The 230686-nt window shown below is 36.7% G+C and carries 248 protein-coding genes, 1 other RNA gene, 3 pseudogenes, 1 riboswitch and 1 other annotated feature (2 of these 254 only partly in view); of the genes and pseudogenes, 43 read left to right on the plus strand and 209 right to left on the minus strand.

Annotated features, from left to right (window positions below; translation table 11 throughout):
* From lysA to spoIIM, 16 genes are all read right to left on the minus strand, one after another.
* Positions 1-252, minus strand: partial view of a diaminopimelate decarboxylase gene (gene lysA, locus U9M49_RS07580; RefSeq protein WP_307313001.1) — the start only. It extends 1068 nt beyond the left edge of the window; the window shows 252 of its 1320 coding nt (coding positions 1-252); it begins with the start codon at positions 250-252; its stop codon lies beyond the left edge, outside the window.
* 182 nt (positions 253-434) lie between these two features.
* A complete protein-coding gene (locus tag U9M49_RS07585; protein ID WP_095372702.1) occupies positions 435-1916 on the minus strand; it encodes a spore germination protein in 1482 nt (493 codons plus the stop codon).
* Positions 1913-2479 (minus strand): stage V sporulation protein AE, encoded by a 567-nt coding sequence (locus U9M49_RS07590; RefSeq protein ID WP_307313000.1) that lies wholly within the window; start codon positions 2477-2479, stop codon positions 1913-1915. The genes U9M49_RS07585 and U9M49_RS07590 overlap by 4 nt, the downstream gene beginning before the upstream one ends.
* Before the next feature lie 28 nt (positions 2480-2507).
* Positions 2508-2930 (minus strand): stage V sporulation protein AB, encoded by a 423-nt coding sequence (locus U9M49_RS07595; RefSeq protein WP_095372700.1) that lies wholly within the window; start codon positions 2928-2930, stop codon positions 2508-2510.
* Positions 2920-3540 carry a stage V sporulation protein AA gene (locus U9M49_RS07600; RefSeq protein ID WP_095372699.1) on the minus strand — a complete coding sequence of 207 codons (621 nt, stop codon included), beginning with the start codon at positions 3538-3540 and terminating at the stop codon, positions 2920-2922. Before U9M49_RS07600 ends, U9M49_RS07595 begins: the two co-directional genes overlap by 11 nt.
* Positions 3541-3707: 167 nt before the next feature.
* Positions 3708-4463, minus strand: a complete 756-nt coding sequence (gene sigF / locus U9M49_RS07605; RefSeq protein ID WP_095372698.1) for an RNA polymerase sporulation sigma factor SigF — start codon at positions 4461-4463, stop codon at positions 3708-3710.
* Positions 4464-4474: 11 nt separating this feature from the next.
* Entirely contained in the window at positions 4475-4915 is a 441-nt protein-coding gene (gene spoIIAB / locus U9M49_RS07610; RefSeq protein WP_095372697.1) for an anti-sigma F factor, read from the minus strand.
* The gene (gene spoIIAA, locus U9M49_RS07615) at positions 4916-5266 is read right to left on the minus strand and encodes an anti-sigma F factor antagonist (protein ID WP_095372696.1); all 351 of its coding nucleotides are present in this window, start codon (positions 5264-5266) and stop codon (positions 4916-4918) included.
* 177 nt (positions 5267-5443) lie between these two features.
* The gene (locus U9M49_RS07620) at positions 5444-6622 is read right to left on the minus strand and encodes a D-alanyl-D-alanine carboxypeptidase family protein (protein ID WP_095372695.1); all 1179 of its coding nucleotides are present in this window, start codon (positions 6620-6622) and stop codon (positions 5444-5446) included.
* 270 nt (positions 6623-6892) lie between these two features.
* A complete protein-coding gene (locus U9M49_RS07625) occupies positions 6893-8197 on the minus strand; it encodes a pyrimidine-nucleoside phosphorylase (RefSeq protein WP_095372694.1) in 1305 nt (434 codons plus the stop codon).
* A gap of 22 nt (positions 8198-8219) precedes the next feature.
* Positions 8220-9038 (minus strand): purine-nucleoside phosphorylase, encoded by an 819-nt coding sequence (locus U9M49_RS07630; RefSeq protein WP_095372693.1) that lies wholly within the window; start codon positions 9036-9038, stop codon positions 8220-8222.
* Positions 9038-10234, minus strand: coding sequence for a phosphopentomutase (gene deoB / locus U9M49_RS07635; protein WP_322909568.1), 1197 nt, complete (start codon positions 10232-10234; stop codon positions 9038-9040). Before deoB ends, U9M49_RS07630 begins: the two co-directional genes overlap by 1 nt.
* A 249-nt stretch (positions 10235-10483) precedes the next feature.
* The gene (gene xerD, locus U9M49_RS07640; protein ID WP_095372691.1) at positions 10484-11377 is read right to left on the minus strand and encodes a site-specific tyrosine recombinase XerD; all 894 of its coding nucleotides are present in this window, start codon (positions 11375-11377) and stop codon (positions 10484-10486) included.
* Between the two features lie 7 nt (positions 11378-11384).
* On the minus strand, positions 11385-11612 hold the full coding sequence (locus tag U9M49_RS07645; RefSeq protein ID WP_095372690.1) for a YqzK family protein: 228 nt from the start codon (positions 11610-11612) through the stop codon (positions 11385-11387).
* 195 nt (positions 11613-11807) lie between these two features.
* On the minus strand, positions 11808-12272 hold the full coding sequence (locus U9M49_RS07650) for a Fur family transcriptional regulator (protein ID WP_224936064.1): 465 nt from the start codon (positions 12270-12272) through the stop codon (positions 11808-11810).
* A gap of 251 nt (positions 12273-12523) precedes the next feature.
* Positions 12524-13165 carry a stage II sporulation protein M gene (spoIIM, locus tag U9M49_RS07655; RefSeq protein WP_095372688.1) on the minus strand — a complete coding sequence of 214 codons (642 nt, stop codon included), beginning with the start codon at positions 13163-13165 and terminating at the stop codon, positions 12524-12526.
* A gap of 217 nt (positions 13166-13382) precedes the next feature.
* Between spoIIM and U9M49_RS07660 the strand changes: the two genes are divergently transcribed.
* A complete protein-coding gene (locus U9M49_RS07660) occupies positions 13383-13952 on the plus strand; it encodes a GNAT family N-acetyltransferase (protein WP_322909569.1) in 570 nt (189 codons plus the stop codon).
* A gap of 93 nt (positions 13953-14045) precedes the next feature.
* Here the strand turns inward: U9M49_RS07660 and U9M49_RS07665 are convergent, their stop codons facing one another.
* The 3 genes from U9M49_RS07665 to U9M49_RS07675 form a co-directional block, all read right to left on the minus strand.
* Positions 14046-14954: an EamA family transporter gene (locus tag U9M49_RS07665; RefSeq protein WP_307312989.1), complete on the minus strand. Its 909-nt coding sequence runs from the start codon at positions 14952-14954 to the stop codon at positions 14046-14048.
* A gap of 225 nt (positions 14955-15179) precedes the next feature.
* Entirely contained in the window at positions 15180-16352 is a 1173-nt protein-coding gene (locus U9M49_RS07670; RefSeq protein ID WP_095372685.1) for an endonuclease Q family protein, read from the minus strand.
* Positions 16349-16903 carry an NUDIX hydrolase gene (locus U9M49_RS07675; protein WP_095372684.1) on the minus strand — a complete coding sequence of 185 codons (555 nt, stop codon included), beginning with the start codon at positions 16901-16903 and terminating at the stop codon, positions 16349-16351. The genes U9M49_RS07670 and U9M49_RS07675 overlap by 4 nt, the downstream gene beginning before the upstream one ends.
* Positions 16904-16979: 76 nt before the next feature.
* Between U9M49_RS07675 and mciZ the strand changes: the two genes are divergently transcribed.
* Together mciZ and U9M49_RS07685 are read left to right on the plus strand one after the other, a co-directional pair.
* Positions 16980-17150, plus strand: a complete 171-nt coding sequence (gene mciZ / locus U9M49_RS07680) for a Z-ring formation inhibitor MciZ (protein WP_307312985.1) — start codon at positions 16980-16982, stop codon at positions 17148-17150.
* Between the two features lie 93 nt (positions 17151-17243).
* Entirely contained in the window at positions 17244-18155 is a 912-nt protein-coding gene (locus U9M49_RS07685) for an aldo/keto reductase (RefSeq protein ID WP_095372682.1), read from the plus strand.
* Between the two features lie 61 nt (positions 18156-18216).
* Here U9M49_RS07685 and U9M49_RS07690 read toward each other — a convergent pair whose 3' ends face one another.
* Entirely contained in the window at positions 18217-18468 is a 252-nt protein-coding gene (locus U9M49_RS07690) for a YqkE family protein (RefSeq protein WP_322909570.1), read from the minus strand.
* A 74-nt stretch (positions 18469-18542) separates the two neighbouring features.
* Positions 18543-19733, minus strand: a complete 1191-nt coding sequence (locus tag U9M49_RS07695) for an acetyl-CoA C-acetyltransferase (protein WP_095372680.1) — start codon at positions 19731-19733, stop codon at positions 18543-18545.
* A 133-nt stretch (positions 19734-19866) separates the two neighbouring features.
* Here U9M49_RS07695 and U9M49_RS07700 point away from each other — a divergent pair, with 133 nt between their 5' ends.
* Both U9M49_RS07700 and U9M49_RS07705 read left to right on the plus strand, forming a co-directional pair.
* Positions 19867-20760 carry a hydroxymethylglutaryl-CoA lyase gene (locus U9M49_RS07700; RefSeq protein ID WP_180316951.1) on the plus strand — a complete coding sequence of 298 codons (894 nt, stop codon included), beginning with the start codon at positions 19867-19869 and terminating at the stop codon, positions 20758-20760.
* Positions 20761-20856: 96 nt separating this feature from the next.
* Positions 20857-21804 (plus strand): alpha/beta hydrolase, encoded by a 948-nt coding sequence (locus U9M49_RS07705; RefSeq protein ID WP_095372678.1) that lies wholly within the window; start codon positions 20857-20859, stop codon positions 21802-21804.
* A 170-nt stretch (positions 21805-21974) separates the two neighbouring features.
* Here U9M49_RS07705 and U9M49_RS07710 read toward each other — a convergent pair whose 3' ends face one another.
* The 7 genes from U9M49_RS07710 to U9M49_RS07740 form a co-directional block, all read right to left on the minus strand.
* Positions 21975-22334 (minus strand): GIY-YIG nuclease family protein, encoded by a 360-nt coding sequence (locus U9M49_RS07710; protein ID WP_322909571.1) that lies wholly within the window; start codon positions 22332-22334, stop codon positions 21975-21977.
* A 12-nt stretch (positions 22335-22346) separates the two neighbouring features.
* A complete protein-coding gene (locus U9M49_RS07715; protein ID WP_095372677.1) occupies positions 22347-23090 on the minus strand; it encodes a DUF2087 domain-containing protein in 744 nt (247 codons plus the stop codon).
* Positions 23091-23175: 85 nt separating this feature from the next.
* A complete protein-coding gene (locus U9M49_RS07720; RefSeq protein ID WP_322909572.1) occupies positions 23176-23502 on the minus strand; it encodes an iron-sulfur cluster biosynthesis family protein in 327 nt (108 codons plus the stop codon).
* 108 nt (positions 23503-23610) lie between these two features.
* Positions 23611-23955 (minus strand): DUF1048 domain-containing protein, encoded by a 345-nt coding sequence (locus tag U9M49_RS07725; protein WP_322909573.1) that lies wholly within the window; start codon positions 23953-23955, stop codon positions 23611-23613.
* Positions 23952-24281: a PadR family transcriptional regulator gene (locus U9M49_RS07730; RefSeq protein ID WP_095372674.1), complete on the minus strand. Its 330-nt coding sequence runs from the start codon at positions 24279-24281 to the stop codon at positions 23952-23954. Before U9M49_RS07730 ends, U9M49_RS07725 begins: the two co-directional genes overlap by 4 nt.
* A 211-nt stretch (positions 24282-24492) precedes the next feature.
* A complete protein-coding gene (locus U9M49_RS07735; RefSeq protein ID WP_322909574.1) occupies positions 24493-25749 on the minus strand; it encodes an OFA family MFS transporter in 1257 nt (418 codons plus the stop codon).
* A gap of 97 nt (positions 25750-25846) precedes the next feature.
* Positions 25847-26584, minus strand: a complete 738-nt coding sequence (locus U9M49_RS07740) for an SDR family NAD(P)-dependent oxidoreductase (protein ID WP_095372672.1) — start codon at positions 26582-26584, stop codon at positions 25847-25849.
* Positions 26585-26737: 153 nt separating this feature from the next.
* Here U9M49_RS07740 and U9M49_RS07745 point away from each other — a divergent pair, with 153 nt between their 5' ends.
* Positions 26738-27652: a LysR family transcriptional regulator gene (locus U9M49_RS07745; RefSeq protein WP_095372671.1), complete on the plus strand. Its 915-nt coding sequence runs from the start codon at positions 26738-26740 to the stop codon at positions 27650-27652.
* Positions 27653-27669: 17 nt separating this feature from the next.
* Here U9M49_RS07745 and U9M49_RS07750 read toward each other — a convergent pair whose 3' ends face one another.
* The 5 genes from U9M49_RS07750 to U9M49_RS07770 all read right to left on the minus strand — a co-directional run bounded on the left by U9M49_RS07750 (position 27670) and on the right by U9M49_RS07770 (position 32719).
* Complete coding sequence (locus U9M49_RS07750; RefSeq protein WP_095372670.1) at positions 27670-27999, minus strand: YolD-like family protein; 330 nt, start codon at positions 27997-27999, stop codon at positions 27670-27672.
* Positions 28000-28022: 23 nt separating this feature from the next.
* Complete coding sequence (locus tag U9M49_RS07755) at positions 28023-29282, minus strand: DNA polymerase thumb domain-containing protein (protein ID WP_322909575.1); 1260 nt, start codon at positions 29280-29282, stop codon at positions 28023-28025.
* 468 nt (positions 29283-29750) lie between these two features.
* Positions 29751-30866, minus strand: coding sequence for an NADH-dependent flavin oxidoreductase (locus U9M49_RS07760; RefSeq protein WP_095372668.1), 1116 nt, complete (start codon positions 30864-30866; stop codon positions 29751-29753).
* A gap of 85 nt (positions 30867-30951) precedes the next feature.
* Positions 30952-31746, minus strand: a complete 795-nt coding sequence (locus U9M49_RS07765; RefSeq protein ID WP_322909576.1) for an SDR family oxidoreductase — start codon at positions 31744-31746, stop codon at positions 30952-30954.
* 4 nt (positions 31747-31750) lie between these two features.
* Positions 31751-32719 (minus strand): MBL fold metallo-hydrolase, encoded by a 969-nt coding sequence (locus tag U9M49_RS07770; RefSeq protein WP_095372666.1) that lies wholly within the window; start codon positions 32717-32719, stop codon positions 31751-31753.
* A gap of 509 nt (positions 32720-33228) precedes the next feature.
* Between U9M49_RS07770 and proC the strand changes: the two genes are divergently transcribed.
* On the plus strand, positions 33229-34056 hold the full coding sequence (proC, locus tag U9M49_RS07775; protein WP_095372665.1) for a pyrroline-5-carboxylate reductase: 828 nt from the start codon (positions 33229-33231) through the stop codon (positions 34054-34056).
* Positions 34057-34230: 174 nt separating this feature from the next.
* Here proC and U9M49_RS07780 read toward each other — a convergent pair whose 3' ends face one another.
* Both U9M49_RS07780 and rnz read right to left on the minus strand, forming a co-directional pair.
* Positions 34231-35583, minus strand: a complete 1353-nt coding sequence (locus U9M49_RS07780) for a sodium-dependent transporter (protein ID WP_095372664.1) — start codon at positions 35581-35583, stop codon at positions 34231-34233.
* 139 nt (positions 35584-35722) lie between these two features.
* Positions 35723-35949: a binding site (T-box leader), on the minus strand.
* Positions 35950-36109: 160 nt separating this feature from the next.
* Positions 36110-37033, minus strand: a complete 924-nt coding sequence (rnz, locus tag U9M49_RS07785) for a ribonuclease Z (RefSeq protein ID WP_095373651.1) — start codon at positions 37031-37033, stop codon at positions 36110-36112.
* 236 nt (positions 37034-37269) lie between these two features.
* On the opposite strand from rnz, the gene zwf reads away from it, so the two are divergent.
* Positions 37270-38733: a glucose-6-phosphate dehydrogenase gene (gene zwf, locus U9M49_RS07790; RefSeq protein WP_307313734.1), complete on the plus strand. Its 1464-nt coding sequence runs from the start codon at positions 37270-37272 to the stop codon at positions 38731-38733.
* Positions 38734-38860: 127 nt separating this feature from the next.
* Here zwf and U9M49_RS07795 read toward each other — a convergent pair whose 3' ends face one another.
* The 5 genes from U9M49_RS07795 to mce form a co-directional block, all read right to left on the minus strand.
* Entirely contained in the window at positions 38861-40135 is a 1275-nt protein-coding gene (locus U9M49_RS07795) for a DNA polymerase IV (protein WP_095372662.1), read from the minus strand.
* Between the two features lie 47 nt (positions 40136-40182).
* Positions 40183-40659 (minus strand): chemotaxis protein CheW, encoded by a 477-nt coding sequence (locus U9M49_RS07800; protein ID WP_157733941.1) that lies wholly within the window; start codon positions 40657-40659, stop codon positions 40183-40185.
* A 597-nt stretch (positions 40660-41256) separates the two neighbouring features.
* Complete coding sequence (locus U9M49_RS07805; RefSeq protein WP_095372660.1) at positions 41257-42375, minus strand: M20/M25/M40 family metallo-hydrolase; 1119 nt, start codon at positions 42373-42375, stop codon at positions 41257-41259.
* Between the two features lie 112 nt (positions 42376-42487).
* Positions 42488-44038, minus strand: coding sequence for an acyl-CoA carboxylase subunit beta (locus U9M49_RS07810; RefSeq protein WP_307312961.1), 1551 nt, complete (start codon positions 44036-44038; stop codon positions 42488-42490).
* A complete protein-coding gene (gene mce, locus U9M49_RS07815; protein ID WP_307312959.1) occupies positions 44038-44451 on the minus strand; it encodes a methylmalonyl-CoA epimerase in 414 nt (137 codons plus the stop codon). The genes U9M49_RS07810 and mce overlap by 1 nt, the downstream gene beginning before the upstream one ends.
* A 189-nt stretch (positions 44452-44640) precedes the next feature.
* Here mce and prli42 point away from each other — a divergent pair, with 189 nt between their 5' ends.
* Complete coding sequence (prli42, locus tag U9M49_RS07820; protein ID WP_218971988.1) at positions 44641-44718, plus strand: stressosome-associated protein Prli42; 78 nt, start codon at positions 44641-44643, stop codon at positions 44716-44718.
* Between the two features lie 90 nt (positions 44719-44808).
* On the opposite strand, the gene U9M49_RS07825 is transcribed toward prli42, so the two are convergent.
* The 17 genes from U9M49_RS07825 to U9M49_RS07905 form a co-directional block, all read right to left on the minus strand.
* Positions 44809-45306 carry a L,D-transpeptidase gene (locus U9M49_RS07825; protein ID WP_307313732.1) on the minus strand — a complete coding sequence of 166 codons (498 nt, stop codon included), beginning with the start codon at positions 45304-45306 and terminating at the stop codon, positions 44809-44811.
* A 34-nt stretch (positions 45307-45340) separates the two neighbouring features.
* On the minus strand, positions 45341-46336 hold the full coding sequence (locus U9M49_RS07830; RefSeq protein ID WP_224936034.1) for an aromatic acid exporter family protein: 996 nt from the start codon (positions 46334-46336) through the stop codon (positions 45341-45343).
* 250 nt (positions 46337-46586) lie between these two features.
* On the minus strand, positions 46587-47309 hold the full coding sequence (locus U9M49_RS07835; RefSeq protein ID WP_095372656.1) for an amino acid ABC transporter ATP-binding protein: 723 nt from the start codon (positions 47307-47309) through the stop codon (positions 46587-46589).
* Entirely contained in the window at positions 47302-47961 is a 660-nt protein-coding gene (locus tag U9M49_RS07840; RefSeq protein ID WP_095372655.1) for an amino acid ABC transporter permease, read from the minus strand. Before U9M49_RS07840 ends, U9M49_RS07835 begins: the two co-directional genes overlap by 8 nt.
* A 106-nt stretch (positions 47962-48067) precedes the next feature.
* Positions 48068-48841 carry a transporter substrate-binding domain-containing protein gene (locus U9M49_RS07845; protein ID WP_095372654.1) on the minus strand — a complete coding sequence of 258 codons (774 nt, stop codon included), beginning with the start codon at positions 48839-48841 and terminating at the stop codon, positions 48068-48070.
* Positions 48842-49145: 304 nt separating this feature from the next.
* A complete protein-coding gene (locus U9M49_RS07850; protein WP_307312956.1) occupies positions 49146-49583 on the minus strand; it encodes a BrxA/BrxB family bacilliredoxin in 438 nt (145 codons plus the stop codon).
* 246 nt (positions 49584-49829) lie between these two features.
* Complete coding sequence (gene meaB / locus U9M49_RS07855) at positions 49830-50939, minus strand: methylmalonyl Co-A mutase-associated GTPase MeaB (RefSeq protein ID WP_095372652.1); 1110 nt, start codon at positions 50937-50939, stop codon at positions 49830-49832.
* Between the two features lies 1 nt (position 50940).
* Positions 50941-53100, minus strand: a complete 2160-nt coding sequence (scpA, locus tag U9M49_RS07860) for a methylmalonyl-CoA mutase (RefSeq protein ID WP_307312954.1) — start codon at positions 53098-53100, stop codon at positions 50941-50943.
* The gene (locus tag U9M49_RS07865) at positions 53097-54881 is read right to left on the minus strand and encodes a methylmalonyl-CoA mutase subunit beta (RefSeq protein ID WP_322909577.1); all 1785 of its coding nucleotides are present in this window, start codon (positions 54879-54881) and stop codon (positions 53097-53099) included. Before U9M49_RS07865 ends, scpA begins: the two co-directional genes overlap by 4 nt.
* A gap of 247 nt (positions 54882-55128) precedes the next feature.
* On the minus strand, positions 55129-56448 hold the full coding sequence (locus U9M49_RS07870) for a dihydrolipoamide acetyltransferase family protein (protein WP_322909578.1): 1320 nt from the start codon (positions 56446-56448) through the stop codon (positions 55129-55131).
* Between the two features lie 87 nt (positions 56449-56535).
* Entirely contained in the window at positions 56536-57519 is a 984-nt protein-coding gene (locus U9M49_RS07875; RefSeq protein ID WP_095372648.1) for an alpha-ketoacid dehydrogenase subunit beta, read from the minus strand.
* Between the two features lie 17 nt (positions 57520-57536).
* The gene (locus U9M49_RS07880) at positions 57537-58535 is read right to left on the minus strand and encodes a thiamine pyrophosphate-dependent dehydrogenase E1 component subunit alpha (RefSeq protein WP_095372647.1); all 999 of its coding nucleotides are present in this window, start codon (positions 58533-58535) and stop codon (positions 57537-57539) included.
* 120 nt (positions 58536-58655) lie between these two features.
* Entirely contained in the window at positions 58656-60074 is a 1419-nt protein-coding gene (gene lpdA, locus U9M49_RS07885; protein ID WP_095372646.1) for a dihydrolipoyl dehydrogenase, read from the minus strand.
* A 22-nt stretch (positions 60075-60096) separates the two neighbouring features.
* Positions 60097-61185 (minus strand): butyrate kinase, encoded by a 1089-nt coding sequence (buk, locus tag U9M49_RS07890; RefSeq protein ID WP_370873267.1) that lies wholly within the window; start codon positions 61183-61185, stop codon positions 60097-60099.
* 114 nt (positions 61186-61299) lie between these two features.
* Complete coding sequence (bcd, locus tag U9M49_RS07895; RefSeq protein WP_095372644.1) at positions 61300-62397, minus strand: branched-chain amino acid dehydrogenase; 1098 nt, start codon at positions 62395-62397, stop codon at positions 61300-61302.
* Positions 62398-62433: 36 nt separating this feature from the next.
* Positions 62434-63336: a phosphate butyryltransferase gene (gene yqiS, locus U9M49_RS07900; protein ID WP_233435223.1), complete on the minus strand. Its 903-nt coding sequence runs from the start codon at positions 63334-63336 to the stop codon at positions 62434-62436.
* 155 nt (positions 63337-63491) lie between these two features.
* On the minus strand, positions 63492-65561 hold the full coding sequence (locus tag U9M49_RS07905; protein WP_095372642.1) for a sigma-54 interaction domain-containing protein: 2070 nt from the start codon (positions 65559-65561) through the stop codon (positions 63492-63494).
* 214 nt (positions 65562-65775) lie between these two features.
* On the opposite strand from U9M49_RS07905, the gene U9M49_RS07910 reads away from it, so the two are divergent.
* Positions 65776-66015, plus strand: a complete 240-nt coding sequence (locus U9M49_RS07910; RefSeq protein WP_095373649.1) for a DUF2627 domain-containing protein — start codon at positions 65776-65778, stop codon at positions 66013-66015.
* A gap of 76 nt (positions 66016-66091) precedes the next feature.
* Here the strand turns inward: U9M49_RS07910 and U9M49_RS07915 are convergent.
* The 6 genes and pseudogenes from U9M49_RS07915 to U9M49_RS07940 all read right to left on the minus strand — a co-directional run.
* Positions 66092-66187 (minus strand): annotated as a pseudogene (locus U9M49_RS07915) (hypothetical protein); the annotation flags it as partial.
* 160 nt (positions 66188-66347) lie between these two features.
* Complete coding sequence (locus U9M49_RS07920; RefSeq protein WP_322909579.1) at positions 66348-66722, minus strand: DUF3846 domain-containing protein; 375 nt, start codon at positions 66720-66722, stop codon at positions 66348-66350.
* 27 nt (positions 66723-66749) lie between these two features.
* Positions 66750-66911 carry a hypothetical protein gene (locus U9M49_RS07925; RefSeq protein ID WP_157733939.1) on the minus strand — a complete coding sequence of 54 codons (162 nt, stop codon included), beginning with the start codon at positions 66909-66911 and terminating at the stop codon, positions 66750-66752.
* Between the two features lie 93 nt (positions 66912-67004).
* Positions 67005-67241, minus strand: a complete 237-nt coding sequence (locus U9M49_RS07930; protein ID WP_191810628.1) for a helix-turn-helix domain-containing protein — start codon at positions 67239-67241, stop codon at positions 67005-67007.
* 12 nt (positions 67242-67253) lie between these two features.
* On the minus strand, positions 67254-67412 hold the full coding sequence (locus U9M49_RS07935; protein ID WP_191810626.1) for a hypothetical protein: 159 nt from the start codon (positions 67410-67412) through the stop codon (positions 67254-67256).
* Positions 67413-67585: 173 nt separating this feature from the next.
* Complete coding sequence (locus tag U9M49_RS07940; RefSeq protein ID WP_322909580.1) at positions 67586-68056, minus strand: hypothetical protein; 471 nt, start codon at positions 68054-68056, stop codon at positions 67586-67588.
* Between the two features lie 80 nt (positions 68057-68136).
* Between U9M49_RS07940 and U9M49_RS07945 the strand changes: the two genes are divergently transcribed.
* Positions 68137-68325: a hypothetical protein gene (locus U9M49_RS07945; RefSeq protein WP_322909581.1), complete on the plus strand. Its 189-nt coding sequence runs from the start codon at positions 68137-68139 to the stop codon at positions 68323-68325.
* Between the two features lie 96 nt (positions 68326-68421).
* On the opposite strand, the gene U9M49_RS07950 is transcribed toward U9M49_RS07945, so the two are convergent.
* The 5 genes from U9M49_RS07950 to U9M49_RS07970 all read right to left on the minus strand — a co-directional run bounded on the left by U9M49_RS07950 (position 68422) and on the right by U9M49_RS07970 (position 71311).
* Entirely contained in the window at positions 68422-69138 is a 717-nt protein-coding gene (locus U9M49_RS07950) for a hypothetical protein (RefSeq protein ID WP_322909582.1), read from the minus strand.
* A 69-nt stretch (positions 69139-69207) separates the two neighbouring features.
* A complete protein-coding gene (locus U9M49_RS07955; RefSeq protein WP_322909583.1) occupies positions 69208-69855 on the minus strand; it encodes a hypothetical protein in 648 nt (215 codons plus the stop codon).
* 3 nt (positions 69856-69858) lie between these two features.
* Positions 69859-70143, minus strand: coding sequence for a hypothetical protein (locus U9M49_RS07960; RefSeq protein ID WP_322909584.1), 285 nt, complete (start codon positions 70141-70143; stop codon positions 69859-69861).
* A gap of 41 nt (positions 70144-70184) precedes the next feature.
* Entirely contained in the window at positions 70185-70643 is a 459-nt protein-coding gene (locus U9M49_RS07965; RefSeq protein ID WP_322909585.1) for a hypothetical protein, read from the minus strand.
* Positions 70644-71026: 383 nt separating this feature from the next.
* Positions 71027-71311 (minus strand): helix-turn-helix transcriptional regulator, encoded by a 285-nt coding sequence (locus U9M49_RS07970; RefSeq protein ID WP_322909586.1) that lies wholly within the window; start codon positions 71309-71311, stop codon positions 71027-71029.
* Between the two features lie 1343 nt (positions 71312-72654).
* On the opposite strand from U9M49_RS07970, the gene U9M49_RS07975 reads away from it, so the two are divergent.
* The 4 genes from U9M49_RS07975 to U9M49_RS07990 all read left to right on the plus strand — a co-directional run bounded on the left by U9M49_RS07975 (position 72655) and on the right by U9M49_RS07990 (position 75521).
* A complete protein-coding gene (locus U9M49_RS07975) occupies positions 72655-73047 on the plus strand; it encodes an HNH endonuclease signature motif containing protein (protein ID WP_322909587.1) in 393 nt (130 codons plus the stop codon).
* Positions 73048-74016: 969 nt separating this feature from the next.
* Positions 74017-75018: a hypothetical protein gene (locus U9M49_RS07980; RefSeq protein ID WP_322909588.1), complete on the plus strand. Its 1002-nt coding sequence runs from the start codon at positions 74017-74019 to the stop codon at positions 75016-75018.
* Between the two features lie 13 nt (positions 75019-75031).
* Positions 75032-75322: a hypothetical protein gene (locus U9M49_RS07985; protein ID WP_322909589.1), complete on the plus strand. Its 291-nt coding sequence runs from the start codon at positions 75032-75034 to the stop codon at positions 75320-75322.
* A gap of 22 nt (positions 75323-75344) precedes the next feature.
* A complete protein-coding gene (locus U9M49_RS07990; protein WP_322909590.1) occupies positions 75345-75521 on the plus strand; it encodes a hypothetical protein in 177 nt (58 codons plus the stop codon).
* 124 nt (positions 75522-75645) lie between these two features.
* Here U9M49_RS07990 and U9M49_RS07995 read toward each other — a convergent pair whose 3' ends face one another.
* Positions 75646-76371, minus strand: a complete 726-nt coding sequence (locus U9M49_RS07995) for a DUF4145 domain-containing protein (RefSeq protein ID WP_095372626.1) — start codon at positions 76369-76371, stop codon at positions 75646-75648.
* Between the two features lie 167 nt (positions 76372-76538).
* Here U9M49_RS07995 and U9M49_RS08000 point away from each other — a divergent pair, with 167 nt between their 5' ends.
* A complete protein-coding gene (locus U9M49_RS08000; protein WP_322909591.1) occupies positions 76539-76847 on the plus strand; it encodes a hypothetical protein in 309 nt (102 codons plus the stop codon).
* A 48-nt stretch (positions 76848-76895) separates the two neighbouring features.
* Here U9M49_RS08000 and U9M49_RS08005 read toward each other — a convergent pair whose 3' ends face one another.
* The 23 genes from U9M49_RS08005 to spoIIIAA form a co-directional block, all read right to left on the minus strand.
* Complete coding sequence (locus tag U9M49_RS08005; protein ID WP_322909592.1) at positions 76896-78104, minus strand: cytosolic protein; 1209 nt, start codon at positions 78102-78104, stop codon at positions 76896-76898.
* 95 nt (positions 78105-78199) lie between these two features.
* Entirely contained in the window at positions 78200-79141 is a 942-nt protein-coding gene (locus U9M49_RS08010) for a tyrosine-type recombinase/integrase (protein ID WP_191811352.1), read from the minus strand.
* A 211-nt stretch (positions 79142-79352) separates the two neighbouring features.
* A complete protein-coding gene (spo0A, locus tag U9M49_RS08015) occupies positions 79353-80147 on the minus strand; it encodes a sporulation transcription factor Spo0A (protein ID WP_095372622.1) in 795 nt (264 codons plus the stop codon).
* A 327-nt stretch (positions 80148-80474) separates the two neighbouring features.
* Positions 80475-81764: a SpoIVB peptidase gene (gene spoIVB, locus U9M49_RS08020; RefSeq protein ID WP_095372621.1), complete on the minus strand. Its 1290-nt coding sequence runs from the start codon at positions 81762-81764 to the stop codon at positions 80475-80477.
* Between the two features lie 113 nt (positions 81765-81877).
* A complete protein-coding gene (recN, locus tag U9M49_RS08025; RefSeq protein WP_095372620.1) occupies positions 81878-83566 on the minus strand; it encodes a DNA repair protein RecN in 1689 nt (562 codons plus the stop codon).
* A gap of 17 nt (positions 83567-83583) precedes the next feature.
* Positions 83584-84033 (minus strand): transcriptional regulator AhrC/ArgR, encoded by a 450-nt coding sequence (ahrC, locus tag U9M49_RS08030; RefSeq protein ID WP_095372619.1) that lies wholly within the window; start codon positions 84031-84033, stop codon positions 83584-83586.
* Positions 84034-84277: 244 nt separating this feature from the next.
* Positions 84278-85114: a TlyA family RNA methyltransferase gene (locus tag U9M49_RS08035; RefSeq protein ID WP_307313730.1), complete on the minus strand. Its 837-nt coding sequence runs from the start codon at positions 85112-85114 to the stop codon at positions 84278-84280.
* 4 nt (positions 85115-85118) lie between these two features.
* On the minus strand, positions 85119-87011 hold the full coding sequence (dxs, locus tag U9M49_RS08040; protein ID WP_307312939.1) for a 1-deoxy-D-xylulose-5-phosphate synthase: 1893 nt from the start codon (positions 87009-87011) through the stop codon (positions 85119-85121).
* Between the two features lie 118 nt (positions 87012-87129).
* Positions 87130-88020 carry a polyprenyl synthetase family protein gene (locus U9M49_RS08045; RefSeq protein ID WP_095372616.1) on the minus strand — a complete coding sequence of 297 codons (891 nt, stop codon included), beginning with the start codon at positions 88018-88020 and terminating at the stop codon, positions 87130-87132.
* A 5-nt stretch (positions 88021-88025) separates the two neighbouring features.
* Positions 88026-88259 carry an exodeoxyribonuclease VII small subunit gene (locus U9M49_RS08050; protein ID WP_095372615.1) on the minus strand — a complete coding sequence of 78 codons (234 nt, stop codon included), beginning with the start codon at positions 88257-88259 and terminating at the stop codon, positions 88026-88028.
* Complete coding sequence (gene xseA, locus U9M49_RS08055; protein ID WP_322909593.1) at positions 88259-89614, minus strand: exodeoxyribonuclease VII large subunit; 1356 nt, start codon at positions 89612-89614, stop codon at positions 88259-88261. Before xseA ends, U9M49_RS08050 begins: the two co-directional genes overlap by 1 nt.
* A 91-nt stretch (positions 89615-89705) precedes the next feature.
* Positions 89706-90104: a transcription antitermination factor NusB gene (gene nusB, locus U9M49_RS08060; protein WP_095372613.1), complete on the minus strand. Its 399-nt coding sequence runs from the start codon at positions 90102-90104 to the stop codon at positions 89706-89708.
* A 305-nt stretch (positions 90105-90409) separates the two neighbouring features.
* Positions 90410-90817 carry an Asp23/Gls24 family envelope stress response protein gene (locus tag U9M49_RS08065; protein ID WP_095372612.1) on the minus strand — a complete coding sequence of 136 codons (408 nt, stop codon included), beginning with the start codon at positions 90815-90817 and terminating at the stop codon, positions 90410-90412.
* Between the two features lie 17 nt (positions 90818-90834).
* Positions 90835-92190, minus strand: coding sequence for an acetyl-CoA carboxylase biotin carboxylase subunit (gene accC / locus U9M49_RS08070; protein ID WP_224936012.1), 1356 nt, complete (start codon positions 92188-92190; stop codon positions 90835-90837).
* A 15-nt stretch (positions 92191-92205) separates the two neighbouring features.
* Entirely contained in the window at positions 92206-92712 is a 507-nt protein-coding gene (accB, locus tag U9M49_RS08075; RefSeq protein ID WP_095372610.1) for an acetyl-CoA carboxylase biotin carboxyl carrier protein, read from the minus strand.
* A 401-nt stretch (positions 92713-93113) separates the two neighbouring features.
* Positions 93114-93635, minus strand: coding sequence for a SpoIIIAH-like family protein (locus tag U9M49_RS08080; protein WP_095372609.1), 522 nt, complete (start codon positions 93633-93635; stop codon positions 93114-93116).
* 20 nt (positions 93636-93655) lie between these two features.
* Positions 93656-94306 carry a stage III sporulation protein AG gene (gene spoIIIAG / locus U9M49_RS08085; protein WP_095372608.1) on the minus strand — a complete coding sequence of 217 codons (651 nt, stop codon included), beginning with the start codon at positions 94304-94306 and terminating at the stop codon, positions 93656-93658.
* Positions 94299-94937, minus strand: a complete 639-nt coding sequence (gene spoIIIAF, locus U9M49_RS08090; protein WP_095372607.1) for a stage III sporulation protein AF — start codon at positions 94935-94937, stop codon at positions 94299-94301. The genes spoIIIAG and spoIIIAF overlap by 8 nt, the downstream gene beginning before the upstream one ends.
* A gap of 12 nt (positions 94938-94949) precedes the next feature.
* A complete protein-coding gene (spoIIIAE, locus tag U9M49_RS08095; RefSeq protein ID WP_095372606.1) occupies positions 94950-96176 on the minus strand; it encodes a stage III sporulation protein AE in 1227 nt (408 codons plus the stop codon).
* Between the two features lie 101 nt (positions 96177-96277).
* Positions 96278-96667 (minus strand): stage III sporulation protein AD, encoded by a 390-nt coding sequence (gene spoIIIAD, locus U9M49_RS08100; RefSeq protein WP_095372605.1) that lies wholly within the window; start codon positions 96665-96667, stop codon positions 96278-96280.
* A gap of 17 nt (positions 96668-96684) precedes the next feature.
* Complete coding sequence (gene spoIIIAC, locus U9M49_RS08105; protein ID WP_095372604.1) at positions 96685-96888, minus strand: stage III sporulation protein AC; 204 nt, start codon at positions 96886-96888, stop codon at positions 96685-96687.
* Positions 96889-96926: 38 nt separating this feature from the next.
* A complete protein-coding gene (spoIIIAB, locus tag U9M49_RS08110) occupies positions 96927-97442 on the minus strand; it encodes a stage III sporulation protein SpoIIIAB (RefSeq protein WP_307312930.1) in 516 nt (171 codons plus the stop codon).
* The gene (spoIIIAA, locus tag U9M49_RS08115; RefSeq protein WP_307312928.1) at positions 97439-98362 is read right to left on the minus strand and encodes a stage III sporulation protein AA; all 924 of its coding nucleotides are present in this window, start codon (positions 98360-98362) and stop codon (positions 97439-97441) included. The genes spoIIIAB and spoIIIAA overlap by 4 nt, the downstream gene beginning before the upstream one ends.
* Positions 98363-98520: 158 nt before the next feature.
* Between spoIIIAA and U9M49_RS08120 the strand changes: the two genes are divergently transcribed.
* Positions 98521-99870: an alkaline phosphatase gene (locus tag U9M49_RS08120; RefSeq protein WP_233435222.1), complete on the plus strand. Its 1350-nt coding sequence runs from the start codon at positions 98521-98523 to the stop codon at positions 99868-99870.
* A 229-nt stretch (positions 99871-100099) separates the two neighbouring features.
* On the opposite strand, the gene ssrS is transcribed toward U9M49_RS08120, so the two are convergent.
* The 5 genes from ssrS to U9M49_RS08145 all read right to left on the minus strand — a co-directional run bounded on the left by ssrS (position 100100) and on the right by U9M49_RS08145 (position 103047).
* Positions 100100-100281, minus strand: a non-coding RNA gene (gene ssrS, locus U9M49_RS08125) — 6S RNA.
* Positions 100282-100334: 53 nt separating this feature from the next.
* Positions 100335-100892, minus strand: a complete 558-nt coding sequence (efp, locus tag U9M49_RS08130) for an elongation factor P (protein ID WP_095372602.1) — start codon at positions 100890-100892, stop codon at positions 100335-100337.
* Between the two features lie 28 nt (positions 100893-100920).
* Complete coding sequence (locus tag U9M49_RS08135; RefSeq protein ID WP_095372601.1) at positions 100921-101982, minus strand: M24 family metallopeptidase; 1062 nt, start codon at positions 101980-101982, stop codon at positions 100921-100923.
* Positions 101983-101999: 17 nt separating this feature from the next.
* Positions 102000-102428, minus strand: coding sequence for a type II 3-dehydroquinate dehydratase (gene aroQ, locus U9M49_RS08140; protein WP_095372600.1), 429 nt, complete (start codon positions 102426-102428; stop codon positions 102000-102002).
* Between the two features lie 106 nt (positions 102429-102534).
* Positions 102535-103047, minus strand: coding sequence for a YqhR family membrane protein (locus U9M49_RS08145; RefSeq protein ID WP_224936001.1), 513 nt, complete (start codon positions 103045-103047; stop codon positions 102535-102537).
* A gap of 310 nt (positions 103048-103357) precedes the next feature.
* Between U9M49_RS08145 and U9M49_RS08150 the strand changes: the two genes are divergently transcribed.
* Entirely contained in the window at positions 103358-103747 is a 390-nt protein-coding gene (locus U9M49_RS08150; protein WP_224936000.1) for an SA1362 family protein, read from the plus strand.
* A gap of 55 nt (positions 103748-103802) precedes the next feature.
* Here U9M49_RS08150 and U9M49_RS08155 read toward each other — a convergent pair whose 3' ends face one another.
* From U9M49_RS08155 to U9M49_RS08170, 4 genes and pseudogenes are all read right to left on the minus strand, one after another.
* The gene (locus tag U9M49_RS08155) at positions 103803-104690 is read right to left on the minus strand and encodes a patatin-like phospholipase family protein (RefSeq protein ID WP_095372599.1); all 888 of its coding nucleotides are present in this window, start codon (positions 104688-104690) and stop codon (positions 103803-103805) included.
* Between the two features lie 636 nt (positions 104691-105326).
* Positions 105327-107069: pseudogene (locus U9M49_RS08160) on the minus strand (vitamin B12-dependent ribonucleotide reductase); the annotation flags it as partial.
* 322 nt (positions 107070-107391) lie between these two features.
* Positions 107392-108210: pseudogene (locus U9M49_RS08165) on the minus strand (ribonucleotide reductase N-terminal alpha domain-containing protein); the annotation flags it as partial.
* Between the two features lie 355 nt (positions 108211-108565).
* Complete coding sequence (locus U9M49_RS08170; protein ID WP_095372597.1) at positions 108566-109402, minus strand: lipoate--protein ligase family protein; 837 nt, start codon at positions 109400-109402, stop codon at positions 108566-108568.
* 312 nt (positions 109403-109714) lie between these two features.
* On the opposite strand from U9M49_RS08170, the gene U9M49_RS08175 reads away from it, so the two are divergent.
* Complete coding sequence (locus tag U9M49_RS08175; RefSeq protein WP_095372596.1) at positions 109715-110098, plus strand: rhodanese-like domain-containing protein; 384 nt, start codon at positions 109715-109717, stop codon at positions 110096-110098.
* Between the two features lie 297 nt (positions 110099-110395).
* On the opposite strand, the gene gcvPB is transcribed toward U9M49_RS08175, so the two are convergent.
* Genes gcvPB through gcvT form a run of 3 tightly spaced genes read right to left on the minus strand, consistent with a single transcriptional unit; the run spans position 110396 to position 114323 of the window.
* Positions 110396-111856, minus strand: a complete 1461-nt coding sequence (gene gcvPB, locus U9M49_RS08180; RefSeq protein WP_095372595.1) for an aminomethyl-transferring glycine dehydrogenase subunit GcvPB — start codon at positions 111854-111856, stop codon at positions 110396-110398.
* Positions 111849-113195, minus strand: a complete 1347-nt coding sequence (gene gcvPA / locus U9M49_RS08185) for an aminomethyl-transferring glycine dehydrogenase subunit GcvPA (protein ID WP_095372594.1) — start codon at positions 113193-113195, stop codon at positions 111849-111851. Before gcvPA ends, gcvPB begins: the two co-directional genes overlap by 8 nt.
* Before the next feature lie 21 nt (positions 113196-113216).
* Positions 113217-114323 (minus strand): glycine cleavage system aminomethyltransferase GcvT, encoded by a 1107-nt coding sequence (gene gcvT, locus U9M49_RS08190; protein WP_322909594.1) that lies wholly within the window; start codon positions 114321-114323, stop codon positions 113217-113219.
* 285 nt (positions 114324-114608) lie between these two features.
* Positions 114609-114704: riboswitch (glycine riboswitch) on the minus strand.
* Positions 114705-114967: 263 nt separating this feature from the next.
* Here gcvT and U9M49_RS08195 point away from each other — a divergent pair.
* The gene (locus U9M49_RS08195) at positions 114968-116647 is read left to right on the plus strand and encodes a DEAD/DEAH box helicase (protein ID WP_095372592.1); all 1680 of its coding nucleotides are present in this window, start codon (positions 114968-114970) and stop codon (positions 116645-116647) included.
* Positions 116634-117431, plus strand: a complete 798-nt coding sequence (locus tag U9M49_RS08200) for a YqhG family protein (RefSeq protein WP_224935993.1) — start codon at positions 116634-116636, stop codon at positions 117429-117431. Before U9M49_RS08195 ends, U9M49_RS08200 begins: the two co-directional genes overlap by 14 nt.
* 189 nt (positions 117432-117620) lie before the next feature.
* On the opposite strand, the gene U9M49_RS08205 is transcribed toward U9M49_RS08200, so the two are convergent.
* Genes U9M49_RS08205 through comGA form a run of 8 tightly spaced genes read right to left on the minus strand, consistent with a single transcriptional unit; the run spans position 117621 to position 121799 of the window.
* On the minus strand, positions 117621-117812 hold the full coding sequence (locus tag U9M49_RS08205; RefSeq protein ID WP_095372590.1) for a YqzE family protein: 192 nt from the start codon (positions 117810-117812) through the stop codon (positions 117621-117623).
* A gap of 58 nt (positions 117813-117870) precedes the next feature.
* Positions 117871-118266, minus strand: coding sequence for a competence type IV pilus minor pilin ComGG (comGG, locus tag U9M49_RS08210; RefSeq protein WP_095372589.1), 396 nt, complete (start codon positions 118264-118266; stop codon positions 117871-117873).
* Entirely contained in the window at positions 118247-118705 is a 459-nt protein-coding gene (gene comGF / locus U9M49_RS08215) for a competence type IV pilus minor pilin ComGF (RefSeq protein WP_307312919.1), read from the minus strand. The genes comGG and comGF overlap by 20 nt, the downstream gene beginning before the upstream one ends.
* A complete protein-coding gene (locus U9M49_RS08220; protein ID WP_095372587.1) occupies positions 118692-118991 on the minus strand; it encodes a hypothetical protein in 300 nt (99 codons plus the stop codon). The genes comGF and U9M49_RS08220 overlap by 14 nt, the downstream gene beginning before the upstream one ends.
* The gene (gene comGD / locus U9M49_RS08225) at positions 118975-119466 is read right to left on the minus strand and encodes a competence type IV pilus minor pilin ComGD (protein ID WP_095372586.1); all 492 of its coding nucleotides are present in this window, start codon (positions 119464-119466) and stop codon (positions 118975-118977) included. Before comGD ends, U9M49_RS08220 begins: the two co-directional genes overlap by 17 nt.
* The gene (gene comGC, locus U9M49_RS08230; protein WP_095372585.1) at positions 119403-119720 is read right to left on the minus strand and encodes a competence type IV pilus major pilin ComGC; all 318 of its coding nucleotides are present in this window, start codon (positions 119718-119720) and stop codon (positions 119403-119405) included. Before comGC ends, comGD begins: the two co-directional genes overlap by 64 nt.
* Positions 119720-120751 carry a competence type IV pilus assembly protein ComGB gene (gene comGB / locus U9M49_RS08235; protein WP_322909595.1) on the minus strand — a complete coding sequence of 344 codons (1032 nt, stop codon included), beginning with the start codon at positions 120749-120751 and terminating at the stop codon, positions 119720-119722. Before comGB ends, comGC begins: the two co-directional genes overlap by 1 nt.
* Complete coding sequence (comGA, locus tag U9M49_RS08240) at positions 120738-121799, minus strand: competence type IV pilus ATPase ComGA (RefSeq protein WP_416337095.1); 1062 nt, start codon at positions 121797-121799, stop codon at positions 120738-120740. Before comGA ends, comGB begins: the two co-directional genes overlap by 14 nt.
* A gap of 273 nt (positions 121800-122072) precedes the next feature.
* Between comGA and U9M49_RS08245 the strand changes: the two genes are divergently transcribed.
* Both U9M49_RS08245 and U9M49_RS08250 read left to right on the plus strand, forming a co-directional pair.
* A complete protein-coding gene (locus U9M49_RS08245; RefSeq protein WP_095372582.1) occupies positions 122073-122762 on the plus strand; it encodes a helix-turn-helix transcriptional regulator in 690 nt (229 codons plus the stop codon).
* Positions 122763-122846: 84 nt separating this feature from the next.
* Positions 122847-123092, plus strand: coding sequence for a DUF2626 domain-containing protein (locus U9M49_RS08250; RefSeq protein WP_095372581.1), 246 nt, complete (start codon positions 122847-122849; stop codon positions 123090-123092).
* 63 nt (positions 123093-123155) lie between these two features.
* Here the strand turns inward: U9M49_RS08250 and U9M49_RS08255 are convergent, their stop codons facing one another.
* Together U9M49_RS08255 and U9M49_RS08260 are read right to left on the minus strand one after the other, a co-directional pair.
* The gene (locus U9M49_RS08255) at positions 123156-124217 is read right to left on the minus strand and encodes an SAM-dependent methyltransferase (RefSeq protein WP_095372580.1); all 1062 of its coding nucleotides are present in this window, start codon (positions 124215-124217) and stop codon (positions 123156-123158) included.
* Positions 124217-124855 (minus strand): MBL fold metallo-hydrolase, encoded by a 639-nt coding sequence (locus U9M49_RS08260; protein WP_095372579.1) that lies wholly within the window; start codon positions 124853-124855, stop codon positions 124217-124219. The genes U9M49_RS08255 and U9M49_RS08260 overlap by 1 nt, the downstream gene beginning before the upstream one ends.
* A gap of 257 nt (positions 124856-125112) precedes the next feature.
* Between U9M49_RS08260 and U9M49_RS08265 the strand changes: the two genes are divergently transcribed.
* Positions 125113-125286: a DUF2759 domain-containing protein gene (locus U9M49_RS08265; protein WP_095372578.1), complete on the plus strand. Its 174-nt coding sequence runs from the start codon at positions 125113-125115 to the stop codon at positions 125284-125286.
* Positions 125287-125337: 51 nt separating this feature from the next.
* Here the strand turns inward: U9M49_RS08265 and U9M49_RS08270 are convergent, their stop codons facing one another.
* The 14 genes from U9M49_RS08270 to U9M49_RS08335 form a co-directional block, all read right to left on the minus strand.
* Complete coding sequence (locus U9M49_RS08270; protein WP_095372577.1) at positions 125338-125658, minus strand: MTH1187 family thiamine-binding protein; 321 nt, start codon at positions 125656-125658, stop codon at positions 125338-125340.
* A 66-nt stretch (positions 125659-125724) separates the two neighbouring features.
* Positions 125725-126843 (minus strand): hypothetical protein, encoded by a 1119-nt coding sequence (locus tag U9M49_RS08275; protein WP_095372576.1) that lies wholly within the window; start codon positions 126841-126843, stop codon positions 125725-125727.
* 198 nt (positions 126844-127041) lie between these two features.
* Positions 127042-128226, minus strand: a complete 1185-nt coding sequence (locus U9M49_RS08280) for a M14 family metallopeptidase (protein ID WP_095372575.1) — start codon at positions 128224-128226, stop codon at positions 127042-127044.
* Positions 128227-128303: 77 nt separating this feature from the next.
* On the minus strand, positions 128304-129245 hold the full coding sequence (locus U9M49_RS08285) for an ROK family glucokinase (RefSeq protein ID WP_157733935.1): 942 nt from the start codon (positions 129243-129245) through the stop codon (positions 128304-128306).
* Between the two features lie 30 nt (positions 129246-129275).
* Complete coding sequence (locus tag U9M49_RS08290; RefSeq protein WP_095373646.1) at positions 129276-129482, minus strand: YqgQ family protein; 207 nt, start codon at positions 129480-129482, stop codon at positions 129276-129278.
* A gap of 116 nt (positions 129483-129598) precedes the next feature.
* Positions 129599-131059: a spore germination protein gene (locus tag U9M49_RS08295; protein WP_095372573.1), complete on the minus strand. Its 1461-nt coding sequence runs from the start codon at positions 131057-131059 to the stop codon at positions 129599-129601.
* Positions 131060-131231: 172 nt separating this feature from the next.
* The gene (locus U9M49_RS08300) at positions 131232-132770 is read right to left on the minus strand and encodes a rhomboid family intramembrane serine protease (protein ID WP_322909597.1); all 1539 of its coding nucleotides are present in this window, start codon (positions 132768-132770) and stop codon (positions 131232-131234) included.
* Positions 132771-132870: 100 nt separating this feature from the next.
* Complete coding sequence (locus U9M49_RS08305; protein WP_224935977.1) at positions 132871-133062, minus strand: hypothetical protein; 192 nt, start codon at positions 133060-133062, stop codon at positions 132871-132873.
* Between the two features lie 46 nt (positions 133063-133108).
* Positions 133109-133900 carry a DUF92 domain-containing protein gene (locus tag U9M49_RS08310; RefSeq protein ID WP_370873258.1) on the minus strand — a complete coding sequence of 264 codons (792 nt, stop codon included), beginning with the start codon at positions 133898-133900 and terminating at the stop codon, positions 133109-133111.
* Positions 133897-134448 (minus strand): 5-formyltetrahydrofolate cyclo-ligase, encoded by a 552-nt coding sequence (locus U9M49_RS08315; protein WP_095372569.1) that lies wholly within the window; start codon positions 134446-134448, stop codon positions 133897-133899. Before U9M49_RS08315 ends, U9M49_RS08310 begins: the two co-directional genes overlap by 4 nt.
* A gap of 184 nt (positions 134449-134632) precedes the next feature.
* A complete protein-coding gene (gene rpmG / locus U9M49_RS08320; protein WP_057771568.1) occupies positions 134633-134782 on the minus strand; it encodes a 50S ribosomal protein L33 in 150 nt (49 codons plus the stop codon).
* A gap of 64 nt (positions 134783-134846) precedes the next feature.
* Positions 134847-135491, minus strand: a complete 645-nt coding sequence (locus U9M49_RS08325) for a hypothetical protein (RefSeq protein WP_095372568.1) — start codon at positions 135489-135491, stop codon at positions 134847-134849.
* A gap of 1 nt (position 135492) precedes the next feature.
* Entirely contained in the window at positions 135493-136674 is a 1182-nt protein-coding gene (locus tag U9M49_RS08330; protein WP_095372567.1) for a glycosyltransferase family 4 protein, read from the minus strand.
* A complete protein-coding gene (locus U9M49_RS08335) occupies positions 136671-137105 on the minus strand; it encodes a hypothetical protein (protein WP_322909598.1) in 435 nt (144 codons plus the stop codon). Before U9M49_RS08335 ends, U9M49_RS08330 begins: the two co-directional genes overlap by 4 nt.
* Positions 137106-137378: 273 nt before the next feature.
* On the opposite strand from U9M49_RS08335, the gene U9M49_RS08340 reads away from it, so the two are divergent.
* Positions 137379-137759 (plus strand): hypothetical protein, encoded by a 381-nt coding sequence (locus U9M49_RS08340; protein WP_322909599.1) that lies wholly within the window; start codon positions 137379-137381, stop codon positions 137757-137759.
* On the plus strand, positions 137756-138202 hold the full coding sequence (locus U9M49_RS08345; RefSeq protein WP_095372564.1) for an endolytic transglycosylase MltG: 447 nt from the start codon (positions 137756-137758) through the stop codon (positions 138200-138202). The genes U9M49_RS08340 and U9M49_RS08345 overlap by 4 nt, the downstream gene beginning before the upstream one ends.
* 212 nt (positions 138203-138414) lie before the next feature.
* Here U9M49_RS08345 and U9M49_RS08350 read toward each other — a convergent pair whose 3' ends face one another.
* Positions 138415-139005 (minus strand): TetR/AcrR family transcriptional regulator, encoded by a 591-nt coding sequence (locus U9M49_RS08350; protein ID WP_095372563.1) that lies wholly within the window; start codon positions 139003-139005, stop codon positions 138415-138417.
* Positions 139006-139153: 148 nt separating this feature from the next.
* Here U9M49_RS08350 and U9M49_RS08355 point away from each other — a divergent pair, with 148 nt between their 5' ends.
* Positions 139154-139924: an SDR family NAD(P)-dependent oxidoreductase gene (locus U9M49_RS08355; RefSeq protein ID WP_307312890.1), complete on the plus strand. Its 771-nt coding sequence runs from the start codon at positions 139154-139156 to the stop codon at positions 139922-139924.
* An 87-nt stretch (positions 139925-140011) separates the two neighbouring features.
* Here the strand turns inward: U9M49_RS08355 and phoU are convergent, their stop codons facing one another.
* From phoU to U9M49_RS08405, 10 genes are all read right to left on the minus strand, one after another.
* Positions 140012-140671 (minus strand): phosphate signaling complex protein PhoU, encoded by a 660-nt coding sequence (gene phoU, locus U9M49_RS08360; protein ID WP_180316949.1) that lies wholly within the window; start codon positions 140669-140671, stop codon positions 140012-140014.
* Between the two features lie 23 nt (positions 140672-140694).
* Positions 140695-141510 (minus strand): phosphate ABC transporter ATP-binding protein PstB, encoded by an 816-nt coding sequence (pstB, locus tag U9M49_RS08365; RefSeq protein WP_370873266.1) that lies wholly within the window; start codon positions 141508-141510, stop codon positions 140695-140697.
* Between the two features lie 25 nt (positions 141511-141535).
* Complete coding sequence (gene pstA / locus U9M49_RS08370; RefSeq protein ID WP_224935967.1) at positions 141536-142414, minus strand: phosphate ABC transporter permease PstA; 879 nt, start codon at positions 142412-142414, stop codon at positions 141536-141538.
* Position 142415: 1 nt separating this feature from the next.
* Positions 142416-143366 (minus strand): phosphate ABC transporter permease subunit PstC, encoded by a 951-nt coding sequence (gene pstC / locus U9M49_RS08375; RefSeq protein ID WP_095372558.1) that lies wholly within the window; start codon positions 143364-143366, stop codon positions 142416-142418.
* Between the two features lie 51 nt (positions 143367-143417).
* Positions 143418-144392 (minus strand): PstS family phosphate ABC transporter substrate-binding protein, encoded by a 975-nt coding sequence (locus tag U9M49_RS08380; protein WP_095372557.1) that lies wholly within the window; start codon positions 144390-144392, stop codon positions 143418-143420.
* A gap of 423 nt (positions 144393-144815) precedes the next feature.
* On the minus strand, positions 144816-146915 hold the full coding sequence (locus tag U9M49_RS08385; RefSeq protein WP_322909686.1) for a penicillin-binding protein 2: 2100 nt from the start codon (positions 146913-146915) through the stop codon (positions 144816-144818).
* 159 nt (positions 146916-147074) lie between these two features.
* Positions 147075-148280: an MFS transporter gene (locus U9M49_RS08390; RefSeq protein ID WP_095372556.1), complete on the minus strand. Its 1206-nt coding sequence runs from the start codon at positions 148278-148280 to the stop codon at positions 147075-147077.
* A gap of 241 nt (positions 148281-148521) precedes the next feature.
* Complete coding sequence (locus U9M49_RS08395) at positions 148522-149130, minus strand: superoxide dismutase (RefSeq protein ID WP_095372555.1); 609 nt, start codon at positions 149128-149130, stop codon at positions 148522-148524.
* A gap of 110 nt (positions 149131-149240) precedes the next feature.
* Positions 149241-149723 carry a DUF456 domain-containing protein gene (locus U9M49_RS08400; RefSeq protein WP_095372554.1) on the minus strand — a complete coding sequence of 161 codons (483 nt, stop codon included), beginning with the start codon at positions 149721-149723 and terminating at the stop codon, positions 149241-149243.
* Positions 149724-149854: 131 nt separating this feature from the next.
* Positions 149855-151483: a Na/Pi cotransporter family protein gene (locus U9M49_RS08405; protein ID WP_180316948.1), complete on the minus strand. Its 1629-nt coding sequence runs from the start codon at positions 151481-151483 to the stop codon at positions 149855-149857.
* Positions 151484-151719: 236 nt separating this feature from the next.
* Here U9M49_RS08405 and U9M49_RS08410 point away from each other — a divergent pair, with 236 nt between their 5' ends.
* From U9M49_RS08410 to ispG, 3 genes are all read left to right on the plus strand, one after another.
* Positions 151720-152502, plus strand: coding sequence for a DUF1189 domain-containing protein (locus U9M49_RS08410; protein WP_322909600.1), 783 nt, complete (start codon positions 151720-151722; stop codon positions 152500-152502).
* Positions 152503-152623: 121 nt separating this feature from the next.
* Positions 152624-152962: a hypothetical protein gene (locus U9M49_RS08415; RefSeq protein ID WP_095372552.1), complete on the plus strand. Its 339-nt coding sequence runs from the start codon at positions 152624-152626 to the stop codon at positions 152960-152962.
* 125 nt (positions 152963-153087) lie between these two features.
* Positions 153088-154197 carry a flavodoxin-dependent (E)-4-hydroxy-3-methylbut-2-enyl-diphosphate synthase gene (gene ispG / locus U9M49_RS08420; protein WP_180317072.1) on the plus strand — a complete coding sequence of 370 codons (1110 nt, stop codon included), beginning with the start codon at positions 153088-153090 and terminating at the stop codon, positions 154195-154197.
* A 47-nt stretch (positions 154198-154244) separates the two neighbouring features.
* Here ispG and U9M49_RS08425 read toward each other — a convergent pair whose 3' ends face one another.
* On the minus strand, positions 154245-154619 hold the full coding sequence (locus U9M49_RS08425) for a DUF4190 domain-containing protein (protein WP_095372550.1): 375 nt from the start codon (positions 154617-154619) through the stop codon (positions 154245-154247).
* Positions 154620-154828: 209 nt separating this feature from the next.
* On the opposite strand from U9M49_RS08425, the gene U9M49_RS08430 reads away from it, so the two are divergent.
* Positions 154829-155401 (plus strand): 5' nucleotidase, NT5C type, encoded by a 573-nt coding sequence (locus tag U9M49_RS08430; protein WP_095372549.1) that lies wholly within the window; start codon positions 154829-154831, stop codon positions 155399-155401.
* Positions 155402-155447: 46 nt separating this feature from the next.
* Here the strand turns inward: U9M49_RS08430 and U9M49_RS08435 are convergent, their stop codons facing one another.
* The 3 genes from U9M49_RS08435 to U9M49_RS08445 are packed head-to-tail and all read right to left on the minus strand — an operon-like array spanning position 155448 to position 157519.
* On the minus strand, positions 155448-155858 hold the full coding sequence (locus U9M49_RS08435; protein ID WP_095372548.1) for a Fur family transcriptional regulator: 411 nt from the start codon (positions 155856-155858) through the stop codon (positions 155448-155450).
* Between the two features lie 24 nt (positions 155859-155882).
* Positions 155883-156731 carry a metal ABC transporter permease gene (locus U9M49_RS08440; protein ID WP_095372547.1) on the minus strand — a complete coding sequence of 283 codons (849 nt, stop codon included), beginning with the start codon at positions 156729-156731 and terminating at the stop codon, positions 155883-155885.
* Positions 156731-157519: an ABC transporter ATP-binding protein gene (locus tag U9M49_RS08445; RefSeq protein ID WP_322909601.1), complete on the minus strand. Its 789-nt coding sequence runs from the start codon at positions 157517-157519 to the stop codon at positions 156731-156733. Before U9M49_RS08445 ends, U9M49_RS08440 begins: the two co-directional genes overlap by 1 nt.
* Positions 157520-157687: 168 nt before the next feature.
* Here U9M49_RS08445 and U9M49_RS08450 point away from each other — a divergent pair, with 168 nt between their 5' ends.
* Positions 157688-157945 carry a DUF2624 domain-containing protein gene (locus U9M49_RS08450; RefSeq protein ID WP_095372545.1) on the plus strand — a complete coding sequence of 86 codons (258 nt, stop codon included), beginning with the start codon at positions 157688-157690 and terminating at the stop codon, positions 157943-157945.
* A 92-nt stretch (positions 157946-158037) separates the two neighbouring features.
* Here the strand turns inward: U9M49_RS08450 and U9M49_RS08455 are convergent, their stop codons facing one another.
* Complete coding sequence (locus U9M49_RS08455) at positions 158038-158931, minus strand: deoxyribonuclease IV (RefSeq protein WP_322909602.1); 894 nt, start codon at positions 158929-158931, stop codon at positions 158038-158040.
* Positions 158932-158947: 16 nt separating this feature from the next.
* A complete protein-coding gene (locus U9M49_RS08460; RefSeq protein WP_095372543.1) occupies positions 158948-160252 on the minus strand; it encodes a DEAD/DEAH box helicase in 1305 nt (434 codons plus the stop codon).
* A gap of 220 nt (positions 160253-160472) precedes the next feature.
* Here U9M49_RS08460 and vrrA point away from each other — a divergent pair, with 220 nt between their 5' ends.
* Positions 160473-161123: a VrrA/YqfQ family protein gene (gene vrrA, locus U9M49_RS08465; protein ID WP_307312878.1), complete on the plus strand. Its 651-nt coding sequence runs from the start codon at positions 160473-160475 to the stop codon at positions 161121-161123.
* Between the two features lie 342 nt (positions 161124-161465).
* A complete protein-coding gene (locus U9M49_RS08470; RefSeq protein ID WP_095372542.1) occupies positions 161466-162422 on the plus strand; it encodes a 4-hydroxy-3-methylbut-2-enyl diphosphate reductase in 957 nt (318 codons plus the stop codon).
* Between the two features lie 44 nt (positions 162423-162466).
* Here U9M49_RS08470 and U9M49_RS08475 read toward each other — a convergent pair whose 3' ends face one another.
* The 26 genes from U9M49_RS08475 to rpsU form a co-directional block, all read right to left on the minus strand.
* On the minus strand, positions 162467-163582 hold the full coding sequence (locus U9M49_RS08475) for a Nif3-like dinuclear metal center hexameric protein (protein ID WP_322909603.1): 1116 nt from the start codon (positions 163580-163582) through the stop codon (positions 162467-162469).
* Positions 163579-164283 carry a tRNA (adenine(22)-N(1))-methyltransferase gene (locus tag U9M49_RS08480; RefSeq protein WP_307312877.1) on the minus strand — a complete coding sequence of 235 codons (705 nt, stop codon included), beginning with the start codon at positions 164281-164283 and terminating at the stop codon, positions 163579-163581. Before U9M49_RS08480 ends, U9M49_RS08475 begins: the two co-directional genes overlap by 4 nt.
* Positions 164284-164364: 81 nt before the next feature.
* The gene (gene cccA / locus U9M49_RS08485) at positions 164365-164718 is read right to left on the minus strand and encodes a cytochrome c550 (RefSeq protein WP_095372539.1); all 354 of its coding nucleotides are present in this window, start codon (positions 164716-164718) and stop codon (positions 164365-164367) included.
* A 351-nt stretch (positions 164719-165069) separates the two neighbouring features.
* A complete protein-coding gene (locus U9M49_RS08490) occupies positions 165070-166209 on the minus strand; it encodes an acyl-CoA dehydrogenase family protein (RefSeq protein ID WP_095372538.1) in 1140 nt (379 codons plus the stop codon).
* A gap of 418 nt (positions 166210-166627) precedes the next feature.
* Positions 166628-167755, minus strand: coding sequence for an RNA polymerase sigma factor RpoD (gene rpoD / locus U9M49_RS08495; RefSeq protein ID WP_095372537.1), 1128 nt, complete (start codon positions 167753-167755; stop codon positions 166628-166630).
* A 122-nt stretch (positions 167756-167877) separates the two neighbouring features.
* On the minus strand, positions 167878-169698 hold the full coding sequence (gene dnaG, locus U9M49_RS08500; RefSeq protein ID WP_307312872.1) for a DNA primase: 1821 nt from the start codon (positions 169696-169698) through the stop codon (positions 167878-167880).
* 44 nt (positions 169699-169742) lie between these two features.
* Positions 169743-170177: a YaiI/YqxD family protein gene (locus U9M49_RS08505; RefSeq protein ID WP_095372535.1), complete on the minus strand. Its 435-nt coding sequence runs from the start codon at positions 170175-170177 to the stop codon at positions 169743-169745.
* Positions 170178-170521: 344 nt separating this feature from the next.
* The gene (locus tag U9M49_RS08510) at positions 170522-171340 is read right to left on the minus strand and encodes a pyruvate, water dikinase regulatory protein (RefSeq protein WP_095372534.1); all 819 of its coding nucleotides are present in this window, start codon (positions 171338-171340) and stop codon (positions 170522-170524) included.
* Positions 171341-171373: 33 nt separating this feature from the next.
* A complete protein-coding gene (locus U9M49_RS08515; protein ID WP_225230375.1) occupies positions 171374-171994 on the minus strand; it encodes a helix-turn-helix transcriptional regulator in 621 nt (206 codons plus the stop codon).
* 216 nt (positions 171995-172210) lie between these two features.
* Positions 172211-174280 (minus strand): glycine--tRNA ligase subunit beta, encoded by a 2070-nt coding sequence (gene glyS / locus U9M49_RS08520; protein WP_322909604.1) that lies wholly within the window; start codon positions 174278-174280, stop codon positions 172211-172213.
* The gene (gene glyQ / locus U9M49_RS08525; protein ID WP_095372531.1) at positions 174273-175163 is read right to left on the minus strand and encodes a glycine--tRNA ligase subunit alpha; all 891 of its coding nucleotides are present in this window, start codon (positions 175161-175163) and stop codon (positions 174273-174275) included. Before glyQ ends, glyS begins: the two co-directional genes overlap by 8 nt.
* 372 nt (positions 175164-175535) lie before the next feature.
* The gene (gene recO, locus U9M49_RS08530) at positions 175536-176291 is read right to left on the minus strand and encodes a DNA repair protein RecO (protein ID WP_095372530.1); all 756 of its coding nucleotides are present in this window, start codon (positions 176289-176291) and stop codon (positions 175536-175538) included.
* A gap of 29 nt (positions 176292-176320) precedes the next feature.
* Positions 176321-176464, minus strand: coding sequence for a YqzL family protein (locus U9M49_RS08535; RefSeq protein ID WP_095372529.1), 144 nt, complete (start codon positions 176462-176464; stop codon positions 176321-176323).
* Between the two features lie 147 nt (positions 176465-176611).
* On the minus strand, positions 176612-177523 hold the full coding sequence (era, locus tag U9M49_RS08540; RefSeq protein WP_307312867.1) for a GTPase Era: 912 nt from the start codon (positions 177521-177523) through the stop codon (positions 176612-176614).
* Positions 177516-177914 (minus strand): cytidine deaminase, encoded by a 399-nt coding sequence (locus U9M49_RS08545; RefSeq protein ID WP_224935947.1) that lies wholly within the window; start codon positions 177912-177914, stop codon positions 177516-177518. Before U9M49_RS08545 ends, era begins: the two co-directional genes overlap by 8 nt.
* A 330-nt stretch (positions 177915-178244) precedes the next feature.
* Positions 178245-178628, minus strand: coding sequence for a diacylglycerol kinase family protein (locus U9M49_RS08550; protein WP_095372526.1), 384 nt, complete (start codon positions 178626-178628; stop codon positions 178245-178247).
* A complete protein-coding gene (ybeY, locus tag U9M49_RS08555; RefSeq protein WP_095372525.1) occupies positions 178606-179076 on the minus strand; it encodes an rRNA maturation RNase YbeY in 471 nt (156 codons plus the stop codon). The genes U9M49_RS08550 and ybeY overlap by 23 nt, the downstream gene beginning before the upstream one ends.
* Positions 179073-181253 carry an HD family phosphohydrolase gene (locus tag U9M49_RS08560; protein WP_095372524.1) on the minus strand — a complete coding sequence of 727 codons (2181 nt, stop codon included), beginning with the start codon at positions 181251-181253 and terminating at the stop codon, positions 179073-179075. The genes ybeY and U9M49_RS08560 overlap by 4 nt, the downstream gene beginning before the upstream one ends.
* Before the next feature lie 412 nt (positions 181254-181665).
* Positions 181666-182628 (minus strand): PhoH family protein, encoded by a 963-nt coding sequence (locus U9M49_RS08565; RefSeq protein ID WP_095372523.1) that lies wholly within the window; start codon positions 182626-182628, stop codon positions 181666-181668.
* On the minus strand, positions 182625-183818 hold the full coding sequence (yqfD, locus tag U9M49_RS08570; RefSeq protein ID WP_095372522.1) for a sporulation protein YqfD: 1194 nt from the start codon (positions 183816-183818) through the stop codon (positions 182625-182627). The genes U9M49_RS08565 and yqfD overlap by 4 nt, the downstream gene beginning before the upstream one ends.
* A 74-nt stretch (positions 183819-183892) precedes the next feature.
* Positions 183893-184177, minus strand: a complete 285-nt coding sequence (yqfC, locus tag U9M49_RS08575; RefSeq protein WP_095372521.1) for a sporulation protein YqfC — start codon at positions 184175-184177, stop codon at positions 183893-183895.
* 73 nt (positions 184178-184250) lie between these two features.
* Complete coding sequence (locus U9M49_RS08580; RefSeq protein WP_095372520.1) at positions 184251-184754, minus strand: hypothetical protein; 504 nt, start codon at positions 184752-184754, stop codon at positions 184251-184253.
* A gap of 43 nt (positions 184755-184797) precedes the next feature.
* Positions 184798-185793, minus strand: coding sequence for a flotillin-like protein FloA (floA, locus tag U9M49_RS08585; protein WP_095372519.1), 996 nt, complete (start codon positions 185791-185793; stop codon positions 184798-184800).
* Between the two features lie 24 nt (positions 185794-185817).
* Positions 185818-187134 carry an NfeD family protein gene (locus U9M49_RS08590; protein WP_095372518.1) on the minus strand — a complete coding sequence of 439 codons (1317 nt, stop codon included), beginning with the start codon at positions 187132-187134 and terminating at the stop codon, positions 185818-185820.
* A 226-nt stretch (positions 187135-187360) separates the two neighbouring features.
* Complete coding sequence (locus U9M49_RS08595) at positions 187361-187804, minus strand: GatB/YqeY domain-containing protein (RefSeq protein WP_095372517.1); 444 nt, start codon at positions 187802-187804, stop codon at positions 187361-187363.
* A 16-nt stretch (positions 187805-187820) separates the two neighbouring features.
* Positions 187821-187994: a 30S ribosomal protein S21 gene (gene rpsU / locus U9M49_RS08600; RefSeq protein WP_066201342.1), complete on the minus strand. Its 174-nt coding sequence runs from the start codon at positions 187992-187994 to the stop codon at positions 187821-187823.
* 229 nt (positions 187995-188223) lie between these two features.
* Here rpsU and U9M49_RS08605 point away from each other — a divergent pair, with 229 nt between their 5' ends.
* Positions 188224-189150: a Na/Pi symporter gene (locus U9M49_RS08605; protein WP_095372516.1), complete on the plus strand. Its 927-nt coding sequence runs from the start codon at positions 188224-188226 to the stop codon at positions 189148-189150.
* A gap of 82 nt (positions 189151-189232) precedes the next feature.
* On the opposite strand, the gene deoC is transcribed toward U9M49_RS08605, so the two are convergent.
* Positions 189233-189904: a deoxyribose-phosphate aldolase gene (deoC, locus tag U9M49_RS08610; RefSeq protein ID WP_095372515.1), complete on the minus strand. Its 672-nt coding sequence runs from the start codon at positions 189902-189904 to the stop codon at positions 189233-189235.
* Between the two features lie 296 nt (positions 189905-190200).
* On the opposite strand from deoC, the gene U9M49_RS08615 reads away from it, so the two are divergent.
* Both U9M49_RS08615 and U9M49_RS08620 read left to right on the plus strand, forming a co-directional pair.
* Positions 190201-190401, plus strand: coding sequence for a helix-turn-helix transcriptional regulator (locus U9M49_RS08615; protein WP_157733932.1), 201 nt, complete (start codon positions 190201-190203; stop codon positions 190399-190401).
* A 6-nt stretch (positions 190402-190407) separates the two neighbouring features.
* Positions 190408-190836 carry a hypothetical protein gene (locus U9M49_RS08620; RefSeq protein WP_095372513.1) on the plus strand — a complete coding sequence of 143 codons (429 nt, stop codon included), beginning with the start codon at positions 190408-190410 and terminating at the stop codon, positions 190834-190836.
* Between the two features lie 163 nt (positions 190837-190999).
* On the opposite strand, the gene mtaB is transcribed toward U9M49_RS08620, so the two are convergent.
* From mtaB to gpr, 11 genes are all read right to left on the minus strand, one after another.
* Positions 191000-192343: a tRNA (N(6)-L-threonylcarbamoyladenosine(37)-C(2))-methylthiotransferase MtaB gene (mtaB, locus tag U9M49_RS08625; RefSeq protein WP_095372512.1), complete on the minus strand. Its 1344-nt coding sequence runs from the start codon at positions 192341-192343 to the stop codon at positions 191000-191002.
* Between the two features lie 6 nt (positions 192344-192349).
* Positions 192350-193096, minus strand: coding sequence for a 16S rRNA (uracil(1498)-N(3))-methyltransferase (locus tag U9M49_RS08630; protein ID WP_281202237.1), 747 nt, complete (start codon positions 193094-193096; stop codon positions 192350-192352).
* A 58-nt stretch (positions 193097-193154) separates the two neighbouring features.
* The gene (gene prmA / locus U9M49_RS08635) at positions 193155-194093 is read right to left on the minus strand and encodes a 50S ribosomal protein L11 methyltransferase (protein WP_307312852.1); all 939 of its coding nucleotides are present in this window, start codon (positions 194091-194093) and stop codon (positions 193155-193157) included.
* Positions 194094-194115: 22 nt separating this feature from the next.
* Positions 194116-195237, minus strand: coding sequence for a molecular chaperone DnaJ (gene dnaJ / locus U9M49_RS08640; protein ID WP_307312851.1), 1122 nt, complete (start codon positions 195235-195237; stop codon positions 194116-194118).
* A 694-nt stretch (positions 195238-195931) separates the two neighbouring features.
* Positions 195932-197767 (minus strand): molecular chaperone DnaK, encoded by a 1836-nt coding sequence (gene dnaK / locus U9M49_RS08645; RefSeq protein WP_095372509.1) that lies wholly within the window; start codon positions 197765-197767, stop codon positions 195932-195934.
* Between the two features lie 29 nt (positions 197768-197796).
* The gene (grpE, locus tag U9M49_RS08650) at positions 197797-198390 is read right to left on the minus strand and encodes a nucleotide exchange factor GrpE (RefSeq protein ID WP_095372508.1); all 594 of its coding nucleotides are present in this window, start codon (positions 198388-198390) and stop codon (positions 197797-197799) included.
* Positions 198391-198472: 82 nt separating this feature from the next.
* The gene (hrcA, locus tag U9M49_RS08655) at positions 198473-199504 is read right to left on the minus strand and encodes a heat-inducible transcriptional repressor HrcA (RefSeq protein ID WP_095372507.1); all 1032 of its coding nucleotides are present in this window, start codon (positions 199502-199504) and stop codon (positions 198473-198475) included.
* Positions 199505-199766: 262 nt separating this feature from the next.
* Positions 199767-200900 (minus strand): radical SAM family heme chaperone HemW, encoded by a 1134-nt coding sequence (hemW, locus tag U9M49_RS08660; RefSeq protein WP_322909605.1) that lies wholly within the window; start codon positions 200898-200900, stop codon positions 199767-199769.
* Between the two features lie 188 nt (positions 200901-201088).
* Positions 201089-202924 carry a translation elongation factor 4 gene (lepA, locus tag U9M49_RS08665; protein WP_095372505.1) on the minus strand — a complete coding sequence of 612 codons (1836 nt, stop codon included), beginning with the start codon at positions 202922-202924 and terminating at the stop codon, positions 201089-201091.
* Positions 202925-203345: 421 nt separating this feature from the next.
* A complete protein-coding gene (locus U9M49_RS08670; RefSeq protein WP_095372504.1) occupies positions 203346-203639 on the minus strand; it encodes a DUF3679 domain-containing protein in 294 nt (97 codons plus the stop codon).
* 65 nt (positions 203640-203704) lie between these two features.
* A complete protein-coding gene (gene gpr / locus U9M49_RS08675; protein ID WP_095372503.1) occupies positions 203705-204823 on the minus strand; it encodes a GPR endopeptidase in 1119 nt (372 codons plus the stop codon).
* A 246-nt stretch (positions 204824-205069) separates the two neighbouring features.
* Here gpr and rpsT point away from each other — a divergent pair, with 246 nt between their 5' ends.
* Positions 205070-205333, plus strand: coding sequence for a 30S ribosomal protein S20 (gene rpsT, locus U9M49_RS08680; RefSeq protein WP_095372502.1), 264 nt, complete (start codon positions 205070-205072; stop codon positions 205331-205333).
* 67 nt (positions 205334-205400) lie between these two features.
* On the opposite strand, the gene holA is transcribed toward rpsT, so the two are convergent.
* Positions 205401-206435, minus strand: coding sequence for a DNA polymerase III subunit delta (gene holA / locus U9M49_RS08685; protein WP_095372501.1), 1035 nt, complete (start codon positions 206433-206435; stop codon positions 205401-205403).
* Positions 206436-206775: 340 nt separating this feature from the next.
* Between holA and U9M49_RS08690 the strand changes: the two genes are divergently transcribed.
* The gene (locus tag U9M49_RS08690) at positions 206776-206910 is read left to right on the plus strand and encodes a YqzM family protein (protein ID WP_095372500.1); all 135 of its coding nucleotides are present in this window, start codon (positions 206776-206778) and stop codon (positions 206908-206910) included.
* Between the two features lie 145 nt (positions 206911-207055).
* Here U9M49_RS08690 and U9M49_RS08695 read toward each other — a convergent pair whose 3' ends face one another.
* The 4 genes from U9M49_RS08695 to U9M49_RS08710 form a co-directional block, all read right to left on the minus strand.
* Positions 207056-208138 carry a DNA internalization-related competence protein ComEC/Rec2 gene (locus tag U9M49_RS08695; RefSeq protein WP_322909606.1) on the minus strand — a complete coding sequence of 361 codons (1083 nt, stop codon included), beginning with the start codon at positions 208136-208138 and terminating at the stop codon, positions 207056-207058.
* Complete coding sequence (locus U9M49_RS08700) at positions 208071-209375, minus strand: ComEC/Rec2 family competence protein (protein WP_322909607.1); 1305 nt, start codon at positions 209373-209375, stop codon at positions 208071-208073. Before U9M49_RS08700 ends, U9M49_RS08695 begins: the two co-directional genes overlap by 68 nt.
* An 85-nt stretch (positions 209376-209460) precedes the next feature.
* Positions 209461-210021, minus strand: coding sequence for a ComE operon protein 2 (locus U9M49_RS08705; RefSeq protein WP_095372498.1), 561 nt, complete (start codon positions 210019-210021; stop codon positions 209461-209463).
* Positions 210022-210106: 85 nt separating this feature from the next.
* Complete coding sequence (locus U9M49_RS08710; RefSeq protein WP_095372497.1) at positions 210107-210730, minus strand: helix-hairpin-helix domain-containing protein; 624 nt, start codon at positions 210728-210730, stop codon at positions 210107-210109.
* Between the two features lie 91 nt (positions 210731-210821).
* Between U9M49_RS08710 and comER the strand changes: the two genes are divergently transcribed.
* Positions 210822-211646: a late competence protein ComER gene (comER, locus tag U9M49_RS08715; protein ID WP_095372496.1), complete on the plus strand. Its 825-nt coding sequence runs from the start codon at positions 210822-210824 to the stop codon at positions 211644-211646.
* 74 nt (positions 211647-211720) lie between these two features.
* Here the strand turns inward: comER and U9M49_RS08720 are convergent, their stop codons facing one another.
* The 8 genes from U9M49_RS08720 to U9M49_RS08755 are packed head-to-tail and all read right to left on the minus strand — an operon-like array spanning position 211721 to position 216762.
* Positions 211721-212482: a class I SAM-dependent DNA methyltransferase gene (locus U9M49_RS08720; protein ID WP_095372495.1), complete on the minus strand. Its 762-nt coding sequence runs from the start codon at positions 212480-212482 to the stop codon at positions 211721-211723.
* Positions 212482-212838, minus strand: a complete 357-nt coding sequence (gene rsfS / locus U9M49_RS08725; RefSeq protein ID WP_095372494.1) for a ribosome silencing factor — start codon at positions 212836-212838, stop codon at positions 212482-212484. The genes U9M49_RS08720 and rsfS overlap by 1 nt, the downstream gene beginning before the upstream one ends.
* A gap of 4 nt (positions 212839-212842) precedes the next feature.
* The gene (yqeK, locus tag U9M49_RS08730) at positions 212843-213409 is read right to left on the minus strand and encodes a bis(5'-nucleosyl)-tetraphosphatase (symmetrical) YqeK (protein ID WP_095372493.1); all 567 of its coding nucleotides are present in this window, start codon (positions 213407-213409) and stop codon (positions 212843-212845) included.
* Positions 213399-213968, minus strand: a complete 570-nt coding sequence (locus U9M49_RS08735; protein WP_095372492.1) for a nicotinate-nucleotide adenylyltransferase — start codon at positions 213966-213968, stop codon at positions 213399-213401. The genes yqeK and U9M49_RS08735 overlap by 11 nt, the downstream gene beginning before the upstream one ends.
* 22 nt (positions 213969-213990) lie before the next feature.
* The gene (gene yhbY / locus U9M49_RS08740) at positions 213991-214281 is read right to left on the minus strand and encodes a ribosome assembly RNA-binding protein YhbY (RefSeq protein ID WP_095372491.1); all 291 of its coding nucleotides are present in this window, start codon (positions 214279-214281) and stop codon (positions 213991-213993) included.
* Positions 214268-215113: a shikimate dehydrogenase gene (aroE, locus tag U9M49_RS08745; protein WP_095372490.1), complete on the minus strand. Its 846-nt coding sequence runs from the start codon at positions 215111-215113 to the stop codon at positions 214268-214270. Before aroE ends, yhbY begins: the two co-directional genes overlap by 14 nt.
* A 27-nt stretch (positions 215114-215140) precedes the next feature.
* Positions 215141-216244 (minus strand): ribosome biogenesis GTPase YqeH, encoded by a 1104-nt coding sequence (gene yqeH, locus U9M49_RS08750; RefSeq protein ID WP_095372489.1) that lies wholly within the window; start codon positions 216242-216244, stop codon positions 215141-215143.
* Between the two features lie 2 nt (positions 216245-216246).
* Positions 216247-216762 (minus strand): YqeG family HAD IIIA-type phosphatase, encoded by a 516-nt coding sequence (locus U9M49_RS08755; RefSeq protein WP_095372488.1) that lies wholly within the window; start codon positions 216760-216762, stop codon positions 216247-216249.
* Positions 216763-217150: 388 nt separating this feature from the next.
* Between U9M49_RS08755 and U9M49_RS08760 the strand changes: the two genes are divergently transcribed.
* Complete coding sequence (locus U9M49_RS08760; protein WP_095372487.1) at positions 217151-217291, plus strand: sporulation histidine kinase inhibitor Sda; 141 nt, start codon at positions 217151-217153, stop codon at positions 217289-217291.
* A 42-nt stretch (positions 217292-217333) separates the two neighbouring features.
* Here the strand turns inward: U9M49_RS08760 and U9M49_RS08765 are convergent, their stop codons facing one another.
* The 4 genes from U9M49_RS08765 to sigK all read right to left on the minus strand — a co-directional run bounded on the left by U9M49_RS08765 (position 217334) and on the right by sigK (position 222267).
* Entirely contained in the window at positions 217334-218113 is a 780-nt protein-coding gene (locus U9M49_RS08765; RefSeq protein WP_307312828.1) for a phosphatidylserine decarboxylase, read from the minus strand.
* A gap of 451 nt (positions 218114-218564) precedes the next feature.
* Positions 218565-220367 (minus strand): M3 family oligoendopeptidase, encoded by a 1803-nt coding sequence (locus U9M49_RS08770; RefSeq protein ID WP_322909608.1) that lies wholly within the window; start codon positions 220365-220367, stop codon positions 218565-218567.
* Between the two features lie 187 nt (positions 220368-220554).
* Entirely contained in the window at positions 220555-220884 is a 330-nt protein-coding gene (locus tag U9M49_RS08775; RefSeq protein WP_307312826.1) for an antibiotic biosynthesis monooxygenase, read from the minus strand.
* Between the two features lie 669 nt (positions 220885-221553).
* On the minus strand, positions 221554-222267 hold the full coding sequence (gene sigK / locus U9M49_RS08780) for an RNA polymerase sporulation sigma factor SigK (RefSeq protein ID WP_095372484.1): 714 nt from the start codon (positions 222265-222267) through the stop codon (positions 221554-221556).
* 128 nt (positions 222268-222395) lie between these two features.
* Between sigK and U9M49_RS08785 the strand changes: the two genes are divergently transcribed.
* A complete protein-coding gene (locus U9M49_RS08785) occupies positions 222396-222614 on the plus strand; it encodes a hypothetical protein (protein WP_322909610.1) in 219 nt (72 codons plus the stop codon).
* Positions 222615-222850: 236 nt separating this feature from the next.
* Here U9M49_RS08785 and U9M49_RS08790 read toward each other — a convergent pair whose 3' ends face one another.
* From U9M49_RS08790 to U9M49_RS08810, 5 genes are all read right to left on the minus strand, one after another.
* A complete protein-coding gene (locus tag U9M49_RS08790) occupies positions 222851-222994 on the minus strand; it encodes a YrzI family small protein (protein WP_095372483.1) in 144 nt (47 codons plus the stop codon).
* 425 nt (positions 222995-223419) lie between these two features.
* Positions 223420-224556, minus strand: coding sequence for a bifunctional cystathionine gamma-lyase/homocysteine desulfhydrase (locus U9M49_RS08795; protein WP_322909611.1), 1137 nt, complete (start codon positions 224554-224556; stop codon positions 223420-223422).
* 1 nt (position 224557) lies between these two features.
* Positions 224558-225481, minus strand: coding sequence for a PLP-dependent cysteine synthase family protein (locus U9M49_RS08800; RefSeq protein WP_095372481.1), 924 nt, complete (start codon positions 225479-225481; stop codon positions 224558-224560).
* 20 nt (positions 225482-225501) lie between these two features.
* Positions 225502-226203: a 5'-methylthioadenosine/S-adenosylhomocysteine nucleosidase gene (gene mtnN, locus U9M49_RS08805; RefSeq protein ID WP_095372480.1), complete on the minus strand. Its 702-nt coding sequence runs from the start codon at positions 226201-226203 to the stop codon at positions 225502-225504.
* 14 nt (positions 226204-226217) lie between these two features.
* On the minus strand, positions 226218-226856 hold the full coding sequence (locus U9M49_RS08810; RefSeq protein ID WP_095372479.1) for a class I SAM-dependent methyltransferase: 639 nt from the start codon (positions 226854-226856) through the stop codon (positions 226218-226220).
* A 183-nt stretch (positions 226857-227039) separates the two neighbouring features.
* On the opposite strand from U9M49_RS08810, the gene U9M49_RS08815 reads away from it, so the two are divergent.
* Positions 227040-227258, plus strand: a complete 219-nt coding sequence (locus U9M49_RS08815; RefSeq protein WP_322909612.1) for a DUF2536 family protein — start codon at positions 227040-227042, stop codon at positions 227256-227258.
* 156 nt (positions 227259-227414) lie between these two features.
* Here U9M49_RS08815 and U9M49_RS08820 read toward each other — a convergent pair whose 3' ends face one another.
* The 4 genes from U9M49_RS08820 to udk all read right to left on the minus strand — a co-directional run.
* Positions 227415-228098 (minus strand): DUF1510 family protein, encoded by a 684-nt coding sequence (locus U9M49_RS08820; protein ID WP_233435217.1) that lies wholly within the window; start codon positions 228096-228098, stop codon positions 227415-227417.
* An 83-nt stretch (positions 228099-228181) separates the two neighbouring features.
* Positions 228182-229942 (minus strand): peptidoglycan D,D-transpeptidase FtsI family protein, encoded by a 1761-nt coding sequence (locus tag U9M49_RS08825; RefSeq protein ID WP_322909613.1) that lies wholly within the window; start codon positions 229940-229942, stop codon positions 228182-228184.
* 66 nt (positions 229943-230008) lie between these two features.
* A complete protein-coding gene (gene greA, locus U9M49_RS08830; protein WP_095372476.1) occupies positions 230009-230485 on the minus strand; it encodes a transcription elongation factor GreA in 477 nt (158 codons plus the stop codon).
* A 146-nt stretch (positions 230486-230631) separates the two neighbouring features.
* Positions 230632-230686, minus strand: the 3' end of a protein-coding gene (gene udk / locus U9M49_RS08835; protein WP_095372475.1) for a uridine kinase. It continues 581 nt past the right edge of the window; the window shows 55 of its 636 coding nt (coding positions 582-636); the start codon falls outside the window, past its right edge; its stop codon occupies positions 230632-230634.

Genomic DNA, 230686 nt, shown 5'->3' on the forward strand with positions numbered 1-230686 from the left:
TAAAGACAATCCTTCTTCTTCCACTAACTGAATCATCGCTACAGAAGAGAAAGCCTTACTTGCATAGGCTACTTGTGCCTTTATATTATTTTCCTGAAACATTTTCTTAAATCCACGTGCTCTTCTTCTTATTAACTCTACATCATAAATATAAACAGGCGTGCCATATTTACTAGCTAATTTTACTGTATCAACACCGCCAATTTCTAAGTGTCCTTTGTCATTTACCTTTGATGTACCGTGAAAAAACATGCTTTCCCCTCTTTCGTCCATTACTTCTCTAATCAAAGAATTGATGCTTATTTTTATCGGACTAAAATGAAGAAATAGACAGAATCCTTAAGAAACTGTCTATTCTGTTATCCTTTAACCCTTTATTCAGTTGAACATACTTTACCATAATTCCCATATGCCTGCAATCGCCATTTACCCAATTATTTTGGTGGCTGCTTAAAACGATTGCGAGAATGGGTAATACTTGGTCGGATTTTTGACCCTGGGACGGCTCTTCTAAAAATAATATGAACGATAGCGCCAGGGCAAAATGGAATGAATGGCCATAAATATGGTGTTCTAAATGAACGCATGGATACAAGAAAAAGAATAAATAACGTAATTCCGACAACTAAACCTGGTGTATGAAAAATTGCAACTAATATTAACAAGAGCATACGAATAAGTTTATTTGCCACACTTAATTCATAGCTCGGAGTGGCAAAAGTTCCAATTGCCGCAACAGAAACATAGAGAATAACTTCAGGTACAAACAATCCAACAGTGATTGCAATTTCTCCTATTAGTATTGCAGCTATTAGTCCCATTGCCGTTGATAATGGGGTCGGTGTATGGATAGCAGCTAATCTTAAAAACTCTATCCCTAAATCCGCTAATAATAATTGAATAAGAATAGGTATATTTGATTGTTCATTCGGCCCGATATAATCAATGGCATCCGGAAGCAAAGACGGTTCTAAGACAAATAAAAACCACAATGGTAGAAAAAATAAAGAAGCAGCAAGTCCGATAAACCTCATAAATCTAACAAAAGTACCGACAGCTGGGGCTTGCCTATATTCCTCTACATGCTGCAAATGATGAAATAAAGTCGTTGGGGCGATGATTACACTGGGCGATGTATCCACAAAAACCACGACATGACCTTCCATCAAGTGAGTGGCCGCTACATCCGCTCTTTCAGTGTACCTTACAAGTGGAAATGGATTATAACTTTGATGAAGGATGAATTCTTCTACCGTTTTATCAGCCATGGGTAGACCATCGATATCAATTTCATTAATTTCTTTACGTAACACTTCTACTAGGTTGGGATCAGCTAACCCTTCAATATAGCCTAAGGAAATATCAGTTTTTGACCTTACACCAACATGGAGCATTTCAAACCTTAAACGTTCATCACGAATTCTTCTTCTTGTTAGAGCTGTATTGACAATTATATTTTCTACGTAACCATCACGAGAACCTCTAATTACCTTCTCCGTATCAGGCTCTTGTGGTGTTCGTCCTGGATAACTTCTTACGTCTATTACTAAAGCGGTACCTTCACCTTCCATCACAATAACAATAAGCCCTGATAATACTTGGTCAACGAGCTCATCAATTGTCTTAATGCGATCAACTGCTTGATGAACGATACGGTTCTCTACAATATCAAAGAGATGGGTCGATAATTTTTCTTTATCATTAATCCCTACAAGCTCTTCAACAATTTCAATGATAAATTGTGTCTCTGTTAAACCATTAATAAAGTATAAATGAACATCCTTTTTTAATACTTTAAGCTTTCTCACTCCAAGGTCAAAACTTGTTCCAAGACCTACATGGTCCTGCATGTACGCTTCAACTTCCTTGACGGATGTGGGTAATGGTCTCTTTCTTATTTTTTCTTTTTCGCTCATAACATACCGCTCCTTTCCAGTATAAGTTCAACAGCTTGTTTCGTAATGGGTGAACCGGCTTCTATTGAATCAATTCTTGCCATTTTACCAATATCACCAATACCGACGATAAAAGGGATATTTAACATCTCAAGACAATAAACTGTATCACCTACTATTCTGCCTTCATCCATATCTGCTATCCCAGATTTATCAACACCATATTCTGTCAATTCACCAAAGCGATCAATGCTTACATCTACCTTTGTCCATTCCTCGTGGTGAGTCCTTGATGCTACAGCTATTGCACCAATGACTTCAATATCAGGGTGATTGGCAACGAAAGTCATCGCTTTCTCTCCTGGACCTTCTCCGATATAACCACTATCATCAAACATGATATAAACAGGATCTGAATGAGCTTTTTTAATTAAATGCACCATCTCTTCACCAGACAGTATAGTTGGATTTCCTTGAGAAGCAGAAATACAACTACCACCAATATCATGAGCAATGAGCTCTATTGTTCGCTTTGCAAACTCATCTCCATCTGTAATCAATATGACTTTTCTCCGTTCTTTCATCGCCATTTCCCTTTCTAAGTGAGCAAACCTACAGATTGACATAATATATCCATTGAAATAAAGATCCGATAATTTTCCCAAAAACAAAAGCCATTAATAAATAGACAATTTTCCCTTCTACACCAATGCGTTTAGCTAATATCGGGAAGACATTTAGAACTTCCGTAAGTGCAGCTGCAAGCATTCCTACAAAGATTCCACATAACAGGCCAATCGGAATAAGTATAAAGGGCGGTGCTTGTAGTACTGGCTCCCACATGGAAGCTACAGCTCCAGCAATCACCCCGCACACCGCTGCCCATTCATAAGCATGGATCATCTTCATTGTTTTTGTTAGTTGTGTAAGCCTTGGAATAATTCCTAAGACAGATAAGAATGCAACTACTCCACCACCTACAGCAATACCACTCGCTAAGCCTATAAAGATGGCAAAGATAATTTTACCGCTCATCAATATTCTTCATACTCTCTTTGTTTTCGTGTAGGGAAACATAGTTATCCAAATCCATTTGATAATTAAACATCTCTACCTCTAAAGGACTAGGCTCTTCATTTAAACGCTTTTTAAATACATGATTGAAGAAGAGAATCATTCCTAAGCCTAATCCAATTGAGTATGGGATTTGAAAAATCAATGGCCGACTATCTACTTCCCCTGTAATCAATGTATAAATCTTTTGTTGAACTTCTTGCATACTAACGTCTTCATGAAAATTCATGATGGTGAGAGCAGCACCAAAAAATAATAAAAACCATATTAGCATAAACAATGGAAGTGAGACTTTTCTTCTTTTCACGGCAACTTCAACAATAATCTGTGTCGGCCCAACCGTTTGGATTTCCAAACTCGGAAAACATTTTGTAATATGCTTAATTACCTGCATAACATCAATAATGATAATATTTTTATCTTCCTTAGACACACGGTATAACAGGAGATTAGCTAATTTATCATAAACTTCGTCATCTGCAATCAACTGCGCAACATCCGATAAAACAATAGTTTCGTGCGGTTTAACCTGCAATCGATGTCGCAAGCGTAAATAAACGATACGTTCCATCCTTTCACTTCCCACACAAAGATTTCCTTGCATATAGTATGAGTAAAGGTATTTCACTTCATGAAATCCAATAATTTCCTCACACTGATATTACTTTCTTGGTTATTAGTAAATACATAAACGTCGACTTTCTTCGCTTAAAAGAAGCAAATGAAAGAGCATATGGACTATAAGTCCATATGCTCTTTCATTTGCTTCAATATTTTCTTCTCAAGCCTCGAGACTTGTACTTGTGAAATGCCAAGCCTGACTGCTACTTCTGATTGTGTTTGGTCTTTGTAATAGCGCAAATAAACAATCAGTCTCTCTCTTTCATCTAATTCATTTATCGCTTCTTTTAATGCGATTTTATCAAACCATCTCCCCTCATCCCCATCATCTATTTGGTCAAGTAATGTAATAGGGTCACCATCATTTTCATACACGGTTTCATGAATTGACGAGGGAAGTCGACTAGCATCTTGGGCCATAATAATATCCTCTGTTGGGATATCAAGGAATTCTGAAATCTCTGATACGGTTGGTACCCTACCTAATGATTTCGATAATTCATCTTTTGCTTTTCGAATTTTATTTCCGAGTTCTTTAAGTGAACGACTGACTTTAACTGTTCCATCGTCTCTTATAAAACGTTGGATCTCACCAATAATCATAGGAACAGCGTAAGTAGAAAATTTCACATCATAACTCAAATCAAATTTATCAACCGATTTCAACAATCCAATACAGCCAATTTGAAATAAGTCATCTGGTTCGTATCCTCGATTGAGGAAGCGCTGGACAACTGACCATACTAAGCGCATATTCTTTTGGACAATCAAATCTCTAGACGCTTGATCACCATTTTGACTTTTACCAATGAGCTCTTTAACTTCATGATCTTTTAAATATTGCGTCTTTCCTGTTTTAACCTCCACATCCATAGCAAGACTCCTTAATTACATAGCATTTTACTATTTGATAAATGCTTCTTTAAACGAACCTCTGTGCCTTCACCTGGGTGTGATACAATACTAATTTCGTCCATAAAATTTTCCATAATCGTAAAGCCCATGCCTGATCTCTCTAGCTCTGGCTTTGTTGTATAAAGAGGCTGTCTTGCCTCTTCTATATCCATAATACCGAGACCTTCGTCTTTAATGGACAGTTCGACTATTCCTTCCTCAATGGTTACTGAAATGTGTACAATGCCATCTGGGCTCATATCATAGCCGTGAATAATAGCGTTCGTTACAGCTTCTGAGACAACGGTCTTAATTTCTGTTAATTCATCCATTGTTGGATCAAGCTGAGCAATAAAAGCTGCCACTGTCACTCGAGCAAATGATTCATTTTGACTGAGAGCAGTAAACTGCATTTGCATAACATTTTTCACTTACGCCACCCCCAATCGTTGCAGGGCAAACGCTTCAGTAGGTTCTAAGCGAATAATTTTAAATAAACCAGACATATCAAAAAGTCTTTTTACAGATGGAGAAATTGCACATACAACCATTTCGCCATTTTTTTGTTTCACTTGTTTATATCTGCCAAGAATTACTCCAAGTCCAGAACTATCCATGAATGTTAATTGTTCCAGATTAAGAATAATATGGTGGATATCGTGTTCCTCAATCGTTTTTGTTGCTTTTGCTCTTAATTCATCCGCAGAGTGATGATCAAGCTCCCCGCTTAAACGAATACATAATACGTTGTTTTTTATTTCTAAATTAATTGCTAGACTCACTAACCATAGCCTCCTTTGTAATCAGTTGTCTCTATGGATTAGACAGGATTGACACCAATAGAATATCAACCTGCCTTTAGTGAGTCCAATTCTATACTATGAACTGTTTTTCCTTCATGAAGACAAAACTAGTGTTTATTCGCTAAAACAGGACTTGTCTTCACTCGATTCGACATATTACTCTGAGACTTTCGTAAACATTCCCATTGAACGCTTAAACAATGTCCATACGTTGGCTTTTTTACTATCTTGACTTGCGACTAAAGGACTTTCAACCATTGTTTTTCCGTCTTTTTCAAAAATAATCTTGCCGACTTCATCACCTTTTTTAACAGGAGCCTTCATATTTTCATCGAGTACAACCGTTTGTTTCACGTTTTTAATATCTTCACCTTTTTTAGCTAATATTGAAATGGGTTCGCTTGTTAATGCTTCTACTTGTTTCTTTTCACCTTTTGACACTTTCACTTTTGCCACCGCTTGATTCCTTTTATACATGGCATGAGTTTCATATTTATTAAAAGCATAGTCTAGCATTTTCGTCACTTCTGCATTTCTCTCTTTTGAGCTAGGTGCACCGAAAACAACCGCAATGACACGCATGCCGTTTTTCTCAGCTGTCGCCGTTAAACAATACTTTGCTTCTTGAGTAAATCCAGTCTTAAGACCATCTACCCCTGGATAAAAACGCACTAATTTATTCGTATTTACTAACCAGAACTTTTTATCGGTGTCTTCACGCAAATAAGCCTCGTAAGTACCGGTAAAGTTTGTAATATCTTCATACTTCAGTAATTCCTTTGCCATCATCGCCATATCATGAGCCGTACTAAAATGATCCGTTACCGGGAGGCCTGTAGGATTTTTGAATACAGTGTCCTTTAAACCTAGCTCTTTTGCTTTTGCATTCATCATATTGACAAAGTCATCTACCGTACCCGCTAATCTTTCTGCTACAGCAACAGAAGCGTCATTTCCAGAACCGATTGCAATTCCTTGTAACATTTCTTTTGTTGTCATTTCTTCTCCAGGCTCAAGAAAAATTTGTGAACCACCCATAGAAGCAGCATATTCACTTGTCTTAATCTTTTCATCCCATTTAAGTTTGCCTTCATCGATTGCTTCCATAATTAAAAGCATCGTCATAATCTTCGTCATACTTGCGGGTGGTAATTGAACATCACTATTTTTTTCATACAGAACTTTGCCTGTATCTCGCTCAATTAAAATAGCTGACTTTACATTTTTCACAACTTCTTCTTCAGTCATTTTTTCACTTTCACGTGCAAATACTTGTGGTGCTATGGTAGAAACCATGAGAATACATATAAAAAATACACTAACTATTCGCTTCATCGCACAAACCCTCCATTCTTTATAGTTTCCATGATTACCATTTGTTGATAATTTATACCAAAGAAAATACCATAAACTACATTTTATAAATGAGAAATTCCGTGTTTTACTTTGAAAAAAGATCGGGAAGGTGAGAGGTATGAAATGAGACCTTCTATGCTTTGATGTGGGAATTATTCGAAGGAAATATTTTAAGAATGAGCATCTTTCAGTTAAATTGTACTAAAAAAGCTTAAAGGTTTTATTTCCTTTAAGCTTTTTCTAGTATTTTTATTCTGTGATGACTTGATGTATCAATGTTGGTGCTGTTACTTCTTCTGACACTATTTTAATATGATTAATAAGGATATCTTTTACTTCTTCCACATCTTCCATATTGCTATGAATCGTTAACAACGCTTCTCCTTTTTGGACAGAATCGCCAACTTTTTTATGAAGAAGGAGGCCTGCTGCGAGATCTATAATAGAATCTTTTGTTGCTCTACCCGCACCAAGCATCATTGCAGCAGTACCAAGTTTTTCTGCAGCAATTTCAGAAATATATCCACTTTGTGCAGCTTCTACCTTTATTTGATATTTTGCCTGTGGAAGTAGAGATGGGTCATCAACGACTGCAACATCTCCTCCTTGAGATTGGATAAATGTTTTAAAAGTCTCTAACGCTTTACCACTACTGATTGCTTCTTGTAATAGCGTGCGCGCACTTTCTAACGTATCGGCCTTTTTCGCTAATACGACCATTTGACTTCCAAGAGTTAAACATAAATCAGTCAAATCTTCCGGGCCTTCTCCTTTTAAAGTATTTATCGCTTCTTCTACTTCTAAAGCATTACCGATTGCTAGGCCAAGGGGTTGGCTCATATCTGAGATGACAGCCATTGTCTGTCTACCAACATGATTCCCGATTTTCACCATTGTTTTTGCTAAAGCAATTGCTTCTTCAATCGTTTTCATAAATGCACCTGAACCCGTTTTCACGTCTAAAACAATTGCATCTGCACCCGCAGCAATTTTTTTACTCATGATACTTGATGCAATTAATGGGATGCTATTAACAGAAGCGGTCACATCTCTTAACGCATAAAGCTTCTTATCAGCTGGTGTCAAGTTTCCACTTTGACCTATGACTGCTAATTTATTACGATTGACTAAATTCATAAATTCATCATTATCAATCTCTACATGAAATCCATCTATAGCCTCTAATTTATCAATGGTCCCACCCGTATGGCCCAGACCTCTTCCGCTCATCTTTGCAACTGGTACACCTACAGCAGCTACTAGCGGCCCTAATACGAGCGTGGTTGTATCTCCTACACCCCCAGTAGAATGCTTATCGACTTTGATTCCATCAATGTTTGAAAGATTAATTTCATCGCCTGATTTAACCATTGCCGTTGTTAAATCAGCTGTTTCTCTTTCATCCATTCCTTGAAAATAAATCGCCATAGCAAGTGCACTTGCTTGATAATCAGGGATTGTTTCATTTGTGTAGCCTTGAATAAAATAGTTAATTTCCTCTGTCGTTAAGCAATGACCATCCCTTTTTTTCTCAATGATGTCCACCATTCTCATCGTATCGTTCCCCCCACTAAATTTAAATTTTTGTCACGATTCCTTTGACAAAGCTTAAAAATTGTTGTTTTACTTTCTCCGTTGTTTCTATCACTTCTTCATGATTTAATGGTTGGTCTAAAATACCTGCAGCCATATTAGAAATACAAGAGATTCCAAGTACATTCATACCAGCATGATTCGCAACAATAACTTCCGGAACAGTTGACATACCAACTGCATCTCCACCACAAATTCTAAGCATTTTTACTTCTGCAGGTGTTTCATAAACTGGCCCTGTATTAGCTACGTATACACCAGTTTGTATGTTTAATTGTTGGTGTTCTGCGACCTCTTTTGCGACTTGTATCATTTCTTTATTGTACGCTGATGACAAATCTTGAAAACGCACACCAAAATGGTCGTCATTAGGACCTATAAGTGGGTTTACCCCCATATTGTTAATATGGTCTGTGATGATCATTAAATCACCTGGTGAGAAAGTTTCATTAACGCCTCCAGCAGCGTTGGTTACGATTAATTTCTGTACTCCCAACTCCTTCATTACACGGATCGGAAACGTAACTTGCTGCATAGTATAGCCTTCGTAATAATGAAATCTTCCTTGCATCGCAACAACCGCTACACCGTTTAATCGGCCAATAACGAGTTGACCTGCATGACCTGCTACTGTTGATTGCGGGAAACCCGGTATATCTCTATAAGGTATTTTTATCGCATTTGTTATCTCTTCAGCAAGAACCCCAAGTCCAGAACCTAATATAAGTCCTACTGTTGGTGTTTGGTCTATTCTAGATTGAATTAATTCTTTCGCTGCTTTTACCTCATGTAAACTAGTCATTATTTCCCTACTCCCTTGACATTTTTAAGAAAGCTCTCTCCAATCAATGGCTTCTTTACTTGGAAATTCTCTGCAATAGTCGCGCCAATGTTAGCAAATGTCTTGCCTTGAGGCAGTTCTTCTCCATGAGATAAGCGCTTAGAATAAACAAGTAATGGCACATATTCTCTCGTATGGTCTGTACCATGATGGATTGGGTCATTACCATGATCCGCTGTAATAATCAGAAGATCATTTTCATTTAACTGCTCGAACAGTTCAGGTAAACGAGCATCGTATTCTTCTAATGCTTGACCGTATCCAAGTGGATCTCTTCTATGTCCATAAAGGGCATCGAAGTCTACTAAATTCAAAAAGCTCATGCCTGTAAAGTCTTTTTTTGCTATAGCTACCATCTTGTCCATGCCATCCATATTTGAAGTGGTTCTAATTGCTTCTGTTACGCCTTCTCCATCATATATATCATTAATTTTTCCGATGGCTATGACATCTAGATTGGCATCTTTTAACTCATTCATTACTGTTCTGCCAAATGGCTTTAATGCATAATCATGTCTATTCGCTGTTCTTATAAATGCCCCAGCTTTACCAACAAATGGTCTAGCAATGACTCTACCTACCATGTATTTTTCATTTAAAGTCAATTCTCTAGCAATTTCACAAATACGATACTGTTCTTCAATTGGTATGATTTCCTCATGGGCGGCGATTTGTAGCACCGAATCAGCCGACGTATAAACAATAAGAGAACCTGTCTCCATATGCTCTTCCCCTAATTCGTCTAAAATCACTGTTCCACTCGCAGGTTTATTACCAATCACTTTTCGACCTGTCTTTTCTTCTAGTTCTTGAATTAACTCCTCTGGAAATCCATTAGGAAATACTTGAAAGGGTTTTTGAATATGAAGGCCCATTATTTCCCAATGTCCTGTCATGGTATCTTTCCCAACAGAAGCTTCTTGAAGCTTTGTATAATAAGCCTCAGGTTGTGCGACTTTTGCTATCCCTTTTATTCCATTGATATTACTTAATCCGAGACGTTCCATATGTGGCATATGCAAACCGCCCATTTTCTCGGCAATATGGCCTAACGTATGAGAACCTTCATCACCGAAATTTTTCGCATCAGGTGCTTCTCCTATTCCAACAGAGTCCATTACAATAAGGAAAATACGTTTATATGTAAATGTGTTCACAATTAACACTCCTTTCTAACTATTTCTTTACTACAGAAATCCTTACTTATCATACCCCAAAAAGGCTTTCATCAACAGCGAAGGATAGTGTAAAACGTCTAGAACCTAACAAAGAGGAATGTCATGAATATACTTCACCTTTAAGAAAGATTTCTTTCGTCAGAAGTCTGACATCTATATTGTACTGAAAATAAAAAAAGAAAAACAGTCTTTTATATCACTTTTCACTGTTTTTCTACATATTTCCTGTTAAGCCCTCGGATGGAATTGTTTATATACATCTTTTAATCTCGTTTTTGACACATGTGTATATATTTGTGTCGTAGAAATATCTGCATGGCCAAGCATTTCTTGTACAGCTCTTAAATCTGCTCCATTTTCAAGTAAATGGGTGGCAAATGAATGCCTTAAAGTATGAGGCGTTAACTCTTTTTGAATACCAGCTACTTGTGCTGTTTTTTTTAAGTTTTTCCAAAACCCTTGCCGTGATAACCCTTTACCGTGATGATTTAAAAATAAGTATTCTGTCGGGTGTTTTGGTGATAACAACTGTTGTCTACCCTTATCTAAATAATCTTGAATAGCTGCTTGTGCTGTTTTTCCTAATGGAATGATTCTTTCCTTATTTCCCTTACCAATACATCTTAAAAAACCCATGGTTAGATGAACATCATTTATTGTTAAATGGATTAATTCACTGACGCGGATTCCTGTTGCATAGAGTACTTCTAGCATGGCTTTGTCCCTTAAATAAAAGCGGCTGCCATTGTTCGGGAGGTCTAGCAATCTCTCAACTTCCTTCATATTTAAAACCTTTGGCAAAGATTTTTCAGCTTGCGGTGTTTCAATATGAATAGAAGGATCGTGATCTGCTATTTTTTCACGAAGTGCAAATTGGTGAAAGGAACGAATAGACGCTATATGCCTTGCAATTGTTTTAGCAGACTTACCATCATCCTTAAGCTGAGCTAGAAACTGAACAATATGAACACGTTCAATCTCATTCATCGATTGCTTCATCATCTTCTTCTCAATAAACAATATATAACTTCTTAAGTCTCTTTCATATGACATTATCGTATTTCTGGCTAGCCCTTTTTCAATCATTAAATAGTGGATAAAATCCTGCAGATGATCATTCATAAAATCATTACTCCCCATTTAAATAAAACAGAATCAACCGATCCAACCAAGAAGAGTCCGTTGCATTCGCACTTGCTGCTACCTTCACGGCTGCCCCACTCGGTTCATCATAACGATGATAATCCTGATACTCTTCATTTAACCACATAATACCATAATAAAAAAGAATTGTGCTTCCTGTAAAAAGAACAAAAACCTTAATGGTTTGATAGACTAGTTTGATCCATGCACTCATCATTTCTCCCCCAAATAAAACGTCTTATTAGAGGGTATGCCATTTTGGACAAGATTTATACCTGTTTCCAACGAGGAATCATTTAAGTTCTGTGAGCTTCTATCGAACAAAAACCTTAATTTCGTTCGCAGCTTGAGGCAGAATTAGAGAAAAATAAGAAAACCCTTTCCAATGAAATTAGAAAAGGGTTTTACCTTATGCTTCTGGCTCTTCATCATTTTTTTTATCTTGACATCGATAGCAGATGCCATGAAAAGTAAGACGATGGTCTTTTATTTTGAAATGCCAACGCTTCTCAACAACTTCTTCCACATCTTCTAGTAGATCTTCTTGAATTTCATCTACTGCACCGCATTCTATGCATACAAGATGATGATGGAAGTGAGCAGCACCTTCTTGACGTAAGTCATATCGGGAAACGCCATCACCAAAATTAATTTTATCAACAATTTTTAATTCAGTTAGTAATTCAAGTGTTCGATAAACAGTTGCTAAACCGATTTCTGGCGACTTTTCTTTAACAAGGAGGTATACATCTTCCGCACTCAAATGGTCCTCTTCATGTTCTAACAAAACGCGAACCGTGGCTTCACGTTGTGGTGTTAGCTTATAACTGGATGAATGCAACTGTTTTTTGATTCTGTCAATTCTGCTTTCCATACCGAAAGTCCCTCCCTCACCACTAACATTCTCATTATAACAGATAGATGTATAGAATCAAACTAAAATCATTATAAAGAGACCTTTATAATAACTCTTATATTAGAATTGTTATAATAGCTAAAACAACATAAAAGTACAGAACCTAACGTAGGCTCTGTACATGATAATTTATCCAAGTAGTCATTATTACTAAACTCATATGATAAAAGAATTATAGCATTCAAATCTTATATAAGCAATCGATGAGTTTAGAGGACTGAATCAATGACTGACTTCATTAACACCGGTGAAATATATGCCTCAATAGCTGATGCACCAGCTAATATAATAATGGCAATAAGGAAAGAAATTAAGTATTTACCTAGCAACGGCATAAATGGATTATTTACTTTCTTCATAAACAACCGACGAATCATCTTCATTGAAAATGAAATCGCAAAAGTAGATGTAATAATAAAAATTGGAATGATAATCATATTTTGTGGCAAAATGGACACAAAAGATAGTAAAAACCCATGCCACTTTAATTGACTTACTAAAAAACCGACAGTAAATCCAACGACCATCCCTTTCATAAATAATAAAACTAAAATAAGCGGTAATCCAATAATAGATATCCCCAATAGCCATATCACGCCTATATATTTACCATTATGAAGTAAGCTTTGTTCAAATATGTTAGCCGGTGTCGCCATTTCTTCATTTGAAACATGACCAAAAAACTGAGTCAAGTATTGAAATAAATCCTCTTTTTGCGTCAAACTTAAACTGTTTACGACCACCGCTCCAAATATGACACCCATCAAAAACAATATAATAACAAACAAGTAGATTGAGGAATGCTCACGGAAATGATTTGCTACGACGTTCTGGTACATTTTTTTTATCATTGCTCTTCCTCCTGAAAATGATTTCACTTACTAGAATGTATGCTAGACTTGCTGAGATCATGACAGAAAGATACGAAATAATATAACTAATCTATTAAAATTTTTATTGTCAATAAGATGTTATTTATTTACACTTTAAGAAAGTTACATTTACTATATGTAAAAGGGTATGATAGACCGGCGATAGGCGCTATTAAATTAAAAAGGAGAATAAAGAATGAATCCCATCTTAGTAGATTTTCCAGAGAAAATAGAAACAACACGTTTGTATTTTAGACCATGTTTGCCTGGTGACGGCAAGATAGTGCATGAAGCCATTGCAGTGTCGCGAGATTCTCTAAAAAAGTGGTTGCCTTTTGCTGTAAAAGAAGAGACTGTTGAAGAAGTAGAAGCTGGAATACGCGCATCTTTTGCCGAATTTATTAACCGAAGCGATTTCCGTCTACATATCTATCTGAAGGAGAATCATCTTTTTGTTGGCTCAATCGGCCTTCACCGGATAAATTGGGATATTAAAAAATTTGAAATTGGTTATTGGTGTGATAGCCGCCAAATTAAGAATGGCTATATAACAGAAGCTGCAGAAGCTTTGACAGCTTTCTGTTTTGAGCATTTCAAAGCGAATAGAGTTGAAATCCGCTGTGATGAAAAAAATATAGATAGTCGGCGAATAGCGGAAGGTCTCGGTTTCCCATTAGAGGGCATATTGCGTAACGATAGCTTAGCAACCGATAACATATCCCTAAGAAGTACATGTGTGTATGCAAAAGTAAAAGTTGATGACTAATTGATATCCTCATACAAAAAGGTGAGGGCCTTGTCAAAATCTTAAACAAAGCCCCCACCATCTCAAGAAAAAAATAAACATATCCCCGATTAATTAACTCGCCTTTGACGACTGAATGAGGTCGTGGTCCTTTTTTGTTTTATGAGCCACATTACCATAAATAATCCCTAAAATGATAATACAAACCCCTAACCACTGAAGCGGGACAAGTTCTTCCTGTAAAACCAGTACAGACATTAGTAAAGCAACTGGTAATTCTGACGATGTCAATATTGTACCTAACCCAGCACCCACATGAGGCATTCCGATTGCAAATAACAATGGTGGTAAAGTGACACCAAAAAGACCTAAAAACAATCCGTACGGCATAAGTGCCGTTACAGTTGCTGCATCAGCTAAGAAAACTGGCGGGAAGATGACAAAAGTAATGAGTAATCCACCAATGGCAAAGACAGCGCTTCTTTGGATCGGCGGTACTTCTTTCCCTACCGTGCTACTAATATAGGCGAAGATGGAGAAGGATAATGCCGCAAGCATACCCCATCCTGCACCAACTAGAGAAAAGTCATTAAATCCTTGTGACAAAATACCTGTTGCCAAGAAAGAGCCAATAAGTAACAGCAAAATCGCACGTAATTTTTTCATTCCTGGTTTTTTTCTATCAACAATAAACTCAATAGCCGTACCAATCCAAACAAACTGAAATAAGAAAATGATGGCTAACGACGCATTTAAAGACTGTAAGGATTGATAATAAAATATTCCCGTTAAACCAGTTGGCACACCACATAATACGAGAAAGCTAAAACGCTTGAAGCTTATCTTCTGTTTTTTTGTAAACAAGAATATAAGCCAAATCAGTAACGTCCCAGCTAAAAATTGGCTTCCAGAAACTTCAGCAAGTTCGAACCCCTCACCGTAGGCAAGCTTGACAAAGGTTGATAATACACCAAAGCAAGCACCTCCGATAAGGACTGCTAAAGGATACATTGATTGTTTCATCCGTATTTCCTCCTCAATCTACCGGTTGACAAATATCGTTTTAATAAAGATAAGAGCATTTTTTTAAAATACAAAAAGCCACACATCGATGCTACTTGCATCAATGTGTGGCGAAAAAAGAGTGTCTACTCTTAAAAAGTCCACAAATCCGTACCGGTTTTGGCATTCAATTATTTATACCACTGTATCTTATCCCCGACATGGGTAGTCTGTCAAGTCTAGTATTTAATCAATGCGAATTCTACCATATCTTCCTCCGCCACCTACGTCAAATTGTAAGCTCCCTGATCTCGCCTGCTCAATCAGAAGCGCTGCTTGTTCAGGTATGACTTGTTGCAATGAGGCAAGAGGAACATCATGGATGATGGCCATTTCTGTGCCATAATGAAGAAGTAGCTTTTCTAATGTCTTTACCCCGATTCCGGGAATAAACTCTAAAGGGATTTGATGGATATAGGGTGGTCGTTTCCTCCCTTGAGCCATTGAAGTTACATTTGCTAACTCTTGAATACGATTTTTTACCCCTTTAATGATTTTCTTACTAGCACAGTTACTGCATAGTACTGTCCCTTGTGGCTGGGCCACACCACATTGAACACAGACCGTCTCATGATATTTACCCAGAAGCGGATCTAATCCATAATTAGCTTCAACTGCTCTTCCATCCATTTGTTGCAGTGCCATAGTTAACTCCTTAAAACTTAATTCTTGGAGGGAGATTTTTTGGTATTCTCTTGCAATTTTCGCTAATGAATGCGCATCAGAGTTTGTTATAAATGGATAGTCATGTAACTCAGCTATCCTGTCGGCCATTTCTGTATTAGCGCTCAATCCTAATTCAATTGCATCAATCGAATGAGGGTCAAATACTTCCTTAAGTGAATGCTTTACGCCCTTTCCATATAAGCTTTTAAAAGGTGTAAACACATGGGCAGGAATAAACAAACCTTCTAATTCCTTTACCTTTTGTTGAAGCATACGTCCTTCTATATAAACACGCTGTGAACTCAGTTGAATATTCTTCATTAAAACTGACAACCAGTTTGAAAAATCTTTCATGTGGCTAAGTGTTGGGAAAAACGATAGAACATGGATGGGCCCATGACAATATTGATCATAAATCTCGAGCTCTGAACCAAGAATAATCATCATATCATCAAATAATAATCCGCCATCCTCATGTTCTTGTAACTCACCCTCCTGAAGTAAAGCCTCTATTTCAGTTATCACTTCTGGAGAATGACAATCGATAATCCCAATGATGTCTAACCCTTTTTGATTTTTTGCATGATGAATAATGTTTGTAAAAGTCAAGTTTTTTGAACCTGTGATTTTAACCGGCTTTCCAGTAGCGGTTCTCCCAATATGAATATGCAAATCTGCATAATAAGATTTCATTTTTCCTGCAATGCTTCTTTTAGTTGCATATATTGAACTGCATAAGCGGTTTTCGCATCATAGATTTTTTGCTCTCCTATTAATTGGACAGCTTCTTGAACAGTGACTTCTTTCAGATTAACAAATTCATCTTCATCAAGATTGGCCGAATTTTCTATCACATGTAAACCTTTTGCCATATACAAATGAACAATTTCATCAGCAAAACCAGGAGAGGTATAAAAAGAAATAAGCCACTCTATCTCATCACACCCATACCCTGTTTCTTCTTCTAATTCTCTTTTTGCACATTGTAGGGGATCTTCGTTTCCTTCTAATTTACCTGCTGGTATTTCAATTATCGTCTTCTCAAGTGCTTTACGGTATTGTTCAACCATAACCATTTTTCCTTCATCTGTTAGTGCTAATATTGCTACTGCACCTGGGTGCTTGACTACTTCTCTTTTCGACAATTGTCCGTTCGGTAGTTCAACTTCCTCTACTTGGAGTCGAATAATCCTACCGTCAAAGATTTTTTCCGTTTTTAACGTTTTTTCTTCTAGGCGACTCATTTTCTCTCGTCACTCCTGTTCTATCCGATTATTCTGCTCATACATTTTAACATACTTATGTTTAGGAGAGCTCTTGATGAAAATTTACGTTCATGAAAAGGGTATTACCTTTGTTGGTAAGGCATGGGAAATTAAAGAAAAACTAAAGGTTTATCAGAAGTCATTTACTTATGTTAGAGAATGGATAGATGGAACAACAAATGATGATTATTACAAGGAGCCCAAGAATAGCGAACGTGACTCATAAATTCTCCATGCAATGAATCAAAAGATTTGTTTAACCTCTCTCAGTATCGGTAAAATAGATAAAAAATACTCAGAGAAGAGCGGAGGTTCACAAATGAAAAAAGTACAGTTAGGTAAATCACCATTAATGGTTACTCCACTTGGTCTTGGTTGTATGTCACTTGGAACAGATAAACGAAAGGCACAAGCGATTATTGAAACAGCACTAGAAGAAGGTATTAATTATTTTGATACAGCCGACTTATACGACTTTGGTTTGAATGAACAGCTAGTTGGAGAAGCGTTAAAACGCGTACGAGAGGATGTCGTTATTGCCACAAAAGTAGGTAATCGGTGGACTGAAGGAAAAGAAGGCTGGCGCTGGGATCCGTCAAAAGCTTATATAAAAGAAGCCGTAAAACAAAGCTTGAAACGATTAAGTGTAGAATATATTGACTTATATCAATTGCATGGCGGGACGCTAGAAGATAATATACTAGAAACAATTGACGCGTTTGAAGAGCTTAAACAAGAAGGTTTTATTAAGGCATATGGTATCTCCTCCATTCGTCCTAATGTGATTCGCGAATATGTTAAGCATGCCTCTATTGATTCAGTAATGATGCAATATAGTTTACTTGATCGTCGTCCAGAGGAAGAAGTTTTACCACTATTAGCTGAAAATAACATTAGTGTCGTTACGAGAGGTCCACTCGCTAAAGGTTTATTAAGTGAAAACTGGATTGATAAACTATCGGAACAAGGATATTTAGATTATAGTGAAACTGAATTGCGTGCTCTTCTGACTGAGCTTAAAGCAAAGTTTACTGAAACACGCCATCTACAAGAAGCGGCTATACAATATAACTTGGCACATAAAGGGGTTACTTCTATTATTGCCGGTGCCTCTTCTATGGAGCAGGTTAAAGAGAATGTTGCCGCCGTTCGTGCAGAGCCATTATCTAAGTCAGAATTAACTTTCATGGAACAATTAGCTAAAATGAATAAGTACGAGGCACATCGTTAACACTTACTTAAATCAAAAAGGATGACGTACCTTTGGATACGTCATCTTTTCTCGTAATCTATTATTTAAATTCTTTCCAATTTAAGTTACTTTCGCCTAAAAGCTCTTCAAAGCTTTTATTTTTCTCACGTAATTTACGCTCTTCTGCTTTTCTACGTGATTCTTCCTCAAACTTTATTTCTTCCGCTTTTTTTAGCTCATTTTTCTTCACTTGCAACCCTCTGACAAGCTCAGGATTTAACATATCTCCTAAAGTAAGCGGCTTATCTTCATTTATTTTCTTTGATTGTGCTCGCTGTTTTCTCTGCTTCATGACTGGTGTCCTACCCCCTCATTCTTTTGTATAGAATGTATGGTTATTATAGCATAGAACCCTCTCACCATAAATTATTCTGCAAGCTCTATTACAGTTGCCACACCTTGGCCGCCACCAATACACAATGTTGCTAAACCTTTCTTCGCTTGGCGTTTTTGCATTTCATGGATGAGAGTAACTAAAATTCGTGCGCCACTTGCACCAATTGGGTGCCCTAGAGCAATTGCGCCACCGTTTACATTTAAGATGTCTTTCTTAAAGTTCAATTCACGATCAACCGCTAGGGACTGGGCCGCAAAAGCTTCGTTTGCTTCAATTAACTCTAATTCTTCCAATGTAGTATTTGCTTTCGTTAATGCTTTCTTCACCGCTTCTACTGGACCAATTCCCATAATACTTGGGTCAACACCAGCATTCCCATTTCCTTTAATTGTAACAAGTGGCTTAATTCCTAACTCTTCCGCTTTTTGTTTACTCATTACTACCACTGCCGCTGCACCATCATTGATACCAGATGCATTGCCTGCTGTCACACTTCCTTCTTTTCTAAATGCTGGGCGGAGTTTACCTAATTTTTCTGCAGTTGTACCTGCTTTTGGATGTTCATCTTGATCAAAAATGATTGGCTCTCCTTTTCGCTGCGGAATCTCTACCGGAACGATTTCATCTTTAAAGCGACCAGATTCGATTGCTTGCGTTGCTTTCTCTTGGCTCTCAGCCGCAAATTGATCTTGTTCCGCTCTAGAAATCTCATATTTATCACATAAGTTTTCAGCAGTTACACCCATATGATACTGATTAAATGCACATGTTAGCCCATCATCAATAAGGGAGTCATATAAAGTAGTATTACCCATTTTAAACCCATCACGTGCACCTTTTAGAATATAAGGTGCTTGGCTCATATTTTCCATGCCACCAGCGACAATAATGTCTGCATCTCCAGCGACAATTGCTTGCGTTGCTAAATGAACGGCTTTCAAGCCAGAGCCACACACTTTATTAATAGTCATTGAAGAAACACTTTCAGGTACACCTGCTTTTATAGCTGCTTGTCTTGCTGGGTTTTGGCCTAATCCTGCTTGCAGCACATTCCCCATAATAATTTCGTCAACTGCCGATGCTTCTACCCCTGCTTTTTTTAATGCTTCCTTAATAACTACTGCTCCTAGATCTATCGCTGATACCCCTTTTAAACTCCCATTAAATGTTCCTAACGCTGTTCTTGTAGCGCTTACAATAACGACTTCTGCTCGTTCCATACTGTTTTTCCCCTCCATGGTTACCTTGTTATGAATCTACCTCTCTATTATGCCACACTTTACTTAATTCTTGCATTTCTGAATATTAAACCACTACAATAAAGTAAACGCTTTCTATAAAAGGAGGAATATAATGTTTACACTGCCAAAAGAAGTGACGATTATTGAAGTGGGCCCGAGAGATGGACTACAGAATGAAAAAAACTTCGTTCCAACAGATATCAAAAAACAATTTATTCAAAAATTAAAAAGTGCTGGTGTAAAAGAAATGGAACTTACCTCATTTGTTTCGCCAAAATGGGTACCGCAAATGAGTGATGCAGCTGAAATTGTTGCTGATACCCTCACATCACATACGCGAGATATGGTGCTTGCTCCCAACCGAAAAGGGATTGATCGTGTTTATGCTACTGATTGCCAGGCCGTTGCTACTTTTGTTGGTGTTAGTCAAACGTTCAACAAAAAGAATATTAATAAAACAACCGAAGAAAGTGTCGCTGAAATTGTGCCAATAATCAAAGAATTAAAAGGAAATGGATATTTTGTACGTGCTTGTATTTCCACAGCTTTTTATTGTCCGTACGAAGGAAAAGTAGATGTAAATGATACATTAAAATTATGCCAAGCCTTTGTCAATGCAGGAGCAGATGAGTTAAGTGTTGCTGATACCATCGGAATGGCGGCTCCGCATGAATCATTTGATGTATTTAAAAAGTTAAAAGATGCTTTTCCTGAAACACTCATTACCGCTCATTTTCATGATACACGAAAATTAGCTCTTCCTAACATCCTTGCTGCTCTTCAAGCTGGTGTCGACCGTTTTGATACTTCTGCTGGTGGGCTTGGCGGCTGCCCTTTCGCTCCAGGTGCAGCTGGGAACGCTGCTACGGAAGATGTGGTATATATGTTAGAGAGAATGGGTATCTCAACCAATATAGACTTGCAAAAGTTAGTTGAAGCCATTCATCTCGTTAAGCCACATATGACAAGGACAATTGAAAGTAGTTATTTTCAACTAAATGCTTAAACAATCCGTCCATCTTATGACACGAACCGGTGTTTTAAGATGGATATTTCTTTTGTCCAAATGGTAAAATAAAGGAAAACTCCATGGAGGGAAAAAATGAAAAGAATCCTGCGCTATAGTTTATTACTGCTAACTGTTATTCTCTCTATTGGCACCTATTTCACAAATAAATTAATGTATATTCGTAAAAAAGATAACGCGGTTATCGTTGAAAGAGAAAGCATCGCTGGCAGATTAAATGTCTCAGCCTATGATCAATTAGAAAAGGAAGAACATTTTATCCATTCTCCTTTAGGATACTCTCTTAAAGTTGTCGTTGCTGCACCTTATCCTAGTAATAGATACGTCATCATTTCTCATGGGGTGACAGAGAATAAAACGAACTCTATAAAATATATGAACTTGTTTTTATCTCGCGGGTTCAATGTTGTTATTTATGATCACCGAAGACATGGTGAATCTGGCGGGAAGACAACGAGCTATGGCTATTATGAGAAATATGATCTTAAAGCTGTGGTAGATTGGCTCAAAAGGCAGAAAGGTCCTGATGTACTCTTAGGTATTCATGGTGAATCAATGGGGGCAGCGACAATGCTCTTATACGCTGGGAGCCTTGCTGATGATGCTGATTTTTATATTGCTGATTGTCCTTTTTCTGATTTATCTGGTCAACTTACTCATCATTTGCGTACGACCTTTAAATTACCCCCTAAAGTAATCTTGCCAATAAGTAACGTTTTTCTTAGATTGCGTGACAAATATTCCATCCATGACGTGTCACCACTCGCTGTCGTATCTTATATCAGTAAGCCTGTTCTTTTTATCCATAGTAAAGATGATACATTTATCCCACCTGTTATGACGGAAATGCTGTATGAACAAAAAAATGAACCCAAAAAACTGTTCATTGCTAAAAATGGCGCACATGCTCAATCATACAATGAAAATAAAGAAGCCTATGAAGCAGCCATCGACTCTTTCTTTACGGATAATGGAATCCCCTTTCAAGTGGAAGATTCACCTGCCCATAAATTTGAGCGATAGCCTACCATAAGCTGATTTTTAACCAAATTCCCACCCTCTATCATTGACTAGACTGAAGCTTTTGTTTTTACTTGTTGCTCATTTCTCTTTTTAGCGCACACAGCTCTTTATAGATGCCCTCAGCCAAGGCATAGAAAATCAAATTTGCTTAGCATAACTTTTCTAACCTATTATTCCTCGGGTTTATGGTGATAGCCTTTGTCATCATAAGCCTCTTCTTTAAGAATCCATTCTTTTCTCTTTTTTTGCAGTTCGAACTTCATATCGTTGATCTCACTTTTATCCTTCTGCCAGAGTACTTCATAACTAAACACTTCTTCACCGTATTTATGCCAATCTTCTTGTAATTCTTTGTTCATATGACGACCATCATTTAAGATCATTTTAGAAGTAAGCCAACGATTTTTCACATTTGGTACAGCATCAATAAATTTTTTTCCATTGCTTTCGTTTTTTATTCTAATCACACCATAATAGGTTTTCATCTCTTTATACTGTTGTTTTAATTCTTTCTTACGATCGGGTTTCAATAGTATTCCTCCTTAATCATTTACCCAATAGGCTTTGCCATCTGGCGTCCTGTTCATATATCCATAATCGATTAAATACCTTCTTATAGTGACATAATCATCGTATATGCCTACTAGTATTTCTTTTATTTCATCTTCTCCGTATGTGCGCCCAGTAACAAATTCTTTGATGATGCGACTTAAAATCGCGATTTTCTTTTTCTCTTTTTTCGGTAATCGTTTTAACTTGAGCGGATGGAGGCTCTCGAAATTTTCATTTATGATTTGCTCTCGTTCTTCTATTGTCATAAAGTAGCGTTCATCCACCATAGTCGCACCGTTATGAATAGGGATGATTTCTTCCTGAAGATGACCTAGAAACGCATTTTCATATATGGCTAAGTATAGCTTTGCTTGCTTTGCCTTTTCACGAAATGAAAACTTTTGATGGCGAATCGTTGAGTGAGATACATTCATCTCTTCTGCAATTTGGGCATCTTTTTTACCCGATTGAAAGGCGCTTAACAACTGCTTTTGTTTATCTGTTAGCGTATTATATTTACTCTCGTTTGAAAGTAGCTGCAGAAAATTCCCTCCGTGCTCTTCGGATATATGCCACTCTACTGCTTGTTTTCCTAAAAACATTTCTTCGGCAAATTGATAAACCCGCCCTGTTTCAAAAGTCTGTTGGCAATAATTACATACGTAAACAGCTTCTTGTGATCGATATTGATATCCTTGCTTTAGTTCAGTGACAGTTAATGATTGAAAGTCCATATTACCCTCCTTATATAAACAAATTTTAAATATGTTTACTAAATTAGTCAACAAAAAAAGAGAAGATTTCTGTTTCTTCTCTTTCTCATTTCGTATAATCCATAAAAGCCATACGTGGATTCAAGTATTCATAATTATTTTTTAATTGAAAGCATCTTGCCTTATCACTATAATCAATCGTTACCTCTTCTGATAAAAAGACTTCCTTAGAAGGCTCGATATAAATAGACATGAAATCTGTTTGTACTTCGCTGTCATCTGGCTCTAGTTCTTTCACAAGCCACAAAGCAGTTACACCGCTTACAACACAGCCACAACCTTCAGTATCATATTTTAATTTTAAATAACCATCTTTATTTTTTATTTTTTCTGTTAGTTTCATTATGGCTCTTGGTGTAATTGTTATCTTCAACTTTACCGCCCTTTCTTCCTATGTTAATCATGATTATAACAACGAAAATGATTGAATAACAGCTTCAGTCCATTAGGTACCATTTGACAACCATCCAACTGCCATTATCTAATTGCTTTTATTATTTAATCTTTCTATTTCCAATCTGAGCTTTTCTTGGCTTTTAATAAACCAAAGTTCCTCTGGATATTGCGCCATAATGGCATTTGCAAATTCAACAGGATCATTACCCATAATATCCTGTAATGGAAGTTGCTCAATTGAACTTTCTTTAAATAATTGAAGCATATTTTCTAACACTTCCATAAAATTTTCTCCTTTGGCGAAATTCCACATATACTGTTCTAACGCATGAAGGGCGTCCTTGTAACTTTGTGGCAACTGCTCTTTTTCAGCTTTATAATCGTTATACCGCTTTTTACTGCCAATTAATTTTTCAAATAGGTTTTTCATTTACTATCATTCTCCTTTATGTCATTTAATTTTCTAGAGAGAAAAAACCATTTCTCCCAAAACTTATCGAGCTCATACTTTCCGGAATCATTTAACGTATAAAACTTCCTTGGTGGACCAAGCTCCGATTTTCTTTTTTCAACATGTAACAGCTCTTTCTTTTCAAGTCTAAGCAACACAGTGTACACAGTTCCTTCTGCAATATCTTCAAAGCCTATGTTTTGTAAATACTGTGTGATTTCATAGCCATAGGTCTCCCCCTGCCCTATTTTCTGAAGCACAATTCCTTCTAACACACCTTTCAATAACTCTGTTAACCCTTTCACTCGTTAAACCCCTCTTTCATTCTTAACTAAGTAGTAATACTAGGTAGTATACATAAACAACTTGTTCTTTAACATAAACGATATTAACTATATAGTAAAACTAAGTACTACTACATAATATGACTAAGTAGATAAATTGTCAATGGTTTAAAAAAATAAAAAACCACCTGAACTTCTTTTCTTAAAAGGTTCAGGTGGGAAGCACTTATGCTTACGCAATGATTGCTTGCTGTTTCTTTTCTTTCTTTTTATTTAAAAATAACACTAAACCTACAAGCCCAATACCGATAGCTGTTAAGATTGCTGCTGCGATATAAGCTGTCGTAAAGCTTCCTGTTGTTTCCTTGAAGTAGGAAGCGATACGTGGACCTACAAAAGCGCCCCCAGAATAGCCAAGAAAAACGATGGCATAGTTCATACCGAAATTCTTTTGACCAAATGACTGACTAGTTAAAGGCGGAAACACAACAAGTAAACCACCAAAAGCAAAACCGAGAATAATAATACAAATGGTGAAGTACACAAGTGATGTCGCCATCGTTAATAGTAATAATGCTGCAATCGTCATAACTAAATTAATTAATAGAGCGATATAGGAACCGAATTTATCATAAATAACACCAAACGCTAAGCGTCCAACAAAGTTCGATAATGTGCTAATACTGACAATGACTGCACCAACTGTCGCTGTTAACCCAACTTGGTCTTGAGCGATTACAGAAGCAGAAGATACCATCATTGTTCCTGCCGTACTCGCTGCCACTAAAGTTAAAAATAATAGATAAAACAGTGGCGTAGCAAGCATTTCCTTCCAATTTAGATTGATGATTGCCGCCTTTTTCTTTTGACTTTGTTCTTTTTCCGATGGTAATTGCCAGCCTTTAGGACGGAAGTTAGCTGGTGCAGTGTACATTAACCAACCCACAGCCCAAACACCGATAAAAAAGACGATCCCCAGTATACGAAATGATACTAGCACACCGAAACGTTCAATAATTATCGCCGCAATCGGAGACAATATAAATGGACCAATTGCTGCACTTGATAATAATAACCCTGAAATCTTTCCACCCTTATCAGGGAACCAGCGCATGGCTGTGACTAAGGCCGAATTATACATCATCCCCGCTCCACTACCAGCGATTAGGCTGAAGGTTACATAAAGCATTGGAATGGTTGTCACTGAAGCAGTTAAAAACCATCCTAACCCAAAGAGTAACCCACCAATATACATCAGCCACTTGACCCCATAGCGGTCAGTAATCATGCCGGCAAATATGGCAACAATAGCAAAAATTAAAGTGTACAATGAGTAAGCTAAGTTATAGTCCGCACTTGACCATCCATGTAATTTTGTCATCGGTTCCGAAAAAACACTAAAAATCGCAATAGAGGCGACGAGAAAAATAATGATCCAGGCACTAGTGAAAATAAACCAGCGATTTGGTACTTTCTTTGATTTTGACATGTTTATCCCCCTTTTTCGAACAATCGCTTCATTTCTTATCTTTAAAGAAAGATAGCCATTAAGCCTTTACTGCTTAATGACTATCTTCAAAAAGTAATTATACGATTGTGTAGCCGCCATCAATTGGTACGACTGCACCGTTCATAAATTTCGATTCATCTGATGCTAAAAATACGGCTAGATCAGCCACTTCATAGTCATTACCGAAACGGTCTAACGGTATTTTATTTGTTGGACGTGTTTTTAACATATCTGCTGTTAATGGCGTACGGATTGTTCCCGGTGCAATCGCATTAATTTTGATACCTTTTGAACCATAGACTGCAGCAATATGCTTCGTATAACCGACTACCGCATGTTTTGACGCCGTGTAAGCGGCTCCACCCATTTGTGCAACAAGACCTGCAATGGAAGCAATATTGACGATTGTTCCTTCACCGCGCTTTATCATATTTGGTAATACAAGGTTTGTAATTTTATAAATGGCTTTCACGTTAATATCAAATATTAAATCCCATTGTTGCTCTGTTGTTTCTAAACTGTTCGTGTATTTATCAAAAATTCCAGCATTATTGATAACAACATCAATCTGACCGTAGTTATCCATAGCTGTTTTTACCATATTTTCTAAATCAGCTTGTTCTGTTACATTGACTTTTACCGCTAAAGCTTCCCCGTTGTTTTCCTTTATTTCTGTTACTACTGCTTCAGCACCTTCCATATTTAAGTCAGCAACAATTACTTTCGCTCCTTCACTAGCAAAACGAAGGGCTTCAGCCTTGCCCATACCAGATGCTGCCCCTGTAATAATAGCTACTTTATTTTGTAATCTCATAACTGTCTCCCCTTTGAAAGTAAATTAAATTAGGATAAGTGATTGCCTATTCCTTTGTCCTACGTTTACTATTGTAAAATAGCCTTTTAATAACGTATAATACATATTTATCTATAATTTATAACTTTGAAGTTATGAAAGAGGTGGATAGTTTTGGAGCTTTTACAGTTACGCTATTTTCAAAAAGTAGCTCATTTAGAAAGCATCACAAAAGCAGCGAATGAATTACATGTATCTCAACCAGCATTGAGTAAAATGATTGCAAGACTTGAACATGATTTGGGGGCATCTCTTTTCGATCGTCAAGGACGAACCATTCGCTTAAATGATTTTGGTCGCTCTTATTTAAATAGAATCAATCGTGTGTTTTTTGAATTGGAGGAAGGCGAGCGTGAAATAGAAGAAATGGTAACGACACAACATCGTATCACTTCGGTTTCCATTGCCCTGCCACATATCTTACCCTTCTTTATTGGAGAGTTTATGAAGGAGCATCCTAATGTTCATATTAAACAATACACCGGCACAGCAGCAGCGATGAAAAAGCAATTAGAGGATGGAGATATTGATTTTTGTATTTCTATGAGGCCTATCGAAGGGACAGAAATTGAGTGGATGACCCTCCTTGATGAGGAAATCTTTTTATCTGTTCCACCTGATCACCACCTTGCCCACCGATCTTCGGTTCATTTAAATGAAGTATGTAACGAGGTATTTATTAATCGTCCGATGGGCTATGATTTTAGAGATTTAACGGATCAGTTTTGCTCTGAAGCAGGCTTCACTCCCCATACTCCGCTTGAACTTGAAGAAGCAGGGGCTATTTTACGATTGATTGAGCTCGGTTTAGGGATTTCTTTTACACCACAGTTATCATTATTGCAAGAGAATTTACCGAAAACAGTGCAACTCCCGATCACTGCTCCTCGTTGTCGACGTAATATTGGACTCGCCTGGCATAAAGGACGTTATTTCTCTCAGGCTGCGACTGATCTCCATCAATTTACGGTGCGTTTTTTCAAACACATCGCTCTTACTTATTTTGACGATCAGAGTGTTGGCGATTGATACGGGGTATAGTTAACTTAACTTTCTTCTATATGAATGATTTCTGGTAGGAAAATGATATCAATACTGTCATCCTCCTTTACTACTCGAAGCGATTGTTTGAATGTATCTACATAATGAATGCGACCGGAAATAGTCACTTGTTCTCCTCGACGGAACAAGGTAAATGTTAACAAAGTATGAAACGCCATGGCCTCGCTAATCACCTCATCGAACTGTTCATATTGTTGTTCATCTAACTGAGGTTTAGTTTGTTTATGGTGACTTTCATCATACTCTCTTAAAAGCTTGACATGTTCCGGTAGCATCATTGAAACCCATTTCTTATTCCCACGATCACGAAGCATCACTTATTCCTTCTTTCTCATTACTATTTTTTATGGCCACCGACAAGTGTTGCTCTATGTCTCGCTGTACCTGCATCGGTATAAGAAACCGCTCGCAATAAGGAAGCAGATCCGAAGCGGGCACGAATGCGATCGACGGTATAGCCGAGCTTGCGCTTGTTAAAGCCGTTTTGATCAAATAAACTAAGCTGATACTCGTGATCATCGGTTATTTGTCCAAGAGAAATAGTAATCTTCCGAACCGTTTTGCCGTTATAATGTTCATCTAATAAAGCTAAACAAACATGATAAATGGTCATTGTTACATTTGTCGGCTCCTCCATTGTCCGAGAACGATAAAATCCACCACCAAACTCATCCTTGCTATATCCAAGCCCAAAATGAACGGTTCTTCCAGCCTTACGATGTGTGCGCGCCCTTCTTGCAACCTCCTCACACATCTCTAAAACAACATGCTTGATTTCTTCTCTATCAGTATAATCTCGAAGCAAGATTTGACTTTTCCCAAAGCTAATTTGACCTTGTAAAATCGGAGCACCGATTTCTGACAAATCTATTCCCCATGCGTGATAATATAGCTGATTGCCCATAATACCAAACTTTTTTTCTAGTGTAGTTAGATTAAAATGGGCAAGCTGACCAACCGTGAAAATGCCCATACTGTTCAAATTTTTCTCCATTCTACTACCTATACCCCACATTTGACTTAATGGAGAAATCGGCCAAAGCTTTTCTTCTATCTGCTCATAAGTCCACTCAGCAATACCAGCCTTCTTTGCTTCTAAATCAAGACAAAGCTTTGCCATTAACATATTAGGACCAATTCCAACAGATGAAGGTAGTTGAAATTCCCTTTCGATATCATCTTTTATCTTTTGGGCAATCGTATAGGCGTCACCCCATATATGTTCTGTTCCGTCAATACGAATAAAACTTTCATCGACACTATAAGTGTGCACAGCCTCTTTTGGTACATAGCGATGAAATACACGTGTAATTTCCATAGAGACACGTAAATACGTAGCCATCTTTGGCTCTTCAATAATAATGCGCGGGTCATTGGGTACTTCAAATAGCCGCGACCCTGTTTTTATGCCAAATTCTTTCTTCATTCTCGGTGAAGCAGCAAGAATGACACTACCTTTACGATCATGATTTCCCGCCACTACAAGATAGCATTCCATTGGATCTAATCCCCGTATAACAGCTGAACAACTGGCATAGAAGCTCTTCATATCTATACATAAAATTTGTTGTTTTGGCATTACACTATAATCAACCATTAGATTGCCTCTTCCCACTATAAAATAGGAACTTATGTTCCGTTTATTTATACCCATAATATTAACCGAATATACGTTCTCTTTCAATGGAAATTTTACGACGAATTTCTTATATTCGACTGCCTAGACAAAACCTGGGATTAAATAAGAATAGCTCTATCATTAGATGAGATGGACTATGGGTAAAACAAACTCTTGTACAGCAGAAGGCTGCTCCTTCCATTATTCTATGTATAAATATTCGACATATTATGATATTTTACCTAAATCTATAATCAAAAAAAGTCCCAGCTTTTCCTCTTTTATTTGACATGCCTGTTATTTAACGGGAATGTTTAATGGATAGTCGAAAAAATCAGTGTTGCTCCGCTTCTTTGACGGTTTATACGAGCAAATCTCTTTTGTAACCAAAATAAGACACAAAAAAAACAAGAACAAATTGTTCATGTTCCTGTTTTCTAAAGATTCCTAGCGAGTAAATGGGACCCAACCTTCTGCAGCTAGGATCACTTCCCATAATCCGTTCGGAATGTCATATTTATCTCTTTCTTTTAAATTCAGGGCATATTCTATTTTCTCAAGACGATCTTCTTGAATATATGCAGCCCATCTTGGTGAAATGAGCAATTCTCTACCTATAGCAATAAGCGGGATATTTCGTTCTCTAACAGCTAATGCATCATCAGGTGAATTCACTTTTCCAACGGCCATCAACGGAACGCGTCCGTTAATTACTTCATTCACCAGCTCAATTCTTGTGCGCTCTGTATCCGCCCCGCGGTGAGGAGTAGATAGTGCATGCATAAGGGAAATGTGCAAATAATCGAATGGAAGATTTGATAAGGCATCCACTAGTTGAAAGGTTTCAGTCATTGTTAAACCAGGTGTCGACGGCTCTTCAGGTGAGAAGCGATAACCGAAAATAAATGGTCTCTTTGCATGCTTATCAATCGCTTTTTGGCAAGCTTCCGCAACAGCCAATGGAAACTTCATCCGATTTTCTACGGATCCACCCCATTCATCCGTACGGTTATTCGTATAAGGGGAATAAAACTGCTGTACTAAATACCCGTTTGCACCATGAATTTCTACTCCATCAAAACCTGCTTCAATTGCTCTTCTCGTTGCTTCTCCAAAAGCTTCGATAATTTCTTCAATTTCCCCTGTCGATAGGGCACGAGCCTTTTGGTTATCACGATCGATATTTGATGCAGATACAACATCACCATCGGGAACAAGTTCAGAGGGACATGAAATGCCGCCGTGATGAATTTGTATCACCGCTTTTGCCCCTTCTTGTTGAACTGTCTCGGCTAGTTTTTTTAAACCAGGAATAAATTGGTCATCGTAAATAGCCGGTTGACCAGGAAAAGCTTTACCATTTGGTGTTACATTGGCGCAAGCAGTAATAACTGTACCTAAATCCTTTGCACGGGCCTTAATAAAGACTAATTCTTCTTCCGAAATAGAGCCATCTTCATTAGAAGAATAATGTGTCATCGGTGCGAGTGCAAGTCGATTTTTAACTGTCACACCGTTAGGAAATGTATAGGATTCAAATAATGGTTCAAATTTTGCTTTCATATCTATCACCTTTTCTCTATAAATATCTTCACGATTTCACCATATAGATAAAAACAGCCCGATGCAAACCATTCAACTTGAAACATTATTTTTTATTAAACACACCGCGTCCAGCCCATTCAAATAATCTGGGAGCAATGGCAAATACTTTACTTCCTAAATTCATCCACCTTGGGAGATTGACCTCTCTTGTTGGCGTCAACATCACATCAACAACTTTTCGCGCAACATACTCCGCCTTTAACATATATCGCTGAACATTTTTCACATATGTGCCTTCTTTATCGGCAATATCAAAAAAATTCGTCTCAATTGGACCTGGGTTCACTGTTGTAATATACACACCTTGAGAAGCAACTTCCATCCTTAGGCTATTAGAATAACCTAATACTGCATGTTTGGTTGCAGAATAGGTACTTGATTTCGGCGTGGCAATTTTTCCAGCTTGTGAAGCGATATTGATAATATGCCCGCTTTTGGTCGCTAACATTTTTGGCAATACTTGCTGAGTGCAAGCAATTAAACCCAGTACATTCACATCGAACATGCCTTTTACTTCTTTCATATCTGCATCATGAGCATAAGTGAAAATGCCGTATCCCGCATTATTCACAAGGACGTCGATTACCTTAAACCGTTCGAGAATCAATGGGAAAACTTCCTCTACCTTTTCCATATTAGAGACATCTAAAGAAAATGTATAAATATCAATAGAATAGCGTTGCTCAAGCTCTTCTTTCATTGCAGCTAACTTATCTGTCCTTCTAGCCACTAAAGCAAGATTGGCTCCTCTTTCCGCACAAAGCCTTGCCATCTTTTCACCTATCCCACCTGATGCACCTGTAATAATAATGTTCTTTCCATGTAAATCTTTTACCATTTTATCACCTCATTTGGCTACTATAGAAAGACACACCGTCCTTCTTATACTCATTTACTTCCCCCATCGCAAGCAAATAGTCGAGCTGACCGATTGTTTCAGATACCGTAAGAGGTAATTGCATTTTGTAAGCTTTCGGAAAAAGGCGTTTACATATATCAAAGACCGTCATTGATTCTTCCATGAGCCATTTCTTGACCTTCATCGCACGTTCATGCTGTGCTTTTTTTCGTTGAGGAATGATTTCATTTACATTTGTGAAGACTTCTCCATGACCTGGCAATACAAGTGCAAGCGGATAACGGCTTAATTTATCAAGTGATTCGTTATATTGCAATAATGATTTAGGACGCTCAGATTGCCCCGGTAAAGGTGGCTCCATTAACGGATTCGGAGAAATATGAGCCAGCAGATGGTCACCACCAATATAAATTCCGTCACTTTCTCGCAATAAACCAATATGACTTTGCGCATGACCCGGCGTTTCAATAACACGCCATCCCTTTAACCCTGGAGGTTCGTCTCCCTCACAAATCTCTTGAGCTAATGAGCGATCACAGAAGTAGGCAAGCTCACTATGTAGTCTTGTCATTACTTTATCGTAATACTGAATCAAGCCAAACTCAGTGAGAACATGCTGATAAAAATCATTATTTTGCTGTAGGAAATCCTCTGTCCGATTGAGCCATCGCTCATTTAAAGGATGACCAATAATTTGCATATCAGCCGGAAAATAATCAAGCAGACCAACGTGATCTGGATGATGATGAGTAAGAATCACTTGCTCAATATCTGACAGTGTTAAGCCTAATTCATTTAGTTCTGACTGCAACGCTACCCAAGCTTCCTCTGTTTTAGGTCCAGCATCTATAAGGGTTAGCTTCTCTCCTTTGATGACATAAAGGTTAACATCACCTACAGGAAAAGGAGTAGGAATCACGAGTCGACCGATATCATTAATCCATTGTGCCATTTTCATTCCCTCCAACAATCATTATATTTAAATAAAATATGTGTAGAACAATCTAATCTTTAAACATATATATATTTAATCTTAGCTTTATTTCTCAACAATGTCATTATTTTCACATAACTTTTAACAAATTATCTCTAAAAACGAATGAAAATGTTATTGACAATTTCCCTTGTTATCCCTCATAATCACAATAAATTAATGATTTAACGCGATGAATAAGAATAGTAGATGAACATAAGACGAAAAGAGAGTGAAACTCAATTAGGCTGAAAGGTTTCACCGTCCACTAGTCCATCGAACCTACCTTATGAGTGTTAGCAAAACTAACCGTAGCCGGCGTTAACGGATTCGAGATTGTCTGTTCTAATTTAAAGAACATGACAAATGAAGGTGGTACCACGGAAGCACGTCCTTTCGTCCTTTACAGGATGAAGGGGCTTTTTTTATTGACCTTGACGGAGTTTGCAAGTACGAACCTTATCAACATTATCAAGGAGGAAAAAAAAATGAAAATCGCATTTATTGGCGCAGGTTCGATGGCTGAAGCTCTAATATCTGGCATCATTACGCAAAAATTAGTAAGTGGAAACAATGTATGGGTAACAAACAAATGCAATCAAGAAAAACTCTATGAATTACAACAATCTTATGGTGTCAACATATCTTATGACATAAAAGACATCCTCTCTCATGTCAATATCGTCTGCTTAGCTATGAAACCAAAGGATGTTGGAGAAGCGATTCAAAGTATTCGAGCTTATTTACGTAAAGACATGTTAATCGTCTCCGTCTTAGCAGGGGTATCCATTACTTCTATTGAAGAAATGGTAGACACAGACCTAGCTATTGTTCGAGCCATGCCTAATACTTCAGCAACAATTGGTAAATCTGCCAGTGCATTAGCCATCAATCATAATGTAAACCATTTACAATTAGAAACAGTTAAAGGAATGTTTGAAACAGTTGGTTTAACGACCATCGTAAAAGAGGAAGACTTAGATGCGGTTACAGGATTATCTGGAAGTGGTCCAGCCTATATTTATTATCTAGTTGAAGCGATGGAAAAAAGTGCAGTAGAAATAGGGCTCGAAAAAGAGGTAGCGAAAAAGTTTATTATTCAAACCTTAATAGGTGCTGCAGAAATGCTTGAGAGATCGTCAAAGGAATCTGCACAATTACGAAAAGAGGTCACTAGCCCTGGAGGAACAACAGAGGCAGGATTAAAGGTACTCGAAGCACATGCGGTACAAGAAGCATTTGTAGAATGCATTAAAGCAGCGACAGCACAGTCTAAAAAGCTTGGTGAGATTTTTGCTAATAACATGAAAGTTTAACCTAATAAATTGGTATCAATATTTACACTGCTGCACATTCATCATTTTTTTGCATTCTTTCTTGATTATAGATAGGGACTGGGACAAAAAAATACGAACAAACAGGATTACCACCATTTGCTCGTATTTCTATCACTCGATTAGCATCTTGATATTGTCTCAGTCTTTCAATTGTTACTTGAATAGATTAAATAAACCAGAAGAATCTAAGAACACAATTACAATAATGATTGGTACGATATATCTCATCAAAAAGAACCAAACATTAAATACCCCTGTCAGCGCCGTAGAGTTCATGATAATTTCGCTTTTTAATAAGTCTTTTTTCATTCGATATGATACGAATAGAGCAATCAACAAAGCACCAAAAGGTAAAAGAATATTACTCACTAAGAAATCAGCACTATCAAAAATAGATTTACCAAAAATAGTTATGTCAGATAGTAAGCTATAAGAAAGATTAGAAGGAATTCCGACAATGAATATCGCCAAACCAAATAACCAAGCGATTTTACCCCTATTTTTTGTCGCTCCTTTCGTAACCGAAGCTACTGCAATTTCAAGCATTGAAAAGGCAGAAGTCAGTGTGGCGAATAAGAACAAAGCTAAGAATAACAACAAGAAAACTTTTCCAAAAATAATTTGATCAAATACAGCTGGTAAGACGATGAATAGTAGGCCAGGGCCAGCAGTTGGTTCAAACCCTAATGAAAAGACGGCTGGAAAGATGGCCAAACCAGCCAGTATAGAAATGAATAAGTTCATTGCGACAACAGAAAGTGCCGGTTGTAACAAACTTTCTTTCTTTGATAAGTAAGAACTATACGTAACCATTACAGAAATCCCTACACTAAGAGAAAAGAATGATTGCCCCATCGCATATAATAAACTTTCAGAGTTTAATAAAGAGAAATTGGGTTGCAAGAAGAACTTTATTCCCTCTGAGGCGCCTTCTAATGTAACAGAACGAATAATAATAATAATAAACAAGATAAATAATGCTGGCATCATAAATTTACTTACCTTTTCAATCCCTTGCTGTACACCCTTGGCAACAACGAAAATTGTAATGATGAGGAATAACGCCTGTGCACCTAAAGAAATATACGGATTAGATACAGTTTCATTAAACAGACTCTCATACCCCGACATCCCTACACCTTTATCACTTGTTACTCCATAAAATAAATATTGAATAACCCAGCCACCGATTACACTATAAAAAGAGAGTAATAAGAAAGAAGTAAATACGCCTAAGTAACCAACCCAATGCCACTTTGTTTTAGGTGCAATCGTTTTATAGGCAGTAATCGCTTCTTTTCCTGTACTGCGTCCGATAACAAACTCAGCCAGCAGTAATGGAAAACCAATAAATAAAGAGAACAAAATGAATAATAAAATAAAAGCGCCACCACCACTTTCCCCAGTCACATAGGGTAGCTTCCATATCGCGCCTAAGCCAATTGCTGAACCTGCAGAAGCAAGAATAAATCCAAGCTTAGAAGACCATTGTTCGTTTTGCATGATTTTTTCCTCCTTTTTTAACCTTTATCTATATCTTCCCCATTATTTCATCCCTGGAAATTAGGACATTTGTCAACGTGAATTTTGCTATAAAAATCCTCTATTCCTTATTGAAAATAAAACAAAAAAGCCGCAAAGCTCATAAAGGGACGTGTGACTCACGCGGTACCACCCTTTTTGAAAGCTTGCGACTTTCCACTCGAATTCATAACGGTATTGATAACCGTCCTTACTGTCTTCGGCCGAACATGACAGCAAAGAAAAAGCTCCAAGAATGAAATTCATCTTATTTATAGTTCAGCTCACACCAACCGCTGACTCTCTTTACTAGGGAAATAAGGTTTACTAGTTTCTCTTCATTGCTTTATAAAATATAATTTTAAAAGTATAAATGTGATTATAGTACGATTACTATCTATAAGTCAATAACTGTTTTTTTAAATTTTTAAGATAAAATGAAACAGATATTTCTCCCTATGTCCTGAGTTGGTCCTACTGTCGCATTTGGTTAAACCGATAAACTACGCAATTATTTCCTAGGGATATCTATTTCTTTAAAATCTTCAGCAAGGACTACTGCAGGAAAATCTACCTTTGCCTGCTCTTCTAGCTGTGACCACTCACTACGTTCATAGCGTGAACTAATATGTGTGAGACATAATTGTTCTACACCCGCTTGCTGGGCTACAGCAGCTGCTTGGGCAATTGTTGAATGGTAATAATCATGTGCGAGCTGTTCCTCACCATTCGCAAAGGTTGCCTCATGAACAAGTAAATTTGCATTGCGTGCTAATTCAATTGCCGCCGAACAAAAACGCGTGTCACCTAAAATAGTCACGATTCTCCCCATTTGTGGTGGCCCAACATAATCTTTAGGATTAATTATGCGACCATCCTCAAGAGTAATTGTCTCACCCTCTTTAATTCTTTTAAAAATAGGACCTGGCCTTACACCATCTTCTATCAATTGATCAGCCATTAAAGTTCCCGGCAAATCTTTCTCTACAACCCGATAACCGAAAGATGGTATACCATGGTCAAGTTTCTTCGCTGTCACTATGAATTGATCATCACAACAAACGACCCCCTCGTCTATTTCAATAATCTCCAGAGGGTACTGCAAGTAAGTTTGACTAACCGAAAGAGACACTTCGATATATTCTTGTATTCCCTTTGGACCATACACTGTTAGCTTTTCTTTGCCGCCTTGATGTGAACGACTAGCTAAAAATCCCGGCAAACCATATATATGATCGCCATGAAGATGAGTAATAAAAACTTTCTCTATTCTTCTTGGCTTGATTGTTGTATGTAAAATTTGATGTTGTGTGGCTTCTCCACAATCGAACAACCATATGGCTCTTCTTTCATCTAAAAGCTTTAAAGCGATACTCGTAACATTCCTTGCTTTCGCAGGGACACCCGCACCTGTTCCTAAGAAAAAAACTTTCACTGCCTTTTCTTCCTTTCTCCTCATTCATTATTATCATCATACAGAAAAACACCATAAAGCTAAAGCGCTACAGTTATTTCCTTTTAAAAAAGGTTGCTGTTTTTCACTTTAAGCGATAAAATTTTATACTTGAGTGGGTATATATTTCATCGTTGAGATGAACCTAAAAAATAGAACTTTTTTACATAGAAAGGAATATCATTGTGAATAATTCAGAAAATCCAACTGCTTTGATTATGATATTCGGTGCAACAGGTGACTTAGCGAAACGTAAACTATTTCCATCACTTTACCGATTGTTTAAAAGAGGAAAACTATCTGAACGCTATTGTATCATTGGCGTTGCTAGACGAGAACTAACGAACAGTGCTTTTCAAGAAAGTGTGCGACAATCTATTGAAGAAGCTGAGGGGCATCATGATGACCTTAATGAGTTTATCACACACTTTTATTATCATTCCCATGATGTTACAGATTCCAGTTCTTATTTAGCGTTAAAAACACTAGCAAATGACTTAGATACACATTATCAATTAGAAGGTAATCGCATTTTCTATTTAGCGATGGCACCAGAATTCTTTGGCACAATTGCCGATCATTTAAAATCAGATGGACTAACAGATGTTGACGGTTTTAAACGTTTAGTGATTGAAAAACCATTTGGTCATGATCTACCTTCAGCAATAGAATTGAACAATCGCCTTCGCCAAGCGTTTGCTGAGGAAGAAGTTTATCGGATAGATCATTATTTAGGAAAAGAAATGGTCCAAAATATAGAGGTCATTCGCTTCGCCAACGCCATATTTGAACCACTATGGAATAATCGCTACATATCTAATATCCAAGTGACATCAAGTGAAGTATTAGGTGTTGAAGAACGTGGGAGATATTATGAGAATAGCGGTGCCCTTAGGGATATGGTGCAAAACCATATGCTGCAAATGGTTGCCTTACTTGCTATGGAACCACCAATTAAACTGACAGATGAGGAAATCCGTTCTGAAAAAGTAAAAGTGTTCCGTGCTTTGAAATCACTTGAAGGAGAGGCTGTAAAGGAGAATTTTGTTCGTGGCCAATATGGACCAAGCAACAAAAATAATGAGCCAATTAACGGTTATCGTCAAGAACCGATGGTCAAAGCTGACTCCAATACCGAAACTTTCGTTGCCGGAAAACTGATAATTGACAATTTCCGTTGGGCCGGTGTTCCTATTTACATCCGTACAGGAAAAAAGATGGCAACGAAATCAACAAAAATAGTCGTTCAATTCAAGGATATTCCAATGAATTTATACTATCAGCATGAAAAGACGTTAAACCCTAATTTACTCGTCATTCATATCCAACCAGATGAAGGAATTAGTCTTTACTTAAACGCACAAAAATCTGGTGACACAATGAATGCCACACCAGTAAAGCTCAACTTCTCCAACAATAGTGTCGATCACATGAACACACCTGAAGCTTATGAGCGACTCCTTTATGACTGTATGCGCGGAGACGCAACCAACTTTGCTCATTGGGATGAAGTAGCTTTATCTTGGAGCTTCGTCGATAAGATCTCACAAGTTTGGGAAAACCAACAAGCAGAGCAATTTCCAAACTACGAAGCGGGAACAATGGGTCCAAAAGCGGCTGACGAGTTATTAGAAAAAGACGGCTTCCACTGGTGGCCGGTAGAAAGTGGCGACTATCGTTAATATGAATGTACAATATAAAAGCATGGCATAAGGGAAAAAAACCTTATGCCTTGCTTTTATTTTTAGTTCAATTTTTAAGATTTAAAAAACACCACAACAAGATAGTTTGTGGTGTACATGTTTTCGCTTATTCTTTCTCTTTTTTTAATCGCTGTAAAAAATCTTTATTAAAGCTGGTTGATGTACCGATATTGGCTTTTTTCTTTTGTATAGACTCAAGAGACGCTGCCTGATCAACAATCGATTGGCCATACTTTTTCCTCAAACTTTCAATGGTTTGGTAAAGAGGCTCTTTTTTGGCGTCTTCTTCATAATGAAATAAATCTAATTGTTTCACAGCTTGTCCTTTTTCGACAAGATCCGTACCAGTTATGCCAAGCAACCTCACAGCATCACCACTCCAGTGTTTCATAAAGAGATGCTGAGCCTGATTATAGATTTCTTCCACTGACTGAATAGCAAAACCAATTTTTTTGCTTCTCGTAATCGTATGGCGGTTTTTATAACGGATCATCACGCTTATACCAGTAGCATAGACTTTTTTTCGTTTTAGCCTCGTAGACACTTTAAAAGCGAGTTGATTCAACACTTCAAAAAGTTCTTTCTGCTTACTCATATCCCGAGGGAGTGTCGTTGAGTTACCGATACTTTTAAATTCCTCGGCAGCTTCTGGATCAACCGGACGTGAATCTATGCCATTTGCTCTATCTTTTAAACGCTCACCATTAATGCCTAATGAAGATTTTATCATGAACGTGTCTGCCTTCGCTAAATCACCAATCGTATAAATACGCATACTTTCAAGCTTCTCACTTGTCTTCTGACCAACACCATGCATTTCTTTTACAGGAAGAGGCCACAATTTACTAGGCACATCCCTTTTTCTTAATATTGTAATGCCAAGAGGCTTCTTCATATCAGAGGCCATTTTGGCTAAAAATTTATTTGGTGCAATGCCAATACTACAAGGTAAATCTAACTGCTCTTTTATACGGTTCTGAATAATTGAAGCCACTTCAATAGGAGTGCCAAACTGGTCGCTAGCAGTAATATCCATATACCCTTCATCAATAGAGACAGGCTCTACAAGATCTGAATAATGATTAAGCACCTCAAACATACCAATTGACGCTGCACGATACCTTTCAAAATTAGGGCGTAAAATTATTAATTGCGGACATAACTTTTTCGCTTCCCACAATGGCATCGTTGTTTTTACGCCAAATCTCCTTGCTTCATAGCTGCAAGTTACAATAATCCCTCTACGCTCCTCAGGATTTCCAGCAATAGCAATAGGCTTCCCCTTTAATGTCGGATCATAGGCCATTTCTACAGATGCATAAAAACTATTCATATCAACATGTAAAATCACTCGGCCTGCTTTAGGATACATTGAATTCACTTAAAGCACATCCTTTAGGTTTGTATCCTCCAATTATAGCAAATAGATTATAAAGCTGCCTCTGCTTCTTTAGATTCTGTAATATATTCAGCAATGGAAACATTACCATCCAATGAGCTTAAGAAGCGATGGCTGTCAATGATAGAAATTAATCTATTTTTAAAATTAGCAATCCCTTTTAAGTAGTCTAGACGAATATGTAAAAGAAGTCCTGGCTTTTCAATAAGACCTTCCGCTATATCAATAATCTCCTTCGTTTCCGCAACAAGTAAACCGTATTCAAATTCTTCTCCTTGAATGATGATGATTCTTCTATCGTTACTTTCTTCAATCGCTCGATCATAAAATATCATTTCAATATCAAGAACCGGGACAAGGTGGCCCCGAGAACGTATCATACCTTTTACATAATGCGGGAGTTGTGGGACTGATGTAAAACCTTCTGCCCGTTCTATAGCAATGACCTGATCAATAGTAATCGCATACTCTTCCTGCCTACATCGAAACACAATATATTTATCCAAAAGATTCACTCCTTCTTTTGTTCATAGTAAAAATATATCATATAATTAGTAAAAAAGAAGAGAGAAGAGTAGGGACTATTTTCCTAATGGAGAATTATATCTTTGATAGGGTTCTATCTGTTCTTCACAACATTTCCACCAAATTCTATTGGGATCATTTATGTAAATGTCAATTCTAACGATGTACAATTTTGGTTATTTAAGAACGTACAAATATGTACTACGGGAATAAATAATCGCAAATTCATCTATTTTCTAGTGCTTTTTGTACGAAAACGTGACTTGTGCAACCCTCTGACTTATGCTTTTGTCTTTTGCACGTTAACATGATGTACTTCCAATCTTTCTTCTTTTGAATTGAACGAGCACACCCCATTTGCTCATATACCTTTCTAATAATTAGCAAAAATTCGCTGTGTATGAAGGTTATCCGTCCAACTCATTCTCCTACTTTTCTTCTCATTTATGTTCACCAAAACCACTCTAAGAATAATTTTTCATCAACAAAAAAGAAAGCCGCTAGCACAAATTAAAATGTGCTCTGCGACTTTCAAGGTTGGCCTTACTTGAGCTGTAGCTATGCTCTAACACGAGGATTTAAGCTGCTACTTCCTCGATAATTGCTATTACCATTTCAGCTAACTTATTGAGCTCTTCGATAGACATTCTTTCGTTCGTTGTGTGAATTTCTTCATAACCTACTGCCAAGTTTACTGTAGGAATATCAAATCCAGCAATAATGTTGGCATCACTGCCACCACCGCTATGCAATAATTCCGGTTTACGCCCTACTTTTTCCGCCGCCTTTTTGGCAACTTCGACAACATGGTCACCGTCTGCAAATTTGAATCCTGGGTACATCACTTCAATATTAACTTCTGCTCTGCCACCCATTTCTTCTGCTGCACTTTCAAATGCCACTTTCATTTTCTCAACTTGCGCTTCCATTTTTTCAGCAATGAGAGAGCGTGCTTCCGCAAGAACGTCGACATGATCACATACGATATTTGTTTGTTTTCCGCCTTCAAAGCGACCGATATTGGCTGTTGTTTCTTCATCAATTCTACCTAAAGGCATTCTAGAAATCGCTTTTGATGCCATCGTAATTGCAGAAATACCTTTTTCTGGTGCTACTCCAGCATGTGCCGTTTTGCCAATCATCGTTGCTCTCACTTTCGCTTGTGTCGGAGCAGCAACAATAATATTACCTACTTTTCCATCGCTATCAAGAGCATAGCCGAATTTTGCTTGAATGAGAGAAGAGTCTAATGCTTTTGCACCAACTAGTCCAGATTCTTCACCGACAGTAATTATAAATTGGATTGTACCGTGAGCAATATTTTGCTCTTTAAGTACTTTGACGATTTCAAGCATTACCGCTAACCCAGTCTTATCATCAGCACCTAAAATCGTTGTGCCATCTGTAACTACATAACCATCCTGAATTGAAGGTTTGACCCCGATACCAGGCACAACCGTATCCATATGAGATGTGAAATAAATAGGGTCAACGCCTTCTTTATTTCCTTGAAGTGTACAAATTAAGTTGCCCGCTCCATGCCCTGTCACCGCAGTCGTATCATCTTCAAATACTTCTACTCCAATGTCACGGAATTTCTTTTTTAATACTTTTGCAATCTGTGCTTCATCCTTTGTTTCAGAATCAATTTGCACAAGTTCTAAAAACTCATTTAACAGTCTTTCTTCATTAATCATCCGTCAATAACCTCCAAATATCACGAGCCTTATTATGCTTTTAAACAGTTCTCTTCAACACTAATTAGTATACTCCTAACGAAACTTATCAGCAAATAAAGAATGTTTTATTCTATAAAGGCATATTCCCATGCTTTTTAAACGGGCGTGTTTCCTTTTTATTTTTTAACATATCTAACGCCTGGATGATTTTTATTCTTGTTTCTCTTGGATCAATGACATCATCTACCATACCCCGACTGGCTGCGACATATGGGTTGGCAAATTTTTCACGATACTCTTCTATTTTTTGCGCTCTCGTTTGTTCAGGATTTTCACTCGTGGCAATCTCCTTAGCAAAAATAATATTAGCTGCCCCTTGAGGGCCCATGACAGCCACCTCAGCGTTTGGCCAAGCAAAAACCAAGTCTGCCCCAATAGATTTACTATTCAGCGCTACATAAGCCCCTCCGAACGCTTTTCGCAGTATGACGGTTAACTTAGGTACCGTTGCTTCTGAATAGGCATAAAGAATTTTTGCGCCATGACGAATAATTCCCCCATGTTCTTGCTTAATCCCAGGAAAGAACCCAGTTACGTCCTCAAAAGTCACTAATGGGATATTAAATGAGTCACAGAAACGAATAAAGCGGGCTGCTTTATCAGATGAATCAATATCTAACCCGCCAGCCATCACTTTAGGTTGATTACAAACAAGTCCAATTGATTCTCCCTTTATCCTCGCTAAGCCAACAACAATATTCTTGGCAAAATCAGGTTGCACCTCTAAGAAAGAATCAGCATCCACCACTTGATCAATTACTTTACGAACATCATAAGGTCTAATTGCATCAAATGGAATGATATCCGTTAAATCTGGTCGATAATCATCTGTTGATTCATCTGCTTTTCTTGGTGTGCGTTCTTCATTGTTTTGCGGGAGATAACTTAATAAATCCCGAACTTGCGCAATGACCTCTTCCTCTGTCTTTCCTTTAAAGTGAGCATTGCCACTTATCGTATTATGTACGTTTGCTCCACCTAAATCTTCTGCCGTAATTTTTTCTCCAGTAACGGTCTCAATCACTTTTGGTCCTGTAATGAACATTTGGCTCGTATTCTCGACCATAAAAACAAAGTCAGTAATAGCTGGCGAATAAACAGCCCCACCTGCACACGGACCTAAAATAACAGATATTTGTGGGATAACACCTGAATAAATTGAATTTCTATAAAAAATCTGTCCATATCCATCTAAAGAAACGACACCTTCTTGTATACGGGCACCACCAGAATCATTTAAGCCAATAAACGGAGCTCCGTTCTCTGCGGCTAAGTCCATAACATTCACAATTTTTTTTGCATGCATTTCCCCTAGTGCACCACCAAAAACGGTAAAATCCTGTGAGAAAAGAAAGATCGGACGCCCGTTCACTTTTCCATATCCAGTAATAACCCCATCACCAGGCCCTTTTTGTTTATCTAAACCAAAATCATTGCTACGGTGTTCAATAAACGGGTTTAATTCCACAAATGTACCATCATCGACTAATAAAGCAATTCTTTCTCTTGCTGTTAGTTTTCCTTTTTCATGTTGTTTTTCAATTCTTTCGTCTCCGCCACCAAGCTCTACTTCTCTTCTACGATCATAAAGTTCGTTAATTTTTTCATAGATGTCTGCCATTAGCTTGTCATTCCCTTCTTTTCACATAATTCATATAAAACACTGCCAGTTGATTTAGGATGCATGAAGGCTACACTCGCTCCACCTGCACCCAATTTTGGCTGATCTTGAATCATTTGAATGCCTTTTGTTTTCATTTCTTCGATTCTCTCTTGAATAGAATGGACGCCCAATGCCACATGATGAAGACCTTCTCCCCTTTTAGCGATAAACTTCGCTACAGCGCTTTCATCTGTTTGCGGCTCTAATAACTCAAGTTTCGTCTCCCCAATTTGAATAAAGGCTACTTTAATGCCTTCACTCTTCACTTCTTCAATTCCTAACAAAGGTAATTGCAATGTTTCCGTATAAAAAGGTAATGATTGCGCTAATGATCGAACAGCGATACCAATATGATCAATTTTTTTGATCAACGAAATCCCCCCTATTCTATCTATTTAAAAATATCATTATTTTCTAACTATATATAATTATAATAATTTTCCACGAATATGTCGAATATACGAGAAAAAAACTCTATGTTGTTCAAATGAGAAAATCCTAGTAAAATAAAGAGGAATACCACTCAAGGGAGAGGGTGAAAGAAATTGCCGAAAAAAACAATGAAGATCATAGTCTATTTGATGATTTTCGTTATGCTTGCATCAACACTTCTAATGGGTCTAACGATGTTCTTCTAATATAAAATTAAAAAAGCATGGAACTACTTGAAGCTTAACAAGAAAAAGGACGGCTCAGCACTCGGAAATTCCGAATGTTGAGCCGTCCTTTTATAACGCGCCATATTTTTTCGCTAATTGTTCTGTGGTTTCATCAGTTGAAACAATTAATATTTTCGTTCCAATAGGAATTCTCTCAAATAAAGCTTCAACATGGTCATTCTTCAGGCGAATACAACCATTAGAGACATAGTGACCTATCGAATCTGGGTCATTGGTGCCGTGAATGCCATAAATTCTGCCATCTGTCTCCTTCGCATCAAACCCCATCCAGCGTGTGCCTAACGGATTATTTTTCTTTCCTCCTGGAATGTCTTTTTTTCGATAATAAGGATTTTCCGCTTTTACTATAATTGTAAACATACCCTCTGGTGTTAAGCTATCAGTCTTTCCTGTAGCAACATGAACAACCTGTTGAACCTCCCTATTATCAATAAAAGTTAGCTCATTTGTGCGCTTATTTACAATCACGAAAGGATCTCCCGGTAACGGGTTTGGGCCAATGGGCCAAAGTGGAGAAATCATTAACACTAGAAAAAGATGACTCATCACATTTAGCAATAGAATCACATCCTTTTTCCCTTTATTGTTCTCCAGTGGCTGTATTTTGATACAAACTCTTGCTTCCTTTTAACCCCGCAAATTGACTTTTGATAAAGAGATATTCTTCCATTTCTTTAATAAAATAAAGTAAATCCGCGCGTGCTTCAAATTCTTCTCTTGTTTGTGGTAATGGCATTTCAGCGAATTGGGCCCGCATTTGTTGTAACTTATCGATGAAGAGACTGGCCGTGTTTCCTGGATGAATATGTTCGGATAAATCCTCTATAAAATCAGCTATCATCTCTGCTTGCTCAACATTTTCATCTATCGCTGTCACCACTGGCAAAACATGCTCAATGATTTCAAATTGTTTCTCTCTCATTTTGAAATAACTATAATAGAGACTCTCGTTCCTTAATACATGATTTTCCACTTCTCTGAATGCTAATGCTTTTGCTTCTTCAATTAATTGATACGTCTCCGTGATTTCCTTACCATCCCAAGTACTTTCATTTGTTCTTAAATATATGACAATCTCATCAAAAATCAGTTTGAAATTTTGTTCAATTTCTACTTGATATTCCTTTAATTTCACGTCAAGGCTAGGCATGTATAAATTGGCTAATAATGCAATTCCAACCCCAATGATAATAATTCCTACCTCATTTAAAATCAGTCCCACTGTCACTTGTTCAGCTGAATAAATATGTAGAATAATAACGGAACTTGTAACAATTCCATCGCTAGCTTTGAACATCACCGCTAATGGAATAAACACAAGTAAGACGATACCAATAACTAATGGATGATAGGCAAGTATTTCAAAGAGTAGAGACGCAACAAATATAGCAATGAAACACGCGAATATCCGATCCCATGAAGCACGCAAGGAATCTTTTTTTGTCACCTTCACACATAAAATTGTTAAAATACCGGCGGAGACATAATTCTCCAAACCAAGCATTTGCGCAATCATAATAGCAAGAGTTGCTCCGACTGCCGTTTTCACTGTTCTATAGCCTATTCTAAATTTCATCTTATTACTCCTCGTATGTTCATCATGCTAGTGCATTAAGAACGAATCAGTCTCGTATTCTAAAGCGAAATGTATCATTCAACATCCTTCATAACCATTCCCTACAAAATATATGATTATAACATATCAACCATTCATTTAACAGAGATTGTCCTCTCATCCCTCATACAATGCTATGTTTTATTATTATACAGTATTCACTTTTCAATAATGAAAAAAAGATGATCAGTTTGACCATCTTTTTCCGCTTTTATAATACTTTTTGTAAGAAATCTTGCGCACGCGAAGACTTAGGGTTGGAAAAGAATTCGTTAGGCGGGGCATCTTCTACTAGCACGCCACCATCTAGAAATAATACTCGATCCGCCACCTCACGCGCAAACCCCATTTCATGGGTAACAATAGCCATTGTCATACCTGAATGTGCGAGTGTTTTCATTACATCTAACACTTCTTTTACCATTTCAGGATCAAGTGCTGAGGTTGGTTCATCAAATAGCATAATTTCTGGATTCATCGCAAGTGCGCGAGCAATCGCTACCCGCTGCTTTTGACCCCCTGATAATTTGTTAGGATATTCCTGTGCTTTTATAGCTAATCCGACTTTTTCTAGTAATTTCATAGCGTTATTTTCCGCTTCTGATTTTGTTATTTTTTTTACCTTTAATGGTGCATAAGTTAAATTCTCCAACACGGTCATATGAGGGAATAAGTGGAAATGCTGAAACACCATCCCTACATTTTGTCGGACTTTTAATATATCTGTTTGTCGATCGGTAATATCCGCATCTTTAATCCATATCTTCCCGTTTGTTGGCTCTTCCAATTTATTAATACAACGCAAAAAAGTGGATTTACCTGAACCGGATGGACCAATAATAGCAACAACTTCACCATTATTTATCTGTGTTGAAATACCTTTTAGCACTTCATTCTTCCCGAAGGATTTATGCAATTTTTCCACTTTAATCACTGGATCTCAACCGCCCTTCAACTAGTTTGCCTAAGAATGTGAGTATCGTTACTAAGATATAGTAAATAATTCCGGCAAGAAGGAGTGGTTCCATAAATTGATACTGATTCGCTCCTACTTGATACGCTCGTCTCATCACATCCATTACCCCAATTGTCGTCACAAGGGCAGATTCTTTCGTTAATGTAATGAATTCATTCATAAGCGCAGGTAAAATATTCTTCATTGCTTGTGGGAGAATAATATTTACCATTGTCGGACGATACGGAACGCCTAAAGCCATTGCCGCTTCTTGCTGTCCTTTATCAATTGCTTGTATGCCTGCACGAATAATCTCAGAAATATAAGCGGCCGAGTTCAATGCAAATCCGATAATGGCTGCTGTTACACCCTCTATTTGAAAGCCTAGTACTTGTGGTGAGCCAAAATAAATAATCATCAATTGTAAAATTAATGGCGTACCTCTAAAAACGGAAGTATAAGCATTCGCTAACCAATTTAATAGCTTAATTTTACTAATCTTACATAAAGAAAGGATAATTCCTAATAAAAACCCTAAAATACCCGCTAAACAAACAATCTGTAGTGTGACACCGAGCCCTTGTAAAATGAAAGGTAGAGAAGGGAGGACAGAGGTAAAATCTAAATTCATATATTGCCATTCCTCTCAGTAATTAATATTTGGAATTCATTTGATCCACCCATTGAAGGGAAAAAACGCCCAGAAGGTTTTTTCCCTTCTGAACGTTGATTTGGGTTTACTGCTCAGAGAACCACTTTGTGATAATGTCCTCGATTTCCCCGTTATCAATCATTTCTTGTAAGGCTTTATTAAATTCTTCTGTTAGCTCACTACCTTTTGGTAAAGCAATCGCATAGCCGCCGTCAGCATCCTCAATCGTTACACCAGCTAAATCTTTCTCTTTTTCAAGAAAGCCTTGTGCAACTGTATCTTCAATAATGGCTGCTTCAAAGCGACCTGCTTTAATCTCTTGAATGATCTCAGGAATACGATTACGGCTTTCAACCTTCATATCTATCCCTTCAGCTAAATCATTTGCTTTTGTCTCTTGAATAGAACCTAATTGTACACCAACTGTTTTTCCTTCTAAATCTTCAGCTGTTTCAATACCGCTACCTTCTTTAGAGATAATCATATGTTTAGAAGTATAGTAGATTTCAGTAAAGTCAACATTCTCTTTTCTTTCATCCGTTGCAGACATGGCTGATGCAACAAAATCAACTTGTTCGGAGTTAAGTGCTTGAATCAGTCCACCAAAATCCATATCTTTAATTTCTAAATTGTATCCTAGCTTTTCAGTCACTGCTTTTGCGATATCAGCATCAATCCCAATAATTTCCTCTCCTTGTGCTGTATCGATATATTCAAATGGTGGATAATCAGCTGACGTACCCATTACTAATGTTTTTTTATCGTTATCGCCACCCGCTTCTTCACTTGATCCACATGCAGCTAAAAATCCTGCAATTAATACCAATAACGCACTTAAAAGTATCCATTGTTTCTTCACAATCTTTCCTCCTAAAAATTATATAGTATGAAAATAAATTTCGTTTTTAATCAATTAATATTTATTCATCTAGATGTATTTTAACACATTCACATGAATATGCAATGATATATTTGCATAATTATATTTTTATAATATTTTTTTGATTTTTCTAACTAATTTTCAGTATAAAGGAAAGAATTGTATATGAAAAGAAAAAGTTTACTAGTTTTTAATTCTCTATTAAAAAATGGTAGAAGTGTTAAATGCAAAAAAAAGAATAACCGTACGGAACGGCTATTCTTTCCATGATAAAATAATGATATTATACTTCTTCACAATGTTCTTCGAATGATGCTTGAAGCTTTTGAACAACTGCCATTGGATCGTGTCCCTCAATATCATGGCGTTCAACCATCGTAATAATTTCTCCATCTTTTAACAAAGCAAAGGAAGGTGAAGATGGTGGAAAACCTGTGAAATATGAACGTGCTTCAGCAGTTGCTTCTTTATCCTGACCAGCAAATACTGTTACTAAATGATCAGGGCGCTTATCATAATGAATAGAGTGTGCTGCAGCAGGACGAGCAATTCCCCCTGCACACCCACAAACAGAGTTAACCATTACGAGCGTTGTTCCTTTTTTATCTAATGCTTGTTTCACATCGTCTGCTGTTCTTAACTCTGTATATCCTGCATGAACGATTTCTTTACGAGCTTGTTGCACAACATCATTCATAAACAAATTAAAATCCATACTCATGATTTCATTCCCCCTAAAGAATAATTAGGATCAAAGTGTCCTTATACGTTTTATTCGTTTACGTATAATTATATCATACCAAGGTCGTGAGTTTTTTTACAGTATAGAAACTTTTATCTTTTAGTTTTAAAAGAAAAACTTTGGGGTAACATACAATATATAACCCTCCCCCCTGGGTGTTCCTGCTAGTAAAGCAGGCTTATATATACTAGAACTGCCCCTATCACGGTGAAGGGGCAGCTTTTTTTATTCTCTTGTATACCGCCTAAAAAGTTCCTCGACAACCGCTGTTACGGTTCGGTTACCTGCAATCACATCATTTTCAATTTTAGGCAGCATTTCTTTCACGACAGGTGAACCAAAAAAACGATAATGAAGTTGATCTGTGATCATGGAATAAATCCATTCTTTCGCTTGTTCTCTTCTTCTCTGCTCGAAGACACCAGAAGTTTGTGTATTGGCAATAAATTGTTGAATCACTTCCCACACTTCTTTTATACCTTCTTCATAAAGGGAAGAACAAACATAAGCCCTAGATGGCCATCCTTTCGTTGCAGGTTGAAGGAAATGAAGAATCTTTTCATATTCAGCTTTCGTTTTTTTGGCTGCATGTTTATTTTCCCCATCTGCTTTATTAACGATAATCGTGTCTGCTAACTCCATAATTCCTTTTTTCATTCCTTGCAGTTCGTCACCAGCTCCAGTTAAAACAAGGAGCATGAAGAAATCAACCATATCACGTACAATCACTTCGCTTTGACCAACACCGACCGTTTCCACTAAGATGACATCAAAACCAGCCGCTTCACATAAGATCATCGTTTCTCTTGTTTTGCGATGGACACCACCTAGTTTTCCTGATGTTGGTGATGGACGGATAAATGCGAGAGGATTTCTGGCGAGTTGCTCCATTCTCGTTTTATCACCAAGAATACTACCACCACTTAATTTTGAACTAGGATCAACAGCCAAAACAGCTACTTTTGCCCCTAACTCATTACATAAATACGAACCAAAAGATTCTATAAAAGTACTTTTCCCTGCACCAGGCACCCCAGTAATGCCAATACGAATAGATTGATTCGCATGTGGTAAAACTCTATGCAATAACTCTTGAGCTCCTTGAAAATGATGCTCAGCATTACTCTCTATTAAAGTAATGGCACGAGCAAGTGCACTTCGGTTACCTTCTAATAAGCCTTTTTCCAGTTCATCAATGGGTGGAGAGGTTTCTTTTTTCTTTTTAAAGTTACTTCCTCTTGTCAGAGACGAAAAACTGGATGAGAAGTCACCAGCCTGAACAGAATCTGTAAAAGCTTCATTAGACGGCCTTCCACGCTTCTTATATGTGTCCATATTAATTCGTCACTTCCTCATAGCCTAAACGATGATAAATCTCTCTTATTACCTTTTGCGCAGCCACTGGAATCACTGTTCCTGGTCCAAAGATAGCTGATGCACCATTAGCAAGCAAATACTCATAATCTTGCGGTGGAATTACGCCTCCTACGACAACTAAAATATCTTCACGCCCTAGCTTTTTTAACTCAGCCACTAATTGTGGTAACAATGTTTTATGACCAGCAGCAAGAGAACTAAACCCAACCACATGCACGTCATTTTCGACTGCTTGAATCGCTGTTTCCTCTGGCGTTTGAAAAAGTGGTCCAATGTCCACATCAAACCCTAAATCTGCAAAGGCTGTAGAAATGACTTTCGCTCCTCTATCATGTCCATCCTGTCCCATTTTAGCAATTAAAATACGAGGTCTTCTCCCCTCATTTTCTAAAAATTCATCAGCCATTGCCTTTACTTCATTAATTTCCTCTTCATTAGAAAAATGGGAGCTATATACACCACTAATAGAGCGAATCATCGCTTTATGTCGTTTAGCTACCAATTCAATACTATCAGAAATTTCTCCTAAAGATGCCCGCACTCGTGCCGCCTGAACGGATAAAGCTAAAAGATTCCCTTCACCTGTCTCAGCTGCTCTCGTAATAGCTGCAAGCGCTTCTTTCACCTTATCTTCATCTCTTGTCGCTCTTAAATGCTCTAAGCGTTCTATTTGCTTTAACCGCACTGCAGTATTATCAATATTTAGAATATCTAGAGGCTCCTCCTGCTCAAGCCGGTATTTATTTACACCAATGATGGTTTCTTTATTCGAATCTATCTGTGCTTGCCTTCTTGCAGCCGCCTCCTCAATCCTCATTTTTGGTAATCCTGTTTCAATCGCTTTAGCCATTCCGCCAAGTTCTTCAATTTCCTCAATATGCGCCCAAGCTTTCTCTACCAACTCATTTGTTAGACTTTCTACATAATAAGAACCGCCCCAAGGATCGATTACATTGGTTATGCCTGTTTCCTCTTGTAAAAATAACTGTGTATTGCGCGCAATCCTTGCTGAGAAATCGGTTGGTAAGGCAATCGCTTCATCTAGTGCATTTGTGTGTAGTGACTGTGTATGTCCCATCGCTGCTGCATGCGCTTCTATCAAAGTTCTTGTCACATTATTGTATGGATCTTGTTCTGTTAAACTCCAACCGGAAGTTTGCGAGTGTGTTCTTAACGCCATCGATTTCGGATTTTTTGGTGCAAAGTTTTTCATCATCTTTGCCCATATAAGTCTAGCCGCTCTCATCTTTGCCACTTCCATAAAATAGTTCATCCCAATTGCCCAAAAAAAGGACAATCTAGGAGCAAAAGAATCGATATCAATCCCTGCTTTCATCCCTGTACGCACATATTCAAGTCCATCTGCGAGCGTGTATGCTAATTCTATATCTGCCGGCGCACCTGCTTCTTGCATGTGATAACCAGATATACTGATACTATTAAATTTAGGCATATAATGTGACGTATACTCAAATATGTCTGCAATGATTTTCATTGACATATCGGGTGGGTAAATATAGGTGTTTCTCACCATATACTCTTTAAGGATATCGTTTTGAATCGTCCCCGCAAGCTTTTCCTGGCTCACTCCCTGCTCTTCAGCCGTGACAATATAGAACGCCATAATCGGTAAAACTGCTCCATTCATTGTCATGGAGACTGACATTTGGTCTAACGGAATGCCATCAAACAATATTTTCATATCTAAAATACTATCAATGGCTACGCCTGCTTTTCCGACATCGCCAACCACTCGCGGATGATCGGAATCATAGCCACGATGTGTAGCAAGATCGAAAGCGACTGAAAGTCCTTTTTGCCCCATCGCTAAATTACGACGATAGAACGCATTACTTTCTTCCGCTGTTGAAAACCCAGCATATTGCCTAACAGTCCAAGGTCGATTAACATACATCGTTGGATATGGACCTCGTGTGTAAGGTGCGATTCCTGGCATATCATCAAGATGTTCCATCGACGTTAGATCATTATGGGAATAAATTGATTTAATATTTATACTTTCATTTGTTTCAAACACATCATGATGGATTTTATCAGGATGTTGCGCTTTGTCACCCTCATCAAATAATTTCACTTTCGTAAAATCAGGTTTGGTCATTTCACTTCACCCTCCCAATCTTCCACAATGGTGCTTAGTATATGGTAGCAATCACTTTTCATATGGAGGAACTCGGTGATGCCCGCCTCTTTCCAACATTTTTGTTCCTCTACTGTAGGATGACCAGCCAAATATAGTTTAAATATGCTTTGTTTCTCTGTCATTACTAACTTCACAGCAGTTAAAAGATCATCATCATATTGATCGTTTGCACCACAAATCACGTAATGAGATAAAGGATTATTTTCTATTTGTTCCTTTAGGTTCTCTGTATGCATAATTGGTATAAAATGAGAACGAATACCACCTGGAGCTAAAAAGCCGGTTACAAAATCCATACGCGGCTTATGCTTTTTTAAATCTCCAAGACATAATAAGCCCACCTGAATATCAACGCTACTCGTCTTCATCATTTCTACTTGATAGCGCAGCTTTTCATATGGAATGGATAAACGGTTGCCTAGGGCCACTGCATTCTGCAGCGGTGATTCATCTAAATTCGCATATTTGTTCGTGCCAACAATACTTTGCTTTCGCGTATAAATATCAGCTAACCGCTTTTTTTGCACTTGCGTAATCTGTTCTTGAATCCAACCTGTCTCTATGGCAACTTCCATACCACCTTGATCTTCTATTGCTAAAAATAAATCCCAAGCTCTTTCAGCAATTTGATTCGTGATTGATTCAATATAATAAGACCCTCCTGCCGGATCAATGACTTTATTTAGATGCGCTTCTTCCCTTAAAATCAATTGGGTATTTCGAGCAATTCGATTCGCAGTAAAAGAGGAGGCTTCACTAGGTTCATCAAATGGTGACACGTGTAAATAATTGATCCCACCTAGTATGGCTGCAAAGGCCTCATTCCCTGCCCGTAAAAGATTGACATAGGGGTCGTACAATGTTTTTGTAAATGGTGAAGTTTGAGCAGAAATGGTCATGTTCATTAGCTTCTCATTTAGTCCGTATGCTTCTAAAACTTTAGACCATAGGATTTTTGCCGCTCTTAATTTACTGATTTCCGTAAAAAACTGAGCGCCAATGGAAAAATGAAATACGACCTTATCTACTATTTCTTCTATAGAGAAGTCTTCGCTGAGCAAGCGCTCAATATGAGAAACAGCAGAAGCAATGGCAATTGCCAGTTCTTGAATAGCATTTGCACCTAGTTCATGATATATGGTCGTATGAATTAAAATGGTTTTTAGCTTAGGTGAGGACTTTTTCGCATGTACAATTGCTTCTAACCAATCATTATCGTAACCTTTACTATTATTCATTAAACTGGCTAACGGATCTTTCCCAATAAACCCCTTCGAATTTTGCTGACCAATCGTTTTGTATAAATCTAGTGAAGAATTTTCCGTCATTAAACAAAATGGATATTCTTCTAAGCCTTCAACAATCGCTGATACTTCTGAAAGCTTGTAAAGATCAGGGTTAAATGAAATGGCTGATTGCCCTTTATTTAATTCTTCTAATAATTGTTTTTTCATTTCTTTTGCCGATGTAGAAGAAAGCCGTTGCGAGACGTTCCATGGTTCTTCAAGATATCCTGAAGAGGTATATCCTCGACGAAAGTCTGAACTTCCTGGAAGTGGATTTTGGATAGGTGATGGTAAATCTTCTCGTGAATAAAGCGGTTTCAATTTAATCCCTTCATAAGTGACTGTTGATAAACGATCGATGGACCCACCCTTTAATGATTCCTCTGCTTTCTCCTGCCAATCGCGTAAAGTCGGCTTTGTAAATGTCTCATTTTTCATTTTATTTAAATTCATAAAATATCTGTCTAAAAAGACAGGACCTCCCCTCATCATAGCGATCAAAACATTAATAAAATTCTAATAAATCTTAATTTTATTGTAGTATAGATAGGAAAAAGCTGCAATCTTTTGTAGAATTCCATCAATTTATCATCTAGAAATACTTTATTTATGGGGTAATTTATTGTGGTTCTTGAAACTTGATATTTATTTTCATAAAAAAAAGAGAGGCGAATGGCCTCTCTTTTTTTACGATCACTTCTTAGTATACAGATGTATTTTCTTTAGAAGTATTTTCAAGAATTTCTCTTACACGTTGCATGAATTGACCACATACTAATCCGTCTAGTACACGGTGGTCAAGTGACATACAAAGGTTAACCATGTCACGAACAGCAATCATACCGTTGTCCATAACAACTGGACGCTTCACAATAGATTCTACTTGAAGAATCGCTGCTTGAGGGTGGTTGATGATGCCCATTGATTGAACAGAACCGAATGAACCAGTGTTATTTACAGTGAATGTACCACCAGACATATCAGCACCTGTTAATTTACCAGCACGTACTTTACCAGCTAACTCACCGATTTCACGCGCAATACCTTTGATTGTTTTTTCATCAGCATTTTTGATAACTGGTGTATAAAGAGCGTCTTGAGTTGCTACTGCAATATTCAAGTTGATGTCTTTTTTACGTACAATTTTGTCGCCAGCCCACATAGAGTTGATTTGTGGATATTCTTTAAGTGCTTGCGCAACTGCTTTTACGAAGAAAGCAAAGAATGTAAGGTTGAAGCCTTCTTTCTTCTTGAACTCACCTTTAATTGAGTTACGATACTCAACAAGATTTGTTACGTCTACTTCCATCATTGTCCAACCATGAGGAGCCTCATGTTTGCTCTTAAGCATGTTAGCTGCAATTGCTTTACGTACACCAGTCACAGGAATTTCTTCATCTCCTGGTACAACTGGTACATTTGTGCCTGCTGCTTTTGCTGGTTTAGAAGCTGCCGCTTTTGGTGCTTCTTGCTTAGGTGCTTCTGCTTTTGCTGGTGCTTCTGCTTTTGGTGCATTATCAGCAGTTGGAATATTACCAGTCTCAATAATTTTGTTTAGATCTTTACGTGTGATTCTTCCGCCTGCTCCAGTACCAGCTACTTGGCTAAGGTCAATGCCATGCTCTTGAGAAAGCTTAAGTACAGCTGGAGAATAACGTCCACCTTTAGGTGCATCTGCTGCAGGTGTAGAAGCGACTGATTTGCTTTCTGATTTTGGCGCTTCTTCTTTTGCTGGTGCAGAAGTTTCTTCAGAAGCTTGAGGCTCGCTGCTTCCGCCACCTTCAGTTTCAATTGTTAAAATGACTTCTCCTACTTCATATGTGCCGTCTTCTTCGGCAATTAGCTCTTTAATTACTCCATCAAAAGATGAAGGAACCTCAGCATTTACTTTATCAGTCATTACTTCTGCAAGTGGATCGTACTTATTTACTTTATCTCCAACAGATACTAACCATTTACTAATTGTACCTTCTGTTACACTTTCACCTAATTGAGGCATTTTTATTTGTTCGATAGCCATTATTAAAGTGACCTCCTTATTACTTATCAACATCTATTTGGAATGTGGCAAAAAGAGTCGGATTTCCGCTCTCATTGCCACTTTTGATTAATATTCAGCTAATTCTCTCATTGCTTTTTCTACTTTATCCGGGTTAACCATGAAGAATTTCTCCATTGTTGGTGCATATGGCATTGCTGGTACATCTGGACCTGCAAGGCGCATAATTGGTGCATCTAAGTCAAATAGGCAGTTCTCAGCAATAATCGATCCTACTTCACCCATAATGCTTCCTTCTTTTGTATCTTCTGTAAGAAGAAGGACTTTACCCGTTTTAGAAGCTGCTTCGATAATCGCTTCTTTATCTAATGGATAAACCGTACGTAAGTCTAAAATATGAGCAGAGATACCATCTTTCGCTAGTTTTTCTGCTGCTTGAAGAGCAAAGTGTACGCATAATCCGTAAGTGATGATTGTAATATCTTCACCTTCACGTTTAACGTCAGCTTTACCAATTGGAAGTACATAATCATCTTCAGGTACTTCACCTTTAATTAAACGGTAAGCACGCTTATGCTCGAAGAACATAACAGGATCGTCATCACGAATCGCTGCTTTTAAAAGTCCTTTTGCGTCGTATGGTGTAGAAGGCATAACAATTTTTAAACCTGGTTGGTTTGCAAATACAGCTTCTACTGATTGAGAGTGATAAAGGGCACCATGGACACCGCCACCATATGGTGCACGAATAACCATTGGAGCACTCCAGTCGTTATTTGAACGGTAACGAACTTTTGCTGCTTCTGAAATAATTTGGTTGACAGCAGGCATGATGAAATCAGCAAATTGCATTTCTGCGATAGGACGCATACCGTACATTGCCGCACCAACACCAACACCAGCGATTGCAGATTCTGCAAGTGGTGTATCTAGCACACGGTCTTCACCAAATTTTTCATATAAGCCGTTTGTCGCTCTGAAAACTCCACCTTTACGACCAACGTCTTCTCCTAGTACAAATACTTTTGGGTCTCTTTCCATTTCTTCGCGCATCGCTAAAGTGATCGCGTCAATATAAGACATTACTGCCATGTGTTATTCCCCCCTACTTATTCTGCGTACACATATTTCAATGCATCTTCTGCATCTGCATATGGTGCATTTTCAGCATAATCAGTTGCTTCATTCACGATTTTCATAATACGATCGTTCATTTCTTTTTCTTTTTCATCATCGAAAAGACCAATTTCTTTTAAGTAGGCTGCAAAAGTAATAATCGAATCTTTTTCTTTCGCTGCGTCTACTTCTTCACGATCACGGTAGCTGCGATCATCATCATCAGAAGAGTGTGGAGTTAAACGATAAGAAACTGTTTCAACTAATGTAGGACCTTCACCTTTACGTCCACGATCAGCTGCTTCTTTAACTGCTTGGTACACTGCTAATGGATCGTTACCATCTACAGTTACACCAGGCATACCGTAACCGATTGCACGATCTGATACTTTCTCACATGCCAATTGTTTTTCAATTGGTACAGAGATCGCATACTTATTATTTTCACACATGAAAATAACTGGTAATTTATGAACACCTGCAAAGTTTGCTCCTTCGTGGAAATCTCCTTGGTTTGAAGAACCTTCACCGAAAGTAACAAATGTACAAAGATCTTTATTTTCCATTTTCCCAGCAAGTGCAATACCTACTGCGTGAGGAACTTGTGTTGTAACTGGAGAAGAACCTGTTACGATACGGTTTTTCTTTTGCCCAAAGTGACCTGGCATTTGACGGCCACCTGAGTTTGGATCTTCCGCTTTAGCGAATGCTGATAACATTAATTCTTTCGCAGTCATACCGAATGCAAGAACAACACCCATGTCACGATAATATGGAAGGGCATAATCTTTCTCTCTGTCTAATGCAAAAGATGCACCTACTTGCGCAGCCTCTTGTCCTTGACATGAAATAACGAAAGGAATTTTACCTGCACGGTTTAAAAGCCACATACGCTCGTCAATACGGCGTGCTAAAAGCATGGTTTCATACATTTCTAATACTTGCTCATCACTTAAACCTAAAGCTTTATGACGATTTTTAGTTTTACCCATTTCAAAACCTCCTAAATATATATAGAAGAACGTGGAACGCTCTTATATTCTCCACTTAATGAAGTGAGGCTTCTAGATTTCCAACAAAATCTAGAAGTCCACTTTAATAAATCCTAACGCTTATCCGTGAATTGCTTTTCCGTCTACTGCTAATGCAGCTTCTCCGATTGCTTCAGATAAAGTTGGGTGAGGGTGAATCGTATGTGCTACTTCCCAAGGTGTAGCATCTAATACTTTTGCAAGACCTGCTTCAGAAATCATATCTGTCACATGTGGTCCAATCATGTGTACACCTAAGATGTCATTTGTCTCTTCGTCAGCAATAATTTTAACAAAGCCGTCAGACTCACCGAATACAAGCGCTTTACCAATCGCACGGAACATGAATTTACCGACTTTCACTTTATAGCCTTGTTCCTTCGCTTGATCTTCTGTGATACCTACACTTGCAGCTTCTGGTGAAGAATAGATACATTTAGAAATAAGATCATAATCCATTGGCTCTGGATTTTGGTCTGCGATATGTTCTACTGCATGAATACCTTCATGTGAAGCAACATGTGCAAGTTGAAGTCCACCAATCACATCACCAATTGCATAAATATGAGACTCTTTTGTTTGGTAATGCTCGTTCACAACGATGCTTCCTTTTTCTACTTGAATATCAGTATTTTCAAGACCAATACCTTCAGTATTTGCTTGACGACCTACAGATACAAGAAGCTTTTCAGCTGTGAATTCTTTTGTTTCGCCTTTTACTTCAGCAGAAACCGTTACACCGCCATCTTGTTTCAATGTTTCTGGAAGTACTTTCGCTTTAGTAACGATATTTACGCCACGTTTTTTCAGTAGACGTTGCATTTCCTTACTTACATCCTTATCTTCAGTAGGGATAATACGGTCAGCAAATTCTAGTACAGTTACTTCTGCACCGAAATCAGCAAGCATAGAAGCCCACTCGATACCGATTACACCGCCACCAACGATAATAATTGACTTAGGAATTTCCTCCATCGATAATGCTTCATCAGAAGTCATTACATTTCCGCCAACTTCTAAACCAGGTAATGTTCTTGGACGAGAACCTGTTGCTACAATAACATTTTTAGGTACAAGCATTTCATTCTCATCACCATTATTCATTTCAACAGAAATTGTTCCTGCTGTTGGAGAGAAGATGGATGGTCCTAAAATACGTCCGAAACCGTCGTATACATCAATTTTCCCTTGCTTCATAAGGTGTTGAACACCTTTATGCAATTGATCAACAATTTTGCCTTTTCTCTCTTGCACTTTTGCAAAGTTTACTGATACTTCGCCAGTAGAAATACCGAACTCATCACTATTCTTAGCAGTCGCAAAAACTTCCGCACTTCTTAGCAATGCTTTACTTGGGATACAACCTTTATGAAGGCAAGTACCGCCAAGATTTCCTTTTTCTACTAACGCTGTTTTAAGACCAAGTTGAGAAGCACGAATAGCAGCTACATAACCACCAGTACCTCCGCCAAGAATGACTAAATCATATTCTTGTGCCATTAATAAACCCTCCTATTACTACTTACTTAACTGTTGTTGTATTTAATTCATCAATAGAGTAATTCTTAGCTTCTTCTTCGCCACGAAGAACACGAAGTGCACCTTCTGCAAGCGCTTGAAGTTCATCTTCACCAGGTTCAATGATGACATCTGCAATCCAGTTAACATAGCTTGAAATATCATTTACAAATGCTTTCCCATAAGCTAGTCCACCTGTTAAAATGATCGCGTCTACTTTACCTTTTAATACCGCACTTGCAGTACCAATTTCTTTTGCAATTTGGTAACCCATCGCATCGTAAACGAGCTTCGCTTTTTCATCGCCAGCTTCAATCATTTTTTCCACTTTAACAGCATCGTTCGTACCAAGGTAACCTACAAGTCCACCTTCACCAACTAACATGCTCATGATTTCTTCACGGTAATATTCACCAGAGAAGCACATATCAATAAGGTCGCCAGCTGGAACAGTTCCTGCACGTTCAGGACTGAATGGCCCTTCACCATGAAGTGCATTATTCACATCAATTACACGGCCTTTTTCATGAGCGCCAACAGAAACTCCGCCACCCATATGTGTAACAATTAAGTTTAAGTCTTCGTATTTCTTACCTAATTTTTTTGATACTCTTCTTGCTACTGCCTTTTGATTTAATGCATGGAATATGCTTGTTTTATCAATTTGTGGGAAACCAGTAACGCGGGCGATCGGTGCTAATTCATCAACAACAACCGGATCGACAATAAAGGAAGGAATATTTAGACCTGAAGCAATTTCGTAAGCCAAAATCCCACCTAAATTGGATGCGTGCTGACCAGCATAACCAACTTTTAAGTCCTCAATCATCTCATTATTAACCGCATAAGTACCACCAGGAATTGGGCGTAAAAGTCCTCCGCGACCGACTACTGCGCTTAGTTTTGAAATGTTAATTCCTTCAGCGTCTAAAGTTTCTAAAATAGCGTTTTTACGGAATTCATATTGATCGAAAATTGTTTTAAACTTTTTAATCTCGTCTGTATCATGTCTTAATGTTTTTTCAAACACAGAACTATCATTATCGAAAACACCGATCTTCGTTGAAGTAGATCCTGGGTTGATGACGAGCATTCTCTTGATTTGATCTTGCACAACAGACCCTCCATTATTTATCCATTTTTGAAATTACATAAGGAAATAGCTAGCGCCTTATGAAGGCGCTCGCCACTTCAATATGAACCATAATTACTTACGGCGGCTTAAGATGTGATGACCATTTTGAAGGAATGTGCTGCGAGATTGTTTCATTGTCGCAATTCTTTCTTCTGCCATACGGTCAGCAGCTTTATAAGTTGGGATATTTTCTTCTTTAGAAATTTGCATAATACGGTCAATTGTATCGTATAGACCTTCAACTTTTTTCATTGCACGTTCAGCATTGTAACCATAAAGTTCGTCAGCAACGTTAATAACACCACCAGCATTGATTACATAGTCAGGAGCGTATACGATACCCATTTCGTGGATTTGATCGCCATGACGTTCTTCTTTTAATTGGTTGTTAGCAGAACCTGCGATTACTTTTGCTTTAAGTTGTGGAATTGTATCATCATTTACAGTTGCACCTAATGCACATGGGGCATAGATATCACATTCAACACCATAAATGTCATTAATTCCCACTGCTTCTGCACCGAAATCATCAACTGCACGTTGAACAGCTTCTTTGTTAATATCAGTTACGATTAATTTTGCTCCTTCTTCATGAAGGTGTTTACATAAGTGATATGCAACATTACCTACACCTTGAACAGCAATTGTTTTACCTTCAAGAGAGTCAGTTCCGAATGCTGCTTTTGCTGCTGCTTTCATACCTACGTACACACCGTAAGCAGTTACAGGAGAAGGATTACCAGAAGAACCAAATGCTGGAGAAATACCAGTTACATAATCAGTTTCTTCATGAATTAAGTCCATATCAGCTACAGTTGTACCAACATCCTCTGCAGTGATATAACGTCCGTTAAGACCTTGAATATATCGTCCGAAAGCACGGAATAATGCTTCATTTTTATCTTTCTTAGGATCACCGATGATAACTGTTTTACCGCCACCAAGGTTAAGTCCAGCTGCAGCATTTTTATAAGTCATACCTTTTGCAAGACGAAGAGCATCTTCAATCGCTGCTTCTTCTGACTCATAAGTCCACATACGTGTTCCGCCTAATGCAGGTCCTAAAGTTGTATCATGAATAGCGATGATTGCTTTTAATCCTGATTCTTTATCTTGGCAAATAACGACTTGTTCGTAATCATATTTCTCTAGATATTTAAAAATTTCCATGGTTGTAAATCCTCCTTGTTTTTAAAAGAAAATATATTATTTAGCAGAGCAAATAGCTAAAGCAAGTGAATATAATTTACTCTCTGCTGAGTCTGCTCTGGAAGTTAAAACGATTGGTGCTTTTGCACCTGCAATCACTGCACCAACTTTTGCTTGAGCAAAGTAGATCAATGATTTGTATAAAGCATTTCCAACTTCAATAGTAGGCACAAGTAAGATATCTGCTTGTCCAGCAACATCACTTGTAATACCTTTATGCTCAGCAGCTTCAATAGAAACTGCATTATCAAGTGCTAAAGGTCCATCAACGATGCAGCCTTTAATTTGACCACGTTGATTCATTTGCGTTAATGCCGCTGCATCTAATGTTGCTTGCATATTTGGGTTTACTACCTCAACCGCAGCAATTGGTGCAACTTTAGGCATTTCCACCCCGATACTCTTAGCAATACCTACTGCATTTGCTGTTATTTGCGCTTTTTGACTTAAATCAGGCGCAATGTTCATCGCAGCATCAGTGACAATCGTAAATTTGTCAAAGTTAGGAACTTCAAAAACAGCAACATGTGAAAGAACGCTACCAGTTCTCAAGCCATATTCTTTGTTAAGTACGGCTTTTAGAATAACTGCTGTAGGAACATTTCCTTTCATAAGTACGCTTGCTTTTTTTTCTTTGACAGATTTAACCGCCATTTCAGCAGCTAAAGCAGCTGTTTCAGCATGCATAATTGTTAGGTGGTCGCTACTAGCGACATCTGCATGGTTTGCATTCAGTATTTGCGTAATCTTTTCAGAGTTACCGAATAATAGAAAGCTTGCCATGTTCTTCTTTAGTGCACCAGCTACAGCTTCTAAGACTTCTTCGTCTTCTGCTGCGGCAACTGCAACTACATTGCCTTCATATTGGGTTGCTTTCTCTATAAGCGAATCCAATTTCATCTGTCTCAACCCCTTTACTTCAAAGTGCGTGCAAGTAAAAAGTTTTTTTGCTGCACTCATATTTTTATTATGCAATTACCGTGCCAAAATTAAAATGCGATGAAAACGCTTTATTGCTCAAAATCTACCGTGAAATTTATTGCAAACCATGCAAATTATTGCATGCTTTTATTTTCAATTTGATATTTTTCCAATTTATAGTATAAATTCCTTACAGATAGCCCTAAATGTTTGGCTGCTTGTGTCTTATTACCATCCGCTTGTTTCATTGCTTTCGTAATAATTTCTTTTTCAAAACCTTCCAGTTGCTTTGCTAATGGCTCTCCTTGTTGAATAGATGCATGCATTTCAGAATCTACGAGAACTGGACTGTCACTATTCGCTAATGTAGATAAATGTTCACTGTCAATATGTGTTTGATAGCCCATAAATATAATCGCTCTTCCAATAATATTATCTAGTTCACGGACATTACCTGGCCAATCATATGCCATTAAAACCTTCATCGCTTCTTCTGTTACACCTTCTACATTACGGCCATATTCAATATTGATTTTTTCAATTAAGCGGTCCACTAGTAAAGGGATATCTTCTTTTCTTTTTCTCAAAGACGGAATATGAATTGGCATTCGATTCAAACGGTAGTATAAATCCTCTCTAAATCCGCCGTTCGCAATGGCTTTTTCCAGATTAACATTGGTTGCAGCAATAATTCGGACGTTAATCTGAAGAGGCTTTGTACCACCTACTCGGGTAATCTCTCCTTCTTGTAGCACCCTTAATAGTTTAGCCTGTGTGCTGGCAGTTAACTCGCCAATTTCATCCAAAAAGATACTTCCTTTATCCGCTTCTTCAAATAAACCCCTTTTTCCGCCTCTTTTCGCGCCAGAAAAAGCACCTTCCTCATAACCAAATAATTCACTTTCCAGTAGTGATTCCGATAAGGCAGCACAGTTTACACGAACAAATTTATTATATTTACGGTCACTTGCATTATGAATGGCATGTGCAAATAATTCTTTACCTGTTCCAGATTCACCTCTCAATAGAACGGTTGCTGGCGTTTTTGCTCCAAGTTTAGCTTGTTCAATTGCAATGGCCATTTCATCAGACTGACCAATAATATCTTCAAAAGTATACTTAGCTTCTAAATTTCGAATAATTTGTCTCGCGCGATTTAATTCGCGACTCATACTTTGTAGATCTGAAACGTCATGCAAAACCCCGACGCTTCCTTTTAAAATACCATCTACAATTACCGGAGCTACATTGACGACAACTTCTTTTCTCTTCGGACCTACACGCATTGGTACACCCCTGATGGCTCTGCGTGTTTTAAGCACCTTCATATGAACACTTTCACCTTCTGAGATATCAGCAGTTGCCGGTTTACCAATGACTTCCTCTTCTGCTAATCCAGTGATTTTTGAATAGGCCGGGTTAATAATTAACCCCTTCCCATCTTCATCTACTACAGAGATCGCTTCATCACTTGATTGTATAATAGCTTGAAGCATTGTTTTTAAATTTTTCAAATCAGTAATTTCTTCAGCTAAATCAACTAATTCCGTAATGTCTTTAAAAATAGAAACCGCACCGATTAATTGACCGTTATCACCGATTACAGGAATTCTCGTAGTAATAATTTTCAACCCACTACCTAAAACAAACTCTTGGTTTGTTTCCACTCTCCTTGAATGCAACACTCTCGGCAATAAGCTTCCGCTAATTACATCTCCGATCTTTTTACCTATCGCCTGTTTCTTTTCTATTCCTGTCATCGTTTCTGCGCTTTTATTAAAAAGTATAATTTCCTCGTCAGGATTGATGACGATCATACCGTTATCGGTCGTATTAAATATGAGGTTGAATTTATATGTTTGATTAGAAAGTGCGGATATGAGCTCTTCCTTTTGAGACAAAAGTTTGGCCATTAAATAAGCGACACTACCAGGGATAAAAATTACCTCTTCTTTGATTGAAGATCTAATTTGTTTACTAACTTCTTCATCTCCTGTTACTTCAATAATAATATCAACAGGTTCTTTAATAAATTGGCGCCAATCATAACCAATTTGCACACCATCTTCACTCGCAAGTTGAAGTCCTTTTGCTTCGCGATTAATATCAACAACCGCTGTTACTATTAACATTTCTGTTTCTTTCAATAATCGATATATCGAGGAGCCACCTTGACCAGCCCCGATGATAATTACTTTTTGCATACTTTCACCTTACCCTGAATATTCTTTCAAATCTACTATGCAATTTCTTTCATTTATAATGTAACCTTAATTGTTCTTGTTGACAAATATCTTATACTGTTAGTGTTAATATTTTTTCTCATATGATGCACCTATGAAATCTCCCTTTAATAAACGTTTCCTATCATATATAATGAGTTTATTGAATATTTTAGCAGCGGAAGAAAGGAATAATATGATTAGACTAATTGCATTAATGATACTTGTACTTCCCGGTGTTTTAGCGGTATACGGAATTAAATTAATGAGGGATATGGTATTTGGCATTTTACAAAGCCCTTTCCCATCTTTACCTTTGCAGTTTGTGTGTGGATTATTATTTGTTATATTAGGAATTGGCTTTATTGCCGGATTTATTTTGCATCGTGATCGTAAAAGAAATAAAGTGCAAGACCGTTTTAAGAAAGAATCATAAAAAGCGTCAGCATAATAAAAATGCTGACGCTTTTTTGTTTATTCGTGTGGACGATATGTTCACACGCCTAGCTTTTTCAAGAAGCCTTATGCTCTAACCTTAACTTATCGGCAACCATTGCAATGAATTCTGAGTTTGTTGGCTTGGCCTTTGTCATGCTGACTGTATAACCACTGATATACCAAGGATTTGAACAGTTCGTTTGTTTATTAACTTCATTTATTTATGGGTATGTAAAAACTGTATTAATTGGTTAAATTTCGCTTACACTTTTATTATAATATCAGCCTGTACATACGTCAATCAGAACTGTGTCTTTACTGAAACATTATTCACCCCAGTCTCATCAGCTTGTTATCAATAAACAAATCACATATAAGTTCAACTTGCTGGTCAGATAAGCCCGTGATATTACCCTGTTCATCCCTGGAAGCAAAGAAGGCATTACCAGCTATCACTGATTCAGGAATGTTTTTCTCATTCAGAATTATAAAGTTCCCCCTACTTCCATCAGCCATTCCATCGCCATTTATGTACACGCTAATATCATTACATAATTCAATGACATCTACTGAACCACCCAAAATATTATGAAAGCTTTCAAGTGAATTTTCTAACGTCACAGCTTTTAAATCTTCTCCTACCATTGCCGTAACTACCTCTATTGTTCTAGTCTTTTCAGTAATATTTGTGTTCTTTGTATTCATTTATATTTCCCCTTTAATTTACATTGTTTATAGTTGAATCCATGCTGGTATAACTGTAACAAGCATGATTATAATACATAATGCAGATATTCCATACATGAACATTGCATCAACAAAGCCAATTCTTTCTACTCCGAAAAAATACAAGTTTAACTTTTGATATAATTTTGGTATTATATTCAGTGACAAAGGTTAATATCCTTTCATGAGTCCTTAGGTATTGCGAGTACCTGGGGACTTTTTTATTTTGAATATTAATATTCATTTTGTTTTTTTTTACAACTATACTAGAACTATATATTTGTTAGTTCGTGTACTATCTCTAACAACCTTTACTAAACCAGCTTCCTCCAATGCGTTCAGGTTGCTTATGACTGTTTTCCTTGTCAACGAACTGTAGTAACTTATTTCATTGAAAGAAACCCCTTCTGAAGCTTGCAGTGCTTTCAGAATAACCAGTATTAATTTCTGCGAACTGGTCACCCCTTCACGTTCCAAAACCTTTAGTATTTCATCCATTATTTCACCACCTTAAAATAAGCCAATGAAAAACTGCACCACCCATATAATTCCTGCCACAACCGCAGCCAAAACACCGATAATAAGAAGTGCTAAAAACCCTTCAAACACTAAAGCAAACATGGCAATAAAGAAAATTATAACTAATGCAGTAAAGAATATCTCAAGCAATAGCTTCCCCCTCCCTAATACATGGTGTGAAAGTATAATTCTTCCCTGTCTTATTTCATGTCCATTCGACAGTACCCATTGATGGGCATATGAAAGAATTCTTGTGTTCAGTTTGTTACATTAACTAGTATAATAATTACACTAATAAAAGTCAATATGTTGAATTAAAAAAGTTATTTACGATGCATGTAACCGGCAGAATGTGCATCAGCAACTGCAACCTTTAATAGTATTTCTTCATTGAGATCAACAGTCTTTACCTCGGTAGTTACCTTTTCTTCTATATTTAACAGTTGTGTTCTGACTTCCTTTGCGACCTCAGAATCTCTAAGTAACATACCTACACGTAAAATTGCACGTTTGGGGAATAGTCCAGTTCCACGATAAGCCACAGTGCTTCCATCTTCTAATAGAAGGTAACCGTTTTGTGGTGTGCTATGCAAATTATATTTTGATACCAACTCTCTACCCTTCATAGTGAAATAACCATCTGATTGTATTTCACCTTTGTTATTTGATATAAGCATTGAGATAACCGCACGACTAACCCCGTAAAATTCAGCCACTTGTTTAGTTGTCGCCATTTCTAATTTCGGAAGAAGAAGCAAACCTTTCACACGGTCTAACACTTCCACACGTTCCATGTATTGTTCTCTTACTCCTGGGATAGTTTTCTATGGTATACTTCACTTAATATTAAATGGGAAATGGGGGCTTGATTTAAGTGGATGAAGAAAGATGTGAGGAACTTTTAAGGGAGATCAGCACCAGGTTAGACGTATCGTTTACGGAAGTAAAAAGTGACCTTCAGGATATGAAAGCCGATATGAAAGAGATTAAAGCTGGTGTAAACCGGATAGAAGCGAACTACACTGTAATAATAGATGAATTAAAAGAACAACTAAAACGATGAAAATCGACCTACAACGCAATTAACTTTTACTTTACGTATCAGTATCAAGTAAATGCAATTCATAGACAAAAAAAAAGAAACCCTGTCAGATGGCTGTCAACCGACCTGAACAGGGTTTTTGTGTGTCTTATTATTATTAGCTAAAGCATCGTTAATGGTATCATACGGGATGGCGAAACCTTCAAGCATGACACCTTCTGTCATTTCAGCGAATTTACTTGTCATCACAGGCTTATACTGATAGCCAGCTTCATTAAAATGGTGTTTAACGGTAGATTCTATTTTTAGAATTTCATCACACATATTACCGATGTCGCCAACTTCCTGAAGATACTCGTTCTTTAATTCCTGTATCCGTGCATATTTCACAGTTACTTCCTTAGCTACTTCTGCGAGATATTCATCTTTTAATGCGTCTATCTCTGTGATTATCTTCAGAATATCTTCTTTTTTATAGCTTTCTACAGTCGCAATTTCTTCTGATACAGCATTCAACGCTTCTTCAAACGGTTTTACTTTTTCACGTTCTGAATGCACATCAGCTTCAGGTATCATCTTTAACTTATATTGACGAGTAATTTCAGATAAATCCGAGTAGGCATTCTCATATTCCCATAACGCTTTATTATATTTACCCTGTAGATCAGTCAGGCTTTTATCATAGCCAGTAGTAATCTGTGACAATTCTTCCTGTAGTAACTCCACTCTTTTAATAGTCTTTGGTGTGTTACCAGTCTTGTTATTCTGTACGGGTACATCTTTCTTATCTCGCTTAAACAGTCGTTTCAGCGTTTCTGTAAATTTCCGCAACATATGTATATCCCCTTTCAAATAAAAAAAAATAGGCGGAACTATGTGTAACAGAACCACCTTTGATTATCGTTATTTAATAGCTTCAGCTAACTCCCTATCTACTGTACCTTTTACATATGCATTCTCCACTTCGTCTTTTGTCACAGTGCAACCTGGTCTGTACGGTGCATATGCTTCAAGGAAATTGTCAGGATTTACATAGGATGTATAGCTATATGACTTCATGCCAAGTTCAACTTCTAATTCACTTACCCAAACCCCCTGATATTCAACAGGGAAAATTTCTTTTGCTTCTGCATGTATTGCCTTTAGGTATTCGTATTTCATTGCCAGCATCTTCTTCTTTTTCTCTGCGACAAATATAGCCTTCTCTCTATTATATTCAGCAGATAGTCCTTTTGCTTTACTATAGACCTTCTTCAATTCACCTTTCATTAGACCGTCAATATCCGCAATTTTCTTCTGTGCCACGTGCAAGACAGCTTTCTTATCATCAATTGCTTTACGTTCTGCCTGGTAAGCTTCGAGTGACACTAGATTTAAAACATATGATTTATACAGTCCATGAATATTATCTTCACCTTCTGCAATCTCTTGTGTGAGTGTTTCTACCTCCTGCTGGGCATTCTCTTTTGCTTTAGCATAAGTCTCATGAATTTCCTTAGTCTCATTGTGTAAGTCTTTCAATTGCTGAACTGCTGTTTTTTGTTTTCCCATAGTCTATTTCCCCATCCCGTCTAATTTTTTGTTTAACGCTGCGAGTTGCTGTGTGAGTTCAGCAATCTGTTGTTGTTCAGGCGATAGAACTGGTGCTGGCATATTAGCTAATTCCTCGGCTTCCTGTTGCTTTCTAGCTTCTTCTTCTTGCCTTCTAGCTTCAGCATAATATGATGATATGTCTTTTAAAGGCTGTTTTCGGTGTTCGATACTTTCCATAATAGCCTTCCCATGTTCTGTCATTTCTGCCTGTGCCCAAGTTACTGGTAGATTCTCATTAACTAACATTTAAATATCTCTCCCTTTTCATTTCGCTTTGTATATTAGTGTTAACCTTTCAATCTTTGCAATAATAAGTTACGTTTCTCCGATAAACTTCTAGGAGTATCTGAACCCGAACCTTCATTATTCAGCCCTAACTTAGTCATTTGCAGCCGAATGTCTGCCTCAATAATCGGTTCAAACACATCCTTAAATAGCTTCATTTCCCCCGCAGTCAATGATTCTTTATCTGCGTATGCCATTACCTTTCTGCGGAACTTTCTAACCGCCTGTAATTCGTCTGAAGGTATTAGCACATCAGCCATTTCATTAATATACCTTTCGTACTCCGCATTCTTCAGCCACTTGTAATATGTCTTTCCAGCGATGTTGTTTCTCGCAAACAAAGATTCCATTTTGAAACCTTCCTTTAAGCGTGTGGTGACATAATCTTTCGCAACGGCCATCATTTTTTCATCTACACCAGCAGGCACTGGTACATCGTGAATTGTCCTTTCTTTGGTCATTTCTTTCATCTCCCTTCCTTTATTGGTTCACATGTATTTTTGTTTGGTTTATTACTGCTTTAGGATTAACGTGTTGCCATCTAGACAATTTTCTTTGTGCAGTTTGCTGATATAAGTTAGAATTAAGTACCTTATCCAGTAGCACCACACAACGTTTTACATTCACTGTTTTACTTCGTAAAATCATCTCAACTTCCTCGAGATCAGCCAGTAGTTTATATTTGTTCATCTTACAGTAAGCTTTGTATGTACTAATATGGCTTTCTTCACTAGTGTAATTCACGTAATAGACAAACTGCTGTTTGCGGACTTCAATAATAGTTTCTGCGAGAAGTACAAGTAAGCTTGGAATATTTGCCTGATATCCGTCACTCTGTAACACCTTATGAATGTGATTCAGATTGTTCTTTATCTGTTTCACGGTAATCATTCCTTTCTTTTTCCTGAATCAAAGCAGTTAATTGGTTGACGTGTTCTTCACTGATACCAGCTGAAACAAATATTGCTTTCACTCTCTGTTTTATTTCCTGCGACATTGGTACCGTTCCATTCTCGACTTTTGAGATAAACCCTTGCGTCACTCCCAAATGGTCTGCCAATTCTTTTTGTTTCATATCACAAGCAAGAACCCTTAACAACTTCAATGATTCCGGCTTAATAAATCCCATATCATATTCACCCCTTTTTTAGTAATAAAATATGAATAATAATTAAATAGAAGAAGCCAGTCGAGAATGAACCCGACCAGCCACAGAAACTTTATACTTTTGCTTTTAATAGGCAAGCAGAAAGGAAACAAACCGAACGGTTCACCTTTACCGTTCCTATATAGTAGGTACTTCTTTATTGCACTTTGTACGACAATAATAAGAAAATAATTTGATTTCAGCTACTTCCCTACACTCTGAACACCTCGCAGCAAGTCATAGCCCAGGAAAATAACCGTATCAAAAATAATTTTTTTAAATTTTTATACTGGAATTCATGAAAATAACATTGTGAAATCCAGGTATCCCCCCCCTTCAGAACTTGGTTACGAGTGATTCACAAGGTTATGAATAGGCTTTGAAGTACTAATAAGGAGATTCTGAAATGTACCGGGGAATCTCTAGAAAGTCAGGAAGGCAAAAAATAGTACGTGTAATCTTAACACGCAAACCCCTAGAACCTTATACCCCCATCCCCCGGTGTACCCCCTTCACAGAAATTTCTATGTAAATTATTTTGAATATAAATGTTCAATTAATCTTACAAATATATTTCTAATAAACTTCTGAATCATTCAAGTAAATTAAATAAATTAATTCTGTTTTAGGAACACGAAACTTTATTTTCGATTCTGACAAGGGAACACGAAACAATTCAATGTAACAATCAGGGTTTGTTATTTACATTCTACTGTAAAGGTTCGTGTTCCTTAATGGAATCAGAACAAATATATAACTGAATTAATTGCTGAATATAAGTGTACAAGATGTATCTGTATAAGCTTCATATATGCTTGTAGTTGGCTGATAGATACTTATGGCACTTTCCTATTAGCTACAGATATCTAGCCAGTATACGGCAGTATAATGCCCAAGAGATCGCCCGGTTAAATACAGTCAATAAATGATATGCCCCCGGCTTAAAAATAAGATGTACCCCTTTTTAAAATTACTGACACCACCCCTTCTTTAATCATTTTATGTATTGTATATTCATTTCTAGTTAACATAATAACGGCTATAGGAAGTTGATGAACTGTATAAACATTGATTTAAAGCCTTTTCACAATGTACTGAATTTATGCGTTTATGCAGGATTTTATACAAACGTTGATATACCAATACTTTCAGCATCCTTCATTAGTTCAATAAAGTTTGTGAAACGGTTGTGTAATGAATAAACGGACAACTGATTTTATCGTGTCTGAACTGAACATCCTTCTTGTTCCAGGTGTAAAAAAGGATGTTTATTTTGGACAAAAGAACGGAATTTCAAACTGTAAGAAAACAATTTCTGAACCAACTTGAAAAGAAAGAATGTTTTTAATTGTGGTATAACTTCAGAAGCTTTTCACGTACATCATATAGTACCTTTAGCAATTGGTGGCACTAACAGATTAACTAACCTTTCTTTACTGTGTGAAGCCTGTCACGGGCTTGTACATGATACTAATTTCTTAAAACTTGGATATTTGAAGAAACGTGCTAAAGAATATAAAGACCAATTTCTTCAAGATAATATATCAATGAAGCAAAGAATATTGAAGGCACGTAAACAAGGTTATTCTGATTATCAGATTGAACTGAAGATAAAAGATCAATTCAAGAATGACCCATATACAAAGGGAGTAGCATTTCATGCTTTAAAAGAAGTTATGGAAGAAGAACGAGAAAGCATTATAGCATTAAACCTGTAGGAACTGGCTTAGGCTGGTTCTTTTTTTGTGTCCTGGAAATGACTGTAGCAATAACTGTAATAGGAAAATATTAGGCACTCATTTTCCGGCAGGCATGCATGGCTTGTTTCATGGGTAAAACACCACTGTTCTCCACCAGTTAATACGCATAATTGTACACACTTTAGACACATTCATACCCTGAACATACAGATTCATACAGTTGCCTTACACGTATTCAGCCTGGTATACCTGTTCATCCTGGTGTACCTGTTTAATAATCTTTAACACCACCCCTCACTGTCCATACTGCTTGTTAAAGATTCTTAATACAGTACTGTTTAAAAAACTTTCACTTAACAATAACAAAACTAACAATATCCAAGCTATTAAAACAGGATGAATGTACTGAAGATACAGGAGATCAATGAGAAATAAACAGTATTACCGTTATGCAAAAACATTCTTGTCAGGGGAAAGAACACCCCTTCCAAGCTTTATTAAAGAATCCCTGAAATAACTCATTTAAAATTCCCTGAGAAATTACCCCGGTATATTCCCTTTGTCAGAACCCTTTTCAGAATCTATTAATAAAGGGGAAGCTTGCCTTCCCTGCTGAAGTGAGTTTACGAACGAAAGCATTATAACGGTTATTAGTTCATTTGTCAGAACCTGATAAAGAAGTAAATAGATTAGAGTTACTAATTAGCCTTTCAAGCACCTTCATCCTTACTGTCCCAATGGTTTAAAGCACTTTAAGTTAGGGTAGATTTCGATGCAATTCTTGTAGTTTCAGGGTAGATTTCGATGCAATTTTTGCAGGGGACGAAATTACAGCCTTTTCTTGTTTTATAATTTCGGTCTTACATTAGCCCGGTTACATAACCCTATATATACAGAAAATCACTCATTTGAAGTCTGTAACCATGTAAAAAAATGTTTAAGGGTTAAAGGTGGTGGTTTCTGAATTAATTAACGGGGTGTAGATAAATGACTGTGAAACTAGGAAGCTATGTTGATATTGAAACTGGGGAATTAAAGACAGGTGCTTTAGTTGAAAACCATAAAGATAAAGTAATTATAGATAAAGACGCTTTACAAAGAAAACAAGACTACCTGAACGATAAAAGAAACTACGGATTATACCAAGATGTTGCAGGGGGATTTTCATTTATGCTAGAAGAAACACTGAAAGAACTACACAAAGATACACGTTTCAATGATATGGAAAAGGCACGTTTAATGTTCTTAGGCACATATGTAAGTTATCCATCTTCAGGAAGTTACCTAATGACAAACAACAATAAGTATTTATTAAAGAGTGATCTCCGGGAATTACTGGAAATATCCAATAAAAAAGAATTCTATAAGTTCTATAATAAGCTTGTTGAAACTGGAATCATAGAAGAAGAAGTAATTTGTCGCACTGAAATTAAACTGAAATGGAACAGTAAATACCATTTTAAAGGCAACCCAGCTAAGCAGGGTGTTTCAAGTATGGTTACTGTTAAGGCATATGACAGACAGATTCAGGAACTATACAAAGCTAAAAATGAAAAAGGCAAAAGCATAAACACCCCTAAAAACCTTTATATCCTGTTCATGGTGTTGCCTTTCATCAATTCTGAATCAGGTGTTTTATGCCTGCAACCGTTAACCCCTATTGAAGATGAAGCTGAACCATTGGAATTAACTGCTTTAGCTAAAATGTTTGGATATAGTAGAACCTCAATGTTAAAAAGTAAGCTTATGAACTGTAAACTATTTGGGACTAATGTTTTCTTTATCGGTGAAGGTATGCTTGACAGAAAGAAATATACAAGAATTTATGTTAACCCCTTTGTCGCTTCAAGGAGTGGAAACAAAGCACCTAATCCTTCATTACTTGCTATGTTCCCTAATACTGAAAATGAAATTGCAAAGCGTTTAATTAGTCAACAAAGGATTAACAGTCGTTATGCGAGAATACGCAAAGAAAAAGAGAAAGAATAAGGGTGGTTAAAGAATGGCATTAACAAAGAGATTTCATCAGATAGAAGCGGTAATAGAATCAATGGAATACCTAGATAGTACCTACGATTTAGTAAAGATGTACAGCTATCAGGACAGGCTTTATTACTATTATACAGGTCATTGCTTCAAAGACTTTTCAGTGGGTGATACCGTATCTTTTGAAGCTAAAAAAGACGATATAATTTATTATCCAGTTCGGCAAAGGTATATATGTTATCCAAGAAAAAGAAAGTTAATATGGAAAGGGGTGAAGGATGATGTACAATGTCAAATTAACGGATAAAGAAGTATACAGGATGTTATACATGAACAAAGTACAAGGAATGCTTCCCTACCAATTACAAGAAATATTCCCTGTATCCAAGGCAACTATTAAGAAAATTATAAACGGTAAAAGTAGAAAAGACTGCTTCGCAGCGTTTGTAGATTTCATGGAAAAGCACCCAAGAAAGGTTCGTACTTTATTTGACGATGAAGTCTGATTTCTCTATCTAAACAAGTATATAAAGAGTAAGGAAGCTTACCTCATGACAGGCTTCCCCACTTCCTTTTCGGTTTTAGTTAGTAATACTGAACGGTACGTTCCCCTTCTTCTTTTCCAATTCGTTACGACTGTTGGATAGTTGGAGGGGATTTTTTTTGCTTTATTGGACTACTTTTTCCCTTTCTATTTTCCATTTCAGATATGTATTTGGCAGTATCCATTTCCGAACTCATCCAATAAACACTTAAATCTATAAGTGTTTTTAAATCTTCAATATCTCTATCTTCCCAAACTCTGTGGTAGTGTGTTTCGTCATTTCCTAACCAAGTAGCCCGTTCTGCAACTTGTTTGATGTTAGCTGAAAGATGCTTTTTAATACACGTGCTTAAGGAGGCATTCTTAATAGTATCTTCATCTTCATGCTTAAATTTAATCAAATAGTCTTTAATTAAAAATTCTAAAGATTTTCTATAACCCATCCCAGCAACCCGGTTTAAATTTAGTGTTTCTGCTTCATTAGCTTGATTATATATTTCTACAAATAAAGGCGACAATTTACTGATCTCATCTTTAAATTCAATTGTCTCAGGGTATTTTGGGTAGGATTTCATTAAAATATAGCCATCTAACCCATATATAAGTTCACTTAAAAATAAATGTCCGCAGTCCTTCTTATTACATTTAAAAATAGCTTCAGTAATTAATGGAGTTAGCTTATACGCGTTAATAAATTTAGGTTCTTGAACAGTATTACACCTTGGACAACTTTCAGGAAAATTATTAAGACGTTCTTTATATATGTTTTCATCATTATCAATATCTAATCTTTCATAAGTTATTGTTCGCATTATTCAACCTACCTTTTTTACTCTATTTTATCATAACACCATCTGCGAAAACCCTTCAAACTGGTATATTTTTCTTAATATTAGTTGGTCTGATAATTATAGATACGGTGTTAATGGGTTGTAAATACTAAATAAAACAATAATGCTAAAAAAGGTGGAAAAACAAAATGAAAACATTACTCAACTTAAACAACGACTCACACTTGAAATTGTTACAGGACACTGCATTTAAAGCTATTGATGGTATTAGTGTTCAGGAAATACTTACACTAAAGAAAACCTATACAGATGACCCGTATACGTACTTCAACCAAGTCAAAATGAAATACCTTTTACCCCTCGGGATGCTAGGAATCACTTATCGCATTAACCAGGAAGTAGAACAAGCCGTATTTCAATATATCAGCTATTTAATCCATGAACTGCCATTAGATCAATACCAGGATTCACCTGAAGCCATCCTTAATTTTTCATAACTAAAACACTGGGAATTGCGTCAGTAGTTCTCTTTTTTATGTACCAGGTTATTCGTCTAGCCAGTTATAGAACGGAAGTGTTCGAGTACGTTCTTCAGGTTCTCTTACCCTCGGTTTCTGCTTCTTAACTTCACGCACACGTTTAATATCCCGGTAGATACGAGTGAACATTGCAGGTATGCTTTCTCTTACAGTTCCATCAGCTAATAAGAACTTATTAATTTTGATTACAGCTTGTAATGCCGTTATGTAATGCGTACGTTTACAGTTAGACCCCACACGTAAACCTATGATGGAAGCACTGTCCTTTAATTGCTGGTGATACTGGCCATACTTCAGTTCATTAAAAAGTTTATGCTGTAGGTCATTAACATAATATGTATTAATCTGTTCTAATTCTTTTTGGTGGTCAGTAGTTTCTGCCAGTTCGTTTTCTATGGCATTCTGTATATATATTTTATTTTCTTGTTTATTTATATTCAGGCTAATAAGGTTAAAACTTGGATTTGTACCTTCAACCCCTTGTATACCAACGGTTTCAGCGTTTCCTAGTTCTGCAATATGACCTGCAACCTGTTCTGCAATTGGTTCTGCATTTTGGTCTACAGAAGAAACCGCAGCGGGGACATTTTCACCAGTTTCTATTTCTGATAAATCGTCAATATAGAACACTTCCTGCATTATCTTCTTAAAGTCAGGATGTGATTTCAACACAAACACATACTTATTCTGTCCGTCTGCCAGCCCAGCGACTAGAACCAGTCCACTTTCTTTTAAATGACGCACAGCTGTATAAACTGTCCTCACAGAACAGCCTACTTTATTTGCCAGGGTTTTACTTTCAATTTTACAGATACCATTCCCACTCAATAAATACATGATGCTGTCCAATACCTCAGTACGCTTAGTGTTTCGTGGAAACAGTTTATAAAAACTTTCCCCTGCTTTATTAAGCATATCTTTTAACTGATCTAACAACGAGTTCTTTACTTTTGTTGAAAGACGCTGTCCTTCCATGTATTTCTGTATATCATAATTATATGCAGTGATTATTGCACTAGCTGATTCCATGCCAAGTTTCCCCCAAGTATTATCAGCAGAACCGTACAAACCTTTATTAAAATTGGCATCACTGAAGAAGCCCTTTACTTTTTCTGTTTTTTTCAGTAGAATAAAGGTAAATATACAGTTTGCGGTATATTTTAATGTACGGATTGCAGTATATTTTTTTGATTTTATTGTTAAAGCGTTAGCCACCTACCCCAATAGGTGGCTTTTTTCTTGTAGTTCATTTAAACGTCTATACTATTTAGTGGAGTAAGCCTATCGTTCTGTTCCTTTAAGTCATTCCCCTATATCTTCAGACTGTTCAACGGTGAATGCTTCTGATATTTCTGTCCAATCTCTTTATCAGTAAAATCAAGATAAGCTTTCTGTGTCACTTCCACGCTAGAATGTCCAAGGATTCGAGATAAACTAACCCAATCACCGCCATTAAGCAGATAATACTTTGCAAAGTTATTCCTTAGCTGGTGGGGATGAATAGATACGTCTACTTTTTTACCTGCTTCCCTTAGGGTTTTCTCAAAATTTCTTACTTCCAGTTCAGTTCCACGTGTAGTCGGAAATACAAATTCACTACTTGAAAATCTGTCATGATACTGTAGCCAACGTTTTAAATCAGTGGACATTCTATATGAAAAGTACACGTACCTTTGTTGTCGGTTCTTTGGATTTTCAATTAATATAGCCTTGTTTTTAAAGTCGAGATTTTCAGGTTTGAGTGACAGGCATTCGCTGATACGCATGCCTGTATCCAGTAACAAGCGTGTAATAAGCCAATTTCGATACCCGTGGAAGGTTGTTATGTCAAACTGACGTAACACTTTTACAATATCTTCACTGCTTAACAATGCCTTTTGCTTCCGAACGGGTTTAATGTTTTCGATATTTTCAACTGGATTTACCTTAATTTCTCGTTCAATGTTATACAGGTAGTTAAAAAACACTTTGATATTTCTCAAGTAATTTGCCACTGTAGTATCGCTGACAGGCTTGTTAAAATCAGTTCTACTATCAGGGTGGTTTACCATTGCTGAAGCACTATCAGTCACTACAGTGTATTTACCGCGTTCTCGCAGGTACTTTATGTAATGCCTTATATGGGCTGATTTAATTTTTTCCACTTCATTGATCTCAAATTTTTCCGTCATATAAAGTGCAAACAGCCTTAAAGTTTGTTCGTAACTGCGTAAGGTCTTCTGTGACAGGTTTTTACTGGTGCAATACAGCATAAAATTATCAACTTGCAGTTCTAAATCTGATAACAACAAAAAAAGACACCATCCTTTACTGGTAAATTTACATACCAATAAAAAATGATGTCTTACGGTAAACAAACGAATTATTCTTAGGTCAGAAAAGAAGTTTATCGGCCAATACACACTTGAGATACTTTAGTGAAAAAGTATGTAAAACCCAGTGCTACCAGTCCGCCTAGCTTTTTCAACTTGCTTTGTGTTCCAGCCTTAACTTATCGGCAACCATTGCAATGAATTCTGAGTTTGTTGGCTTGGCCTTTGTCATGCTGACTGTATAGCCAAATAAAGAAGAGATAGAGTCAATATTTCCTCTGCTCCATGCCACTTCAATTGCATGACGAATTGCCCTTTCCACTCTACTAGCTGTTGTATTATACTTTTTGGCAATGTCAGGATACAGAACTTTTGTAATCGAGCCAAGTAACTCAATATCATTATATACCATTGAAATCGCCTCTCTTAAATATAAGTAACCCTTTATATGAGCAGGCACACCAATTTCATGTATGATACTTGTAATACTTGCATCGAGATTTTTGGGTTTTGGCTCTGCTTGTGAACGGTAATTGGTTGTAGAAGGTGATTTACGAATCATCGGACTTGATTTTCCGCTCACTTGGCGGATATGACTAGCCAAATTATCCATGTCAAAAGGTTTCAATATAAAATAAGATGCACCAAGATCAACAGCTTTCTTTGTCACGTCTTCTTGACCAAAAGCAGTTAACATAATAACGCTAGGAAGAGTTTTTAAGTTAAGTTCTCTCATCTTTTCGAGAACTGCAAGTCCATCAAGATGCGGCATAATGATGTCTAATACAAGCACATCTGTTTCGATTTCATCAAGAATATTTAAACAGTCTTGTCCATTATGCGCCACTCCGACTATTTCCATATCTTCTTGAGAAGAAATATACTCTTCAAGTAAAGCTACTAGCTCTCGATTGTCATCAACTACACATACTTTGATTTTTTTCACTAATTTTTTCCTCCTCAACCCATAGTTGAATCTATTTTCTATTTTTTTGTCTCTATTTGCTAAGTGACAATTTCGACAAAGGGGATAAAAATCCTTTACCAAATTTTATTTTTCTTTAAAAAACTAATAAAATCTTAAGTTTTCTTTGTTTTCCTCTATTTTTCGACTATAATCGATATCTTTCTTCTTCTTTGTCGAAAAATCTTTGTTTCTTTGCTTATTTTAACATATATATGTTAGTCATGCTTTTTCAAATTGAATGATTTAAATCCACATTCACCTTATATATCTAAACAAACAAAAAAGCGGGCAAAACCGCTTTTTTGTTTAAGATGCTCGCTCTTCATGGTTTTCGTAAATATTAATGCCCGCTTCATTTAACATCCATTCAATATGCACACCATAACCACTGGTCGGGTCATTCACAAAAACATGTGTTACCGCTCCTATAACCTTGCCCTTTTGAATAATCGGGCTGCCACTCATACCCTGGACAATACCCCCTGTTTTTTCGAGCAATTCATCGTCAGTGACCTTGATGACCATTCCTTTTGTAGCAGGAAATTTTTGCGGGATCGTACTAACAATTTCGATATCAAACAGTTGAACTTTATCATTTTCAACGACTGTTAGAATTTTTGCTGGTCCTTCCTTTACTTGATGTGAAAGAGCAATTGGCATTGGTTTATCCATTAGCCCGTTAGCCAATCCACGATTAAGCCTTCCAAAAATGCCAAATGGGCTATTTCGATCAATGTTGCCTATAACTTCTTTTTCATCTTTAAAGCGTGCTAATTTTTCTCCTGGATTCCCATTACTCCCCTTTTCAATGGAAGTAACAGTCGACCGTAGTATTTGACCATCATCAACGACAATTGGCCTTTTTGTATCCATATCAGAAATAACATGACCAAGAGCACCATATTTTTTTGATTGTGGATGATAAAAAGTCATTGTGCCTATTCCAGCCGCTGAATCACGTATATATAATCCAAGCTTAAAGTTTGGTTCATTTTTATCTTTCAATGGTAATAATTCTGTCTCAAATTTCCCTTCATCACGAGTAACTGATATTTTTAGGGGTTTACCACTATCTCCTGCTGCTTGTACAAATGGAGCAACATCAGACATTTTTTCAATTTTTGTTCCGTTTATTTCTGTAATAATATCACCTATTTTAATACCTGCTAAATCTCCCGGTGACATCTTTCCATTTATTGTATTAATTTGGTGATGTCCGACCACCAATACGCCAACTGTATTCAATTTTACACCTATTGATTGCCCACCCGGTATAACTTTAAAGTCCTTTAAAACTTCCACATCTACTTTTTTTATCGGAAAACCAGCCAAATCAAGAAACATTTCATTCTTGCCTGGTTCATTAGCAGAGAGTGTAATGACTTCTTTATCCTGAACAACCGCCAATTGTCCATCGGGTGCTTGTGTTGTTGCATTTACTGTTTCCGCCATATTATATCGTACTTGTTCACCCTCAAATACGGTAAGGTTTATAGGAATGTGAATATACTCTTGAAACGGTTTAGAAAATCCTATACATATGATTGAAACAAGGAGAATTCCACCAATTATTTTTCTCAATATATCTCTTGTCATTTCAACACTCTCCTCGCTTCTTGTTTCATGGCTACATATATAATTTTGCCTGCTTCAAGAGCAATTATAACTGGCAACTTAATAAAAAAAGCTACCCTCCATTGGATAGCTTTTCATGGTATTTTTACATTTTTGGCAAGGCTCAGTAATTCCTTCGCATGCTCCCTTGTCAGTTCAGTCATTTCCACACCAGAGATCATACGACCAATTTCTTTAATCTTTTCCTCGTCATCCAACGGCTTTACCGTTGTTTTTGTACGGCCAGCTTTGAGTGTTTTAGAAATAAATAAATGCGTATCTGCCATTGCAGCTACTTGTGGCAAATGGGAAATGCAAAGAACTTGCGAATCAATCGCTACTTGATGAATTTTTTCGGCTATAGCTTGTGCGACTCTTCCGCTTACCCCTGTATCAACTTCATCAAAAATAATAGATGTTACCCCTTGATGTTTAGAAAAGATACTCTTTAAAGCAAGCATAATTCGGGATAGTTCACCACCTGATGCAATTTTTGATAATGGTTTTAACGGTTCTCCTGGGTTAGTGGATAAGTAAAATTCGACTGTATCAATACCTTTTTTATGAAAGCTTTCTTTATCCGTAATAAAATGGACCTCAAATACAGTCTTTTCCATATAAAGTGCTTTTAATTCACGATGAATCATTTTTGTTAATCGTTCCGCAGCATTTCTTCTTAATTCACTCAATTCCTTTCCTTCGACAAGTAAATCAGCTTGTAATTCTTTAGCCTGCTTGAGCAAGTGTTCGATATGAGTTTCTTTGTTGGTTAATGTTTCAATTTCTTCCTCAATCTTTGCAACATATTCCAATATTTCCTCTATTGATGGTCCATATTTTCGTTTGAGCATATTGATTTCATTTAATCGCTCTTCAATTTCATTCAATCGAACAGGATCAAATTCCATAAAATCTAATTTACTCCTTAAAATAGCTACCGTGTCCTCTAATTGATAAAAACTGTTGGCAACAACTTCTTGCAACTCAACTAACTCTTCATCAACTTCTGCCGATTGTTGAAGGTGATTCATAGCTAAACTAATCCAATCAAGCCCTTTTTGTTCTCCTTGCAAGGCATTATAGCTAATTTTTACGCCTTCATACATCTTCTCAAAATTAAGTAAGCGGTTTCGCTCTTCTAAAAGTGCATCATCTTCATTCAATTTTAAATTGGCGTTTGTTATTTCTTCATATTGAAATTGAATAAGATCCAGGCGATGAGCCATTTGCTGTTCATTTTCTGTTAATGTCTTGATTCTTTTCATTGTTTGCTCGTATTCTCTATAGACCTCTTCGTATTCTTGTCTGCTTTTAGCGATTTTGGTACCACCAAATTGATCTAATAAAGGCAAATGCAAACTTTCATTCATTAATTCTTGGTGTTCATGTTGACCATGTATGTCAATTAGAGTACTACCAATTTCTCGAAGAATAGAAATGGTTACAAGTTTTCCATTTATTCGACAGACACTTTTACCTGATTTAGATATATCTCGTCTCAGAATCAACATTCCTTCATCGATATCTATACCAAATTCTTGCGCCCGTTTGTAACACGGATGTTGTTCATCATCTAATATGAATAAACCCTCTATCTCAGCTTTCTCTTCACCATGTCTTACATACTCTGAAGAACCCCTGCCACCAACAAGCAGGTGAACGGCGTCAATAATAATTGATTTTCCTGCTCCTGTTTCTCCTGAAAGCACAGTTAGACCTTTATTAAAGGCAATTGTGATTGATTCGATAATAGCAAAGTTTCTAATTGATATTTCATTTAACACTGACATTTCACCCCAGCTTATAGCATTTCTAAAAATCTTTTGGAAATCACTTCAGCTTCTTCAGGTGTTCGACAGATAATTAAGCAAGTATCGTCGCCACAAATTGTTCCTAATATTTCATCCCAATCTAGGTTATCCATCAATACACCAATCGCCATTGCATTCCCTGGCAAAACTTTCATCACAAGTAAATGACCGGCAGAATCTAGACGAACAAATGCATCCATTAAGTTACGCTTTAATTTTTGTAAAGGGTTAAAGCGTTGATCAGCTGGTAAACTGTACTTATATCTTCCATCCAAAAGGGGAACTTTCACTAAATGTAGTTCTTTAATATCTCTTGAAACCGTTGCTTGTGTGACGTTAAACCCAGCATTTCTTAACTCTTCTACTAGTTCATCTTGGGTTTCAATATCATTGTTCGTAATTAAATCCCTAATCTTAATATGTCGTTGTCCTTTATTCATTCTTTTCACCTCTATGAATACAAAGCGCTGCCTGAAATCAGCAACACGATTCTTATTATCTTTTAATTCATATGTTAGCTGATTTTCTCTATATTGTACAATTTATTCTGCATAATTTGTGTTTTTTTGGTAAAAAAGATTGTTTCATAAGAGAATTTCAAATCTCATTTATATCCGTTATGATGCCTGACACAAAAGAACAGGCTGGAAAATGCTCCCCTAGCCTGCTCACTTTAGTCTGTGTTCATTCTTTCAGTTTTGCTTTTAATTGCTTGTGGGCTTCTTCTACTACTGATTGGATATCAAAATCATTGGTAGCATGCACTTCCTCTGAACCATGTGGCCACTGCAAATGAGCGAGGAATTCAATATTACCATCTCCACCTGTAATCGGAGAATAGGATAAGCCTTTAATATGATATCCTTCCGTTTGAGCGAAGGTTAGAATTTTATCAATTACTTGTTCATGTACTGACGAATCACGAACAATTCCCTTCTTCCCAACTTGTTCTCTTCCTGCTTCAAATTGAGGCTTGATTAATGCGATCACGTCGCTACCAGGTACGAGTAATGTTCGCAAAACAGGAAGAATTAGTTGTAAAGATATAAATGAGACATCAATGGAAGCTAAATTTGGCATTTGACCGACTAAATCAGCAGGTGTAACATAGCGAAAATTAGTCCGCTCCATTACAACCACACGTTCATCCTGTCTTAGCTTCCAGGCTAACTGATTATATCCAACATCTAGGGCATAAGACATTTGTGCCCCATTTTGCAATGCACAATCTGTAAAGCCCCCTGTTGATGCCCCAATATCTAATAGAATTTTATCTTCAACGGTTAAATCAAATACCTCTAATGCTTTTTCGAGCTTTAAGCCACCTCTACTTACGTAAGGCATTGCTTTCCCTTTGATTTGTAATGGAATATCACTCTTTACCTTTTCTCCAGGTTTATCTAGCCTCATTTCATTACTATAGACGATGCCTGCCATTACCGCTCTTTTTGCTTTCTCTCTTGTTTCTGCCAAGCCTCGTTCTACAAGAAGAACATCCACTCGTTCCTTTTTACTCATTATCGCTTCATGCCCTCTTTTGTTTTTTTTCAGCTAATCTACTCATGCGCTTTACAATTTCTTCAGATGTTAAATTTATCTCTTCTAAGAGTTTGTCGACACTACCATGTTCAATAAAATGATCCGGGATACCAAGTCTATCCACTTTCGCATGATGGTAATGATGATCATGAGCAAATTCTAACACGGCGCTACCAAATCCACCTTGTAAGACGGCTTCTTCAACTGTCAAAATAGGCATGTTCATACTTAAAATATCATGTAACATTGTCTCATCTAATGGTTTAATAAAACGGGCATTAACAACTTTTACTGAATAGCCTTTCGCTTCAAGAAGAGCTGCCGCTTCCATAGCCATTGGAATGGTTGTTCCAAATGTTAAAATAGCTGCGTCTTTACCTTCTTTTAACACTTCCCATGAACCAATTGGAAGTGCCGTCATCTTCTCATCAATCTCAACTCCAAGTCCATTTCCTCTTGGAAACCTCATTGCAATTGGACCATCATTGTATTGAATAGCGGTATATGTCATATGACGACCTTCATTTTCATCTTTTGGCATCATCAGTACCATATTTGGTAAATGTCTTAAAAAGGCAATATCGAAAACACCTTGGTGCGTTTCTCCATCAGCACCTACTAACCCAGCACGATCGATCCCAATAAAAACATTTAGGTTTTGCCTAGCAATATCGTGGACCACTTGATCATACGCTCTTTGTAAAAATGTCGAATAAATTGCTAAAAATGGCTTCATTCCTTGTGTAGCAAGACCTGCCGCTACTGTAGCCGCATGTTGTTCCGCTATTCCTACATCAAACATGCGATCGGGAAATTCACTTGCAAAACCTTCTAACTTAGATCCCACAGGCATCGCAGGCGTAATGGCAACAATTCGTTCATCTTCTCTTGCCAATTCTCTGACTGTTTCACTAACTAACTTACTCCATGCCGGTGCAGTATTAACAGGTTTCAGGAAGTCACCTGTTTCCGTTTTATAAGGGCCTGTTCCATGCCAAGTACCAACTGTATCACGTTCTGCAGGTTCAAAACCCTTTCCTTTTTTCGTAATTACATGTAAGAGAACTGGACCTTCAGTTTTCTTGGCATAATTAATGTTCTCAAATAATTCTTCATAATTATGACCATCAATTGGTCCAAGATAAGTAAAGCCGAGTTCCTCAAAAAACACGCCTGAAACAAGTAAATACTTTAAGCTATCTTTTAATCTTTCAGCTGTTGAAGCAATTTTACCACCGACAGCTGGGATCTTTTTCAGAAAAGCTTCTAACTCATCTTTTGCCCATTGGTATTTCCCCGCAGTTCTAAGACGACCTAAAACATTATGAAGGGCGCCAACATTAGGAGCAATTGACATTTCATTATCATTCAAAACAACAATCATGTTTTTCTGCTCGTGACCAATATGGTTGAGCGCTTCTAATGCCATTCCACCAGTCAAGGCACCGTCCCCTATTACTGGTATCACATGGCTATTTTCTTTTTTAATATCTCTTGCAATGACCATTCCCATAGCACCTGATAAAGAGGTGGAGCTATGGCCTGTTTCCCATACATCATGAGGACTTTCGATCATTTTAGGAAACCCGCATAATCCTTTATACTTTCTTAACGTATCGAATTGGCTAGCTCTACCAGTAAGGATTTTGTGAACATATGACTGATGCCCAACATCCCATAAAATTTTATCTGTTGGGCTATCAAACGCTTTATGCAGAGCAATGGTCAATTCAACAACACCTAGATTAGGCCCAATATGGCCACCAGTAACTGACAATTTTTCAATCAAAAAATGTCTAATTTCCGAGGCTAGATTCTCTAATTCCTCATTAGAGAGCTTCTTTAAAAAGCTGGGGTCTTTAATTGATAACAGATCCATAAGACGGATCACTCACTTTCATTACTTATTCATAAATTGAGTATACTTCTTCTCATTTCCTTTTCATGATTAGTACTAGATTACAGCAAAAATAAAAATAAGCCAAATGTTATCCCTTTTAATGGTTTCTTTCAGCTAGCATATCTGTAATTTTTTCCAAGTAATAAGTATTCAAACCTGTTTTTGCTAATTTTTCTTTCGCTAACTGTGTATGCTCATCAAGAGCTGCTTTTGCACCATTCATTGTTAATATGCTTGGATAAGTACTTTTCGCATTGACTTCATCACTACCTACCGGCTTACCAATTAGTTCCTCAGAACCTTCTAAATCTAAAATGTCATCTCTTATTTGGAAGGCTAGACCTAAATGTGTGGAAAATTCAAGTAAAAGCTGCTTTTCCTTATCTGAGGCACCAGCTAAAATGGCACCAGCCATGACACCAAAACTTAGTAACTTTCCTGTTTTATGTACATGAATGTATTCTAATTCAGGAAGTGTAAGTGTTTTCTTTTCACCCAACATATCAGCAACTTGGCCACCAACCATGCCTTCTGCTCCTGCTGATTGAGCAAATTCTTTAATTAAAGCTAATTTAGCTTCAGGAGAAGCAAATGCTTCATCCGTTTCTGCAATTAATTGAAAGCTAAAAGTTAAAAGCGCGTCCCCTGCTAAGATTGCATTGGCTTCCCCATACACTTTATGGTTTGTCGGCTTTCCTCTTCTTAAATCATCATCATCCATACTAGGAAGGTCATCGTGAATAAGAGAGTATGTGTGCACCATTTCAAGTGCGCATGCACTGTTAAGCCCTTTAATTGTTTCTTGTCCATAAGCAGCTAAAGTAGCGAAGAGCAATAAAGGTCTGATGCGTTTACCTCCAGCCGATAAAGAATATTGCATTGCTTCTTTTAGCACAGCTGGAGATTCTAATCTCTCTACAAAGGATGCCATTTTCTCTTCCAGTAGTGTTTTATGATGTTGTGAAAAAGCTTGTAGTGACTCACCCATTCTCCCTACTCCTCCTCATGTATAACAAACGGCTGTTTTTTTCCATCATCAGTAATCATTTCTGTTAATTGTTCTTCTACATTTTTTAGTTTATCGTGACAAAGCTTGGAAAGTTCCATCCCATTTTTATAAATGGAAATAGCCTCTTCTAGAGGGACATCCCCTTCCTCTAACTTTTCTACGATTTGCTCAAGCTGCTCCATTGCTTCTTCGAAAGTAGGTGTTTTCTCTTTAGCCATTACTTTTCACCTCGATTATCGATTATATTCTTTACTTCAGCTAAGATCGTTCCATCTTTTACCTTTACTTTTATTTCGTCATTTTGTTTAACTTGATGAATAGATTTGATGAGTTCTTCTTTTTCCGAATACAGTAAACTATAACCACGGTCCATAATCTTTAAAGGACTTAACGTCTCTAATTTTGATATAAGATGTGAGAATTCCCTTTGCTTTCGCTCATTCATGACATTCATGGAACGCCTTAACCGTTTATTCATATCTATATATAGCTTTCTGCTTTCTATGGCTAATGAGTGTGGTGGTGTTCTTAGCAAGCGTTTTCGTTGCTGATCGACTTGTTCCTGCTTATATTTTAATAAACGTATTGTACTTTTAATTAATTGTTCTTTCGTACGATCAACTTGTTCTAATTTTTGCTCATAAAGTTTTTGGGGGTATCGAAAAGCATAAGATTTCTCCACTCTATGAAGACGTTCAAACTGCCTTGTTAACCTCTCCCTCGTTGCTCGGATCATCCGTGCTTGTTGGTTATGGATCCGTTCACTTAGGTCATCTATATGAGGCACTGAAAGCTCAGCAGCACCGGTCGGGGTCGGTGCCCTTAAATCTGCGACAAAGTCTGCAATCGTAAAATCCGTCTCGTGACCAACCGCTGATATAATTGGGATAGATGAAGCAAATATACCTCTAATCACTTCTTCTTCATTAAATGCCCATAACTCTTCAATTGAACCTCCACCTCTACCAACAATTAACACATCAACCTCTTTCCTTTCATTCGCTCGATTGATTTGTTGAGTGATGGAAGGTGCGGCCCCTTTTCCTTGTACAAGTGCTGGGTAAATATAAATAGGAACAGCAGGATATCGGCGTTTCAATGTTGTAATCATATCTCTGATTGCTGCACCAGTTGGTGAAGTAATCAGCCCGATCGCTTTCGGATACTTAGGAATCGGTTGCTTATATTTCTCTGAGAACAACCCTTCCTTTTCAAGTTTCTGTTTTAACTGTTCATAGGCTAGATAAAGGTCACCAATACCATCAGGGGTCATTTCTTTCACATATATTTGATATTGTCCACTTGCTTCATATAAGGACAAATCACCGGTAATAAGAACATTCATCCCATTCTTAGGGACAAATTTCATCGTTTGATTGTATCTTGAAAACATCACTGCAAGAACTCTTGATTTCTCATCTTTTAATGTAAAATACATATGACCACTCGAATGGCGCTTGAAATTTGAGATTTCACCTTTGACCATTACTTGTTGTAAATGTGGATCTCTATCAAATTTCCGCTTTATATATTTTGTTAATGCGTAAACTGTTAAATATCTCTTTTCTTCCATTCTTATCTCCTTCTTTATTACAACGAATTAATTGTAATAGGAAAGTTTAAGCAGCGGATTCAAATGATGTAATCGCATAAAATAGATGCTCTTAATTCTCACTATAATTATCTTTTATTTTTGATAATACACTATTTATAAACTTTGGCGATTGGTCGTCTCCATACATCTTTGCAATCTCAATGGCTTCATTAATAACAACATTAACCGGTATATCATCCTCGCTAAAAGCAAATTCAAAAGTGCTAAGACGTAGTAAATTGCGATCCACGGTTGCCAAACGATCCAATTTCCAGTTCTCCAGATTGTTAGATATTAATTCATCAATCTGGGCTTTATGCTGAAGAACACCACTGACAAGATGGTTTAAATAAGCATCCTCTCGCTGTTCATCTAACACATGATGAATGGCCTCATTCATTTCCGTTCCACTTAAATCGATTTGAAATAGCGCTTGCAATGCTTTTTCTCTTGCTGTTCTTCTTTTCATTCTTATTTCTCCTTTGTCATTCAATCTATTATATAAATGTCCTCGTGGATTTCTTTAACGACACATAAAAAAACACATAAGAAGATAATAGCATAACTGACTATGATTCGCACAGTGTAGTCAATAATTTTTCCTCTATTTTTCCTTACAGTCTGATGAACTTTAAATAATGAGAACATAGTTATTATATGAATAGACTTATCTAAAATTTGTTGAAACAAACCTTTAAGTCATGAAGCGGATATATCAATACAAAAAAAAGACGACTAAAGACACCGATGTCTCTAGTCGCTTTTTTTGTCTTTTTATATTTCTTGTTCGTATTCATCTTCTTGTTTTTGGCTTTCAAAAAGAATACCAACTACATGAATATTAATTTCTTTCGTTTCAAGCGCTGTCATATTTAATAGAGCTTGACGAATATTATCTTGAATACTTTGTGCAACAGTTGGAATAGATACGCCAAATTTCATTAAACAGTAGACATCCACTTTAATGCCTTCTTCAGCTAATTCGACTTTTACACCTTTTCCATGGTTTTTCTTGCCTAATTTTTCAACTACACCTGATGCGAAGTTGCCGCGCATTTGTGCAACACCTTCCACTTCAGATGCCGCAATTCCTGCAATTACTTCAATTACTTCAGGTGCAATTTCCACCTTACCTAACCCTGTTTCCTCTTGGTTCATTTCTAGAATATTTTGATCGCTCATTTTGAAACCTCCAATTCTTATTCAGATTTCATAACGTCATTCAATTCCAGGAATTTCGTATTAAACTCCCCTGCAACAAAATTCTCATTCTCAAGAAGTCTTAAGTGGAACGGGATTGTAGTATGAACACCTTCAATAACGAATTCACTTAGTGCTCGTTTCATTCTAGCAATTGTTTCCTCCCTCGTATCACCATAAGTAATCACTTTTGCAATCATTGAATCATAATACGGAGGAATCGTATATCCAGGATATGCAGCAGAATCAACACGAACACCTAAACCACCTGGTGGAAGGTACATCGTAATTTTCCCTGCTGATGGCATAAAGTTTTTCGCCGGGTTCTCTGCATTTATTCGACATTCCATCGCCCATCCACTATAAGTAACATCCTGTTGGGTCATACCTAAACGTTCACCAGAAGCAACTTTAATTTGCTCTTTAATCAAGTCAACGCCTGTTACCATTTCTGTTACTGGATGTTCCACTTGAATACGTGTATTCATTTCCATGAAATAAAACTTACGGTTATGATAATCATAAATAAACTCGATTGTACCTGCACCGGTATAATTTACTGCTTCTGCAGCTTTTACTGCAGCTTTCCCCATTTCTTCACGTGTTTCACCATCTAAGGCTGGAGAAGGCGTTTCTTCAAGTAGTTTTTGCAATCTTCTCTGAATGGAACAATCTCTCTCTCCAAGGTGAATCGTATTTCCATAAGTATCTGCTAGTACTTGAATTTCTACATGTCTAAAATCTTCAATGTATTTTTCAATGTATACACCTGCATTACCAAAAGCTGTTAATGCTTCCTGCTGTGTAATGTTGATTCCTTTCGTTAACTCTTCTTCATTACGTGCGACGCGAATTCCTTTACCGCCACCGCCAGCAGTTGCCTTTATAATAACAGGATAGTCTATTTTTTGCACCAATTCAAGCGCTTCACTAATGTCTTCAATAATTCCATTTGAACCAGGTACGATTGGTACGCCTGCTTCCTTCATCGTTTCACGAGCAATATCTTTCGTACCCATCTTGGCAATCGCTTCTGGAGTTGGCCCAATGAATGTAATATGACACTCGCGACATAATTCTGCAAAGTCACTGTTCTCTGCTAGAAAACCGTAACCTGGATGGATCGCATCGCAATCTGTTAACTTCGCCACACTAATGATACTAGTGAAGTTTAAGTAACTATCCTTTGAAGAAACTGGACCAATACAATAAGCTTCATCAGCAAGCTGAACATGTAGAGCTTCTTTATCACCTTCTGAATAGACAGCTACACTTTCAATACCCATTTCACGACATGCACGAATAATACGTACAGCGATTTCTCCTCTATTTGCGATTAATACTTTTTTTATCATCGACAAAAGCCCTCCTTACTCAGGCTTCACTAAAAATAATGGTTGCCCGTATTCAACTAATTGACCATCTTTAACTAAAATTTCCACAATTTCTCCATCTACTTCTGCTTCGATTTCATTGAATAATTTCATTGCTTCAACAATACACAGAATAGAATCTTTGGTGATTTTAGAACCAACTTTTACATATGCATCTGCATCTGGTGAGGATGACTGATAAAAAGTTCCAACCATAGGAGAAACTACTTGATGCAGATTTGAAGTATCTTTATCTTCATTCTTTTCATTTACTTGTTCTACTTTTTGTACTTCCATTTGGACTGCTGCTGTTTTCTGAGGTTGTTCAGGAGGCGCTACTACAGCCTGTGCCTGTGGTTGAACAACTGGTACTGCTGCAGGTTGAATAGCAGTGACATTTTTCTTCATTTCTACTTTTGTACCTTCATGTTCATAAACAAATTCATCAATATTTGATTGATCAACTAATTTAATCAATTCACGAATTTCTTGGACTTTTAGCATTCTTACACCCCTGTTCTTCATTTACGCTTCAACTTTAATAGATGAAATACTAGTTATGTAAAATAATTATGACTAGCTACTATAATCATACGCTAAGACCTAATGAAAGTTCAACACTAACTTTAATAGTAAATATTATCCAAATAATAAGTCTCCCTCTAAATACACCACTTATATCCCTTTCTTTCCTTCTGATTTATTAAGAGAACAAGTGAAAGTTGAAGTTCTTCATTTTTGCTAGGCTCGGATTATTTAACTATGTAAAATATTTCATCAGTCAAACACGTACAAAAATTATGCACTTATCAAAAACTATTATCTAACTATTGTAATTATTTTATCATTCCCCTATAAATAAATGCAAAAAACTGAGCGACTGTATTCATCGCTCAGTTTTCATACTACTTACTTACTTGAAATTCTACTGCTACCAAAGCTTGTGTGCCTAACTCATTCATTACTTCTCTAATAATCTTGTTTGCTTCAGCTTTTGATTGTTCTTCCGCCTTAACAACCACTTTTACATTGGCACCATCAGCTTTCACAAGAACATCTTCGTAGTTCATTGATTTTATCAAGTTCTCTAACATTTCTTCCTTAGCAGCTAACTCATTAAGTGAATCAAGTTGATCCTTCGCTTCACTTCTTTCCTCTGCAGGTAATTCTGTCGAAGCTGCGACTTCTGTTAATCTTTCTTTTTCCATACTTCTTTCGTTCATTTGATCAAGTCTCTCTTGGGCAAATTCTTCATCAGATGCTACATCTGAAATTACCGCACCACCGGTTTCTGCATTTTCATTTTCTTCTTGGTCATTTCCCGCAAGATTCATTTGTCCATCTGGAGAAGTTAAGTAATAAATTGACAGAACAACGACTAAACTCAACATAGTTAATAACCATACCGTTTGCTTTTTTAATAACATCATTAAATCCCCCTTAAACATTATTTTTTCTTAGGTAAAACAGAAACTTTATGTGCAGGTACATCTAGTACACGTGAGACAGCTTCCACAATCCATGTTTTCACTTGGATATTATCAGCACCTTTTGCTACTATGAGAACGCCTCTTATATCAGGCTTTTTTGTTTCTATTACAATTGGAACTTCTTTTTCTCCTTCACGGATGATGACAACCTGTTCTTCTTTCGATTGATCTTCCACCACCCTTTTGCCACCTTCTCTATCCGTCTCATCAGTAATTTGTCCTTGATTCGTTGTATTTTTTTCTAATACTTTTTTCTCTGTGGAATCAACATTTACAACAATAGAGACATCATCCACTCCAACTATTGTGTCAAGCGCTTCTTTAATCTGTGCTTCATATGCCTTTTCATAATCAGCAATTGAATTGGCTGATTGTGGTTTAGATTGTCCAAAGACTTCTTGCTCTTTCTCTGTTTGCTCACTCTCGGAGTTAAAGACAGAGACTTCATCAGACGTGTCATTATTAAAAAATATATTACTAATTAGCATAATCGCGGCACCAAATAAGAGAACGATCATCAAGTATTGAACTTTACCGGGTTTTTTTTCGCCATCTTTTTCTTTTGATAACCATTCTTTCAGTAATGTAATTGGTCCTTTTTTACCCATCGTTTTTCGCCATCCCCCCTTCTTCTAAAAATACTTCCATCACTTTTTCATCGATTTCCCAATTAGTAGACAGAAGAGAAGTAATATCACCTGGGACAGTAGTTGTTGCTTCTGATTCAATCGGCTTTCCTGTGTCTACTTCTACATTTTGGACAACTTCAACTGCTTCTTGTTCCCCTTCTTCTACTGGTTGTACTTGCACATAGACCTTTTGAAGGTTTTGAGGGAACTCAAGCTCGGACCTATCGTCTTCAATCATTTCTATCTTTGTAATTTCTAAACCGTACTTTTCTACCAACTCCTCATTCGCCGATGCTTTCATGGCTTTTTCTACGTTTTCTAAAGCATATGCACGAGAGGAGGCTTGTATTTCTTTTTTTTGCATTTCTATTGAATTTTCTATTTCTTCTTTTGAAGAAGTAGACTCAATTGATGGTAACGACATAATCGTTTGTTCGAAATCACTAGAAACAAATTTAAATATAGGAGTTAAAATAATCGCTATTAATAATAAGCCCGTAACCATTTTTGTGTATTTCTGTAGCTTTGAACTTGGAAGAATCATATCAATAACCGTTGCTAGCAAAATAAATATGATAATTGTTGTAATCCATTCTTTTAAAAATTCCATTAGCGACCCTCCCTATCTCACCATCATCGTGAGATTTCCAGCTACGATCACGACAGTAATACTAAGAAAAAACATAAGAGACACAATGGCTAATGCTGCAAATACATACATGACACTTTTACTGATAATATCTAAACATTTAATAATCGGCCCTCCGCCTAAAGGTTGAAGAACAGCTGCTGCAAATTTATATATAAACGCAATCATTAATATTTTGATTGCAGGAAAAGCTACTATAATCATCAAAATGGCGACACCAGCAATTCCGACAGTGTTTTTCAATAATACAGATGCTGTCACTACCGTATCCGTTGCGTCTGTGAACATTCGCCCGATTACAGGGATAAAATTACTTGTTACATACTTCGCTGTTTTTAGTGTGACACCATCTGTAATGGCTGTAGAAACTCCTTGGATTGATATCACAGCCAAAAACACAGTAAGGAAAATACCGAGTAAGCCCACACTCCAATTCCTCAAGAGGTTCCCCAATTGTGTAACCTTATATTGATCTGACAAAGTACTGACGATATGCAGTAGCGTGGATAAAAAAAGCAAAGGAAACACAACATATTGAATTAACACACCACTCGTATTCATTAAGAAGAGAATAACTGGATGAAAAAAGGCTGCTGAGATGAGTCCACCTGAGGAGGCAATTAATGCTAGCAGCAAAGGAATGAGCGCTAGAATGAATGAAGTCATCTTATGGACAGTATCACTTGCATACTCCATCGCGATATGGAAGCTATTCAATGCTAAAATAACCAATACCATCAAAACAATCGCATAAGCGACTTTACTTACTGTTCCGGATTCGAAAGCATTTTGCAATGATTGCAGAAACATGCTAAATACAGCTAGTAAGATTAAGGTTCCTAAAAGTTTTCCATTTACAACAAATTCATGAAAAACGAATTTAAGTATGCCTAATGCCCATTGATCAAACGAAAACTCTTTTTCACCTTTTATAAAATCGTAAATGCTGCCCTTTTGACTTTCCGGCAAAAAACCTCCATATTCATTGGTGATATCTTCCCAGAATCCCTTTAATTCATCCAAATGGAGTGTATCTATTTGTGACTCTACAATATCTTCCGGATTAAAAACTTCTTGAGCTTCTTCAGTTCGGTATTCATCTGGTTTATCTGCCTCTTCATCTGAGGCATGTACAATGTGGCTTGTCATGAAAATAAACAACATACTAAACAGCAATGTTTTCAATAAATAGTGCTTCATCTTTTACACCTCTTTATATAGGGAAGGTGCTACTCTCTTATGATGTTGTCATTTTCTATTCACACCGCATGGGTGGCTCCTTCATTTTCTCTTTACACTGATTAACTTGGGATCATTTGAATAATTGTTTCAATCAAAACCGTTAATATCGGGATAGCCATTGCTAAGATAAAAATCTTCCCTGCCATCTCAATCTTTGCAGCAATTGCACCTTGACCAGCATCTTTCGTAATTTGCGAGGCAAATTCTGCAATATAGGCAATACCCACTATTTTCAGTATGGTCTCCAAATACACCATATTAATATTGGCATTAACAGCAATGCGCTCTATCATATGAATAATCATATATATCTGATCGACAAGATATAAAAAAATCGTACAACCAACAAAAACAACTAAAAGAAAAGCAAAGTTAGGTTTTTGTTCTTTGATAATTAGTGCCAAGAATGTAGCTATTAAAGCAATGCCTACTATTTTAAGAATATCAATGGCATACCTCTCCCTTCTTATTGAAATAAGAATACTGATTTGATTTTTTGAAAGAGGTTATCTACCACTGATGCAACCAGAAATAAAATATAGATAAATCCAAACAAAGTGACCCATTGGGCATATTCTTTCTTTCCCACTTGGTCAAGAATCGTGTGTAAAAAAGCGACGACTATCCCAACACCGGCAATTTTAAAAATAATCTCGACATCTAATCCCATTATTTTCTCCTCCTACACTCAAACATGAGAAATTTTCTCTACATTAATAAAATAATTAGCAGAAGTCCTGATAAAAACCCGAGGCTTTTCGCCATTCTTTCGTATTTTGCCTGTTTCTCATGCGCATCTACTTCTTCACGTTCCAGATGGGCTAATGTCAGCAAAATTTGCTTTTGTTGGGAGATGCGATCATGTCGCCCTAATGTCTCTCCAAATTGTTTCATGATTTCAAATTCACTGTTTTTCAGAGCCGTTTTTTTCCAAATGTGATTCAAGCTATTCTCCCAGGCCCTCATTACTGTCGTTTCAGTTTCTGTTAGCCGAGAAGCGAAATCAGCAAAGAATAACGAAACTGGTTGACTTAATTGAGAAGCGAGGCGTCGTGATGCCTCATGTAATGGAGTGTGGCCATACATGATTTCCGCTTCTAATGATTGCAAGGCACTCTTTAGCTGCCTTAGTTGACGTGGCCTTTCACTTAATCGTTTTGATATCTCAAATCCTACGAGAGTAGTTGCTACGATGATAAGTATTGCTCCCACTATTTTAATCATGGTCCTAATACCTCTTGCTTCCTATATAACCGCATACCATTACCGTCTTTGACAGCTTGTATATTTCCCGGTCCTGCACGTCTATTAAGTTCAACAAAACGTTCAAATATATCTAATTCAAGTAAAGGCGCCATTAACGGACGTTTTTTTATATCTTCATACGAGAAGCCGTGGGTAGTAGTAATTAACTTTATACCGGCATTAACTGCTTCTAATACGGCTTCTACATCTGCTTTGCTACCCAATTCATCGACCACAAGGACATCTGGGCTCATCGAGCGAATCATCATCATCATACCTTCAGCTTTTGGGCACGCATCTAAAACATCAACACGCGGACCAAACCTCATTTGTGGTATACCATGAATACTTCCAGCTATTTCTGATCTTTCATCGACGATGCCTACTTTTTTAGCAGTTGTGTATTTATTTTCACTAGAGACCATTCTCGCTAAATCTCTAAGCAAAGTTGTCTTTCCAGTTTGTGGAGGGCCGATAATAACTGTATGCATCCAACCATTCTGATAAATATGATGAGCAACAGTTTCGGCAATCCCGATTTTTTCTTTAGCAATACGAATGTTAAAAGAAGCGACATCTCTAATCACTTTTACTTGTCCGCCTTCTAAAATAACTTTACCTGCTAGTCCGACCCGGTGACCGCCCTCTATCGTGATATAACCTCTACGTAACTCTTCTTCCAAAGTATAAATAGAGAAGTGACTCATCTTATCTAATAAATGAATCGCATCCTCTTCCGTTGCTTGATAAGGTAACAAAACATAGTTACCATGTGTAACAACTTCAATCGGGCGATGAGTCCTAATCCTAATTTCCTCTATTTCTGCTAACTGACGAGTTGGTAATTGCCGTAACTGTTGTGAGATTGAACGTGGTAAAAATGCTAGAATTGTTTCCACCTCGAAAGTCCTCCCTTTCCTTTGTCTCCATAGGACTTGCTCTTTTCTACTCTCAATGTATGCAAGATGAATCTAACGTATGACCAGATAACAAATAATTATTATTAAAAGAGAGACAATAATTCACATGACAATCTATTAAAGAGGATGTGAAATGTGTGAGGAAATTAAAGTACTTATCTATTCTATGTTTTTCTTTATTACTACTAATAAATACTTCGTCTGTTACGGCAGAAGGAAACAAACCTACAAACATTATCTATATGATTGGAGATGGTATGGGGGTGGGCCAACTAGAGATAGCGCGCGAATTGGAAAGAGGTAAAGAGGGGCAATTGTTTCTGACTTCCCTCCCCTTTAGTGCCCTTGTTCAAACCTATTCTGCTAATCGAGTCGTAACTGATTCTGCTGCTGCCGGTACTGCCCTCGCAACAGGAAGCAAAACCAATAATGAAATGATCGGAGTCACGCCAGATGGCAAGGAGGTAAAAAGCATCCTCGATTTATTTAAAGAGCAAAAGAAAAAGACTGGTATCATCTCCACCAATGCCATCACGGATGCCACACCTGCCGCTTTCACAGCAAGCGTTCTTAATCGTTGGGCAGATCAGGCGGATATTGCGAAGCAACAACTCACACTCGCCCCTGATGTCATGTTAGGTGGGGGAGAAGTTTTTTATGGTCCTGCCCTGTTAGAAAAAGCAAAGAAGTTAGGTTATACCATTGTCAGAAATAGACATGATTTATTAAGCAATCAGACAGAGGGTAAACTGCTGGGCCTTTTTGCTCCGTATCATCTGTCATTTAAAATAGACCGCAAATATACAGATGGCACAGAACCCAGCTTAAGTGAAATGACAAAAACAGCACTACAAAAGCTTAATAATGGAAATGGTTTCTTTTTAATGGTGGAAGGGGCAAGAATTGACCATGCAGCCCATTCAGCAGATATAGCAAGTGTTTGGAGAGAAACAGTAGAATTTGATGAGGCTGTGAAAACGGCCGTCGAATGGGCTCATAACCGTTCAGATACTTTGATAGTTGTTGTTGCTGATCATGAAACAATGGGTATTTCTGCGACCGAACCACTAAAGCGAAAGATGATAAAAAAAATTCAAGCTTCACCAGAATATGTGCTTGCACAAACGAAAATGGGAGAGGATGGTAAATTCATTACCTCTCACATAGTAGACAATTTAGTTAAATATACTGGGATTGTTTTAACTGAGGAAGAAGGTATACAGCTCAATGCAAGATTAATGAACGCTCGGGGAAAAGTATACAAAAAAAATAAAGCTGCATGGGAACTTGGTAGCTTTATCTCAGAAAGATATAATACTGGTATCGTTAATCACCAAATCCGTAGTATAAGCAGTGCGGGTGGCCATACAGCCAATCCAGTTCCGTTATTTGCATACGGTGCAGGTGCAGAACATTTCCATGGTATGTTGGATAATACGGATATTCCTAAAAAAATGGCGGAATTATTGGGTTATCAATGGGATTAATGATGGAAGTATAATAGGTGGGGGAATTCCCACCTTTATCTTTAAGATGGTTGTAAAAAATTTTACTCATGCTTTTATAAAGTAAACCAATCGGGTTTATAAGACTTACTTGTTATCTTCATTTTATTGTAAACTTCGACTTACTTTAACCTCTCTTTGGAAGTCATTCTAAAGGTTGAAACGTAAAAAAGACATCTGAGAATCATCTCAAATGTCTTCATTAGTAAATCAAGTAGCCGCTGTTGCCGCCGATTTATATGGAGTTTCATACCTGCTCCACCAGGTGGGTGCTTGCAATAATCTTCCTAACGTCCTAAACAATGTAGGCATGTTATTTCAATTATGATCTTAAGCTCCCTAAATTAACGTAAAGGTTGAAACTTCATATACAAACGAACAACGCAGCAAGTTGATTATTATATTACTATAAGATCACGAAAATAACAAGTCATCAAACGCAAAAATTAAGCACGAGATACGTAAGAAGCATCTGTTGTGTTAATAATAAGCTGATCGCCTTGGTTCACAAAGAAAGGTACTTGCACACTTAAGCCTGTTTCTAAAATGGCTGGTTTTGTACCACCAGAGGCCGTATCACCTTTGATGCCAGGTTCTGTTTCAGTTACTTCAAGTACTACCGTATTTGGCAATTCAACACCTAATGTTTCACTTTGATATAACATAATGGAAACTTCCATATTTTCTTTTAAGAACTTCAATTCATATTCAATTGCTGAAGCACTTAATTCAATTTGATCATAAGATTCTGTATCCATAAAGACGTGTTGATCACCATTAGCATATAAATATTGCATTTTACGATTATCAATTTGTGCTTTAGCTACTTTTTCACCCGCACGGAAAGTTTTTTCTTGAATAGCTCCTGTACGTAGATTACGTAATTTTGAACGAACAAACGCCGCACCTTTACCTGGTTTCACGTGTTGGAAATCCATTACACGCCAAATCCCATTATCTACTTCAATGGTTAAACCTGTTTTAAAATCATTTACTGAAATCATGCAAAAAGTTCCTCCTACTATTCACTCATTAAAGAATAACTAATTCTTTTGTTGATGTATTAAGGTTTTCGTTACCCTCTTTAGTTACAATCGTATCATCTTCAATTCTAACGCCACCGATGCCTGGTAAATATATACCCGGTTCACAAGTAACAACCATTCCTGGTTCTAATACGATGTCAGATTTAAAAGAGAGTCCTGGTCCTTCATGGACTTCTAAGCCAATACCGTGACCGGTAGAATGACCAAAATATTCACCATAGCCTTTTTCTGAAATATAGTCTCTCGTTAAAGCGTCAGCTTGCTTCCCAGTAATTCCAGCTTTAATCCCTTTCATACCGCGTAACTGTGCTTCTAAAACAATATCATATACTTCTTTCATCTTATCACTTGGTTGACCGATGGCAACGGTTCTTGTTATATCGGAAACGTATCCATTATATAACGCACCAAAGTCAATTGTAACAAGCTCACCTTTTTCGATGACTTTATCACTCGCTACACCGTGAGGTAATGCACCACGAACACCTGAAGCAACAATCATATCAAACGAAGATGAAGTTGCTCCTTCTTTTCTCATAAAAAATTCTAATTCATTTGCGACTTCTATTTCTGTTTTACCAGGTTGAATAAAGTTAAGAATATGAGAAAAAGCGCTATCCGCTATTTTCGCGGCTCCCTTTAATATCTTAATCTCTGATTCATCCTTTATCAAGCGTAACTTTTCAATTTCGCCTGATACAGGAATTAATTCAGCATCAATTGTTTCATTAAAAGTTTGGTAAGAAGCATATGTAACATAATCTTTTTCAAATCCCAATTTCTTAATACCTAATTGCTTTACAATTGATGCCACTTCTTCAGGTATAGTTCCTTTATGTTGCACAACCGTATATCCAGTACATTGCTTGCTAGCTTGCTCAGTATAACGAAAATCGGTAATGAACAATGCATCTTTTTTGCTAATTAAAACAGCACCGGCAGACCCTGTAAAATGAGAAACATAACGTCTGTTATAAGCACTCGTAATCAAAATAGCATCAATACCTACTCGATCAAAACTATTTCTTATTTTATCTATCTTTGTCATAACTTCTACTCTCCCTCTTATTCATCTGTTAATGCAAATAAAGCAAGCTCATAGCCTTTCATTCCTAAACCAACAATTTGCCCCTTTGTTACTGCTGCCATGACGGAATGATGTCTGAATGATTCTCTTTTATGCACATTGGAAATATGTACTTCAATAACAGGGACATCAATGGCTGCAATGGCATCACGAATAGCAATACTATAGTGAGTAAATGCTCCTGGATTAAATATAATACCTTCATATTTCCTATTCGCCAGATGGATTTGATCAATGATTACACCTTCGTGATTAGATTGCATACAAGTAAGCGCAACATTTCTTTGTTCTGCTATTTGTTTTAAATTATGTTCAAGCGACTCTAATGTGTCCGAACCGTAAATCCCTGGTTCACGTTGGCCTAGAAGATTCAAATTCGGTCCATTGATGAGCAATATTTTTTTCATGGCGCCACTCCTACGAATACTGAAATATTCAATATGGCTATTTTATCACAAAATAGAGAACACTCACTATAATAAAGCAAATAAAAGCAATCAATCTTCTAACAATTTAAGCTTCTTCCGTTTCTTGTGCTTCTTTCATCTTTTGTTGTTCTTCATTTTCATATGAAATGGAATAACCAACAAATACACCATACAATAAATATAAGCAAACAGATGTTATAATTGTATTTATTTTCAAATCTCCTACAGGGGCAATATTAGGAAACATCGGATTTAGGACAAAAAAAACAAGGGCAAATAAAACAAGTCCATAAAGGGCACCAAACCACATTTTCTTGAACCTTCTCATTGTCCAATAATAAATATAAGCGGCTACAACTGAAACAGCTCCAATTAAAATAATCGAAATCACTGTTCCAAGCCAACCATCCTTCCAATCACCTATTGTCCATGGTTCTAAAATGACTCTTGGTCCTACTTCTGTTAAATTAAGGACATAAGCGATGTAACCAATCGTACTCCAAAAAACACCTCCGACAAATCCAGTGATAAAAGTTAAAGATGTCATTGATAATGGTTGTTCCCGTTCGTTTTGTTCTAATTCATGTTTATCACTCATATGATTCACCTCCGTGCTTATTATGTCCAATGCAGGTAGAAACCATTGCATCTTTCATAAAATTGTTAAAATCCGTATTTTTTTCTTGTTTTTTATCTATTTGTAGAGGGTTTCACAGTGAAAATAGAGAAATTTATATATAAAATCTTATTGATTGTACAAGATAGTCTAAGATAATATTTTTCTTATATAAGTACTGCTTGAAATCTCAAATATTGGGTAAGATAACTTTAAAAGGGTACGATAAATTGGTTTTTTACTCTTTCGAAGTTTAAAAGCTTACAAATATGCTCATCATGCTCATAGGGAGGTGGCTTTCTTGAAGAATCGGAAATCCTTATATATTTTTGGCGCACTTATTTTACTTGCAATGATTGGGCTTGGTTCTCAATTAATTAAAGACCCAGCCGGATTATTTCGAGGTATAGCCATTATGGCGCTTGTTGGGGTCGTCATCTATTTTGTCGTCCAGAAACTTAGCGGGTCATCAAGTCCCAATAAGAGTGAGCGAAAAGCATTTGCGCAAGCCGCTAAAAAATCAAAAAAACGTTTTAAAAATAAAGAGAATCAAACTTCTTCAAACCGAAGAAGTAAGCCAGTCACTTTAACTTCTATAAAAAAATCAAAAAGAAATACCTCTGTACATCTAACAGTCATTGAAGGAAAAAAAGGCAAAAAGAAAAATCGGGCTTCTTTATAAGAGGTCCGATTTTTTCATGTCAGATTGCGTGATTAGAGACATTTTAGGCTTATTCTCAATAAGTCCATGTGGCAAGAAATTCCTTCGCTCTTTCCCTCCCAAGTTTCAGTAGATCTCTCTTCCCTTCTTCAGTTAACTCAAACTCTGTCGCTAATACTCCTTCTGTAGGAACAAAAATAACATTCTGTTCATGACTTCTCGAAATATAACGGGAATCATGAGCATCCTTCATTGTTTCAAATAATGCTTCAAACATTTGAATTGCATTTTTGATTCTTCTCGGTGGCTGTTCATTATTATTAATACTCAATTTCACTCCGAGAACCGGTCTCGTTTTCTTTACATTATCTTTATCAAACAACCACATTGGGAAGTTACTTAATACACCACCGTCCACAATGAGATTATTACGCTTGCCACGGCCACCGATTTTCACAGGTTCAAAAAAATAAGGCATACTACAACTCATCCTCACTGCCTTAGCTACGGAAAAACGATTTGGGTCAATTTGGTATTTCGGTAAGTCATCTGGCAGCACGAGTAATCTCCCATTCGTCAAATCTGATGCAATAATGCGTAGAGAAAGCGGGGGAACGTCTGCAAATGTCCGAATCCCCCTTGCTGCTAATCGAGCTTCTATCCACTTTTCTAATTCATTTCCCTTATATAATCCCAAACTCCAAAATAAAAATATCCATTTTGCTACAGCAATAGGAATAAGTGATTTTCTACTATCTAAAAACACTTTTAAATCTAAATCGTCCATCATTCTTTCTATCTCATCACTTGAATAGCCTGCAATAATTAAAGCAGATATAATTGACCCGGCACTCGTTCCAGCAACACGTTTGAATTGGAAACCTTGCTTTTCAATTTCCGCAAGAGCACCAATTAGAGCGAACCCTTTAATGCCCCCTCCTGAAAATACACCATCGATTTCCATGTATACAATCACCCCATTCTAATTTGCATACATCCTTTTGCAAAAAGAAAAAAGCATTATAATACATTTGTAATCACTTGAGCTTGGCAATAGTCCGATTTTTGCGAAAATCACAAAACTGGCATTTGTTATAAAAGAACTCGGTAAATCCCCTATTAAACTCTACTCTTCCAGAACAATTATGAAGCTAATAATGGTGACAGTGAAATTGATTGTTAAGTCCCTAAGAAGAGTTAAGGGGAGTTTTCATGTGGATGATTAGAATTTCTGGTGGTGCTGGCATTCTTTTTTATCCCACGTTTTATGATGAGGGCCGATGAAACTCTTTTGTTCTGCTATCTTTGGCGATTTCACTTTTGATGTACGAGCAATACCCCTTTGCTCAGCAATTTTAACGAATTCCTACAAAGTCATACGCACACACCTTGCCAAAAATTATCTTTCCATTTTTAACTAAATATGTACAAGCAAACTATCTTATGTCGAATGCACTTAACAACCTCCAACTAGAACCTTCTAGCTACTTTTCTTGATTATACAGACAGAAAAAAAGCATGAACAAATTCGCTAGATAATTTGCTCATGCTTGTATTTTTATTTAGTGAGCTAAGCTCACTTTCCTTCCAGTCTTGCTACTTATAACCCACATTTTAATTGTGCATTACAATTGGTACATGTATTACAGCCACCGATTTCTTCCACTTTCCCTTGACGGCAGACAGGGCAAGTATTACCAACTTCAGATCCAATAGTGACATCAGTTGAACGTAAGTCATTAATTGTATCTACAAGGACAACATGCTGTTTATTGGATGATTTCTTCTCTAAGGTTTCTTCTTCAAAAGAATTTTCTTCGGCTTTTAAAGTTAATACTTGAGAGTCTCTTGAGCCATCCACGTATACAGTGCCGCCTTTTGCTCCACCTTTATATAAACGCTCATACACCTTTTGCACTTGTTCTACACTATAACCTTTAGGAGCATTCACTGTTTTACTAATAGAACTATCAATCCAACGTTGAATCACACATTGCACGTCAGCATGCGCTTCAGGAGCTAAGTCCATTGCAGCAATAAACCAGTTTGGTAAGTTTTCAGGATCCGCCTCTGGGTGACGATCTAAATATTCTTGAACAATGTCTGCTTTTACTTCAATGAATTTACCAAGTCGACCACTTCTAAAATAAGAGAATGAGAAATATGGTTCTAATCCAGTAGAAACACCAACCATTGTCCCTGTTGAACCTGTAGGAGCAACTGTTAATAAATGAGAATTCCGAATCCCCGTTTCTAGAATTGCCTGTTTGATATCAGCCGGCATCTTTTCCATATAACCTGTTTCGATAAAGGCTTTTCTTAAACGGTTCGTTTCCTCCGTTGTTTCTCCGTTTAAGAATGGGAAGCTACCTTTTTCTTTAGCGATTTCTACTGACGCACGATAAGCCGTTGTAGCAATCGTTTCAAACACTTGGTCAATTAATACATTACCTTCTTCTGAGCCATACTCTGTTTCACAATAAATTAATAAATCATGCAGACCCATGACACCTAAGCCAACTCGACGTTCACCCAAAGCTTGTTTTTTATTATCTTCAAGGAAATAAGGTGTAGCATCGATGACATTATCTTGCATACGTACGCCAATCTCAACAGTTTTTGCCAGCTTTGCGAAATCAACTGTCTTATTTTCCTTGTCAGCCATTTCAGCTAGGTTCACTGCTGCTAGATTACAAACACTGTAAGGAGCTAATGGCTGTTCGCCACAAGGGTTTGTTGCTACTACCTTTTGGCCATAGCTTTTTGCATTGGTCATATCATTGGCGTTATCAATGAAGAAGATACCTGGTTCAGCTGAATAAGTTGCACAAATATTTATCAAGTTCCAAAGCTCTTTTGCCTTAATTTTACGATATACACGAACACCGTGACCTAACTTTTCCCATTCACGCACATCGCCAACTTCATGCCATTGCTTATTGTAGTTGTCCATCTGCTCACGATCGTAACTCTCTACATCTGGGAAACGAAGTTCATATTCACCATCATTTTCAACTGCTTCCATAAACTCCTTCGTTAAACAAACTGAAATATTTGCTCCAGTAAGGAATTCAGAATTATGAACAGCATATGTTCCGCCTATTAATAGTTTTTCTTCTGCATCTTTAATGATTTTCTCATTAAATCCACCTAAACCTGGAATGGTTTTATAATTGATTATTCCTTGATACATGGCAATCTCTTGCTCTGTAAATGGAGTGAACTTGAGTTTTTCCTTAGCGTAACGTTTAATTGTCTCATCTTCCGTATTTTCAAGTAAGAAACGAAGAATTCTTGGATTTTGCATTTTAGAAATAATAAATTCAATAATATCAGGATGCCACGTTAACTACCGTCCCTTTCAGGATATTTACACTGCTCTTAGCAGTCGGACTAGACTATATCATCACCCTTATGTATAGGGGCCGGGCGCTATTTGAGAGTTTATTGTTGGGGCTCACTCTCTAGTCGTTGAACCTTCACCACTACCTATGCCCAGTGGCGCTTGGCTGCGGATTGTCCCATGCAAAACATTTTTTATAGCGTTCACGCTCACCGTTGCCAGTCACGTTGTAGCAGTTTTGCCTTTAACAGGATATCCCCGCAATTCACCCGATTTTCTAGTCATTCATTGGTTTGAATGACGCGGACTACAGCATCAATTAATCCGCTAACATTATCATCTGCGCACCTCTTCTTGAACCACCTTGTTCAACGAGATGTGTTAACTTCGCAATATCATCTAACCAAGAAACAGAACCGGAAGATTTCCCATTCACTCCTTTCGCTAGTGTATTACGCGGTCTTAATGTCGAACCATTCGTTCCAACACCGCCACCTCTAGACATGATTTCCATGACTTGTTTACGATGCTCAGAGATACCTTCACGAGAATCTTGTACAAACGGCATTACATAGCAATTAAAGTATGTAACCTCAGTATCAGCACCGGCACCATACAAAACACGACCAGCTGGAATAAAGTTCAAATCAGCTAATTCCTGATAAAACTTTTCAAACCATTCTTTCTGTTTTTCTTCAGTCTTTTCAACCGAAGCTAACCCTGTGGCATTGCGCTTAGCAATTTGCTCATAAAATACTTCTAACGGCTTCTCTATAACGTCTAAAGAACGTACAATGATTCCCGTTTCTATCTCTTCTTGTGTATCGAGTACACCGCGATAATCTTGTTCAACTTGTACAACTGCTTTTTTATTTTCCCAATCAATCTCTACAATGTAGCCTAAACCTCGCGCAGGAAACTTCGGATCCTCCTTAATCGTTAGAACAACAAAGTCACCTTCAGATAACGTTACTTTTTCTGTATCTTTAAATGTATATCTATCAAGCATAACTAGGCGGGAAACACCTTTATGGGTTAATTTCATCTCTGGAGTAATAGGATGCACTTGTGGAAATAAGCGGATGTCCTCATTTAACCTCTCAACATTTAACTTTAATTCTTGTCCTACAGCAACAGACATTACGACAACTCCTTCAATCATTAAAAATTTACTTCTCTTTATGTTTACATCGTTTTATGCTTTTATATTGTTTTTAGAGAATACCCTTACGTTATCATAAATAAACCTAGATAATCAATATATAGTACCTACTTTATAAAATATAACACTATATATTGTGTTATTTTTATTTTGTCAAATGCAAGAAAGAGGATAAACACTCGAAAACAAGAGCAATTATTTATTTAAGTTAATAAAATAAATGATTTTCACCAATTTTACGACTTGCACTTTAAATCGTTTCTCACAAATCTAGTAGACAAAACAATTCGACTCTACTCTTTTAAAAATAAAAGAGCGAGTCGAAAAAAATTTATTATCGTTTAAATGTCCATTCATCATTTTCATATCTTTCTTTTGCTAGCTTTTCAACATAAGTTATTTCTTCTGCATTAAGCTCATATGGTTCTAAAATGATGTCAAGTCCTTCTTCAAATCCCTTTTTAAAAGCCACTACTGCATCTTCATATGTAATTTTTCGATCCGTCAGTTCATTTATCGCTACCGCTTTACTACTAAATGCTCTTTGCATTCTTTCTTTCACGCGATCGTTAGAATATTTAAACAGACTAAATAATTTATCCTCATCTAAATCAAGTAGAATGGATCCATGTTGTAGAATCACACCTTTTTGCCGTGTTTGGGCACTACCTGCTACTTTACGACCTTCTACAACTAATTCATACCAGCTTGGTGCATCAAAACAAACGGATGAACGAGGATTCTTTAGCATTTCTTTTTCTTCCTTTGAACGAGGTACAGCAAAGTATGCTTCTAAGCCTAGTTGTTGGAAACCTCGTAATACCCCTTCTGAAATCACACGATAAGCCTCAGTCACTGTTTTCGGCATTTGTGGATGTTCTTCAGGAACAATTACACTATAAGTCAGCTCATGTTCATGCAGAACCCCACGACCACCTGTAGGCCTACGAACAAAACCTAATCCATTTTCCTTTACAGCTTCAAGCTTAATTTCCTTATCAACTTTTTGAAAATACCCGATAGATAGTGTGGCTGGGTTCCAACCATAGAAACGAATCACTGGTGGCATTTTCCCTTCGCTATTCCAATCTAATAAAGCTTCATCTAAAGCCATATTAAATGATGGAGAACCCATACCTGAATGGATAAATCGCCATACTTCCTTCCCCATAATAACCCTCTTTTACATCTATTTTTAGTAAACGTTTAAGCGTATTTTAGTCTATCAAAATTCGACCAGAAAAAAAAGCCATACATTCTTCTTTCCATATAGTCTAAAAAAATGATTTGTCCTTACAACTGATGAAGCATTAAAAAGATGAGCGCTTAATGGAAAGATTTTTCACCTTTACTAAATGTGCAAAAAAAGCGGGCTTCATTAAGTTTTCATTACAATTTTCTCGTTCTTGTCCTTTACTAAACCTATGAAAAACTTATATAATATATCTTGGCGTAAGCAATGTTTGAAAGGAGCAAATATTAATTGTCTACTCTATATTTTTTATTAATTATAATCGGTGCTATTATTGTTTACACAGTAATCACAAGGTTGTATCAAAAGAGAATTGTAAAAACATTATCAGAACAAGAATTCAGAGAAGGATATCGTAAAGCGCAATTGATTGATGTCCGAGAACCAAATGAATATGAAGGTGGCCATATTTTAGGTGCCAGAAATATTCCCTTATCTCAGTTAAAAACAAGACTTGTTGAACTTCGTCAAGATAAGCCTGTTTATTTATACTGCCAGAGCGGAATGAGAAGCGGTAGAGCGGCTCAGCTATTGTATCGGAAGGGATACAAAAATCTTTCTCATTTACAAGGCGGCTTCAAAAAATGGGGCGGGAAAATTAAATCTAAAAAATAGATCTCTCCTACCACCCGCCTTAAAACGGGTGGTTTATTCTCATTCTTCATGATCCCTCTATTCCCTCTAAACTACCAGATTACAAACCTCATTAGACCATCTATATCCTACGTAAAGAGTCCCAATATACTTATCTTTTTTATTTTATTTAGAAGAATAAGTTCCGTTCTTAATCTACAATTATAAACTCCTATTAGGAGTGATTTTTGCGATAAAAAAACGCGAACAAATACACATAAATGAATTTGTTCACGTTTTATTTAGACCTCGTACATATTTGTAAGAGGGCGTTTTATATTAGTCCTTTTGATAACGTAATACTGGCTTTCTTGCTGCTAGCGTCTCGTCTAAACGGCCAATTACTGTCGTGTGAGGCGCTTCTTGGACGACCTCAGGGTTTTCCTCAGCTTCCTTGGCAATCTGGAGCATGGCATCAATAAAGCTGTCGAGTGTTTCTTTAGATTCAGTCTCTGTTGGTTCGATCATCATACACTCTTCAACATTTAACGGGAAGTAAATAGTCGGTGGATGATAACCGAAATCAAGCAAACGCTTCGCGATATCAAGCGTGCGTACACCTAATTTTTTCTGGCGTTTTCCACTTAGTACAAACTCATGTTTACAATGTTTATCATATGGTAGATCGAATGCTGGCGCTAGCTTACGCATCATATAATTGGCATTAAGTACTGCATTTTCAGTAACAGCTTTCAAACCATCTGGACCCATAGAACGAATATACGTATAGGCACGGACATTGATACCGAAGTTACCGTAATAAGGCTTGACTCTTCCAATTGACTGTGGACGGTCATAATTAAATGTATAACCTTCTTCTGTTTTCACTAAGATTGGTTTAGGCAAATAAGGAATTAAGTCTTCTTTTACCCCAACAGGACCTGAACCGGGTCCTCCTCCGCCATGGGGACCAGTAAATGTTTTATGCAAATTCAAATGAACAACGTCAAATCCCATATCTCCCGGTCTTGCTTTAGATAAAACGGCATTTAAGTTGGCTCCATCATAATACAGTTTCCCGCCTGCTCCATGAACTATTTCTGCCATTTCTAGAATATTTTCTTCAAACAAACCTAACGTATTAGGGTTTGTTAGCATAAGAGCAGCTGTATCATCTCCCACCACTCTCCTCAAATCTTCTAAATCTACTAAGCCTTGATCATTAGACTTAACTGTTAAGGTTTCGAAGCCCGCCACAGTTGCCGAGGCAGGGTTTGTACCGTGAGCTGAATCTGGAACAATAACTTTTGTACGGTTAAAATCACCGTTTGCTTCATGATAGGCACGAATCATCATCAACCCAGTCCATTCCCCATGGGCACCTGCTGCCGGTTGTAGAGTGACTTCGTCCATTCCTGTGATCTCAATTAAATGCTCTTGTAAATCATATAACAACTCCATTGCACCTTGAACAGAGCTTTCGTCCTGTAATGGGTGTAAATGAGCAAAGCCGTTATAGCGTGCTACATTCTCATTTACTTTAGGATTATATTTCATCGTACAAGACCCAAGCGGGTAAAAACCAGAATCTACTCCGTGGTTACGCTTAGATAAAGCTGTATAATGACGCATAATATCAAGTTCAGATACTTCAGGTAAATCCGCGTCCTCTTGACGGATATATTCAGCTGGGAGCAAATCAGATAATTCTACTTCTGGGATATCCATCTCGGGAAGGCTATAGCCGATTCTCCCTGGTTTACTTAGCTCAAAAATGAGCGCCTGGTTTTCGTTATGCACGGTAATCCCCCATTTCTGCCACAAATGTATCAATTTCGTCTTTTGTTCTTAGTTCTGTTACAGCAATAAGCATATGATGAGCCAATTCACTATAATCTCTGCCTAAATCATAACCACCAATAATATTCTTTTTCAGTAATGCTTGATTTACCTCACGAACTGGACGATTACACTTAATAATAAACTCGTTGAATGAACCGCCATCAAAAGTAATATCAAAGCCTGCACTTCTAAATTGTTCTTTCGCATAATGCGCCTTTTGAATATTATCTATCGCCATTTGTTTAACACCGTTTCTACCTAAGGCTGTCATAGCAACAGATGCGGCTAGTGCATTTAAAGCTTGGTTAGAACATATGTTAGATGTAGCTTTATCCCTACGGATATGTTGCTCTCTTGCTTGAAGTGTGAGTACAAATCCACGTTGTCCGTTCTCATCAACCGTTTGCCCCACTAAACGTCCAGGTACTTTCCTCATGAGTTTCTTTGTCACGGCAAAGTAACCACAGTGAGGACCGCCAAAAGCTGTTGGAATACCAAAAACTTGCGCATCGCCAGCAACGATATCTGCACCAAATTTTCCTGGAGGTGTTAACGCTCCTAAAGATAGTGGGTTACTTGATACAACAAATAAAGATTTATGAGCATGGATAATTTCTTCTAATTCAGCGAGTGGCTCGACTCTTCCAAAAAAGTTAGGGTATTGCACGACTACTGCGGCAATGTCATCACCAATCATTTCTTTTAGTGCGCTCATATCTGTTAATCCATCTTTGTGTGGGATTTCAACTACATCGATGTATTGGCCTTTTGCATAAGTCTGAATTACAGCTTTTGATTCAGGGTGTACTGTACTTGAAATCAATACTTTTTTACGCTTTGTATGCCCAGTTGCTAACATAGCAGCTTCCGCAAGTGCCGTCCCACCATCATACATAGATGAGTTTGCTACATCCATTCCTGTTAGTTCAGATATCATTGTCTGAAATTCAAAAATCGCTTGCAACTCACCTTGGGAAATTTCCGGTTGATATGGTGTATAAGCGGTATAGAACTCTGAACGCGATAACACGTGATCAACAATAACTGGCATATAGTGATCGTAAACACCTGCACCTAAAAATGAAGTATTTGTTTTTAAATCTGCATTTTTTTGTGATAGAAGCATCAATTCTTTCATTAAAGCAGATTCCGTTTTAGCTGGTTTAATATTATATTCCCTTTTAAAACGAACGCTTTCAGGAATATCACTAAATAAATCATCAATTGTTTTGACTCCGATTGCTTCAAGCATTTCTTTTTGATCAGAATCAGTCATCGGTAAATAACGGTGTTTCATCGCTTCTCTCCCCCTGATAAGTTAGTTCTTTTTCTCTTTTTTATAAAACGGTGTTACAATTACTTTGGCACGGACACGCTTATTACGAATTTCAACTTCCACTTCAGAATCTAGCGCTGTGTATTGATTGTCCAGAAGTGCTAAGCCGATATTTTTCTTTAAAGTAGGAGATTGTGTACCTGTAGTAACTTCACCAATCAGTTGGTCGTCAGCATAAACTGCATAACCATGACGAGGAATCCCACGTTCAATCATTTCAATCCCAACAATTTTTCTACTTAACCCATTTTCTTTTTGTGATTTTAATGCCACTTTTCCAATAAAATCTTCTTCTTTGTTCACTTTTACGGCAAAGCCAATACCTGCTTCAAGCGGCGAAATTTCAGCAGACAACTCTTGACCATATAAAGCTAAATTTGCTTCGAAGCGAAGGGTATCTCGGGCACCTAGACCACAAGGAAGAACTCCATCTTCTTTTCCTGCTTCTAAAATCGACTGCCATAAAAAGACTGCATCCTCATTTTGACAATAAATTTCAAATCCATCTTCTCCGGTATAGCCAGTTCTCGATACTAATGCATTTTTGCCATTAATATTTACTGTTTGGTTAAATTTAAAAAATCCGATTTCACTTAAATCAACATCTGTAATCTTCTGTAAAACAAGCTCAGCCATAGGACCTTGCAAGGCCAATTGTGACATATCCTCTGAAAGGTTTTTAAGTTCAACATTTCCTTCTAAATGACTTTGTAACCATTGATAATCTTTTTCGATATTAGCTGCGTTTACGACTAAGAGATATTCATCTTCAGTCATTTTATAAATAAGCAAATCATCCACAGTTCCACCATTTTCATAACACATTGCTGTATATTGTGCACCAAACGTTTTTAGTTTTGCGACGTCATTTGTCATCATTTTCTGAAGATAACGTAAACTATCTTGACCTTTAACCTCAATTTCTCCCATATGTGATACATCAAACAGACCCGCTTTTGTACGTACTGCTTCATGTTCTTCTTTAATACTAGAAAATTGAACAGGTAGAGCCCATCCACCAAAATCAATCGTTTTTCCACCATACTGTTGATAAATGTCATGTAGTGGTGTTTTCTTCAACTGTGACATTCACTCATCCTCCTTTATATTTCTGTTTTTTTCTAAGATGAATATTTGCATACTAGCCCTAGAAGTACTTGGCTTCTCGCCAAATGCTACGACGAAAGCTACACGCTCTCCACTTTAACCCATTAAAGAAGCTAAGTGTTCTAAAGCACACAAAAAGGACAGAGAATCTCCTCAAAACCGATCATTTGAGCAGATTCTCTGTCCTTTCACCTGAGAGTTTACGGCGATATTGCAGCCTTTCCCCTTTGGTGGCTCGCTTATTACCTTGAGCTCTCTCCAGAGTTGCGTCAAGCAAGTGTTCTTTTGCCTGAGAGATTCACAATACGATGATTGTTTGCTCCTTCGGCGCTGCAGCACTGCAGTCTCTCCCCTTGCTATCATTCGCGTTTATAATTTTTTCCATTTTTGCACATACTATAATTAACTGCTTTAGAGAGTCGAAGCTTACAAAGACGTATTGTACGTATTTGCAGATTTAGCGTTGAAAATTCACAACTTTCAAAGCTACTTACATCCTACCATCCTATCATTATTTGAGCAATATTTTTATTTAAAAATCTAATGTTTTTTCAACAAGACTTAAGCTTAATACGAACATTATATTTAAAAATTATAATAATGTTCGTATAAAAAGGAGAGAGCAAATGACTTTACAAATAAATTTTGATGCAACTTGGCAAGATGAATTTCAAAACCGTATTGATAATGATGGACCATGGGGAAACTGGGATTTATTCAAGCTTACCATTGAGGTTGAGAATCAAACGGTCATCCCTGCGTTTGATGGACTGCAAGTAGACAAACATTTATCAAACCTCACCCCACTACCACATCAACTAGAGGTTGCCGAACAAGTAGTGGAAAACATGAATGGTAAAGCAATTCTAGCTGATGAGGTCGGATTAGGGAAGACGATAGAAGCAGGGTTAATATTAAAAGAATACATGATCAGAGGGCTTGTAAAGAAAGCACTCATCCTTGTACCCGCTTCATTAGTGTCTCAGTGGGCAATTGAATTAAACAGTAAGTTCTTCATCCCAGCTGTCGCTCAAAAAAAGAGCTATGTGTGGGAGCAATGTGATGTTGTTGTATCATCAATCGACACAGCGAAAAGAGAACCGCATAGGAGTTTAGTCTTTGAACAAAACTATGATTTGATTATTATTGATGAAGCACATAAATTAAAGAATAATAAAACAAAAAACTATGAATTTGTACAGTCTTTAAAAAAGAAATTTTGCTTACTACTTACAGCAACACCTATACAAAATCGAATTAGTGAGATCTTCAATCTTGTTTCTTTGTTAAAACCAGGTCACTTAGGAACAGAAACATCTTTCTATGAAAAATACAAAAAAAATGCACGCTCTCTCGATGATGATGAAGGTTTAAAGGAGCTAGTCAATAAAGTAATGATTCGTAATCGTAGACAAGATACGGGTATTGAATGGACAAAAAGACATGTCGAAACCGTTCCCATCCATTTCTCAAAAGAAGAAAGAGCCTTATATGATGCAATTTCTTCCATGCACAGAGAAGGTAATTGGATGACTGATAACCAATTTTCACTTATGACTTTACAACGTGAAGCATGTAGCAGTCGCGAAGCGGTATTTTACACTTTAAGAAATATGTTAAAGAAACAAGAACAACCCTCTGTTGCCTTTCAGCAAAAAATTGAGGAGTTAATTGGGTTAGTAGAAAATATTCAACAAAATGCAAAAGCCCAAAAAGCATTAGAAATCATTCAACAAATCAATGATAAAGTCATTATTTTTACAGAGTATCGAGCCACACAGCTATTTCTACAATGGTTCTTAAAACAGCATAACATTACGTCTGTTCCTTTTCGCGGTGGTTTCAAACGCGGGAAGAAAGATTGGATGCGCGAGTTATTCCAAAACCATGCCCAGGTGTTAATTGCCACAGAAGCAGGCGGTGAAGGGATCAACCTACAATTCTGTAGTTATATCATTAACTTCGATCTTCCTTGGAATCCAATGAGACTAGAACAACGAATTGGTAGGATTCACCGTCTTGGTCAAAAAAACGATGTCCATATTTATAACTTCGCTACAAAAGATACAGTAGAAGAACATGTACTCAAACTATTGTATGAAAAAATCCATCTCTTCGAAAAAGTGATTGGCGAATTGGATGATATTTTAACTAAACTACAATTTGGCAGTATTAATGATCACCTAATTGATATCTTCGGACAATCGGCTTCAGAAGGAGAAATGCGCATAAAAATGGATAATTTAACATCTATGATTGAATTTGCTGAGTCTGTAAAGGAGGAAAATCAACATGCAGCAACATGAAATCCACCATTTTCTATTAAGATACTTTCATGCCAACCATTGTGAAATCCTTGAAAATAAACCAGGCTATTTAGTCATTCAGTTGACAGTAGAATTAGACAAAGAATTAATGAACCGTCCCTTTTATTGGCATTATTTAGAGAAAACAGGCGGTGTTGCAAACCCAATGGAACTTACACTTATAACCAACCCGTCCTTAGCACCAGATGATATAAAGGGAGAGATCATTCACTTTGGATCACCTCGCTTGCATCAAATTTTTCAATCGACGAAAAACTTGGCTGGTTATATCCGTTTGTATGAAAATTACGAGGCCCCACCAGGAACGCAAACCGCCTTACGTCCTTGGCTAGGGCTAAATCTACGGATATCCTATCAATGTGATCGTAAAAAAGATTTGTTCAAGTCAATCGGCTTGCACTTAATTAACGGGCAGATGGTTGAACAATTCCATGATAAGCTCCTTCATTTATCACTTACTCCTAAAATACCAGACTTTAGCTTTACATTGTCACCATTTATCAAGCCTCAAAGTGGTGTGATGCGTGTAGCGAATTTTTTACAGTCGGAAATTGAAAAGGAAGATCACACATGGGCAGATGAAGCACGACTAAGATGGCAAAAGGACCTGCAACTATTAGAAAGATTCTATGAAGATGCGGATGAAAAAGGAGAAAGCTTCGAAAACGAAATGACTGCATTACAAGAGCAGTATGAACCCCAAGTTCATATTTCTATCGTTAATGGTGGATTATTTTATTTAACAGATGAAGCGATTAGTTAAGCATTAACAAACGTGGACGACTCATGAGATTCTTAAGGAAACACTAAGTACCTATGGCTTAACCATACAGCTAGAGTATTCCTCATTCTTCCTTTTAACAACGATGGCACCAATATTCTTATCGACACTAAAAAAAATATGAACAAAACCCAACAATGGGTTTTGTTCATATTTTTTGATTGTTGTTGATTAATGATTTCTTTTTTTCGTTCCTTTCATTCCGTAAAACAAAAGATAAGGTACAATTCCAAACCACCTAAATAAAACAGGCGCTTTTTCTTGCTTTCTTTCTATTCTTTGTTTCTTTCTCTCAGACTTTGGTTGTTCCATATATTGAACGAATGTCTGAGTAATAAACTTGACATAATCATTAGAATTCATCTGGCATCCCTGCTTTTTTAGCTACTAGTCTTTCCCATTCATAAACCATTTATTCCTATTATTTTCTCTCGATTTCCATCCATTTGACCACTTCTTTTTCAATCAATGAATAATACGCAATCGCTTCTACGTTCGCAACACCGTTTATTTGTACTTCCAGATTGATTTTGATGAGGCCTCCTTCTTGATCTTCTAAATCATAATAAACCGTTCCATGATTGAATAAATACTCTCCTTCTATTGGTAGCTCATCATTCAAATGAAATTGTTCATCTAAATAAGTAATAGATTGTTTAAAATAGTACTCCTGTTGTAAAAGTATACTACTTAATTTCAAAATTCTTTTTTCTCTTATTAAAAAATCTGCTTGAATGGTAATCACAAAAGAAAGCAAAACAATGAGGAATAATACAAAAGGATAAAACAGCCCCTTCTCATTCATCTTCTTCGTCACCGTTTGTACTCCTTATTTTCATTTGATAAAAAGAAGACCGATACTCTTTTTGGAAAATATTTTTATAAATAAGCACCATGTTATCTTCCTTCACCTCAAATTGAACGGATTGAAGCTTTTGTAACACAACTTCATGGCCTGCCCCATTCACACGCCTTCTTAACTTATCACCATATTTTTCATAGCTAATAGATTGATTGTCTATTAATAAAATGAGCTCTCCTCGATTATCTAATGATATCTTCTCAGCAACACGTACTTCTTTTTTTAATTGCTGAATAAATACGAGCCATTCAATCTTTTGCTTTCTTTCATCAATATTCTCGTTAACGGAAATAACCTTAAACACAAGTGGCATAAAGCTCACAATGATTAAAAAGCAAGCTAAAGTTATAAGTGCTTCTATTAATGTAAATCCGTTACTTTTAATACTTTTCACAGATCATCACTTCTCGTTGATAGAGATAAGAGATACAAATATTATTAGCCTCACTGTTAAAAAGGTGAAATGACATTTCGTCTTTTCTCACCATTCTAGGTAGCACCCTATCATTGTCCATCATTTCCTCATATAGAATTTGAGTGGCTTCATATCTCAAATCTTCAATATGTGCGTACGTATAGAGATGAATCATAACAGGAATAAAAAGAGTGGCGATTAAAAGCATCGCCGATAACGTGAAGAGTAAATCAATGAGCATAAAACCACTAGTATGCTTCCACATAAAATCTCCCTCTACCTATTTGAAAAACAAATTTGTACTGCTTAAGCGAGCTTTTGATTTGCAAGTAACCGAAACGGTTAATTTTCCCAGTATTTAAAAATTTGAAATGTAATGGCATTGTACCGCTAGTAATGAAATAATCCTCACTATATTTCTGACGAAAGAAAATATTTCGACCATTAGAAAAGATGTATTCATGCTCATCAGGTAAAAGATAAACACTAACCGTGGTTTGATTTACAATTGCATACTGCTGAGCATATAGAAGGTCACCTTCTAATTTGGCAAAGAAAGCTTGATTATCATACTCTTCAAATTGGTGCTGCATGCTTATAGCAGTAATAAAAAGAATAACACTAAAAACAGACCAAACAATTAATGATTCAATCAAAGTAAACCCTGACTGTAAATTTATTCGTCTCTCACCGCCGTCACAATGCCGTCTATTAAAACAAGTGTTTCTCCGGTCGGACATGTTGTTTCACCTTCATTTAAATATTCCTCCGTCACAAGCACATCCAATGATTCAGGAAGCTTATTATTAGCTAATTCATACGATTGCACTTGACTCTGAACCATTTTTGTATAAGCACTACAGCCTTTTTCGTTTATCGCTGATTGGTTTTTTGTGATGTTTGGGATTGTAATAATTAGGAGTACAGATATGACTAACAAGACAATCATCATTTCAATCATGGTAAACCCTTTTTCATTTTTTATGTTTTTCATCATACGCCCTCCATTAGTTGAAACATTGGTAACATTACTGCTAAATATAATGAAATAATTAGACAACCGACAATAAGATAAATAGCGGGTTGTATTACTTTCATTATCTGATCTATTTTTTCTTCTAACAACTGCAGACAATAGCGGCTAAAGAATTGTAGTTCTTCTTCTAGCTTTCCATTTTGCTGCCCATGACGAATAACTGCCCTTAAATCTAATTCTAAAAAGGGAAAAACCTGAATCAATTCATCTAATTGTTCACCATTTTCTAGCTTACGACGCAAATATTGACCAACTTCCTTCATTAATGGTTGTTTTTCATCTTTAGCAAATAAGTTCAAGGAAGTTGTGATAGACATCCCACCTGCAAGTAAATAATGCAATTGGATAGCAAAGTAATGTGTATAAAAAAGGGCGACTAGTTTGCCAATAATCGGTATGCGAACAACAAGAGATACTTGTCTGATCATTGAAAACCGTCGAAAAATAAAGTAGTAATACAAAGAACATAATAGTAACAGGGTGAACATTACAATTAAAAATAGAGGAGCAACAGAACCAATCCATTGAAGGAGCACCATAAAGGTATTTTCATTGACATTCATCGACTGAAAAAGTGAGGTAAAGCGAGGAAGAATGATTTTATCAACGAGAAAAAACAGAAAAATGGTGATAATGAATAAGAAACATGGATACATTAATGCCTTTTTTAACTTTCTCATATCCTCTCCCCTCTTTTGCATCATTTCACTGCCATCAATAAAAGCTTGTTGTAATCCTCCATGCTGCTCAGCAAAAAAGACATAACCAACTAGATGTGAATTAAAGTTCATTGACCCTAGGGCAGAGTGCAGATGGAAACCTTCTTTTAACTGATATATAACCTCTTGTAATTGTAGCTTTTTCTCTAAGGTCAATTGTAAACTCGAGGACGCCATCGCTTCTGAGAGCGAATAACCCCTTGATAATAATTCTCCTACTTTCTTCAGGAAGTCGCATTGCTCCTTTAATGTCCATTTAACTTTTTTCATCTAAAATCCACCGATTAAACTCACTTTCTTTTACATACCCTAAGGCTACCCCTTTTTTCAAAGCTGACTTGAGCGAAAAATATGGTTCATAATTGTTCTCACTACTTTTCGCCGCCTTCAAAGCTTGATTCAATTCCCTTCCACTCAATAATTCAAATACACCAGCTCTTTTTAACCTGCCACAGCTATAACAGAAATCGGTGCATTCTCCTTCACAAAATGGGCAGGTTAATTCTACAAGCCTCTGTGCTGTTATGGCTACTAACGTTTGTTCTATTTGCTTCCATGCTACCCCAAACTCCACTAACCGATGTATGGCTCCAACAGCATTTCTCGTATGCATCGTCGTCAATACTAAATGCCCAGTTAAAGCTGCTCTCACAGCTATTTTAGCTGTTTGTGCGTCGCGTATTTCCCCAACCATAATTATGTCCGGGTCGTGCCTAAGGATAGCTTTTAAACCAGTAGCATATGTTACACCTGCCTTTTCATTTACTTCGACTTGTAGTAAGGAGTCAGTCTTTTTCTCAATCGGATCTTCTAAAGTGATAATACTTCGATTGAATAGGTTGGAATTGTCATTTAGCAGACTATATAAGGTTGAGGTTTTTCCACTACCGGTCGGACCAGTTAGTATGATCATCCCGTGCGAATGTTTAAGCATCGCAACGATTTTTCGGGACATCGTTGGAAATAGTGAAACATTGTGAGAAGAAATATGAGACGATTGTGGCAGGATGCGGATGACAAGACTTTCATTGTATTGAGAGGGCAATGTGGAGAAACGTAAGCCTATCTCATATCCTTCAATATCTGTAGAATAGGCGCCATTTTGTGGCTTTCGTTTTTCACCAATATCCATGGATGCAATAAACTTGAAATGAGAAATTAAGCGGTCAGATTCATAATGAGGGATGTAATGTTTAGGGACAAGGCGCTTGCCATAGCGGAAATAAATGATTGTGTGATTCTTTCTGGGGACAAAATGAATATCTGTTACTTCTGTTTTCACAGCTTCCCTTAAAATTAAGGTAGCCATGCGTTGCATTGAGACCAAGTAATTAGTCACCACCTTTTTTAAGATATTTTATTATTCGCCAAAAAAAGATCGTTTCCTGCATGATTTTAGTCCTTTTCTTTAACTTTTTTTTGAACATTTAAGAGATTCCCTCTACCCTCTCCTCTTTCAACACGCTTTACTATATAATGGTATTAACAAATATAAAACATCCACAAATGACTGACAGTGCAATCGCTTCTTTAAAATCCTATTCATATCACGAAAAAAAGAATAATGACAACCATATGAGAGGTGAGAATAATGAATGAAACATTAAAAATTACGAATACATTATCCGATCCAACGAGATACTATATTTATCAGTATGTTCTTAAAAAACATTTCCCTGTCACTGTTAAAGAAATTGCTAAAGAGTTTTCTATTCACCCGAATGTTGCTAGATTGCATTTATCAAAACTCGCAGAAATCCACATGCTTGAAGCTAAAATAGAAAAAACCGGTCAAGGTGGCCGACCGAGCAAGCGCTATCACCTAACTGATAGCGAGATTGGACTACATTTTCCTTATCGTAATTATCAAATGTTATCAGATATTCTTCTCGAAACAATGATTACACTTGGGCCAGAAGGAAAAAAAGCATTATATATAACTGGTAAAAAATATGGCGAGAAATTGATGGAGACGGCATTACACAGGCAAATGGTTACATTAGAGGACTCATTTGAAAGAAAATTAGCTCTCGTCATTGAAGCAGCAGAAGTGGCTGGTCTTCAGCCAGAATTTAATTTTGATGGAAAAAAGATCATGTTTGAAATGTTTAATTGTCCCTTTAAAGAAACCGCAAAGAAAAATCAAGGTGAAATATGTCATATGCACTTTGAATTTTTACGAGGCATGTTTGAGACGGTTTTTTTAGATATAGAATTAAGGGAATTGGGTAATATGTTAAACGGGTGTATTTCATGTTCTTATGAAGCTGTCGCAAAATAAAAAACATACTGTTTACTTTTAACCAAGTATTACCTTATAATTATTGAGTAATGGACATATGTGTGTGTTAAAGGAGGGATACATATGGATCGCATGTATAGAGTGATGGGATTCTGGACTGCTATTTTTGCAATTATGTTTTATGTAGGTGATATGTATACACCAGCACTACTATTCCTTGGCCAAACTGGTTTCTTTGTGCTACTAGGCTACTTAAAGCTTACAGAGCGTATGTACATTTATATTTTTGGCGCATACTTGACTGTTGCCTTTATCGGATTCACATATTGGACTGTCTTTATGATGGTACCAGGTATGGGGTCACACTAAAAGCACACATAACAAACATAATAAAAAGAGGATGCAACGTCATCCTCTTTTTATTATGTTTTTTTAAAGGTTCTTTTTCTGAAGAACAAGCTGAAACGATTGGCTGATTCCACTATCCATTAATAATGTTCGAATATCACGATTTTTCTTAGCCTCATTTGAAAATAGGTCTCCACTATGATTGGATAATTCATCTAGAATACCTGATGCAATTAAAAACTCATCTTGCCGCCATTTCTGCATAAAAGTCAATCCATACTTCTCACCAAAACGGATCCACGAATCCCAGTGCACATCATGAGTAATATCCATCTCACCAGCGTGTGTAAGGATATTGGGGATAAGCTGATGTTTCCTGTATCCCCTCAGGCTGCCATCTTTTCTCGTCGGTATTAACCAATCATCGTCCGTGTAACCATAATCAGCTGTCAATACAAGTCCTTTTTCTAACACTTCGCTAATCGATGCACTTATGCCATCCATAAATAATGGAATCTCCATTCTTTGGCCATTGTATAAAGAAATCGACATTTGCTCGATGTATGAAATGATTTCCTGATTTTCTATAGGAATATAGACTTCGGTTAGCCCATTTTGGTTGGAAGTAATCATTATTTCATATAAACAATCATCTTTTTTTTCTACTAAATGAACAGGTAGCGCATCAAGTAGTTCATTAGAAAAAACAAGCCCTGAAAACGTATGACATTCATCTAATGATTGGAGAAAATGAAGTTCTACACTGTGATGTTTACTTAATTTATCCTTTTGTAATCTTCTATGATGAGGGCTTTCATCAACTAATATATAAACTAGCGACTCATCGGTCATCTCTTCCCATTGATTTATAAAGACTTGAGCAAATGAACCATCACCTGCACCAATTTCTAACACGGCTGCAGGCAGTTGATTCACTCTCACCTGCTCTATAAACCATTTAGCGATTATTGTTGCATACATAGGTGTCATTGTTGGTGATGTATAAAAGTCCCCATCTACACCAATCTTTTTATCATCCTTCATATAATATCCAAAATCAGGATGATAGAGGGCTAACTGAATAAAATCGGCGTAAGTAAGCCGTTCCATCCTATTTTCTTCGATATAGCGGATGATTGGATTCATTATGAAAAGCCGTTCAAAAAAGGGTTTGTGTCCATTTCATTGGCAATGGTAGTCACTGGCCCATGTCCTGGTAAGACGAGTGTGTCTTCAGGTAAAGTGAGTAATTTATCATGTATGCTTTGCAGAAGCGTCTCATGATGGCCACCAGGTAGATCTGTTCGCCCAATACTGCCTTGAAAAAGGGCATCCCCACCAAACAGCAAGGCAATGTCTGCGAAATAAATGGAGACACTACCAGGAGAATGACCCGGTGTCTCTAATACTTTGAAGGAAAACCCTGAGATATCTATCTCTTGCTCTTTTACAAATAACTCATCGGCTGGTTGCAAACAAATCGCTGTGCCCATTTGAAATCTTGCTGAACCATTTAAGGCTGGGTCTATTAGCCAATCCTTTTCTTTTTCATGTATGTAAACAGGGATTTGGTACTTTTCTTTTACGTCATCTACTGCACCAATATGATCAAAATGTGCATGCGTTAAAAGTATCGCCTTCGGATTCAATTTTTCATCATCCATTATTTTGATTAGTTTTGTTGCTTCTCCCCCTGGATCAATAATTAAGCAGTCCTTGTTTTCTTTTATAAGAAGATAGCAATTCGTTTGTAATGGTCCTAATGGTAACTGTGCGTATTTCAAATGAATTCCTCCTTGGTTATTTTCTTTTATTGTACACAACTCTATAGTCTACGAGAAGCAAACATCGTTAATGGACTTGATATATCTTCCTTAAAATGTTATTATCTGAAAAGTTCGTAGAATACACCTCGACAAATTTTGAAAAAAAGTATAAAATATGATGTGAATGTAAAAATAAGTATTACATACGGTTCCAAACCTTTGCAAGGAATGAGCATAGACTCATTTGTTGATTGAATGAAAAGGGGGCTATAAACATGGGACTAGTAATTATTACTGGTTTAACAGCTATTTTAGCAATTTTCGGTCTAATCAGTGCACTACGAAACAAAAATCTCCTAGGGATTGTATTCGCTTTCGGGACAGCTGCCGTTTTCGGATGGTTTGCTGTGATGACATTAATTCATAGCGGATTCCCAGCTGTCCATTAAAAGGGGATGTAAATAAAAAGTCTGCCTCTTTAAGGGCAGACTTTTTATTTATCATTCATCCTCTTGTAGCAATGATTCTACTCGTTTAACTTTATCCGCCATCTGACGTTTTACATCTCTACGGTCATCAATGCGAATATTTGTTGCCACTCGCGCTAGTCCTTTTTCAAATGGAACTTCATGCATTGCTTGGATAACCTCGAATAACACTGGTAATTCTCCTTCAATGAGTGTATTCATAGGTGTCAATTGGTAATCAATTTTCCCAGCATCTTTATATTCTTTTAAAACCTTTTGAATATCTGCTACATAAGCTGATACACTTGGACTCTCCGTTCCTATTGGAATAATTGTTACGTCTACTATTGCCATCATGTCATCTCCTTTAAATATCAATATTAGTATGCACAAAATAAAGAGCGAAGAAAATTTATCTGCTCAAGATTCTATAAGTGAAATGACTTCTTTCTCATCTAATAAAATGATTTTATCTAAATAATGACCGTATAAACAAGCATTGGCATTATTAGAACAGGAAAGAGGTTCGTTGTCCATATCTTCTAATAATACGGTCTGTTCTCCCGTTTCCATATCTGTAGCCATGAAATCAAAGCTACCCCGATACGTATCTGCATCTGTACTGTACTCCGGCTTAAAGTATAAAAACTCTTTATCCATCATGGCATATTGTGGAACCATCCAACCGGAAAAGCTTGTTAAATGAGGAACTGAAAAAGATAACACCGATTCAAAGTCGTTATTCATGAATGTGTATTGTGCCTCTTCATCATGATTTTCGTTTACACCAATGGTCACCATTAAATCATTAAATGTATCAACAAAATACACGTTTTCTTTCTTCACTTCCGCCGTTCCAGTCTTTTTTTGTTCTTTTAACTGCGTCACGATTGAAGGTCCAACCGTACTCCAGTCCAAATAAACAAATGAATCAGTACTTAACCAATGGACAAACGGCTCCGCTATAGATATATGTTCCATATTTTTTGTTTCAGCTGATATCAAATAAGAAGTGTAAGACCAGTCCTCGGCAAAACTCGAAACCAATAACTTTGTCGGATCATATTGATTCCAAGAAACAGCTAGTTCGGTGCCATCTATTAACTCCTGCAATATGTAATCACCTTTATGATCCACTATAGCAATACGCCATTTTTGATTACTTGGTTCAGACTGGACAAATATATATTGTTGATCTGGGCTAATATAGACATTATTAATTGGTGCCTCACCTTCAAAAAATAACTCTTGTTCTCCGGTATAAATATTATATTTAAAAATTTTGTTCAATGTTTCATCTTTGTGATTGAGGAATAATAAGTGCTTGGCATCTAACCAGCCAAAGAAGAAAATTTGATCAGAATCTGAAACAGCAAGAGGTATAACTGATTGTTTTGAAGTTTGCTTCTCTGTCATATTCGTTTCTTTTACAGGTGGCTTATCACCTGTTTCATTCACTTGACAGCCAGCTATAATCATTGTGGAAAAAAATAAAAGCAATATGAGCATATAATCTTGGTGTTCCGCTTTGTGCTTCATAAACTTGGCTTGCCCCCCATCGAATTCCAATCTGGCTTCATTCTAGCGCACTTTTATCTGAATAGACGCGAGAAAAAGCCGTTTCCGGCTTTTCTTCGCTCTCTACGAAATTCTTCCTAATTAATTCCCAAAAACATTGTAATCAATAGTAAATTTTATACTGATTATGGAGGAAATACAAGCAACAACTATTTTTTATTAAAGATAAAGTGAAGCCAAAAAGACACCAAGCATTTCTTCATACATGTCTTCATACTGTGATAACGGCAGGGGGTTTACTCCTTTTCCCAGTTCCATCGTAAAGCCTGGCCGTCGATACTCTTTAATAAACCAATCTCTAAACCCAGCGAAACTATCTACATACTGTACTGAACGGTAACCGCTTACTCGTTCAAATTCATCAGCAATGACTTTTGAATCAGGCGGTTCAAGTCCTTCATATCCCCAGTAAAATTCTTCACCTTGTGTGTGAAAAGCTAATAATAAGCTGAAGTTGTTATTCTCAACAAGATTGGCCATCGCTATCGCTTCAGGCTCGGATAACGGTTCATATCCAGGAAAGTCTCGAGATGACGGAACATCTGGCTTTCTTTCTTTTTCATATTCCCACTTTGCGGGATATTGTTTATTCAAATCTACTCCTCTAATATTCGCCTTCCATAGGGAAAAATCATCTTTTTGTTCATTAATTGCTAATATTTCTTCTTTGTAGCCTTCTGGTGGTCCCCCTAAAACCAAGTCAACTCCATCAGGATTAACCATTGGAACAACGGATAACTCAACACGACTATAATAAGGTAAAGTCTCAATTCCCCTTAAAGGTTTTGCATTAGTCATAGATAACAAATAGGCATTTATTAAAGACATGAGGACAGGCGTTGTAATCCATTCATTTGCATGAAATGACGCATTATAATGAACTTGCTTTTCACCTGTACCTATTCTTATCTCATATAAAGGCTTGCCTGTCACCGAATAACCAATCTCATTTATTTTTATAAATGGATAAACTTCTTTTAATTGGTTGAGATCGTCTTGCAAAGTTTTAAAACTATAACTTTTTTTCCTATCCATTAAAGGCATAATCACTCTTGTTGGCACTAGGACTGTTTGATTTACTTGTAGATTTTGAGGCTGTAACTGCTGATTCAATAAAAGCAATGCATCGACAGGAAGATTATTCTTTGATGCTATTTGCCATAGTGAATCACCTTTTTGAAGTTTAATAGTAGATGTATGAAAGCCAGGAATTTGAATGCTTTGGCCAATCTGCAATGAGGAAGGGTCCACTTGTGGATTGCTATCAATGACTAAATTAATTGGAACCATAAACAGCTGACTGTAGTACCATAAAGAATCACCTGACCTAACTTTAATCTTCACCTTTTATCCTCCTCTCCATCAGTTCATACATATGATGAATGAGAAGAAAAGATGACTTACTCACTATTACTGAGCCCTTACCCTATAATTAATTGCTTTGCACTCCAGGCGGCACCTACTACTCCTGCATCATTCCCTAAAGTAGCTAGTTTCAATAAAGTAGACCCTCGCATCTCAGGAAATAAGTTTTCGTCATAATAGAATTGTAATGGCTCTAATAATAATTTCCCGGCTTGAGAAACCCCACCACCGATTATAATCACCTCAGGGTTTAGTATTGCTGCTACATTCGCTAAGGCAATGCCTAATGGCTTCATTGTTCTTTGAACCACTTCCTTAGCAACTACGTCATTCTTACCTGCTAAGTGAAATATATTCTGAACTGATAAATGGTCAACTAATAATGTGTTCTTGTTAGAATGAATGATTTCCTTAGCCACACGTACTATTCCAGAAGCTGAGGCAATCGTTTCAAGACAACCCCATTTTCCACAATTACATCGCACGCCATAAGAAGAAACGGCATTGATATGGCCTATTTCACCAGCAGAACCCCCATTCCCACGCATTAACTGACCATTACTAATAATGCCACCACCGATACCAGTACCAATTGTTAAGAGTACAATGTCTTTGTAGCCAGTTGCGCTACCAACCCAGCGTTCGCCTAACACAGCACAATTAGCATCATTCTCCAATATCACTGGAAGCGCCATGTAATCTGATAGTTCTTTTTGTAAGCGGTAGTGAGGTGACAAATTTATATTTGTTGCTGAAAGTAAAATTCCATTTTTGCTATCAACCGGTCCTGGGGCACCTACTCCAACAGATAAAATCTGCTCTTTTTTTAATTGCGCCCTCTTTCTATGATGTTCAATTGAAGTTGTAATTTGCTCTGCTAAACTGTTGTCTGTATAATCCTGCTTCGTCATTTCTTGCCATTTTAAGTGAATGTCGCCATTCTCGTTAACAAAAGCAAATTTAATTGTTGTACCACCTATATCCACACCAACAAACAAAACAACACCCCCTAGAGAAGTAATGAGCAACTATTTTCTTGTTTTCTTTTTCTCTTTTTCTCTCTCAGCCCTTAAGACTAATAAAGCATCTCGATAGGTATCTACTTCAATTATTTTTGCTTTATATAATTCACTCACTTCAAGCTCCATCATTTCAATATCCAATAAACGTTCACCCATATAAATAATAGCACCATATGCTTTTAACAACTGTTGTACATCATAAAAACTTTTCACATTCATTCCCTCGATTCTTTCTTTCATAAAGCAAAGTATAAACGAAAAAAAACTCTTCCTCAATCATTAAAACATGAGAGAAAGAGTAATTCTAACGATCAAAAGAAAAGTGTTCTTTATCTATCCGGATCTTTTGGATGCAACATTCTTGGACGTCTATTTTTCAAAGGCATTGGTGACCGTAAAAGGACATCTCTAAAGGCTCTTAGGTTAAAGGGAATAAACGGCCATAAGTAAGGGACTCCGAAAGACTTCATTTTAGACAACCAAATGACAAATAGTGTGATACCGATGATAAAACCATACATATGAAATACACTTGTCAGTAATAATAAAACAATACGAACAATTCGATTAGCTAATCCTAATTCGTAACTTGGTGTAGCAAATGTACCAATTGCTACAATCGCAAAATAAAGAACGACCTCACTTGTAAATAAGCCCACTGAAACAGCCAAATCACCTATCATGAGTGCCGCTACTAAGCCGAGAGCAGTAGCAAGACTCGAGGGGGTATGAATGGAGGCCATCCTCAACATATCAATACCTACTTCAATAATTAAGATTTGCAAAATCAAAGGGATTTTCCCTGCCTCTTCTGGTCCTATAAATGATAGAGAATCTGGTAATAAACTTGGATTCGCAGCAAATAAAAACCAAATAGGTAAAAGGAACAGCGAAGCCCATACGGAAATAAAGCGAACGAATTTTAAATAAGCACCAATAATCGGTTTGTTTCGATATTCCTCTGCATGCTGCAAATGATGCCAGAAAGTAGTCGGTGTTATAATCACACTCGGTGAACCATCCACTATGATACATACATGACCTTCAAATAAATGCGAAGCTGCTGTGTCCGGTCTCTCTGTATACCTAACCATCGGATAAGGATTCCAATGCTGACCAGAAATGTATTCTTCAATTGTCTTCTCGGCCATCGGTAAGCCATCTGTATCAATTTTAGATACACTATCTTTTATTTTATTGACCAACTCAGGGTCTGCAATATCTTCAATATAAGTTATGACAATATCAGTTTTTGAGCGTCTACCGATTTGTAAATACTCCATTCTTAACGTTCGATCTCTTATCCGCCGCCTCGTTAGTGCTGTATTAAAAACTAATGTTTCAACATAGCCATCCCTTGCGCCTCTTACAACCCTTTCAATATCAGGCTCTTCCGGGCCGCGGGCCGGATAAGACCTTGTATCAATTAATATCGCTTCATCTGCTCCATCAATGACCAATGCCGTTTGACCAGCTAATACAGCATCAACAATTGCATCCAGATCACTTTCTGTAGCAATTTCGATATAAGGGATATATCTCTTCATTAGCTTCGGAACAGTATCCTCTTCTAATTGTTCTCTTCCAAGCTGAGCAAGAAATTCCATTAACCGATTCATAATATCATCTTTAGCAAAGCCATCAACCAAATAGATTGCCATGTCAATCCCAGTATATTCCACATCTATTTGTAACACATCAAAGTTTTTTCCGACTGCTAATGCTTCTTTTAAATATGATGTATTGTTAATCAATTCCTTAGATACTTTATGATGTTTGTTTGTTTCCATGAGTTCACCTCATTCAAATATATTCCTAACAAACATCATAGACATACTAAAAAGGAATCATACCCTCCTAAGAGGTTGATTCCTTTTACATTATGTTAAACAACAAGTTTTTTAAGTTTCTAAGAAAAGATGTAGAATTTCCTAGGAAATATTCCCTTCCTGTCGAAATATCTTATTTGTTTTCATTTAGATTGTCTAGTAGCTGCCGATAGTCTTCTGAGTCGTGTAATTCTACAGCTTGATCAAGATACTTTTTCGCTTCATCCGTATTGCCTTCCCTTAAATATAATAAGGAAAGATTATAGTAAGCTTCATGGAATTGTTCGTTTACTTCAATAGCAAGATGCAAATGACGCTTCGCTTTCTCTGTTTCTCCTAATTGAATTTCCGCATAGGACAATAAAAAATAAGTTTGTGCGGTTGCACCTTCTTTATCAAACGGAGTAAGCTCTTTAATCATCATTGAGTAATTTTCTTTTTCTAAATAAGTTTGTGCTTCAATCAAAGCCATCTCTTCTTGTGTTTGATCATTAGGGAAATGAAAGCCATAATAGAGACCTCCACTTATGAGAAGAGCCGTGAAACAAGCTATCAATAGTTGAGCAATCCTGTTTCTCTTCTTAGGCAAAAGAACGATTCCCGTTGCTAAGAACCCGCCAATTAAACCACCAATATGACCAGCGTTATCAATTCCTGGGATCATAAAGCCTAATGCAAGGTTAAACACAAGAACAACGATAATGTTCATACCCATTGTGCGGAAAAATAATTTTGGTTTCAATATCCCAAAGAAAAGCAACGCTCCAAAACAGCCAAATATCGCTCCGCTCGCTCCAGCCGATACGTTAGGACTAGTAATAAAACTAAGCAATGAACCCATAAAACCAGATAACAAGTAAATAACTATAAACCTTGTATTGCCCATTATTCGTTCAACAGCAGAGCCTAAATAAAAAAGAGCAAGAGTATTCATCAATAAATGCAGGAAACCAATATGTAAAATGATCGGTGTGAAAAAACGCCACCACTCACCTGCCAAAATAAGTGGATTATATTTTGCTCCACTTTCAATCAGCACCGAGGTATTTGTACTTCCACCTTTCCACTCCAGCCAAAGAAAAGCTAGGACTTGTAGCACAATAAATAGATATGTAAAAATGGGCTTACCTTGATTAAAAACCTCTGTTTCTTCTTTCGCTTTATTTGCTGCTAGCCATAATGTCTGTTTTTTTAAGTTTTCAATTACTTGTTCATCAATATCATCAGATGGTTCTTCTAAAAAGAGAAGAGGTTTCATAAAGTGTCGCTGCAGCTGTTTGGCCACCTCTTTCAGCCTATCCACAGTCATAATGACAGATTCAACCGTTGTCTTCTCCATTTTGGAATGCTGAAAGGGCTTATTAAGCTTATCCTCATAATCGTCAACAGGTACAAATGGTGAAATATATATATTGAGCACAGTCATTTCTCTATGCCTTACTTGTTTTCGAATACGCTCACCATTAAAGGCAACTGATTCTATATCTCTTTGTAACCAGTTACTCCAATCTAAATCCTTCCTTAGCAAACGAATGATTTTTGTCTGTTTATTCTCTAACTTCTCAATCCAGAGTTCATCTTGTTTTTCAGAAAGCTGAATGAAGCGATATTCTTCTTTATGTAGCAGATGATTGGCCAATGACCAAAATAAATAAGCCTCTTTACTATGCACTGTTTTCTCACTTCCTTACAGTTATATATCTTATTATAGTCAATGTTTCTTTTTAACAAAATAAAAAGCCCTTATATAAACAGGGCCAAAAAGTACATTGTTATAAACGTTCATCATTATATTGTGGTTGAGGAAAAACTAGCTTCATTGCTCTCTCTCTTAAAAAAGGGCAATTTAATACGGTAGCAATGATAAAATTTTGTCTCGCTAAAAGACCAACTAGGCGATAACGATACTGATAAATGAAAACACCTGACAATACAAACAGTATCAAAGTCATTATTTTTCCCATTTCATTCCCTCCTGTCTATCACTATTATGCGAATCATTCTCTGCAATTATCCACCTGCTACAGTCACAAAGAACAAAACACCTAATAAACTCGCAAGAGCACAAGATGAAAGGTTAACAAGGTCATTATTAACTATTGTGTTACCGCTTATATGTACCGTTTTACGATTACAATGCCATTTCGATTCGACCACCATCTCACAAGACGGACAACGATAAGTTACCTGTATGAAGGCACCTAATAAGGTATCCAAGATATTTCCGAGGAAACCAAAGACAAATATAATAAACATGGTGGAAAAAGATAATGAATAGGACAACATAGCAATAATAGCAATAGAGAAGGAACCCATTATTGCAGCAAAGGTTCCGAGGAAACTCATCGCTCCTGAAGTACCAGGTTCTACCTGCTTAAAATGCTGAATTGACAAAGGTCTTCTTTTACTTAATGAACCTATCTCTGAGGCCCAAGTATCTGAATTCGCACTCGCAATGGTTATTGTAAAAGCTATAAAAAAAATGGGAGATGGAAAAATAATAAAAAGCACACTAAATAATGCAGGTAACCCACCATTAGCAACCACTTGCTGCCAATCTCTAGTAGACCCTTTTTCATGGCGTGCTTCGATTTGTTGCTTCTGCTTTTTCTTGTATTTAGACAATAAGCTTGAACTAGTGAAAAAGAAGCCAAGCAGCAGCAGTCCCCTCCACCCAAAACCTAAGTTAATCAATACACCCACAACAATTGCTGCTATGGCGCCTGACTTTGTAAGAAGTTGAAGAAGGTAGCCTAAAAAGGCGGCAATGAGTACAAGAAAAATAAATATCAATTCTTTCACTCCGTTATTGTAATAATCTTTTGAACAGGTAGATCATGTTGGTCTAATGGTATTTTATTAACCACTTGCTGGGGGAAAGCTAATGAAAGTGTAAAGCCGTTATAATCCACTAAATAACGATCATAATAACCGCCTCCAAAACCAATACGATCTCCCTTTAATGTATAAGCAACGCCTGGAACTATTAGTAAATCAATTTCAGAAGGCTGAACACTCTTAGTTTTGTCTACTACTGGTTCTTGTAATCCAGAATAGACGACTTCAAGATTGTCATAACTTGAAAAAATCCTGAAATTCATTTCCCTCGTTTTAGGTAAGCATTTTGGAATAGCCACTTGTTTTCCTTCTGACCAAGCCTTATTAATAATTGGAAAAGTATCGACTTCTGGAAAGCGTGATATTGTAAGGGCAACTACTTTGGATTGTTGCCAATGAGATGTGAGGAATAATTGCGATGCTAATTTTTCTGATAGTGATGTATATTGTTCACTAGGCATTTCTGTTAATTGTTGCATAATCATCTTTCTCAGTTGTTTTTTATCCACCATTTAACTCTCCTATACCTCTATTTATAAAAAACACACTTATCTTATAAAAATATTAGTTTCAATCTAGACATATGAAGTAACAACCATCACTCGTAATTTCACCTCTTGAACCTTACCCGGTATCACCCCCGTGATGAAACCATAAAAAAAGAGACAAAAAAAGCAGCAGGAATCTACCTACTGCTTATTTTGTCTCACGGTGTGTTGTAGAACGCTTTTCTCTTGGGCAGTATTTTTTTAGCTCAAGACGATCTGGATTGTTTCTTTTATTTTTTTTAGAAATATAGTTACGATCTCCGCATTCTGTGCAAGCTAACGTAATATTTACACGCATGTCATTTCCCTCCAAACTACTAAGCACTAGTTCGTTTCATACGACTTTTATATAATATCACTTTTTAGTTTGAAATGCTAGTATGTTTTTTTAAAAGTGTTTGATTTACTTGTAAAAGCTGTTTTTGACAATCATCTGTAATTGACCAAGCTTGTCCGTCAATAGCAGATTTCCCTGTTATTTTAACAGTATCCCCACATAAACTAACTACCTTTCCTTTTCCTATTGGATTGTATGATAATGTTTGTTTTCCACCTTTGCCATATGACCATATTTTGTTATTATCCACTTGTGATTGTTGCATAACTGTGTTTTCCTTCATTTTCACCCCGTTCAAATGACCATTCACTAAGAATAATTGGCGATCAATCATGTGATATATCAAGTGTTCAATCGGAGATATAAAAGAAATCTGGTAGTCACACTCTCTTGGATTACTATGCGCCATAAGTACTTTTATCTCTTTACTCGTAGATAGTTCATTGTAAATGTTGAAATTTAACATAGAAATATGATGATCAATTCTCACCTTTTCTGTACGTATCGATAAACCTTCTACTTGATGTTCTCTTCCTTCTGCCATATCATTCATTTCAATCCAATAAACACTTTTACCAACGGCGATACCTAACGTTTGATGCAATAAGTTTTCCTGATTCGACTGATTCCAATATTCAGTTGTGTAAGGCGTTTGCTCAATTATTTTCACTTTAATCACCTTTTCTTTGGAATTTATTGACTCGTCCGTGAATTCTATACACCTTTAACGTTTGTTTCGCTACCGATTGCCAGCTAAATTCTGTCTTGATTCTTTTTTGAGCTGCACTGACGATTTGGCTTCTAAAGTTAGGTTTTAATAGTAGAGAATCTATTTTACTTTCAAGATTTACTACATCTCGAGGATCGAAAAAAAGCCCCGACTCATTTTCAATGATTATTTCACTGAACCCGCCAGTTTTAGCTAAAACTACTGGGAGTCCAGCTGCCATCGCTTCTAAAGCAACTATTCCAAATGGTTCGTACAAACTAGGGAAAATAGCTAAGCTAGCATATTCCATCCAGTTATCACGCTCATATTCGTCAACATAACCAATAAATTGAATCCATTCATCGATTTGTTTAGCACGAACTTTTTGTCTGTAATACGATAATAACGGACCTTCCCCAGCGACAATGATTTTTAAGTTTGTATTTTTTCTCTTTAATTTTTCAGCAAGAGCGATAAGAATATCGAACCCCTTCTCTTCTACCATCCTCCCCAGCGAAAAGAGGTATGGTCTATGTTGGGCAAAATGAAATTGTAGGTTCCTATCTTTTTTCATCGGCTTACTTACGCCATTTGGAATGATGGAAATGGTCGAAGATGGCTGTTGGTATTTATGTAGTAACTCATTTCTCATAAAATGACTACAAACTACAAGATGATCGGCATATGCCATTAATAATTTTTCTTGTCTATCGATAAAGCTTTGACTCTCTGTATGAATTCCATTATGTCTACCTGCCTCAGTCGAATGAATGGTAGCGATAAGCGGTATATCCATTCGCTTCTTTAAAATGATGCTACTCGCTGCAACTATCCAATCATGGGCATGAATCATCTCTATACCATTTTGCTCAATCAAAGCTCTTGCTTTCTCTTCCATTGCTAAATTCACCGAAGCAACCCAATGAAGAAATGATCCAGTTTGCATAAGCGGTGCCACACGATGAATGACTACATTATTTTGCACTTCAAATTCTTCGTCAACTTCATGCCTTTTCACTGTTAGCACATGAACGGACACCTTTTCTTGTGCGAGTGATCTCGCTAATTCACTTACATGGCGACCAAGGCCACCAACAATATACGGTGGGTATTCCCAACTTAACAGTAGAATACTCTCCGTCATTGCTTCACTTCATAATAACTATACCCACACACTTGATGGATCCAGTCAGCACTTATTTCTGATGATAATTTGACAGTTCCCACTCCACTACCTATCTCAGTAGTAAGTAAAGGGAGATAATTATCATCCATTAGTTTCAAACACAGGGTGATGCGGTAAGAATGATATTCTGTTTTAATGGCGTTTCTAATGATCCTCATCGATTGGTATGGTGGAATAAAAAACTCATATAGATCGGAATGATTTTTACTGTATGAATGAAGCTGAATTACTTGCAGGCAACTTCTTATATCTTTGTTGTAGTAGAGCGAGAGGATGTCATATTTTTCTTGCCTAACCTTCCAACTAATATAGATATCTTTGTTGATAATTTCTGTTTTTAAAGGTAATAATCCTGACGAATGTATTATGTGATTCTGTTTACTTTCCATTTTTCGAACCATTCCCCTTGTCAGATTATTCTATACATTAATGTTAGCACTGAATGGCCAAGCCCACAATAAACAGATTTTGTCGGTTTATGCTATCTATCGCTACACTTGTTATTATGATAAGCATTTTTTCTTCACCGACTTATTTCTTCATTCATTCGACAGAAACTATGATATCTTACTCGACAAATTCTATAGGAGATTCTTCAAAGTTAGCACGACTTGTCGATATTTATGGTAGAATAACTTTGATAATAAAGCTTTGAGGTGAGAATGATTATATATATATTTGCTATTTTATTAGTTATCGCTTTTCTGCTATTTATTTTATCCTTTTTTCTTAAAGATCCTTACCGTTCCTTAAAGGATGAGATTGACCAACTATCTATTCAACATGTAAAAGAAACGTATCAAATAAAGAAAAAATTAAAGCTGTTAGAAGAAGAATTACTGATAGACGAAATCAAACTTCCGAATGACACTGGGTTATCTAGACCTAAGAAGAAGGAAGTTCATGATATTATAAAAAATCAAGTACTTTTACTTCATAAGCAGGGACTTTCCACAGAGCAAATCGCTAAGCAATCTTCTTTATTAGAAGATGAAGTATTGGCCATTATCACAGCTAGTCAACTTAAAGGTGAAAAAGTATGAAAAAATATGTTTTAAGAGGCTTTTCAGCTGGTGTTTTTTGTACAACCCTAATTCTTCTCATTGGTTATATGCTTATGAATGACGAGAACAAGCAAATGATTGATGAGACAGCGGCTCAAGCTTATGTAAAAGAACAAGGTTTTCATGTTTTGACGGATGATGAGATCGATAAACTCATTGAAGAAAAATTAGAACTTGATAAACAACAGGAAGAAGTACCTAAAGAAGAAACTACCATTACAACAGAAATTAAAATCGAAAGCGGTATGCTTCCACAAGAGATTGCGCAGCAACTTGAAGAGGCAGGCATCATCGAATATAGTGAGGACTTTACTAGTTTTTTAAAAGAATTCAATTATAGTCAGAAGCTACGTGTTGGTACATATCAAGTGAATAATCAACAGTCTTATAAAGAGCTTGCTGATTTATTTAGCAAATCATAAAAAACGAATCTCTATCTCAATGGATCTTACTTGGCTGCAATTACACTCTTAAAATAGAGTTAATTACAGCCTTTTTATTATTAAATTACCGAAGAATATAGTTACGATTACCGAACTTTGTTTACATCAGTCCACTTAGAAATTGACACTTAATTCCCCCGCTTGATCTAATAAATAAAAGAGTATGCTTATCACAAAAAGTTCCTACTTCTTTATTTCACTTTGCTAGTAAATGATACAGAATTTACCTTTACATGCAATAAAGATGTTAGTTGTTCAGATAAATAAATGGGCGATTCTTCAAACTCTGTATCAATCCAATGCTTAATAAGCCCTAAAACTGTATATGCCTGGTAATTTGTATATAATTGGTGATCTATCACAAACTTATCATTTCCTCCAAAGTCTATTTGAATATTATGAACATATTGCTTAAGTGCTTTTATAAACTTATTTTCAAATGTATAAGAAACATCACTTTGTAATAGTGACTTATAATAATGTCTATATTTAAATATATGGTTAAATAATTCTTTTGTAGAAGGTAAAACACTTTGGTCAATTTCATAATCTCGTTGATTTGCAGTACTATTTTCCATCTTGTAGATTAAGTCCCTAATTGCTTCGTCCATCACTTCTTTTAGAACTTCTTCTTTCCTATAGTAATGGTAATAATATGTGCTGCGATTAATATTTGCAGTAGTTGTTAAGTCAGTTATTGTAATTTTATGAAATGGTTTTAGTAGTAATAATGTAACCAGAGCATCTTTAATTCTTTGTTCAGTCATTAGATTTTTACTCATTAACTTAGCCACCTCTCCGTGTAACCCCAACAAATAAATACTTTTTTGTTGGTTGTTAAAGAAAATAAAAATAATTATAGTGGTATTGTAATCGATTACAACAATGTTTAAAAGCTATATTCTATAATTATTTAAAGGGGTCTTTTATATGGGTAGATTAACTGGAAAAGTGGCTATTATCACTGGTGCTGCTAGCGGAATGGGCTTGGCAGGTGCACAAATTTTCGCAAAAGAAGGTGCTCAGGTTGTAGCAACTGATATAGTTGAAGATGCTTTAAAAGTGAAAGTTGCAGAGATTATTGATAATGGTGGAGAAGCCATTGCCTTAAAATTAGATGTTTCAAGCCAAGAATCATGGTTAAATGTCGTTCAAACGACAATAGAAAAATACGGTAAAATTGACATTTTAGTCAATAATGCAGGAATTCATATGGCAAAAGGAATTTTAGAAGCAGAATTAGATGATTGGAATAAAGTGATGGCCATTAATACAACGGGTGTATGGCTTGGAATGAAATCCGTTATACCTTATATGCAACAGAATGGCAAAGGGTCAATTATTAATACATCTTCCATTGCAGCAATTGTGGGTGGTGTCGCTGATGCACAAGGTGCAGCGTACAGTGCATCAAAAGGCGCAGTTAGAGCACTTACTAAACATGGTGCTCAGTGGTTTGGAAAAGATAACATCCGAGTGAATTCCGTGCATCCTGGTGCAATCTTTACAGGTATGGTTGAGAAAGCTGGAATTAAAACACAAGAAGAAATGGGAGAGAATTATAAAGGTTTAGCTCCATTACCTCCTTATGCTGGAGAGTCATTGGATATTGCAAATGCATACTTATACCTTGCTTCAGACGAATCTAAATTTGTTAATGGAATAGAATTGGTCGTTGACGGTGGTTGGATCAGTAACTAATTTTTTTAATCAAATAAATAAGACTCACATTCATTTCATATAAATAAAAGAACGAACCTCTATGATGAAAGAGGTTCGTTACTTTTATCAATCATTCAAATCAAATTGCTTACCTTTCACTAAATAGAAGATATGCTCAGAAATGTTTGTGACATGATCTGCTGCACGTTCTAAATATCTACAAACAAAAGATAATTGAGTAATTTGCGGAATTCGCTCAGATTGTTCCCCACTTATTCTCAGTAAATCAACAATCGTTTGCCCATATAAATCATCCACTTCATCATCCATGTCAGCAACGGCTTTTGCTTTTTTAAGATCTTCTTCATTGAAAGCAGTTAATGAATCGTTTAACATTGTTAAGCAAATCGCATGCATTTGTTTAATATGAACAATTGGTTTCACATGGTCTTCTTTCCCAATTCTAATCGTTGATTTAGCAATATTCACAGCAAAATCAGCTATTCTCTCAATATCCGTTGCTATCTTTATTGCGACAATAATTCTTCGCAAGTCAATAGCTACTGGCTGTTGTTTCGCTATTAATAAAATGGCATAATCATTAATTTCTTCGTACAATATGTTTGCTTTTGTGTCATTTTCCATGATCTCTAAAGCTAGTTCTATATCATGATTCTCAAGTGCCTGAATCGATAAAGAAAGGGCATTTTCAGCAAAATGACCTAAGTCTAATAATTTTCCTCTTAATACTGCTAATTCTTCATCAAACTTCTCTCTTACTGGCAATATAATCAGTCTCCTTTACTTAATTAGCCGAACCTGCCGGTAATATAATCTTCCGTTCTCTTATCAGTTGGATTAGAAAAAATTTTATCTGTTTCTGCAAATTCTACTACTTCACCGTTTAAGAAAAAGGCCGTTCGGTCAGATATCCTAGCTGCTTGTTGCATATTATGAGTCACTATAATGATACTATATTCTTTTTTTAATACCTGTACAAGCTCTTCTACCTTTAGTGTTGAAATCGGATCTAATGCTGAGGTAGGTTCATCCATGAGAATAACATCTGGTTCTATCGCCAAACATCTTGCAATACATAGTCTTTGCTGTTGACCACCTGATAAACCATAAGCGTTATCCTGCAATCTATCTTTTACCTCATCCCAAAGCGCTGCCCCTTTTAAACTTTTTTCAACAATTTGATTCAGGACTTTCTTATCTCTTATACCATGAATTCTCGGACCATAAACAACATTTTCATAGATAGATTTAGGAAAAGGATTCGGCTTTTGGAACACCATACCCACTTTTGTTCTTAATTCTTCAACACCATAACGTTTATCAAAAATATTACGTCCACGATATTGAATTTCTCCTGATGTTTTTACTGATGGTACCATTTCAATCATTCGGTTCAACGCTTTAATATAAGTCGATTTACCACATCCTGATGGACCGATAATCGCAGTTACTTCATTTTCATAAATATCTAAATTGATTTGTTTTAATGCATGATTACTTCCATACCATAAATTTAATTCTTTTGTTTGATAAACTTTATTGTTGTCATTAAGATTTTTATAGTTGTCAAGTGAATCGGCGGCTTCTTTTTTGGGTGCAACCAATGTACTCATATTCTCCACTCCTCGTTTAATACCTTTTTTGGAATTTATTTCTGATCAACACAGCAATAGAATTCATCACAATTAACATTACTAGTAATACAATAATGCCCCCCGCTGCAACGGCATGAAACTCTTCTTGCGGTCTACTCGTCCAGTTATAGATTTGCATTGGTAAGACAGTAAACATATCGAAAACAGATTGAGGTAAAAACGCTAAGAAAAGTGGTAAACCAAGCACTACTAATGGTGCCGTTTCCCCGATTGCTCTAGAGAGAGCTAAAATTGCTCCTGTTAATATGCCAGGTAATGCAGCCGGCATAACCACCCTTACAATTGTTTGCCATTTATTAGCTCCCATTCCAAATGACGCTTCTCTTAATTCCATCGGTACACTTCGAATCGCCTCTTGAGACGCGACGATTATGATTGGTAATACGAGTAAACTCATCGTTAAGCCTGCGGCCAATACACTTGTTCCTAAAGTTAATGCTCTCACAAAAACCGTTAATCCTAATAATCCAAAAACAATCGACGGGACACCTGCTAAGTTAGATATATTAATCTGAATCAGTGAGGTAAACTTATTTTTACTCGCATACTCCTCTAAGTAAATGGCTGTTCCTACACCAAGTATAAGCGTCACAGGGGCAACAACACCCATTAACCAAATGGTCCCTATTAAAGCTGTTTTAATACCCGCTTGTTCTGGATCACGTGAAGGTAAAGATTGCAAGAACTGCCAGTCTAAATAACCAATTCCTTGAGTGATAATGCGATACAATAATATCGCAAGAACCACTAATGCAAACGCAGTCGCCAACATGAACAAACCTTTAAAAACGGAATTTTTCCATTTTCGTGGTGACATTTTCTTTAGTACTTGATCATGATTAATTAATTTCATACTAGTATTCCTCCCTAAAGCGCTTGGAGATGAATTGGGCGAGCATATTCATGAACAAGGTGAAAATAAACAATGTAAATCCAACTGCGTAGATACTATAATAGATGGTCGTACCATATCCAGCATCTCCCTGACTGACTTGGACAATATAAGCCGTCATTGTTTGAATACTACTTGTCACGTCAAAGCTTAAGTTAGGCGTGGAGCCTCCTGCAACAGCGACAATCATTGTTTCACCTATTGCTCTTGAAATTGCTAATACAATAGAAGCAACAATACCTGAAACAGCGGCAGGTATAACAATTTTAATGGCCACTTCAAGTTTTGTTGCCCCTAATGCATAAGCCCCTTCTTTCATCACTTTAGGTACAGACGACATGGCATCTTCTGATAATGAGGCAATCATCGGTGTAATCATAATCCCGATAACAATCCCTGGGCTAAGCGCATTGAATATTTGCAGAGATGGAATCATTTCTCTAAGCACTGGTGTCACAAAAGTGAGAGCAAAAAACCCATAAACGATAGTAGGTACGCCTGCTAATACTTCTAAAATAGGTTTAATAACTCTCCTTGTTCGGTCACTCGCATACTCACTCAAGAAAATAGCTACAGCGAGACCAATCGGGACTGCCACAACTGCAGCTATAAGAGCAACTTTTAACGTTCCTGAAATAAGCGGTAGGATTCCATATGAGCCTTGTGTTTCAGAAAATGGATACCACTTTTGTGCGGTAAAAAATTCTTTGATACTTACGTGACTGAAAAAAGTCGTCGTTTCCACAAATAATGTTACAACGATCCCAATCGTCGTTAATACTGACACAATCGCGGTTAATAATAAGATAACTGGAACAATCTTTTCTGACTTCAGTTTATTTTTACTTTTAGATTTTTTTTGTTGTATAAGTTCTTGCACAGAAAACGCTTTTTCTTCTTGTTGTATATTCATAGTTGATCCCCCCTTCATTACGATGATGATCTCTCTTCATCATTCAAACACTTATTTTAAATCTTCAATTGTTGATAACCCTGTTTCATATTCTTCATCTTTTAATTTCACATAACCGACATCTTCTGAAAGTGCCCCCGCATTTTCTAATGTGAACTTAACGAATTCATATGTTTCTTCATTCTTTAGGGAATCATTTTTCACGTAGATATATAAAGGACGTGATAATGGTGCATACTCCCCTGATTCAACCGTGTCATGAGTCGGCTCTACCGGACCATTCCCACCATCGATTGGAACAACTTTTAGCTTATCTTGATTCTCAACATAATAAGCAAATCCAAAGAATCCAATGGCATTTTCGTCCCCTGCTACACCTTGAACAAGGATGTTGTCATCTTCTGACAGTGTCGCTTGTTCTACAATTGGCTCATCCTCCAGAATGATTTCATTAAAGTAATCATACGTTCCAGAGTCTGTTCCTGGAGAATAAAATTTGACTTCCTCATCTGGCCATTCTGGTCTAATATCTGACCATTTTTTTGTTTCTCCCGTATTGATCCATAACTCTTTCAATTCTTCGATAGTAAGTGAATCGACCCAATCATTCTCTTTATTTACAACGATTGATAATCCATCGTTGGCTAGCTTTAATTCTGAATACTCAATTCCTGCTTCTTCAATTTGGGTTTTCTCTTCATCTTTAATTTCTCTCGAAGCGTTACTGATATCCGTTGTTCCTGCAATAAACTGTTTAAATCCTCCACCTGTTCCAGAAGAAGCGACTGACACTTGTACGCCTGGCTGATCCATACTGAATTCTTCAACAACAGCTTCCATAATAGGATAAACTGTAGAGGAGCCATCAATTTTGATTTCTCCTTGTAACTGTTGATTTTCTTCACTAGTTGTTTGCTCTCCATTACTTGAACTGTTCGCACCGCCATTTGCTCCACATGCCGTTGTAAAAGCAAGAACAGAACCAATCATTAATGTTGATGCCACATACTTGAATCGTTTCTTCATTAGAAATATTCCCCCTAGAAAATCAGTTGTTTTGTCCTACAAACCCATCATAAGACCTAAACGTTAATAGGAAATAAATGTCGTGTAAATATTCTGTAAACCAATGTGAAGAAATGTAAAGTGAAATTTAGGGAAAATCATATCTCATTTTTGGAGTGAGCATTACCTTGCAAACAAACAATGCTGTAAAAGCAAAGTAATGAACATGGGGATTGTCGAGGCACTCCTTAGTAAAAGAACGATAATATAGAGGTAGTTGTGTAGGATTGTCAGCGTTCTTTGCCTCTTTCACTTCTGATGTTATAAACTAAAACTAAAAGAAAAGCATAAAAATAACTCGGATTCCCCCTTTAAAATAGGGTGAATCCGAGTTTGATTGTTGATTAGTATCTGTTATGCTTGTGTTTTTCAAAACAAACAAGCTTATTCATCCTCTTCTTTGTTAACATCAATTACTTCTTGCTTCGTTAAATCTTCTGGTTTCTTACTTTCTTCTTTCGCACGTTCTTCTTTTAATTCAAAGTATTCATCCATGACGCGTTCGGCAATAATCATGTTTGCTTTATGGCCACTTCCACCTTCATAGGCCCAAGGGACCATGACAGCAATTGCCACTTCTGGATTATCAGAAGGTGCATAACCAACATAGCTGATATTCATTACTTCAGGTGGCTCATCATAATTACTACGTAGTGGTCCATCATAGAAAGCCTCTGCTGTTCCTGTTTTACCTGCAGGGTCATACTCTTTATCACCAAAGAAGGATAGTGCCGTACCTTGTTGTTCTTGTGCAACTTGACGGAATCCCTCTTTTACACGTTCAATCCAAGAAGCATCCATATCAAGTTTATTAAGAACTTTCGGCGATATTTCTTCTACAATAGGGCCTAATTCTTCATTTTCTAATAAAGGCTCCCTAATTTCTTTTACTACATGAGGCTCCATTCTATTCCCGCCGTTAGCAATCGTGGATACATATTGCACGAGCTGCATATTAGAGTACGTATCATACTGTCCAATCACTAAGTCCAACATAAATCCAGGGAGTTGACTCATTCCTTTAAATCCTGTTTGTTCATTTGGTAGATCAATCCCTGTTCTAACGCCTAAACCAAACTGAGCAAACGATTCTCTGATTGTATCAAACCCTTTAGGATCTAACGGCAATGATTTATTATAGCGATATGTGCCGCCTCCAATTCGAATGGCTGTTTCAAACATATACACATTGGATGAAACCCTTAATGCGTACAAATCACTAATTGGTCCGAACGTTTTCCATGATTTTTTTACAGGTGTACCAGCAATTTTTAATGGCTGGTCATTAATTACTGTACCAGGTTGAATCACACCTTCCTTATAGCCCGTAAGAATAGTAGCCCCTTTGACTACGGAACCGGCGTTATAAGTGGTCGTAATATTCCCTAACGCATCATCCGTCATTCTTGTTCGGCCTGTTTCCTCATCTTTCACAAGCCTTCTACCAGCCATTGTTAAAATTTCGCCGCTATACGGATCCATTAACACGACATAGGCTCTATCTAAAAGACTGGTTCCTCCAGTTTGTTTAGCCGCACGCAACTCTTCTTCAATGATTTTTTCTGTTGCTAATTGTAAATCCATATCGACACTTAATACTAAATCTTTCCCCCGCTGCCCTTCTGAAATTGTAACCGTTTCTAGAATCGTACCACCTTTATCAGTGACATTTTTCACTTTGGCTTTTTGACCATGGAGGACTTCTTCGTATTGATATTCAAGATAACTTTTACCTACACGGTCATTTCTTGAATAATCTCTTGCTAAATAGTAATCAAGCATTTCTTTCGGAATACCTTCTTCAGAAGAAGAAACAGAACCAAGGACAGATTTCAATGTATTATCAAAAGCATAGTAACGGTCCCAATCAGTTGTTGTATCAACCCCTGGAAGATAATCTAAATTTTCGCTTACTAGGGCGAATTCCTTTGCAGTTACTTCATCATTTTTAACAACTTGTGGTGTAAAGGCATACCCACTAGAGAACTCTCGATAAATCGCAAGCACTTCCAAGTCGTCTTCTGTCAGTTCATCCAATTCTTCTTCCGTAATACGATCTAATGTTAATTGATAGACATCTTTATCGTAATCGGCTTCTTCGTCCTCGCGAATATTTTCCTTTTCTTTCTCTGTTACCTTTTCATCCGCGCGATCAGGATTAATCATAATCCAATAATCTTTTTCATCTCGTTCCGTGACTTTTTCTGTATCTTTTTCAATTAGTTCCGCTAATTTCTCAGCAGTATCAAGCATTTCCTCTTGACTAGCTCCATTATTTGTATATGTAATGGCATTCTGCGGGATATTATCGACAATAATCTTTCCTGTACTATCAAACATCTTTCCCCTAGGTACAGGGTTATTTACAGTGATTTCTTCTGTTCGTTCTATTTCTCGCTTATAGTCATCACCGTAGACAATCTGAACAAACCCTAATCTAAAAATAAGTACAGAGAACAACACAAAGACAATTAAGAATAGCATGTTCAACCGAAAGGACACACGATTCTTCTTTTTCTTTTTATTCAATTGCTAAAACCACACTTCCCTCTTAATTACATATACTTATTTTAAAAGAAAACCAAAAATAATTCTATTCATAACTATAAGGAAATGATAGTTATTTTGAATATTTTTTTCACATCATTCGATATTCTTTATAAAGAAATAGATCATACTATGCCCAATCCCTAATATTACTAGCAATATCGGCAAGATCACATGATCATCAAAATAGATTACACCCACTATAAAGAACAACAAAGATAATATTCTACCGATGTTCAAGAATAATTCCCTTACAACAATATATTCAATTCTCATTTCTGCCGCTTTCCAGGCTGTGCCTATTACATCATAAGTCATTGAAGAATAAGGAACGAGTAATAAAGGATAAGCGATTGCAATTAATGCCGCATAGAGCAAAAGATTAACGTAGGTTATATGAAATACTAACAGGAAAATTGACAGAAATAATAACACACCTCCAGCTAACACTGCTCTTTTCCTATGCTCTTTCTTAATCCATCTTGAAGCAATATAATAACAAACTAATGCGATACCTGAATTTAATAATCCGAATGTACCAAGTGCTAATTCGCTCCCCGTAGCTATAAACACAAAGACAGAAACGACAAACGCATATGTACCTTCACGAAACCCTTGGAAAAAATGAGCATTTGTAATCCTCTTCCAATTCTTATTATACTTTCGTTCTTCTATAATCCGCTTAAAAAAATATTTTCCATTTGCTGGACGCCTTTTAATAGAAAAGCTTAAAAATACGGCAATCGCGAATAATGCTAATGAAATTCCAAATATGACTGAATAACCAGTATAAGCCTTCATTTTTGAAATAATTAAACCGGCAGAAATAGGACCAATCATACCACCAAATGATGAAAGTAACCCGAGAAAACCATTAAAAAAGTCTCGATTTTCTGGATCGGTTATTTCAAATGTTAATACATTAAACGCAAGCCAATAAAAACCAGAACCTATACCTAATAAAGAACCTAATAAAAGGAGATATGACGACGCTTTATCCCCTACAAGAAGCACAGAAATATAAAAGAAGGCAAGAAATATAACCCCTAACCTTAGAACAATGACACGATCTACTTTTTTCGCCCATTTGCCCGCAATAATAAATGCAATAGGTTGCAGAACAACAGCAGCGAGGTTATATAAGCCTAAATCCACGTATTCACCAGATTGCTTCCACAAAAAAATATTCACAAAAGTATTGGATAACGCAATACTTAAGGAATATAATCCTCCAATTAGCAGCAACAAAACAAGGTCTCTGGTCGGCTCAATATTTCCAATCACTCTCTGCAATTTACTCATAAAAAAACTCCCCTTCGATTCTACAAATAGTCTCCTTCAAAAACGATGGAGTTATGCAAGAAAAGGAAGATCCTCATTGAAAAAATATTTCATGTCACTTGGTCTTCTTACAAAAAACAATTATGGTTAGACAATCGAAGCCCATACATTAGGAAAGAGTGACATTTATTAGACAGCAATGTAAAAAAGCACTATTCCAATGAATAGCGCTTTTTTTAAGATTATAGATTTATTTTGGCTTTTACTTCGCTTCTTGATATCTTCTGCCTACTTCGTCCCAATTGACAACATTCCAAAACGCTTTTATATATTCAGGACGTTTGTTTTGATAGTTTAAATAATAAGCATGTTCCCAAACATCTAGCCCAAGAAGGGGTGTTTTGCCTTCCATTAATGGCGAGTCTTGATTAGGTGTGCTCGTTATGGCTAATTCTCCATTATCAACAACTAACCATGCCCAACCCGATCCGAAGCGACCAGTAGCTGCTTTAGCAAATTCATCCTTGAAGTCGTCAAAGCTACCAAATTTACTAGCTATCGCATCTCCTAAATCGCCTGTTGGTGTACCCCCTCCATTTGGTGAAAGAACTTCCCAGAATAAAGAATGGTTGGCATGTCCACCGCCATTATTCCTGACAGCTGTACGGATATCTTCAGGAATATCATTTATATGGGTAATTAATTCTTCTACACTTTTCGATGCGTATGCACTTTTTCCTTCAATTGCATTGTTCAAGTTAGTTACATAAGTATTATGGTGTTTCGTATGATGGATATTCATTGTTTCCTTGTCGATATGTGGTTCTAAAGCATCATAAGCATACGGTAATTTCGGTAGTTCATAAGCCATGTAAACATTCCTCCTACTAAAAAATATAATCATATGCAGACATCATTAAAATGTCTTCTTATATTTTCTATACCACTTTGCCATAGAATCAAACATAAAAATTAATTTTTTTATAGAACAACAAATAAGAAATAGATAATCATCACTACTTGAACAATTCCTTTAGTAATGATGCTACTTATGAATCCTACAAGTGACCCAAATCCAACTAAGACCGCTTCCTTAAATGGGCGACGATGTACAATTAATTCTGCGATAATTGCCCCGACTATTGGTCCAAGTAATATACCTGCCACCGGGATAACAAAAGGACCTACTAGTATTCCAATAGTGCTTCCCCATATTCCAGCTTTTGTCCCACCATATTTTTTCACACCAACCATATTAGAGATATAGTCGGCACCAAATAGTAATATTACAAATAAAATTTGAATGGACCAAAACAGTACACCAAAAGGTTCAAAGGAATAGAATAATCCATAAACAATAAAGCCAGCGGCAATAAAAAGTACACTCGGGATAATTGGATAAATCAATCCGATAAAAGCTATAACAAATAAGATGATAATGAGTGCCCAAGCTAAAATATCCATAACCGTTCCCTCCTATTCATAACAAAAACTTCTCATAGTCTCGCCATAATTAAAACATTAAAATGTTATCTTTTCCATCGAAAGATTTTAAAAAAAGAGGTAAGGAACCAACCCTTACCTCTTTATAATACTCAATCTTCGCCTAATACAGCCTCTGCAATATTAACTGCATGATCACCGATTCGTTCTAGATTACTTAAGATATCCACATATACAATCCCTGCTTGTCCAGAACATACTCCTTCACTTAAGCGAATGATATGTTGTTTACGTAATTTACGCTCCATTTTATCTATTTGATCTTCTTTTTGTACAACATGTTGTGCTGCTTCTTTATCATTATGATCTAGCGCTTCTAATGCTTCAGAAACCGTAGAGATCGTTAATTGGAACATATCATCTAAATCTTTCATAGCGGATTCCGTAATACTTACCTTATTGGCTTTCTTATAATCCATTAATTCAACGATATTTTCGAAATGGTCACCCATTCTTTCAATATCTCTAATCGTATCCATTAGAACCGTATGTTCAGCCGATTCGCTATTAGATAAAGAACTTCTAGAAAGCTGAATAAGATAATCTGTAATTTGTCTATCCAGATTGTTTATCGCACTTTCGATTTGATAAGCTTTTTCACCATGTTTAGGAGAACCATCTATTAAAAATGATCGTGTCTCATTTAATCCTTCAACAGCAAATTGACCCATTCGAAGTACCTCTTCTTTTGCTTGTCCAAGAGCAATTGATGGCGATTGCTGAATAAAAACAGCATCTAAATGTTTGGCTTTTTGCTCAATCACTGTATCTTCACCCGGAATAAGCTTCGTCACAATATAGGCCAGAACAGCCACAAATGGCAGTTGAATCAACGTGTTAGTAATATTAAATGTTCCATGAGCGAACGCAATTGTCAGCTCTGGATTCAGTCCAAGATTCGCTTGGAACATTTCAACCAATAAAGTAAAAGGATGAAGTAATATTAAAAAGATGGTAGCTCCAATTAAATTAAACGTTACGTGAACTAGCGCTGCTCGTTTAGCTGCAACTGTAGCCCCAAGTGAAGCTAATACGGCAGTTATCGTTGTACCAATATTATCTCCAAATAAAACTGGAAGAGCTGCATCTAAGTTAATTAACCCCTCAGAAAATAGGCCTTGCAATATTCCAATTGTCGCACTTGAGCTTTGCACAATTACTGTAAGCACAGTTCCCACAAGAACACCTAATACTGGAATCTCACTCATACTAACTGTCAAGTCATGAAAGCTTTGTAAGTTACTTAACGGTTTCATACCACCGCCCATTAACTCTAATCCATAAAACAATGCCCCAAAACCAAATATAATAGACCCAATGTTTTGCATACGGTTATTTTTAAAGAAGACTAAGCATAATACCCCAATCGCTAGGATTGGCAACGCATATTCACCAATATCTAGACCAATTATAAACGCTGTAAAGGTTGTCCCAATATTCGCACCCATAATTACGCCTATCGCTTGACGTAGATTCATAAATCCAGCGCTAACTAATCCTACTGTTAACACCGTCGTTGCAGAACTACTTTGAATAAGCATCGTTACTAACATTCCTGCTAGTACACCCATTAATGGATTTGTGGTGAATCTATCCAAAATATCTCTAAGACGATCTCCAGCTGACTTTTGTAGACCATCTCCCATCGTTTTAATTCCGAGAAGGAAGATACCTAATCCACCGACAAACTCAAATATCATCTTTTGAATATCTAATTCCAAGCTTTTCAACCCCTAGAAAGTATTTCAACACTAATGTAAACCCCACACTATTATTAAAGCTTTCTCTATTAATGTAAATAGTGTAACGGTTAAATTTACAAACCTTTAATATTTTTCCCTTATGTTACAATTAGATGACAAAGGATTAATTATTCAAAAAACTTATTATTCTTGTATGACGAAAGTATTGTCGTTAAAATAAGTAGAATAATGACAAGTAAGGACGTGGAAAATTTTTGAATATCTTCAAACAATTTATAAGTAGCATTTATTCTCCAAAAGACATTGCAACATTTCGTCAGCAGGGTATAGGAAAGACTATAGGTTATGTTTTTTTTCTCACTTTCCTATCCATTATCCCCACTATTTTTTTTCTCAGTACATCCGTCTTCAATGGTGTACAATCAATGGAATCAACAATAATGGATGATTTGCCTGAATTTGAGATTGCTAATGGGACATTACAAGCAAATGAAACAGCACCTATTACTGTTGAGAATGATGGTGTGACCATTATTTTTGACTCTAATAATATTGTAAAGAAAGATGAAATATTACAAACAAATGATACCATTGCCATTCTACAAGACGAATTGGTGTTCATTAGCGGAAACAATCAACAATCCTATAGCTATAGTATGCTCGGTGATATCAATATTGATAAATCAACCGTTATTGAATTAATACAAACGGCAGATTCTTGGTTAATCATTTTAATTAGTATCTTCGCTATTGTACTGTATTTATTTTCTGTAGCCATGCGCTTAATAGAAATTTCCATTATTGCCTTAATCGGTATAATGATTGTGAGAATTGTTCAGAAGACACTTCCTTATCGCTACATGTGGCGAATAGCCGCTTATAGTATCACGTTATCAACAGTATTTTTTATTATCATGGACACACTACAAACCGTAGTTCCAAATGGAGCACTTATTAACTGGTTAATATCCATCATCATTCTCATGTTAGCCATCAAAGAAATACCTCATCAGAAAAAGGAAATACCTGAACAATAATGGAATCATACTGTAGACGCCTATACCGTCTGCAGTTTTTTTATACATAATCTGTTCTAATTAGATATGTACATGCATAAGTATGATAATGATTATTCTATAATGACGGGAGCTTGTAAATATGAGAAGAATTTCAGCCTTCATCTTAATTATTATCATTGCATTTGCTGTATACGTCGATCTTTCCAAAGGAACTCTCCCTAAACATATTGCACCCGTTGTCGCAGAGGTCACAAATTTAGAAAAAGGCGAACAAGAGGTAGGCCTTACTTATTTCGAAAAAGAAGTGAATCGGGGAGATACCGTTCTATCCATTATTGAGCAGCAAAATATGAACATCGAAAATCTTCCAATTAATGTTATTGCTGAAGATTTCAGCACATTAAATAACGGAATAAAGCCTGAAGAAATTCAATACGGCAATACCTATAAATTTCCTTCATATAATAATGAAAACTAAATGCTTAGCATCTATTTCTTGTCAATTCAATCACTTCATTGATACAATAGTTGATGATAAGAGCTTACATTGAGAAGTTCAAATATATTTTTTATATATAAAGGAGCGAATCTCCATTGAGTGAAATGATACATCGTACGAAAACTCGTCCGGTAAAAGTGGGACCGCTAACCATTGGCGGAAGTAATGAATTATTTATTCAAAGTATGACTACAACGAAAACTCATGATGTAGAAGCAACCGTTGCGCAAATTAAACGATTAGAAGAAGCAGGATGCCAAGTTGTTCGCGTAGCATGTCCAGATGAAAGGGCAGCTAATGCGATTGCTGATATAAAAAAACAAATCGATATTCCACTTGTCGTTGATATCCATTTTGATTATAAGTTAGCTTTAAAAGCCATTGAAGGTGGAGCTGACAAGATTAGAATTAATCCAGGTAATATTGGAAAACGCGAAAAAGTGGAAGCTGTTGTAAAAGCTGCTAAAGCGAAAGGTATTCCTATTCGTATTGGTGTAAATGCAGGTTCATTAGAAAAACGCATTTTAGAAAAATACGGCTATCCTACAGCAGACGGAATGGTTGAAAGTGCACTTCACCATATTAAAATCCTGGAAGACCTAGACTTCCATGATATTATCGTCTCCATGAAAGCGTCAGATGTCAATTTAGCGATTGAAGCTTATGAAAAAGCAGCTCAAGCTTTTGATTATCCTCTACACTTAGGGATTACTGAATCCGGAACATTATTTGCCGGTACAGTAAAAAGTGCAGCTGGCTTAGGCGCAATTCTTCATAAAGGTATCGGAAATACGTTAAGAATTTCATTAAGTGCTGATCCAGTTGAAGAAGTAAAAGTGGCTAGAGAGCTGTTAAAAGTATACGGTTTATCATCGAATGCTGCGACACTCATTTCTTGTCCGACTTGTGGTCGTATCGAAATCGACTTAATTAGTATCGCGAATGAAGTTGAAGAATATATTTCAACAATTAAAGCACCAATTAAAGTCGCTGTTTTGGGCTGTGCCGTTAACGGCCCTGGTGAAGCAAGAGAAGCTGACATTGGCATTGCTGGAGCACGAGGTGAAGGTTTATTATTCCGCAAAGGGAAAATTGTCCGCAAAGTACCAGAAGATACAATGGTCGATGAATTAAAGATTGAAATTGATAAAATAGCTGAAGAGTACTTTGCAAAACAAAAAGAAGAAGAAGAAAACGCCAAAGAAACAGTTTAAATAAACAAAGCGCCTAGGGATACTCCTAGGCGCTTGTTGTTCATTATTTAAAAGAATGGCATTATAAAAATCCCTACTAAGAGCGATACTATACCGATACCAATCGCCCAAGTGCCAAATCCTCTAGCTCCTTTGCTATTTGCAACAATACCAAGTACGATCCCTGCAGCTCCAAGAAATATCGGCATAATGAATAGTGAAAGGATTGATAATACTAAAGCAGTAATACCTACTCCTCGGCCACCACTACGCGTTCCTTTTCTATCGTCAATATCCCTTCCCCTGTCCTCATCATAAGTTACAGGAGCAGCAATTTCAGCTGCAGTTTCTTCTGAATAATCGCTTGAGACTTCATACTGGTTCTCATCAACTCTGTCACGACGAAGCTGATCTTCATCATATTTACGCATCTGATCTGCCATCATGATCCCTCGCTTTAATGGTATCCACTTTTTCTGTGGTGGAGCATTTATTATTATTAACAAGCGTTACACTTTTACTTGTGTTAAGATTTTCTAGCAACAAAAAGGCTTTTATGGTTTATATAATGAAAAGTTTCAGCTAAAATTAGGAAGTAGAGATAAAATGAAGTGAACGGTTAAATGTTCAAGTTTTAAAGGAGAGCAATGAAATGAAAAAACGATTCGGAATTGATATCGATGGAACTGTCACGAGTCCAGCGGCAATGATTCCTTTTATGAACAAAGCATTTGGTTTACAACTTACTTTAGAAGACATAAAGCAATATGACTTGTATCCGCTTGTAGATATAGAACCTCAAGCATTCGATCAATGGTTTAAAGAAAATGAACCGGAAATTTATCGCCAGTCAACCATTGTACCTAACGCAAAAACAATATTAACACAATGGAAAGAAGAACATGAACTATTTTTTATTAGTGCACGCTCAACTCATTTGATGAGCGTAACTGAAAATTGGTTCATACAGAATGGCATTACTTTTGATCATATTGATCTTATTGGCTCTCATGATAAAGTCTCAGCAGCTAAACAATATGATATTGACATATTCTTCGAAGATAAACATGATAATGCTGTTATGATCCATGAGGCGTGTCAAATTCCCGTCATATTGTTCGATACACCCTATAACCGCTTACCGACTCCAGACGGCGTAAAACGGGTGACAAGCTGGAAGGAAGCAGCCACATGGGTTGAGAATTGGTTAAAAGTATCTGTGTAATCTTACTATCTTCACATAAAAAACCCCTCATGAGGGGTTTTTCCAATTAACAACATTCTGGGCATTTTCCGTAAATTTCAAATTTATGCCCAGAAACATCATATCCTTTTAAGTTTTCTGCCAGAGTATTCATCGGACAAGTTTCTATTTCTTTTGTTTTTCCACAATCCAGACAGATAAAATGATGATGATGATGTTCATGAGAACAAGTAAACCGAAAATGTTTTTCACCAGATAACTCGGTCATCTCAAGAATATCTAAGTCCACAAACAACGATAAATTACGATAAATGGTATCAAAGCTCAAGCCCGGATAATCTGGTTTCATTTCCTCTAAGACTTCTCTTGCCGTTAAGTACTTATTACTATCCGCAAATAGTGCAAGCATTTCTTCTCTCTTGCCTGTATGCTTATAGCCTCGATTTTTCAACAGTTCTAATGCTCCACTCACATTCATGACTGATTCACCCTTTTTTTGCAATTATACTTTAGCTGGTCTAGATGTCTTTACTTTCTTTAAAAGTATCGTTACTAATAATATTAACACAGCAATGATCACAATGGTTCCTCCAGGAGCAAGATCTAAGTAATATGCTAAAAATAAACCGCCAAGTACTGACACTTCCCCAAAAATAACTGACAATAAAATCGTTTGCTTAAAGCCCTTTGCAATCCGCATACTCGCAGCAACCGGTAAAGTCATAAGTGCGGATACGAGGAGAATTCCAACGATACGCATAGATGAAGCGATAACAAGTGCCACCATCACAATAAAAATAAAATGAACAATTTTTACTGGAATACCAGATGCTTGCGCATGCTCCTCATCAAAAGATAATAAGAATAGTTCTTTATATAAAGAAACAATAATGGCTATAATAATCACCGAAATGATGATAATAAGCCATAGATCTTCTCTACTGACTGCACTAACGCTACCAAAAAGGTAACCAAACAGATCTGAATTGAAGCCATCAGCGAGTGAAATAAATATTACACTTAGACCGGTTCCCCCAGAAAGTATAATAGGAATGGCAAGCTCCTGATAATGCTTGTATACAGACCTTAACTTTTCTATAAACACAGATCCTGTAACGGAAAAAGCCATCCCCATATAAACAGGATTGACTCCGCTAAAACCGGTTAGTTTCTTTTCAAGTAATAAGCTTGCTGCAATCCCAGCTAACGTTACATGACTAAGCGCATCTGCTATCAATGATAACCGCCTGACTACAATATACACACCAAGTAAAGGGGCAATAATACCAATAATCATACCAGTTAAAAAAGCATTTTGTAAAAACTCATATTCAAATATAGCAGCAATCATCATCTCACCCCTTCATGATGGTGGTGATGATCATGGGATAAGATATGAACGTCATGTCCATAAAACGTCGACATTTCAGCTTTATCAAGACGCTCAAATTCCTCTGTTTTCCCGTGGAAATGAAGAGTTTTATTCATACATGCAACATGTGATACCCGCTCAGAAACTGTCCCTATATCATGTGTAACCAGTAAAAGCGTAATGCCACGGTTTTTATTCAGATCTTCAAGCATATGATAAAATGATTGCACATGTTGTGCATCAACACCAACAGTCGGTTCATCTAATATAAGTAATTTAGGCTCACTAACTAACGCTCTTGCAATAAACACCCGTTGTTGCTGACCTCCAGATAACTCTCCCACATTACTCATTTCATATTCGCGTAATCCAACAGAATCTATAGCATCGATAACAAGACGCCTATCTTCCTTTTTCATCCATTTAAATAGTCCCAGCTTTTTTGTTAACCCACTAGCAACAACCTCAAATACCGTTGCCGGAAAACCTGTATTAAATGAATTTGCCTTTTGCGAAACAAAGCCAATTTTTTGCCTGTCCTTAAATTGATTCATTTCTTCCCCGAAAAGAGTGATTTTCCCATTTTGTAATTTTAATAAGTTCAATATTAACTTGAGAAGTGTTGATTTTCCAGAACCATTTGGACCAACAATGGCTAAGAAGTCTCCTTCATTTACAATTAAATTTACCCGCTCTAATACATTATTCTTTTCATATCTAAAGGAAACATCCTCTATTTTAATCACTGGCTCTTGCAGTGTTTCCATCTTATTCACCTTCGTTTTAAGAATCATTACGATTTAGTACAAAGAGTAGTATACATGAAGTTCCTAACCTTGTAAAGGAGTGAAATGGGGCTTGTTTCATCAATTTTTGTAGAAAAATAGGCAAATTTTTCTGCACAGGTGCATACAGTTTAATGAGGAGTGATGCACATGAAAATCTTTGAGAACATCATTAATCACAAAGTCAATCACATTACCGCAGATGAATTATTAAAGTATGGAAAACAATTTAATATCTCAGTTAGCCGCTCAGAAGCGGAGCAAATCGCCCAATATCTTCGCGGTAAAAAGGTGAATATCTTTAATGAAAATGAACGAAAGAAACTTGTCAAAGAAATTGCCAATATTGCAGGTGTAGACACGGCAAAGTCAGTCAATCAAATATTTCTTATGTTTACCAATTCTTAAGTCGATTACAAGTGCCATTGACATCTACGATTTTAACAGACCATTAGAAGGGCAAAGAAGAAGCATAGAGGATCCCTCTCCTCCATGCTTTTTTATTGTGCTAAAATATCTTCTAAAAGATTTTCATTAAACGCTTCTTTACGCAACATATTAATTTCGAATTGATATGGCGGTTTCTTATTTTTCTTGTCCTCGCCAACATAAGGTGTTTCTAAGATTTTCGGTATTGTCGTAAGTTGTGGATGATGAACAATGTTGTTTAGTGCCTTAAAACCGATATGACCAAATCCAATATTTTCATGGCGGTCTTTCCTAGCTCCCTGAATGTTTTTACTATCATTAATATGAAGAACCTTTAATCGATCGATACCAATGATTTTATCAAATTCATTTAATACACCATCAAAGTCATTAACAATATCATATCCAGCATCATGAGTATGACAAGTATCAAAACAAACAGATAAATGTTCATTATGAGTTACACCATCAATAATTTTCGCTAGTTCTTCAAAATCTCTTCCACATTCTGACCCTTTTCCAGCCATTGTTTCAAGCGCGATTTGCACATTTTCATCCCCATTTAGTACTTCATTTAAACCTTCAATAATCCTTGCAATACCGTTTTCTGCACCTGCTCCGACATGTGCACCAGGATGCAAGACAATTTGCTTTGCCCCAAGCGCTTCTGTACGATCGATTTCAGAACGTAGAAAATTCACTCCTAATTCGAATGTAGCTGGGTTCGTTGTATTCCCTATATTAATAATATAAGGGGCATGAACAACAATATCACTTATGTCCTTTTCCTTCATATGAGCTAGGCCTGCTTCTATATTTAAATCTTCTATTTTCTTTCTTCTCGTGTTTTGGGGAGCACCTGTGTAAATCATAAATGTATTCGCCCCGTAAGAAGCTGCTTCTTCACTGGCTGCTAACAACATTTTTTTTCCGCTCATCGAAACATGGGATCCGATTTTCAACATACAATATCCCTCTCTCTTATTTTCTTTTAATCCTTCTTTCTCTCTTCTTTATCTTTTCCATTTCCCATTTGCGCTTTCTTTTGTATCCTGGTTTTACTTTTTTCGGTTTTTGTACAAGTGAACTAGCTTTTTTATCAATCTCATCTGTTTGACGTTGTCTGTTTTTTCTTTTATTACGATCGTCAAGTTTTACCCAATTTCCTTTAACAAAATCAATATGAGTAAAAGTAACGCCCATCTTCTCTAATTTATTTAATGCGTCTTCATCTGTTGGATCATAAATCGTTAAGGCAATACCTGAAGTGCCTGCTCTCGCTGTTCTACCTACACGATGAATATAAAAATCTAAGTCTGTAGGTAATTCGTAGTTAATTACGTGACTAATTCCTTTAATATCAATACCCCTAGCAGCTAAATCAGTTGCTACGATATATTGGAATTCGAGATCAACGATTTGCTTCATCATTTTCTTTCGTTCTCGTGGGTTCAAATCTCCGTGAATTCTTCCGACTTTCAAGCCTTTAGCCATTAAACCATCCGCGACTTCATCTGCCTTTTTCTTCGTATTCGTAAACACGATGGCTAAATACGGGTTAAAAGACTGTAAAGCATCAAACACAAGATTTACTTTGTTGCGGTGTCTTGAAGGTAATAATTGATGTTCAATTTTAGCTGCGGTTGGTTGCTTCGGCTCTACATGAACATATTTTGGGTTTTCCATATATTTTTTCAAAAATGGTTTAAGCTTCTCTGGGATCGTAGCTGAAAACACAAGCATTTGCAATTTCTCTTGCATATGTGAAGCGATTTGGTCAACATCTTCCAAGAAGCCCATATCCAACATTAAGTCCGCCTCATCCACAACTAATAATGAAGCAGTATGGATAAGCAATGCCTGCTCTTTCACTAAATCATTAATTCTTCCCGGTGTACCAACAACTATTTGCGGTTGCGTTTTAAGCTTTTCAATTGTTCTTTGTTTATCTGTACCACCGATAAAGAGCTTAACTGCGATAGCATCTTCACTATGGCTCGTGATTTTTAAAACCTCTTGATAAATTTGGTTGGCTAGCTCTCTAGTTGGTGCAGTGATAATTGCTTGTACACCTTTTTTATTTGTTTGAAGTTTTTCAACCATTGGCAGAATATAAGCGTGTGTTTTACCTGTACCTGTCTGGGATTGACCAATGGCACTTTCCCCTTTTAAGACAGTCGGTATTAATCTTTCCTGTATATCTGTTGGTTCATAAAACCCTAACTTCTTTACTGCTTCTATAATAAAAGGTTTAAACTCATACCTTTCAAATCTTGTTTCATTCATTTTTTTAACTCCTCATTATCGTTATGAAATGATCATAAGTACTTGCACACATGATCACTTAAAATCGCAAACATTTACTCCATCATATTATTATAATAAAATTCCAGGTAAATAACCAGTTATACTTGTTATTCCTTCTTATCCTTTTATTAAAGATAAACCCATTTCTCCTTTTTGCATACAATGAAAGTAAAATCCCCTTTTGAGAGGAGGAGATGTGATGTATCCAGGAATGGGACCAAATCGAGGGCAGAGACCAGGCTTCCCACCACCACACCAAACACCACAAATGATGCAAAACTTATCAGGTAGGCCACCATTTCCACCCGGTATGACTCCATACGGACCAACACAACCAAGAAATAATGGTGGCATGAGAAATAACGGATCTTCAAGAAGTGGAGGTCTATTATCCAAAATTCTTGGTGGTAGAGGTGGTTCCGGTGCGCAGGCAGCCGTTAACACTGCTACTAATGCTGCCACAGAATCTAGAGCCGCTGGTGGAGCAGGCATTCTCCAAACGCTAACAAACCCAACAAATATCAGCGGTTTTTTAACAAATACACAAAAATTCTTAAATACTGCAGGGCAAATCGGTCCAATGGTTCAACAGTACGGTCCAATGGTTAAAAATATCCCTTCAATGTGGAAGCTTTATCGCGGTCTTAAGAATATGAGTTCAACAACGGAAGAAAAAGAAGAAGAAAATGAATCTAGCTCACCATCTCCGATAAAGGATAGTCATCCTACTATGTCAGTAACGAAAACTAAAAAAGAGACATCAGTCACTATGAAGTCTTTAGAAGACCAGCCAACTCAACAACCCCCTAAAAAAGCTGGTGGTCAGTCTGTACCGAAACTGTATGTTTAATCATGTGCTTAGCGCTCGCCATTTTGGCGAGTTTTTATTTTATTTAAATCGCTCATTTCCTTCATTAAGTGAATTAAAAAAATTGTTATAGTCATCTCTTAAGTACCAATATGCAAAGTGTATCTATCCTATCACCTTCATTGTCTTATTTTCATTCGTCCTTACGGAACAATAGAATTGAGCTTAAATCACCGTGGATTTCTTTTATAAATTCTCCTTTTTGTGTTATTGCTTTATGTCTTATATAATAGATTAGAAGAGATGAGTAATTTCATTCATCCAATGTTTTATTTAAAATTATATAACACAAAATATATGTTTCAGATATAGGGAGGATATTCAATGAACGTCATCAAAATATCACCAAGGGGCTACTGCTATGGTGTAGTAGACGCAATGGTGATTGCTAAAAACGCATCACTCGATAAAACCTTACCGAGGCCAATTTATATCCTTGGCATGATTGTCCATAACAAACACGTGACTGATGCATTTGAAGAAGAAGGCATTATTACTTTAGATGGGAAAAACCGTGACGATATTTTAGACCAAGTCCAAAGCGGTACGGTTATCTTCACAGCACATGGTGTATCACCTAAAATTCGAGAAAGAGCTAAAGAAAAAGGGTTAGTAACTTTAGATGCTACCTGCCCGGATGTGAGTAGCACGCATGATTTAATTCGTCAGAAGAAAGACGAAAATTATCAAATTATATATATTGGTAAAAAGGGACATCCTGAACCTGAAGGAGCGGTTGGGGTTGCACCTGAGATCGTTCACTTAGTTGAAACGATTGACGATGTTCAAGCGTTAACACTAACAAATGAAAAAATTCTTGTTACAAATCAAACAACCATGAGCCAGTGGGATGTCGGCGATATCATGGAAGAAATCAAAGAGAAATATCCTCAAGCTGAATTTCATAAAGAAATTTGTCTTGCTACTCAAGTACGTCAAGAAGCGGTTGCAGAGCAAGCAGGGGCTGCAGATGTCCTTATCGTTGTTGGGGATCCGAAAAGTAATAACTCGAACAGGCTTGCTCAAGTTTCCGAAGAAATTGCTGGCACAAAAGCCTACCGTATTGGCGATATTTCCGAGCTTAATTTAGATTGGATTAAGGATGCTCAAACGGTTGCAGTAACGGCCGGTGCCTCTACACCAACACCAATTACAAAAGAAGTGATTTCTTTTATTGAACAGTATGATCCAAAAGAAGAATCAACTTGGCTTACAGAAAAGAAAGTACCATTATCTAAAATTCTTCCAAAAATAAAAAAGCCAAAAGTTGTACAAAAGTAAGCAAAAAGCCATCTCCAAATGGAGATGGCTTTTTCTATCTTCAATTATACAAATGTAAAGGGATCCGTATGTACTTTAGAAGCAATAAACTCCACCTCTAACCCTTTTTCAGCACATTTTTTCTTCATATATTCTGCAACACCTGATTTCATCACTTTTTCGACATTATGACCAGGGTCAATAATATTTAAACCAGCTTGCATCGCATCATGCGCAACATGATAATACATATCTCCCGTAACGTAAACGTCTGCACCTTTCATCTTCGCTTTTGCATAATATTTATTGCCATCTCCACCAAGAACGGCTACTTTTTTCACAACTGATTGTAAATCTCCTACCACACGCACGCTAGGCACATCCAACACCGCCTTCACATGCTCTGCAAACTGTGCTAAGGTCATTTCCTTAATTTCACCTAATCTACCGAGTCCGAGAACTTCTCCTTGATTAGCTAATGGATAAAGATCATAGGCCACCTCTTCATATGGATGAGCCGCAAGCATTGCTTTGATAACTTTCTTCTCTAAATTAGATGGGAATATTACTTCAATTTTATTTTCTTTCACCTTTTCAAGTGTACCCGGTTGGCCAATATGAGGATTTGCTCCCTTACTTGGTAAAAATTGTCCATTCCCTTCACTTGAAAAACTACAATGACTATAATCACCTAATGCACCTGCACCAGCATTACCTAAAGCTTGCTTGACTGCTTCCTCGTTCTCTACAGGTACATAAACAGCAAGTTTCATTAAGGGTATTTCATATGTTGGTACAAGGACTTCTGTATTTTTCATCTGAAGTGCAGTTGCTAATAAATCATTTACACCACCATTAGCAACATCCAAATTCGTATGAGCTGCATAAACGGCTATATCATGCTTAATTAATTTTGTATAGATTCTTCCTGCAGGTGTATCACTGTCTAATTTCTTTAAAGGACGGAAAATCGGTGGATGGTGTGCAATAATTAAGTTAACACCTTGGTCAATTGCTTCATCAACCACTTCCTCTAACACATCAAGTGCAACCATTACTTTGCTTACTTTTTGGTTCAAGCTACCGATTTGTAACCCAATAGGATCTCCTTCCATTGCGTAGGCTTTTGGTGAAAACTGTTCAAATAATTGAATGATTTCATGTCCATTTGCTTTCTTCAAGATAATACCCCTCCAACAATAGCTATTTTCTTCTGTAAAGCAACTATTTTTTCATTATTTTCATTTGATGATTTTGCTGCTTGGATTTGACTAATTATTCTCTCCCAATTCTTTCGTTCATGTTTCCATTTTTTAATAAAAACTGCCGATTTTTCAAGTAATAAATACGGTCCTAACAAAAGACCTTCTTCTAAATCGTCGTATCCTCGATTGATATCGCCTTTCTCAGCGATTAAGATCTCATAAATTTTTTCATCTTCTTCGATTATTTCTTCATTTATTAACGCCCATCCGTTTTCACGCAGCCAAAGTCTGATAGAGATGCTACTAATATTAGGTTGGAGAATTAATCGTTTTACTCCACCTAAGCGATCTGAACCTTCTTCCAAAATGGACGCAATCAATGTTCCGCCCATACCGGCAATTGTTATTACATCTACTTCATCGTCCGTTAAAACAGAAAGTCCATTTCCTTTTCTCACGGAGATTTTGTCTTCTAATTTATCTGCTTTTACTTGTGCTAACGCTGATTGAAACGGTCCTTCCACAACCTCACCAGCAATCGCTTCTTTTGCAATCCCTTGTTTAACAGCATAACAAGGTAGGTAAGCATGATCTGAGCCAATATCGGCTATTTTCGAACCTTTTGGTATATATTGAGCAACTGTTCTTAATCGATTAGATAATTGATTTGTGTTCATTCGTTTTTCCACCACTTCTATGTATTAAGTTCTGATTATAGTATAAAAAAAGTCCCTTGCATATGCAAAGGACTTACTCGTTTATTCCAATGTCATTAACCATTCAGCCATTTCTTGCTCTTTACCAGAGACAAGTCCCCCTGGCATTGCACCTTTACCATTTGTTAATACATCAACGATTTCTTCTTCTGAAAGTCTCTCGCCAACACCCGTTAGTGCGGGTCCTACACCACCTTGATATTGGTCACCATGACAGCCAATACAAGATTGTTGATAAATTTCCTCCGGTGACGCTGCTACCTCTTCTGTTGCTTCCTCGTCCCCTTCACTTGTCAGTTCTTTGTGATCACCTAATCCTTTAAATGAAACAAGGAACATTGCGCCAATCCCAAGGATAGCAATAAGAGCGAACGGTATTAACGGATTACGATTCAATGTTTAAACCTCCCTTATGTAAGAACTTCACAATATAAGTAAGTATATACAAACAATCTCTATTTTACTGTAAAAAACGCTATTGGAAAAGCCCTAAAACGAATTTGTTATCAGCAATTCAAAATTATTTTAATAAACTGGCAAAAAAGTTTACTTCCTATCATTTATTTTTTTACCATTTTACCCCTTTTCATTCCTTAAAAATATTTTATGTATAACATGTATTGTTTAAAAGAAAAACTATCTAAAAAATAGTTTTGGGTAATTTTATACACGTAAAGTCTCTAAAGATTCACCCTCTCTAACCATTCTTAGATAGCATTTTCCTTTAATGCAAAAAATATACTCCTATTAACAACCAATCTGTCTGGCAATCACCATACGTTGTATTTCTGAAGTTCCTTCTCCAATTTCTGTTAACTTACCATCACGCATATATCTTTCTACATGATATTCTTTCATATAGCCATAACCACCATGAATTTGAACGGCCTGATCAGCGATTTCCATACAAATCTCAGATGCATATAACTTACACATTGCCGCTTCTTTGGAAAACGGTTTTCCTTGATCTTTTAACCAAGCTGCTTTATAAACCATATTTCTCGCCAATTCAATTTTCATCGCCATATCAGCTAGTTTGAATTGTATAGCTTGAAAATGAGATAACTTTCTACTAAATTGTTCACGTTCTTTAGCATACTTTAGCGCCTTCTCATATGCTGCTTGGGCAATGCCCACTGCCATGGCACCAATGCCAATTCTTCCTCCGTCAAGAGTGATTAAAAATTGCTTAAATCCATCACCCTTTTTACCGAGCAAGTGCTCAGTCGGTACGCGCACGTCTTCTAATATCAATTCAGTCGTATTAGATGCATTAAGTCCCATCTTCTCATAATTATCCAATACAGTGAAACCGTTGGCATCGGTAGGAACAATAATCGCACTAATTTCTTTATCCGTACCATTCATACTAGTGATAGCTGTTAAGGCTAAATGTTTTGCATAACTCGCATTCGTGATATAGCACTTATTCCCATTGATGATATATTCCCCGTTCTCTTCTACTGCTGTTGTTCTTGTCCCACCAGCATCGGAGCCAGCATTCGGTTCAGTTAAACCAAATGCACCAAGACTCTCACCGGTACAAATAGGTGTTAAATACTTATGTTTTTGTTCTTCGGTACCAAATAATGACAGAGGTGCGCCACCCAAAGATATGTGGGCCGAATACGTTATACCTGTTGAGGCGCATGCTTTACTTAATTCTTCAGTTACGATTGCAAAACTAATTGTATCGGCTCCACCACCGCCATATTCTTCCGAAAAGGGTAAGCCCATCATACCCAGGTCTGATAATTTCTTGAACACTTCCAATGGAAATTCTTTCGTTCGGTCTCTTTCCAATGCACCAGGTTCCACTTCTTCCATTGCAAACTCTTTAATCGTTTTAAAAATCATCTTTTGTTCAGATGTAAGGTCAAAATTCATATAAATCCTCCTTCTTATGACTTTTGAATACGCTTTCAATTCCTATTATATAATCACCTCTCTAATATTCTCAAGATTTAAAAAATTTAAAATTGTACATAGTTATGTTTCAATAATGATTTAAACATTAGAACTAAATAAAACCGCTTTATGACTCTCATGTTTTGTTTCTCAATATAGTAATAATTATCTAAATAATAAATAATTTAAGAATTTTTTACAAAAAGTAATTTGCAATATAATTAACTATTCAGTAAAATAAATTGTAAATATAAGTATGGATATTACCGTACATTTGTTTATTTATTAATATATGGTATCATATACAAATAAAGGAATTATCCACACCACTAGAAGTGAATACTGCACTAAAAAAAGATAGCTTACCCATTTAGAGTAAACTATCCTGAATTGAATTCTATTCTAAAAAGTCTTTCAGTCTTTTACTTCTGCTAGGATGTCTTAATTTTCGAAGGGCTTTCGCTTCAATTTGACGAATCCTTTCTCTCGTGACGCCAAAGACCTTTCCAACCTCTTCTAGCGTCCTTGTTCTTCCATCATCTAGTCCAAAGCGAAGACGAAGTACATTTTCTTCACGGTCTGTTAAAGTGTCGAGTACATCTTCTAACTGCTCTTTTAACAGCTCGTAGGCAGCATGCTCAGATGGAGAAGTAGCGTCTTGGTCTTCTATGAAATCTCCAAGATGAGAATCATCCTCTTCACCAATCGGTGTTTCTAATGAGACTGGCTCTTGAGCAATTTTTAAAATTTCTCGTACTTTATCTGGTGTTAGATCCATGTCTTCAGCAATTTCTTCTGGAGAAGGTTCACGGCCCAAGTCTTGTAGCAATTGGCGCTGAACACGAATTAACTTATTAATTGTTTCAACCATGTGAACCGGAATTCGAATGGTTCTTGCTTGGTCAGCTATTGCTCTTGTAATTGCTTGACGTATCCACCATGTTGCATAAGTACTAAATTTAAAACCTTTACGATAGTCAAATTTCTCTACTGCTTTTATAAGACCCATATTCCCTTCCTGGATCAAATCTAAAAACAGCATGCCACGACCGACATATCGCTTGGCAATACTTACAACGAGACGTAGGTTAGCCTCCGCTAAACGACGCTTCGCTTCTTCGTCGCCTTGCTCAATTTTATTTGCAAGTGAAATCTCTTCTTCTGCTGTTAGTAGGTCGACACGACCAATTTCCTTTAAATACATTCTTACAGGGTCGTTAATTTTTACTCCAGGAGGTACGCTTAAATCATTTAAATCAAATTCCTCTTCATTTTTTGCTAATTCTTGCGCATTGGGATCTGCATCGTCATCATTATCACCAACTAGTTCCACACCTTGATCACCAAGGAATTCATAGAACTCATCCATTTGATGAGAATCCAACTCATAATGAGACAATCTTTCTGCTATATCATCATAGGCGAGAACACCTGTCTTCTTTCCTGTTTCTAAAATCTGCTCTTTTGCTTGTTCTAGGGTCAATTCTGTTTCAACCTCTTTCGAACGGGCCGATTTTTCAGCCATTTGTCCCCCTCCTTCCAAAAAATCACAAACCTCTGGGACAGCATAACACTTAAATGGTTATTATGGTAATCATTTGCTTTTGCTTATGCAGTCTATAATATAATTAACACGATGAGAGATTATCACTTTTCTAATGATTTTCTTAATTGTAGAATCTCCATCGCAATTAATGCCGCTTTGGCATAGTCCTTTTGACGTTCTGCTTCTTTTTCATCATGAATTTTTTCTTTTATTTTAATCATCTTTTGATGATTTAACACATGCTTAATATAATCAGATAATTCCTTTTCAGTAAAATCTTCATTGACAGGCATCATCACAATATCTGCTACAATATGCCGCAACTCTTTGTCTTTTATAAATTGCATAAAGTTACTTGTATCAGGCACATGACCACTTTCATAATATGCAAGAAGATAAGTATAAATCGCTTGGTGCTCATCCACATTAAATTCATTGCCACTTAACATTTCCTGAACCTTCAATGTAATATCGTGATTATTCATCATATGAGCCAACAACATACGCTCGGCATTTTGAAAAGCTGGCCGTAATACATTATTTGACTTTTGTTGTAATAAAAACGGTTCTTGTGGTAATGACTGTGGCTGATTTTTTGTATTTTTTTGCATTGAATAAAATATTTGTTTTTGTTGCTGTTGTAGGGCATCTAATGAAAGCGAAAATTCGCTAGCCATTTGTCTTAAATAATGATCTCTTTCTACTGCTTTCGTTAGACGACTGATTTCTGTTAGTACTTCTTCTATATAACGAAGCCGTTCTCCTTCATCATTCAACCTTTTTCCTAGTCTTAAATATCTCATTTTAAAGGACATATAAGTAAGACTAGCCTCAATAACCTCATTTTTAAACTTTTCTGCGCCATATTCCTTTATATAATCATCAGGGTCAAGCTCTTCCGGAAGCCAAGCAATTCGCACATTACAACCGACTGATTGAAGCATATCTAAGGCACGATTGGCTGCTTGAATTCCTGCTGTATCCCCATCATAGCAGATCGTCACATGGTCAGTACTTTTTCGAATTAATTGTACATGTTCATCTGTAAGCGAAGTACCCATCGTAGCAATTCCATTAATGACGCCAGCCGCATCAGCAGCAATGACATCAGCAAATCCCTCAAAGAGAACAGCTCTTTGCTCTTTTTTAATGTGCTTCTTTGCTCGATTAAAATTAAAGACCGTTTTGCTCTTATTGAAAATGGCCGTTTCAGGACTATTTAAATATTTTGGGTCTTCTTCCCCCAATGATCTTCCTGAAAAAGCAATAATATTCCCTTTTTCATTATGGATAGGAAACATGATACGATGGCGAAATCGATCAAAAAAGTTACCATCTCTCTCTCTTTTGATTAATAAACCTGCTCTTTCCATGAGATCCAAGGGAAATTTTCTTTTCTGCAAAAATTTACAGACAAAGTCCCATGAATTTAGTGAATAGCCAATTTTATACTTCTCAATTGACTCCATTGTAAATCCACGTTTTAAAAGGTATTCTAACGCTTCTTGACCATCCTTTGTGTTTACTAGTAAATGGTGGTAGAATTTACATAATAATTCATGCGCATCATACATTTGTTGCAATTCAGGTGACTGTTTCACGTTTTTGTCATGTGAAGAAACGTCAATATCAAGAGGGATATTTGCTTTCTCTGCTAAGTTGACAACAGCTTCTTGAAAAGAAAAACCTTCTAAATCCATTAAGAATGAAAAAGCGTTTCCTCCTGCATGACAACCAAAGCAATGATAAATTTGCTTATCAGGAGATACGGAAAATGATGGTGTATTCTCTCCATGAAAAGGGCAAAGTCCAAAATAATTTCGGCCTTGCTTCGTTAAATTCACATAATCTCCAATAACATCAACAATATCAACTGAATTTCGAATTTGATCAATCTTTTCTTCAGGAATACGTTCTGCCATAACGACAACTCCCCACTACATAAAGAAGTATTCTAGAAAAAAAGCTAAAATCCTTCAATTTTCGACAATATTTTTGTCAGTTCTTTCTTAAATCGCTGTCGGTCTTCTTCCTTGAACGGTTTTGGTCCTTTTCCATAAACACCTTGACGCCGTGCTTTCGCCGATAGGTATCGCATATCTAATGCTGTATGAATATGACCTTCCTCATATACATTACCCCTTGGCGATAAAACATGAACACCATTTAACAGGAGTGTAGAAGCAAGACCTATATCCTGGGTAATTACCACATCTCCTCGTTTGGAGTAATTTTGGATATATAAGTCGACAGCTTCTTTACTGGAATCCACGAATGTCCACTCATCTGAGCGATACTCTGTTTTCATATGTGCATAGGATGCAATGAACTTGTAAGCAACCGAATGAATATTGGCCAATTCGACAATTTCCTGCTTAACCGGACAGGCATCCGCATCCACTAAGATGGTTGGTTCGTCTGATGTTCTTATAATTCTACATCACTCCAGTATTTCCTCCTTATAAAGAAATTTCTTTATAATGGAAGGATTGTCGAATTTTTTTTATATAATTCCCTTGACTTCTCCCAATAAATAGTTTATTCGTTAAAAGTCAAGTCTAAACCTATTTTATCATTTTTTATCACGATTTTTTATTATAATATATAAAATAGATAATTTCCAGACATATGTTTTATATAGAATGTTTCTACTAGCGCTAGCCTATTTATTCAGCAAAATGGCAATGGCATACATTTTAATCTGGAATGTACAAAGAAAAGGCACATAATCAATTACATTATGTGCTAATCCTTTAAAAGATTTTTACGATAATGATCTAGTACAAGATTTGCTGTTTCTTCAACCGCTTTGTTTGTTACATCAATCACTGAACAACCTATCTGATTTACAATGCGATCAAAATATGAAATCTCATCTTTAATTCTTTCTATATTTGCATAACTTGCGCTATCACTAAGTCCTAAAGAAATAAGCCTTTCTCTTCTAATATGATTTAATTTTTCCGGGCTAATCTTCAAACCAAAACACTTCTCTTTTGGTACGAGGAATAACTCTTCAGGAGGGTCGACTTCTGGTACAAGCGGCACGTTCGCCACTTTTAACCTTTTATGAGCTAAATATTGTGATAATGGTGTTTTCGATGTCCGAGAGACCCCTATTAAAACGATATCAGCCTTTAAAATCCCCCTAGGATCTCTACCATCATCATATTTAACGGCAAATTCAATTGCTTCTATCTTCTTGAAGTAATCATCATCTAATTTCCTCACTACACCCGGTTCATACAATGGTTCATTTCCATAATTATTTTGAATTTGATCCATTATCGGCCCGATAATATCGTAGGCGAAGATATTTTCTTTTTTAGCTGTTTCAAGCATATAATTACGTATATGTGGCTTCACTAACGTATATGCTATGAATCCTTTGTCGAGTTTAGCTAAAGCGACCACTTCATCGATATGAGCTTGTTCCTCGACGTATGGAAAACGTTTAATTCTTACATCCCCATTATTGAACTGACTTGCAGCCGCCTTTATGACAAGCTCAGCCGTTTCACCAACAGAATCAGAAACTACATAAATAATTGGCATATTACCCATACTAGCATAATCAACTCCTTATTTGAGCTTTACTTATTCACCCGCTAGTGCAACAAATGCTTTTGTTAAATTAGTTTTTGTTATTCTTCCAATAACCTCAAAGCCTTTATCAGCTTCCTTCACAACGGGCATACCATCAATTTGCTTATCAATGAGTTGTTGCGCTACATCAATAAGTAAGTCTTCTTTCTTACACATTGTGATATTTGGCATCCTCGTCATAATGATATTTACTGGTAGTGCGCCGAGCTCTTGCTTTCCGATACTGGCTCTTAACAAATCTTTTCTAGATAATACACCTACAAGTAAAGAGTCCTTGTCAACTACAAATAATGTGCCAACATCCTCTAAAAACATTGTGACAATGGCATCATAAACTGAAGTATTTTCACTAATAACAACTGGAATTGATTGATAATCCTTCACAAATAACTTTTTCATATTCTCAGTTAAAAGTTGAGCACCCGTTTTTCCTGTATAGAAATATCCTACTCTTGGTCTTGCGTCTAAATAGCCAGCCATTGTTAAAATAGCTAAATCCGGACGAAGCGTAGCTCTTGTTAAATGTAATTGATCAGCGATATGTTCCCCTGTAATTGGACCATTATCTTTCACTATTTCTAATATTTTTTCCTGCCGTTTATTGAGTTCCATTGATCTCACCACCTTGAGTTGGAGCGTCTTCTAAGTAAACCTATGCATATGTAGACGTTTCCCCAAATAAGCAAATTATGAACGAGCAATAAGGTTATACTTTTATATAATTATTATATACTATTTCTCAGAAATGAAAAGAATTTGCTTGTTGAAGTAAATGAGAAAGGGTGGAAAGAACCATATGGCAGCATTTAACGGTTCTTTCCATTTAAATCATTTCACAAGTATATGATTCATTTGTGCAAACGATTGTATCATCGTTGCTAAATGGGCCATAAAGCTTAAACGATTCGCTTTCACTTTTGGATCTTCAGCCATTACCATTGTATGTTCAAAATACATATCAATTTCTGGTTTTAATGATATAAGATAGTTAAAATAAACCTCTGCATTCGTTGTTTCATCAAGGTTATTTCTTACTTCAATGTATTTATTATATAGCTTATGCTCATCTTCATTCTCAAATAGCTCTATTTGAACATCTTCCATACTTTCTGCTTTTTGAGCGATATTCAATACCCTACTTAATGCTTCTATTTCACCCTTGAAACTGTCATTATCCTTGTTTGAATGAAGAACTTTTGCCCTTTCAATAATCGCTGGGACCGATGTTAATGCACTGCCTAACACAGCATCAATTAAATCATAGCGAATGGCTTTTTCTTGTAATATATACTTTATTCTTAAGCGGAAAAAGGCTATTAACTCTTCTTTTATTTTCTCATTCTCTTGCTTATTAATGCCAGCATTTTCTGTAAGGTGGATAGCTTGATTAATTAACTCCTCAAACGAAATCTCCCAATTCATATTCAACAATGTTTGAACGATTCCAGTCGCTTGTCTTCTTAGCGCATACGGGTCTTGTGAACCACTTGGAATAATCCCGATTGCAAAACAAGAAACAATCGTATCTAATTTTTCTGCAATAGATAAAATCGCTCCAGGGACAGATTTTGCAGTAGAATCATGTGCGTTTCTTGGCATATAATGTTCATTAATAGCCTGAGCTACTACAGCATCTTCTCCTTTTTGCAAGGCATATTTCTCACCCATGAACCCTTGAAGTTCTGGAAATTCATAAACCATTTGTGTCACAAGGTCAAACTTACAAATTTCTGCAGCCCTGTCTGCTACTTTTTTATCCTCTGATGAAAGTGATAATAATTGAGCGATATGATTCGTTAATGCTCGTACACGTCCTACTTTCTCAGACATCGTTCCAATTTCTTCATGATAAACGATTTTTTCTAATTTTTTCAAAGAAGTTTCAATGGATGTTTTTTGGTCTTCATTATAGAAAAATGCTGCATCTGATAATCTTGCTCGTAGCACTTTTTCATTTCCTCGAGCGACATTATCCAAATGTTCGTGGCCACCATTTCTCACTGTTATAAATTGAGGTAATAAGTCTCCACTTTTCGATTTAACAGGAAAATAACGCTGATGTTCTTTCATCGAAGTCACAAGCACTTCCTCTGGTAATGATAAATACTCCTCTTCAAAACTGCCGAATAAAGCAGTAGGATACTCTACTAAGTTATTTACTTCTTCAAGTAAGTCTTCATCAATTGGGACGAGCCAATTTTGTTCTTCTTCTAATTTATCGATTTGCTTACGAATGGCTTCTTTTCTTTCCACAGCATCTACAATCACATATTCTGCAAGCAGAGCTTTTTCGTATGATTTAGGATTCGTAATAACATCTTTTCCTAAAAAACGATGCCCTCTAGATGTATTACCTGTTTGTACATCTGTTATTTCAAAAGGAACCACCTTTTCACCGAACATTGCCACTAACCATTTAATTGGTCTAATGAAGCGCATTTCTTTGTCTGCCCATTTCATATTCTTTGGGAAATGCATAGAAAGAATGAGCTCTTTTAATTCAGGAAGTAATTTCAGCGTTTCTTGTCCTTTAGTAAAGGTTTTAACATGTGCATATTCCACACCTTTAATTTCTTTAAAGAAAATATCATCAGGCGTCGCTCCTTGACCTCTACTAAAGCCAATCGCTGCTTTTGTCCACTCACCTTGGTCATTCAGTGCAATTTTTTTTGCCGGGCCTTTTGCTTCTTCATGGACATCTTCCTGTGCTTCCTCAACATCTTCTACAAGTACAGCTAATCTTCTAGGCGTAGAGTATGCTTTCATCCCTGAAAATTGAATACCTTTTTCTACTAACCAAGCCTTTACTTTATCCGATAATTGGTTCATGCTATCTGTTACAAAACGGGCTGGCATTTCTTCTAAGCCAATTTCTAATAGGAGATCTTGTTTACTCATGGTCTTCCCCCTCCTTTTCTTGTATCATCGGAAATCCTAATTTCTCACGTTCTTCATAAAAGGTTTTAGCAATTTTTCGAGCAAGTGTACGACATCGACCAATATAGCCCGTTCTCTCAGTGACAGAAATCGCTCCTCTTGCATCTAATAAGTTGAATGTGTGCGAACACTTAAGAACATAATCATATGCAGGATGAACGAGTCCTACCTCCATTTGGCGATGAGCTTCTTTTTCATAAATATTAAAGAGATTAAATAACATATCTACATCTGAAGTTTCGAATGTATACTTTGAATGCTCATATTCGGGTTGCCCAAAAATATCTCTGACAGTAAAACCTTCTGTCCATTCTAATTCAAATACATTTTCCTTATCTTGAATATAAGAGGCAAGCCTTTCAATACCATATGTAATCTCAACAGAAACAGGCTTACACTCTAATCCTCCGACTTGTTGGAAGTAAGTAAATTGCGTAATTTCCATACCATCAAGCCATACTTCCCAACCGAGTCCAGCACAGCCTAAAGACGGGTTTTCCCAATTATCTTCAACAAAGCGGATATCATGCTTTAACGGATCAATACCTAATGCTTCTAAAGAAGCTAAATAAAGCTCTTGGATATTATCTGGTGAAGGCTTCATTATTACTTGGAATTGATGATGCTGATAGAGACGGTTTGGATTTTCACCATATCTGCCGTCTGCTGGTCTTCTAGAAGGCTCTACATAAGCTACATTCCACGGTTCAGGTCCAATCGCTCTTAAAAATGTATACGGGCTCATTGTACCCGCACCTTTTTCAGTATCATAAGCTTGCATCAAGATACATCCTTGATCTGACCAATGCTTTTGCAACGTTAAAATCATATTTTGAATATTCATAAGCCACCTCTTTCTTTCCTTTTCAGTCACCAAAGACCGGTATCTACATTAGATAAACACTTGCTTTTCGACAAGTATTTTTTCTTTTAAAAGCATAAAAAACTCTCGTCTCTATGCCTTTAATTAAGACATAGGGACGAGAGTTAACCCGCGGTTCCACCCTATTTGCTACTTACTTTTACGTAGCCTCTTTTACTTCACCTGTTGCTCCAGAGCGCCCTTCGTTCACTTTCTATTCCCTAGCTCACACTCTCCTAGAGTCGCTTGTATAGAGGGAGTGAAGTACTTTTCTCCTTCATTGCTAAACATAGCTATAATTTAATGAAATAATAGCTGAATTTCTTTCGAAAGTCAATAGCTTACTTTTACTTATTATTGCATGAAACCCTTCATATTGTTCATTTGATTTAAAAACCTTTTTGTTTTTAATTGCAAGCCTGCATACTCATCATAGTATGTTTCTATTACCTTTTTCAATTCAAGTTTGGTTTGTTCTTTTACAGATATATTCCCAAGCCTTGACAAGTCCATGTAATAAAAAATGCGAAGTAATCTAACGGTAGCAGGAGAAAGCTTTAAATGATAGGGATCTTTATCCAAACAATGATGACAAATGAAGCCATTTTGGCTAATAGAAAAAGCAAATGTTCCTTCCGTTCGTTGACAGACGGCACAATGATTAAGCTCAGGATATAAGCCAAATAAGCCGAGCATTTTCATTTCGAAAATATGTGTTAGAATCTCAGCATCATATCCTTCATCAATTGCTTGTATGCATCTAAATACAAGTTCGAAAAGATAAGGATTAGGCTTCTTCTCTTCCGTTCCTTTATCCAGTAAGTCTACTATGTAACTTACATAAGCTGTAAGGAAAATATCTTCTTTTATGCTCCGCATCGAAAGTGAAATTTCACCTTGTTGAAGGGTCCCAAGCCCTCTGCTTCTTTGTATTAAGTAAGTGCCATAAGTAAAAGGCTGGGTGACAGCAGCAAGCCGACTATTTGGCTTTTTTGCGCCGCGTGCCATCACACCAACCTTTCCCCACTCTCTTGTAAAGAGTGTGACAATTTTATTTGTTTCGCCATAATTGACTGTTCTAATGACAATGCCTTCACATTTTTCAAGCATCGATGTCACCATCCTTATACGATGACAACCTATGAAATCGGAAAATCAAATTCTGCTAGTTCTTCATCTTGTTCTACGGGTATATCATGGTAATCTTTTTCAATTTCTTTAAAAAGAAGATATGTGTCAATATTACCTGTTTGGGAAAACACTTTCCAGGTAAAATCTTTCATAGATAACCCCACCTTTATTGTGTTTTTACTAGCAATTAAATCTATACTCTTATCATAGCCTGTCTTCTGAAAATCATAAGACGAAAAAATTGTTAATTAAATGGATGCATAATTCTTTGATTTCACCAATAACCTATGTTGACAGGTTTAATATTCATCTTCCCTAAATCCAAAGTCTCTTAACTGGGTCATTTTGTTACGCCAATCTTTTTGAACTTTCACCCATAATTCGAGGAAAACCTTACTTCCCATGAGATTTTCTATATCTACTCTTGCTCGTTGTCCGACCTCTTTGAGCATTTTCCCTTGTTTACCAATAACAATACCCTTTTGAGAATCTCTTTCTACAATAATCGTAGCCATGACATGAATGATATCCTTCTTTTCTTGCCGCTCAATCTTATCAATTACAACCGCTAATGAGTGAGGAATCTCTTCTCGGGTTAAATGTAAAGCCTTTTCTCGTATCAATTCGGAAATAATAAACCTCTCCGGATGATCTGTTACTTGATCAGCAGGATAGTATTGCGGCCCCTCTGGTAAATATTCCTTAAGCTGCTCTAGAAGGCGATCAACATTATTCCCTTCTAAAGCGGATATCGGCACAATTTCACAGAAGTTATATTTCTCTTTATAAGATTCAATGACAGACAATAGTGCATCTGGGTGAATTTTGTCAATTTTATTGATGACAAGAAAAACAGGTGTTTTGACTGATTGGAACTTTTCTATAATGAATTCTTCCCCTCTGCCAAACCCTTCTTCAGCATTCACCATAAATATAATGGCATCGACTTCTTTTAGCGTATTTTGTGCAACTTTCATCATAAAATCGCCTAATTTATGCTTAGGCTTATGAATTCCTGGTGTATCGATAAAAATATACTGTGCATCATTTGTTGTGAGCACACCTTGTACTTTGTTTCTTGTTGTTTGTGGTTTATCACTCATAATCGCAATTTTTTGTCCAATGACACGGTTAAGTAGTGTAGACTTTCCTACATTTGGTCTGCCGATAATGGAAATAAACCCTGATTGATGTCCTTGTTGATTATTCATGTAAATCCTCCGATGAAAAAGCTCCTGGTAATAGTTGCTCTACTGTTAATTGTTGTGTATCTCCGTTTAAGTTTGTTAGAACCACCGGCATCTCTTTTGAACATAATTCAGAGATTACCTGCCTGCACGCGCCACATGGTGATACTGGTCTGTCAGTATCTGCAACAACTGCTAACATTTTAAATTCTGTTACGCCATCAGAATATGCTTTAAAAAGCGCCGTTCTTTCAGCACAATTACACATACTATATGCGGCATTCTCTATATTACATCCGTGGAAAACTGTACCATCTACTGCCAAAAGTGCAGCACCAACTTTAAATTTTGAATACGGTACATATGCCCGGTCCCTTGCTATTTTCGCTTCTTCGATTAGTTTATCAATGTTCAATTGTTTCTTCCTTTCTGAAATGGCCGATTGCCTTCTTTTATTTTACACTATTTTTTTTGTAAAATCATGGGTTGTTGTCATTTTGTAATAAAATAATTGAATTTTCAGTAAATAAGCCCATTTAATAAATTTCTTATGCTTTGTCATTTTAGCTTAATCATGCTTACTATACAAACGGTTTTATCTTCATTTCACTGAAATCAAGAAAATGAAAATCTATTTTTCATGAATCAAACTAATTTTTATACTATCTTGTACTTATTTAAAACAAATAAAGCAAATGGTTTTAAAAAACAAAAAAAGCATATAACCGCAATTGCGGCTATACACTTAAAGGATCTTTGGTAAAAAAATAGAAAGGCCAATGATCACGGTTAAAACGGCATAAATAAGAACTGCTCCAGCTGCAATATCTTTTGCTTGCTTCGCCAAAGGATGCTGCTCTGTTGTCACAAGATCAACGACACGCTCTATAGCTGTATTCATTAACTCAAGTGCAATCATCCCAGCTATTGCAAAACTTATCAACAGCCATTCTGTTTTAGTCAATTCAAAAATAATACCGAAAAAAATGACTAGTACTGTCATCACAAAGTGGATTTTCAAGTTTCGTTCCGCTTTTAAAGCGGTAATGACCCCGATAAATGCAAAATAAAATGACGAGACTAATGATTGTTTTTTACGTGAATTTTTATCTCTGTAATCCGAATTCATCTAAAATTTCCTTTTGCCGAGTAAACATTATTTTCTCCTCCTCGGTTGTTTCATGGTCATATCCAAGTAAATGTAGGAAACCATGTACAGATAAAAATCCTAATTCTCTCATAAAACTATGTCCATACTCTTCTGCTTGTTCCACTGCTTTAGGAATAGAGATGATAATATCGCCTAACATGCGAGGCAACCCTTCTCCGATAAGAGGGATTTCCCCTTCCCCCATTTCTTCCATTGCAAATGAAATCACATCTGTAGCCTTGTCTTTATTTCTATATTCACGATTGATTTCTTGTATGCGCTCATTTTCAACAAACGTAATAGAAATCTCCGTATCTTCTTCAACCACTTCTTTTACAGCTGCAAATTGTAGAAGGTTTTCAATCTCTCTTGTTTGCGTCTCTGTAAGTCCTTCTGTTTCATCAATAAAGTCAATGTGTAATGTCATGCTTGTGTCACCTTCTGATTCGTCATTTCTGGATATTCAATTCGTGAATGGAAAATACCATTCAATGTTTCATTAAATGATTTTGCTACAACCTCTAACTCTTTTAATGTTAAATCACATTCGTTTAACTGCCCATCTTGCAGTCGGTCAGCAATGATTTTACGAATAAGACCATCAATTTGTTCTGGAGTAGGATGAGACATAGAGCGCACAGCTGCCTCAACGCTATCAGCTATACCGATCACAGCCGATTCCTTTGTTTGTGCCTTTGGACCAGGATAGCGAAAATCCTCCTCTTTCACTTCAACTCCACTTTCTTTTGCTTTGTAGTAAAAGAATTTAAGTAAAGTCGTGCCATGATGTTGTTCAGCAATGTCAATAATTTCTTTTGGCATTTTATGCTTTCTTAACAAATCAGCACCATCTTGCGCATGTGCAATAATAATATTTTTACTCGTCAATGGTGGCAGCTTATCATGTGGGTTGTCTATGTTTATTTGGTTTTCGATAAAGAATTGTGGCCTTTTTGTCTTCCCTATGTCGTGATAATAGCAACCAACTCTCGCTAGAAGTCCATTGGCACCAATAGCTTCACAGGCAGAGTCTGACAGATTAGCAACCATTACACTATGGTGATATGTTCCAGGCGCCTCTGTTAAAATCTTTCTTAAGAGCGGATGATTAGGGCTCGATAGCTCTATTAGCTTCATTGCAGAAAGAATACCGAAGCCTGCCTCAAAAAATGGCAAGAACCCGATTGTTAAAACAGCTGCGGAAATGGCTGATATAAATCCAGAAACCATATAAAAACTGTACTCTACAAGATCCACTTGACCATTTCTTAGCAATAGCAGTGCTAAAATCACTAGAATATTTACAACGGAAACAAGTAAGCCAGCTTGTAAAATTTTTGATCGTTGGTTTTGTTTACTTAAAAATAATACGCCCGCTATTCCACTGCAAGTTATATAAATGGCAGCAGTCACATGAAAACTTCCAGTAATAGACCCATTAAAGATAAGGGAGCCACAAATAGCAATAATTACTGAATAATAAAGGGCAAGTTTTTCACTAATAAGTATTTTAATCAACATCGAACCCATTGCAGCAGGAAATATATAGAGTATATCAGAATACTCAAATGCCTGTATATAGCTAATCCCCTTCATTAGTAGTAAGGAAATGATGAAAACAATACTATAGACTAATAAGAAATTTTGCTTTACTTCTTGTGGCTTATCAAGCTCATAAAAATAATAATATGTGGCTGCTAGAATGATGAGAACAACTAGCGCTAGTCCAATAAATGGTTGGATAGAATTCTCATTATCTAACATGCCTACTAGTTCAAGTTGACGATAGACTTCCCTACTTATGAGTTGATTTTGCTCAACAAGTATTTGTCCTTGTAATATTTTGACTGGTTCAACAGATTCAACAGCTGTTTGTCGTTTCTCTTGCGTTTCCTCCGGAGCGTAAAATTCATTCTGGTAAATAGCATACCTACCAAGCTCCACCATCGCAGTTTTTAAAGTATTGTTGAGTGATGTTAAGCTAATTTGATCTTGCACACGTTTTTTAGCATTCTCTACCCCATCAGCAGGGATCCTTTGTTGCATAACGTGATTAATCTCTGTAATTGTAACATCTTTTGCAATTGATAATTGATTAGGGCTGGCTTCTAATAACGTTCTCAATACGCTATCTGAGATTTCCTTCGTTACTTCTTCTGTTAATTGTGATTTTGTGCGCTCAAGTTTCTCATCAAGACTAACAAGCTTTGGTTTTTCATCCTTTTCACTTTCTTTCGCCTTTTCTGAAGCTTGCTCGTTTTCCTCCGCTGCTTCTTCATTTACTGCAGAAACGGTATCAAAAATTGATGTTATGAGATCCACTCGGTTTTGTGCAATTTCTTTTTTTACAACATAAACGTCCTCAACCTGGTTTTCAGCTTCTTTCTTTTTCTTTTCGGTACTTTCTTTGTCTTCAATCGTAACCGGCGAACGAATCGTTTGCTCTGCTACAGAAAAAAGACTTAATTCCAATTTCTCTGGCCGTACATTTGAAAACATTGTTGCGTACATAATGATTCCAAGTAGAACAAAGAGCAAAACCCTCACAAATGTCATTTTTAATAAATTTCTAATTTTATGTATGTAGTGATGGAGTTTATCCATTAACGAGACCTCCAATCCTAAGTATCTCTGAGAAATTCTTTTCTTCCTTAATTATGTAAAATCATAACAGTTTTTTTTCAAAATTACACTAATATTTTTAATTGATGACAATATGTAATCATCCTTATCTTACCCTATTCTTCCATATACTCCAAATAACAATCACTCCTAGCTCGAGAGATTGTCAGCAGAAATCAAGAAAGAGCGAGTATTATTCCTTTACATATTCACATACCCCACTTTTGGCTTAAGCATTTCACCTTACAAGTTCTTCCCATTTATGATTATTTTAATAAGATATGTATCATTAAAATAATCATAATGTCGGATCATTTATAGTTCACGATAAAAAAGAACAAACTCTGATCCAAAAAGCAGAATTTGTTCCTGATTGTGTTGCTAAAACAGCCATTTATTCAGCATTTTCTTCGTATGCTTGAATGATTTTTGCAACAAGCGGGTGTCTGACAACGTCACTTTGTTCTAAATGAATAAAACCAATTCCAGAAACACCATTTAATATTTGTTCACTTACCACGAGACCCGATCTAGCCCCACGAGGAAGGTCGATTTGGCTTTTGTCACCAGTAATAACCATTTTTGATCCAAAACCTAAACGTGTTAAGAACATTTTCATTTGCGCTTGTGTTGCGTTTTGCGCTTCATCTAAAATAACATAAGCATCATCTAACGTACGTCCCCTCATATAAGCAAGTGGGGCAATTTCAATTGTTCCTCTTTCAATTAACCTTTCTGTATGCTCTGCTCCAAGTATATCATGAAGCGCATCATACAAAGGACGTAAATACGGATCGACCTTTTCCTTTAAGTCACCTGGTAAAAACCCTAAACTCTCTCCTGCTTCTACAGCTGGACGAGTAAGAATAATTTTTTTCACTTGTCCATTCTTAAGGGCATTCACTGCCATTACAACAGCTAAGTAGGTTTTTCCCGTTCCTGCAGGACCAATACCAAAAACTAAATCTTTCTGTCTCATAGCCATAATATATTGGCGCTGACCTAAGGTTTTAACTCGAATCGATTTACCTTTTGCATTTTTCATTATTTCTTCTTCATAAAGTTCTTTGAAATATTCTAGTGTACCTTTCCTTGCCATCTCTAATGCGTAAATAATATCCCTACCACTAATTTGAATACCTTTTCTAATAACGTAAAGAAGTTGCTCAATTACGTCACCTGCAATGGCCACAGTTTCTTTCTCACCTGATACATAAACAGATTCGCCTCTTGTTACAATTGATACCGATAACTGTTGTTCAATTAGTTTAATATTTGTGTCACCATTACCTAAGAGGGCAATGGCTTCATTTGGGTTTTCAAATTGTACATTTAATGTCTTTAAATCTTCTGTCATTCTTTATCTCCTTGGATTATTGGTTGTTCCTCAGCAATATTCTCAATAATTTGGAAATGTATTGATAATTTAACTTTACCATTCTCTATCGTTTGGTGCAAAACATTTTCCCCTTTAATGGTAGCATCTTCATCTAGCTGCTTTTTAATTTTACTTCTAGCTAATTTCTTCGCTTCTACAATCGCCTCTTTTTCTGTATAAACTTGTGTCATCTCTTCTGCTTCTCTGTAGATGTTTTTTGTAACTGCAATCGGTAACTCCCATTTTAGAAATTTAACTTGCCGCTTGTCCTCTTCCTTTACATAGTGGTCAAAACCTATATTTCCAAAGCCCCAAAAAGGAATCTTTAATGATCCAAGCTCCAATATATTTTTCACTTTTTGATCACCAGTGTATACTTTGGACTTTTTCTCTAATGGATAAGCTACATTCGCTTTATACCACGTTTCCGCTAATACTTCCCCTTTGGCAGGCACTATCTTCTTTCTTTCATCATTTCCAATTAGGCCTGAAACTAATAATTGACCTGGTTTTACAAAGTCATTAATTTTCGCCTTTGCTTCTCCCTCTTCAATAAACATACCGATAATGGTTCCTTTTTTCTTTGCCACTAAATGCTGCGGACTTAATAACTCTGTTTTCTTTGGTTCATTTTTTTCTACCACTTGAAGATGATAGGTTGTCCCTTTCAACTCCACACCGACCCAAGTAATTTCATTCACATTTTCTGTTAAATACCGTTGTATACCTTCAGGTGTATCTATAAAGAATTGTAGCTTCCCTTTTTTTACACCAATTTTCTCTAACTCTTTTTCCATCTTATATTCTGTTGCTGGATTTGCTCCTTTAATTTCGATCCCCCATACCATGTTTGACAACAAAATAACTACAACTAAGAAAGCTATTGCCCCTAATAAGAATCCACTATTCCTTAGCATACGCTTTTTCATGAAGGGCAATCCTTTGCGGCCGACAAACTCAAATTTGCAGTCGGCACTTCTTGCATATTGTCTTAAAGTCGGTAAATCATCTAATTTCATTTGAAATGTAAGCACTTGGCTTCCATGGGCTTTAACATTCCAAATGGATACACCAGCTCTCGTTAAAGTATTTAAAAATCTTTCACTTCCTCTACCGCTTGTCCTAACTGTGACGATTCCTTTTAAAAAAAAGAGCCATTGATTTTTCATCTTATCCTCCTCATATTTGAGCAGGTGGAAATCGCTAACCTTGTAATAGAATAGCGACCCTTCCCACATCAAATTTACTCAGCTACAAAAAGAACTTGATCAATTGTTCCTTGCAATAAGATTTCTTCAGGCATAATTGTTTTAATAACAAAGTTATTCCCTTTAATGAGCAGTTGACCATGCTCTAATAACAACCTTACTTCTTTATCTGAAAAACCAAGTAAACCGCGGTGGTTCTCAATATAAATATGAATTTGTCCAATCATAGTAATGCGGGGCAAATCCATCATGACATCTTGAGGAAGTTCCATATTTTTTGTCATCCAGCTTCTTAGTCGTTCTCCCCATTTTTTTGCCATAAAAAAAGAACCCCCTTTCATCTCATATGTATGAGAGAAAGGATGGTTCTAGCACTGAATTCAACAGCAAATTTTATTTTCTTTTCATCGTTCGATGTGGGTTCCTTGATCTCGGTTGTCCGAGAATTTCTGACCAAACAACCGCGTCAACTAATTGTTTATTAGAGACTCTCATACTAGGTTGATCTACATTGTTATTGGCCACATTTTTATTTTTTGTTGCTGAAAGGAAGGCACTTGCTCGTTTTTGCGCTTCTTCTTTTTGTTTTCTTAAATCAGCCAGTCGCTCTTCTGCTTCTTTTTTACGATCCGAGACTTCTACACCAGCTTCTTGCATAGTAGCCTTCGCGTAACGTTTTAACTTCTCTTCGTTGCGATCATAAACAGGTGGCCCTTCTTCTTGTTTCTCTGCATCCATCATCTGACGCCTAGCTTCTTCTTGCTCTTCGACAGACTTTCCACGTGGCTGCTTCTGTTTGTCTGACTGCTGGTCATTTACTTTCTTACCAAATAAGGAAGTAATGATCCCGATAAGAAAAACCAATAATAAAGGATTTTCCAACAAAAAATCAATCATGAGATACAACACTCCCCTCTAGAGGTGAGTCCGATTAGGACATTCAATCTTTCTTCGGCCCTTGTTTTGAGTCATCTGATACTTTACTAATCGAGTCTCTCATTTCTGTATCAGCTTCAATATTTTGGATATTCATATAATCCATCACGCCAATATTGCCACTTTTTAATGCATCTGCCATCGCTAAAGGAACTTGAGATTCTGCTTCCACAACTTTCGCTCTCATCTCTTCAACTTTCGCTTTCATCTCTTGCTCTTTGGCAACAGCCATTGCACGACGTTCTTCCGCTTTGGCTTGGGCAATATTTTTATCAGCTTCCGCTTGCTCTGTTTGCAATTCTGCACCAATGTTTTTACCGATGTCCACATCAGCTATATCAATGGATAGAATTTCAAATGCTGTACCAGCATCTAACCCTTTAGCAAGGACAGTTTGAGAGATCATGTCTGGGTTTTCCAATACTTCTGTATGTCTTGTAGATGAACCAATTGTAGAGACAATCCCCTCACCAACACGGGCAATGATTGTTTCTTCTCCAGCACCCCCGACTAGTCGGTCAATATTGGCTCTTACAGTAATTTTTGCTTTTGCTTTCACTTCGATACCATTAATCGCTACACCAGAAATAAATGGTGTTTCAATTACTTTTGGATTAACACTCATTTGAACTGCTTCAAGTACATCACGACCAGCTAGGTCAATCGCCGCACTTCTTTCAAAACTTAATTCCATATTGGCACGATGCGCTGCAATTAAAGCATTCACTACTCTATCTACATTACCACCTGCCAAATAATGACTTTCAAGTTGATTGGTATGAACTTCTAATCCTGCTTTATGTGCTTTAATTAATGGATTAATTACGCGGCTTGGAATTACTCGTCTTAATCTCATTCCAATAAGGGTGAAAATACTTACCTTAACACCTGCTGCTAATGCTGAGATCCACAGCATAACTGGTACGAATGTGAAGAGTATGGCAAGAGCAATAATTGCTAATACCACAATTACGATCGTCATAATAGAAATAGGTTCCATTCAATTACCTCCTAAAATACTTGGTTATTTATCTAAATTTGTTAATTCACGGACGACTACTCTCGAGCCCTCTGCTTTTATGACTTCCACTTTTGCATCTTTTTTAATAAATCCACCTTCACTAACGACATCAATTCTTTCATTTTCAATGACAATCGTTCCTGATGGACGTAACCCTGTTAAAGCATAACCTTGTTTTCCAATTAGCTCTGAACGGGATTTATTTGAGATGTATCCTCTTTCAGTATTTGTAGAATCGCTTAAAATTAGTTTTTTGAAAAATTTCATTTTTTTACCAAACACCTTTACCATTAGAATAGAAACCGCAATAGATAATATAGCCGCAATCATAATGGAGGTTGCCATTTGTTGCACATCAGCCCCAGCCATGAATAAACTCCCAATTACTGCAGCAATCCCCAACACACCGGCGATACCACCTGGGAGGAAAAACTCTGCGATAATTAACCCAATTCCAATAATAAATACAATGAGTGATTCATACCCGGCAAATCCAGCAACCATATGACCATAGAAAAATAAACCAAGAGCTGTGAGTCCCATTATACCTGGAATACCAAAACCAGGAGAATAGAGCTCTAGCAATAATCCAATGCTTCCTATAGAAAGAAGAATAGGCACGATGATTGGATGTGTAATGAATCTAGCCAATTTCTCAGAAAAACTTTCCTCGATAGACCTTACTTCTGCATCTTCATAACCTAAATGTTCTAAAAGCTCTGCTTGCGTAGCAAATGTTCCTTCTGAATATTCTACCTCGTCTGCTTGACTAGCAGTTAATGTCAATAGCTTTCCTTTTGGTGCACCTAATTCAGGTAGATCGATTGAATCATCTGCCATTGCTTGAGCAATTTCTGGATCTCTCCCACTTTGTTCAGCAGCTGCAGTCATAGCAGATAACCATGCTGAAACTGCTTTTTTGTCAGCTGTGTTGCCTTCTTGGTCGATAATCGCCGCCGATCCCATTGTAGCCCCGGGCGTCATATAAATCTCATCCATGTTTAATGAAATATACGCACCAGCTGACAATGCTTGTTTATTTACAAATGAAATCGTTTTAATATTTGTAGATGTTAATACTCTGCCAATTTCCTTAGCTGCTTCTACTTCACCGCCAGGCGTGTTTACTTCGAAAATAATCGCACTTGCTTGATTTTCTTCAGCTGTAGTCACCGCTCTATTGATAAAAGCATGCAATCCTTTTTCAACAGTATCTTCTATTGGTACGACATACACAACCTCGTTATCAGCCTTGCTGATCGGTGTCATCATTACGAAAAATGCCCATAAAAATGAAAGGATGATTGTCGCTTTTCTCATTCTCTTCTCCCCTCCCCCCTTTTACAGAAATACCTATGATAGTTATACGGCTGACGCGTGAAAAGGTTTCATTTTTCTTTTCTTATTTTGATTATTTATAATTACATAAAGTAAAAAAGTGTGACTATGTAATATATATAAAAGAAACCTTACTACTAGTATGGCATCTTTTAGACAAAATAAAAAGACCGTAAGCTCGAAAGCTCCGGTCTTTCCGTACATCTTTTTATGAAAGGTGTTGTTGTACAAGTTTATTAATAAGTGCACCGTCTGCCTTACCTTTTAGCTTTGGCATAATGGCTGACATCACTTTACCCATTTCAGCTTTCGATGTAGCGCCTGTATCGGCAATGGTTTGTTTGACGATAGCAGATACCTCTTCATCAGAGAGCTGCTCAGGCATATATAACTCTACGTACTGTAATTCAGTACGAATTTTTTCAACTAGATCTTCACGACCTGCCTTGTCAAATTCATGGAGGGAATCCTTGCGTTGCTTTACTTCGCGAGAAAGGACAGTAAGTTCCTGATCCTCGGTAAGATCTTTTCCTTCCTTGATCGCCTCATTTTGCAATGAAGCTTTGATCATCCGAATCACAGTTAACTTATCTTTTTCTTTGTTCCTCATCGCTTGTTTCATATCTTCATTTAAACGCTCGAGAAGACTCACTTACATACACCCTCTCTTAAAACTTGCGCTTTCTTGCAGCTTCAGACTTTTTCTTACGTTTGATACTTGGTTTTTCGTAGAATTCGCGCTTTCTTGCTTCTTGCAAAGTACCAGTTTTTGATACTGAACGTTTGAAGCGACGAAGAGCATCTTCAAGCGATTCGTTTTTACGAACGACGGTTTTAGACATTCTCTTTCCCTCCCTCCGAGCACAACACACTTACATGTCAACATGGAATACCATGTACTTTGCAATTATAATATAACAGCGGTGTGAGGTCAACTGTATTTCACCTAGTCTTTCGCTGTTTAAAGATAAATGTACGTTTGTCTTATTTATTTTTATTATTTAATTTTTTGATTCTTCCTATGCATGTCCCTCAATTTTTCACCATATGCTTTCCTAGGAGGGACAAAGCATGACTTCATTACTCATTTTTATAATAATGATTGCTGTTTTTATTTTTGGCATGACTTTATTGCGGAAAGGGCTATTCTATTTATCAGCAGATTCAACTAAACGCTGGTTAACTAAGTTTACAAATACACCTCTTAAAGGGATGATGGTTGGCATTATCTTAACTGCTATTATGCAGAGTAGCTCCGCAGTTATGATTATTACCATTGGTTTAGTTGCCGTACACTTACTTACTTTCCGCCAAACGATTGGTATTATTTTAGGGACAAACATTGGCACCACTATCACAACGGAGTTAATTACTTTCGATATAGAATCTTTTATTTTACCGATTGCTATAATCGGCATGTTATGTGCATTCATCAGGAGGCGATCCTTTCAGAGTATCGGCATTGGATTAATGGGTATTGCTTGCGTATTTGCTGCTATGAGGGGGTTTGAACATTTAGCTTTTACCATTAAAGAAACCCCATGGGTAAAAGATTTTCTTATTACATTAGATCAAAGTCTATTATTAGCCGTAATAACCGGTATTGTTCTTACTGCGATTATCCAGTCAAGCACTGCCACTACAGGTATTCTAATGGGATTTTTAACAGCAGGTGGGATGGACCTTAGTACAGCGATTGCTATTATGCTTGGTTCCAACATCGGCACATGCGCTGACGCATATCTCGCCAGTATCGGTGGACGTAGAGAAGCAAAGTTAACTGCCTATGCTCACATTTGGTTGAATATTATAGGTGTTCTTCTCTTCTATCCTTTTATTGAGCTGCTAACAAATTTCGGTATTGGTTCAGCAGACCAAATTGATAGGCAACTTGCTCATGTTGGTGTCCTTTTTAATGTCATTACTTCACTTCTCGTTCTACCTTTTGCCAAACCTTTTAGTGACTTGATTATTCGCCTACATGACCGTAAAAAGTAGTGAATATCGTTGTGCTAATATACACCACAGTTAAAAAGAGAGACGAACATTCAGAATGTCCGCCTCTCTTTCAACAACTAGATTAATAATCTGTTGTACTTGTTAATCCATTTACGATAGCAATGCCTGAGCTTGCACCGATTCTAGTCGCACCAGCATCAATAACTGCTTGTGCATCTTCTGCACTTCTCACTCCACCAGAAGCTTTGACGCCAATATCGGGACCTACCGTTTCTCTCATTAATTTCACGTCAGCAACAGTCGCGCCACCCGTTGAGAAACCAGTTGATGTTTTAACGTAATCCGCTCCTGCTTTAACAGCCAATTGACATGCAATTACTTTTTCAGCATCTGTTAACAAACTAGTTTCGATAATCACTTTTGTTAAAGCCTTACCATCTGCCGCTTCCACAACTGCACGGATATCCTCCTCCACAACTTCTAATTTCCCACTTTTAAGTGCGCCAATATTAATAACCATATCAACTTCTGTGGCCCCTTGTTTGATGGCTTGTGTTGTTTCAAAAGATTTAACTTCTTTATCCGATGCACCTAAAGGGAAGCCAATGACTGTACAAACAGCCACATCTGATCCCTGTAAAAGTTTAGCCGCTTGTGAAACCCATGTTGGATTTACACATACAGAAGCAAAACCGTTCTCTTTTGCCTCGTTACATAAAGTATTAATTTGCTCAACCGTTGCATCAGCCTTCAATAATGTATGATCAATCATTTTTGCTATATTATTTGTCATCAATGAACTCTCCTTTTTTTATAAAATGCTTTTATACTTAATTCTTCTGCTAGTTGTCCGTACCTCTGTTATCATATCATTTTATGAATGAAATATCGAGATTCTCTTTAGTAAAATGAGAAAAACTGTTTTAATTTAGGTTCCAAAAGATAATAAGACTGTTTTACAAGATGTTAAGGACATTATTTATTCCCAGGACTTTTATTATCCTTATATTGAAAAGCTATTATTCATGTAATATATATATTGAAAAATGTAAAATATATGTTACGTTTATAAAAGGAGTGATACAATATTTGGATAATAAGGTTAAGATTTCTCGTATACAAGTAGATTTAACACAACAACAACTTGCAGAAAAGATAGGTGTTACTCGCCAAACCATCAGTTTAATTGAGAAGGGTAAGTATAACCCTTCTCTCAAGTTATGTTTGGATATATGTTACGCAGTTAATAAAACTTTAGATGAAGTATTTTGGATAGAAAAAGGAGGCTGATAATATATGAAAAAAATCACAGATGAACGTTTAGTTCTACAAAATTTAAAAAATATACGTATTGCATTTATCATCCAGACCATTGGAATTCTTGGAATTTTAGGTTATGACTTAGTTACAGGTGGGTTAGATGAAATGAGAAAAAACCCACTATGGACAGTATTTATAATAACCGCAGTTGTTTCAGCCTATTTATCAATGAGTATTAGTGCAGACCATGAAGATAATAAGATAAACCCCCGGAAAAGTCTAATTATTTCATTAGTAATTCTTATTTTGATTACAACAGTTGTTGGTTTTTTTGTATCTCTCACACAAGGATTTTCTATCATGAATGGAGTAATTGTGGGTGCTATTCTATTTATTTGTGGCCTAATTCCAATCATTTATATCTATTACTTAAGAAAAAATCGACAAGATAAAGAATCCGAATAAAATTGAAAAATAACCTATTAAGGGATCACCTAAAATAAAGAATTACTTAGGGTTTCATTCGTTTTCCTAGATTCACCATTTACCTTACTCCGGCTATTTTTCTTACGGAATAAAAATGCAGTAAAAAAAGCTGACCGGTCAATGAACGGTCAGCTCTAATCGTTTATACTGCTTTTTCTTTCATCTCATCCATGACACGAATAAATTGCCCTTCGTTATATGGATAACCTGCTTTTGTTATCTTCACTTTGACTAATTTACCTACCATCTCTTCTGTTGCAGGCACAATCACTTTTAAGTAATTATCCGTATAGCCTACATACAAATTCCCGTCTGGCGCATCTTTGTATTTTTCTTCAGGGATGATCTCGAGTACTTCATCTTCAAAGCGACTTGCGTACTCTTTCGCTAGTTGATCAGATAAATGAATTAAGCGATGAACTCTTTCATTCTTAACTTCTTCATCAATTTGATCAGTCATTCGTGCTGCTGGTGTGCCTGTTCTACTTGAATAAGGAAAAACATGAAGCTCTGAGAATTTATGTTTTTTAATAAAATCATACGTCTCCATAAATTCTTCTTCTGTTTCACCAGGAAAACCGACAATGACATCTGAAGTAACTGCTAAACCAGGTAAGGCTTCTTTTAAACGCTCAATACGTTCAGCGAAAAACGCCATCGTATACTTTCGACGCATTCTTTTTAATACTGTGTCCGATCCTGATTGAATCGGAATATGCAGATGACGGACAACAACCTTAGAGTTTCTAATTACTTCAATCACTTCATCCGTAATTTGACTCGCCTCAATAGAGGATATACGAATCCGTTTAATGCCTTTAACCTGTTCTTCTAAATCCTTTAGTAGCATAGCTAGATTATAATCCTTAAGATCCTCGCCATAACCGCCAGTATGTATCCCGGTTAAGACAATTTCTTTGTAACCAGCCTCCACTAATTGTTGCGCTTGATGAATCACTTCTTTGGGGTCTCTAGATCTCATTAAGCCACGAGCCCAAGGAATGATACAAAAAGTGCAGAAGTTATTACAACCTTCTTGTATTTTTAATGAAGCACGCGTCCTATCTGTAAAGGCCGGAACATCTAGTTCCTCGTAAACCCGATTTTTCATAATATTTCCGACACCATTAATCGGTTGACGTTCACTTTTATATTGCTCAATATACCCTAACATTTTCTTCCTGTCTTGTGTTCCAACGACAACATCCACACCTGGGATGGCCATGATTTCTGCCGGAGATGTTTGGGCATAGCATCCTGTTACACAAATGACAGCGTCCGGATTTTTTCGAATGGCTCTACGAATGACTTGTCTGCTTTTTTTATCACCAGTATTCGTAACCGTACATGTGTTAATCACATACACATCAGAGGTAGATTCAAAACCGACACGATCGTATCCTTCTTCTTTAAACAATTGCCAGATGGCTTCTGTTTCATAATGGTTTACTTTACAACCAAGTGTATGAAAAGCTACTGATGGCATATATCTTCACTCCATTAATTCAAAATGATAAGAAACAGCTGAAAGTACATAGGAAGGTGCTGTTTCAGTTCTTAATATTCTTGGTCCTAATCCACAAGAAATAAACCCTTCATCCTCTAAAAGCGTTATTTCTTTTTCTGTCAGGCCACCTTCTGGCCCAAAAATAAATAATAAAGAGTCTCCCCGGGACATACCCTTGAGTACTTGGTGAAAAGCCGATGATTCACCTTGTTTACTACTTTCTTCATAAGCGACACATTTATAATCATAATTTTTACTTATTTCTAGTAACTGCTGTAAGGACTGTGGTCCATACACATGTGGTACTATGATGCGATGAGACTGCTCGGCCGCTTCTTTAGCGATCTTTTGCCAACGATCTTTCTTTTTATTCGCCTTTTTTTCGTCTAACTTTACAATGGAACGAGCTGACATAAAAGGGATAAACCGATGGGCGCCAAGTTCGGTGCCTTTTTGTATTATCCATTCGAGCTTATCCCCTTTAGGCAATCCGCTCACAATGGTAACATCAACAGGTAATTCGACATTTTTCTCTATCCATTGTACAACTTCTAACTCTACCACTTCAGAGGTAATGTTAACCAGTTTACATTGAGCTGCTTTTCCGTCAGGGTCTACACAAATAATTTCGTCACCTACATTCATCCTCATTACGCGGGTAATGTGGTGATAATCATCACCTGTAATAAAAAAATGATCATTTTCTCTATGATTCACAAAATATCGTTGCATATATATAACCCCTTACTAAACGAATAAATAGGGGGAATTCATGACTCCCCCTAGTACATTACTTCTTTTTACCTATAATGGCAACCCAATCTTCCATTTGAATTGTCTCAACAATGTCAAAACCACTTGAAATCATCGCCTCTTTGACAGCCTGTTTTTTCTGCTGAATAATGCCAGAAGCAATAAAATGACCTCCTGGTTTCACCACTTGCGCGACATCATCTGTAAAACTTACAATTACTTCTGCTAAAATATTGGCGACTACTACTTCAGCTTGTACAGTAATATTATCTAACAGATTACCTTGAGAGACTTCAACAATATCCTGCACTTTATTTAACTTGATATTGATTTTCGCTGAACGTACAGCTACTTCGTCCAAATCGAGTGCAGTAATATTCTCTGCACCGAGCATCGCTCCAGCAATACTGAGTACTCCTGACCCCGTTCCCACATCGATAATATGATCACCAGATGTAACAATATGCTCTAGTGCTTGAATACACATCACTGTTGTTGGATGAGTTCCTGTTCCAAATGCCATTCCTGGATCCAATTCAATAATGAGTTCATCACTACTTACTGGTGTATATTCTTCCCAAGTTGGAACAATCGTGAATCGTTTAGAGATTTTCACAGGGTGATAGTACTTCTTCCAAGCAGTCGCCCACTCTTCTTCGTTCACTTCACTAATACTGACCTCATTTTTACCAATATCAATATTAAACGATAAAAGGTTACTAATGGCATTCTTTATTTCTTCTACTGTTTCGCCTAAAAAGCTATTAATCGGTAAATATGCTTTAACGATTACGCCTTCCTCTGGATAATCATGTGGATCGAGCTGGTAGATTTCGCCGTATTGATCTCTTCGTTCTTTCGTCAATTCAAATGGATCTTCAATCACTACACCACTTGCACCTGCTTCATGAAGAATATTTGAAATCGGCTCAACTGCTTCGTTCGCCGTGTGAACACTAATCTCTGACCATTTCATCTTACTACCAACTCCATTTCACTTATTCACCCTTAAAGGCACGCTTTACTTTTGAGAAAAACCCATCTTCTTGTTCACCTTGAGGTACTTTGCCACTCACTTCTGCAAATTCATTTAATAGCTGTCTTTGTTTATCTGATAACTTCGTCGGTGTTACCACTCTAACAATAATATGTTGATCACCAGTACCATAACCTCTCACATTAGCTACACCTTTTCCTTTTAGACGGAACTTTGTACCTGTTTGTGTTCCTGCTGGTACTTTGAGCTTAACCTTGCCGTGAAGTGTTGGAACTTCTACTTCATCCCCAAGTGCAGCCTGCACAAATGTAACTGGCATTTCACAATAAATATCGTCGCCATCCCTCTCAAAGAACTCATGTGCACGAACGTGGAAAACAACATATAAATCACCTGCTGGTCCACCGTTTACACCAGGTTCCCCTTGAGAAGATACACGAAGTTGCTGACCATCATCAATACCTGCTGGAATTTTCACACTGATTTTGCGACGTTTTTTCACTTTACCGTCGCCACCACATGTTGAACATTTATGTTTAATCTCTTTGCCTGTACCGTTACAATAATTACATACACGACGGTTGACAATCTTACCAAACGGTGTATTTTGCTCTACATTTAATTGACCGGAACCATGACAATGTTTACACGTTTCAGGTTTCGTCCCAGGTTTCGCGCCTGAACCATTACATGTTTCACACGTTTCTTCACGTGGAATTTCAATTTCAGTATCTTTACCAAAAGCGGCATCTTCGAAAGATACCGTCATATTATATTGCAAATCAGCACCTTGGCGCGGTGCATTCGGATCTCTTCTTCTTGATCCTCCACCAAAGAAAGAACTGAAGATATCTTCAAAGCCACCAAAGCCTTCGAAGCCACCTCCACCACCAAAACCTTGGTTTGGATCTGTATGACCAAATTGATCGTAATGAGCTTTTTTCTGATCATCACTCAATACTTCATAAGCTTCTTTCACTTCTTTAAACTTTTCATCCGCACCCGGTTCTTTATTAATATCCGGATGATACTTCTTCGATAATTTTCTGTATGCTTTCTTTATTTCATCCTTAGACGCACCTTTACTTACGCCTAGGACTTCATAGTAATCTCTTTTATCCATGATTACCACTCCCCGATCCATTTCACATAAAAATAATTGTATCATCCCACCAACCCAAAAGGCAATAAGAAAAGCGGAAGCGGCTTGCTCTGGAGCGACAAGCATAAGGCGAGGTTGGCTATGAGGTTGTTCTTACCTCATAGACAGCTTTGACTTATGACCTCGAGCTCCATGCCGCTGCAGCTAGACAATAAGAAAAGCGGAAGCGGCTTGCTCTGGAGCGACAAGCATAAGGCGAGGTTGGCTAGGAGGTTGTTCTTACCTCATAGACAGCTTTGACTTATGACCTCGAGCTCCATGCCGCTGCAGCTAGACAATAAGAAAGCGGAAGCGGCTTGCTCTGGAGCGACAAGCATAAGGTGAGGTTGGCTATGAGGTTGTTCTTACCTCATAGACACAGCTTTGACTTATGACCTCAAGCCGATGGCACCTGCAGCTAGATCATAAAAAAGCGAAAGCAGTTCGTCCACTTTATTTCACCTCTACGGGTGAGGATACATGATTTTTATGACTATTTTATGTTCTTTTCATTAACAAAGTGTGGTTTATAGTTTAGAAATAAGAAGTAAGCTGACGATTGCTTCCTTACTTCTTATTTCTAAAACAAATGCCACTTAAATAATGAACTTTTTAATGCAAAAATAAAGCCAAAGCCAAGTAATACCTGACTTTGACTTTTGTTAGGACTTTAAAATTATTTTTTATCGTCTTCTACTTCTTCGTACTCTGCATCTACCACATTATCGTCTGCTTTTTTAGATGCATCGCCTTCTGCACCTTGAGCTGCTTGTGCTTGTTGTTGTGCTTCTTCATATAACTTCATAGTCAAAGCTTGAACGATTTCTTGAAGTGCATCTTTTTTCGTGCGAATGTCTTCTAAGTCACCTTTTTCAATGGCAGCTTTCAATTCATCCTTCGCTTCATTTGCTTTTGTCACTTCTGCTTCTTCTACTTTACCTTCAAGATCTTTTAATGTTTTTTCAGTAGTGAAAACTAATTGATCTGCTTCATTGCGAAGTTCAACTTCTTCTTTACGTTGTTTATCCGCTTCTGCATTATCTTCAGCTTCTTTCACCATACGATCGATTTCTTCATCTGAAAGACCTGTTGAAGATTTGATTGTAATAGCTTGTTCTTTATTTGTGCCAAGATCCTTCGCACGAACATTAACAATACCGTTTTTATCGATATCAAATGATACTTCAATTTGTGGTACACCACGTGGTGCCGGTGGAATATCTCCTAATTGGAAACGACCTAGTGTTTTATTATCTTGTGCCATTGGACGTTCACCTTGAAGTACATGGATATCAACAGCAGATTGGTTATCAGCAGCTGTAGAGAATACTTGTGATTTAGATGTTGGGATTGTTGTATTACGTTCAATTAGCTTCGTGAATACCGCACCCATTGTTTCAATACCTAGTGAAAGTGGAGTCACGTCAAGTAAAACAACGTCTTTCACATCACCAGTGATGACACCACCTTGAATGGCAGCTCCCATCGCTACGACTTCATCAGGGTTTACCCCTCTATGTGGGTCTTTACCTGTTTCTTTTTTAATCGCTTCTTGTACAGCTGGAATACGTGTAGAACCACCAACAAGAATGACTTTATCAATTTCTGATGGAGAAAGGTCAGCATCTTTTAACGCTTGGCGAGTTGGTCCCATTGTGCGTTCAACTAAATCTGCAGAAAGCTCATCAAATTTTGCTCTTGATAAAGTAACTTCTAAGTGAAGTGGTCCAGCTTCACCTGCTGTGATAAATGGTAAAGAAACTTGCGTAGAAGTAACACCTGAAAGATCTTTTTTCGCTTTTTCAGCTGCATCTTTCAAACGTTGAAGAGCCATTTTATCTTTAGCTAAATCAATACCATTTTCTTTTTTAAATTGTTCCACTAAGTAGTCAATGATCACTTGGTCAAAGTCATCTCCACCTAGTCGATTATCACCTGCAGTTGCTTTTACTTCAAATACGCCATCTCCTAATTCAAGGATAGAGACGTCAAAAGTACCACCACCAAGGTCATATACTAAAATCGTTTGATCTTCGTCCGTTTTATCCATACCGTAAGCAAGTGCGGCAGCAGTTGGTTCGTTAATGATACGTTCAACTTCTAACCCCGCAATTTTACCCGCATCTTTTGTCGCTTGACGCTCAGCATCATTAAAATAAGCAGGAACAGTGATAACAGCTTTATCAACTGTTTCTCCAAGATAATCTTCAGCATAGCCTTTTAAGTATTGAAGGATAGCTGCAGATACTTCTTGTGGAGAAAGCTCTTTACCTTCTGCTTCTACTTTATAATCTGTTCCCATATGGCGTTTAATTGAAATAATTGTATTCGGGTTCGTAATTGCTTGTCGTTTAGCTACTTCCCCTACTTGACGTTCACCATTTTTGAAAGAAACAACTGATGGCGTTGTTCTATTTCCTTCAGGATTTGGAACTACCTTTGCTTCGCCGCCCTCAAGCACAGCAACACATGAATTTGTTGTTCCTAAGTCAATACCAATAATTTTGCCCATGATCTATACCTCCATTACATAATATGTAGTTATTGATTTACTTTAACCATTGCCGGTCGAATGACACGGTCTTTCAGTAAATAACCTTTTTGAAATTCTTCAACGACTACATTAGAATCGTAGCCTTCTTCTTCCACCTGCATAACAGCTTGATGGAATTGAGGGTCAAATACTTGGCCTACAGCTTCAATCTGTTCAACGCCTTCTTTTTTCAACGCCTCGATTAAACTGCGATAAACCATTTCCATACCTTGTAGCAATGATTGCACGCTACTATCGTCTGAATTAGATTGCAGTGCTCTTTCAAAGTTATCAAGGGCTGGTAATAAATCTGATACTAAGCTTTGCGCTCTATATTTTTCAGACGCTTCACGATCTAACTTCGCACGACGTCTGCTATTATCAAAATCCGCTTGTAATCTTAAATAACGATTATCGGCCTCTTCCACCTTTTTCTCAAGCTCTGCCACCTTAGCTTCCAGCGCAGAAACCTCACTATTTACTTCAGATGAATCACCTTCAGATTGAGTGTCAGCAGCTTCACCAAAAACTTCTTCTGGTTGAATGTTTTCTTGCTCGGATTTGTTTACCTCTTCTTGTAGAGTCTCTTTTTCTTCTGCCAACTTTTTCACCTCCCTTAAATGCTATTGGGTTCATAGTTAAAGGGGTGGAAGCGAATTCCACCCTTATTCAATATTTCCAGGGTTATTCGTTTTGATACAGCCTTGTCAACTCATAAGATAAGCCTTTACTTAAAAATTGTAGCAAACTGATGACTCTGGAATATTCCATTCTGGTTGGTCCTAATATAGCAATCGTTCCCAATTGTTCTGCACCAATAGAATAGCTTGCGGTAATTAAACTACAATTATCCATCGCAGAATTTTTATTTTCGGTACCAATTTTCACTCGAATACCTGAGGAATGATTACGTATTAAATCATATATTCCTTCTTCCTGCTCAATCATATAAAGTAAGTCCTTTACCTTGTCTATATCATGAAACTCGGGTTGACTTAATATATTCGTTTTCCCACCAAAGAACAATTTCTCATTTGCAGGCATTTGAATCGTATCGATAATTGAGTGGTAAAGAAAGTCATAATGTTGGATATGCTGGCGTAAAACTATGGCAACTTCTTTATAAATCGTTTGATTTAGATGTTCAATTGGTACACCCACTAAACGATCATTTAAAATATTTACCATCATTTCAATATCTGCTGGGTTCATGGATTCAGGAAAATGAAACATTCTATTTTCCACATGCCCAGTATCTGTCACAATAATTGCAATGGCTGTGTGATCATTCAATGGAACGATTTGAATTCTTTTTAACCTATTCTCCTTCACTGCCGGACCTAAAACGATTGAAGTGTAATTCGTCATTTCTGAAAGGATTTTAGCTGATTTTTGTACAATTTTTTCTAATTCGTACATCTTATCACTGAAAATACTTTTCATTTGTACTACTTCACGTTTATTTAGTCGCTGCGGGGATAAAAGATGGTCGACATAGTATCTATACCCCTTCTCAGAAGGTATTCGTCCTGATGAGGTATGTGTTTTTTCTAAAAAACCAAGCTCCTCTAAATCAGCCATTTCATTCCTAATTGTCGCCGAGCTAAAAGAAATTTCATCTTTCTTAGATAATGTTCTTGAGCCAACCGGCTGTGCCGTCTGAATAAAATCATCAACAATCACTTGGAATATCAACAATTGACGATCTGTTAACACAGTAATCACCTCTGTTAGCACTCTCATTTAATGAGTGCTAAATCTAATAATAAATTATCAAATCTAGGAGCGAGTGTCAATCATTTGCGCCTTATCTCCATCATAATTATTAAAAGAAAGACAACAAACCATCATTCAAGGAAGAATGTTGAATGTACCACTCGTTTGATCATTGTTTAGAATACAATGATTTCAACATATTTTGCTTCTTTCTACGTACCACCTGATCAACGAAATAGAGCGGTAGCTTTTACCGTTCTAATCATTTAATAAATGATTGAAAAACTTCATTGCCTAGCAGTCGGCCTTGCTTTGTTAATTGAATAGAATCACCTTTTATTTCTAGTAAAGACTTCTGTTCATGTCCTAGTAATTCTTCGCGAAATACCTCCATAATATCTATATCGTATTTATCCTTAAACTCTTTCATAGAAACACCTTGTGTTTTCCGAAGTCCAAGAAACATTTCTTCCTCCATTTTCTCCTTCTTCGTTACTTCATGTTTATCCATAATAGGCAACTCATTTTGATCTAATGGTTCCATATATTTTTTTAAAGGACCGTAATTCGAGCGACGATAACCTTCCACATAGCTATGGGCACCAGCACCAAACCCAAAATAAGCTTCATTATTCCAATAGGTCAAATTATGTTTACTTTCAAAGCCAGGTTTAGAAAAATTACTAATTTCATACTGCTCAAAGCCATTCTCTTTCATTTTTTCCATTAATAACTCATACATGGCTGCCTCAACATCCTCCCCAGGGGTATGAAGTTTACCTTTACGCATAAGGTTATAAAATACTGTTTTTGGCTCTATGATGAGAGAATAAGCAGAATAATGCTGAACATCTAATTGAAAGGAAGTGGTTAAAGTTTCTTGGAAGTCTGCCATCGTTTGAGTAGGCAAACTATAAATAAGGTCTATACTCATATTTTTAAAGCCAGCTTTTTTTGCTGATTCCACTGACTGATATACATCTTTTGCCCGATGTACTCTACCAATTTTCTCTAACAATTGATCATTAAATGTTTGTACACCTAAGCTTAATCGATTGACCCCATAATCATACAAAAGCTTAAGTTTTTCGTATGACAAGTCCCCTGGATTAGCTTCAAACGTAAACTCATACTGACCAGCAAGAGGTAATCTTTTGCGAATTGACTCTAGAAAAGTTGCAAGTTGCTTTTCATTCAAAGCAGTCGGTGTACCTCCTCCGACAAATATAGTCTTAAAAGGAGCGTAGTCGCTGCTGTTCATCGTAATTTCCATTTCTTTATCTAAATATTGTAGATACTCATCTACTGGTTGTCCCTTTAAGAACACTTTATTAAAATCACAATAGTGACAGATATGCTCACAAAACGGTATATGAAGGTATGCCGCTTGAATCATTACTTTCACAACCTTACTTTTTTAGGTTTCTCATCATCTAGTGATGAGTCTAGCAAAAACAATCTTTAGACTTTCCAATTTTAGTCTCTTTGTTTCTGCTTCTATTTTAAAATTTAAAACGGAAAAAAATAGGCTAGGATACGCCTATGGGAAAGCATACCTAACCTATCCTAATAAAGCAATTTATTTTATTTCTTTGTATTATTATCATCCATTTTTAATACAGCCATAAATGCTTCTTGCGGTACTTCAACCGACCCCACTTGTTTCATGCGTTTTTTCCCTTCTTTTTGCTTTTCAAGCAATTTTCTTTTACGGGAAATATCCCCACCATAACATTTTGCAAGGACATTTTTGCGCATCGCTTTTATTGTTGAACGAGCAATTATCTTTTGTCCAACAGCTGCTTGAATAGGGACTTCAAACTGTTGACGCGGAATAAGTTCTTTTAATTTTTCAACTATCACTTTTCCTCGTTCGTAAGCAAAGTCACTATGAACAATAAAGCTCAAGGCATCAACTTTCTCTGCATTTAATAAAATATCCATTTTCACTAGCTTGGATGGGCGATAACCGATTAATTCATAATCAAAAGACGCATACCCTTTTGTATTTGATTTTAATTGATCAAAAAAGTCATAAACAATTTCTGATAAAGGAATTTCATATACAATATTCACGCGTGATTCATCCATATATTGCATATCAATGAAATTGCCTCGTTTTAATTGACACAGTTCCATAATCGCCCCAACATATTCATTTGGTGCCATCATCGTTGCTTTTACATAAGGTTCTTCTACTCTGTCAATTTTTTGTGCATCCGGCATATCTGATGGGTTATCAACTTTCAACTCTGTCCCATCTGTTAGCATGACATCATAGATTACACTTGGTGCAGTTGTAATCAAATCAATCTTAAATTCGCGCTCAATTCTTTCTTGAATAATCTCCATATGCAATAAACCTAAAAATCCACAACGGAATCCAAATCCAAGTGCCTGGGAAGTCTCAGGCTCGTACTGAAGAGCAGAATCATTCAGTTCTAGTTTTTCAAGTGCTTCACGTAAATCATTGAACTTCGCACTATCAATCGGATAAAGTCCACAATAGACCATCGGGTTCAGTTTACGATAACCAGGCAACGGGTCTGTTGCACCATTCTTTGCACTTGTAATCGTATCACCAACACGTGTATCGCCTACATTTTTAATTGCTGCCGTTAAGAAACCAACATCTCCAACGGAAAGCTCATCCATTGGTGTCGATTTAGGTGTAAACACGCCAACCTCGGTCACTTCGAACTCTTTACCAGTAGCCATCATTTTAACTTTGTCGCCCACTTTAACCGTTCCATCAACGACGCGGATATAAGCAACAACCCCACGATAAGCATCATATAACGAATCGAATATTAACGCTTTAAGGGGTGCATCGGGATCTCCAGTAGGTGCCGGAACCTTTTCTACCACTTGCTCTAGAATATCTTCAATCCCAATTCCCGCTTTGGCAGATGCTAAAACAGCTTCAGAAGCATCGAGTCCAATGACTTCTTCCACTTCATTTCTCACACGTTCTGGATCGGCACTAGGTAAATCTATTTTATTAATAACAGGTAATATTTCTAAATCATTATCTAATGCCAAGTATACATTAGCTAACGTTTGCGCCTCTATTCCTTGAGCAGCATCAACGACTAATACTGCACCCTCACATGCAGCTAAACTTCTGGACACTTCATATGTAAAATCGACGTGCCCTGGCGTATCAATTAGATGGAAGGTATAAATTTCTCCATCCTTAGCTTTATATTTGAGTTGTACAGAATTTAATTTAATCGTAATGCCACGTTCTCTCTCTAAATCCATAGAATCTAGGAGCTGGTCTTTCATTTCCCGCGCAGTAAGGGCATTTGTTTTTTCCAAAATACGGTCAGCCAACGTAGATTTCCCATGGTCAATATGAGCAATAATGGAAAAATTACGGATCCTAGATTGCCTATTCAGTCTCTCTTCTCTGTTCATGTAACTTTCTTCACTCCTATATAAAAGCGCAAATCACACATATGTGTATGGTTCACAACAGTTTTCACTAGTAAGTACACTAATTGTCTGGGCTCCACAAAGTCTCTATACGATACGATCCTTCTCTCAACGATTACAATCATTATTGTTAGCCAAGTTTCTTAGCACTTAAAAAGTGGATGATATGTACTTCATTTATTTACTTGCTTCTCTTTCTAATCGAAAAGACATACATATTGTTGATTATAGCAGTACAAAATGGAAGATTCAACGAAATTCATGAATGGGTGTACAGATTCAATCGGAGTTTCATTTCTTGTGTAAGAATTGAAAAGCTAGTTGGGGAATTGTTTCATCTGAGATTATTGAACTTTTTTATTAGGCCTAGGCGGATCCTCGAATCCACCTAGGGAATGCTCTATTACTCCTCATCTTTTTCTTGTACCTTATCAACTACCATATCAATACCTGTTCTTGTAATGGCTTGAGTTCCTTCTGATATGGACTTACCTATAGATGAAAAGAGATTAAAGGACTTCATCTCCTCTAATTGTTTTTGCTTACCTTGTAAGTCGTGTGTGGATGCGCCCCTATCGTCCCCGACTGTTAGCGCACTCATCTCTACCATTGCATGATTCGCTTGCTTCATACCAAACAAAACAGAAATGAACATAAGAGATATAATTAATATAGTTGCGACCATGAATCTTTTCATTCGAATCACCTTTCCCTCATTCTAGTAATAGATTGTATGAAAAGAATAGAAAAGATAGAACCTTTTTATCGCGTATAAAAGCCTGTATTCTCTTGATTTACTTTAGAATGGAGAGCTGCATTTAATCCATTAGCTAGTAAATTAGCCATATCTTCTATAAACACATCTACTTCTTTTGGGGTCACCATCAAGTTATGTCCCAATGGAGATAATACTTCTCCGATTAATTTACGTTTTTCTTCCTCAGGTAAAGTACCCACAATACCCATAAATGTTTGTCGCTCTTTCTCCTCGGGTAAATCTTCTTCAGATAGCTTTCGCTTTTCTCCAAATGTCATTCCGGCCGGTATTAGTGAGCGAGAAGGCTTGTCCCCTTCTTTCAGTTCCTTTCCGAAATGCTTGAGGATAAAATCAATTGTGTCACTTGTAATTGAAACGGCATCAACAACAGTTGGTACTCCAATTGCAATAACAGGTACACCTAAAGTTTCTTTACTAATTTCCTTTCGTTTATTGCCTACACCTGAACCGGGATGAATCCCTGTATCAGAAATTTGGATAGTAGAATTGACCCTTTCAATTGACCTTGCTGCTAGAGCGTCCAAGGCAATGACAAAATCCGGCTTCGTTTTCTCAACAATGCCAAACAAAATGTCACTCGTTTCAATACCCGTTAAACCCATTACACCAGGCGAAAGCGCACTGACAGGACGATAGCCATCTTCTACACTCTCTGGCTGTAACTCAAATAAGTGCCGAGTAATTAGTAGGTTTTCACATACTTCGGGTCCAATCGCATCTGGGGTAACATTCCAGTTCCCTAAACCAACAATTAAACATGAATCATTAGGGCCAATACCTAGGTCTTTAATAAAGTAGGCCATTTCTTTAGCAAATAGCTTTTCCACTTGCAGTTGCGTTTCCGTATCTTGTTGTCTAATCCCCTGTACCTCTATTGTTAAATATTTACCTGGTTTTTTCCCTAGCATTTCACTTCCTTGTTCAGTCACTTCAACATAAGAGATTTTCATGCCCTCTTTTTCTTTTTCTTTAATAATAACGCCTTCGATTTGGGACTGATTATCTTCACCTTGTATTCCTTGGTTTTCTAATACGACCTCACGAGCTTCTATTGCTAAGTCCGTTCTTATCCCATATTTGCTTAGATCCAACTTCTCATTCAAAGCCAAACGACCACCTTTTTTGCGTATTATTGTAGTTTTAGGATGACCACCACTTGTTCAAATCATGCATGTTTTATATGTGAACAATATGTTTCTACAGTGAAGGAGAAGATGGATTTCCTCGTTTTGTATTGATTTATTGTCTCAGTTTTGATAGAATATCACTTGTTCTGAATTTATATTAATGATGAATACAAATATCGAGTTCATAAAAATTCGATGCCTTTTTTGTAGGAGGTGAATGGAATGCCAAATATTAAATCTGCTATCAAACGTGTTAAAACAAACGAAGCACGCTATGCACGTAACATTCAAGCTAAGTCTAACATGCGTTCTGCAGTGAAAAAATCTGAAGCTGCGATTGCTAATAACGATGCAAATGCTGCTGAAAGCTTTGCACTAGCTGCAAGCAAACTAGATAAAGCTGCTGCAAAAGGACTTATCCATAAAAATGCTGCTGCTCGTAAGAAATCTCGTTTAATGAAAAGAATGAATACTGCAAATGCTTAATTTGTAGAAATCATAAAAAGCTATCCGCATGATGGATAGCTTTTTTTCATTACATATAAAAGATTATTTATAGAACTTCCATATCCCGTTTATTTAATTTAAATAAGAATAACTCAATTAATAATTGCTTGTTCATTCCTCCGGTTTTCATTTGATAATCCGCATCTGCGAGAATATCCATGATTTGCGATAACTCTTCTTCACTAAAAAGTCTCGCTTGACCGGCGGCAAGTTTCACTCTAAAAGGGTGCGTTTTAATATATCCAGCTATCTGATTTTGTCCGTAACCTCTTCTAGACAATTCTTTCACTTGGTAAATGAGACGAAACTGATTTGTAATGACTGCCAAAATTTTGATAGGTTCCTCATTTAACTTCAATAAATCATAAAAAATTCTTAATGCTGCTTCTATATCTCTATGGACGACTTTTTCTACAAGTGTAAAGATATTTTGTTCTAAAGACCGCGACACTAATTGATCCACCATTTCAACCGTAATACGTCTTTCATCACTTCCATATAAAGCAAGCTTATCCATTTCGCTCGTTAACATAAATAAATTCATACCTGATAGTGTAAGTAGAAGATTGATTGCTTCTTCATCAATCTGTACGCCATTTTTGGATGCACGATCACGCATCCAAACATGTAGCTCTTTCTCATTCAATTGTTTCGCTTCTAACACTGCAGCGCTTTTTTTGATTTGTTTCGTTAACTTTTTACGTTCGTCTAGCTTTTCATATGCGCCTGAAAATACGAGAATCGTGTAAGGAGCAGGATCTTTCAAATAATTCTCAAGTGCATTTAATTGATGCTCTACCTTCGCTTTCCCTTTATCCGCTGTTAGAAAATAGGGATTATGTAAAATAATAAGACGGCGCTCCCCCATAAAAGGAAACGTTTCAGCGTCTTCAAGCGCAACTTCAATAGGCGTTTCTTCTAAATCATAGGTAGACAAATTGAAGTCAAGTTCTTCTGGCAGTAACGCATGATTTATTAATAATTGTTTCGTTTCATTTATAAGGTAAGGCTCGGTACCGTATAATAAATATACAGATGAGAAGCTTTTTGCTTTAATTTGCTTCCATATATCAAAAACCACTTTTTCTCGCTCCGATCATTTTTTATAAGTACTATCTATCCTATAGAAGCAAATCGATTTTGACAAGTGGAATGAAAAGAATGTACGCTGCTTATAATACCAATAAATATAAAGAAAAGCGCTTTTTAAGGCGCTTCTCAAACAATCTATATAGAAACGCTTGCAAGCAAGAGGCCTAGGATACTCTTGCTGAAGCGGTGCACCCTTATACTTATAATATGTCATGACAGTCGCTGAATTATCGCTGTCAACTCATGTAAGTAAAGGAAAAGCATTTCTAGAAGTGTAGATTTTTTCATGGAAATCACTTATACTAATTAAGGAAATAGGAGGGTTGACTGTGAACGAATTTGAAAAAAATGTCCAATCGAAACGTCACGATATTGGTGACTCCGCAATGGGATTCGTTGCTTCTTTCGGATTCTTTACCATTCTATTTGTCATTGCGGTCGCAATTAAAGCAATCGGCGCATAACCCTTGAAGGCTCATTAGCAGATACATACTTCTGCAATTTTGCATTGACATCGAGCTTTCGGAAGAGACTGCATTACGCTTGCAGTCTTTTTTATTTTTTGAAAAGAAAGTTAAGTTGTTTTCTATTGTCTGGGCATAACATATCCTATGGTAGGACAGTTGAAAAGGTTCCGTTACCTTTGAAAAAAACATAAGTAATTCCGCCATGACGATCAGTTCTTACTATTGGAATTTGATGATTTCTTAACCTCTGCAACACTTCCTCTGTTGGATGACCGAAACGATTGTTTCTACCAACTGAAATAACTGCCAGTTTAGGTTTTACTCCATCAAGAAACTTCTCAGTCGTCGAAGTTTTACTTCCGTGATGTCCCACTTTTAATACATCAACAGATAACCTTTCATATTTATTGACTAGCTTCGCTTCCCCAGCTTCTTCTAAATCACCAGTAAATAACCATGTTAATCCTCCTATGACAGCATAAAGCACGATAGACCCATCATTTTTATTATTTGCTGTTTTATCAAACGGCATAAGAATTTGAAATTCCTCAGTCTTCATACGCCAACGTACTCCAGCACTTACCTGCCGTACATTAACCTGTTTTGTGTGAGCTATCTTTATTATCTCTGTTTCTAACGCACTTCTTTCCTTCGTAATCGGGAGTAATATCTCACTTACTTCAATCATAGACAAAACAGCTGGTGCACCACCCATATGATCACTATCACCATGTGTAAGAATCAGTTTATCAATTTTCCTAATGCCTTTACTTTTCAAAAAAGGCACAACGATATCTTCCCCAGGATCAAATGCGCCGGTTCTTTCCTGCCATTCCTCTTTATCAAACGAAAGTACTCCCCCAGTATCAATTAAATAATTCCCCCTGTTATGAGGTAAACGAATGAAAATACTGTCCCCTTGCCCTACATCAATAAAGGATACTTCACCTGTAAAATAAAAATAAGGAGTGAGATAGTGAATGAAAAAGACGAAAAAAGGTGCAATGCTTGCTAATAGAAAATTCTTTCTCCCCTCCCCTTTCTCCCATTGTAAGAAGAAAAGATTGATTGCAATTAAATAGAGCAGAATAAGCCACAAAGAGGGTCTCCCTAATGTTAATACAGCCTGGGGAAAATCCGCTATTGTTAAACTCAAATCATTCATTCGCTCTAGTAATGTATTTATCCATTGAATCGGAAACCAAGCCCAAGTTCCAACAATCATATGATAAGCCAATAAGAACAGAAATAGCGGGAGAATAACAAAAGAAAAAAATGGGTACAAAGAGTATATTAGCGACGAGGGAGAAGATTGAGATTTCATAGAAGGAATAAAGTAATATTGGCGTTGCTGCTAATTGACAAATAAAGGATATTATAAAAAGAGATCTTATAGGAGAGGTACGTCTTTTGAGGAGAGAATAAGAAGACAAAAGTAAAACATAAGTAACTGTGAAAGAAAGCTGAAAACCAACGTCATAAAGAATAAATGGGTTAATTAATAAATAACAAACAAATACAATACATAACACATCTTGCGTTCTCATAGCTGACAAAAAAATCTTAAAAAGCGCTGCGAACATAAGCATTGCTACAGCTCGAATCACTGAAGGTGTTCCTCCGGCAAGGATGCCATAGATCGGTAACAAACCCACTAAAATCATCAACATATGCTGCCTTGTCACACCTAGCCTTAAGCCCACAAATAAGAGCATTCCAGCTAATAAACTTACATGCATACCTGAAATAGCTAATAAATGAATAATGCCTAATCTTTGATAAGCTGTTTCAACGGTTTCATCTAATTGCGATCGGTCTCCATAAACTAGAGCATTCACTAGTGGTGCGGTCTCATTTGGAAAATACTTACTCACGTATTGGATCCCTTTTTCCCGCAATTGCCAAATTTGTGTAACGATATTCGTATTGCCCATTTGGCAGCTTCGTAAATCAAATTGGTCAGTTTGAATTTGCCAGTGAATACCTTTGCGCTCTAAATATTGTTGGTAATCAAAGCTATGAAAATTTGTTGCTTTTTGCGGAGTTTCTAGTTTGCCCATCACATTACATATCAGACCTGTACTCGTTACCTTCTCCAGTGAGTCTTTCTCTTCCTTAGATGGAATATAGTATGTAAATACGAGCTTTTCATTTGAAGGTTGATCGATCGCTTGAGCAGAGAGATGATCTCCATCAATGACCCATCCATGAGTAAAGGTCAGCGTGAAATCAGTCCTTTCACTTCTTATATCAGTCCCATTATCATAAGAAGCAACATAACCTCTAATGAAAAATAACACACTACATAAAATAAATAATAATGTCAGTCTTCGAGAAAGATACCTTGTAAAAATACTAAAGAGAAAAAATAGGAAAAGGGGAATGAAATAAAAATAAGAGGAGAAAGAAGATAAGAGTGAAAAAATCGCGACAAGGGAGCAAAAAAACCATTTCCCTGGCAAAGAAATCTCACCACCCATTTAGAATAGTATTGTACACCAAGAGGATGAAACGGCTCGCTACCTAATAAACCGTTTCATCCATCAATTATTTTAAAATTGTTTCTACTTCTTCTTTTAATTGAGCATCTAGAGCGTTCTCACCTTTTAAGTCTCTAATTTCAACCAATAACTTCTTAATTAAGTCGTTCTTTTCTGTTGCTTTTGCATCTAACTGTTGTTGATCGAAAGGTACTTTCTTTAACGAGACTCCAGCTTGTTGAAATAGCTCGATCCCATATGGATGATTTTTATAGTCCTCTGCATAGTATACCTTTTTAATGCCTGCTTGAATAATCGCTTTACAGCATTGTAAGCATGGAAAATGAGTTACATAAATTTCTGCATTCTCTGTTGGTACACCAAATTTCGCGCACTGTAAAATCGCATTCATCTCCGCATGTATTGTTCTAACACAATGATTGTCAATGACGTAGCACCCTTCATCAATACAATGATCGCCACCTGTGATTGACCCATTATATCCACCTGCGATCATTCGTTTATCGCGAACAATTGTTGCCCCTACAGTTAATCGTGTACATGTACTTCTTAATGCTAGTAAATGGCTTTGTGCCATAAAATATTGATCCCAAGAAATTCTGTCCATTGTACGTCTCTCCCTTTTTTAAAAACATCCTCATATTTTAGTTTAATCACACCATACATGTATGGTCAAATCCATTTTCATCTAATCAATTAACACTTATTAGATCTTTTAGTTTTTCAAACGTTTTTTCTCCAATTCCTGATACTTCTTTTAAATCTTCAATAGCTTTAAAAGAGCCGACTTCCTCTCTATACGAAAGAATATCTTCTGCTTTTGAAGGGCCAATCCCTGGCAGTGTTTCAAGCTGTTCAATCGTTGCTTGATTCAAATTGATTTTCCCATCATTACCCTCGTTTAACGGCGGTAATGACGACACGCCCTCTTCCCCCACTTTTGGAATATAGATAACCATTTCGTCTGTCAGTTTCTGAGCAAGATTGACTTGTTTTTGATCCGCTTCACTTAGAAACCCTCCTGCAACTTGAATAGCATCTACAATACGCTGGGTGCTTTTTAATTCATAGACGCCAGGGTCTTTGACTTCTCCTTTAATGTCAACCATAACATCATCATCTGAATAATTCTCTTCTTCTTCTTGAGATATTTCCCCCCCTTCTTCAAAACCTTTATCATCAAGCAACCATTCATTTTCCACTTCAACCGTATTGTTTTGATTTAGAAGTGGGGAGAGCAACCACATACATAAAGCACCAACAATGAATCCAGCAGCTATTACAATATACAGGGCGTATTGCTTCACCCATTCCATTTTCATCAATTCCTTTCAATAGACATAATTTCAACTGGTGCTTCATATTTTTAATAGGAGTCATTTTTTGTTGGCGAAGGAGGGATGTATTTTGAATATCGGTATAATTGGCACAGGCAATATGGGGAGAATTTTGACAGAAGCCTTGCTTGATAGCAAAGCTGTTTCCCCTTCTTCCATTACCATTACAAACCGTACCATTGCAAAATCATTGGAGATAAAAAAAGCATATCCAGATATCAATGTGGCACGAGATGCACTGACAACTGCAAAGATGTCTTCGCTTATTTTCGTGTGTGTCAAACCGCATGATGTTTACGAAGTCATTCAAACCATTCAACCGAGTCTAAATAGAGACAAATGCGTCATCTCTATTACAAGTCCTATTGCAGTAAATCAATTAGAGTCTGTCTTGTACTGTTCAAGTGCAAGAGTCATTCCGAGTATTACGAACCGAGCATTAGCTGGTGTCTCTCTAGTCACATATGGAGATCATTGCTCAAAAGAATGGCGAGAAAGTATTCAATGGCTGTTTGAACAAATTTCTGTCCCTACCATTATTGAGGAGAATATTACAAGAGTGGCTTCAGATATCGTTAGCTGTGGTCCTGCATTTTTTAGTTACTTAACCCAACGATTTATCGATGCCGCCGTTAAGGAAACAAAGATAGATAATGATACAGCCACAAAATTAGCTAGTGAAATGCTGATAGGTTTAGGGGAATTGTTGCGCCAAGGACATTATACATTACCTACTTTACAAGAAAAGGTGTGTGTAAAGGGCGGAGTTACTGGCGAAGGCATAAAGATACTTGAAAAAGAGTTAGGAGATATGTTTGAACACTTGTTCCAAGCGACTCACTCAAAGTTTACTGAGGATATAAACCTGGTTAAAACGCAATATACAACTATTTAATAGTTCTATAAAAAATGCCATAACCCTTCTAACAAAAAAAGAGTCTCGGAATTTTTTCCGGGACTTTTCTTTGTTTATATTCTGTTTTTCAGCTTTTTACAAATAAAAAACAATCTTTCAGCATCGTTCATTTCTCTATTTTTCTCATTAAAATCAACGAAAAAAGTAGTTATTTCAAAACCTGCCTCTTTCAACCACTGTCTGTATACGTCAAATTCATACGTTCTCTGAAAATGGCATTCATCATATCGTTTGTATGTGCCTATTTTTTCATCAAGGACGAAGAATGACAAATCATGTTCCACACTATGAGGAAATTCCCCTTCAAAACTTTGCCAAATATAACTTACGTCTTCTTCATTCAGGGCAAACGTTTGATTAACAAACAAATCATCAATTTTATGAACGGTATGCACGTCAAACATAAACAAACCGTCATCAGCTAAATGTTCATATACACCTGAGAAGGTAGATTTTACTTCATCTTCTGATTGGAGATAGTTCAATGAATCACAAAAAATAGTAATGATATCATAGCAACCAATTTCATCTAATTGGGACATATCCTGCTCTAAAAATTGAATTGACAGGGCTTCGCTCGCTGCTTTTCTTTGTGCAACCGCAAGCATATTGTCTGATAAATCAGCCCCAGTTACTTCATATCCTTTTTTAGCCAATCGCAAAGACAGCTCACCTGTTCCACAAGCAAGATCTAGGAGGCGCTTACCTTTTAATTGATGAAGATTACACTGTGATGCAACAATGGATACCCACTTTTCATAAGGTGCATCTACCATTAATCCATCATAGAGATAAGCAAATTGCTGATAACTCATTACGGTTGCAGCTCACTTTTAATATCTTCCGTTTTTGCATCGCCCCAAAGACGTTCTAAGTTATAATAACTTCTTTCATCACGATGGAACACATGTGCAACGATATCCCCTAAGTCAACTAAAACCCAGCGTGCTTCATCAAACCCTTCCATTCTTTTGACTTCATAGCCGCTTTCTTCAGCTTTGTCTTTTACCTCTTTAGCAATAGCTTGCACTTGCTTATCTGAATTCCCGTGACAAATAACGAAATAATCCGCTATTAACGAGATTCCTTTCATATTTAGTGCCACAATATCTTCTGCTCTCTTACTGTCTACTGCTTTAACAACTGTTGTAAGTAATTGTTTTTCTGACATATCATCAACCCTTTCTATTCATCACTAAATCATTGTACATCGTTAATGTGAGCGGATAGACTGATTGATTTTTTTTCATTAGAAAAAGAATAGAGTTTTTCACAGCTTGAATTAATGCTTCATCCAAATCACGCTGTGCAAGTTCTCTCACTTCTTCAACACCAGGAAAATGCCTACCCGGCTCAATATAGTCCGCTAAATACACAACTTTCTCTAATAATGACATATTAGCTCGCCCTGAAGTATGATAGCGTATTGCCTCTAATATTTCACAATCAGTAATACCAACTTTCGTTTCGACTAAATATGCGCCCACTGGTGCATGCCATAACTCACTATTATATTCTAGTAAGTCTGAAGGCATGTCTTTTGCTATGATACACGCTTTCATTTCTTCCTTAGGATGAAATTTAGCATAATCATGAAAAATGGCGGCCATTTCAGCTTTCTTCACATCTGCTCCGAATCTTTCTGCCAATTCAATGGCACTGTTCATCACACCAATAGTATGTTGATATCGATGGTCTGTTAATTGTTCATTGACAATCTCTAATGCCTGTTCACGGTTCATATAGGTGATTCTCCTCCATGTATGTGCGGACATTATCTGGCACTAAATACTTAATTGTCTTTCCATTTTGCATGCGTTCTCTAATCAAAGTAGATGAAATGCCAATCTCAGGAATCTCAACATAATCAACGGGATATTTGGTCGTTAATTGATAATCTGGTCTCTTTACACCTACAAAAGTAACAAGATCAAGTAAATAATCTATATCACGCCATTTATGCAGATACTCAACCATGTCCGCGCCAATAATAAAGAAAAATTTTGTATCTTTCTCTCTTTCATGTAAGATCTTGATCGTATCAACAGTGTAAGAAGGACCTTTTCTTTCTAATTCTACTAATTCTATTTGAAATTGTGGATGATCACTAACCGCTCTTCTTAATAATGCTACTCTATCTTCATTACTTAAAAAGTAACTCTTCTTTTTATGAGGTGGCTCTTGGTTAGGCATAAACCAAATCTCGTCTAAGTCTTTTGCATGCAATACTTCATTAGCGATAATTAAGTGACCTAAGTGAGGAGGATCAAATGTACCTCCTAGGATTCCTATTCTTTTCATCCTTTTCCCCCCACAGGATCGTTTAAGGTAATTTAATTTGTTTATTCTCTTTAGATTGTTTATAAAGCACAATCATATTGCCAATCACTTGTACAAGTTCCGCTTTAGTTCCTTTAACTAACAATTCGGCTACAGTATCCTTATCTTCATCACAGTTTTGTAAGATGCTTACTTTTAATAGTTCTCTTGCTTCTAATGCTTCCGCAATTTGCTTCACCATATTATCATTTACGCCGCCTTTTCCCACTTGGAAAATCGGGTTTAAATGATGTGCTTCTGATCTTAAATATCTCTTTTGCTTACCTGTTAACATAATTTCCTCCTAATTGTTGCTCCACATTTCTTCTCATTCGTTCCGTGTCTGGCATTTGAGAAGTCCATAACTCAAACGCTAACGCTCCTTGATAAACAAACATCTCTAGTCCATTTTGTACACGGGCTCCCTTTGCTTTTGCTTCTGCTAAAAAGGCTGTTTCAAATGGATTATATATAATATCGCTAACAAAAACGTCTTCACGCATAAGATTAAGATTAAGTGGTTTTTCATCCATTCTCGGTGACATTCCAATCGAAGTCGTTTGAATGATACAATCATATTCGTCCAGTTTATGTGCTGCATCATCCAATGTCAATGCTCGCATATCTACATCATACGGACAATCAGCAATCAATTGCGCCGCACGATTAACGGTGCGATTGGCAATTGTGATATGGGAAACACTCGCTTGTGCTAAAGCATAGACAATAGCTTTAGCAGCCCCTCCTGCACCTACTACCAATATTTTATTTTCACTAAACTGTGGTTGATGGTTTTTCAGCCCCTGGAGGAAACCCGTTCCATCCGTATTATAGCCAATTAACTTTCCATCCCTGTGAATGACAGTATTTACTGCCCCTATTGCTTCTGCTAAAGGATCTAGTTCATCTAAATACGCCATAATAGTCTCTTTATGTGGCACAGTCACATTAAATCCTGCAATACCACATGCCCTTAAGCCCTTTATGGCATCCGATAGATTTTCCGATTGAATATGCAACGGTAAATAATGCGCATCCATTTCGTAGTACTGAAATAAATCATTATGCATCACAGGTGACATCGAATGTGCAATAGGATCCCCAATTACTGCATAAAACTTCTCCACTCTTCTTCTCCCCTTTGACAATAAGGATTATATCAGTGATTTTCTTAGTGAAACATTAACACCCTTAGGTACATATGCTGCGATTTTGCACCCTGCTGTAGGTACTGTTATCCAACCTAAACCTGAATAAACGACATCTGTCTTATCTTCTTTTATTGTAAATTCATGGCGAATGAGTTCAGGAAACTCGTCTAATTCATCCTTACGAGGTGGTGTCAACATTTCTCCAGCATGCTTTTCGTATAATTCATCTGCTTTTTCTAATTTTGTCCGATGAATTTGGATTTCATTAGAAAAATGACAAATAAATGATGTCCGGTCACCATGAATAAAATCAAATCGACTTAATCCACCAAAATAAAGGGTTTGACCATCATTTAATTGGTATACTTTCGGTTTTATTTCTTTTTTCGGTGTAATGATTTTCAAGTCACGTTTGTCAATATAATGTGCCATTTGATGATGATTAATAATACCTGGTGTATCGATGAGGGCTTTTCCATCCTCTAAAGGAATTTCAATCATATCTAATGTTGTTCCTGGAAAATGAGAAGTAGTAATGATATCTCCTTCTCCAGTTACCTCTTTTATTATCCTGTTAACAAACGTTGACTTTCCAACATTCGTGCAACCGACAATATATACGTCCTTACCTCTTCTATACCGATCAATTTCTGCTGCTATTTCTTTCATTTGTTGACCTTTCGCAGCACTAACTAAAAAGACATCTTCAGGTTTCAAACCAAGTTCCTTCGCCTGCTGTTTCATCCAGTGAATTAATTTATTATGATTCACTGATTTTGGTAGTAAATCTACTTTATTACCAACTAATAATACTTTATTATTACCTACAAACCTGTGCAATCCAGGCAACCAACTGCCATTGAAATCAAAGATATCAACAATCTTTACAATTAAAGCATCTTTATTTCCTAAGCCATTTAGAATTTTCAAAAAGTCGTCATCTGTTAAACTGACATCCTGTACTTCGTTATAGTGTTTTAGGCGAAAGCAACGCTGACAAATAATTTCTTCTTTTTTTAATGCTGAATTTGGCGCATAACCTATTTCATTCGGATGCTCAGTTTGAATATGCACACCGCATCCTATACAAACGTATTCTTCTTTCAAAGTTAATCCTCCCAATTAATCATACCTTTTTTCTTAAACCAGTTGAGTATTCTTCTTTCTATCGTACGATTGATTTTCGTAAAAAACCCATCTGTTTTTGCAACAGGTACTACTAAAATCGTGTTAAATCCACTTCTATTTCCACCTAATACATCTGTTAATAACTGATCACCAACGACAACAACTTCATGCTTTTCCAGTTGCATTTCTAGTAACGCGCGTTTAAAAGCTCTTCCCATCGGTTTTCTTGCTTGATAAATAAATGGTGTTTTTAAAGGATCAGAGAAATTTTTCACTCTGCTCTCATTATTATTAGATACAATCGTTACTTTAATATCACTTAAGCGCATTTGTTCGAACCAATTAATTAATTTTGGAGTAGCATTAGGTCGATCCCATTCAACTAACGTATTATCTAAATCAGTAATAATCCCTTTAATTCCTTGTTCTTTCAAGATATCTGGAGTAATTTCAAAAACATTCTTTACATGTTGATCCGGTAGAAAATTCTTTAGCACGACCGTTTAAACACCTCATTCTTCATTATTTCAAGCTATCATCTTATTCTGACCTAATATGACATATCACAATCAAATGGTCAATTAGCATTATTCTATATTCGAAAATGAATAATCGAATAAATAGAACTAAAACTTTTCGACAAATTCCAACATTACCCTTTTTGTGGATAACTTTATACACATTATACACTGTGAGATTATTTACTCGTACAGAGATATGAACAGTTTAATCACACTTTATCCACTTTCCACTGTGGATAAACGAACGATTGTTCTATCTTACTCATTCTGCTATGGTAGAAGTAACAACAAGAACTTCTTTTAAAATAGCCCTGTTCTTTAGATAAACGAGAACGAATGAGACGTAATGGAGGTGTGATCCTACATGCGAAAGTTATCTGATGAGCTATTAATAGAATCTTATCACAAAGCTATTCAACTTCAATTATCATTGGATTTCATCCGCCTTATCGAAACTGAAATTCACAGAAGATCCTTATCAAATAGAATAAAAGCTTCTTCCTAGCAGAATCATCGCCCTCCACAATTGTAGGGCTATTCTTTTTGTCTACACAATATGACCAATTACTTCTCCAACTTTTATTGGGGCTGGAAACTGTATTGTCGGTACCAATTGAAAGGCATCTTTTTGAAATAACAAAATCACTGTCGAGCCAAATGAAAAATAAGCAACCTCTTCACCTTTTTTCAATGAGTCATTTTGATACGTCCGCTCAATTGAATTGACAAACATGGCCCCTACTTTGACCATTGCTAATTCGCCACCGTCATATTGAATTTCTGATATTTTGCGATAATTTTTAGATAAAGTATCTTTACCAAGAGTTAAACCCCATTTATTCACTGGGTAAGATTTCTTTCCTAAAGTCCATTGCCTCTTTACTTGACCATCTACGGGACTATGAATGCGGTGATAATGACTAGGACTTAAGTAGAAAATCATATACGTCCCACCTTTATATTTCTCCGCTTCTTCAACCCCACCAAGCATTTCTGCAATAGAGTAATCTTTCTCCTTCACAGTAATCACATGTTTACTATCCACCATACCTATATCCTCAATCATAGCATCAACAGGGCTAACAATTGTATCCTCCCCTTGATGAATAGGCCGGGCATCTTCCTTCAATAGACGTATAAAGAATTCATGTAATGTATGGAATTGATCCAAATCTCCTTTAATTTCATCTTCGTTAATACGATACGTCTTAGAAAACGGTTTAATTAAAAATCTACTCATTTTAGATCTTGCAAATTTATATAATATCGATGAGGTCATTCGACCATTCGTTAATTCAATCAAAGTTCGATATATCGCTTGCTTCATCTTTAACACCTTTCTATACTTTTTTTCCAAGGAATAAGCACCTATTTCGTAAAGGTGTCTCTCTTCATTTTAAATTTCTCTAATTCTACTACTTGTTCTTCATTTCTTAAAGTTCATCTATCGTCACTGAATATTTATCATAAATAAAGTCAATTATGTTTATGTTTTTTCTTTATGCATTAAAGAAAGGGGTGTCTTTCATATATAATAAACCCACCCTCACCGACTGCTATTATATCACTAGTTAACAGTCCAGCCTATTAAAATTATCGTAAGGAATGATGATTGTAAAGAGGAAAGAATGAATATGTTGTAAACTTGAGATGATTTACATAGATAGAAGGCATCATTCTAGAGATTTTCGAAGATAGTGAAGATTCATCTTTTGATAGAGGCTAAGCAAAAATCGTATATTAATTGGTCATACTATCCCTAGCCTCTATTCTTTCTTTTATAATGAAGTAGTCAACTGCATAAACTCCTCAATATCCTTTATACAAAGGCTCGCAGCGTTTTCCCAAAAGTCAGGTTTTGTTAAATCCTCATTTAGATGCTTCATCGCAAGAGATTCAACGGTCATAGAACCAGTATCTTTTAATAAATTTACGTATTTCTTTTCATAACTTGGGCCTACTTCTTGTGCTTGTTTATAGATACCCAATGAGAAAAGATAGCCAAATGTGTAAGGGAATTGATAAAAAGGTGTATGGGTATTATAAAAATGCAATTTGGAAGCCCAAAAATACGGATGATAATGTTCTAACGAATGACCATATGCTTGTTTTTGCGCACTTGTCATCAATTCATTTAATCGCTCTCGTGTGACTGTACCTTTTTTTCTTTCTTCATAAAAAGCGGTTTCAAACAAATAACGTGCATGTATATTCATAAACATCGTAACAGTCCGACTAATCTTATCATCCAGAAGAATCACTTTTTCCATTTTTGTTTCCGCCTGCCTTACTGAAGCATCAGCGACAATTAGCTCCGCAAAAGTCGATGCTGTTTCTGCTACATTCATGGCATATTTTCGATTAAAGAAAGGGATATCTTTCATTACAAAACTGTGAAATCCATGTCCAAGCTCATGCGCGAGTGTAGAAACATTACTAGGTGTCCCAGAATATGTCATAAAAATCCGTGACTGCCCACTGTCGGCAAAATATGTGTGAAATCCTCCTGGACGCTTATTCGGACGATTCTCAGCCTCAATCCAACGGCCTTCAAAAGCTTGTACTGCAAATGTTTTCATTAAAGGACTAAATGTACCAAATTGTTCAATGATAAACTTCGCGCCCGCTGTGAAATCTTTCTTTGTATCTACTTTACCGATCGGTGCATCTAAATCAAACCAGCTTAATTTATTTACCCCAAGTAATTTTGCCTTTCTTTCTAAATAACGCGTTACTGGTTCTTTATATTTCTCTACCGCTGCCCACATACTATGTAAGGTTTCTTCTTTCATTCGGTTATTAAGAAGCGGCTCTTTTAAAGGGCTATTCCAACCTCTTTTCTTATTTGCCATTAATCGATACCCTGCTATGTGATTTAATGCTTTTGCAAAGATTGGAGATTTCTCCTCCCATGCCTGTTCCATTTGATTAAAGACCTTTTCTCTTAATGCTGCATTTGACTGTCCCATTATATTATTCGCTTGTCCTACAGATAATGTTGTTTGACCATTCTCATCTTCATATGGAATAGCAATCATACTAACAGTTGTATGATATAACTCTCCCCAACTGTGAAATCCATCCATACTTAATGATTGAATTAAATCTTCTTCTTGGATTGATAATTTTTCCTGAGCCATCTGTCGCCATTCGTCTAAGACAAAAGCTACCGGAGTAAGAGTTTTACTACTTACATATTGCTTCCATTCATCATTACCTATAAGTGCCAATTTATTTTGAAAGGTTAATAGCACTGTCGAAAAAGTGGATGATTGTTGCATGACTTGCATTTGTAACCGTTCAACCAAAGGATCTAACGTATTCTCAGCTTTTAAACAACTGACGAAAGCGCTTGCCTGCATGAGCTTTTTAAATACTTCTTCAGATGACCTTAAAACTTGTCCTATACTATTTATAGTATGTTCTTCATTTTCTGTTATTTGCATATCGTTAGCCAGTGAAGTGAATTCTTCCATCAAGATATCTATTTGCTCTAGATAATTTTGAAACGATTGTGATTGACTACCTCCTTCAAAAAAGCTTTCTAAATCCCAAACCTCAGTATAAGTTGTATGAGTCATTCTAATCTCTCCCTTCTAATATTTAAATACTATCAGAGGTTTCAGATTATTAATACTTTTTGGAACGGTCTATATGGCATAAAAATACTCCCTTATAAGTACCAAGCTTATTACTTGTCTACCTATAAGGGAGCGTATCCTAGTGTTTTTCCGTTTATTTTTACTTGACTATGCAAAATGTAGAAGGTTATTTTGCTTCGATTGCAGGTGTTTTAATTGTTTCAACATGATATAGACTGCCTTCAGTTTCTAGAATAAATTCAGGCTTTGGTTTTCCTCTACTTGCTTTATGTCCAGCAATGTGTGCTTCGCTTTTCTCCCAGTTCTTCCAATCCTGTTCCGATTCCCAACGAATTTGCAATATAACTTCTTCATTTCCTCTACGTACTTTTTTTACCATAACTGTGATGTCAATAATCCCTGGTTGTTCATCAATAATGCCTTTTTGGCTGAATTTTTCCACAAGGTGATGGGCATTACCTTCAGTTACAGTAAATTTTTTCATTTGAACGAACATATTTAAATCCACCTCTATATTTAATGATATAACTTCATTTTAATCGATAATGATTATCATCGTCAACCATATGATCTATTTCACTACTATCTTATCACTGTAGGTATAAGATACTGATTCATTGGTAAATTGTCTCTCTCTTTATAAGGAAAAGTTTTATGCATGTTGAGAAAATCCAGTCTGTGCAGCTCTCATTTGAGGTCTTGGACGCGCCGCTATTGCCGTTTACAGCATTCTGAGGAAAAAACGGAAATAAGTGCGCAGTCAACATTAAACAAAGCTTTATGTTGAGTTGAACATTCATAAAAAATCCAATCGATGCGGGGTTCCCTTGATAATCACACAGGTTACAGTGGTTCTTCATTTTGCGATACTCTCGACTTCCTTTACTCACTTGCATTAGGCAAGTTATATGCGGAAATCAATCATTAGAAATCCGCTTTTATGTGGGCAATCGATAATATTCACACATCTCAAATTCATATTATACTAGTAATTAAAAGTACTTGGTTTAAATTTATTGTGTCAATGATTAAACGACCCTTTTCTTCATAAAGCTCGTTCATTTCAATACTATCTTTTACATAGCTCTTACCTTACATTGCAGTCATTTTTCTATACTACAAAGAAACCACAGCATGGAAACTGTGGTAAATACATACGGTATTCTTAATTCTTCTTCTTCTCTTTTTCCGCTCGATAAAACTCATGAAACATTTTCATTAATGCTCGTTTTTCAATACGCGAAACATAGCTCCGTGAAATACCTAATTCTTTTGCTATCTCTCTTTGCGTCTTTTCCTTCTTTAAATCCAACCCAAACCGTCCCACAATCACTTCTTTCTCTCTTTCGTCCAATACATCAATGTATTCTCGCACCTTCTCAAGTTCCATATTTAGTTGAATCGTATTAATCACATCTTCTGATTCTGACTTTAGCACATCAATCAACGAAATTTCATTGCCTTCTTTATCCTGCCCGATTGGATCATGAAGAGAGACATCCTTCTTTGTCTTCTTTAATGCTCTCAAATGCATGAGAATTTCGTTTTCTATACATCTTGCGGCATAAGTAGCAAGCTTTGTTCCTTTGCCTTCAGAATAGCTTTCAATCGCTTTAATTAACCCTATTGTACCGATAGAGATAAGATCCTCAGCATCTTCTCCTGTGTTCTCGAATTTTTTTACAATATGTGCGACAAGTCGAAGATTATGCTCAATTAGCATATTGCGTGCGTGTGAATCCCCTTCTGCCATTTGCCTTAAGTATTTTTTTTCGTCACTTGAAGATAAAGGCTGAGGAAAAGCATTATTCTTCACATATGAGACAAGAAAAACAATTTCTTTAACTAAAAATCCAAGTGCTGTCATAATTCCAGACATAGAGCCACCCCCGCTAGTTTGAACTTTTCGCCTATTAACCATTTCTATGTAGTGGAAAAGCTGTTATTGTCTGTCCTAGCGTATTAATTTTCAATTACAGTGTTTATTGTTTAGTGGAATTGGACGAGGTGTATGCCAATCAGTTAATATGGAGATATAAGAAATGGATAGAAAGTGGGAACGCTAGTTTGGGAGTGAATCGTTTAGTATTAGGGATTGTTTTTCTTATCATCGCCATGGTTAGTATTGCTGAAATTATATTTGAAGGCTTTTCTTGGAAACCAGTTGTCATTTTTGTCATTGGTTTATTTTTAATTATGTTTTTATGGAAACGACCTGATAAATAAAATCATGATGGGACATCTAAAAGCTAGAGGTCCCATCAATTCTGTCATTATATTTTTCACTTTTGATTTCTATATTTTTTTGTAAAATAAACTGTGAATAGAGTTATTTTTATCGCCACATACTCTCCCCCTACAAAACTACGTTAGGTTGAGTCCTTCTCAACCCAGAAATAAACCTTTCTTCCTTGTAATAAAAACATCATGATCTCCTCCACCTTTCTTTATTTCCTTTATCCTTAGTAAAAATTGCGATAGATTTCTTCTTGTCGTGCTTTATGGTCTTCAAGAAGACGGTTTACATATTCATCATGCATACGTTCTTCAACCGAGCGTTTTCTAGCTTTAATTGTCACCGTTAGAAAAATTAGATTTAATGTCATCCTGCAGCACCTCCTCTCTTTATCTATCCAAAAAATGCACACAAAAATGCCGCAAAGGGGCACTCACCCCCTTACGGCATTAAGAAATAAACATAAAAATGCCGCAGGAGATGACAATTCCTCCCTGCGGCATGGATAGACAAAAAATTAAATGAAGCGATCCATTCCAAATAGGTCGAAATTGATTTGTATTTGAGTTTCATTTACTGCTGTAGTTAAATTGCATAAGTTTTTCATTGTTTCCGACCTCCCTTTTCTTTAGAATATTTTCGCTTACATTGGTAAGTATATCCAAGAAATAGCCATTTGTAAACGGCTTTTTGCAAAAAATTTTAAAAAGGGCGAAAATAATTATTTTTCTCCCTAGAACGCCCTACCTTTCTTTGAGAACAGAAAAAAGCCCACCCCTTAGGTGAGCCTCAACTTTACTTTTCTAAAGCTAACTTTAAATCTTCAATTAAATCCTCAACATCCTCTAAACCAACAGAAATTCTTACAAGTCCGTCTGTGATACCTAGTTCATCTCGACGTTCTTTCGGTATAGATGCATGAGTCATTCTTGCTGGAACGGAGATTAAGCTTTCAACAGCACCGAGGCTTTCTGCAAGAGTAAAGTATCTCACATTTTCAAGTAGCTTATCAGCATTCTCTTCACTGCCAACATCAAAAGAAACCATTCCTCCAAAACCATCAGCCTGTTTCTTGGCGATGTCGTGATTTGGATGAGACTCAACCCCAGGATAATACACTTTTGATACTGCAGGATGCTGTATAAGAAACTCGACAATCGCCTTTGTGTTACTTTCCGTTTCCTCCATTCTGATTCCTAATGTTTTAATCCCTCTCATTAGCAACCATGAATCTTGAGGCCCTAACACTCCACCGGTTGAATTTTGAACAAAGTGTAATTCTTCTGCGAGCTTATCACTATTTACAACCACTAACCCTGCAACAACATCGCTATGTCCACCTAAGTACTTCGTCGCGCTGTGAAGCACGATATCTGCACCTAACTCAATTGGAGTTTGCCAATATGGTGTTGAAAATGTATTATCAACAATTGTTAAGAGATTATTTTCTTTAGCTAATTTTGCTGCTGCTTCAATATCCGTGATTTTTAGAAGTGGATTTGTTGGTGTTTCAATATATACAGCCTTTGTATTTGGCTTTATGGCAGCTGTGATATTGTTTAAGTTACTTGTATCAACAAATGTCGCTTCAATACCGAATCGATTAAGCACTTTCGTAATCACACGATAAGTTCCACCGTATACATCATCAGTGAGGATGATATGATCCCCACTATCAAAAAGCATCACAGTAGCAGTGATTGCTGCCATCCCTGAGCCAAAAGCAAAGCCTGCATGCCCAGCTTCTAAATCTTTAATAAGCTCTTCTAATGCATGTCTTGTTGGGTTACCTGTACGTGAATACTCAAAGCCTTTATGATTACCTACTCCGTCTTGTTTATAAGTACTTACTTGATAGATAGGTACAGATACTGCACCTGTTGTTGGATCACCAGCAATTCCGCCATGAATTAATTTTGTTTTTCTTTTCATATCAAATACCTCCTTCATAAATCTTTTTACTTAAATAACGCTCACTGCCATCTGGAAAAATCACCACAATATTCGTACCTGCTGGAGCTTGTTCTGCTTCTAATAATGCTGCATGCAAAGCTGAACCAGATGAACTACCGACAAGCATTCCTTCTTTTTCAGCTAATTGCTTTACTCTATTAAAAGCGTTCTCATCACTTATTGTATGAATGCTATTAAAATAAGTGGTATCCATATAATCTGGTAAAAATTCCATACCGATTCCCTCTGTTTTATGCGGACCAGATTCGCCACCATTTAAGATGGAGCCTTCTGGCTCAACAATGACGGTTTTTATTTGTTCTCTTTTTTCTTTCAAATAACGAGCAGTGCCCATAAATGTGCCACCTGTACCTGCACCGGCTACAAATATATCAACATTCCCATCAAGATCATCCCATATTTCAGGGCCTAAAGTTCGGTAATAAGTATCCGGGTTAGCCGGGTTTGCAAATTGCTGTGGACAAAATGCATTAGGGATTTCCTTTAAAAGCACTTCTGCTTTGGCAATGGCACCTTTCATGCCTTCTTCTGTAGGTGTTTGAACGACTGTAGCTCCTAAAGCTCTCATCAGATCTTGCTTTTCAATACTAAACTTCTCAGGTACACAAACAATCACATTCACATCTTCTTTTAATGCTGCTAGCGCTAGACCTATACCTGTATTGCCTGCTGTAGGCTCAATAACTGTTCCACCTTTTTTTAACTTACCACTTTCAAAGGCGTTTCTTAATAATTCTTGTCCTAGGCGGTCTTTTACACTGCCACCGGGGTTCATGTATTCTAACTTAGCAAATAAACGCACACCTTCTGGTAAGTCAAACTGCGAAATTTCTACCATTGGCGTTTGTCCAATTAATTCATGAATGCTTCGGTAAACCTTCATAACTTCCCGTCCTTTGTTGATTATTTACTTTTGATTCCTTCTACTATTTTCATAACAAGATTTGCAGAGTGTAGTGCTGCTTTCTCTAGGAATTGATCAAAAGAAATATTAGATTCTTTACCAGCAATATCAGATAAAGAGCGAATAATCACAAAAGGTGTATCAAAGGCATGAGCAACCTGCGCAATCGCTGCTGCTTCCATTTCTACTGCTTGCAATGCCGTGAATTTATCTTGTATTAGTGCCGTTTGCGCTGGGTTGCTAATAAATGAATCTCCAGTCGCAATCAGTCCTCTTATAACTGTTATACCTTCTAACTCTTTACCACTCTCTTCAGCAATTTCCAATAACGCCTCATGTGCAATAAAGGCAGGAGGTTGTTGTGGTACTTGACCATATTCATAACCAAATACAGTTGCGTCGACATCATGATGTCTAACTTCAGATGAAATAACGACATCACCTACATTTAATTCAGGGTTGAATCCTCCAGCAGACCCTGTATTGATAACATAATCCGGCTTGAACTTCTCCAAAAGAATGGTAGTGGACATTGCTGCGCTCACTTTACCAATGCCAGAACGAAGAAGAACAACGTCTGCTCCGTTCATTTTACCTTCTGTATATTCACAGCCAGCAATCACTTGCTGTTGCTTCTCATCCATATGGTCCCTTAAAATTGTTACTTCTTCTTCCATTGCTCCGATAATAGCTATTTTCATTACTTTCCCTCTTTCTAAGCTTTGACACCTTCCATAATCCAAACAAAATCATTGCAGCGATTAAATGAAACTGTAAAACCATTCACCCGCATAATCTCTCTTAATACGGGGATTGTCGTATAGTATTCTCGCTTTAAATCTTCAGCTAGATTATGATAACCCTTTTCAGTGGCATCAGTAATAGCCTTTTGATAAGCATCTACAGATTCATACATTGTATCCGCAAACACTATTTTACCACCTGAAGGTAACATCTTTCCATACTGTTCAATCGCCAAAGACTTTTCTTCATCTGTTAAATGGTGAAAGGCATAAGAACTTACTATAGTATCTACGTTTTCATCTATTTGAAAGTTTAAGAAATCACCATCGAGCACTTTTGCTTTATCTTGTAACTTGTTGATAGCAATCTCTCTCATTGATTTCGACGGTTCAATCCCGATAACAGTTAAATTACGTTTTAATAATTTTGCAGTTAAATTGCCTGTACCTGGGCCAAATTCTAATACATTACCTGTTGCTCTATCTGCCACCTCTTGTAGCAATTGATCATAGTATAAGAAAACATCCTTATATTCTTCATCATGGCCTGTTACTGTATCATCATATGTTTTAGCCCACTCTTCGAATAATTCAATAAACTCTTTCCCCATTTTGCACCCTCCTGCACGTAATTACAATAGCAATAATTCCTATGAGTATACTATGAATTAATTTGTAACATGTTCCCAATCTACCACACCCCTTCTTAAGTTTCAAGAAAAATCAATATCCACTTTTCTCATTGCACAGAAAATGAAATTTACTTAAAATTAGGAGTGATAGCGTATGAAGGGATGATTAACTTGAACTTTCAATTAGATTTTATTGAGGATAAAGTAGAATTTTTCGAAGCAACAAAGCTGGACGATTTAGAAAAGAAAATAAATGACCAAATTGAAACAAATAAAGCCATTATGCTAGAAGTTCATCATGTCGCTCACCAAATGCATATAGATGAAAACGGCAAAAGGTTCTATTCAGCTGTTGTTCATTTTAAACTGAAGAAAAAGTAGAATAAAAATTGCATGCGAAGCAAATGATCCTTTGTGGCAAGTGGACACTTAGAATTCACCACTTTCTAATATGCAGCCATATGTTGACTCTCGATGCAAAAAAACGCGAACAAATGAATGTTCGCGTTTCATTCTGGCTAGGAAAACCAGTTTTTCTTATATACTATTTAATTCTTCTACCTTCGTTGGTTTCCATCCTTTTCCGTCTACCCATTCAATATATACACGATACATTTCATCTTTATTAGGTGAAGCGACTGTACCAACAGAACGATTTACACCGTCATTACCAAGGAAATAAACAGTCATAGCTGAACGATCTAATCCAGTAGCATAAGTGATTGCACGAAGCATTTCATCCCAATCCACATGACTCTGATCATACACAGCTGTCGGATGGTCGTCTTGTACTGTACCTACAGGTTGCCAAGCCGGATTTTCTACCGTTCTATTGACATCAGCACTACTGCCGCCTTCAGTGACAATCTCTTCCTCTTTTACTTTTTCTTCATTGTTTTCTTCTTCATTACTTTCTTCATCTTTATTCTCTTCATTATCTTTATTTTCTTCTTCCTCACTGTTACCTTCTTGACTTCCCTCATTTGTTGCATCATCTTTCTCATCACTGCTATTTTCTTTAGAAGTTTCTTCATTATTTACTTCTTCATTCGCAGCAGAATCCGCTGGTTGATCCTCGTCTTTTCCACCGGAGAAAATAATCGTACCAACAACGATGATGAGCAGAATAACGACGCCAATTAAGCCATTTAAGATTATGTTTGTTTTTTTCCTTTTCGATCTTTTATCATAACGGGATGAACCATTATCAGTATTATTCAAAGGAATACCTCCTAATTTAAAAAAGAAATATCATAGCTGAAAACATTTTAACATGTCTTTTAAAAAACTTGAAGGGATAACCATTACGTGGAATGATCTAATCTATGTATTTCTTTCACAATATCAGCGAATAAAGAAAGTGGTGATGGGTCGGTACTTTTGGCATCTAACCGGACGGTTACTAGTGCATATCTTGGGTTATCATATGGAAAATAGCCAGCAAACCATTTATTTTCTAGTTGCTGCCCATTCACTTTTTTCCCTGTTTCCCCTGTTCCAGATTTGCCTGCTACTTGATACGGTAAATTTTGTAGTTGCCTACCTGTCCCCAAATCATGATTGACAACTTCAAGAAGAAGCTTTTGTAATGATATGGCTGTATATGGCTTAATATTTTTACCAACAATTTTTTTAGACTGAAAGCTCTTTACTTTCGTCCCATTTTTATATTCTAGTTGTGAGGCGACACGTACCATCTGCTTTTCTCCACCTCTTGCGATTGTTGCCATCATATTCGCCACAGCTAACGGTGTACTGCGGACATCTAATTGACCAATGGATGTTAGAGCAATTAGATTTGTATCTTTTCTATTTCGCGGATCACTAAAGACCTGGCCTTGTTCTTCATCTGCCAATTGCTGAAAGCCTTTTAAATGATAGAAATCTCCTTGCCATCCTACTTTTATCGATAGGCCTAATTTATTGGCATAGCTATCCACCACCAATGGTTCTATAGACATCAGCTCTTTGCCGACCGTTGCAAATGTATAATTACAACTTTTCGCAAAACTATCTTTAAAATTAAGCATGCCGTATTGATAATTTTCATCGATTTCTCCATTGATTGACCGATTACAATCAAACATACGACTTTTTGCATCTAGCCCATAATCTATCGCTGCTGCAGCGATAACAGTTTTAAAAATAGACCCTAGTACTTGATTTTGTACCATAAAATTATTTGTACCTTCTTCGCCATGAGCGAAAGGGTTGACTGGGTTCACTTTCGGACGAGAAACCATCGCGACAACTGAATTATCCTCAATATCTATTAACACCATCCCCCCTTTGGTAACCTCGTTTTTATCGACTAGCATTTCCATTCGTTGCTGCCATTCAAAATCAAGCGTCGTTCTAATATTCAATGGATAAAAAGGGTTCGCAGGGTGAACATACTTTACATTCGAGCCAAATAAAGGCCTTCCTTTTCCATCAACATGATAAATGAGCTTTGTTTCACCTTCTCCAGACAAAAGTTCATCAAAGCTTTTTTCCATACCAGTTGCACCTAGTCTTGTTATATTAGATAAGTGTTTATTAGGATATCTTTTGGTTAGTAAAAAATCCCTATTGGCAATCCCTAATAATTGTCCTGCTGGTCTCTCATAAATCGGGTATGATTTTCTCACTGCAAATACACCTGGTATTTCCAACTGATTAATCTCCTCCATTTGTTCATTAGACAAAATGAAAGGTTCTCGCTCACCATATACAATAGGATCCTTTATTGCTTGAACTTTTTGACGGAATTGACTATTATCAACTTTAAGAATTTCAGCTACACTCGAGACATCCCATTCTATATCTTTCAGGAACGGAAAAAGGATTAAGACCGTTTTATAGGCTACAGTTAATTGTTTGCCATCTCTATCAAGCAAATTCCCTCTCTCGGCATCTATAGCTATTTCCTTAGAGCGTTGTGCGACACTTTGACTGATCAAGTTAATGTCTCTATTTGTAAAATGCTTTGTTTCAAACAACTGTATTTGAGCCAGTCTAACAATAAGTATTGATAAAATAATCATCATAACAGAAACAAACAGAATGACTCGTTTTCTTTGCATAAAAACACCTCGTCAAAAGTGTTGACGAGGTGTTTCTATTTCAAACGCTAAAACACAATAATTTTATTAGTTAATACTTGTTATCTTAACACTCATTTCTCCACCTGGTGTTTGCACAGACACTTCTTCGCCTACTTTTTTACCAATAAGGCTTTTAGCAATCGGAGAATCATTGGAAATTTTGCCCTCAAAAGGATCTGCCTCTGCACTACCTACGATAGAATAAGTCTCTTCTTCACCATCAGGTAATTCTACGAAAGTAACAGTTGAGCCTAAGCTAACTGCGTCGCCTTTCATCTCATCCTCAGTAATGATTTTAGCATTACGAATCATGTTTTCAAGAGTCGTAATACGACCTTCTACAAAAGCTTGTTCTTCTTTAGCAGAATCATATTCTGAGTTCTCAGATAAGTCACCAAAACTACGAGCTATTTTTATACGTTCAACCACTTCTTTTCGTTTAACGGTTTTTAGGTTTTCTAGTTCTTGTTCTAATTTCGTTTTACCTTCTTGTGTCATTGGAAATACTTTTTCTGTACTCAAAACACCCACTCCTTTACCATATATAACCAATTATTGGTCAAAAGTATGTATGAATTTTATAAACAATGCATTTACAGCGCGTCCTTTATCGAACGCGCCTATCTATGCAAACGTTTGTAGCCTTATTATTTTTCTATGCTATTGTGTCATAAAAAAGACTTTTCTTCAAGAATTGTTTGAATTTTTGTGACCATTAAATCA

Source organism: Cytobacillus sp. OWB-43, assembly GCF_034651445.1.
Taxonomy (GTDB): Bacteria; Bacillota; Bacilli; order Bacillales; family Cytobacillaceae; genus Cytobacillus; species Cytobacillus kochii.

What these genes read in the sequence shown, in the direction of transcription:
- U9M49_RS07585 (WP_095372702.1), bottom strand. Translation starts at nt 1,916, where the DNA reads ATGAGCGAAAAAGAAAAAATAAGAAAGAGACCATTACCCACATCCGTC.
- U9M49_RS07590 (WP_307313000.1), bottom strand. Translation starts at nt 2,479, where the DNA reads ATGAAAGAACGGAGAAAAGTCATATTGATTACAGATGGAGATGAGTTT.
- U9M49_RS07595 (WP_095372700.1), bottom strand. Translation starts at nt 2,930, where the DNA reads ATGAGCGGTAAAATTATCTTTGCCATCTTTATAGGCTTAGCGAGTGGT.
- U9M49_RS07600 (WP_095372699.1), bottom strand. Translation starts at nt 3,540, where the DNA reads ATGGAACGTATCGTTTATTTACGCTTGCGACATCGATTGCAGGTTAAA.
- sigF (WP_095372698.1), bottom strand. Translation starts at nt 4,463, where the DNA reads ATGGATGTGGAGGTTAAAACAGGAAAGACGCAATATTTAAAAGATCAT.
- U9M49_RS07620 (WP_095372695.1), bottom strand. Translation starts at nt 6,622, where the DNA reads ATGAAGCGAATAGTTAGTGTATTTTTTATATGTATTCTCATGGTTTCT.
- U9M49_RS07625 (WP_095372694.1), bottom strand. Translation starts at nt 8,197, where the DNA reads ATGAGAATGGTGGACATCATTGAGAAAAAAAGGGATGGTCATTGCTTA.
- U9M49_RS07630 (WP_095372693.1), bottom strand. Translation starts at nt 9,038, where the DNA reads ATGACTAGTTTACATGAGGTAAAAGCAGCGAAAGAATTAATTCAATCT.
- xerD (WP_095372691.1), bottom strand. Translation starts at nt 11,377, where the DNA reads ATGAATGATCATCTGCAGGATTTTATCCACTATTTAATGATTGAAAAA.
- U9M49_RS07645 (WP_095372690.1), bottom strand. Translation starts at nt 11,612, where the DNA reads ATGAGTGCATGGATCAAACTAGTCTATCAAACCATTAAGGTTTTTGTT.
- U9M49_RS07650 (WP_224936064.1), bottom strand. Translation starts at nt 12,272, where the DNA reads ATGGAAAGCAGAATTGACAGAATCAAAAAACAGTTGCATTCATCCAGT.
- spoIIM (WP_095372688.1), bottom strand. Translation starts at nt 13,165, where the DNA reads ATGATAAAAAAAATGTACCAGAACGTCGTAGCAAATCATTTCCGTGAG.
- U9M49_RS07660 (WP_322909569.1), top strand. Translation starts at nt 13,383, where the DNA reads ATGAATCCCATCTTAGTAGATTTTCCAGAGAAAATAGAAACAACACGT.
- U9M49_RS07665 (WP_307312989.1), bottom strand. Translation starts at nt 14,954, where the DNA reads ATGAAACAATCAATGTATCCTTTAGCAGTCCTTATCGGAGGTGCTTGC.
- U9M49_RS07670 (WP_095372685.1), bottom strand. Translation starts at nt 16,352, where the DNA reads ATGAAATCTTATTATGCAGATTTGCATATTCATATTGGGAGAACCGCT.
- U9M49_RS07675 (WP_095372684.1), bottom strand. Translation starts at nt 16,903, where the DNA reads ATGAGTCGCCTAGAAGAAAAAACGTTAAAAACGGAAAAAATCTTTGAC.
- mciZ (WP_307312985.1), top strand. Translation starts at nt 16,980, where the DNA reads ATGAAAATTTACGTTCATGAAAAGGGTATTACCTTTGTTGGTAAGGCA.
- U9M49_RS07685 (WP_095372682.1), top strand. Translation starts at nt 17,244, where the DNA reads ATGAAAAAAGTACAGTTAGGTAAATCACCATTAATGGTTACTCCACTT.
- U9M49_RS07690 (WP_322909570.1), bottom strand. Translation starts at nt 18,468, where the DNA reads ATGAAGCAGAGAAAACAGCGAGCACAATCAAAGAAAATAAATGAAGAT.
- U9M49_RS07695 (WP_095372680.1), bottom strand. Translation starts at nt 19,733, where the DNA reads ATGGAACGAGCAGAAGTCGTTATTGTAAGCGCTACAAGAACAGCGTTA.
- U9M49_RS07700 (WP_180316951.1), top strand. Translation starts at nt 19,867, where the DNA reads ATGTTTACACTGCCAAAAGAAGTGACGATTATTGAAGTGGGCCCGAGA.
- U9M49_RS07705 (WP_095372678.1), top strand. Translation starts at nt 20,857, where the DNA reads ATGAAAAGAATCCTGCGCTATAGTTTATTACTGCTAACTGTTATTCTC.
- U9M49_RS07715 (WP_095372677.1), bottom strand. Translation starts at nt 23,090, where the DNA reads ATGGACTTTCAATCATTAACTGTCACTGAACTAAAGCAAGGATATCAA.
- U9M49_RS07725 (WP_322909573.1), bottom strand. Translation starts at nt 23,955, where the DNA reads ATGAAAAACCTATTTGAAAAATTAATTGGCAGTAAAAAGCGGTATAAC.
- U9M49_RS07735 (WP_322909574.1), bottom strand. Translation starts at nt 25,749, where the DNA reads ATGTCAAAATCAAAGAAAGTACCAAATCGCTGGTTTATTTTCACTAGT.
- U9M49_RS07740 (WP_095372672.1), bottom strand. Translation starts at nt 26,584, where the DNA reads ATGAGATTACAAAATAAAGTAGCTATTATTACAGGGGCAGCATCTGGT.
- U9M49_RS07750 (WP_095372670.1), bottom strand. Translation starts at nt 27,999, where the DNA reads ATGCTTCGTGATCGTGGGAATAAGAAATGGGTTTCAATGATGCTACCG.
- U9M49_RS07755 (WP_322909575.1), bottom strand. Translation starts at nt 29,282, where the DNA reads ATGGTTGATTATAGTGTAATGCCAAAACAACAAATTTTATGTATAGAT.
- U9M49_RS07760 (WP_095372668.1), bottom strand. Translation starts at nt 30,866, where the DNA reads ATGAAAGCAAAATTTGAACCATTATTTGAATCCTATACATTTCCTAAC.
- U9M49_RS07765 (WP_322909576.1), bottom strand. Translation starts at nt 31,746, where the DNA reads ATGGTAAAAGATTTACATGGAAAGAACATTATTATTACAGGTGCATCA.
- U9M49_RS07770 (WP_095372666.1), bottom strand. Translation starts at nt 32,719, where the DNA reads ATGGCACAATGGATTAATGATATCGGTCGACTCGTGATTCCTACTCCT.
- proC (WP_095372665.1), top strand. Translation starts at nt 33,229, where the DNA reads ATGAAAATCGCATTTATTGGCGCAGGTTCGATGGCTGAAGCTCTAATA.
- zwf (WP_307313734.1), top strand. Translation starts at nt 37,270, where the DNA reads ATGATATTCGGTGCAACAGGTGACTTAGCGAAACGTAAACTATTTCCA.
- U9M49_RS07805 (WP_095372660.1), bottom strand. Translation starts at nt 42,375, where the DNA reads ATGATTAATGAAGAAAGACTGTTAAATGAGTTTTTAGAACTTGTGCAA.
- U9M49_RS07810 (WP_307312961.1), bottom strand. Translation starts at nt 44,038, where the DNA reads ATGGCAGACATCTATGAAAAAATTAACGAACTTTATGATCGTAGAAGA.
- prli42 (WP_218971988.1), top strand. Translation starts at nt 44,641, where the DNA reads ATGAAGATCATAGTCTATTTGATGATTTTCGTTATGCTTGCATCAACA.
- U9M49_RS07825 (WP_307313732.1), bottom strand. Translation starts at nt 45,306, where the DNA reads ATGAGTCATCTTTTTCTAGTGTTAATGATTTCTCCACTTTGGCCCATT.
- U9M49_RS07830 (WP_224936034.1), bottom strand. Translation starts at nt 46,336, where the DNA reads ATGAAATTTAGAATAGGCTATAGAACAGTGAAAACGGCAGTCGGAGCA.
- U9M49_RS07840 (WP_095372655.1), bottom strand. Translation starts at nt 47,961, where the DNA reads ATGAATTTAGATTTTACCTCTGTCCTCCCTTCTCTACCTTTCATTTTA.
- U9M49_RS07850 (WP_307312956.1), bottom strand. Translation starts at nt 49,583, where the DNA reads ATGAGTATGGATTTTAATTTGTTTATGAATGATGTTGTGCAACAAGCT.
- meaB (WP_095372652.1), bottom strand. Translation starts at nt 50,939, where the DNA reads ATGGACACATATAAGAAGCGTGGAAGGCCGTCTAATGAAGCTTTTACA.
- scpA (WP_307312954.1), bottom strand. Translation starts at nt 53,100, where the DNA reads ATGACCAAACCTGATTTTACGAAAGTGAAATTATTTGATGAGGGTGAC.
- U9M49_RS07865 (WP_322909577.1), bottom strand. Translation starts at nt 54,881, where the DNA reads ATGAATTTAAATAAAATGAAAAATGAGACATTTACAAAGCCGACTTTA.
- U9M49_RS07870 (WP_322909578.1), bottom strand. Translation starts at nt 56,448, where the DNA reads ATGGCTATCGAACAAATAAAAATGCCTCAATTAGGTGAAAGTGTAACA.
- U9M49_RS07875 (WP_095372648.1), bottom strand. Translation starts at nt 57,519, where the DNA reads ATGGCAGTAATGTCTTATATTGACGCGATCACTTTAGCGATGCGCGAA.
- U9M49_RS07880 (WP_095372647.1), bottom strand. Translation starts at nt 58,535, where the DNA reads ATGGGTAAAACTAAAAATCGTCATAAAGCTTTAGGTTTAAGTGATGAG.
- lpdA (WP_095372646.1), bottom strand. Translation starts at nt 60,074, where the DNA reads ATGGCACAAGAATATGATTTAGTCATTCTTGGCGGAGGTACTGGTGGT.
- buk (WP_370873267.1), bottom strand. Translation starts at nt 61,185, where the DNA reads ATGCTCGTCATCAACCCAGGATCTACTTCAACGAAGATCGGTGTTTTC.
- bcd (WP_095372644.1), bottom strand. Translation starts at nt 62,397, where the DNA reads ATGGAAATTTTTAAATATCTAGAGAAATATGATTACGAACAAGTCGTT.
- yqiS (WP_233435223.1), bottom strand. Translation starts at nt 63,336, where the DNA reads ATGAAATTGGATTCGCTTATAGAGAAAGCAACCCAATATGAAGGCAAT.
- U9M49_RS07905 (WP_095372642.1), bottom strand. Translation starts at nt 65,561, where the DNA reads ATGCAAAAAGTAATTATCATCGGGGCTGGTCAAGGTGGCTCCTCGATA.
- U9M49_RS07910 (WP_095373649.1), top strand. Translation starts at nt 65,776, where the DNA reads ATGATTAGACTAATTGCATTAATGATACTTGTACTTCCCGGTGTTTTA.
- U9M49_RS07920 (WP_322909579.1), bottom strand. Translation starts at nt 66,722, where the DNA reads ATGAATACAAAGAACACAAATATTACTGAAAAGACTAGAACAATAGAG.
- U9M49_RS07930 (WP_191810628.1), bottom strand. Translation starts at nt 67,241, where the DNA reads ATGGATGAAATACTAAAGGTTTTGGAACGTGAAGGGGTGACCAGTTCG.
- U9M49_RS07940 (WP_322909580.1), bottom strand. Translation starts at nt 68,056, where the DNA reads ATGGAACGTGTGGAAGTGTTAGACCGTGTGAAAGGTTTGCTTCTTCTT.
- U9M49_RS07950 (WP_322909582.1), bottom strand. Translation starts at nt 69,138, where the DNA reads ATGTTGCGGAAATTTACAGAAACGCTGAAACGACTGTTTAAGCGAGAT.
- U9M49_RS07955 (WP_322909583.1), bottom strand. Translation starts at nt 69,855, where the DNA reads ATGGGAAAACAAAAAACAGCAGTTCAGCAATTGAAAGACTTACACAAT.
- U9M49_RS07960 (WP_322909584.1), bottom strand. Translation starts at nt 70,143, where the DNA reads ATGTTAGTTAATGAGAATCTACCAGTAACTTGGGCACAGGCAGAAATG.
- U9M49_RS07965 (WP_322909585.1), bottom strand. Translation starts at nt 70,643, where the DNA reads ATGACCAAAGAAAGGACAATTCACGATGTACCAGTGCCTGCTGGTGTA.
- U9M49_RS07970 (WP_322909586.1), bottom strand. Translation starts at nt 71,311, where the DNA reads ATGGGATTTATTAAGCCGGAATCATTGAAGTTGTTAAGGGTTCTTGCT.
- U9M49_RS07980 (WP_322909588.1), top strand. Translation starts at nt 74,017, where the DNA reads ATGACTGTGAAACTAGGAAGCTATGTTGATATTGAAACTGGGGAATTA.
- U9M49_RS07985 (WP_322909589.1), top strand. Translation starts at nt 75,032, where the DNA reads ATGGCATTAACAAAGAGATTTCATCAGATAGAAGCGGTAATAGAATCA.
- U9M49_RS07990 (WP_322909590.1), top strand. Translation starts at nt 75,345, where the DNA reads ATGAACAAAGTACAAGGAATGCTTCCCTACCAATTACAAGAAATATTC.
- U9M49_RS07995 (WP_095372626.1), bottom strand. Translation starts at nt 76,371, where the DNA reads ATGCGAACAATAACTTATGAAAGATTAGATATTGATAATGATGAAAAC.
- U9M49_RS08000 (WP_322909591.1), top strand. Translation starts at nt 76,539, where the DNA reads ATGAAAACATTACTCAACTTAAACAACGACTCACACTTGAAATTGTTA.
- U9M49_RS08010 (WP_191811352.1), bottom strand. Translation starts at nt 79,141, where the DNA reads ATGCTGTATTGCACCAGTAAAAACCTGTCACAGAAGACCTTACGCAGT.
- spoIVB (WP_095372621.1), bottom strand. Translation starts at nt 81,764, where the DNA reads ATGACAAGAGATATATTGAGAAAAATAATTGGTGGAATTCTCCTTGTT.
- ahrC (WP_095372619.1), bottom strand. Translation starts at nt 84,033, where the DNA reads ATGAATAAAGGACAACGACATATTAAGATTAGGGATTTAATTACGAAC.
- dxs (WP_307312939.1), bottom strand. Translation starts at nt 87,011, where the DNA reads ATGGATCTGTTATCAATTAAAGACCCCAGCTTTTTAAAGAAGCTCTCT.
- U9M49_RS08045 (WP_095372616.1), bottom strand. Translation starts at nt 88,020, where the DNA reads ATGGGTGAGTCACTACAAGCTTTTTCACAACATCATAAAACACTACTG.
- U9M49_RS08050 (WP_095372615.1), bottom strand. Translation starts at nt 88,259, where the DNA reads ATGGCTAAAGAGAAAACACCTACTTTCGAAGAAGCAATGGAGCAGCTT.
- xseA (WP_322909593.1), bottom strand. Translation starts at nt 89,614, where the DNA reads ATGGAAGAAAAGAGATATTTAACAGTTTACGCATTAACAAAATATATA.
- nusB (WP_095372613.1), bottom strand. Translation starts at nt 90,104, where the DNA reads ATGAAAAGAAGAACAGCAAGAGAAAAAGCATTGCAAGCGCTATTTCAA.
- U9M49_RS08065 (WP_095372612.1), bottom strand. Translation starts at nt 90,817, where the DNA reads ATGAGCGATCAAAATATTCTAGAAATGAACCAAGAGGAAACAGGGTTA.
- accC (WP_224936012.1), bottom strand. Translation starts at nt 92,190, where the DNA reads ATGATAAAAAAAGTATTAATCGCAAATAGAGGAGAAATCGCTGTACGT.
- accB (WP_095372610.1), bottom strand. Translation starts at nt 92,712, where the DNA reads ATGCTAAAAGTCCAAGAAATTCGTGAATTGATTAAATTAGTTGATCAA.
- U9M49_RS08080 (WP_095372609.1), bottom strand. Translation starts at nt 93,635, where the DNA reads ATGTTATTAAAAAAGCAAACGGTATGGTTATTAACTATGTTGAGTTTA.
- spoIIIAG (WP_095372608.1), bottom strand. Translation starts at nt 94,306, where the DNA reads ATGGGTAAAAAAGGACCAATTACATTACTGAAAGAATGGTTATCAAAA.
- spoIIIAF (WP_095372607.1), bottom strand. Translation starts at nt 94,937, where the DNA reads ATGGAATTTTTAAAAGAATGGATTACAACAATTATCATATTTATTTTG.
- spoIIIAE (WP_095372606.1), bottom strand. Translation starts at nt 96,176, where the DNA reads ATGAAGCACTATTTATTGAAAACATTGCTGTTTAGTATGTTGTTTATT.
- spoIIIAC (WP_095372604.1), bottom strand. Translation starts at nt 96,888, where the DNA reads ATGGGATTAGATGTCGAGATTATTTTTAAAATTGCCGGTGTTGGGATA.
- spoIIIAB (WP_307312930.1), bottom strand. Translation starts at nt 97,442, where the DNA reads ATGATTAAAATAGTGGGAGCAATACTTATCATCGTAGCAACTACTCTC.
- efp (WP_095372602.1), bottom strand. Translation starts at nt 100,892, where the DNA reads ATGATTTCAGTAAATGATTTTAAAACAGGTTTAACCATTGAAGTAGAT.
- U9M49_RS08135 (WP_095372601.1), bottom strand. Translation starts at nt 101,982, where the DNA reads ATGACAAAGATAGATAAAATAAGAAATAGTTTTGATCGAGTAGGTATT.
- aroQ (WP_095372600.1), bottom strand. Translation starts at nt 102,428, where the DNA reads ATGAAAAAAATATTGCTCATCAATGGACCGAATTTGAATCTTCTAGGC.
- U9M49_RS08145 (WP_224936001.1), bottom strand. Translation starts at nt 103,047, where the DNA reads ATGAGTGATAAACATGAATTAGAACAAAACGAACGGGAACAACCATTA.
- U9M49_RS08155 (WP_095372599.1), bottom strand. Translation starts at nt 104,690, where the DNA reads ATGGAAATCGATGGTGTATTTTCAGGAGGGGGCATTAAAGGGTTCGCT.
- U9M49_RS08170 (WP_095372597.1), bottom strand. Translation starts at nt 109,402, where the DNA reads ATGGGGAAGGAAGTATGGCGATTTATCCATTCAGGTATGGGTTCTCCA.
- gcvPA (WP_095372594.1), bottom strand. Translation starts at nt 113,195, where the DNA reads ATGAAACACCGTTATTTACCGATGACTGATTCTGATCAAAAAGAAATG.
- gcvT (WP_322909594.1), bottom strand. Translation starts at nt 114,323, where the DNA reads ATGTCACAGTTGAAGAAAACACCACTACATGACATTTATCAACAGTAT.
- U9M49_RS08195 (WP_095372592.1), top strand. Translation starts at nt 114,968, where the DNA reads ATGACTTTACAAATAAATTTTGATGCAACTTGGCAAGATGAATTTCAA.
- U9M49_RS08200 (WP_224935993.1), top strand. Translation starts at nt 116,634, where the DNA reads ATGCAGCAACATGAAATCCACCATTTTCTATTAAGATACTTTCATGCC.
- U9M49_RS08205 (WP_095372590.1), bottom strand. Translation starts at nt 117,812, where the DNA reads ATGAATTCTAATGATTATGTCAAGTTTATTACTCAGACATTCGTTCAA.
- U9M49_RS08220 (WP_095372587.1), bottom strand. Translation starts at nt 118,991, where the DNA reads ATGTGGAAGCATACTAGTGGTTTTATGCTCATTGATTTACTCTTCACG.
- comGD (WP_095372586.1), bottom strand. Translation starts at nt 119,466, where the DNA reads ATGTCCGACCGGAGAAACACTTGTTTTAATAGACGGCATTGTGACGGC.
- comGC (WP_095372585.1), bottom strand. Translation starts at nt 119,720, where the DNA reads ATGAAAAACATAAAAAATGAAAAAGGGTTTACCATGATTGAAATGATG.
- comGB (WP_322909595.1), bottom strand. Translation starts at nt 120,751, where the DNA reads ATGAAAAAAGTTAAATGGACATTAAAGGAGCAATGCGACTTCCTGAAG.
- comGA (WP_416337095.1), bottom strand. Translation starts at nt 121,799, where the DNA reads ATGCAACGCATGGCTACCTTAATTTTAAGGGAAGCTGTGAAAACAGAA.
- U9M49_RS08245 (WP_095372582.1), top strand. Translation starts at nt 122,073, where the DNA reads ATGAATGAAACATTAAAAATTACGAATACATTATCCGATCCAACGAGA.
- U9M49_RS08250 (WP_095372581.1), top strand. Translation starts at nt 122,847, where the DNA reads ATGGATCGCATGTATAGAGTGATGGGATTCTGGACTGCTATTTTTGCA.
- U9M49_RS08255 (WP_095372580.1), bottom strand. Translation starts at nt 124,217, where the DNA reads ATGAATCCAATCATCCGCTATATCGAAGAAAATAGGATGGAACGGCTT.
- U9M49_RS08265 (WP_095372578.1), top strand. Translation starts at nt 125,113, where the DNA reads ATGGGACTAGTAATTATTACTGGTTTAACAGCTATTTTAGCAATTTTC.
- U9M49_RS08270 (WP_095372577.1), bottom strand. Translation starts at nt 125,658, where the DNA reads ATGGCAATAGTAGACGTAACAATTATTCCAATAGGAACGGAGAGTCCA.
- U9M49_RS08275 (WP_095372576.1), bottom strand. Translation starts at nt 126,843, where the DNA reads ATGAAGCACAAAGCGGAACACCAAGATTATATGCTCATATTGCTTTTA.
- U9M49_RS08295 (WP_095372573.1), bottom strand. Translation starts at nt 131,059, where the DNA reads ATGGAAACAAACAAACATCATAAAGTATCTAAGGAATTGATTAACAAT.
- U9M49_RS08305 (WP_224935977.1), bottom strand. Translation starts at nt 133,062, where the DNA reads ATGGGAAAAATAATGACTTTGATACTGTTTGTATTGTCAGGTGTTTTC.
- U9M49_RS08315 (WP_095372569.1), bottom strand. Translation starts at nt 134,448, where the DNA reads ATGGTGGATAAAAAACAACTGAGAAAGATGATTATGCAACAATTAACA.
- rpmG (WP_057771568.1), bottom strand. Translation starts at nt 134,782, where the DNA reads ATGCGTGTAAATATTACGTTAGCTTGCACAGAATGCGGAGATCGTAAC.
- U9M49_RS08330 (WP_095372567.1), bottom strand. Translation starts at nt 136,674, where the DNA reads ATGACGGAGAGTATTCTACTGTTAAGTTGGGAATACCCACCGTATATT.
- U9M49_RS08335 (WP_322909598.1), bottom strand. Translation starts at nt 137,105, where the DNA reads ATGGAAAGTAAACAGAATCACATAATACATTCGTCAGGATTATTACCT.
- U9M49_RS08340 (WP_322909599.1), top strand. Translation starts at nt 137,379, where the DNA reads ATGATTATATATATATTTGCTATTTTATTAGTTATCGCTTTTCTGCTA.
- U9M49_RS08345 (WP_095372564.1), top strand. Translation starts at nt 137,756, where the DNA reads ATGAAAAAATATGTTTTAAGAGGCTTTTCAGCTGGTGTTTTTTGTACA.
- U9M49_RS08350 (WP_095372563.1), bottom strand. Translation starts at nt 139,005, where the DNA reads ATGAGTAAAAATCTAATGACTGAACAAAGAATTAAAGATGCTCTGGTT.
- U9M49_RS08355 (WP_307312890.1), top strand. Translation starts at nt 139,154, where the DNA reads ATGGGTAGATTAACTGGAAAAGTGGCTATTATCACTGGTGCTGCTAGC.
- pstA (WP_224935967.1), bottom strand. Translation starts at nt 142,414, where the DNA reads ATGAAATTAATTAATCATGATCAAGTACTAAAGAAAATGTCACCACGA.
- pstC (WP_095372558.1), bottom strand. Translation starts at nt 143,366, where the DNA reads ATGAATATACAACAAGAAGAAAAAGCGTTTTCTGTGCAAGAACTTATA.
- U9M49_RS08380 (WP_095372557.1), bottom strand. Translation starts at nt 144,392, where the DNA reads ATGAAGAAACGATTCAAGTATGTGGCATCAACATTAATGATTGGTTCT.
- U9M49_RS08385 (WP_322909686.1), bottom strand. Translation starts at nt 146,915, where the DNA reads ATGCTATTCTTAATTGTCTTTGTGTTGTTCTCTGTACTTATTTTTAGA.
- U9M49_RS08390 (WP_095372556.1), bottom strand. Translation starts at nt 148,280, where the DNA reads ATGAGTAAATTGCAGAGAGTGATTGGAAATATTGAGCCGACCAGAGAC.
- U9M49_RS08395 (WP_095372555.1), bottom strand. Translation starts at nt 149,130, where the DNA reads ATGGCTTATGAACTACCGAAATTACCGTATGCTTATGATGCTTTAGAA.
- U9M49_RS08400 (WP_095372554.1), bottom strand. Translation starts at nt 149,723, where the DNA reads ATGGATATTTTAGCTTGGGCACTCATTATCATCTTATTTGTTATAGCT.
- U9M49_RS08415 (WP_095372552.1), top strand. Translation starts at nt 152,624, where the DNA reads ATGAGAAGAATTTCAGCCTTCATCTTAATTATTATCATTGCATTTGCT.
- ispG (WP_180317072.1), top strand. Translation starts at nt 153,088, where the DNA reads ATGATACATCGTACGAAAACTCGTCCGGTAAAAGTGGGACCGCTAACC.
- U9M49_RS08425 (WP_095372550.1), bottom strand. Translation starts at nt 154,619, where the DNA reads ATGGCAGATCAGATGCGTAAATATGATGAAGATCAGCTTCGTCGTGAC.
- U9M49_RS08430 (WP_095372549.1), top strand. Translation starts at nt 154,829, where the DNA reads ATGAAAAAACGATTCGGAATTGATATCGATGGAACTGTCACGAGTCCA.
- U9M49_RS08435 (WP_095372548.1), bottom strand. Translation starts at nt 155,858, where the DNA reads ATGAATGTGAGTGGAGCATTAGAACTGTTGAAAAATCGAGGCTATAAG.
- U9M49_RS08440 (WP_095372547.1), bottom strand. Translation starts at nt 156,731, where the DNA reads ATGATTGCTGCTATATTTGAATATGAGTTTTTACAAAATGCTTTTTTA.
- U9M49_RS08445 (WP_322909601.1), bottom strand. Translation starts at nt 157,519, where the DNA reads ATGGAAACACTGCAAGAGCCAGTGATTAAAATAGAGGATGTTTCCTTT.
- U9M49_RS08450 (WP_095372545.1), top strand. Translation starts at nt 157,688, where the DNA reads ATGAAAATCTTTGAGAACATCATTAATCACAAAGTCAATCACATTACC.
- U9M49_RS08455 (WP_322909602.1), bottom strand. Translation starts at nt 158,931, where the DNA reads ATGTTGAAAATCGGATCCCATGTTTCGATGAGCGGAAAAAAAATGTTG.
- U9M49_RS08460 (WP_095372543.1), bottom strand. Translation starts at nt 160,252, where the DNA reads ATGAATGAAACAAGATTTGAAAGGTATGAGTTTAAACCTTTTATTATA.
- vrrA (WP_307312878.1), top strand. Translation starts at nt 160,473, where the DNA reads ATGTATCCAGGAATGGGACCAAATCGAGGGCAGAGACCAGGCTTCCCA.
- U9M49_RS08470 (WP_095372542.1), top strand. Translation starts at nt 161,466, where the DNA reads ATGAACGTCATCAAAATATCACCAAGGGGCTACTGCTATGGTGTAGTA.
- U9M49_RS08480 (WP_307312877.1), bottom strand. Translation starts at nt 164,283, where the DNA reads ATGAACACAAATCAATTATCTAATCGATTAAGAACAGTTGCTCAATAT.
- U9M49_RS08490 (WP_095372538.1), bottom strand. Translation starts at nt 166,209, where the DNA reads ATGAATTTTGACCTTACATCTGAACAAAAGATGATTTTTAAAACGATT.
- rpoD (WP_095372537.1), bottom strand. Translation starts at nt 167,755, where the DNA reads ATGGCTGAAAAATCGGCCCGTTCGAAAGAGGTTGAAACAGAATTGACC.
- dnaG (WP_307312872.1), bottom strand. Translation starts at nt 169,698, where the DNA reads ATGGCAGAACGTATTCCTGAAGAAAAGATTGATCAAATTCGAAATTCA.
- U9M49_RS08510 (WP_095372534.1), bottom strand. Translation starts at nt 171,340, where the DNA reads ATGGGTAATATGCCAATTATTTATGTAGTTTCTGATTCTGTTGGTGAA.
- U9M49_RS08515 (WP_225230375.1), bottom strand. Translation starts at nt 171,994, where the DNA reads ATGGAACTCAATAAACGGCAGGAAAAAATATTAGAAATAGTGAAAGAT.
- glyS (WP_322909604.1), bottom strand. Translation starts at nt 174,280, where the DNA reads ATGAGTAAACAAGATCTCCTATTAGAAATTGGCTTAGAAGAAATGCCA.
- glyQ (WP_095372531.1), bottom strand. Translation starts at nt 175,163, where the DNA reads ATGAATATTCAAAATATGATTTTAACGTTGCAAAAGCATTGGTCAGAT.
- recO (WP_095372530.1), bottom strand. Translation starts at nt 176,291, where the DNA reads ATGCTTGAAAAATGTGAAGGCATTGTCATTAGAACAGTCAATTATGGC.
- U9M49_RS08535 (WP_095372529.1), bottom strand. Translation starts at nt 176,464, where the DNA reads ATGAAAGATTTTACCTGGAAAGTGTTTTCCCAAACAGGTAATATTGAC.
- era (WP_307312867.1), bottom strand. Translation starts at nt 177,523, where the DNA reads ATGAATAATCAACAAGGACATCAATCAGGGTTTATTTCCATTATCGGC.
- U9M49_RS08550 (WP_095372526.1), bottom strand. Translation starts at nt 178,628, where the DNA reads ATGAATTCGGATTACAGAGATAAAAATTCACGTAAAAAACAATCATTA.
- ybeY (WP_095372525.1), bottom strand. Translation starts at nt 179,076, where the DNA reads ATGACATTACACATTGACTTTATTGATGAAACAGAAGGACTTACAGAG.
- U9M49_RS08560 (WP_095372524.1), bottom strand. Translation starts at nt 181,253, where the DNA reads ATGGATAAACTCCATCACTACATACATAAAATTAGAAATTTATTAAAA.
- U9M49_RS08565 (WP_095372523.1), bottom strand. Translation starts at nt 182,628, where the DNA reads ATGACAGAAGATTTAAAGACATTAAATGTACAATTTGAAAACCCAAAT.
- yqfD (WP_095372522.1), bottom strand. Translation starts at nt 183,818, where the DNA reads ATGAAAAATCAATGGCTCTTTTTTTTAAAAGGAATCGTCACAGTTAGG.
- yqfC (WP_095372521.1), bottom strand. Translation starts at nt 184,177, where the DNA reads ATGGCAAAAAAATGGGGAGAACGACTAAGAAGCTGGATGACAAAAAAT.
- U9M49_RS08580 (WP_095372520.1), bottom strand. Translation starts at nt 184,754, where the DNA reads ATGATTGATTTTTTGTTGGAAAATCCTTTATTATTGGTTTTTCTTATC.
- floA (WP_095372519.1), bottom strand. Translation starts at nt 185,793, where the DNA reads ATGGAACCTATTTCTATTATGACGATCGTAATTGTGGTATTAGCAATT.
- U9M49_RS08590 (WP_095372518.1), bottom strand. Translation starts at nt 187,134, where the DNA reads ATGAGAAAAGCGACAATCATCCTTTCATTTTTATGGGCATTTTTCGTA.
- rpsU (WP_066201342.1), bottom strand. Translation starts at nt 187,994, where the DNA reads ATGTCTAAAACCGTCGTTCGTAAAAACGAATCGCTTGAAGATGCTCTT.
- U9M49_RS08605 (WP_095372516.1), top strand. Translation starts at nt 188,224, where the DNA reads ATGACTTCATTACTCATTTTTATAATAATGATTGCTGTTTTTATTTTT.
- deoC (WP_095372515.1), bottom strand. Translation starts at nt 189,904, where the DNA reads ATGACAAATAATATAGCAAAAATGATTGATCATACATTATTGAAGGCT.
- U9M49_RS08620 (WP_095372513.1), top strand. Translation starts at nt 190,408, where the DNA reads ATGAAAAAAATCACAGATGAACGTTTAGTTCTACAAAATTTAAAAAAT.
- mtaB (WP_095372512.1), bottom strand. Translation starts at nt 192,343, where the DNA reads ATGCCATCAGTAGCTTTTCATACACTTGGTTGTAAAGTAAACCATTAT.
- U9M49_RS08630 (WP_281202237.1), bottom strand. Translation starts at nt 193,096, where the DNA reads ATGCAACGATATTTTGTGAATCATAGAGAAAATGATCATTTTTTTATT.
- prmA (WP_307312852.1), bottom strand. Translation starts at nt 194,093, where the DNA reads ATGAAATGGTCAGAGATTAGTGTTCACACGGCGAACGAAGCAGTTGAG.
- dnaJ (WP_307312851.1), bottom strand. Translation starts at nt 195,237, where the DNA reads ATGGATAAAAGAGATTACTATGAAGTCCTAGGCGTAAGTAAAGGTGCG.
- dnaK (WP_095372509.1), bottom strand. Translation starts at nt 197,767, where the DNA reads ATGGGCAAAATTATTGGTATTGACTTAGGAACAACAAATTCATGTGTT.
- hemW (WP_322909605.1), bottom strand. Translation starts at nt 200,900, where the DNA reads ATGATTCAAGCGGCATACCTTCATATACCGTTTTGTGAGCATATCTGT.
- lepA (WP_095372505.1), bottom strand. Translation starts at nt 202,924, where the DNA reads ATGAACAGAGAAGAGAGACTGAATAGGCAATCTAGGATCCGTAATTTT.
- U9M49_RS08670 (WP_095372504.1), bottom strand. Translation starts at nt 203,639, where the DNA reads ATGAAAAGATTCATGGTCGCAACTATATTAATTATATCTCTTATGTTC.
- rpsT (WP_095372502.1), top strand. Translation starts at nt 205,070, where the DNA reads ATGCCAAATATTAAATCTGCTATCAAACGTGTTAAAACAAACGAAGCA.
- U9M49_RS08695 (WP_322909606.1), bottom strand. Translation starts at nt 208,138, where the DNA reads ATGATTGTTGGAACTTGGGCTTGGTTTCCGATTCAATGGATAAATACA.
- U9M49_RS08705 (WP_095372498.1), bottom strand. Translation starts at nt 210,021, where the DNA reads ATGGACAGAATTTCTTGGGATCAATATTTTATGGCACAAAGCCATTTA.
- U9M49_RS08710 (WP_095372497.1), bottom strand. Translation starts at nt 210,730, where the DNA reads ATGGAATGGGTGAAGCAATACGCCCTGTATATTGTAATAGCTGCTGGA.
- U9M49_RS08720 (WP_095372495.1), bottom strand. Translation starts at nt 212,482, where the DNA reads ATGAGTTATCAGCAATTTGCTTATCTCTATGATGGATTAATGGTAGAT.
- rsfS (WP_095372494.1), bottom strand. Translation starts at nt 212,838, where the DNA reads ATGTCAGAAAAACAATTACTTACAACAGTTGTTAAAGCAGTAGACAGT.
- yqeK (WP_095372493.1), bottom strand. Translation starts at nt 213,409, where the DNA reads ATGAACCGTGAACAGGCATTAGAGATTGTCAATGAACAATTAACAGAC.
- U9M49_RS08735 (WP_095372492.1), bottom strand. Translation starts at nt 213,968, where the DNA reads ATGAAAAGAATAGGAATCCTAGGAGGTACATTTGATCCTCCTCACTTA.
- yhbY (WP_095372491.1), bottom strand. Translation starts at nt 214,281, where the DNA reads ATGTTAACAGGTAAGCAAAAGAGATATTTAAGATCAGAAGCACATCAT.
- U9M49_RS08760 (WP_095372487.1), top strand. Translation starts at nt 217,151, where the DNA reads ATGCGAAAGTTATCTGATGAGCTATTAATAGAATCTTATCACAAAGCT.
- U9M49_RS08765 (WP_307312828.1), bottom strand. Translation starts at nt 218,113, where the DNA reads ATGAAGCAAGCGATATATCGAACTTTGATTGAATTAACGAATGGTCGA.
- U9M49_RS08770 (WP_322909608.1), bottom strand. Translation starts at nt 220,367, where the DNA reads ATGACTCATACAACTTATACTGAGGTTTGGGATTTAGAAAGCTTTTTT.
- U9M49_RS08775 (WP_307312826.1), bottom strand. Translation starts at nt 220,884, where the DNA reads ATGTTCGTTCAAATGAAAAAATTTACTGTAACTGAAGGTAATGCCCAT.
- sigK (WP_095372484.1), bottom strand. Translation starts at nt 222,267, where the DNA reads ATGTCTGGAATTATGACAGCACTTGGATTTTTAGTTAAAGAAATTGTT.
- U9M49_RS08790 (WP_095372483.1), bottom strand. Translation starts at nt 222,994, where the DNA reads ATGACATTAAATCTAATTTTTCTAACGGTGACAATTAAAGCTAGAAAA.
- U9M49_RS08795 (WP_322909611.1), bottom strand. Translation starts at nt 224,556, where the DNA reads ATGAAAAGAAAAACAAAATTAATTCATGGCGGAATTGCTGGTGATCCA.
- U9M49_RS08800 (WP_095372481.1), bottom strand. Translation starts at nt 225,481, where the DNA reads ATGAAGGTTTACCGAAGCATTCATGAATTAATTGGACAAACGCCAATG.
- mtnN (WP_095372480.1), bottom strand. Translation starts at nt 226,203, where the DNA reads ATGAAAATAGCTATTATCGGAGCAATGGAAGAAGAAGTAACAATTTTA.
- U9M49_RS08810 (WP_095372479.1), bottom strand. Translation starts at nt 226,856, where the DNA reads ATGGGGAAAGAGTTTATTGAATTATTCGAAGAGTGGGCTAAAACATAT.
- U9M49_RS08815 (WP_322909612.1), top strand. Translation starts at nt 227,040, where the DNA reads ATGATTAACTTGAACTTTCAATTAGATTTTATTGAGGATAAAGTAGAA.
- U9M49_RS08825 (WP_322909613.1), bottom strand. Translation starts at nt 229,942, where the DNA reads ATGCAAAGAAAACGAGTCATTCTGTTTGTTTCTGTTATGATGATTATT.